This window comes from Mesorhizobium sp. STM 4661 (assembly GCF_000359125.1).
Taxonomy (GTDB): Bacteria; Pseudomonadota; Alphaproteobacteria; order Rhizobiales; family Rhizobiaceae; genus Mesorhizobium.
On record NZ_CAAF010000004.1, the window covers coordinates 56,270 to 280,489 of the forward strand.

The following is a 224,220-nucleotide window of genomic DNA, read 5'->3' on the forward strand; positions in this document are numbered from 1 at the left end:
ACATCGCGGCTGGCAACCGCCGACAAAACGCCGTTTTCCGCCTCGACCATCGCGGGCAAAAGATGCTCGCGGCCGATCTTGGCCGTCGACAAAACACCCCATCGGAACATCAGGCTTCCTCCATCTCGATTGCAGGACTGGAGGTTTGCCCGAATTCAGGAGAAAAGCCAATCAGAGCCTTCGTCATTCTCGGGCTTGACCCGAGGATCCATGCCGCGACTTCAGCCGAAGAATGCAGCGAAACAGAATTCTGAACCGTCACGACGCCTTGATGTCACGGCATGGATCCTGGGGTCTGCGCCGCGTCGCTTCGCTCCTTGCTCCGCCCCAGGATGACGACGGGAGAGATGTCTTTGCCAATCGCGAAGGTGTGCGATCTGCCAAACGACGGTAACAAATCCGTCAAACCCACTACGCAGGACGCTCAGCCCCTTCTACCCGTCAGCGTCATGTCGAAGTCGACGACATTGGAATAGATCGGCGTGCCGACATCCATGCCGTAACGCGACCTGAGCACCTTGCCGGTGACGCGGAACTTTATCGTGCCGGCCTTGAGGCCGCCAAGTTCGGCCGTGAACTTTTCCGGAAAGGTCTTGCCGCGCGCCGTCAGCCGGCCGGTGACAAGCGCCGACGTGTCGCCGGTTCGTTTGACGCTGGTCGAGCGGAACTGGATTTCCGGACTGTTGGCCGCATCGAAGACGGCGTCGGAGCGCAGGAAGGCGTCGATGCGGCTCTGGCCGGTGCCGACGCTTTCGGGAAAGATGGTGAAGTTGACCTCGGAGCGCCCGACATCGCTGTTGTCGATGCGAATCGAACCCTTGAAGCGGGCGAAGGCGCCGTCGAGCCCGCCGCCGCCAACCTTGCCGATGGAGAAACGGATGCTGGAACTCGCCGGACTGATCGTATAGCTGCCGGCGGCGTCGCTGAGCGCGACCGCCGCGGAAACAGGCATGGCAAGGCAAGCGGCAAGAGCCGCAAATCCGAAGATGCGCGCGTACATGGGTTTTATCCTTCTGGAGACACGCATTGTCAGCGTCCTCGCTCCATGAACGAATGAGCCGCCTGCTCTATTCCGTGCCTCGATCTGACGAAGGCGTGATCATGCGTTTGAGCACCGTGTCCTTCAGCCAGAAATGATGACGTAGCGCAGCCAGCGCATGCAAGGCGACAAGCGCGATGCCGGCATAGGCAAGATACCAATGCGCCGCCGCCCAAAAGCTTTCGGCGGCATCCGATTCGGCCAATGGCAGGTTCGGCATGACGAACAGGTTGAACGGCATGCTGGGGATCTCCAGCATCGAGACCGACACCAGCGCCCAGCCGGACAGCGGCAGCGCAAGCTGAAAGGCGTAAAGCGCAAAATGCGCGAGCGGCGCGGTGCGGCGTTCGAAAGGTCCGACCGAGCGCGGCGGGGCCGGCACTGCATTGCCGAGGCGCCAGGCGATGCGCAGGATCACCAGCCCTAGCAACAGAAAGCCCAGGGATTTGTGCAGCTGGATCAGCTCGAAGGCGGTGCGCTGGCTGGTCAGCCGCACCATGACGAAGCCAAGTCCGAATTGGCCGATGAAGATCAAAGCGATCAACCAGTGAAGAACGATCGCCGCCCAGCCATAGCGGGTCGTGCTGTTGGTGATCGATGTGGACATGGTCGGTGAACGCCGGCGAGCCCGGCTTTCATCCGGCGGTCTTGAAGAAATCGACAAAGGCGCGCAGTGCCGGCCGCATCTGGCGGCGGCTCGGGTAATAGACGAAGAAACCGTCGAAGGGTTGGCACCAGTCCTCCAGCACGCGAATGAGCCTGCCATCGGCAATCGCCTCGCGCACATAGTCCTCGAACAGGAAAGCAAGGCCGGCGCCATCGACCGCCGCATTGGCGATCAGATGGTCCTCGTCGAGGATCAGCGGCCCTTGCACCGCCAGTTCGATCTCCTCGCCATCCTTCTCGAATTCCCAACGGTAGAGGATGCCGCTGGAGAAACGGAAGCGGAGGCAGCGGTGGTCGGCGAGCTCGTGCGGGTGGCGCGGCCTGGGCATGGTCTGGAAATAGGACGGCGCGCCAACCACGGCGCCGCGAATGTCGGGGCCGATGCGCACGGCGATCATGTCGCGCTGCAGGCTCTCGGCGAGCCGCACGCCAGCGTCGAAGCCGCCTTCGACGACGTCGGTGAAGCGGTCCTCGATGACGATCTCGAGCACGATGTCCGGATAGGCCGCGCCAAAGGCGCCGAGCCTTGGCGTCAGCGCCAGATGGGCTGCGGTGCGCGGCACGGTGAGCCTCAGATTGCCGGCCGGCCGGTCGCGCGCCTCGACCGCCGATTCCAGCGCAAGGTCAATCTCCGACAGTGCCGGCCGCAGACGCTCCAGCAATTGCGCGCCCTCGTTCGTCGGGGCGACGCTGCGCGTGCTGCGCGCCAGCAGGCGAACGCCGAGCCGCGCTTCCAGGCTCGAAACCGCGTGGCTGACCGCCGAGGGTGCAATGGCCAACTCCCTGGCGGCACCCCGAAAGCTGCCGCATTGGGCGACGGTTGCCAGCACCGCGAGTTGGGAAAGGTAGCTCCGATTCATTGATCTATCTTTTAGAACAGCCCGTACAAATGAGATCGGATTATCGAACAGGAAGCAAGGCGCTATCTCATTGGCATCATAATAAGGAGACGCGTGATGCAAACCCGCAAGCTTGGTACTGAACTTGATGTTTACCCCGTCGGCCTTGGCTGCATGGGCATGAGCTTCGTCTATGGCGGCCAGGAGGAAAAGGAGTCGATCGCCACGCTGCGCCGCGCCGTCGATATCGGCGTCAATTTCTTCGACACGGCCGAAGTCTATGGCCCTTACGAGAACGAGATCCTGCTCGGCAAGGCGCTGAAGCCGGTCCGCGACCGGGTGACGATCGCGACGAAATTCGGCTTCAGGATCCTCGAAGAAGGCACGGGCATCGATCGTATGGCCGGCGTCGACAGCCGTCCGGAACACGTCAAGGCGGTCGCCGAAGCGTCGCTGAAGCGACTGGGCACCGAGGTGATCGACCTCTACTACCAGCACCGTGTCGATCCCAATGTGCCGATCGAGGACACGGTCGGCGCCATGGCCGAGTTGGTGCGCGAGGGAAAGGTGCGCGCGCTGGGCCTCTCGGAAGCGAGTGCCGCAACCATCCGCCGGGCGCATGCCGTGCATCCGATAGCGGCCGTGCAGAGCGAATATTCGCTGTGGAGCCGCGATCCCGAGGAAGAAGTGTTCGCCGTCTGCCGCGAACTCGGCATCGGCTTTGTCCCCTACAGCCCGCTCGGCCGCGGCCTGCTCACCGGCACCATCGCCAAACCCGAGGCGCTCAGCGCCGACGACTGGCGCCGCGGCTTGCCGCGCTTCCAGGCCGACGCGATGGCAGCCAATGCCAAGGTGATCGCCACACTGGAAAAGCTCGCCGCCGAAAAAGGCGTGACCTCGGCGCAACTGGCACTCGCCTGGGTGCTGCATCAGGGCGATTTCATCGTGCCGATCCCCGGCGCGCGAAAAATCCACCATCTGGAGCAGAACACGGCGGCGGCTGATATCGTGCTGAGCCAGGCCGAGGTGCAGGCCATCGGCGACGCGCTGTCGCCGGACAAAGTGGTTGGCAAGCGCTATACCGAGGAATTGCTGGCGCTGGTCAATGGGTGAACGGCGACCCTAGAAACAATTGAAGAGGGGCGCTTCGGCGTCCCTTTTCGTCGGTCACCTCAGCACACTGCCAATCTAATTCCGCGCATTCCCCTTGAGACGTCGGCTAATGCCTTGAGATTTCTCTGGGCAAACGCTCCTGTTTGTTCTCAAGCATCCATGCCTCTTTTACCTAGGCAAGAATTTATGTTAAGCAAAAAGTATAAATCGTTTGGGGGGAATAAAATTGTCATCAGCTATTTTTACACTTTCCTACGACGGTCAGCTTGCAGATAGAAATCTAATTAACGGTTACGATGCAGCGGCGGCGCTCCGGGGATTCGAACGTTCGCTCGCATTAACAACCCACGCGGTTCTTAATGGCAAAATAATAGTACAGGCGCCCGCTCTAAAGGGAGCAGAAATACTTTTTTCGCCACCCGAGAGGGGGAGTTGGGAGGCGACTGCCTTAGTTGTAGTAGGGGGCATTTGGGCTCTAAATAACGTAAAAAAGGACACTCCGATTGGGCATTTGCTATATTCAGCGTATGACTATGTGATAAAATCAGCAACTGGATCTACGTTAGACTATGATAAGTCGATAAGGGTTCTTATTGAAGAGGCTAGGAATGCCGCGGAAGAAGCCAGTCCAAATTTGGACGTGAATGTTCTCGACGCGGTAATTGAACGCGCTGAGAAATCAATCGAGGAGATCCACCGCCCAATCATTGAATCAGAGACGGCAGAAACTGCCATTATCTCTTTCCAGCACGAACGTGGCCCTGAAGAAAAAATAACTTTAAACCGATAAACGTTTGAATACATATCTCAATCAATAGAGAGAAAAGACCCAGAAACCTCAACAGGAGCTATATCAAGCTACAACATAAATTCGTTTACAGGAAGGATATACGTTCCTGAATTACGAAGAACTGTGCCGTTCCTTTTGAGTGAATCCATACGAAACTCCAAAGAAATCGACAGAATCACGAACAGCCTTCGCTCGAATGCGCTAAAGACAGGCAACGAAACGCTTGAATTTGAAGCAATAGTAACGGAAAGCGTAAGTGGCCGTGTAAAGCGCTATATTATATTTGAGATTTGATAATCGGCTGTAGAAACCTATCCTCTGATTACGGCTCCCGTCTGCTTGTGCAGGCTCTCGACGATGCGTTTTGCCAATGCCTCGAAATCTTTGTCGGGCAACGCCTTCTTGAGCAAGCTACCATGTTACGACTGATATCTCCGGCCAGCTCTCCTTGGCCCGCGCCCCTTTGGTCTCGTGCGTCTGCCGGTTGTCCATCACCCGGTTCGGGGTGATGCGAAACGAGAAGATGTCGTCGAGGCCGAACGGCGCCACCAATTGGAGCTGGCCGTCATTGTCCATGCGGACGCCGACAGCGTGGGTCCGAGAGGCGAAATAGCTGAGCGAGTGGCTGGAGCTCGTATAGCGGGGGCAGGTTCGTCCGAACTTGAGGGGATACCACAGATGCACCCGCGCCTGATTGCGGATCTCGACCGGCAGCGGCAGGCCGGCGAAGACTGGAGCGGCGCGGGCGATCACTCCGTCCTCGGCTTCATAGGACAAGTCGCTCTCGTCGAAATAGAACAGGTCGACATCCCTGATGCCGTAGCCTGATGGCTTTCCCGTCAGATGGTTCCAGACGCTGTTGTAGAGCACGCCTGAGACAACCAGCCAATCGGGCAAATCGAGCGCGCGCGCCCGCGCCAGCGTCTCGCCGAGTAGAGGGTCGGCGGAGACGACGTCGAGAAAGGCCGTCCGTTGCCTTTCAAGGGAGAGCCCGGAATAGCACAAATGGTCCATCGCCTGTTGGAAGGCGATTCGCCACCCGACGGCAATCCCTTAAGCCCTGAGCACGCCACCCGTCTGCTTGCCGACGTTCTCGACGATGCGCTTAGCCAGCGCCTCGAAATCCTCGTCGGTCAGCGTCTTCTCGACCGGCTGGATCGACACTTCGATCGCGATCGACTTCTTGGCCGCACCCAGCGACGCCCCTTCAAAGACGTCGAAGACCGAGACACCGGTGATCAGCTTCTTGTCGGCGGCAAGGGCGGCGCGAACCAGCGTGCCGGCCTCGACCGCTCTGTCGACGACGAACGCGAAATCGCGCTTGACCGCCTGGAAGGCAGACAGCTCCAGCTTCGGCTTGGTTTTCGTCGGCTTGGCCTTCGGCTCGGGCACGGCGTCGACAAAGACCTCGAAACCGCAGAGCGGGCCTGAGACGTCAAGCCCTTCCAGCGTCCTTGGATGGAACTCGCCGAACGTGCCCAAAACGACCTTCGGCCCGAGCTTGATCGTGCCGGAACGGCCGGGATGATACCAGGCCGGGCCGCCGGCCTCGATCTGCAGCCGCTCGACCGGCGCGCCGCAGGCTTCAAGCGCTGCGATCGCGTCGGCCTTGGCGTCGAACACGCCGACCGGAGCTGAATTGCCGGCCCAGTTGCGGCCGGAGCCGTCGAGCTTGGCGGTGCCGCGCCTGATCCCGGCGGCGACGCGCCGCTGCTGGTCTGCACCATCGCCCTCATAGGTGCCCGAGACTTCGAACAGCGCGACATCGCCGATGCCCTTGTCGGCATTGCGCTGCGCCGCCGCGATCAGGCCGGGGAGCAGCGAGGGCCGCATGTCGGACATGTCGGCGGCGATCGGGTTGGCGAGCTTCAGCGCCGTCTGGCCGCCGCCGAACAGTTCCGCGTGTCTGGCCGGTATGAACGACCAGGTGACAGCCTCCATCATGCCGCGCACGGCGAGTGCGCGCTTGGCCGTGCGGGTGCGGATCTGCAGCGTCGTCAGGATTTTTGCGTTGACCGCGTCATGGGCGCCGAGTGGCTGGGGCGCGATGTTGTCGACGCCATGGATGCGCATCACCTCCTCGACCAGATCGGCCTTGCCGTCGACATCCGGCCGCCAGGACGGCACCTTCACGTCGACGATGTCGCCCGAGCCCTGCGGCTCGAAGCCGAGGCGCGACAGGATGTCGAGGCTTTCCGTTCTGGGCACCTCGATGCCGGTCAGGCGCTTCACTTCCGACAGCGGGAAGGAAACGATCTTCGGCGTGTGGCCGGCATAGCCGACGACTTCGGTCTCCGTCGGCGTGCCGCCACAGAAATCGAGCACCAGTCTGGTCGCCAGATCCAGGCCGGGGACCATGAATTCGGGGTCGACGCCACGCTCGAAGCGGTAGCGCGCATCGGTGATGATGCCGAGCGTGCGGCCGGTGCGTGCCGTGGCGATCGGATCCCAGAGCGCGGATTCGATCAGCACGTCGGTGGTGCTCTCGTCGCAGCCGGAATGTTCGCCGCCCATGATGCCGGCGATCGATTCGACGCCATCCTGGTCAGCGATCACGCACATCTCCGGCGTCAGCGTGTATTCGCGGCCGTCGAGCGCCTGTACCTTCTCGCCGTCGCGCGCGCGGCGAACGACAAGATTGCCGTTGACCTTTTTCGCATCGAACACATGCAGCGGCCGGCCGCGGTCGAAGGTGACATAGTTGGTGATGTCGACCAGCGCGCTGATCGGCCGAAGCCCGATGGCGATCAGCCTTTGCTGCAGCCATTTCGGCGACGGGCCGTTCTTGACACCGCGCACGAGGCGCAGCGCGAAGCCGGGGCAGAGTTCAGGCGCCTCGATCGTCACTTTGACCGGCGTTTCGACCTTGCCGGAGATCAGTTCCACCGGCGCGGTCTTCAATGTGCCAAGGCCGCTTGCCGCGAGGTCACGGGCGATGCCATGGACACTTGTGGCGTCCGGCCGGTTCGGCGTCAGATTGATCTCGATCACCGGATCGTCGAGATGGGCATAGGCGGCGAAGCTGGCGCCGACCGGCGCATCGGCGGGCAGGTCGATGATGCCATTGTGCTCGTCCGACAGTTCCAGCTCGCGCTCGGAGCACATCATGCCGTGGCTCTCGACGCCGCGTATCTTGCCGACGGTCAGCGTCACGTCGATGCCGGGAATATAGGTGCCGGGCGCCGCGAAAGCGCCGATCAGGCCCGCGCGGGCGTTTGGCGCGCCACACACCACTTGCACCGGCGCATTGCCGTCACCGGTATCGACGGTGAGCACGCGCAGCCGGTCGGCGTCGGGATGCTGTATCGCCGTCAGCACCTTGGCGATGACGAAGGGTTTCAGGCCAGCCTTGTCGTCGACATGTTCGACTTCGAGGCCGATCGAGGTCAGCCGCTCGACGATCTCCGCCAACGAGGCGTCGGTGTCGAGATGATCCTTGAGCCAGGAGAGGGTGAGTTTCATGACTGTGTTCCGTCTGATGGCCTTGGCACGCTGGTCCTAAGATGTCTCGGCAAGTCGTCCGGCATGTGCAGGAAGGGAAGCTGCTCGCTGACATAGGCATGGTGCGTCGGCCTGAAATCAGCCGGCATGTCCATGGCGCCGAGCATGAAATAGATGTGGTCTTCCAGCCGCTCGTCGACATAGGCGATCGGCGAGCCGCAGATGCCGCAGAAGGAGCGCGTCACCGGCCCGTTCTCGAACATCTTCAGCGCCTTGCCGGTGAAGGCGACCTGATCGGTCATGAAGCCGACAAAGGCCGATACCGGCGCGCCGCTGGCCCGCCGGCAATCGCCGCAATGGCAATAGCTGATGTGGTGCGGTTCGGCCAAGGCCTCGAACCGCACGGCGCCGCAGCGGCAGCCGCCGGCGTGCGGCGCTGTCATGTGCTCAATCCTCCGAACAGCGTCGGCATGTCGAGCGGCCTGAAACCGTAATGCGACAGCCAGCGCACGTCGGCATCGAAAAAGGCGCGCAGGTCCGGCATGCCGTATTTCAGCATGGCGATGCGGTCGATGCCCATGCCCCAGGCAAAGCCCTGGTATTCGTCCGGGTCGAGCCCGCCATGGCGCAGCACATTGGGATGCACCATGCCGCAGCCGAGGATCTCCATCCAGTCGGAGCCTTCGCCGAAGCGCACTTCGCCCGGCCGCGACCGGTCGCATTGAATATCGACCTCGAGGCTGGGCTCGGTGAACGGGAAGAAGGACGGGCGGAAGCGCATCTTGACCTGGGGCACCTCGAAGAAGGCCTTGCAGAACTCCTCCAGCACCCACTTCATGTTGGCGACATTGGCCGTCCTGTCGATCACCAGCCCCTCGACCTGATGGAACATCGGCGAGTGAGTGGCATCGGAATCCTGACGGTAGGTCTTGCCCGGAATGACGATGCGGATCGGCGGCTTCTGCCGCTCCATGGTGCGGATCTGCACCGGCGAGGTGTGGGTGCGCAAAAGCTTGCGCTCGCCCTTCTCGTCCGGCTGGAAGAAGAAGGTGTCGTGCATCTCGCGCGCCGGGTGTCCCTCGGGGAAATTCAGCGCGGTGAAATTGTAATGGTCGGTCTCGATATCGGGGCCTTCGGCGATGGCGAAACCGAGGTCGCCGAAGATCGCGGCGATCTCGTCGACGACCTGGCTGATCGGATGGATGCGGCCGCGCTCGGCCGGCGACTGCCGCACCGGCAGCGTTACGTCGACGGTCTCGGCAGCGAGCCTGGCGGTGATCGCCACATCCTTCAGCTCGGCCCGGCGTGCGGAAAGCGCCTCGGTGACGCGGTTCTTGAGGCCGTTGATCGCCGGACCCTTGAGCTGGCGCTCCTCGGCGCTCATCGCGCCGAGCGTCTTCAGCATTTCGGAGACCGAGCCCTTCTTGCCGAGCGCCGAAACGCGCACGGCTTCGATGGCCTGCTCGTCGGCCGCCGACGCAATGTCGGCCATAAGGGAATTCTCTAGAGTTTCCATATCGCTCATATTCCGGGCCCGATGGGAAGCAAAGAAAAACCCGCGCCAGCCGTGCCAGCGCGGGTTCCCCAAATCAGAATTGCGAATGCTTGGGAAGCGCTGGTCTTAAGCGACAGCGCTTTCAAAAGCGTTCGGCGTGGTGTTCTTGAGGTATTCGAGCGCGACCTTGGCCTTGGCCACGAGCGCGGCGAAAGCCTGCGGCTCGTGGATGGCCATGTCCGACAGGATCTTGCGGTCGATCTCGATGCCGGCCTTGTTGAGGCCGTCGATGAAGCGGCCATAGGTCAGGCCGTGCTCGTGGGTCGCGGCATTGATGCGCTGTATCCACAGCGCACGGAACGAGCGCTTGCGGTTCTTGCGGTCGCGATAGGCGTACTGCAGCGACTTTTCCACCGCCTGCTTGGCGATGCGGATGGTGTTCTTGCGGCGGCCGTAGAAGCCCTTGGCGGCTTTCAGGACCTTCTTGTGCTTGGCGTGCGAGGTGACGCCTCTTTTTACGCGTGCCATGTCATGATCTCCTTAAAAGCAATTCCAGGAAATAGTGCCTAGCGGTTTTCCGTTCGGAATTGCGTAAAACAAATGCGTGTCCGGACCGAATGCCTTAGAGGCCGTTCGGCAGAAAATTCTTGATGACCTTCTTGCCATCCGGTTCAGCCAGAACCATCGTGCCGCGGGCATTTCGAATGAACTTGTTGGAACGCTTGATCATGCCGTGACGCTTGCCGGCCGCAGCCGACAGAACTTTACCCGTACCTGTGATCTTGAACCGCTTCTTGGCGGCCGATTTGGTCTTCATCTTGGGCATTTTGCTACTCCGTTTATATGCGCACGATCGCGCTTTTTGTTCGCTTCAGGCCGACCAAAGCCCGAAAAGCAAATGAAACCGCCACGGCATGCCCTGCCGGGCGGTTTTTTGGGAACGGCGGCTCTATACGTCAAAGCCGGCGGCTGTGCAACACCTCAGGAGAGCGACGTTCTAACCCGATCACGGGAAGCGAAACAGCACCGGCAGCATGCCCGACTGCTGCGCGCCGTCGATCAGTTCGAAGAATGGCAACGCCACCAGGAACACCAGGCCGTCCAGCAGCGTGGTCCGCAACAGGCGCGGCTTGAAGCTGCCGGTGTCGCCTTCCTCATAGAGCGAAAGCTTCGGCAAGAAGCGCGGCACTTTCGCCAGATAGGCCTGGTATGGCGCGCCGAGGACCTCCTTGAGATATCTCTCCTCGCGCAGGATGACAATGTAAAAAGCGCCCGCGCAAAGTAACCCAAAGCCGATCGTGGCTGCGATCGAGCCGATCTGTGCGCCGACGCCGGCGGCAGCCAGGGTGGAGAAGACATAGAGCGGGTTGCGGGTGATCGAATAGGGTCCGCCGGTCACCACTTCGGTGGATTTGCGTCCACCGATATAAAGCGTCGACCATAAGCGCCCGACGACACCGAGAAAGATCAGCAGGACGCCGACCATTTCGATCGTTTCGTGCATAGGCGTGTCGGGAGGGAAACCCGACTGGCCGAACAGCAGGGCCGCGAACATCATCACGATCAGAACGGCAAGCACCATCCTGCGCATATGCTGGTAGCTGCCAAGCCCGTGTTTGGCTTGCGCGTATCTGACTTGATTGACCATGTCGGGAATCCGATCGTCGAGGAACCTTGCCGCGAACGTCTGGCCAAGAAACAGGCGTCCCGCCGATCGCCGGGACGCCTTGCACCATGATTCAGGCGGATTTAATGCACGTCCCCCAAAGCTTGCCGGTTTTGGAGCAACGGCGTTTAACGCGGCGCCAGCACCATCATCATCTGGCGGCCTTCGAGCTTCGGTTCGGCCTCGACCTTGGCGATGGGCGCCACCTCCTCGCGAACCTTGTTCAGAAGCTGCATGCCGAGTTCCATATGCGCCATCTCGCGGCCACGGAAGCGCAGCGTCAGCTTGACCTTGTCGCCTTCCTCGAAGAAGCGCCGGACGGCCTTCATCTTGGTCTCGTAGTCATGGCTGTCGATATTCGGGCGCATCTTGATCTCCTTGATCTCGATGACCTTCTGGTTCTTGCGCGCTTCGGCCGCCTTTTTCTGGTTGGCGTATTTCAGCTTGCCGAGATCGAGGATTTTTACGACGGGCGGCACCGCGTTGGGCGATATCTCGACCAGATCGAGCCCCGCCTCTTCGGCGAGCAGCAATGCGTCGTTGATGGAGACATCGCCGCGGTTCTGGCCTTCGGCGTCGATTAGCTGGACCCGGGGAACCCGGATGTCACGGTTGGAGCGCGGCCCATCCTTGGTGGGCGCCGCTGCTTTGAAAGGTCTGCGAATGGTCGTGTTCTCCTTAAGCCGTTTCGTTCAGGGTTTTCAGTTCATATCCGTGGACGCGCCAATGCGGTGGCGCGCGGTCGGAGTCAATAGCACAGCCTTCTCAGGAAATCACCTGATTGCGGGCCTGCACCAAGCAAAGAAAGACGACAGCACTTTTCGCGGGACCTCCGGCTGTGCCAAAAGACCGGCGTGAAGGAACCAGCCATGACCCCTCCGGTTTTTCTCGACGTCGACGGATTGAGCATCGCCGCCCGGCAGATGGCAGGCGCCGCGCCCGGCATCGTCTGGCTCGGCGGCTACAAATCCGACATGCTGGGCACCAAGGCCGAAACCCTGTCAGACTGGGCGAGCCGGGAAGGCCGCGCCTTCCTGCGCCATGATTATTCCGGCCATGGCGAATCCGGCGGCGCCTTTGCCGACGGCACCATCTCGAAATGGCTTTCGCAAAGCCTCGCCGTCTTTCGCCGTTTCACCGAGGGCAAGCAGATACTGGTCGGCTCCTCGATGGGCGCCTGGATCGCGCTGCGCATGGTCCAGGAATTGCGCAAGGCCGGCGAAAACCGCATCGCCGGCATGGTGCTGCTGGCGCCGGCGCCGGATTTCACCGCCGAGCTGGTCGAACCGGTGCTGACCGAGGCGCAGAAGCGCGATCTCAGGGAAAAGGGGTTTTTCGAGGAGCCATCGGACTATTCCGCCGAGCCTTATATCTACACGCGCGCACTGATCGAGGACGGACGCAACAACCTGACGATGACCGGGCCGATCGACACGCACTGCCCGGTCCACATATTGCAAGGTCTGGCCGATCCCGACGTGCCGTCAAGCCATGCGCTGAAACTGGTCGGCCTGCTGCCAGCCGACGACGTCACGCTCTCGCTGATCCCCGGCGGCGACCACCGCCTGTCGCGACCGCGGGATCTCGACATGCTGGTGCGGGCGGTGGACGCCATGGCGCGGCGGGCAGGTTAGGCTATGCGCATTTCCATTCCGATATCCGCCTTCGTCGCGGCGATCGTCGGCTTCGGCGGCACGCTGGCCATCGTGATCGCCGCCGCCAAGGCGGTCGGCGCCACGCAGATCGAGACCGCAAGCTGGGTGACGGCACTCTGCCTGGCCATGGCAATCGAGAGCCTGTGGCTGTCATGGCGCACAAAAATGCCCATCATCACCGCCTGGTCGACGCCGGGCCTAGCCCTGATCGCGGCATCGAGCGGTTTCTCGATGGGAGAGGCGGTCGGAGCCTTCATCGTCACCGGTATCCTGCTGATCGCCACCGGCCTGTTCGGGCCGTTGACCCGGCTGATCGCCAGGATACCGGCTTCGGTCGCCTCGGGCATGCTGGCCGGCATTCTCGTCAGTTTCGCCACAAATGCGGTGAAGGCCATTCCCGCCGATCCCCGGCTGATCCTGCCGCTGATCGCGGCCTTCTTCGTCATCAGGCTGTTCAATCCGGCGCTTTCGGTTCTCGCGGTGCTGATCGGCGGCGGCTTCGCCGCCTTCCTCACCGGCCGGGTCGGCGGCCTGCCGACGCCGGAATTGTCGACCCTGACGCTGGTTGCGCCACATTTCTCCGTCACGGCGCTGATCGGGCTCGCCCTGCCGCTCTACCTCGTCACCATGGCCTCGCAGAACCTGTCCGGCCTCGCCGTGCTGAGGGCCGCCGGCTACCATCCCGAACCCGGCCCGCTGATCGGCGTCACCGGCCTGTTTTCGCTGCTGACGGCGCCGCTCGGCGCCTCGACCACCAATCTGGCGGCAATCTCGGCGGCGATCTGCACCGGGCCGGACGTGCATCCCGACCCCGCCGAGCGCTGGAAGACCGGGCCCTTCTATGCGCTTGCCTATCTCGTCTTCGCCCTGTTCGGCGCCTCGCTGGTGGCGATCTTCGCCGTGCTGCCGCAGAGCCTGATCGTGCTGGTCGCCGGGCTGGCGCTGATGGCGCCGCTCGCCAACGCGCTGTCGATCGCGCTCAAGGAAGAAAGCCAGCGCATGGCCGCCACCGTCACCTTCGCCGTCACTGCCTCGGGGCTGACGCTGTTCGGCGTCGGCGCGGCGTTTTGGGGCCTGGTCGCCGGCCTGGTCGTGCTTTTCCTCGAAATGCTCAAAAGGCGATAATCATTTCAGGCACTTGTCCGGTTTCGCCTGATATTGCCTTGAATCGCCGTTTTCCCCTTCCCATTTCGAATCCACGCAGCCGTATCTGGCTGTCTCCAACTGAAGGATTGGGAGAAAATGAACACATCCGCATTGATCCGTCCGGCCTGGACGCCGGCGACCATCGCACTGATGGTGATCGGTTTCATGGTGTTCTGGCCGCTCGGCTTCGCCATGCTCGCCTACATCATCTGGGGCGACCGGCTTGACGGCTTCAAGCGCGACGTCAACCGCGCCACCGACGGCATCTTCGCCGGCTGCCGCCGCGGTTCCGACAAGGCCGCGCGCTGGGGCCACGGCCCGGCCCGCACCGGCAATGTCGCTTTCGACGACTGGCGCGAGAAGGAACTCGAACGTCTCAATGAAGAGCGTAACAAGCTCGACGAGATGCTGGCCCAGTTCGACGAATACGCTCGCGAATTGCGCCGCGCCAAGGACCAGGACGAGTTCGACCGCTTCATGGCGAACCGCAACAAGTCGACGGCGCCGACGAAGACCGATCCGAGCAACGGAACGACGACCACCAAGCGTGGCAAGGGCTCGAACCTGCTTGACGACTAAGGCCCGGCGACAGGCCAAATCGTGAAAAAAACGGCGTCGCGCGAGCGGCGCCGTTTCTTTTTTGTTCTAGTCGTTTTCCTCGAATCGCGTATCGTCCGGCCATGACCATCGGCTTCTTCCGCAACCTGACCAAGCCCAAGCCTGCGCCCATCGTGGAGCGCGAGCATTGTGTCGCCGGCCGCACGCTGCCGCTCAAGATCGTCGAGAGCGATCGCGCGCGGCGGCTGACGCTGCGCATCGATTCCGGCGGCCGGGGCCTGCGCATCACCGTGCCGCCGGGCCTGCGCCGGGGCGAAGTGGAAAAATTCCTCGACCGCCATCAGGACTGGCTGGAGCAACGCTTGGCCAAGGTGCCCAACCGGCCGCAGGTGCGGCCGGGCATCAAGGTCCCGGTGCGCGGCGTGCCGCATCGCATCGTCCATGAACCGGCAAAGCGCGGCACCGTCACCATCTCGCGCGACGAGCGCGGTCCGCTGCTGATCGTGCATGGCGAGCGCATACATCTGCCTCGCCGCATCGCCGATTTCCTCAAGCGCGAAGCCAAGCGCGAGATCGAGCGGCTGGTGGTCAAGCACACAGCCACGATCAACAAGCGCGCCAAGGCTATCCGCTTCAAGGACACGTCGAGCCGCTGGGGCTCCTGCACCTCCGACGGCAATTTGTCCTTCTCCTGGCGCATCATGATGGCGCCGGCGCCGGTCATAAACTATCTCGTCGCGCATGAGGTGGCGCATCTCAAGGAGATGAACCACGGTCCGAAATTCTGGAAACTGTGCGAGCAGCTTTGCCCCGACACCGAGCGCTGCAAGGACTGGCTGAAGCGCAATGGCGGCGCGCTGCAGGCGATCATGTTCGATTGACGCGCCCGGACCGGTCCGAGCCGGTCCGCTCAGTCATCATTCGCGGCGTTGAGGTCCTCCGGTCGCAAGCCTTCGTCGCCATGGCGCGGCCAAGGCAAAAAACTCTTCTCGAATTCATCGCCGCCGAAATAGTCGAGCGCGCGGTGGGCCTCGGCGCCGTTGAAGGCGGCCTTGTCCATCAAATGCGCAATGACCTCGCGGGCCTGCGCAATCTTTTGCCTGAGTTGGGCGACGGTTTCGTCCGCCATGGTTTTGCTCCCGCCTGGATTGCCTGAGAGAAGGTAGCGCTTTGCGCGACGGCGGCAAATAGCGCGGCGCACAAGCACTACCCACGGATTTTAAGGACCGATTGAGAACTGGCGGCGGCCAGCCATGTCGGGTAACGCGCGAACCGCGAGGCAAGTGGCTATATTGCATCCCGCTAGGGAAGCGTTGACGCTTTGGGCAACCACTCTTCCATGAATTCGAGAAACGCCTGGACGCGCGGCGCGCGAAAACGCCCCTTTGGCGTCAGAGCCCACAGCGAAATCGTCTCCGAGCGATTTACATCGGCCAGAATTTCCACAAGCCTGCCGTCGTGAACGGCTTGCCCGACTACAAAATCGGCGAGGCGGACAATCCCATGGCCCTCGATCGCCATATCGAAAAGCATACCGACATTGTCGCAGGCGAAATTTCCTTTCGGCAGGAAGCGCACGATACCGTTTTCGGTTGCGATTGGCCAGGTCGTGGGCGAGGCCTGGCCCGACAGAGCCATGCAGTTGTGCCGCGCCAGGTCTGCAGCTGAAAGCGGGGTCCCGGCCCGCTGCAGATAGGATGGCGCGGCGCAAATCAATCGGCGCCCTTCTGCCAGTTTGCGGACCACCAGATCGGACCCAGCGGCCGGGCTACCGCGTATGACGAGGTCGGCTTGCTCGGCAACAGGATCAACGAGCCGGTCGGTCAAAGCGAGGTCCACCGAGACTTCGGGAAAACGTCGCAAAAAAGCGGGCAGCGCGTGCAACAGTGCCTGTCTGGCAAAGCCAGTGCTGGAATTGAGTCGCAAGTGGCCCTTGGGGCTGCTGCGGGTCGACGACACATCGTCCTCGGTTCGGCCAATGAGCTCCAGCACGTCGCGGGCACGTTCAAGATAGAGCGCACCTTCCGAGGTCAGCGCCAACCGTCTGGTGGTACGCGTCAGCAGACGAACGCCGAGCCGGTCTTCGAGGCGCGACACCAGCTTCGAGAGCGCAGAGGGCGTTACGCGCAGTTCCAAGGCCGCCTTGGCGAATGAGCCAACATCCACGATGCGCACGAAGGCGGCCATTTCATCCGATGCAGCCATATTCATGATCCACAGTCATGAGTGAGCTATCAATCTAACTGATTATGCGTCTTCCAGGAAATGATAATTAGGCGAATGACCGCTACCCCCCGGCGATTGCCGCCAATCGACTATGATCAGATCAGAACGGCTGCGGCGATCGAGCGCCGCAGGGCAATCAACGGATTTTATAGGGCAGTTTACAAACTGATCCGATCCACCTTTCGAAGGCTGTTCTCGACTCTTCTGCAATTTCATGGCAATCCCCGCGCCATGGCGCTCGACATCAAGATATGCGGGTTGAAGACCGACAAGGCATTGGCTGCGGCATTGGCCGGCGGCGCCAGTTATGTCGGCTTTATTTTCTTTGCGAAGAGCCCGCGCTATGTCGAGCCGGCGGAAGCCGGCCGCTTGCGCGAAGCCGCAATCGGCAAGGCCCAGGCGGTCGCTGTGACGGTCGACGCCAGCAATGCGTTCCTGGATGAGATCGTCGAAAAGATGCATCCCGACATGCTGCAGCTTCATGGTTCGGAAACGCCCGAGCGCGTGGCCGCGATCAAGGCCCGCCATGGCCTGCCGGTGATGAAGGCGCTGCCGGTCGGCGAGGCGGCCGATCTGGAGCGGATAAAACCTTTCATCGGCATTGCCGACCGTTTCCTGTTCGACGCCAAGCCGCCTAGAGGTTCGGAACTGCCGGGTGGCAATGGCATCGCCTTCGACTGGCACATTCTGGCCGGTCTTGACGCCGGCGTCGATTACATGCTTTCCGGTGGGCTCAACGCCGCCAATATCGGCGATGCCCTTCGGCTTGCCAGCCCGCCCGCAATTGACATTTCCTCGGGTGTGGAAAGCGCACCGGGCGTCAAGGATCCGGCGCTGATCGAACAGTTTTTCCGGGCCGTCAGAGCCGCGCGGAACACCCGCGCAGCCTGAAGGATAGAACCCGGAGCATGTCCCGGAAAAATGGAAACCGGTTTTCCGACAAGGACATGCTCCAAAACAAGAAGTAGGAGATCGGCGATGGACAAGCCGGCGATACCCAATTCCTTCCGCACCGGACCCGACGAACAAGGCATGTTCGGCATCTTTGGCGGCCGTTTCGTCGCCGAGACGCTGATGCCGCTGATCCTCGACCTGGAGCGGCACTGGAACGAGGTCAAGAACGATCCGGACTTCAAGGCCGAACTGACTGATCTCTCGACCCACTATGCCGGGCGGCCGTCGAAGCTTTATTTCGCCGAAGGCCTGACCAGGCATCTTCGTGAGGTTTCCTCGGCGAAGGGCCGCGGGGGCGGCGCCAAGGTCTACTTCAAGCGCGAGGACCTGAACCACACCGGCTCGCACAAGATCAACAATTGCCTCGGCCAGATCCTGCTGGCCAAGCGCATGGGCAAGAAGCGCATCATCGCCGAGACGGGTGCCGGCCAACACGGCGTCGCGGCGGCCACGGTGGCGGCGCGCTTCGGCTTCCCCTGCGTGGTCTATATGGGCGCCACCGACGTCGCCCGCCAAAGCCCGAACGTCTTTCGCATGAAGCTGCTCGGCGCCGAGGTCAGGCCGGTGACCGCCGGCCACGGCACGCTGAAGGACGCCATGAACGAGGCCTTGCGCGACTGGGTGACCAATGTCGAGGATACTTATTACCTGATCGGCACCGCCGCCGGTCCGCATCCCTATCCGGAGCTGGTGCGCGACTTCCAGTCGGTGATCGGCACCGAGGCGCGCGCCCAGATTCTCGAGCAGGAAGGCCGGCTTCCCGACACCATCATCGCCTGCGTCGGCGGCGGCTCGAACGCCATCGGCTTGTTCCATCCCTTCCTCGACGACAGGCAAGTGCGCATCATCGGCATCGAAGCCGGCGGCCGCGGCCTCGACGGCGTCGAACATTGCGCCTCGATGAACGCCGGCGCGCCCGGCGTGCTGCACGGCAACCGCACCTATCTCTTGCAGAACGCCGACGGCCAGATCATGGACGGCCATTCGATCTCGGCCGGCCTCGATTATCCGGGTGTCGGTCCCGAACATTCCTGGCTGCGCGATAGCGGCCGCGTCGAATATGTGCCGATCCTCGACGACGAGGCGCTGGAAGCCTTCAAACTGACGACGCGGGTCGAGGGCATCATTCCGGCGCTGGAATCGGCGCATGCCATCGCGCATGCGGTCAAGATCGTGCCAGATATGGATAAGGACCAGATCGTCATCGTCAACCTGTCCGGCCGGGGCGACAAAGACGTGCACACGGTGGCCAGCATGCTGGGCATGGAGATCTGATGACCTACAATCTGCTCCATCCGTTAGAAGCGTATGGATCCTCAGAAGAAATCCTGCAGGAAGTATCTGAGGGTCTGCAAGCTGGGTCGGAACCTCCCCGCCTCACTGTTAGAGAGTTTCTAAAATGGTTTGATGCCCAGCGGCGAGGACCAAACATCGTTGCTTGGATTGACGATCTTCTCAGCGAAGCGAAACTCGAAACCAAGCCCAACTACGTCAATACCTATATCGACGACGACATCTCAATTGTAGCTCTCTCCCCACCTGACAAAGCTTCAGCCGAAAAAAGCGCCGAAGCGGTTAGCCTTTCGGATCCTGTCTTACGCATTGGTTCGCTAAAGTCCGGGAAAGCTGCGCCATTGGTGGTGACGCCAAACGATTCGCTTAGACACGCCATTACACTAATGATGGTGAATGATTTCTCGCAACTTCCGGTGGTAACCGGTCCAAGAGACATCAAAGGGATCATTTCTTGGAAAACTATCGGGGAACGACTGGCGTCGAAGGTCAAGGGCGAAGAGGTCCGGCACTTCATTGAGCCGGCAAATATTGTCCCCCATGACGCTTCATTCTTCAAGAGTATCCCCGGAATTATTGAGCACGAGCACGTGCTCGTCCGAGGAGAAGACAATTCATTGGCGTCTATTCTAACTACAACGGATCTGAGCGATCAATTTCTGCAACTCACAGAGCCATTTCTTCTCATAAATGAAATAGAAAATCATGTGCGGTTACTCTTGCAAAATTGGGCGGATCTTTCAAAGCCTAATCTTGCAAACGTCTGTAAGCTAGACGATTCGTACACAAATATTTTTGACCTCTCTTTCGGTGACTATGTTAGGATTTTTCAAAGTGACCTTATATCGGATCCGTTTCCTCTGAATATAGACAGAAAAGAATTTTGCACCACAATAGATCAGATAAGGGGAATACGTAACGACGTTATGCATTTTAGCGCAGACCCAACTCCTCCGGAATCAATTTTCAAACTGCGCAAGGTGTCAGAGTATCTTCGAAAATTGCAGGTTCTAACATCATGACCACCCGCATCGACCGCCGCATGGCAAAACTGAAATCCGAAGGCCGCCCGGCGCTTGTCACCTATTTCATGAGCGGCGACCCGGACTACGACACCGCTTTGTCGATCATGAAGGCGCTGCCCAAGGCGGGCGCCGACATCATCGAAATGGGCATGCCGTTCTCCGATCCGATGGCCGACGGGCCGGCGATCCAGGCGGCCGGCCTGCGGGCGCTGAAAGGCGGCCAGACGCTGGTCAAGACGCTGAAGATGGCGTCGGAATTCCGCGCCGCTGACCAGGAAACGCCGATCGTGCTGATGGGCTACTACAATCCGATCTATATCCATGGCGTCGACCGCTTCCTGAGCGACGCGCTGGCCAGCGGCATAGACGGGCTGATCGTCGTCGACCTGCCGCCGGAGATGGACGAGGAATTGTGCATTCCGGCGCTCAAGGCGGGGATCAACTTCATCCGGCTGGCGACGCCGACCACCGACGACAAGCGCTTGCCCAAGGTGCTGCAGAACACCTCCGGCTTCGTCTACTACGTGTCGATGACCGGCATCACCGGTTCCGCGCTGGCCGACACCGGCAAGGTGGCGGCGGCTGTCAAGTGCATCAAGGGCCATACCGACCTGCCGGTCTGCGTCGGCTTCGGTGTCAAGACCGCCGAGCAGGCGCGCGTGATCGGCGCCAATGCCGATGGCGTCGTCGTCGGCACCGCGATCGTCAATGCCGTCGCCAATGTGCTGGGGCCGAAGGGCGAGAAGACCGCCGACCCGGCCGAGGCGGTCGCCACGCTGGTCAGCGGCCTTGCCCAGGGTGTGCGCGCGGCTCGCCTTGCTGCCGCCGAATAGTCTTCCTAGATCAGGTTTGTGCATGTCGTTATCCCAAAACCGGTTCCCACTTTTGGGCGACATGCACTAACTCTTCGTCAGGACAGGAGCCGAAGCGATGAACTGGATCACCAACTACGTCCGCCCGAAGATCAACTCGATGCTCGGCCGGCGCACCGACATGCCCGAGAATCTCTGGATCAAGGATCCCGAGACCGGCGAGATGGTCTTCCACAAGGATCTGGAGCAGAACCAGTTCGTCATCCCGGCCTCCGGCCATCACATGAAGATCTCGGCCAAGGAGCGGCTGAAATACTTCCTCGACGACGGCAAATACGAGACGCTCGACAACCCCAAGGTGGTGCTGGATCCGCTGAAGTTCCGCGACGAGAAGCGCTACACCGATCGGTTGAAGGACGCCAAGGCCAAGACCGGGCTGGAGGATGCGATCGTCAATGCGCTCGGAACCGTCGAGGGCCTGCCGGTGGTGGTGACGGTGCAGGATTTTGCTTTCATGGGCGGCTCGCTCGGCATGGCGGCGGGCGACGCGATCGTGCATGCCTTCGAGGTCGCCTTGCAACGCAAGCGGCCACTGATCCTGTTCGCGGCCTCGGGCGGCGCCCGCATGCAGGAAGGCATCCTGTCGCTGATGCAGTTGCCGCGCACCACGGTCGGCGTCGACCGGCTGAAGGAGGCCGGCCTGCCCTATATCGTGGTGCTGACCAACCCGACTACCGGCGGCGTTACCGCCTCCTATGCGATGCTGGGTGATGTGCACATCGCCGAGCCAGGCGCGCTGATCGGCTTTGCCGGGCCGCGCGTCATCGAACAGACCATCCGGGAAAAACTGCCCGATGGCTTCCAGCGCGCCGAATATCTGATGGAGCACGGCATGGTCGACATGGTGGTGTCGAGGCTGGAGATGCGCCAGACGATCGCGCGGCTCCTGAAAATGCTGCTCAAGGTTCCGCAGGAGGAGAAGCCGCTGGAGCCGGAAATCCTGCCGCCGGCGACGATCCCGGCGGAAGCGCGCCCGCAGGCCTGACGCGATATTCTTAGCCACGAACCGCGATTGCGCGCGATCCATCGCGCGCTTAGGATTCGCTTATGACAACGCTTGCCGCCGACCGCGAAATCGAAGCCCTGATGGCGCTTCATCCGAAGGGCTTCGACCTTTCGCTCGACCGCATCTCACGATTGCTCGAGCGGCTGGGCGATCCGCAGGATCATCTGCCGCCGGTCATCCACATCGCCGGCACCAACGGCAAGGGCTCGTGCGCCGCCTTCTCGCGGGCGTTGCTGGAAGCCTCCGGCCATCTCGTCCATGTGCACACGTCGCCACATCTGGTGAACTGGCATGAACGCTACCGGCTGGCCGCCGAGGGCGGCGGCAGGCTGGTCGACGATGATGTCTTCGCCGATGCCATTGCGCGCGTCGCCAAGGCCAATGAAGGCCAAAAGATCACCGTTTTCGAGATCCTCACCGCCGTCACCTTCCTCTTGTTTTCCGAGCATCCGGCCGAAGCCGCCATCGTCGAGGTCGGGCTCGGCGGCCGCTTCGACGCGACCAATGTCATCGCCAGGCCGGCAGTGTCGGTGATCATGCCGGTCTCGCTCGACCATGAAGCCTATCTCGGCGACCGGGTCGAACTGATCGCCGCCGAAAAGGCCGGCATCATCAAGCGCGGCTGCCCGGTGGTCATCGGCGCGCAGGAGAGCGACACGGCGTTGCAGGTGCTGATCGAAACCGCCGAGCGGCTGGACTGCCCGACCTTCGTCTACGGCCAGGATTTCCTCGCCTTCGAGGAAAACGGCCGCATGGTCTACCAGGACGAGGACGGGCTGATGGACCTGCCTCAGCCGCGGCTGCCGGGGCGTCATCAGTTTGCCAATGCGGCCGCGGCAATCGCGGCGGTCAAGGCAGCCGGCTTCGAGATCAGCCACCGCGCCGCCGAAAAGGCGATGGCCAGTGTCGCCTGGCCGGGCCGCATGCAAAAGCTGCCGCAGGGCAGACTGACGGATCTGGCGCCGAAGGGCGCCGACATCTGGCTCGACGGCGGGCACAATCCGGGAGCGGGCATCGTTGTTGCCGAAGCGTTGGCCGAACAGGAGGAAAAGAACCCACGGCCGCTTTTCCTGATCGCCGGCATGATCAACACCAAGGACCAGGCCGGCTACTTCCGCGCCTTCAAGGGCTTGGTGCGGCACGTCTACACAGTGCCGGTGAGCCTCAGCGAGGCCGGCGTGCCGAATGACGAACTGGCGATACGCGCCACCGAGGCCGGGCTGTCGGCCGAGCCGGTCAGTTCCGTCGCCAGCGCGCTGATGCTGCTGCGCGACAGCTGGGACGGGCAACCGCCACGCATCCTGATCGGCGGCTCATTGTACCTGGCCGGCGCGGTGCTTGACGAAAACGGCACGCCGCCGACCTGAGACGCTGACAGCTTCACAGCTGACGCGGTTTCCGTGCCTCCGGCAGTGAAACCTGCCTTGGCGCTCGGCTCGACAGGTTTTAGAGGTCGTTCAGAAATCCCATGGTGAAATCAGGTCAAGGCTGGTCGCGCCAAAGTCACTCAGATTGCGCGTTGCCAGCCGACCACCGTTCACGCGCGCGATCGCGGCAATCATGCCGTCGGGAGCTGACATGCCACGGCCTTTGCGCGCTGCCGTTCCCATGATCTCACCATAGGCAAGGGCAGCTTCTTCTGTCAGCCCAAAAATCCGGTCAGCAAACCGACGACGCCATTGAGAGAGTCCCCGCTCCAAGCGATCGGCACGCTCGTCAGGCCGTATTTTTTGAATACCAAAGGCAATTTCAGCAATCGTCACGGTAGGAAGTGCCAGTTCAGCATCATACCGGACAAGCCAGGCCACAACGGCTGGGTCCGGTGCGTTCTTCAGAGTCTCCGAAATCACGTTGGTATCGATGAAAATCAAAGATCAAGTCCTGTATGAGCTTGGCGGTCTTCGCGGATGATTTTCTCCAGATCAATGTCAGCACCACTGCTTGCCGTCAGGCGGGCATAGAAAGAGGAGGCGGGCTCGCGGCCCGCTTCACGAATTTCATAGGATTCAAGCGCGCGTTCGACCACATCGGCTATCGAACGATTTTCGCGACGAGCAAGTCTGTGGGCCAGATCGCGTGCTTTTGCGCTGCGCACGGAGAGCTGTGGTTCGGCCATTTTCAACCTCCTGTTTGCAAAAGATATACACCTGCGCAGGGCTTGCCATCAAGATGGCAATTGACAGCTTGCCATCAGACATCGCGCGAGTCGGACCGTCTGCCCATCTCAGGGCATCTACTTCAGTTCAATCTCGATAAAGGCGTACTCGCCCTCATTGGCGTTGATGACATCGTGCTCGACGCCCTCGTTGCGGAAATAGGGCGCCCCCTTCTTCATTTCGGCAAAGGATTCGCCGTCCTTGGTCAAGAGCTTCACCTTGCCGTCCATCAGCGGCACGACGACATAGTCATGGCCATGGCGATGCCAGCCGGTGTTGTCGCCCGGCTGGAAGCGATACTCGGTGACGATGACGCGTTCATTGTCGATGAAGACGGTGGCCTTGGCGGATCCGGTCATGGGGTTCTCCTGTCTTTCCCAAGCAGAAGACATGGAGGCATCGCGCGCGAGGGCCAGAGGCGTTGAGCGATGACGCCAAAGAAAAACCCGGCACGCGCCGGGCTTTTCTGCGGAATTCAGTGGGTCTGCGGAATTCAGTGGGATCAGGCGAGATTGCCGTTGATCCAGTGCGACAGCGCCGTCTTGGGTGCTGCGCCAACCTTCACGTCGGCCCTTTCGCCACCCTTGAAGATCATCAACGTCGGGATCGAGCGCACGCCGAACTGTGCGGCGAGCTCCGGATTCTCATCGATGTTGAGCTTGGCGATCTTGACCTTGCCGCCGAGTTCGTTGGCGATCTCCTCGAGGGCCGGCGCGATCATCTTGCAGGGGCCGCACCACTCCGCCCAGAAATCAACCACGACCGGCTCCTTGGCGTTAAGCACATCGGCCTGGAAATTGCTCTTGTCGACCTTGACGGTGGCCATGCGGAAATCCTTTCGATTTTTTCGTCGTACCAAATGTGGTGGTGATCGCGTCTTTGTTCAAGCAGGTGTTGTGTCACGCTGCCGTGAGTCGGGCAAGGGCATCATCCATGACCGCGCCCGGCAGCTCGATCAGCCGCGGCGCCTCGGTGAACAGCAGCGCCGCAGAGACCTCGCGTCCGAGGTAAAGCGGCTGGAGCAAGGCGCGATAAAGCGCAAGCTGGAGCACATAGGCCGGTGGAACCTCGGCCAGCGTCGCGGGCGCCGGCCGGTTGGTCTTGTAGTCGACGATCGACACCTTGCCCGGTGTCACCGCCAGCCGGTCGATCTTGCCGGAGATGGAGCGCAGCTTGCCCTTCACCTCAAGGCTGCCCATGACCGAGACCTCCGCGCGTGAGGACGGCGAGAACAGTTCGCCGAAGCGGCTGTTGGCAAGGATGGCGGTCACCGAGGCCAAGGCCTTGTCGCGTTCGGCATCGGGCCATTGCGCGCCGGCGCGCTTGAGGTAGCGTTCCGCCGCATCCCGGCGTTCGGCCTCCGCGATGCCGGGCAGCATCTGCAGCAATTTGTGCAACGCCAGTCCCCGCATCACGGCAAAGCCCGGCTCCGCCTCGGCATCCAGAACCGGCGAGCCCGTGTCGATCACCGCTTCCTTCGTCTCGTCGATCAAGGCCGAGGCACCGGAGGGCGACAATGGCCGCGGCAGATCCTCGTATGGCGGCAAGGGCTGGAACAGCGTCTTCGGCAATGGCCCGAATTGCTGCGTCTGATGCGCCTCCTCGGCGGCCGCATGTGCGACCGGCGGCAAGTTTGTCACATGGAAGCGATGCACGGCCTCGCCGGTGGCCGGGTGCCGCCGCTCCGTGCTTTCTGGCGCCCCGACCAGCGCGCGGCTGACGATCGAATGCCAGGTGCCGGTGTTCGGCGCCCGCTTGCCATGGTAGCCGCAGACGATCAGCCGGTCCTCGGCACGGGTCATGCCGACATAAAGCAGCCGGCGGTATTCGTCGTCGGCCAGTTCGCGGGCACGGACCGAAGCGGCCCGCGAAAAGCCGTTGGCGACATCGCCGGCCGAGCGCCAGAGATAGCCCTTGCCATCCCAGTGTTCGCCCGAACCCTCGAACGGCATCAGTCGCGGCAGATGCTGGTCGCTGAAAGGGGCCGAGCCGCCATCGACCAGGAACACGACCGGCGCTTCCAGACCCTTGGCGGCGTGCACGGTCATGACGCGAACCTCGTCGCGGGTCTGGTCCATCTCCCGCTTGATCTCGGGGCCGGCATTCTCCAGCGTCGACAGGAAGGATTCCAGCCCCGGCAGGCCGGTCCGCTCCTCGGCCAGGCAGAAGTTGAGGAATTCGTCGAGTATGTCGCCGGCTTCCGGCCCGAGCCGTGCGATCATCTTCCTGCGCAGACCGTCGCGGGCCAGAACGGCGGCATAGAATTCGAACACCGGCTTGAACGCCGCTTCGTTGGACCATGTGTCGAGTTGGGCAACGATTGTGGCCAGGGCAGCCTCCTCGCCAGCATGTTTTCTGAGCGAAGCGATCAACGGGAGACCGGACGGCCGCTCGCCCGCGAGCCTGAAAAGTGTCTCTTCCGAAACATCGAAGATCGGGCTGCGCAGCACGGCGGCAAGCGACAGGTCGTCTTGCGGCTGGATGAGAAAATGGCCGAGCGCGATCAGGTCCTTGACCGCGATATGGCCAGGCAGGCTCAGCCGGTCGGCGCCCGCGACCGGGATGTCGCGGCGCTTCAGTGCGCGCGTCAGCGCATGGACGAAGCGGTCGCGCTTGCGCACCAGCACCAGGACGTCGCCGGGCTGAAGTTTCTTGCCGCGGCCTTCGATGATCTCGCCTCCGCCGATCCAGCCGGCAATGGTCGCTGCCACGTTCTCGGCGACGCGCACCGCCGGCGCATGGGCGTGGTCGACGGCTTGCGTCCAGTCGTCGGGCTCGTCGACGGCATCGGCGCCAATCGAGGGCCAGACCTCGACATAGCCCGGCGCATCGGTGCGGATCGCCTGGTGGCTGAGCGGATCGGGATCGTGGCTGATGCCACGCCGCACGGTGGGGTCGGCGAAGACGCGGTCGACGGCGGCGAGCACGTCGTCGCTCGAGCGGAAGGACCAAGTCAGTTTGAGATCGGCGAAGGCGGCATCGGCGTCGCGCACCTTGCCGGCAAACAGCAGCCTGGAGTCGGCAAAGGAGTCAGGGGCCGCCCCCTGAAAGGAATAGATCGACTGCTTTTCGTCACCGACAGCAAAGATGGTGCGGTGGACCGCATCGCGCGCGCCTTGCCCGGCAAAGAATTCTTCCGCCAGCCGCTTCACCACCTCCCATTGGTCGGGACTGGTGTCCTGCGCTTCGTCGAGCAGGATGTGGTCAATGCCCTGATCGAGCTTGTACTGCACCCAGGGGCCGGCATCGGGCCGCGCCAGGAGATTGACAGTGCGGGTGATGAGGTCGTTGAAGTCGAGGAACCCGCGTGCACGCTTCAATTGCTCGTAGCGGGCGATCAGCCAGTCAGCGATGGTCAGCGCGGCGCTTGTACCTTCCAGCATCCTGAACAGGGCCAGCCGGTCGACGGTTTCGACGATGGCGTTGGCCGTCGAGAGATAGCGTTCCGCAACATCTGGCAGCCGGTCGACCAGAGCTTTCTTGAAAGCCTTTGCCGGATCGTAGGCGTCGCCATCGGTCTTGAGGAAGGCTCTCGCAAGCAATTGCAGACGGCGAATGGGGTCGCCCTCGGCGAAAGCCTGACGCGCATAGGGCAGGATGTTGTTCAGCACCGTCCTGGCGTCAGTGGATTCGGCCGCCTGAGTGAAGCCGGCAAAATAGTCCGGCAGGAAGCCCGGCAGCGGCCAGACCGACGCCGCTATGTCTTCGGCGGCCTGACCGGAGCGGAAATGGAACTCGTCGAACAAGGCCTGGAAGCGGGCACCGTCGCGCCCGACGGCGTCGATGAAATTGCGCAAGCCGTCGCGCTTGCGCACGATCTCGCCCAGCAAGGCGTCGAGACCGGCTTCACCGCCACGATCGAGAATGGTGGCAAAGGCCTCGGCCAGTTCCCTGTCGCCGGCAGCGGTGCCGGAAATCATGTCGCGGCGCGCGGCGGCGAACAGCGATGCCTCCATCTGGCCGTCGAGCATCTCGAAATGAGCGGGGATGTTGGCTTCCAGCGGGAATTGGTGCAGCACCGATTCGCAGAAGGCGTGGATGGTCTGGATCTTCAATCCACCAGGGGTTTCCAACGCCTCGGCGAACAGGCGGCGGGCACGGCGCATCGTCTCGAGATCAGGACGGCGTCCTTCCAGCGCTTCCACCTTTGCCGCAAGATCCGCGTCACCCAGCGTCGTCCAGCCCGAAAGTGTCGAAAAAACCCGGTTCGACATATTGGCGGCGGCGGCGCGCGTATAGGTCAGGCACAATATCTTCGACGGATCGGTGCCGCGCAGCAGCAGCCTGATGACACGCTGGGCCAGCACATGGGTCTTGCCGGAGCCGGCATTGGCCGACACCCAGGCGGAATTTCCGGGATCGGCGGCGCGGGCCTGGCTCGAAGCGGTATCGCTGGGGATGGGATAGGCCTTCTTCATGCCTCCCCTCCCTCGTCACCGGCGTCGCCGCCAGCCGACCATTCGAGCACGCGGGCAAGATGGTCGTAGTCGCCATCGGTCTCGCCTTCGCGAAACGGCATTGCGCGCGACAAATATCCGGTCGCCGGGTCGGCATAGTGGATCAGAAGTTTCTCCAGCCGCGCCCAGGCTTCTTCGGCCAGATCGGCTGCGGTTCGCGGCTTGCGGTTGTATTCGAGGATGGATTCCTCGAATACCTCGCCGTTCGGCTTCAGCCGGATGAAGGCCAGTTGCGAGGGCTCGCGCGCGCCCAGACCCTTGAAGGCGCCGCGCCTGAGCAACGCGCCCTCCAGCGCCAGTTGCGGCGACAGCAATGTGTGCGCCTGCGCCTTGGACGGCGAGGAGCCGGTCTTGTAGTCGAGAATGTCGGCCATGCCGCCGGCCAGGAGGTCGACGCGATCGGCATAGCCGGACAGCGTCACGCCGGATTGGCCGACGACGGTCTTTTGGGCGCGCTCCTCGGCATGCCGCCGGGCTACCGCATCGGCGCGGCCGCGCTCCCATTCGACGATGCCGCCGGCAAGCTTTTCGAAGCGCGGCCACCATACCGCCTCGACATCGTCGGGAAGGGCCGCCTCGGCGAAGCAGGTGCGGCCAGCGGCGATAAGGCCGGCCAGCGCCTCCGGTGCGCGCGGGTCGGCCACGCTCGCCGAGAAAAGATGCAGGATGGCATGGAACAGCGTGCCGCGTTCGGCGGCGCCCGGATCGCGGATGACCGGATCGAGCGGCATCAGGCCGAGTATCCTCCTGGCATAGATCGCGTAGGGGTCGCGGCGCAGCGTCTCGATCTCGGTGACCGAGAAATGGGTTGGGCGGATCGCCAGCGGCGGCTTCGGCTGCGGCCGCGGCGCGAAGTCCCGCTTCTCGCCGGCATCGAGCGCGCGCGCCCAGGCCAGCAATTCGTCGCCACGCCGGCTAAGCACCGCCGCATGGTCCTTACCTATGAAGGTGAGGATACGCTGTAGCCAGCGCGACGGCACCGCCGGCGCATCGCCGGATCGGGCGGAGCGCGCCAGCACCACTTTGCTTGCGCCCATCGCCATCTGGAAATCATGGGCGGCAAGGCCGATACGCCGTTCGGGCGGTTCGAGGTCGATGCCGCTCTTCATCAGCCGCGACATGAAGCGGTCGCTCTCCGGCTTGCGCGGCCACACGCCTTCGTTCAGACCGCCAACGACCAGCGTACCGACGCTTTGCAGGCGGGCTTCCAGCGCGCCCCAGATGGCGATGTTCCGGTCGGTGCCTTGCGCCGGCTTGACCGTTTCGGGCGCGATCAGCGCCTCCATCACATCAGGCCATTCGTCCGCGGCGAAGGAGAACGGCACCAAGGCGGCGACCAACCCGCGCAACAGCTCTGCGAGTTTTACGCCGGCGTCGCCGGCATAGAGGCCGCTTAGACTGCCATCCGCGGCTCGGCCGAGATTTTCGAGCACGACGACGCTTGCTCTGCTCAGCGTGGCAAGATCGGTGTCGCCCTCGCCGCGCAGGGCGATCAGCGGCGCCAGCGCGGCAGCAAGGCGGACAAGCAATTCGCGGGCGCCCTCGATGCTGCGCACGGTCAGGCGCGAGAACCAGAAGGGCTGGCGCTTGTCGCCGCTCAGGCCAATGAGACCAGAATCGAAGAGCTGCGGCAGCGATGCGATGTCGGGACGTCCGGTGCCGCCGCGCAGCGCCACCAGTTCGACGATCTCCGCGGCATGGCGGACTTCTGTTCTTTCCAGGCCGATACCAAGCAGCGGATGCTTGAGCAGCGACAGCAGCGCGACCGGATCGCCAGGGCGGAAGGCGGCCTGAAGCATCAGCCTGAGCAGGCCGGCGGCAAGCGTGTTGGCAAGCGGCGTGCCGCCGGAATCGTCGGCAACGACGCCGAAGCGCAACAGCTCGGCTGCAACGCGCCGCGCCAGGGCACGGTCGCCGGTGACGAGCGCGGCACGCCGGCCGGGTTCTTCGACGGCGCGTTTGAGCGCGACGGCGATCGCCACGGCCTCGTCGCGTTCGCTGGCGGCTTCGAGAAGCGTTACATTGGCGAAGGCCTCGGCGATCTCGCCTGATGTAAAGCCGAGCCGCGTCTCGGCCCACAGTTCGGTGGTCTCGGCCGGACGCAGCGCCTCGCCGACAAGGGCCGCGCGCAGCGCCAGCGGCTTTTCGGCAACCGCGATCTCCTCGACATCGCCGCGCGGCACGCCGATCTTGCCGATCAGTTTTGCCAGGCCATATTGCGGATGGCCGAGCAAGGCCGGGCGCGCGCCAGGTGCTGCAATCGCCGCGAAGGACGGCTCGTCCAGCGTCGGGTCAAGGCCAGGCAGCACGACGGCGCCGCCGGGCAGGCCGGCAATCACGGCAAGCAGTTCGGCGGTGGCGGGAATAGACCCGGTGGAGCCGGCGGCGATCACCGGCCCAGCGGGCGGGTTGCGCTTCAGCCGCGCCGCTTCCAGCCTGATCAGCGCATTGCGATGCGCGGCGGGGTTGGAGCGATTGCGCTCCTCCAGGATATCAGGCCAGTTGTCGGTGACGATGCCGAGGAAATCGAGCGTCACTTGCCACCAGCCGGCCAAATTGCCGGTCACCAGATCGGCAAGCCTGGTCCAATCCGTGCCTTCCGTCTCGATCTCGTCCATCAGCCGGGCCAAGTCGCGCGCCAGCCAGATGGCATCGGCGGCCGAGGCCGGCACGACGATCTCCTCGTCGAAAAGGGCAGCAACATGCGCCGGCAAGCGACGTTTCCAAGCACGCACCAGCGGCGCCAGCAGCAGCAGGCGCTCGATCGCGGCGATCGGCGGCGCCAGATCGAGAGCGGCCGCCGCTTCGGCCTCGAACGCAGCCTCGTCCTCGTCGAACTCGCCAAGCGGGCGGATGACCGGCAGGATCGCCGAGCGGCTGCCCAAACTGTCGACGAAGACGCCACGTAGCGCGCGCGCGGCGCGGCGGGTCGGCACGTAGATGGTGGCATCGGCCAGCGCCAGCGGGTCGCCGTCGAAGCGGAAGCCGGGAATGAGCCGACCCGACAGCAGGGCCTCTGCCAGCGTCGGCAGGAACGGCGCTCCGGGGGGAATCGAGAAAACGCGGCGGGAGCCGCTCATCGTGACTCGGCTAGCGTACCGGCAACCGCCGCTTCCGCAAGCGGAATGGCGTCGGGCGTGCCGACGGTGATCCAGTGACCCTGCATTGCCATGCCGAACAAGCGGCCAGCAGCGATGGCAGCATCGAAATAGGTGTTGAGCGAATGCGGCCCGGCCGGCGCATCCCTGAAAAGGCGCGGATGGACAATGGCCGCACCGGCATAGATCAGGCCCGCCGGATCGCCCTTCGAACGCCGCAGGGCGCCGGCCGGCGCCATCAGGAAATCGGTGCCGCCGCTATGTCCGGTCGCTGATTTGATATCCGCGAGCATCAGCAGAATATCCATTTTCGCCGCATCCCATGCAAGGGCGAGACGAGCAAGGTTGGGCGCGCCGGCGTCGATCCAGAAGGTATCGGCGTTGACGACGTAGAAAGGGGCTTTGCCCAATTCCGGCAAGGCATGGACGATGCCGCCAGCGGAATCGAGCAGTTTTTCGCTTTCGTCCGATATGACCACCTTCGGAGCGCCACGCCCGGCGACATGAGTGACGATCTGCCCCGGGAGATAATGGACATTGACCACGGCCTTGGTGACGCCTGCCTCGGCCAGGCTGTCCAGGCCCCAGTCGAGCAATGTCTTGCCTGATATCCTGACCAGCGGTTTCGGCATCGTATCGGTGATCGGCCGCATGCGCTTGCCAAGCCCGGCGGCGAGCACCATCGCGGTTTTGAGGTGCGCCGTCATAGCGGCCGTTCCTCCAGCAAGCCATGCGCGATGTAGAAATCCCTGAGGCCGGCCAGCGCCGGATGCGCCAGCGCCCGCCTGAGATAGTCGCGAATGCGCGGCAAGTGCTTGAGATAATAGGGCTTGCCGTCACGCTTTTCGAGCCGCACGAAAATGCCGAGGATCTTCGAATTGCGCTGCGCCGCCATGATTGCATAGGTCTCGACGAACGCCTCTTCGTCGAAGGCGCCGGCCGCGTGGCGCGCCGCGCTGTAGGCATCGAGCGTCCGCTGCTCGATGTCGAGTGACATGGTGACGCGCGCATCCATGGCGAGCGAGGCGAGATCATAGGCCGACGGGCCGATCAGCGCGTCCTGGACATCGACGATGCCGAGGCGATCGTGACCGGAACGATCGCCCCGCCAGATGATATTGGGCGAATGGAAGTCGCGCAGCATCAGCGTGTATTCCCAACCCTTCAGCCGGTCGAGGACGGCGTTCCATTCTTTTGTATAGCCGGCGCGCAAGGCGTCGCTGGCCGGGCTGCCTGATATCGCCGGCACATACCAGTCGACCAGAAGATCGGCCTCGATCATCATCGCGTCTCGGTCGAAGGGCGGCACGTCGTGGAAGATGCCGGGTGCGGCTTGCATCCGCTCGGGCCAGGACTTGCCATGCATCATGGCCAACAGTTCGGCCGCCGCCGCATAACGCTCGGCGACCGGCTGGCCATCGCTGCCAAGGAACCCTTCGGCGCCGAGATGCTCGAGCAGCAAAAAGCCCTGGTCGAGATCCTCGGCATGAATCTCGGGGACACTGACGCCGCCGGCCCGCAATGCCTTGTCGATGGCGACGAAGGCCGTGACGGATTGCGCTGAATGGGCGATCACCGCATAGGGCTTGCCATCGCGGACCGGCGGCCCGAGCACCAGCCTTGGCGAGTTCATCAGCACACGCGGCGGCAAGCCGGCCAACGAGACGATCTCATAGGAGCGGGCCGAGGCGTCGCCGATGAAATATCGTCTTTGCGCGTCGCCCCAGCCGGCCTGCCCTAGAAAATCGCGCATGGCCAGCGATCGCGCCGCGCGCTCGAAGGCGGCGCCTTGCCCCGACAATCGGGCCAGACGGCCATCGTCCTGATGGGCGAGTTCGATCTGCACCGCGGTCTTCGGCAGATAGGACCCTGCCCGCTCCGGCCATTCGACCAGCGCAGCGCCTTGCGCCAAAGCCTCGTCGAAACCCAGTTCATCCAACTCGGACGCCGCGGACAAGCGATAGAGGTCGAAATGATGGACGGGAACACGTGCGTCATAACTCTGGACGAGCGTGAAGGTCGGGCTCGGCACGTCGAGGCCGGCATCCCCGGCCATTGCCCTGATCAGCGCCCGCGCCAAACTCGACTTGCCGGCGCCGAGATCGCCCTTCAGGGCAAGCACGTCGCCGGGCCGCAGCGACATGGCCAGATCCTCGCCGAGCCTCGCGGTCGCGGCCTCGTCGGCGAGAAATCGCTCCAGTACCAATCCCGCCATCGAACGCGCTACTCGGCCGCGGCGCGGATGCCCGGCGTATCGGGAAAGGCACAGATGACGGTGGTGCCCTTGTCCTTACCGGTCTCGATGCGGACGCTGCCGCCATGCAGTTCGACAAAACTCTTGACGATCGACAGGCCGAGGCCGGCGCCGCGCCGGCGGCCGCCATTGGTGCGCGGCTCGAAACGGCGGAAGACCGAATCGAGCAGGTCCGGCGGCATGCCGGGGCCGTCGTCATGAACGGAGAATTCCACGCCTTCGGCAAGCTGGCGGCAGGCGAGCGTGATGGTGCTTGCCTCCGGCGCGTAGTTGGCGGCGTTGCTCAACAGATTGTAGAGGATCTGGCGGATGCGGATCTCGTCGCCATGGAAGGTTTTAGGCGCGGCGGCCGCGTCGATCCTGAGCTTGATCGAATGCTCCTCCAGCCGGTCGGCGACCAGCTCGGCGGCGGCGGCGATGGTCCGGTCGATGTGAACCTCGGAGATGTCGAGCTGCATGATGCCCGCATCCACCGTCGCCAGATCGAGGATGTCATTGACGATGGTGAGCAGGACCGAGGATGACGAACCGACGTGCTCGACATATTCGCGCTGCTTCTGGCTCAACGGCCCGGTCGACGGCAATGAAAGAAGCTCGGTGAAGCCGATGATGTTGGTGAGCGGCGAGCGCAGTTCGTAGGAGACGTGCTGCACGAACTCGTTCTTAAGCTGATCGGATTTCTCCAGCGCCTCGTTCTTGTCCTTCAGTGCCCGCTCGACATTGACGCTGTCTGTGACGTCGACGAAAGTCATCATCACCTGCCCATTCGGCAGAGGGATCATCGCATGGCGCAGCACGGTGCCGTCGTTCAGCTCGGTCTGGCCATGGCGGTCGCGGCGCTCGTCGTCGAAGCCGGTGATGGCGGCGACGAACCCGCCCCAGGGACTGTCGGCGGCACGCCGGTCGCTAAGATCACGGATCGTGGAGACGTGGACGTTGGGCTTGGCGGTGTCGGCGTCCAGCCCCCAAAGCGTCGCGAATGCCGGGTTCGACAGTCTGAGCCTGCCGTCGGGACCGAACACGGCCACGCCTTCGGCAAGATTGTCGAGCGTTTCGCCCTGGACCCGTACCGCGGTCTGGTAGCGGCTTTCGAGGTCCATCTTTTCGGTCAGGTTCTCGAATACCCAGGTGACGCCGCCCTTGGGCTGCGGATTGGCGACGACGCGGATGGTCTTGCCGTCCGGCAGATGCCACCAATGCTCCTGCGACTCGACCGCGCGATAGGCGCCGAGCAGGCTTTCCTTCCAGCGCCGCCATTCGGGCTGCTCGGCGATTTTGCCTTCGCTGCGCAGCCGGTCGAGCAGCAAGGCGTTGTCGGGAGCGCTGTGCAGGAAGCCGCTGTCGAGGCCCCATAGTTTCTGGAACGCCTGATTGAAGAACCGCAACTTCTCGTCGATGTCGAAGATCGCCACGGCGGTGTTGAGCTGGTCGAGCGTGTCGGCGTGGCTCTGCACGGTCCGTTCATATTCGCCGCGGATGGCTTCGATGGCGCTGGTGTCGCAGGCAAGACCCGCCGAACCGTCCGCGCCAGCGAAGTCGGTCACGGCGAACATGCGCCGGTCGCCCTCGATCACGGTGGAAAGCGTCTGTTCGAAGACTGGACGCGATTTGTGCTGCGCGGCGATCGCATCGCGCGCCTGGCTGCCCAGGAATTCCTTGGCATCGCGAACGGCGACTTCGGCGCTCTGCGCCTCGACGGCCTCGGCATAGGCACGGTTGACCCACTTCAGCCGTCCGTCCGTCGTGCGCAGCCATGACGGCATGTTCAGCGCGTCGAGAAGGCCTATCATGGTGTCGTAGTCGGCGGCGAGGCGCTGGTTCTCGATCTTCAGCCTGGCCTCGCTGCGCTGCGCCTCCGAGAGCGAGACGAAGCGCACGAGCACATGTGCCGCACTCTTGCGTCCATGCACTTCGAGCGGCGCGCCGACCAGGGATTCGATGACGAGATCGAACGGCCTGGCCTTTTCGCGCAACCCCGCCACGGCATGTTCAAGCGCCGCCGCCGAGCGCGGCATCAGCCAGCGGCCGAAGGCAAGGAAAGCGGCCCGGTCCTCCGGGGCGCCGCTCTCGAGCGGCAATGTGCCGATGATTTCGGGCTTCTTGTTCTCCGAGGCCCATACGACCACGCGCTGATCGCGCGTATTGAGCAGCGCCTCGGAACGCTGCAGCGCCGCGTTGACATCGGCGATACGGGTCCTGAGTTCGAGATTCTCCGCCGAAGTGCGGGCCCGCTCGCGGATCAGAACGATGGCCGACAGCAGTGCGGCGCCCATAACGCCGACGAACACGGCAAGCTGCATGACCTCGACCGTGCTGACCGTGCGCGGGCCAGCGGTTTCAGCATGCGCGGCAAAACTAAGCAGCGGCCCGGCAAGCGCCGACGACGCAAGCAATTTGCCTGCGCGGGCGCCAACACGCCGTAAGAGGCTGCCGCGTCCGAAAGCGGAGCCCGTGATACCCGAATCGTCGCGGCCGCCGGAAACGGCCTGTCCCGCGCAAGGCGGGTAATCCCCCGGCATGTCTTGGTCCTCTTCGCCGCCTGAATGCAAGACCGCCCTGATGCGTGCGTCGGCCCTCGTCCCCGGACCGCGAATCAGCACCATAGCGCTTGCGCGAATCGGCGTGAAGAATCAATCAGCGCAAAAAATAAGCCGGGCGAAAAGTCAATCGCCCGGCTACAATATCTAGTGGTAATTTGCGCTGTGGTTAATAGCGGTAGTGTTCCGGCTTGAACGGTCCTTTCGGAGTCACGCCGATATAGGCGGCCTGTTCGCCGGACAGCTCAGTTAGCCGGACGCCGAGCTTGTCGAGATGCAGGCGCGCGACCTTTTCATCGAGGTGCTTGGGCAGGACGTAGACCTGGTTCTCGTACTGGCCGGGCTTGGTGTACAGCTCGATCTGGGCCAGCACCTGGTTGGTGAAGGATGCCGACATGACGAAGCTCGGATGGCCGGTGGCGTTGCCGAGATTGAGCAGGCGGCCTTCCGACAGAAGGATCATCCGCTTGCCGTCCGGGAAGGTGATCAGGTCGACCTGCGGCTTGACGTTGGTCCACTTCAGATTGCGCAGCGACGCCACCTGAATCTCGTTGTCGAAGTGACCGATATTGCCGACGATCGCCATGTCCTTGAACGACCGCATGTGGTCGAGGGTGACGACGTCCTTGTTGCCGGTGGTGGTGATGACGATGTCGGCGGTCGGGGCCGCATCTTCGAGCGTGACGACTTCGAAGCCGTCCATCGCCGCCTGCAATGCGCAGATCGGATCGACTTCGGTGACCTTGACGCGGGCGCCGGCGCCCTTCAGCGAGGCCGACGAGCCCTTGCCGACGTCACCATAACCGCAGACGACCGCGACCTTGCCGGCCATCATCGTGTCGGTGCCGCGGCGAATGCCGTCAACCAGCGATTCCTTGCAGCCATATTTGTTGTCGAATTTCGACTTGGTCACGGAATCGTTGACGTTGATGGCCGGGAACGGCAGCAGGCCCTTCTTCTGCAGCTGGTAGAGCCGGTTGACGCCGGTTGTCGTCTCTTCGGTGACGCCGCGGATCGCTTCCTTCTGCTTGGTGAAGAAGCCAGGCGAGGCCTTCATGCGCTTCTTGATCTGCGCAAACAGGATCTCTTCTTCCTCGCTGCCCGGATTGGACAGCACGTCCTCGCCGGCCTCGGCACGAGCGCCAATCAGGATGTACATGGTGGCGTCGCCACCATCGTCGAGGATCATGTTGGAGGTGCCGCCATCGGCCCACTGGAAGATCTTGTCGGTGTAGACCCAATAGTCCTCCAGCGTCTCGCCCTTGACGGCGAAGACCGGAATGCCGGCCTCGGCGATTGCCGCGGCCGCGTGGTCCTGCGTCGAGAAGATGTTGCAGGAGGCCCAGCGGATATCGGCGCCGAGTTCCTTCAGCGTTTCGATCAGCACCGCCGTCTGGATGGTCATGTGCAGCGAGCCGGTGATGCGCGCGCCCTTGAGCGGCTTCGCCTTGCCGAACTCCTCGCGGCAGGCCATCAGACCCGGCATTTCGGTTTCGGCGATCTCGATTTCCTTGCGGCCCCAGCCGGCAAGCGAAATGTCGGCGACCACATAGTCCTTGCTACCCGTCATGGCAGTGCTCCGATGCAAATTGTTTTCCGGATGCGCCCGCGCCGGAAGGCGTGTCGAAGGGCGCGAAGTGCCGGCCTGACTAGCAGATCGCCGGTCGCACGACAATGGGATATAAAGAAATCTTTATCCGTGCATGTCTTGAGAGGCGCATCGGCCCGAAAATCGGAATTGATTTTCGGAAAAGCACGATGCGCAATCCAAAGTGCCAGAGCGTCCTTTGCGCGTCCATAGGACGCGCGGCGCTCCAGGTATCAGGCTTCCTCGCCGAAACGGGAAGCGACCAGTTGCTCCAGCGCGTCGATGACCTCCGAGGCCTGCGGACCGCTGGCGGTGACGCGGATCGAGAAACCGGGGCTCGCGGCCAGCATCATCAGGCCCATGATCGAGGTGCCGCCGACCTTGACGCCGTCCTTCTCGACATGGACCGTGGCATTGAAACCGCTGGCGAGCTGAACGAATTTCGCCGAGGCGCGGGCATGCAGGCCGCGCTGGTTGACGATCGGAAATTCGCGGACGATCTCATCCTTTTGCGACGACAGCGCGTTCATTTGCTGCTCAGGAGCTGGCTGGCGACGTTGATGTATTTGCGGCCGGCGGCCTGCGCCTCATCGAGTGCGGCCGTCATGTTGTCGCCCTTGCGAATGCTGGACAGCTTGATCAGCATCGGCAGGTTCATGCCGGCAATGACCTCGGTGCGACCGGACTCCATCACCGAAATGGCAAGATTGGAGGGTGTGCCGCCGAACATGTCGGTCAAAACGATGACGCCCGCTCCCGTATCGACGCGGGCAACGGCATCGACAATATCGCGGCGGCGCTGCTCCATATCGTCTTCGGCGCCGATCGCGACGGTCTCGAAATTGTCTTGTGGCCCGACGACATGTTCCACGGCATGGCGGAACTCGGCGGCCAGTTGACCGTGCGTTACAAGCACGAGTCCGATCATGCGTTGGTGGCTCCCGTCATCGCCGCTTCACAGGCGCATTTTATGCTCGCCGGCCATTCCAGGCGGCGGGAGCGCTATCTTGTCGACGCGAGGCCCGTTGACAAGCCCAAAATTGCGCCGGCCCGAGCCATTTTGACGCATTGCAGCAAAAAATCGAAACCGGATCATAAAAAAGGCGCGATGGAGAGCCGCGCCATCACCGCCGGCAGGGCCGTGGCGGCGTTGCGCTCGGCAAGGTCGATGCGCGGCACCGGACAGCCTGCCACCGGCTCGCTGATTTCCTCCTGGAAACGGGCCATTTCTGCCTTCGGCACCAGCCGGACATGCAGGTCTATCACTCCACCCGGCTCGAACGGCAGCGGGCGCGGCATGAACCCAGGCACTTCGGCGAGACCGGCGATGGTCGCCGGCACGCGACAGACCAGCCGCCCGGCGTGGGCCACGGCGAGCAGCCTGTCGTCGCCGATAAGCCGCGAAAACAGCCCGCGCGCGCGGCAATGATCCAGGAGTGTCAGCGCCAGCGTCGTCTTGCCCGAGCCGGACGGTCCGGTGATGAGGACGCCGCGCTCGCCGATCAGGATCGCCGTGCCGTGAATGTTTTCAGCGTTCACAGATCAGCCTTCGGCCGGCAGCGTGACGACGAAGCGCGCGCCCTTGATCTCACCGGGCTTGGTGCCCGGGATGTTCTCGGCGGTCAGCGTGCCGCCATGAGCTTCGACGATCTGCCTGGATATCGACAAGCCAAGGCCGGAATTCTGGCCGAACGCTTCGCCGGCCGGCCGGTCGGTGTAGAAGCGTTCGAAGATACGGTCGATGTTGTCGGCCCGGATGCCGGGACCATTGTCGTCGATGGTGACGATGTTGACCTTGCCGGCGCGCTCCAGCGAAATAGCGATGTGGCCGCGTTCCTCGGGAACGAAGGAGCGGGCATTCTCGATCAGGTTGGTAATGACCTGGCCGATCCTCAGATCATGGCCGGTGACGAAATAGCCCTTGACGCCCTGTGGCAGCTTGGCGACCTTGAGCTCGATCTCGACGGACTTCTTGTTGCGCGTGGTTTCGCGCGAGACGGCAACGAGGTCGGTGATGAATTTCTTCAGGTCGACCGTTCCCGCGTCTTCCCGCGCGAGCTCGGCGTCCAGGCGGGAGGCATCGGAAATATCGGTGATGAGACGGTCCAGGCGGCGCACGTCGTGCTGGATGATCTCCATCAGCCGGCCGCGCGAATTCTCGTTCTTGGCCAGCGGCAAGGTTTCCACCGCGCTGCGCAGCGAGGTAAGCGGGTTCTTCAGCTCATGCGAGACGTCGGCCGCGAAACTCTCGATCGCCTCGATACGGGCATAGAGCGCATTGGTCATGTCGCGCACGGCGATCGACAGATTGCCGATCTCGTCCTGGCGGTCGGAGAAGTCCGGGATTTCCTCGCGGTTCTTGACGCCGCGCCGCACCCTGACCGCCGCCGCGGACAGCCGGCGCAGCGGGTTGGCGATGGTCGAGGCCAAAAGCATCGACAGGATGGCGGTGACAAGGGCCGCGATACCGAAGACGCGCAGGATCGCCTTGCGCTCGGCGGCGACGATCTTGTCGATGTCGCCGCCTTCGGTCGACAGCATCAGCACGCCAAGCACGGCGCGGAAGCGCTGGATCGGCACGGCGACCGAAACGATCTGCTCGCCCTGCTCGGAAATCCGCACAATGGTCGACGGGCTGCCGGTAAGCGCCTTGACCACCTCCGGAAATGCCGCGCCATTGCCGCCTGGCTGCTCGTGGTAGACCGGCAGTTCCGTGTTGCGGAAGAAGTCGAAGACGAATTTCTGGATGCGCTCGACAAGGTCGGGCTCTTCCTCCTCGACCGGCGGCAGATCGTAGCGAAGGATCTGGCCGCGCGAATAGAGATGGCGGGAATCGAGTAAAAGGTTGGCGTCGCGGTCGTAGATGCGGGCGCGTGTGCGCGTCGGCGAGATCAGCCGCCTGAGCACGGGAGCGACGCGCTCCGGATTGATCGGGAAATCCAGATTGTCGAGCTGGTCGGAGCCGGGGCCAAGGCTTTCGCCGGCTTGCAGTTCGAGCAGCTTTTCCGGATCGATGCTGATCGAATCGGTCTCGACCGTGGCCGAGGCTGCGATCGCGCCGGCGATGATCTCGCCCTGCGTCATCAAGCTTTCGACCCGGGCATCGATCAGCCCGTCGCGGAAGGTGTTGAGGTAGAGAATGCCGGTGACCAGAACGGCCAGGCCGGCGAGGTTGAGAAAGAGGATGCGCCGCGTCAGGCTGGAAAAGATATGATGGCCGAGGAACCGGCGCATCGGCACCGTGATTTTCGACAGCAACGCGGGCATAATCCGCGACGGGCGCCTGGCAGCGCCCGCCCGTCTCATTCGCTCTGCTTCCACTGCCATCGAATAGCAGCTCCCGCTCAGTCTCTATTTTGATGCATGTCGTTGCCCCAAAACCGGGACCACTTTTGGGCGACATGCAATTACGCTGATGCATGTCGTTGCCCCAAAACCGGGACCACTTTTGGGCGACATGCACCGACTCACGCTTCGCGGAACCGGTATCCGACTCCGTAAAGGGTTTCGATCATCTCGAAGTCGTCATCGACGGCCTTGAACTTCTTGCGCAGCCGCTTGATGTGGCTGTCGATGGTGCGGTCGTCGACATAGACCTGTTCATCATAGGCCGAATCCATCAGCGCATCACGGCTTTTCACCACGCCGGGACGCTGGGCCAGCGAATGCAGGATCAGAAATTCGGTGACGGTCAGCGTCACCGGCTCGCCCTTCCAGGTGCAGGTGTGGCGCTCCTGGTCCATGACAAGCTGGCCGCGCTCGAGCGAGCGGGCCTGCTGGTTGGGCGTCTTGGCCGCCGCCTCGCGGGCGCTGGCCCGGCGCAGCACGGCGCGGACCCGCTCGACCAGAAGACGCTGCGAGAAGGGTTTGCGAATGAAGTCGTCGGCGCCCATCTTGAGGCCGAAAAGCTCGTCGATCTCGTCGTCCTTGGAGGTCAGGAAGATCACCGGCAGGTCGGATTTCTGACGCATCCGGCGCAGCAGTTCCATGCCGTCCATGCGCGGCATCTTGATGTCGAGGATGGCAAGATTCGGCGGACGCGCCGCCAGGCCTTCCAGCGCCGACGCCCCATCCGTATAGGTCTCGACGCGATATCCCTCCGACTCAAGGGCGATCGACACCGACGTCAGGATATTGCGGTCGTCGTCGACAAGCGCGATTGTTGCCATTTCAAGCGGCTCCCTCATGAGCTGTCCCTTCTTTGGTAGAGAAGGGCTTTTGCAGGACAAATTAGGTACAAAATGTGGCATAGGCTTCGTTCGCTGTCACCAGCGGCCTGCCGGCGGCCACAACCGCACCTCAACATGGATTGGACGAACAGCGATCGCCAATCCTTTGGGCAACCGCTGAACTTTTTGCACATATAAACGATTTAAACAACTTTCAAATTTTTTAAATCGATTAATGATTTGATATCATTTGGTTTTTCTGGTTTTGACCCTTAACGCCCTGTACTGGGGTTCCGGAAATTCGCCGGTCAGGACGAGGCAAATCGAAGAAGGGACACCCATGTCGGAAGCCGGCAAACGCAATCCAGCATACCCGATCGATCGGATCGGCCTGAGGACCGCAGGCATGGTGCGCTACAATTTCGAGGCGCCCGTCCTTTATGAGGAAGCGATCCGCCGCGGCGAGGCCCGGCTTACGGCACACGGCGCGCTTGTCGCTGAGACCGGGCAGCACACCGGCCGCTCGCCCAAGGACAAATTCATCGTGCGCGACGGCGCCACCGAACCGCATGTGTGGTGGGACAACAACAAGGCGATCTCGCCGGCCCAGTTCGACACGCTGCTTGCCGATTTCCGTGCGCATGCGGCGGACAAGGACCTTTATGTGCAGGATCTGGTCGGCGGCGCCGACGAGGACCTGAAACTGCCGACCAGGGTCATCACGGAGCTTGCCTGGCACTCCCTGTTCATCCGCAACCTTTTGATCCGCCCGCGGACCGCCGCGCTCGAACACTTCGTGCCCGACATGACGATCATCGACCTGCCGTCGTTCCGCGCCGACCCGGCCCGCCACGGCACCCGCACCGAAACGGTGATCGCCGTCGATTTCTCGCGCATGATCGTGCTGATCGGCGGCACTTCCTATGCCGGCGAAATGAAGAAGTCGGTGTTTACCGTGCTCAACTATTTGTTGCCGGCGAAAGGCGTCATGCCGATGCACTGCTCGGCCAATGAAGGCGCCGACGGCGATGCCGCCATCTTCTTCGGGCTCTCGGGAACCGGCAAGACGACGCTGTCGGCCGACCCGACGCGCACGCTGGTCGGCGACGACGAGCACGGCTGGGGGCCGCACGGCATCTTCAATTTCGAAGGCGGCTGCTATGCCAAGACGATAAAGCTTTCGGCGGAGGCCGAGCCGGAAATCTTTGCCACCACCCAGCGCTTCGGCACCGTGCTGGAGAATGTCGTGCTCGACGCCGCCCGCGTGCCGGATTTCGACGACGGCAGGCTGACCGAGAATACGCGCTGCGCCTACCCGCTCGACTTCATCGCCAATGCCAGCAGGACGGGACGCGCCAGCAACCCGAAGAACATCATCATGCTGACCGCCGACGCCTTCGGGGTGATGCCGCCGATCGCGCGGCTGACGCCGGCGCAGGCGATGTACCATTTCCTCTCCGGCTATACCGCCAAGGTGGCGGGAACCGAAAAGGGCGTGACCGAACCCGAAGCGACGTTTTCGACCTGTTTCGGCGCACCCTTCATGCCGCGCCATCCGTCGGAATACGGCAATCTGCTGCGCGAGCTGATCGCCCGCCACGGCGTCGATTGCTGGCTGGTCAATACCGGCTGGACCGGCGGCGCCCATGGCACCGGCAAGCGGATGCCGATCAAGGCGACGCGGGCGCTGCTTGCCGCGGCCCTCAACGGCTCGCTGAAGACGGCCGATTTCCGGACCGACGCCAATTTTGGCTTCGAAGTGCCGGTGGCGGTCGCCGGCGTCGACCCCGCCATCCTCGATCCGAGATCGACCTGGAGCGACACCTCGGCCTATGACCGGCAGGCGGCCAGGCTGGTCGGCATGTTCGCGGTCAATTTCGAAAAATTCGAAACCCATGTCGACGCCACGGTATTGGGCGCGGCGCCGCGCCTGCAGGAAGCCGCCGAATAAAGCGCTCCAGGCAGGGCAGGCTGAACGCATTGCGAAGGCCCGGTGCGGGATCGGGAAGGCCCGACCCGGGGATAGGGAAGGCCCTACCCCGGGGATAGGGCCTTTTCTTTTTTCATTTGCCGCGCCATGACTGCGGCATGAACGCCGACGACAAGATCATCATTGCCGACGATGCGGTGATCCATCCGGGTGACCTGCATGAGGATTTCATCCGCTCGTCCGGCCCGGGCGGCCAGAACGTCAACAAGGTGGCGACGGCGGTGCAGTTGCGCTTCGATGCGACCAATGCGCCGGGCCTGTCGGAACGCGTGCGCGCACGCACCATAAAGCTTGCCGGCCAGCGCGCCACCAAGGACGGCGTCATCGTCATCGAGGCCGGACGTTTTCGCACGCAGGAGCAGAACCGGGCGGATGCGCGGTCAAGGCTGACGGCGCTTGTGGCCAAGGCCGCCGAGCCACCGCCGCCGCCGCGCAAGAAGACGAAGCCGTCGAAAGGCGCGGTCGAACGCCGCCTCAAGACGAAAGCAGGCCGGTCGACGGTGAAGAAACTGCGCGGGCGGATCGCCGACGATTAGGATGCACAAAGTAGGCTCTAGCGACGTCAATTGCGCGGTCGAAACAGCTTCCCATTCAAGGTTGCAAGTGGCAAGTTCGGTATGCGCCACAGCAAGGGAGACCACAGATGGGCATGTTTGATTTCGTCAAGGGCGTCGGCAAGAAGCTCGGCTTCGGCGGCGATGAGGCGGAGCCGACCGCCGATACGCTGAAGAAGGAACTCGATTCGCACGATCTCGGCACCGACAATGTGGAAGTCGTCGTCAAGGGCGACACGGCCGTCCTGAAAGGCGTGGTCAAGGACCAGTCGATCTTCGAAAAGGCGGTCATCGCCGTCGGCAACACGCTCGGCGTGTCCAAGGTGCAGGCGGACGAATTGGAGGTCGCCGCACCCGAAGCCGGCGCGCCCGCAACGCCGGCCAAGGAACCCACCTTTTATACGGTCAAGAAAGGCGACAACCTCTGGAAGATCGCCGAAAAGAGCTATGGCAAGGGCAAGGGCGCGAAGAACAACATCATCTTCGAGGCCAACAAGCCGATGCTGACCCACCCGGACAAGATCTACCCGGGGCAGGTCTTGCGGATACCGGACCTCGACTAAGAGACTGTTTGGAAACTCTACTCCGGCGGCCATCTGATGGCGTTTTCTGCGCTTACTACGGCGCCGCGCGTCCCTTGGACGCGCAAAAGGACGCTGTAGCACTTTTGATTTTGCGCATGATCCTTTCCGAAAATCGATTTCGATTTTCGGGGTCATGCGCGAAGCTCACGGACCCAAATGTCCGCTGCGCTCCGGCCTTCGCCGGCCGAAGCCCTCATAGACGCCTCCGTCCTATGAAGGCTACGGCCGGCGTAGGCCGGTTCTCGAAACCACCACCATATGACTCGCCAGAGCGAATTTCGAAACAGTCTCTAAGTACGGAGCAATCGCAACTCGAGAAGAACGGCGGCTTTCGGGTCGCCGTTTTTGTTTGTTGGTGGCATTGTCAGCCGGATGAACCTGATGAAGCGACCAGTCTGATGCTCGTCCTGCCCAAAGGCGTCCGCCACATGCCCGGCTACCTGTCGCGCACCGTGCAGGAAGCGCTGGTCGAGGAGGTGAGACGGGTCGTGCAGGAGGCTCCCCTGTTCGTGCCGGCGATGCCGCGTACGGGCAAGGAGATGAGCGTGCGCATGACCAATTGCGGCGCGCTAGGCTGGGTCACCGACAAGCAGCGCGGCTATCGCTACCAGCCGACGCACCCAGTGACCGGAGCGCTCTGGCCGCCGATCCCCGAGGTGCTGCTGGAGCTGTGGCGCGACGTGTCCGCCTATCCGCATCCGCCCGAGGCCTGCCTGGTCAATTTCTATGCGCAGGACGCCAAGATGGGTCTTCACCAGGATCGCGACGAGACCGATTTCTCGGCGCCGGTCGTCTCCGTCTCGCTGGGCGACGATTGCCTGTTCAGGGTCGGCCAGAACACGCGTGAAGGCGGCACGAAGTCGTTCAGGCTGAAGAGTGGCGATGTCGTGGTGCTTGGCGGTGAAGGCCGCCTCAGCTTTCACGGCGTCGACCGCATCTATCCGTCGACCTCGGCACTGCTCAGGAATGGCGGGCGGATCAATCTGACGCTGCGGCGGGTGACGATGCCTGGCTAGCGTCCGCAACCGCTCACTTGTCGAGGCTTGCCTCGGCACGGCCGGAAAAGATCCAGCGTTCGAGAACGACAAAGTTGACCACCGGAATGAGAATGCAGGTGAGCAGTATCGGAACCGAGATGGGCAGGCCGAATTGCCCGACGAGAAGCGCTGGCAGAAGGTAGGCAACGGCGAGACCACACCCGGTCAGCACAGCGAAACGCGGCACCTCGAAGCGATGCGAGCCGGCCGACATGAAGGTGAAGAACTTGTGGCCGAGATAGGAGAATATTGCCGCGACCGCGTAGGCGGCGAGAGAAGCCGTGGCCGGCGACAGATATCTCGACCCGGCACTGGCGAAGAGGCTGGCGCAAAGCGCGTAGACGACGGTGGCTGCAAGTCCGACCGAAGCGAATTTCAGCACCCGGCGCGGCGCAAATGTGGCGCGCCATGAGGAAATGCCAGGCAGGCGCATTGCAGGCATATTGATCACAGACCGCTCCCGGCCCCGCTGGAATTACCAGCCAGACGCTAGTCAGGATAGGCTAAGGCGCCGTTAACCGCGTCCTTACAGCTTCCTCAGCGCCACTTCCTCCACAAGATGATTGGCGCCCTTGCGCAGGATGAGATCGGCGCGGGCCCTGGTCGGCAGGATATTCTCGCGCAAATTCTTCAGATTGATGTTGGCCCACAGGCCTTCGGCGATGGCGCGGGCCGCTCCTGGCGAAAGCTGCGAATAGCGGTGGAAGAAGGAGTCCGGGTTGCGGAAGGCGGTTTCGCGCAGCCGCATGAAGCGGGCGATGTACCATTGGTGGATCAGCTCCTCTTCGGCATCGATATAGATGGCGAAGTCGAAGAAGTCCGACAGGAACGGTACGATCTTGCCGTCCTTCGGCAGTTTGCCCGGCTGCAGGACGTTGATGCCCTCGAAGATCAATATGTCCGGCCGGTCGATGGTCTGGAATTCGCCGGGAATGACGTCATAGGTCAGATGCGAATAGACCGGCGCGCGGATATTGCGCTGCGCCGACTTTATTCCCGACAGGAACCGCAGCAGCGCGCCGACATCATAGCTGTCGGGAAAGCCTTTTCGTTCCATGAGGTTGTCGCGGCGCAGGATCTCGTTCGGCAACAGGAAGCCGTCGGTGGTGACGAGATCGACCTTGGGGCTCGAGGGCCAGCGCGCCAGCAATTCCTTGAGCACGCGCGCCGTGGTCGATTTGCCGACCGCGACCGAGCCGGCAACGCCGATGATGAAGGGCGTCTTGACCACATCCTGCGCGTTGAAAAAGACCTGCCGTTGCCTGAACAGGAGCTGGCTCGCCTCGACATGCGCGGACAAAAGCCGTGACAGCGAGAGATAGATGCGCTTGACCTCTTCGAGATCGACGGGATCGTTGAGCGAACGCAGGCGGCGGATCTCGTCCTCGCCGAGCGTCATCGGCGTGTCGGCGCGGAACTGCGACCATTGCTCGGCCGAGAAGAAACGATAGGGCGAATATTTCTCGGTGGGGGCGAGCTGGTCCATCGAGTTTCCTGCCCTCCGCAGCGATCAGCCCCGGTCCTGCCGGGACGCCTTTTCGGCGATGCCCGAACGCCCGGTGCGGGTTTCGAGCTCCTTGAGCACGTCGCTCAGCGGAACGCCTGCGATGCCGAGCACGACGAGCCAATGATATATAAGATCCGCACTTTCCGAAACGAGAGCCTTTTTGTCGTTGCGGACAGCGGCGATCACCGTTTCGACCGCCTCTTCGCCGAGCTTCTGCGCCGCCTTGTCGATGCCGCGCGCGAACAGCTTCGCCGTCCACGAATCCGGATCGCCGGAATGGGCGCGTTCCCTGATGATTTTCTCCAGGTCGGACAGCGAAAACTCAGCCATGCGCGTCATCTATCTGCTTGTTTAAGCATGATCTTTTCCGAAAACCGGTTTCCACTTTTCGCTGACGCGGACCTTTGGTTCGGGATCATGCTTTAGAGCCGATCATCCGGGGAGTCCAGCCGCATCGGCAGGCCGGCCTTCGCCATATGCGCCTTGGCTTCGGCGATGGAGTAGGTGCCGAAATGGAAGATCGATGCCGCCAGCACGGCACTTGCATGGCCGTCGCGAATGCCCTCGACCAGGTGATCGAGCGTGCCGACGCCACCGGAAGCGATGACCGGCGCGCGGACCGCGTCGGCCACCGCGCGGGTCAGCGCAATGTCGTAGCCGGCCTTGGTGCCGTCGCGGTCCATCGAGGTCAAAAGGATCTCGCCGGCGCCGCGTTCGACCATCCGCCGAGCGAATTCGACCGCGTCGATGCCGGTCTTTTCGCGGCCGCCATGGGTGAAGATCTCCCAGCGGTCGGCCTCGCCCTTGCCGGATACTTTCTTGGCGTCGATGGCGACGACGATGCACTGGTTGCCGAACTTGTCGGCCGCCTCGGTGACGAAATCCGGGTTTTTCACCGCCGCCGTGTTGATCGACACCTTGTCGGCGCCGGCCAGCAGCAGCTTCCTGATATCGGCGATCTGGCGAACGCCGCCACCGACCGTCAGCGGCATGAAACATTGTTCGGCAGTGCGGGCGACGACATCGAAGGTGGTTTCGCGATTGTCCGATGAAGCGGTGATGTCGAGAAAGCAGAGTTCGTCGGCGCCTGCGGCATCATAGGCCTTGGCCGCCTCGACCGGATCGCCGGCATCGACCAGGTCGACGAAATTGACGCCCTTGACGACACGACCGTTCTTGACGTCGAGACAGGGGATGACGCGGGCCTTCAGCATCAGATCCTCTTGATCGCCGCAAGGAAATCGACAAGGCCGCCGGCGATGATGGCTTCGGGGCCCCGGCCAAAGCCGGAATGATAGTGGCCGCTGTCATAGGGCGCGAGGATGATCGAGAGTTTCATCGCGCCCTCGCCTTCTCCGGTCCGGACGCCAGGATCACCAGCGCCTCGGCCGGGTCGATGCGCCCATCATAGAGCGCGCGGCCAGAGATCGCGCCTTCGAGCTTGCGCGCATCGGGCATGGTCATGCGCACGATGTCGGCGATCGAGGCAAGGCCACCCGAGGCGATCACCGGGATCGACACCGCCTCGGCGAGATCGATGGTGGCGTCCCAGTTGATGCCGGTCAAAACGCCGTCGCGGTCGATATCGGTGTAGATGATGGCGGCGACGCCGGCGCCTTCGAATTTTTTCGCCAGTTCAATGACGCCGAGGCTCGAGGCCTCGGCCCAGCCCTCGACCGCCACCTTGCCGCCCTTGGCGTCGATGCCGACGGCGATCTTTCCCGGAAAGGCCTTGCAGGCCTGCCTGACGAGATCGGGATCGCGCACCGCCACCGTGCCGAGGATGATGCGGGCGAGACCACGGTCGAGCCAGTCCTCGATCTGCTCCAGCGTGCGGATACCGCCGCCGAGCTGAACCGGGTTCTTCGTCGCCTTGAGGATGGCGCCGACCGCGGCGCTGTTGACGCTCTGGCCCTTGAAGGCGCCGTTGAGGTCGACGACATGCAGCCATTTGAAGCCCTGTTCTTCGAAGGCTCGGGCCTGTGCCGCCGGATCGTCATTGTAAATCGTCGCGGTGGCCATATCGCCGTGCTTCAGGCGCACGCATTTGCCGTCCTTGAGGTCGATGGCCGGAAACAGGATCACTTTCAGGCGCCCTCGACGATCGCGAAATGGCCGGTCGAAGACGCAACGCGGTTCCGTAGCGCCGTCTGGTAGGCCGGAGACCGATAACAGCTCAGTGCCGTTTCATAAGAATCGAACTCGACCACGACATGCCTGTCAAAGTTCGATCCCTCGGGGTTCGTGACCTGTCCGCCGCGCACGAGATGGCGGCCGCCGAAGCGCGAGACGGCATCGCCAATGGCGTCGCGGTAGCGCTGGTAGCCCTCCGGATCGGTCACCGTAAGCATCACCACCCAATAGCCCTTCTTGCTCATGGTTCCTCAAGGCCTCCAGCGCAGGAAATTGGCGATCAATGCCAGGCCAAGCGCCTGGCTCTTTTCGGGATGGAATTGCGTGCCCACAAGATTGTCGCGGGCAACGGTGGCTGTCACCGGGCCGCCATAGTCGGCGATGGCCAGCGCTTCGTCCGGCTTCGTCGCATCGAGATGGTAGGAATGGACGAAATAGGCGTGCAATCCCTTGCTGCCGGTCGCGATGCCGGAAAACAGCGGATGCTTGCGCCTGAGCTCGATCGTGTTCCAGCCGATCTGCGGAATCTTGAGCGCCGGATCGGCGGGCGTGATTTCCTTGACGTCGCCGGCGATCCAGCCGAAGCCTTTTGTCACCGTCTTTTCCAGACCATTTTCCGACATCAATTGCATGCCGACGCAGATGCCGAGAAACGGCCGTCCCTTGGCGATCGCGACCTCTTCCACCGCCTGCCACATGCCCTCGACGGCGCGCAAGCCGGCAGCGCAATCGGCATAGGCGCCGACGCCTGGCAGCACAATGCGGTCGGCGGTGCGGACGCGCTCGGCATCCGCGGTCAGGTCGATGGTCGCGGCGATACCGGCTTCGTGCGCGGCGCGCTCGAAGGCCTTGGTGGCCGAGCGCAGATTGCCCGACCCGTAGTCGATGATGGCAACCCGCATGTCAGGGCTTTCCCGGAATATGGGTCAATCCCAGCGTCATGCCCATCTGCGCCGGCCGGGCAAGGGCGGCATCCGGAACGATGCGCGGCATAGGCGCCTGTTCGTCCGCCCGCGCATCGGCTTCCAGCGCATAGCGCGTATCGGCGTCGTCGAGCCTGTCGGCCTCGACCACGCCCCATTCATGCCAGCCACGGCGGCGCAGCGCCGCGATCCGCAGGGCCGACCCCTCCAGCCCGACATAGAGCGATACGAGCAACGACAACAGCGATCCGGCCCAATCGAGCCCCAGTTTTCCGCCGAGCATCGAAAGAGCCGCCATGGCGACAAAGGCCAGGGCTGCTTCTATCCACAAGCGATGCCAAAGCAGCCACAGCGGCGGCACCAGGAAGCCGAGCCAGGAAAAGCCGTCCAGGACAAAGGCCGTATCGGCCTTTTCACTGCTACCCGGCGGTTCCATCACGACATAGATGGCCATCAGCCTATCCCTTCAGAGACCCCTTGGTGGAAGGAACCGCGTCCGGCTGGCGCGGGTCAGGTTCAAGAGCTGCCCGCAATACGCGGGCCACCGCCTTGAAGCAGGTCTCGGCAATGTGGTGATTGTTGGCGCCATGGTGGTTGGTTACATGCAGCGTGATGCCGGCATTCTGCGCCAGCGCCTGGAAGAACTCGCGCACCAGCTCGGTGTCGAATGTGCCGATCTTCGGCGATGAGAAGGAAACGTTCCAGACCAGGAAAGGACGGCCGGAGACGTCGATCGCCGCCCGCGTCAGCGTCTCGTCCATGGCGAGATCGATCGAGGCATAGCGCATGATGCCGCGCCGCTCGCCCAGCGCCTTGGCCAGCGCCTGGCCGAGCGCGATGCCGGTGTCCTCGACCGTGTGGTGATCGTCGATGTGCAGGTCGCCCCTGGCCTTGACCGTCATGTCGATCAGCGAATGGCGCGACAACTGGTCGAGCATATGATCGAAGAAGCCGACGCCCGTCGCGATATCGGATTTGCCCGAGCCGTCGACATGGACCGTCACGGAGATGTCGGTTTCCTTGGTCTTGCGGCTTATCTCGGCGGAACGGGGCGCCATGGTCTTGTCCTTGTCCCAGGTTTGCACGCTTTGGAGCTCACCTGCTTGAAAACGAAAGCCTTCTAGCAGCATGATCCGGCGATTGCCAGTTGCCATGCGGGGCGGTATGGCGCCTTGCGGATGGCCGGTTTGCATTCGTTCACCCCATGCATACATATGGCCGATTGAAGTCACTCGTAACGCGCCAATCGCCTTTTGGGATCGCGCGCATCGGAGCAGGAAATGTCTAATGAACTGACCATGCACGCCACGACCATCGTGACGGTGCGCAAGGGCGGCAAGGTGGTGATCGCCGGCGACGGCCAGGTGAGCCTCGGCCAGACCATCATGAAGGGCAACGCCAAAAAGGTGCGCCGCATCGGCAAGGGCGGCAATGTCATTGCCGGTTTCGCCGGCGCAACCGCCGATGCCTTCACTCTTCTGGAGCGGCTGGAGGCCAAGCTCGAACAATATCCGGACCAGTTGACGCGCGCCTGCGTCGAGCTCGCCAAGGACTGGCGCACCGACCGCTATCTGCGCCGGCTGGAAGCGATGATGCTGGTTGCCGACAAGTCGGTCTCGCTGGCGCTGACCGGCACCGGCGACGTGCTCGAGCCCGAGCACGGCGTCATGGCCATCGGTTCGGGCGGCAATTATGCACTGGCGGCGGCGCGCGCGCTGATGGACACCGACAAGGATGCAGAGGAGATCGCCCGCAAGGCGATGCAGATCGCGTCCGACATCTGCGTCTACACCAACAACAATTTCGTCATCGAAACGCTCGATGCGGCCTGAGGCAAGCCTGCACTACGATTTTCGGCCGGTGACCGAAAAGGACCTGCCGATGATCGCCGGCTGGCTGGTCGAGCCGCATGTCGCCGAGTGGTGGGATGATCCGGAAAAAGAGATCGCCGAGATCCGCGAGCATATCGATAGCATTTCCGTCGAGCCGCTGATCATCGAACTCGACGGCAGGCCGATCGGCTATCTGCAGAGCTACGACCCGCATCTGGAGGACGGCCATCCCTATAGCGACCAGCCGTTCGGCACGCTCGGCATCGACCTGTCGATCGGCAGGCCGGAACTCGTCGGGCGCGGCCACGGCTCGGCCATTGTGCGGCAATTCGCCGAACAGCTCTTCGAGGAGGGGGCGCCGCGTGTCATCATCGACCCGGACCCCGCCAATGCGCGGGCCATCCGCGCCTATGAAAAGGCCGGGTTCCGGGCAATCGATCGGCGGCAATCGGAATATGGCGACGTCGTGCTGATGGCGATTGATGCTGAAGCGGGCGACGTGGAAGAGGGGCAATAGCAGCATGGGCACATCCGACGCCGACAAAACCCTGTCGGCCTATGAAGACAGTTGGCGAATGGGGCTTCTGCTCGTGCTGGCCCTGGTCATCTTCCAGGCCGGTGTCCTCTACGGCATGGGCCATCCGCCAATCTGCACCTGCGGCTATGTCAAGCTGTGGCATGGCGTGGTGCAGAGCTCGGAGAATTCCCAGCATATTTCCGACTGGTACACGCCCTCGCACATCATCCACGGCTTCCTGTTCTATGCGCTGGCGAAGTTTCTGTTCCCACGCTCGCCGATCGGACTTCGGCTGGCTTTCGCGGTGGCCATAGAGGGCGGCTGGGAACTGCTGGAGAACAGCCCTTTCATAATCGAGCGCTATCGCGCCGGCACGATCTCGCTGGATTACTATGGTGACAGCATCATCAATTCCGTGTCGGACACAGCGGCGATGGTGGTGGGATTTGTGATGGCGCGAAAGCTTCCTATATGGGTGATCGTCGCCCTTGCCCTCATCTTCGAATTGGGCACGGGCTACATCATCCGGGACAATCTGACACTCAACGTGATCATGCTGCTGCATCCGTTCGAGGTCATCAAGCAGTGGCAAAGTGGAATTTGAGTGATATGACAACATTCTCCCCCCGCGAGATCGTTTCGGAACTTGACCGCTTCATCATCGGCCAGAAGGACGCCAAGCGCGCCGTGGCCATCGCCTTGCGCAACCGCTGGCGCCGCCAGCAGCTCGAAGGCCAGATGCGCGAAGAGGTGATGCCGAAGAACATCCTGATGATCGGCCCGACCGGCGTCGGCAAGACCGAGATTTCGCGCCGCCTGGCGCGGCTTGCCGGGGCGCCTTTCGTCAAGGTCGAGGCGACCAAGTTCACCGAGGTCGGCTATGTCGGCCGCGATGTCGAGCAGATCATCCGCGACCTGGTCGAGATCGCCATCGGGCTGGTGCGCGAAAAGATGCGCGAGGATGTCAAGGCACGCGCGCACATCAATGCCGAGGAACGGGTGCTGGAAGCGCTTGTCGGCAAGACGGCGAGCCCGGCCACCCGCGACAATTTCCGCAAGAAGCTGCGCGACGGCGAACTCGACGACAAGGAGATCGAGATCGAGGTGGCCGATACCGGCACTGGCGGCATGCCCGGCTTCGAGATTCCCGGCATGCCGGGCGCTAATATCGGCGTGCTCAACATCAACGACATGCTGTCGAAGGCGATGGGCGGCAAGAAGACCAAGACGCGCAAGACGACGGTGAAGGAGTCCTACGCGCTTCTGGTCGGCGACGAGTCCGACAAGCTGCTCGACCAGGACGAGGTGGTGCGCAGGGCGCTCGAATCGACCGAAAACGACGGCATCGTCTTCCTCGACGAGATCGACAAGATCGCCTCGCGCGAAGGCGGCATCGGCGCCGGCGTGTCGCGCGAAGGCGTGCAGCGCGACCTCTTGCCGCTGGTCGAAGGCACCACGGTGGCGACCAAATACGGACCGGTGAAGACGGACCACATCCTGTTCATCGCATCGGGTGCGTTCCATGTCGCCAAGCCGTCGGACCTTTTGCCGGAGCTACAGGGCCGCCTGCCGATCCGCGTCGAGCTCAGGGCGCTGGAGAAGGACGATTTCGTCCGCATCCTGACCGAGACCGAGGCCAGCCTGATCAAGCAGTATATCGCGCTGATGAAGACCGAGGGGGTCGACCTCGTCTTCACCGACGACGCCATCGATTCGCTTGCAGGCATCGCCGTCGATCTCAACGCCAGCGTCGAGAATATCGGCGCCAGACGCCTGCAGACGGTGATGGAGCGGGTGCTGGACGAGATCTCCTACGACGCGCCGGACCGCAACGGCACGGCCGTCACCATCGACGCCGCCTATGTGGAAAAGCATGTCGGCGACTTGTCCAGAAACACAGATCTGTCGCGATTCATCCTGTAAAGGAATGCGTCGGGCGGGCTCGCAGGCGAGATTCAAAGTCTTAGAGCGTACTTTGTGCGTCCGAATGGACGCACGTCGCTCTAATGTGTGGCCAAATGGAAGCATTTGGCCAGCTTTTGCCCTGTAGGGCGAAGGGGCTCTCGACTCCCCCTCCAGCTTTACCTAGTTTGCCCGGCGACTACGGCGCTGCGTCGATTGGACGAACGAAGGACGCTGTAGCACATGATTTGGCGCATGATCCCCAGCGAAAATCGATTCTGATAGTCGCTGAAGCGGACCTTTGGTTCGGAGTCATGCGCTGTTACAGGGCGGCGGCGCATGAAAAAACTGATCCTCGTCATTCTCGGACTGACGCTGGCGGCAGCCATGTTCGGCGCGCAAGCGGCCACTTTGGTGCCGCCGGGAAACCGCAACGCCGAGCAGCCCGACATACCGGGCGCCTCCAGCCGGCGCACCCAGGCCACCAACACCACCTTCCAGGCAAAGTACCGCAAGGTCTATGCGCTGCTCCAGAACGATGCCGGGCTTCGCGGCAAGATCCGCCAAGCGGCGGCGGCCTATGGCATCGACCCAATGCACATCGTCGGCGCCATCGTCGGCGAGCATACCTACAATGTCGATGCCTACGACCGGCTGCAGACCTATTACGTCAAGGCGATCTCCTATCTCTCAAGCAAGCTGGCCTTCGCCTATGACGGCGAGGACATCACCGATTTCGTGCAACGGCCGCAATTCCAGAAATGCGCCGGCGAATCGGACAGTTACGATCTGTGGGAATGCCGCGAGCAAGTGTGGAACCGCGCGTTTCGTGGAAAAACCGTCGGGGGGACAAGCTTTCCCAACGACCGTTTCGGCGCCACCTTCTTCCAGCCTTACTATGCCGGCCAGACCTTCGGACTCGGCCAGCTCAACCCGCTGACCGCGCTGCAGATGAGCGATCTCGTGCATCAGGTTTCCGGCTTGCCGAAGCTCGACGTCGGCGATCCGAACGCGGTCTACAAGACGATCATGGATCCGGATCTCACTCTGCTCTATGTCGCGGCGACGATCAAGAAATCGATCGATGCCTATAAGGACATTGCCGGCTTCGACATATCGGGCAATCCCGGCATTACAGCGACGCTCTACAATGTCGGCAATCCCGAGCAGCGCGCCTATGCGTTAAAGGTCGAGAACAGCAAGCGCCGCGCCGCTGGCGAACCGGAGAAGCTGCCGGAGGAAAATTACTACGGCTGGCTGGTGAACGACAAACTGCCGGAATTGAAGGCGCTGTTTTAGACGTGTGCGGGAGGAGCGCTCCCCAGGCTCGCCCATCGCTTGATTACCCAATCCCGCCGGCAGGCAGGGGGCGCGGCAACCCATTGCTGCAGATTTGGCCATTCCTGCAGATTTGGCTTGGCCGACTTATCATAAATTGATAAAATCCGATAACTCGAAGGAGTCCAGCCTATGCCATCAAGTTACAACATTGGCTCTCGCTACGAGACCTTGGTGCGCGAGCTGGTCGGGAGCGGCCGCTATGCCAGCGCCAGCGAAGTTCTGCGCGATAGCTTGCGCCTGCTCGAGGAACGTGAAGCGCAGCGGAAGGCCAAGCTTGCCGCGCTTCGTGAGGACATCCGGGCCGGTGTCGAGAGCGGCCCCGGTGTTCCGGCCGACGAGATTTTTGACAGGTTGGAGGCCAAATATAGCGGCGAAAACCGCAAATAAATGGCGGTCATATTCGCGCCTGCTGCCGCGCAGGATATTGAGGAAATTGGCGACTATATTCACGCCGAAAACCCTGTAGCCGCGATGCGCTTCATAACGGCCCTCAGAGCACGTTGCCGACGCACCACGCGGTGGCGCTCTCCGTCCTGCCCTATGGTCTGGTCTGCGCTCCATTGCTTTCCAGCGCTATGTGATTTTCTACACTGCTGAAGGCGCCACCATACGCATCGAGCGAATTTTGCATGGCGCCCGCGACATCGAGGCTATTTTTGACGAAGGAGATAACTGATGGTCGGATCACCGCCGTCCACCAGATCTCGTCGGTCGTCGCGCCTGCAGCTCAGGCCGCCAGCAGCGACTTCAGCTTGACCGTTTGCGAACCGAGCGCTTCAGGCGCCGGCTTTGCCCGCCTCGCGATCAGCATTTCGGCCAGCCTGATATCGCGGGCGACCGCATTGCCCGGGCCGATGCCGCTTGCCGCGACCAGCCTTCCGTCCTCGGCCAGATGGAACAGGATGAAGGCGCCGTCGTCGAGATCGCGCCGCACGGTGGAGCGGCCTTCATCCGAAAGCCCTGATATCTGCAAGGTGAGGCCATACTGATCCGACCAGAACCACGGCACCGCCGCGTGGGCCTCGCCGGCGCCGAGCATGTTCCTCGCCGCCAGCGCGCCCTGCTCCTGCGCGTTGCGCCAGGCCTCCAGCCGCACGCGCCGGCCGCCATAGACAGCAAGCGGAAACGAGCAGCAATCGCCGGCGGCAAAGATGTCCGGGGCACTGGTGCGCAGTTCGGCGTCGACAGCAATGCCGTTATCGATCGCCAGCTCCGCTTCGGCTGCGAGTGCTGTCACCGGCACGGCGCCGATGCCGATCACCGCGAGGTCGGCGACGATGACGCGCCCGCCAACGAGCGCGATGCGCACCTCGCCGCCGTCGTCGGCGATTGTCGCGATGCCTTCGCCGCACAGGATGTTCACGCCTTCGGCCTCATGCGCCTGATGGATGACCTCGGCGATCTCGGCCGGCACGCCGCGCATCAGGATGCGCGGCTGCGCCTCGATGACGGTGACTGAGGCGCCCAATTTGCGCGCCGCGGCGGCGAGTTCGAGGCCGATGAAGCCGCCGCCGACAATGGCGATGCGCTTTCCAGCGCCGAGATGGGCGCGAATGGCCAGCGCGTCATTGAAGGTCCTGAGATAGACGCAACGCGGCCCGAGGCCCGGCATTGGCAGTCTGCGCGGCAGGGAGCCGGTGGCCAGCAGCAGCTTGTCGTAGGGCAGGGTCGAGCCGTCCGACAGGCGCACGCTGCGCGCGGCGCGGTCGATGGCGACGGCCTGGACCGAATGGATATGCCGGATCGAGCGTTCGGCCAACATCTCATCGCTGGCGATCGCCTTGATCGCGGGCGCCTCGCCGGTCATCGCCTCCTTCGACAGCGGCGGCCGCTCATAGGGCAGATGCGGCTCGTCGCCGATCAGCGTTACCGGTCCGTCGAAGCTGAGATCACGCAGCGTGAGCGCCGCCCGTCCGCCGCATTCGCCGGCGCCGATGATGACCATTCCCGCCTGCACGACCATCACCCGACCTGAATGAGGATTTTGCCGGCATCGACCTTGACCGGGTATGTCCTGAGGTTGACGCAGACCGGCGCACCCCTGGCCGCGCCGGTCTTGTAATTGAAGCGGCCATTGTGCTTGGGGCACTCGATGATGTCGTCCATGACCAGCCCGTCGGCCAGATGCACCTTCTCGTGCGAGCAAAGACCATCCGTGGCGAAATATTCGTCGTCGGGACTGCGATAGATGGCGAAGGTGCGGCCGCCATGGTCGAACCGCATCACGTCCTCTTCGTCGATGTCTCCGGCCTCACAAGCCTCGACCCAGTCGCTCATCGGTCCTCCCGGTAGAATTTTTTGTCGGTCAATTTGCCAGCCTGATCAGTTTTGTCTGGCGGGCGCGTGTCATTCGGCTGCAGCCGCGACGGCAGCGTTGTCGTTATGAAGTTCCTCGCGATAGGGTTTTGCCGTCGGCGGCAGATCGCGCCTGAGGAAATAATCCTCGTTGCGAAGCTGGCGCAGGAAGACAGGTATCATTTCGCGATAGCCGGCCAGGATCGATCGCGTCGGCGCCGGCAGGTCATGCTTGATCATCTCATGCAGCCGGGGCAGCGCGTGATAGGGCACCATAGGGAACATGTGATGCTCCACATGGTAGTTCATGTTCCAGTAGATGAACCGGCTGATTGGATTCATGTATACGGTGCGGCTGTTGAGGCGATGGTCGGTGACATTGTCGGCAAGGCCGCCATGCTGCAGCAGGCCGACCATCACATGGTGCCAGGCGCCGTAGAGCCTGGGCAGCCCGACCAGCATCAGCGGCAGGAACGAGCCCGTATAGAGCGCCAGCGCGATGGTCGCGGCATAGATCGCCGTCCAGATGCGGGCGACGAAAATCGCTCTGGGCTGTTCCTGCTCGGGGATGAAGGTCTTTTCCGCCGGGCTGATGATGCCGGCCGCGTTGCGCAGCATGTCGCTCATCGCATGCCAGGCATCGAGGATGCCGACGAAGGCCAGGACAAGGCGCACGAGATCCGGCGGCCGCATGACCGAGATCTCCGGGTCGCGGCCGACGATGATGGTGTCGGTGTGGTGGCGGGTATGGCTCCAGCGCCAGGTCACCGGGTTGCGCATGATCATGAAGCAGGCGATCTGATAGACCGCGTCGTTCATCCACTGGGTCCGGAAAGCGGTGCCGTGGCCGCATTCGTGCCAGCGCGAGTCGGTCGAAGAGCCGTAGAGCACGCCATAGACGAAGAAGAACGGCACGCACCACCACGTGCCCCAGAACCAGGCAGCACCGGCGCCGCTCAGGATCAGCGCGGCGAGCCAGATGATGGTGTCGCGGATCGCCGGCCCGTCGGAGCGCTGCATGAGCTCCTTCATCTGCTTGCGCGGGATGTCGGTATGATACCACTCGGCCGCCGCCAGCCCGTTGTCGACGGCGAGCTTGGCGTCGCGGCCGATCAGGCTGTAGTCGCGCCGGGACGGTGCCGCGTCCAACGTTGCGTTCATGGGAATGCCTCCACCAGCGCCCTGCGATCCGCCCCGGCCAATGACCACGCCGGGGTCGCAAGCGTCGCAGCCTAGAAATAACGCCAAGCCATGATAGGCTCAATATCATAAAGATGGTTTCTATCATTTCCCATCAGAATGATGTAAATTGCTTTGGCAAGCGGAGAGACAGCCATGGCAAGACGGCCGACCATCACCGATCTGGCGCGCACCTCCGGCGTCAGCGTCGCCACCGTCGACCGGGTGCTGAACAACCGCCTGCCGGTGCGCGAGGAAACCGCGCGCCGCGTCTATGAGGCCGCCACCGGCATCGGCTACCACGCCGCCGGGCTGATCAAGCAGCGCATGCGCCAGGAATTGCCGGAGTATCGCCTCGGCTTTCTGCTCTTGAGGGGCAATGATGTTTTCTACAGCGATTTCGCGCGGGAGCTCGAACTGGCGGTCTCGCAATCGCAGCGCTTTCGCGGCGTGGCAACAATCGACTTCGCCAGTTCGCTGGCCCCCGACGAGATCGCCGCCCAGATGCGCAAGCTGGCGGCGAAATCCAGGGCCGTCGCCCTTGTCGGCCCGGACCATCCGACGCTGACAGCGGCCGTGGAGGCGCTGAAGGCAAGGGGGCAACCGGTCTTCTCCCTGCTGTCCGACTTTGCCGCCGGCATCCGCGAAGGTTATGTCGGCCTCGACAACCGCAAGGTCGGTCGCACCGCGGCCTGGATGATCGCCAGGGCGGCGAGGAAGCCCGGCAAGGTCGCCCTTTTTGTCGGCAGCCATCGCTTCCATGGCCATGAGCTGCGCGAGATCGGCTTTCGCTCCTTCTTCCGTGAACACGCGCCGGAATTCACCGTGCTGGAAACACTGGTCAACCTCGAAGCCAACCATGTCACCCATGATGCGATGATCGATCTTCTGGCGCGGTACCCGGATCTTGCAGGCTGTTACGTCGCCGGCGGCGGCATGGAAGGCGCGGTCTCGGCGCTCAGGGCAGCGAGGCCCGTAAACATGCCAGTGGTCGTCTGCAACGAAATCAACGCCGAATCGCGCGCTGCCCTGGCGGACAACATCCTGACCATGGTGATTTCGACGCCGCTGGCAGCGCTGTGCCGCGAGCTTGTCGGGTTGATGGCGCATGCCATCGAGGCGGGCGCCGCCAATGCGCCGGGTCAGACCTTCCTGCCCTTCGACATCTATCTGCCGGAAAACATCTAGGTTCAGATAGACATCCAGGCTCAGACTGGGCGCCGCGACGCGTCGGCAATGATGTGAACCATCAGCCTGATGGATTCTTGCATAGGTCTGCCGGTCCGAAAACCGCACCCTCTGAAAAATCCGGCATCCCGCTTCGGAATCTCCTTGACGCCCTTGCGCGAAATGGAATAAATATTTCACTGACTAGGCATTTTGGTTCTTTCGTTCCGGAACATCTGTTTCAAACAGAGGGCTTGGCGTTCCAGCCAGCGCGAAAAACGCCATCCGGAGCAGAGAAGCAAGCGGGAGAGATTCCCCGGGAGAGCGGGGATTCCGGGTAGATCGGTGCAGCCGGACACCAATCATGTGGAGGAGAATAAAATGAAAAAACTGCTTTTGGGCGTCGCCATCTCGGCGCTGATGAGTTCGTCCGCCTTCGCCGCCAAGGTTGGCGTGTCGATGGCAAAGTTCGACGACAATTTTCTGACCGTGCTGCGCAACGGCATGATCGAGCAGGCCAAGGGCATGGACGGCGTCGAGCTGCAGGTCGAGGACGCGCAGAACGACGTCGCCAAGCAGCTTGACCAGATCAAGAACTTCGTCGCCTCGGGCGTCGACGCGATCATCGTCAATCCGGTCGACACTTCGGCCACCCAGGCGATGTCGGATGCCGCCGCAGCGGCCAAGGTTCCGCTGGTCTATGTCAACCGCGAGCCGGTCAATGTCGACACGCTGCCGGAGAGCCAGGCTTTCGTCGCCTCGAACGAGGCCGATTCCGGAACGCTCGAGACCAAGGAAGTCTGCCGCCTGTTCACGGAAGCCGGCAAGAAGGAAGCCAATGTCTATGTGATCATGGGCGAGCTTTCGAACCAGGCCGCGGTGATGCGCACCAAGGACATTGACGACGTGATCGCCACGCCGGAATGCAGCTTCATCAAGATCATCGACAAGCAGACGTCGAACTGGAACCGTGACGAGGCCCAGAACCTGATGACCAACTGGCTGTCGACCGGCAAGCCGTTCGACGGCGTGATCGCCAACAATGACGAAAGCGCCATCGGCGCCATCCAGGCCATGAAGGCCGCCAATATCGACATGAAGTCGGTCGTCGTCGGCGGCGTCGACGCCACCCAGGACGCGCTGGCGGCGATGCAGGCGGGCGACCTCGACGCGACCGTGTTCCAGGATGCGGCCGGCCAGGGCGCCGGGGCTCTCGACGCCGCGCTGAAGCTTTCCAAGGGCGAGAAGGTCGAGCGCAAGGTCTATATCCCGTTCCAATTGGTCACGCCTGCGAACATCGACAAGTTCCTGAAGAAGAACTGAGCGCTTCGATAGGGGGCGGCGCATCAAACCAAAGAAGCCGCGCCGCTCCTCCTTTCCTCCCGCCCCGGCGGGCGGAAGGATGAATGCGATTAGAGCGACGTGTGTCCATTTGGACGCACAAAACTACGCTCTAAAACTTTGAGATTGCGCATCGTGCTTTCCGAAAATCGATTGCGATTTTCGGGCCGATGCGGTCGGAGGAAGCAAGACCTTGGCACAGACATCTCATGGCGTCGGCGGGCTCAGCTATGATGCGAAGAAGCGCGATTGGCCTGCCGAATTCAACGTTTTCCTGGCGCTCATCGTCCTCGTCGGCGCTTTCGAACTGATCGGCCGGGTCTTTCTTGGTGACAGTTTCCTGTTCAACACCCGTGACAATGTCGATGCGATCTTCAACGAGGCGCGCCTGCAGATCATCATCCTGCAGGTGTCGATCGTCGGCATCATCGCCATCGGCGTGACGCAGGTGATCATCACCGGCGGCATCGATCTGTCCTCGGGTTCGATTGTCGGCGCAACGGCCATGATCGCCATGAGTTTCGCCCAGGTGGCGACGGTCAACGGCAACCCTAACCCCAAGGCGATGTTCCTGGCGCAGGGCTGGACCGACCTGCCTGTCATCGTGCCGCTGGTCGTCGCGATCGGCTGCGGCCTGCTGGCCGGCCTGGTCAACGGCTCGTTGATCGCCTACACGCGCATTCCGCCCTTCATCGCCACGCTCGGCATGATGGTCACCGCGCGCGGCATCGCCAAATGGTGGTCCAAGGGACAGCCGATCTCGTTTCCCACCGACAGTTTCGCGGCCATCGGCAAGGGCCTGATGCCGGTCATCATCTTCATCTCACTGGCGATATTGTTCCAGCTGATCCTGAGCTACACCAAATACGGCAAGCACTGTTACGCCATCGGCTCCAATGAGGACGCCGCGCGCATGTCCGGCATCAACGTCAAGAATCACAAGATCCTCGTCTACTCCATTGCCGGCATCCTCGCCGCGCTCGCCGCCGTGGTGCTGAGCTCCAAGAACCTCACCGCCCAGGCCGGCATGGGCGTGATGTACGAACTCGATGCGATCGCCATGGCGGTCATTGGCGGCGTCTCGCTGTCGGGTGGCCGCGGCTCGATCATCGGCACGGTGATCGGCTCGCTGATCTTCGGCGTCATCATCTCCGGCTTCACCTTCCTGCGCCTCGACGCCTACTACCAGGAGATGGTCAAGGGCGTGATCATCGTCGGCGCGGTCGTTCTCGATCAATGGCGTCAACGCCGGCGAGCCATAGGAGCCTGACCATGTCGGACATCGTCCTGAAGACCGAAAACCTGACCAAGCGCTATGGCGGCGTGCATGCGTTGGAAGGCGCGAATTTCGAGCTGCTCAAGGGCGAGCATGTCGCCATCATGGGCGACAACGGCGCCGGCAAATCGACCTTTGTGCGCCAGATCACCGGCGTCGAGCAGCGCACCGATGGGAAGGTCTGGTTCGACGGCAAGGAAGTGAACTTCGCCGGCCCGATCGAGGCGCGCGAGGCCGGCATCGAGACCGTGTTCCAGAACCTGGCGCTCGCCGACGATCTCGACGTGCCGTCGAACCTGTTCCTCGGCCGCGAGAAGGTGTTGTTCAACCTCGGCCCGTTCTCGATCCTCGACCGCAAGGCCATGCGCAAGGCGACCGAGGCGGCGCTGGTCCGCACCGCGGTCAAGATTCCCAACCTCAACAATACGATCCGCCACATGTCGGGCGGCCAGCGCCAGTGCGTGGCGATCGCCAGGACCGCGACCTTCGCGTCCAAGCTGATCATCATGGACGAGCCGACGGCAGCACTCGGCGTGCAGGAGACGGCGCAGGTCGAAAACATCATCCGCACGCTGAAGGACAATGGCGAACCGCTGATCCTGATCAGCCACAACATGCGCCAGGTGTTCGACCTGGTCGACCGCATAGTCGTCTTCCGGCGCGGCCGCATCGTCGCCAATTTGCGCAAGCAGGACACCGACGGAAACGACATCGTCTCCTACATAACCGGCTCCAAGACCGGGGAGGCGGAACTTGCCGCGTAGCGACAGGTGCCGGGTCAGCGGACCGTCGGCGTCCGTCGACCTGCCGCGATCATAAAACCCTGTGCCTCGCCCCGATTGGGCGGGATACATTTCTTAAAACCATCCTCAAGGAAATCCCCATGCCTCTTCGCTTCGCTCTTCTCGGTGCCGGTCGTATCGGCAAGGTCCATGCCCGCGCCGTCGGTTCCAATCCCCAAGCCAAATTGGTTGCCGTGGCTGACGCCTTCGAGAAAGCGGCGAGCGACCTTGCGTCGGCCTATGGCGCCGAGGTGCGCAGCATCGAAGCCATCGAGAAGGCCGGGGATATCGACGCGGTCGTGATCTGCACGCCGACCGACACACATGCCGACCTGATCGAGCGCTTCGCCAAGGCAGGCAAGGCGATCTTCTGCGAGAAGCCGATCGACCTCAATGTGAAGCGCGTCGAAAAATGCCTGGCCGTGGTCGACAAGGCCAAGGCCACCTTGATGGTCGGCTTCAACCGCCGCTTCGACCCGCATTTCGCCGCCGTGCGCAAGGCGATCGACGACGGCGCCATCGGCACCGTCGAGATGGTGACCATCACCTCGCGCGATCCCGGCCCGCCGCCACTCGACTATATCAGCCGCTCGGGCGGTATCTTCCGCGACATGACCATCCATGACTTCGACATGGCGCGCTTCCTGCTCGGCGAGGAGCCGGTGGCGGTCAGCGCCCATGCCTCGGTGCTGGTCGACAAGAAGATTGGCGAGGCCGGCGATTTCGACAGCGTCAGCGTCATCCTTGAGACCGTATCGGGCAAGCAGTGCATCATCTCCAATTCGCGCCGCGCCACCTATGGCTATGACCAGCGCATCGAGGTGCATGGCTCGAAAGGCATGATCGCCGCCGAGAATCAGCGGCCGGTGTCGATCGAACTGGCCAATGAGAAGGGCTATACCCGCCCGCCGTTGCATGACTTTTTCATGACCCGCTATCTCGACGCCTACGCCAACGAGATTGCTGCCTTCATCGCTGCGGCGACATCGGGCAAGAAGGCCGCGCCGAGCGGCGCGGACGGCCTCGTCGCGTTGCGGCTGGCTGACGCCGCGCTGAAATCGGCCACGTCAGGCAAGACAGTGCGCCTCGACAAGGCCGGCTGAACCGAGATCGGACAAGGAGCATAGCCATGAGCGATTCATCTGGTCGCAATCTTGAGACGCGCGCCATCGTCACCGGCGGCGCGCAAGGCATCGGCTTCGCCGTCGCCGCGGCATTGGCCGACGAGGGCTGCCGCGCGCTGGCGCTGGTCGGCCGCTCGCAGGAGAAGGGGGACAAGGCCGTTGCCGCTCTGAAGAAAGGTGGCGTCGACGCCATCTTCATCAGTGCCGACGTCGCCAAAGTGGCCGACTGCAAGCGCGCCGTCGACACGGCGATCGCTCATTTCGGCACCGTCAATGCGCTGGTCAATGCGGCGGCCACCTCGGCGCGCGGGTCGCTGGTGGAGACGAGCGAAGAGCTTTTCGACACGATCTTCGCGACCAATGTGCGCGGTCCCTTCTTCCTGATGCAGGGCGTGGTGGCGCATCTGCTCGGACGCAAGGCGCCGGGCTCGATCGTCAATGTGCTGTCGATGTCGGCGCATTGCGGCCAGTCGTTCCTGACGCCCTATTCGACCAGCAAGGGTGCGCTGATGACGCTGACCAAGAATGTCGCCAATGCCTATCGCGGCAATCGCATTCGCTGCAATGCGGTGCTGCCAGGCTGGATGGACACCGAGGGCGAGGCGATCGTGCAGAAGAAATGGCACGATGCGCCTGACGACTGGCTGGAAAAGGCCGAGGCCGCGCAGCCGATGGGCCAGTTGGTGAAGCCGGACCAGCTTGCCCGGCTGATCAGCTACATGGTCAGTCCGCAGTCCGGCGTCATGACCGGGTCGCTGGTCGATTATGACCAGAACATCGCAGGATCGTCGCCGGAGTAGCATCAACGGAGCAGCCTCTCGTCCAGAACCAGCTCGGCCATGCGTCGGCCGAGAAGACCCGAAAATATCAGCGCCGGCGTGAACGGTTCCAGACCAAAGTACCCAGGGCTCTGAAAGCCCTCTCCTTCCCTGTTGCCGCCACCTCGCCATTCCCATATAGTCAAGATAGTCAGAATGGTCCTGGAGGCTGAGATGCAGTCTGCGCCTAAAGAGGGTACCAACTGGACGGTCGCCGGGGCAAAAGCCCGGCTCTCGGAGGTTATCGAGCGCGCGCAGTCTTCGCCGCAGACGATCACCAGAAACGGCAAACCAAGCGTGGTTGTCGTCTCGGCCGAGGAATGGCAGCGCAAGACCGCGCGCAAGGGTACGCTTGCGGAGTTCCTGATGGAGTCGCCGATGCGCGGCGCCGATCTCAACCTTGAGCGTCAGCGCGACGAACCTCGTGATCTGCCGCTGTGAGGCTACTGCTCGATACGAATGTCCTGTCCGAGGTGACAAGGCCGGCGCCGGACGCACGCGTTCTGGGCTGGCTGGACGGGCTTGATGAGGACCGCTCATTCATCAGCGTCGTGTCGATCGCCGAGATCCGGCGCGGCGTCGCCCTCATGGATGAGGGCCGGAAACGCGAGGCACTGGCCGAATGGCTCGCTCAGGACCTGCCGCAACGCTTCGAGCAGAGGGTTCTTCCGGTGGACGAACCGGTTGCCTTGGCCTGGGGCGACCTGATGGGCCTTGCGAAGCGCCGCGGTCGCGGTCTGTCGTCGATGGATGGCCTGATTGCAGCCACGGCGATTGCGCAGGAGCTCACCTTGGCAACGCGTAATACGAAGGATTTCGAAGGCTTTGGATTTGAACTCTTCGATCCCTGGACTGCGTGAACCGCCCGGAACTGCATGTTGAGCCTCGCAAGCGACCCGAGACGAGGAGGGATGCGTTTGCTCTCATACCGCTGGATTCGGAGCCTGAGTAGCCTAATCAGACGCGTGACAAGTGCCGCGGCTTCGGCTATAGGACGCGCATGATCAACCCGACCGCCTCGTTTTGGTACTTTAGCCACTTTAGCTCGCTGGCGGCGGGAGGATTGCGCTCGATCTGAAGATTGCAGCATCAAAATCCGAACAGCCGCCAGACCTGGCGGCTTTTTTGTTTCAGCCGGCAGGTCTCCCAATCAGGAGCAGAAAGCCGTGTTGACCACCACAGACGACCTTCGAGTCAAGGAAATAAGGGAATTGAGTACGCCGGACCAGGTGATGCGGGAAATACCGCGCACGCTGACGGCGACGCGCACCGTTACCGCATCACGCAACGCGATCCATGCCGTGCTGACCGGCACAGATGACCGGCTGGTGGTCATCGTCGGCCCCTGTTCGATCCACGACCCGGTCGCAGCCGTCGACTATGCCAGCCGGCTGGCGGCGCTGCGCGAGAACCTGTCGGATCGGCTGGAGATCGTGATGCGCGTCTACTTCGAGAAGCCGCGCACGACGGTCGGCTGGAAGGGCCTGATCAACGATCCCGACCTCGACGGCAGCTTCAACATCGACAAGGGACTGCGGATGGCGCGCAACGTGCTCTCCGCCGTCAACAATCTCGGCCTTCCGGCGGCGACCGAATTCCTCGACATGGCCACTCCGCAATACATCGCCGACCTCGTCGCCTGGGGTGCGATCGGCGCGCGCACGACCGAGAGCCAGATCCATCGCGAGCTCGCATCGGGACTGTCCTGCCCGGTCGGCTTCAAGAACGGCACAGACGGCAATTTGCGGATCGCCGCCGAGGCGGTGAAATCGGCCGCCCAACCGCATCATTTCATGGCGGTGACGAAGGGCGGACGCAGCGCCATCGCGACGACCACCGGCAACGAAGACTGCCACGTCATCCTGCGCGGCGGCATCCAGCCCAATTATGACGCGGCGAGCATCGCGGCAGCCAGCGCGGAGCTCGGGCGGATCGGCGTCGCGTCGCGGCTGATGATCGATGTCAGCCACGCCAACAGCTCGAAGAAGCCGGAGAACCAGCCAAAGGTGGCCGCCGACGTGGCGGGCCAGGTCGCGACAGGCGACGAGCGCATCATCGGCGTCATGATCGAGAGCAACCTTGTCGCCGGCCGCCAGGATGTCGTGCCCGGCAAGCCGCTCGTCCATGGCCAGAGCATCACCGATGGCTGCATCGACTGGGCGACCACCGAGGCGGTGCTGCACGGCCTTGCCGACGCCGTCGAGCAGCGTCGGTCGGCGCGGAACGCCATGGCCGCCAGCCGTCCGGGAGCGGCCTGATACGGAAGATTACCGCACATCCACCCAGCGCTTTTCCTCGAACGAGCGCGCCATCGCATGCACGGTGCGCTCGATCTCCAGGCCCTCGTCGAAGTCGATGATACGCGCCGGCTTGCCGGCCAGCCTGGTCAGCAATTCGTGGCATTCGATCATCTTGAGGTCGTTGAAGCCGAGGCCGTGGCCGGGCGCCGGCACGAAGGCATCATAGGGTTTGTGGTGCGGCGCCACCAGGATGGTGCGGTAGCCCTGCTCGGTCGGGCGGTCGGCGGTGAGATAGAGCTGGAACTCGTTCATCCGCTCCTGGTCGTAGAGGATCGAGCCCTTCGAGCCGAAGATCTGGATGGCGATGCGGCCCTTGCGACCCCAGGCCGAGCGGTTGACCAACAGCGTGGAGGCGACGCCATTTTCGAGATGCATCAAGACGCTGGCGATGTCGTAGGTTTCGACCGCGCGGCGGCCGCCCGAGGCAAGTTTGCGGTCGGCATAGGGCTTGGTCATGTCGCACATGACGCGGGCGACGCGGCCGAACAGCACCGAAACCAGCGACAGCGGATGCACGGCGAAATCGTCGAGCGCGCCGTAGCCGGACGCCGCCTCATGCTTCCAGAAGAACAGCGCCTCCGGATCGGCCATGAAATCCTCGTCCATCTCGATGCGCAGAAGGTTGACCTCGCCGATGATCTTCTCGTCGAGCAGCGCGCCGATATGGCGGATGGCGGGGTTCTGGATGTAGTTGTAGCCGAGCGCTGCCACCTTGCCGGACTTTTTCGCTGCCGCCGCCATGGCTTGCGCTTCGGCGAAGCTAGGCGCCATCGGCTTTTCGCACCACAGATGCTTGCCGGCTTCGAGTATGGCGATGGCCATTTCCGGATGGAACTGGTTCGGCGTGGTCAGCGACACGATTTCGACCTCGGGGTCGTTGACGACGGCGCGCCAGTCGCCGGAACCCTTGGCGAAGCCGAACTCGCCCGCCTTTCGTTTGGCAAGCTCGTCATTGACCTCGCCGAGATGGACCAGCCTCGGCTTGGCCACGTCGGGAAAGACGGTGCCAACCGCGTTCCAGGCGATGGCATGGCACTTGCCCATGAAGCCCGTGCCTATGAGGCCCACTCCGACCATTTCCGTCATCTCCAGATGCAAAGGGAAAACTGATGTGGATGAATTAGTCCATTTATTTAGCAAATGGAACGTGTGACTCATTTTTTATGGCCTTCTTGCACAAGCCCGCTATGATGAGCCAGGAGAGGGAATACCAACATGGCCTTGGGCGGAGCGACGATGGACGAACGGGTGCCCCGCGATTTCCAAACGTTGCGCGCGACGATCCTGGAGCGGCGCCAGAGCCTGCCCAAGCGTATCGCCCAGATCGCCGCCTATGCGCTCGACAACCCTGACGACATTGCCTTCGGCACCGCGGCCAGCATCGCCGCTTCAGCGGGTGTCCAGCCCTCGACGCTGATCCGCTTTGCCCAACAGCTTGGCTTCGACGGCTTCACCAGCCTGCAGCAGGTGTTTCGCGAGCGCCTGCGCGAGCGCAATTCCTCCTATGACGAAAGACTTGCGGCACTCCGCGCCAAGGCCGAGGAAGGCGCCGGCCACCGGGCGATTTTCGACGGTTTCGTCGCCGCTGCCAGCACCTCGCTCAGCGACATTTCGCGCACGCTGAACGAAGCGCATTTCGAAGAGGCGATCACCCTTTTGGCAAAAGCCGAGACGATCTATGTGCTGGCCAAGCGTCGCTCCTATCCGGTCGCCTCCTACATCGCCTATGCGCTGGGCAAGCTCAAGATCCGCAACCAGCTGATCGAATCGGCCGCCGGCCTGAACGCCGAGATGATCGGCTTTGCCACGCCTGCCGATGCCGTCATCGCCATCAGTTTTTCGCCCTATGCGCCGGCGACCATCGAGGAGACGCGCACCATCTCGGATCAGGGCGTGCCGATCGTGGCCATCACCGACAGTTCATTTTCGCCGCTTGCCCAATTCGCCAAGGTCTGGTTCGAGGTCGCCGAGGCCGATTTCGGCGGCTTCCGCTCGCTGTCGGCGACGATGGCGCTGGCCATGGCGCTGACCGTTGCCGTCGGCGAAAAGCGGCGCGACAGCGGCCGCAAGCCAAAGTCTAGATGACCTCCACGGCTGCTTCGCCTCCTGCCACAAGCCGCTCTGCGTCGCGTGCGGGTGGCGACCCGAACTGACGGGCATACTCCCGGCTGAACTGTGAAGCGCTCTCGTAACCGACGGCGAAGGCGACCTGTGCCACGTTGCCTGGTTGGGCAACCAGCAGATGGCGGGCCTCCAGCAGCCGGATTTGTTTTTGATATTGGATCGGGCTCATAGCCGTCGCCGCCTTGAAGTGGCGGTAGAATGCAGCGTTGCTCATATGGGCAATCTCGGCCAGATCCGCGACCCGGATTGGCTGATGGCAATGTGTCAGGATCCAGGTGATCGCCTTGCCTATCCGCGACAGATGGCCATCGGCACGCGCAAGCTGCCGAAGCTTCCCGCCTTGCGGGCCCTGCAGCAGCCGAAACAGCATCTCGCGCTCGAGCATGGCCGCCAGCACGGAAATCTCTGCCGGCCGGTCAAGCAGCCGCATCATTCGACGCAACGCGTCGAGCAGCTCGTCATTGACGGGAGAAGTGGAGAAATCGTCGCCGCGAAAGGCCGGCCCGTGCTCGACGAGGAGCGCGGCGACAGCCTGCAGGTCAAGGGTGAAGCCGATGGCCAGGTAGGGACGCGCGGCGCTCGCTTCGACTATCTGGCTGATGGTGGGCGTGTCGACAGTATAGATGAAATAGCTGGCGGGATTGTAACGAAGCGCCCGGTCGCCGATCAGAACCGTCTTCGCACCCTGCAGCACGAATAGGATCCCCGACCCCCACACGCCCGGCAATGGTGGCGTGGTGACCTCGCTGCGGCCGATCGAAACGCGGGGGATCGCCGTTGGTGTTCGTCGTCCGCGCGCATGCCGGCCGGCGATATCGATCAACTCCCGTAGCGCCTCGCTCATTGCGCCAGCATCGCGCATCCGCGCGGGCCGCGCAATAGTGTGAGAGGATTAGGCAAGAGCGCGAGAGGTTTCGGCGCGCGGCGCCCGCCGCGTCGCGCCATTTGTGGATCTCCACAAGGAACATGGAGACACCGATATGACGAAATCGAAAAGCGCTGTGGTGACCGGCGCCAACAAGGGCATCGGCCGCGAAATCGCCAGGCGGCTGGCGACGATGGGTTTTAAGGTCTGGCTCGGCGCCAGGCACGCCGAACGCGGCATCGCGGCGGCGCAAGCACTGCGCGCCGAAGGCCTGGACGTTCAATGGCTTGAGTTAGATGTTACACAGGACGAAAGCGTGGCGGCTGCCGCTAGAGTTGTCAGTGCGGAAAGCCCCTGCCTTGACGTGCTGGTGAACAATGCCGGTGTCGCCATCAATTACGACCCGCCGCCGAGCCAGCAGCGTGTGGCCGACATCCAGGCCACTTATGATGTCAATGTCTTCGGCCCGATCCGCGTGACACAGGCCTTCCTGCCGCTGCTTATTGCAGCGCCGGGTGCCCGCATCGTCATGGTGAGCAGTTCGACGGGATCCATCGGCCGCGCGCTCGATTCCGGCACCCCGAACCATTCGGTCAACTTGATGGGTTACGGCAGCTCCAAGACGGCCCTGAACGCCATCACCGTGGCCTTCGCCAGGGAGCTTGCACCGCAAGGCATCAAGGTCAACGCCGCGGCGCCCGGCTACACCGCCACCGATCTCAACGGGTATAAAGGCCACCGCACCGTGCAGCAGGCGGCCGAGATCGTCATACGCTTGGCGACCTTGGATGCCGATGGCCCGAACGCCGGCTACTTCAACGACGATGGTCCGCTTCCCTGGTGAATCGGCTTGCTGTTGGGCATAGCAATCTGGGCGCACGCCCGGAGGCAGATCCATCCCGTGCGCCTTTGCATAGGCACTTTTCAGCAAAGGAATGCTCGTTCCATATTGACTATGGATTGGAATTATTATTTCATATTGCTGGCGCCACGCTGCCGCTCGCGCGTGTAGCCCAAAACAACGTGTTGCCGAGACAACAAGGCCGACGGGAGGTACGAATGGGCGAAGCCGTGAACGCGAAACATGCGCCGCTCGACATTATCACCATCGGCCGCGCCTCGGTCGACCTCTATGGCCAGCAGATCGGCTCGCGCCTGGAGGACATCACCTCCTTTGCCAAGTCGGTCGGCGGCTGTCCGGCCAATATTTCGGTCGGCACGGCAAGGCTCGGCCTGCGCTCGGCGCTGCTCACCCGCGTCGGCGACGAGCAGATGGGCCGCTTCATCCGCGAGCAGCTGAAGCGCGAAGGGGTTTGTGTCGACGGCCTCAAGACCGATCCCGACCGGCTGACCGCACTGGTGCTGTTGTCGGTCGAGGAGGAAGGCGTCTCGCCGATGATCTTCTATCGCACCGACTGCGCCGACATGGCGCTTTCGGAGGACGATATCGACGAGGCGTTCATTGCCTCGGCGCGCGCCATTGTCGTCACCGGCACGCATTTCTCCCGCCCCAACAGCGATGCCGCGCAGCGCAAGGCCATTCGCATCATGAAGGCCAGGGGTGGCAAGGTGGTGTTCGACATCGACTACCGCCCCAACCTCTGGGGGCTCGCCGGACATGCCGAGGGCTTCGAGCGCTACGTCAAATCAGACCGGGTCTCGGCCCAGCTAAAGACCGTGCTGCCCCACTGCGATCTCATCGTCGGCACCGAAGAGGAGATCATGATCGCGTCGGGCGCAGACGATTGCCTGAGCGCGCTGAAGACCATCCGCTCGCTGTCATCTGCCACCATCGTCCTGAAGCGCGGCGCCATGGGCTGCATCGTCTATGACGGGCCGATCAGCGACGATCTCGAGGACGGCGTCGTCGGCAAGGGTTTCCCGATCGAGGTCTACAATGTGCTCGGCGCCGGCGATGCCTTCATGTCAGGCTTCCTGCGCGGCTGGCTCGGTGGGGAAAGCTTCGCCACTGCGGCGACCTGGGCCAATGCCTGCGGCGCCTTCGCCGTATCGCGGCTGCTTTGCGCGCCGGAATACCCGACCTTCGAGGAACTGCGGTTCTTCCTCAAGAACGGCAGCAAGCATATGGCCTTGCGCAAGGACGAGGCTATCAACCACATCCATTGGGCGACCACGCGCCGGCGCGACATTCCCGCGCTGATGGCGCTGGCCTGCGACCACCGTGTGCAACTCGAAGACGTCGCCGCGAAAGCCGGCGCCGATGTTTCGCGCATCCCCGCCTTCAAGGTGCTGACGGTCAAGGCGGCGGCAAGGGTCGCTGCCGGCCGTGCCGGCTACGGCATGCTGCTCGACGAGAAATATGGCCGCGACGCCATGTTCGAGTTCGCCCGCCACCCCTTTACCTGGCTTGGCCGGCCGGTCGAACTGCCGGGCTCGCGGCCGCTGCGCTTCGAATTCTCGCAGGACATCGGCTCGCAACTGGTCGAGTGGCCGGTCGATCATTGCATCAAATGCCTGTGCTTCTATCATCCCGACGATCCCGCGGCGCTGAAGGAAGAGCAGCAGCAAAAGCTCAGGGGCCTGTTCGAGGCGGCGCGGAAAGTGGGTAGAGAACTTCTCGTCGAGATCATCGCCGGCAAGCATGGCAAGCTCGATGACACGACGATCCCGCGGGCGCTGGAGGAACTCTATGCGCTCGGCATCAAGCCCGACTGGTGGAAGCTCGAACCGCAGGCGTCGGCAAACGCCTGGGCCAGGATCGAGGCGGTGATCCTGAAGCACGATCCATGGTGCCGCGGCGTCGTGCTGCTCGGGCTGGAGGCGCCGCAGGACGAGCTGGAGGCCGCCTTCGCCGCCACCGCCAAGGCGCCCATCGTCAGGGGCTTTGCTGTCGGCCGCACGATCTTCATCAATGCCGCCGAACAATGGCTTGCCGGCAGGATGTCCGACGACGAGGCGGTGGCCGACATGGCGTCCCGCTTCGAGAAACTGACCGACGCATGGCTTGCCGCGCGTGACCGCAAGGCAGCATAAGAAGGCGCGGCATAAGGACTGCGGAGGAAAACACCATGACCAAGACAATCCGCCTGACGATGGCGCAGGCGCTGACCCGCTTTCTCAGCAAGCAGATGACCGAGATCGACGGCAAGAGGATGCCGATCCTCGGCGGTGTCTGGGCGATCTTCGGCCATGGCAATGTCGCCGGCATCGGCGAGGCGCTGTATCAGGTGCGCGACGAACTGCCGACCTTCCGCGCCCACAATGAGCAGGCGATGGCGCATGCGGCGATTGCCTATGCCAAGGCCAATTTCCGCCGCCGCTTCATGGCGGCGACCAGTTCGATCGGGCCTGGCGCGATGAACATGGTGACGGCGGCGGCACTCGCGCATGTAAACAGGTTGCCTGTCCTGTTTCTCCCCGGCGATGTCTTCGCCAACCGCATCCCGGATCCGGTGCTGCAGCAGGCCGAGGATTTTTCCGACGGCACGGCGACGGTCAACGACTGCTTCAAGCCCGTGTCGCGCTATTTTGACCGCATCACCAGGCCGGAGCAGATCATCCCGGCGCTAAACCGCGCCATGCAGGTGCTGACCGATCCGGCGGAATGCGGCCCGGTGACGTTGTCGCTTTGCCAGGACGTGCAGGCCGAAGCCTATGACTATCCGGAGAGCTTCTTTGCCGAGCGGGTCTGGCATCAGCGCCGGCCGCGCCCGGACCGTGGCGAATTGGCTGCCGCGGTGGCGGCGCTGAAGGGCGCGAAGAAGCCGTTGGTGATCGCCGGCGGCGGCGTGCTCTATTCGCAGGCTTCCGGAGAACTGGCGAAGCTCGTGCAAGGCGCCGGCATGCCGGTCTGCGAGACGCAGGGCGGCAAATCCTCGCTGCCGGACGATCATCCGCTCAACATGGCGGCGGTCGGCGTCACCGGCACCTCGGCAGCCAACCGGCTGGCGGAGGAGGCCGACGTGGTGCTTGCCGTCGGCACCAGGCTGCAGGATTTCACCACCGGCTCCTGGGCGCTGTTCAAGAATTCCGGCAGGACCATCATCGGCCTCAACGCCCAGGTCTTCGACGCCGGCAAGCACGGGGCGCTGCCGCTGGTCGCCGACGCGGCAGAAGGGCTCTCCGAGCTCGGCGCGGCGCTGAAGGGCTGGAAGGCCCCCGCCGCCTGGACCGACAATGCGGTGAAGGGCAAGACGGCATGGCAGGCCGAAGCCGGCAAGGTGACGGCCTCGACCAATGCCGCCTATCCGTCCGATGCGCAGGTGATCGGCGCTGTACAGCGCGCCATGGGTTCAGGCGTAACCCTGCTCCATGCCGCCGGCGGCCTGCCCGGCGAGTTGCACAAGCTCTGGCAGGCGGGCGCCCCCGGCTCCTACCATGCCGAATACGGCTTCTCGACCATGGGCTATGAGATAGCCGGCGGGCTCGGCGTCAAGATGGCCAAGCCCGACGAGGAGGTCGTCGTGATGATCGGCGACGGCTCCTATCTGATGCTCAATTCCGAGATCGCGACCTCGGTGATGCTCGGTCTCAAGCTCACCATCGTGCTGCTCGACAACAGGGGTTATGGCTGCATCAACCGGCTGCAGATGGCGACCGGCGGCGCCAACTTCAACAATCTGCTGAAGGACGCCCGCCACGAGGCGATGCCCGACATCGACTTTGCCGCGCATGCGGCAAGCCTCGGCGCCATTGCCGAGAAAGTGTCGTCGATCGCCGGGCTGGAAACGGCGCTGACAAAGGCGAAAGACAATAGCAAGACGACGGTACTGGTCATCGATACCGACCCGCTGGTGTCGACCGATGCCGGCGGTCACTGGTGGGATGTCGCCGTGCCGGAAGTCTCGGTGCGGCCACAAGTGAACGCCGCGCGCAAGACCTATGAAGAAAACCGGCAGATGCAGAAGGTTGGAAATTGAAGTCGGCGAGGCCATGCCCCTACCTCCCCCTTGTGGGGAGGTCGGACCGAAGGTCCGGGTGGGGATCTGGCGCCGCACCCCACCCCGCTGCTTCGCAGCGACCCTCCCCACAAGGGGGAGGGTGGACACGAACTGACATTGGAGTGACGACTTGAAAGCCAAATTGGGCATGTCCCCCATCGCATGGTGGAACGACGATCTTGCGGAATTGAGCGATGACGTGTCGCTGGAGGAATGCTTGGCGCAATCGCGCTCGGCAGGCTTCACCGGCATGGAAATGGGCCGCCGCTTTCCCAATGACCCCAAGGTGATGCTGCCGATCCTGAAGGAGGCCGACGTGACGCTTTGCGGCGGCTGGTTTTCAGGCACGCTTGTCGAAGAGGATATGGCAAGGAATAAGGATCGCATCCAGCCGATGATCGAACTGTTCAAGGCCGTGAACGCGCCTTGCATCGTCTATGGCGAGGTCGGCCGTTCGATCCAGGGCGACCGCTCCAGGCCGCTGGCCACCAAGCCAAAACTTTCCGGCGACGAGATGAAGGCCTATGCCAGGCGCCTGACCGAGTTTGGCGAATGGTGCGCCGAGCAAGGCATGCCGCTCTCCTACCACCATCACATGGCGGCGGTCGTCGAGACCGAACCGGAGCTCGATGCCTTCATGCGCCATTCGGGCGAAGGCATTCCGCTGCTGCTCGATGCCGGCCATCTCGCCTTCGCCGGCGGCGACGTGCTGCGCGCCATCGACAATCACCACCGGCGCATCAATCATGTCCATGTCAAGGATGTGCGCATGGGTGTGATCGACAAGCTCGACCGCACCAGGCAATCCTTCCTCGATGCGGTGGCACTGGGCGCCTTCACCGTGCCGGGCGACGGCTCGCTGGATTTCGGCGCCATCGTGCAAAGGCTGGCGGATCATGGCTACGAAGGCTGGTTCGTGGTCGAGGCCGAGCAGGACCCGAAGAAGAATCCGCCACTCAAGATGGCTGAAGTCGGTTACAAGGAGTTGATGCGGGTGATGACGGCCGCGGGCTACACGGTGGAGACACAGGGCTTCCCCAATGCCTGATTGCGGTGGTTCTCGGTGAAGCAGGCTTGCTGTAGGTTGATCCTATGAAGGATTCAGAACACCCATTCTTTCGGCCGCTCTGGCGGCGCGTCGCCATCGTTGCGGTCTGCCTGGTGTGGGCGGTGATCGAATTTGCCTCCGGCACGCCGTTCTGGGGCGTGATCGCGCTCGGCTTCGCCGGCTACGCCATCTGGCAGTTCTTCTATCTCTACAAGCCGGCCGACGAGAGCAAGGCATCGGCTGACGCCGAACCGAAGGAATGACGCCAGTCATGGCGCAGAGGTATTACGGATCGGACACTGCGTGCGTGACGGATCGCCTGCGTCGGCGATTAGCCGGAACTCCTCTCGTTTCGTCATCCTGGGGCGGAGCAAGGAGCGAAGCGACGCGGCGCAGATCCCAGGATCCATGCCGTGACTTCCGAACGCTCGCTGCGGTGCAGAATTCTGGTCCGCTGCGCTCTTCGACTGAGGTTACGGCATGGATCCTAGGGTCTTCGCGACGGAGCTTCGCTCCTGCTACGCCCTAGGATGACGAAGTTGGGAGGCCTCGGCCAATCTCGAAGATTTTCCACGGTCCTTTCAAACGGCTTGGCTTCACAGGCCTGTAGCTCGTCAAGCCAATGGGATAGGAGAGAAAGATGTCGAAACTGCTGGTAAAGGCCAACAGGGGCCATGGCCGCGTCGCCCATGTCACGCCAAAAGGCGCCGGCTGGACCTATGTCGGCTTCGACCTGCATCGGCTGCGGCCCGGCGAGAGCGCTTCCGGCCAGACCGCCGACCGCGAGGTCTGCCTGGTGTTCGTCACCGGCAAGGGCAAGGCGATGGCCGGCGGCAAGGATCTCGGCCTGCTCGGCCAGCGCATGTCGCCCTTCGAAGGCAAGCCGTGGTCGGTCTATGTACCGGAGGGTTCGGATTGGGCGGTAACCGCCGACACCGATCTCGAACTCGCCGTCTGCTCGGCGCCCGGACTTGGCGGCGGCCTGCCTGTCCGCGTCATCGCGCCGGACGATCTCGGCCAGGAGGTCCGCGGCAAAGGCACCAACACGCGCTACGTCACCAACATCCTGCCGGAGGGCAAGCCGGCCGACTCGCTGCTGGTGGTCGAAGTCATCACGCCAGGCGGCCATACGTCGAGTTATCCGCCGCACAAGCACGACCGGGATAATCCGCCGGCCGAATCCTATCTCGAGGAGACCTATTACCACCGCCTCAACCCGCCGCAGGGCTTTGCCTTCCAGCGCGTCTACACCGATGCCGACAAGAATGGCGCCCGCGCGCTGGACGAGGCGATGGCGGTCGAGGACGGCGATGTCGTGCTGGTGCCCGAGGGCTACCACCCATGTGCCGCCTGCCACGGCTATGACCTCTATTATCTCAACGTCATGGCCGGGCCGAAGCGGACGTGGAAATTCCACAACGCGCCGGAGCACGAATGGCTGATGAAGGCCTGATCGATCGTTCCCTAGACCGCATTGATTGGTCCAGAACGAAAAAATCGTCGGCTAATGATCCGATCCGGTCGGTTTGCCATCGAAAATGCTGCAAAGCTTCGTCAATTCGTCATGCAAATCGCCTATGGCAGCGGTGCTGACGAGGACTCTCGATGCGCTACGCGATCTATTTTACCCCCCTGCAGGACGAGCCGCTGGCGCGGATCGCCGCCAACTGGCTTGGCCGTGACCCCTTCGGCGCCGCGACCCGGCCGGTCGAGGCGGTGGGTGATTTGTCGGCGGCGGAAGTCGCCTTTCATACGGCTTCGGCGCGCCGCTACGGTTTTCATGCGACGCTGAAGGCGCCTTTCCGGCTGGCTGCGAGCGAGACGGAAGCCTCGCTGCGGGCCGCACTCGACAGCTTTGCCGAAGCGACGCCCGTGGTGATGATCCCGCGCCTTGTCGTCAGCCAGATCGACGGCTTCCTTGCGCTGGTGCCGGAGGCGCCACTGCCGGCGCTCAATCGCTTCGCCGGCGATGTCGTGCTCGCCTTCGACCGCTTTCGCGCGCCGCTGACCGAGGCCGAAATCGAGCGGCGCAGCCCCGATTCGCTGAAGCCGGACGAATTCCGCAACCTCTGCCAGTGGGGCTACCCCTATGTCTTCGAGACCTTTCGCTTCCACATGACGCTGTCCGGCCGCGCCGGGCCACAGGAAAGCCTTCGTCTTCGCGCAGCAATCGACAGCCTGTTTGCCGAGGTCTTGCTGCGGCCGGTGCCGGTGGACGCGTTGACGCTGTTTGTCGAAACCGAACCTGGCGCCCCGTTCATGGTGCTTTCCCATCACGCGCTCGGGCGCCGGTCGGCGAGAAAGACTGCCTGATTTGTTTCAACCGCATTTGTGCGACGCCAATTGCTTTCAATTGGCTGAAAAATGCTCCAAGGACTGCGTGAAATGACTGCCGAAACCGTTCTGAACAATGCCCGCATCGTGCTTGCCGACGAGATCGTCGACGGCTCGCTGGTGCTGCGCGACGGCCTGATCGCCGGCATCGAACCCGGCGCCAGCCGGACTGGCGAGGACATGGGTGGCGACTACATCATCCCCGGACTGGTCGAACTGCACACCGACCATCTCGAAGGCCACTACGCGCCGCGGCCGAAGGTGCGCTGGAACCCGATCGCCGCGGTGCTCGCCCATGACGCGCAGGTGGCGACCGCCGGCATCACCACCGTGCTCGACGCCTTGCGCGTCGGCATGGACGAGGACGCCGACCTGACCGCCGACGACATCCGCAAGCTGGCCGACGCGATCGAGGACAGCGTCGAGCAGGATCGGCTGAGGGCCGACCATTTCATCCATCTGCGCTGCGAGGTTTCGGCGCCGGATTGCCTCAGGGCTTTCGCCAATTTCGAGACCGACGACAGGGTGAAGCTGGCATCGCTGATGGACCATGCGCCGGGCCAGCGCCAGTTCGTCAATCTCGACACCTACGCCTATTACTACCAGCGCAAGCTGAAGCTGACGGATCGCGACTTCCAGAAATTCTGCGAGAAGCGGATGGCGGAATCGGCGGTGAACTCCGGCCCGAACCGCGTCTTCATCGCCGCCGCCTGCCATGAGCGCGGCATCGTGCTGGCCAGCCATGACGATGCCACGAAAGGCCATGTCGACGAGGCGATCGAGCAAGGTGTCCGCGTCGCCGAATTCCCGACCACCGCGGAAGCGGCAAGGGCCTCCAAACAGGCCGGGCTTGGCGTGCTGATGGGTGCGCCGAACGTCATGCGCGGCGCCTCGCATTCGGGCAATGTCTCGGCCCGCGCGCTGGCCGGCGACGGGCTGCTCGACATATTGTCGTCCGACTACATTCCCTTCAGCCTGATCCAGTCCGCCTTCTTCCTCGGCGATGTGGTCGAAGGCATTTCGCTACCGCAGGCGGTGGCGATGGTGTCGAAGAACCCGGCCGAGGCGGTCGGGCTCAGCGATCGCGGCGTGATCGAAACGGGACGGCGCGCCGACCTCGTGCGCGTGCGCGTCGATGACCATGTCCCTGTCGTCCGCACCGTCTGGCGGCAGGGTAGCCGCGTCGCATGATGGCGTCGGCATTGATCGAGCGCGAATTGTCGTCCGCGGCGTTTCCAATTCGCGAGGGCGTCTTCGTCGCTGTCGTCGGGCCGAGCGGCGCCGGCAAGGATACGGTGATCGGCCATGCCCGCGCCCTGTTTGCCGACGAAAGCCGGTTGGAGTTCGTGCGCCGGGTCATTACCCGGCCGAGCGACGCCGCGAGCGAGGACCACGACACGCTGGCCGATGCGGCCTTTGCCGAGGCCGAAGCCGACGGCGCCTTCGCCATTTCCTGGGAAGCGCATGGCCTGCACTATGGCATTCCGGCGGAAGTCGACAGTTCGGTCGCCAATGGGCGCGTTGCGATTGCCAATGTGTCGCGCGCCGTCATCCCGAAGCTGCGCGAACGCTACGCCAATCTGGCGGTCGTCGAGATCACCGCATCGCCGGAAATCCTGGCCGAGCGGCTGGCCATGCGCGGCCGCGAGTCGCGCGGCGAAGTGCTGGCGCGGCTTTCGCGCAGCACCAATGTGGCCTTGTCCGGGCCGGGCATCACCTCGATCGACAATAGCGGTCCGCGCGAGGCAGCAGGCGGGCGTTTCGCCGAGGTGCTGCGCAAGGCGATGGCATTTTCGGACATGTCGGGGCTGATTTGACTTGCCTCCCCCTTTTTAGCGGGGGTGCGAAGAACTCGTCCTTGAGAGGACCCCCACCCCGGACCTGCGGTCCGACCCTCCCCACAAGGGGGAGGGTAAGAGCAGTTATTCCGCAGGCGCGCCGGCGGCGCCCTTGCGGGTCGCGTCGAGCATCTGCCGCCGCTCACGAAACACGCCCCATTGCTGGTCGACCAGCACGCCGATCAGGATCACCCCGCCCATCACCGCGAAGTTGAGCGAGGAGGGGATGCCGAGCAGATTGACGAGATTCTGCAATTCCTGCAGCAGCACCGTGCCGAGCAGGACACCGATCAGCGAGCCTTCGCCGCCGCGCAGCGAGAAGCCACCGAGCACGGCGGCGGCAATGGCGTAGAGTTCGTAGAACTGGCCGTGGCTGGCCGGCGAGATCGAGCGCGTGTACATGGCGAAATAGATTGCCGACAGCGCCGTCAGCACGCCGCAGATGACATAGGCGGCCATGACGACGCGGCCGGTGCGGATGCCGGAATATTTCGCCGCTTCCTCGTTCTTGCCGATGGCATAGAGATAGCGCCCGAACACCGAACGGTGCAGCACCACCCACATGACGATGGAAATGACGATCAGCGCGATGAAGCTGTTCGGCACGCCATAGCTGCGACCGGCGGTCAGGAATTCCAGTTCGGGAAAATTCTGGCCGAAGGCGAAACCCGCCGTGCCGTCGCCGGTGTAGAAGCGCGCCACGCCGCGATAGATCAGCAGGCCGCAGAGCGTGACGACGAAAGGCTGCAATTTGAGCCGGGTGATCAGCCAGCCATGCGCCAGGCCTATGATGGCGCCGAGCACGATGATGAGCACGAAGGCCAGCGGCCACTCCATTTCGCGCACGGCGATGAAGTCGATGAACAGCGTGCCGAGCAGCGCGACCACCGATCCCACCGACAATTCGATGCCGCCGGTGATGATGACGAAGGCCTGGCCGATCGAAAGTATGCCGAACAGGCCGATCAGGTTCGAGGTGTTGGCAAGGTTGATCGGCAAGAGGAAGCGCGGGTTGATGATCGCCACCACCGCTCCGACCACCAGGATCAGCATCAGCAGGCCGAGATCTTTTTTGCTCATCGTCTTCTCCCCAATGCCTGTCTAAGCAAATTGCGCAGTTCCGCGAGGCCGGTGGCAAACTATTTCGGCTTCTTGCCCACGGCCAGCAGCAGCACATTCTCCTGGCTGAAGTCGTCCTTGTCGAGAATGCCCGAAATCTGGCCTTCATGCATGACGGCGATGCGGTCCGAGACCCCGATCACCTCTTCCATGTCGCTGGAGATCATCAGCACGGCGACGCCGGCATCGGCCAGCGCCCGCATCAGCCCGTAGATCTCGGCCTTGGCGCCGATGTCGATGCCGCGTGTCGGCTCGTCGAGGATCATGACCTTGGGGTTCATCGCCAGCCATTTGGCGAGCACGACTTTTTGCTGGTTGCCGCCCGACAGCGTGCCGGTGCGCGTCGCCACCGAAGGCGCCTTGATGCCGAGGTTGTTCTTCTGCTTCTCGGCGGTGGCGGCCTCGGCGCTGGCCGAGACCAGCTGATGTCTTGCATGCGCCGGCAGATTGGGCAGCGAAATGTTCTGGGCGATCGACAGGTCGAGCAGGACACCGTTCAGCTTGCGATCCTCGGGGACGAGGAAGATGCCGTTGGCCACGGCGTCGGCGGCCGACCCCAGCGCCAGTTCCTGTCCGTCCAGCTTGACGTTGCCGCCAAAGCGCTCGTCGATGCCGAACAAAACGCGCGCCAGCTCGGTCCGGCCGGAGCCGACCAGGCCGGCCAGGCCGAGGATTTCGCCATGCCTGACGTCGAGATCGACCGGCCGGTCGGGATAGGCGCCGGTGCGCACCGCCTTGGCCGACAGTGCGACGGAGCCAGGCGCGCGTGCCGATTCAGAGGCTTTTTCGCGCTCCTTCAGCATGCGCCCGATCATCAGCTTGACCATCTGGTCGTGATTGATGGCGCTCTTTGGCAAGGTACCGGCCAACATCCCGTCTCTCAGCACAACGACGCGGTCGGCGACCCGCTCGACCTCGTGCAGGCGGTGCGAGATGAAGATGACGCTGATGCCCTCGGTCTTCAGCGCCTTGATGACGTCGAGCAGCTTGTCGGTCTCGGCGATCGGCAGGCTCGAGGTCGGCTCGTCGAGGATGACCAGCCGCGCCCTGATCGACAGCGCCTTGGCGATCTCGACCATCTGCTGCTGGGCCAGCGACAGGGCCGATACCGGCGTGTCGGCCGAGAAATTGGCGCCGACGCGTTTGAGCAGGGGCGCCACTTGCGTACGCAGCTTAGCGCGGTCGACCAGCTTGAGCGGACCGCCACGCAGCGGCTCGCGACCGAAGAAAATGTTGGCGGCGACGTCCAGGTTTTCGAACAGATTGAGTTCCTGGTGGACGAAGGCGATGCCCGAACCGAGGCTGCCTTCCACGGTCAGTCCGTCATGTGCGACCCCGTCGACCGTGATCGTGCCAGTGTCCGGCCTGGTCACGCCGCCGAGTATCTTCATCAGCGTCGATTTGCCGGCGCCGTTCTCGCCGACCAGGCCGATGACCTCGCCGGGCCTGACCTCCATCGAGAACCCGTCCAGCGCCACTACGCCGGGATAGGTCTTGCGCACGCCCTCCAGGCTCAGGAACGGAGCGGTCGTCGATGCAACGATGGATGTGTCGGAATAATTCATCACGCCTGACAGCAGCCGGTGGGCCACAGACTGACGGGCCTGGCGAGGCCCGTCAATACGAACGCCGGCTCAAGGCAAACCCTGAGCCGGCGCATCGGTGCTCGTCTTACTTGCCCGCCATCGCCGCAAGGCTCGCGGCATAGCCGTCGACATCGTCCTTGCCGATGATCTTGGTCGGGATGATGATGAGCCCGTCGGCCGGAATGCCCGACTTGTCGCCCTTGAGATAGCCGGCCATCAGCTTCATGCCCTGATAGGCCCATTCGAAGGGCTGCTGCACGACGGTGGCCGCCACCGTGCCTTCCTTGACGCCGCCCAGCGTGATCGGATCGTCGTCGAAGCCGACGACCGTGATCTGGCCGAGCTTGCCGGCGTCGCGCAGCGCTTCATAGATGCGCGGCGTGTTGTAGGAATAGAAGCCGACCATGCAGGTCACGTCGGGGCTGGCAACCAGCGCGTCCTCGACATTCTTCTTGGCGCGGGCCTGGTCGATGTCGTCGCCGCGCACGTCGACCAGCTCGATCTTGGTGCCGGCGAGCCCGTCCTTCATGCCCTGGATGCGCTCCTTGGCATTGTCGGCGCCGAGCAGGCCGACGAAGCCGAGGCACTTGCCGCCATCGGGCATCGCCTTCTTGGCGATCTCGGCCGCCTGCTTGCCGGCATCGACATTGGACGAGCCGATATAGGCGACGCGCTTGGTCTGCGGGGCGTCGCTGTCGGTGGTGAACAGCGCCGTTTCCGAGGCGATCTTGTTCAGCCCGTCGGTCGAGGTCTTGGGGTCGACGGCCGACACCATGATTCCCTTGACGCCTGCGGTCACTAGGTCGTCCATCAGCCGCTGCTGGATGGCGACCGACGACTGCTCGGGATATTTGAGCTCAAGATTATAGTCGGGCAATTCGCCCTGCGCCTTCTTCACGCCGGCTTCCGCCGCCTTCCAGAAGTCGGACGCGCCGTTGACGACGAAGGCCAGCGTCGGCTTGTCCTGGGCGCGCGCGATTGCGCTCACCGACAGGCCAAGCAGCAGAGTCGCCGCGGCGACGGATGCAGTTCGCATTACAGATTTCATGTTCAACCTCCCTTTGGCACAGTCATTTCTGATCTGAATTTGTCGATTGCGGCTTGGACGCCTCCTCCTCAAGGGTTGCGGCAGCGAAAGAACGGCGCCAGCCGCGATCGGAACTCTAGACACACATTTGACGTTCGTAAATAGTCAGATTTGTCTGACATTTTCGTGATTGTGTGGCGTCCCTCCCCGGCCTTGGCCGGCCGCTTCGGCACGTCGCACGGTGGTTTCGCAGCGCCCGGCTCGACCTCGATACGGACACGGCGGATTGACACTAGATCGCTTGCGGCTATTAGTAAATAACTATTAGTTATGCGGCTGGAAGTCATCCGCTCAGCGTAAGGAGGCGCGAGCAGCAGAATCGTAAGGGAGGAGGATTTTAGTGATCGGCTGCGCTGTTGCAGCGCAGCAAAACTGGGGAAAATCGTGCAGACTTTGTTTGCCGTGTGGCGGTCGGCGCATGGCCAGCACCGCCTGCTAATAATGATCAATGCCTGCATTCTCCATAAATGCGTCACGCCGGCCGTCTTGCCGTCGCGCTTGGCCTTTGCTTAAGAACAGGCCGGGATTGGGAACCATGCTGCCATGAGCGAACCGACGGATACCCTCGAAGCCACCAGGCGCCGCAAGCCGGCGGGCAAGAACCCGAAAGGCCGCGTCACCATGACCGACATCGCCAGGGCCGCCGGCTGCTCGCAGGCGACGGTCTCCTTCGTGCTCAACGACACGCCAGGCATCAGGCTGTCGCAGCAGACCCGCGAGCGGGTGATCGAGGCCGCGCGGGCTCTCGGCTATGCGCCGCCGGCCTTTTCCGCTCTGCGTGCCCCCGTCGCGCCGTTCGAAGGATTGGACGGGGTTATCGGCTTTGCCGTCGACCAATTGGCGACCAGCCCAGAGGCGGTGGTCGCCATCGAGGGAGCACGCCAGGCCTCATGGAATGCCGGCAACGTGCTCCTGGTTGCGCAGACGATGGGCGATGCCGTCATGGAACCGCGCGCCATCGCGGCGCTGACCAAGCGGGGGATTTCGGCGCTGATCTACATGACCATCTTCACCCGCGAGATATCGGCGCCCGACTATCTCTACGGCCTCGATATCCCGGTCATCCTGCTCAATTGCTATACGTCGGACTATGCCTTTCCCGCCGTGGTGCCGAGCGAGATCGCCGGCGGGCAGAGTTCGACCCGGCATCTGATCGGCCACGGCCATCGCCGCATCGCCACCATAACCGGCGAGCCCTGGATGCAGGCGGCGCAGGACCGGCTGAAGGGCTACCGCCGGGCGCTCGCCACGGCCGACATCCCGTTCGATCCGGAGCTGGTGGTCGAAGGCGACTGGTCGGCAAGTGCTGGCTATGCGGCGACCGTCAAGCTGCTGACGCTGAAGGACCGGCCGACGGCCATCTTCTGCCAGAACGACCGTACCGCCATCGGCTGCTACGAGGCGCTGAAGGAGGCCGGCTTGCACATCCCACAGGACATCTCGGTCGTCGGCTATGACGACGAGGAGATCGCCCGCCATCTGTTCCCGCCTTTGACGACATCGATCCTGCCGCATATGGCGATGGGGCAATGGGCGATCGAGCAGCTCGAGGTGCCCGCGCCGCCCGGCCGCGGCCGCTATCCCATCACCAAGCTCGAATGCCCGCTGGTCGAGCGGGAATCGGTTGCGGCCCTGGCGGGGTGACTGCGCATTCGCACGGACTGACAGCCAGCTGAGGCCCTGCGTCCACCCGCGCTGAACTCCGAAGCTGCTGTTGGATCGCCTTGACGATTTTAGGCGAGACCCGCTTCAAACGGAAGCGATCCTGTTCGCTCATCGTCTGGTGGTCTCGTGGTTTCCTGGATGCAAGTTTTGCGAATTGGCATACGGTTCGCGCCAGTCTGGCTGTGGTAAAACCTGGAATGCAAGGGAACAATCGAAACAATCACGGTGGAACCCATGCTAGATCCGCATCGGCAATTCGCCAGGAGTAGATTGCAATGACTTCCCAGCATCGCCCTGGCCCGCCGCGCGATTTCGTCGGCTATGGCCGGCGGCCGCCGCAAATCACCTGGCCGGACGGACGCCTGGTCGCCGTCAATCTGGTGGTCTGCTACGAGGAAGGTTCGGAATACTCCCTGTTCGAGGGTGACAGTCATAGCGATGGCTGGGGCGAATATCCATTGTCGGCTCCGGACGGCATCCGCGATCTCGGCACCGAAACGCATTTCGAATATGGCAGCCGCGTCGGCATCTGGCGGATCGCCAGGCTGCTCGAACGGCATGGCGTCCACGCCACGATATCGAGCTGCGCCGAGGCGCTGCGGCGCAATCCGGAGGTGACGGCATGGCTCAGCCAATCGGGCCATGACGTGCTCGGTCACGGCCTGCGCTGGACCGAACAATGGACGCTGAGCCGCGACGAGGAGCGCGACCATCTGCGGCGCGCCATCGCGCTGTTCGTCGAATTGCTCGGCGAGCGGCCGATCGGCTGGAACAGCCGTTCCTTTCCCAGCATCAACACGCGCGACCTGCTGATCGAGGAAGGCGGTTTCCTCTACGATTCGGATCCGTGCAACGACGATCTGCCGTATTTCGTGCCTACCAAGGACGGGCGTCTCCTGATCGTTCCCTATTCCAAGACCTTGAACGACAGCCGGTATCTGGTCAGCCCCGGCTATGTGACGCCGAAAGACTTCGTCGACAATGTCGAGAGCTATCTGGACTTCCTGATCCGGGAAGCCAGGGAGGAAGGAGGGCGCATGATGACGATCGCCGTCCATGCGCGATGGACGGGCCAACCCAACAGGGCCGCCGCACTGGAGGGCGTGATCGAGGCGGTTCTGTCGAGGTCGGAGGCCGGCTTCATGCGCCGCAACGACATCGCCCGGTACTGGCTGTCGCTGTTTCCGGCCGAGGGCGACGCGCCATGATCGCCATGCCCGCTCGATTTGACCTCGTCGTGCGCGATGGCCTGGTGGCGGCCGGCGACGCCACGGTGCGGGCCGATATCGGCATTCGCGACGGGTGCATCCGGGCCATCGCGGATCGCCTTGAGGATGCCATTCAAATCGTCGAGGCCAAGGGACGCCTCGTGCTGCCCGGCGGCGTCGATGCGCATTGCCACCTGGACCAGCCCAACTATGGCGCGGTGTGTGCCGACGATTTCCGCAGCGGCACGCTCTCGGCGGCCTGCGGCGGAACGACGACGATCGTGCCGTTCGCCATGGCCCATGCCTCGGATCCGCTGGCCGAAACCGTCGCTGCCTACCGCCGCAAGGCCGAAGGCCAGGCCCTGATCGACTACGCCATTCATCCGACCATACAGGCAGCGACCGCCCAGACGCTGGAGCAAGACCTGCCCGAGCTGATCAGCAACGGCTACGCCTCGCTCAAGATCTTCACGACCTATGACGATTTCCGGCTCGGCGACCCAGAGATCCTGGCAGTCTTCAAGGTGGCGGCACGGCATGGCGCGCTTGTCATGGTGCACGCGGAAAACGACGCCATCATCGCGATGCTGAAAAAGGATCTGCTGAGCAAGGGCCATGTCGCTCCCCGCTTCCACGCCAAGGCACGACCGCCGATCGTTGAAAGCGAGGCGATCCACCACATCGCCAGCTTTGCCGAACTGACCGGCGCCGAGGTTCTGATCGTCCACGTCTCCAGTAGAGTTGGCCTTGAAGAAGTAACGCGCGCCCGCGCCAGAGGCGTCAAGATCCATGCCGAGACATGTCCGCAATATCTGCTCCTTACCGAGAAAGACCTCGATCGCGACATTGTTGAAGGCGCGAAGTTCATGTGCAGCCCGCCGCTGCGGACCGTCGCCGATCAGGAGGCGCTGTGGGCCGGCATGGCGCGGGGCAGTGTCGCCATCCATTCCTCCGACCATTCGCCCTACCGACTGACGGGACCGGGCGGCAAGCTGCGGCACGGCCCGCAATCGCGGTTCGACCAGATTGCCAACGGCATGCCCGGACTGGAGCTGCGGCAGCCCCTGTTGTTCAGCGAGGGGTATCTCAAAGGCCGCATCAGCCTTGCCCAGTTCATCGCGCTGAGCTCCACGAATGCCGCCGAACTGCATGGCATCGCCCCGCGGAAAGGTTCGATCGCCATCGGCGCCGACGGCGATCTGGTGATCTGGGACCAGGACCGGGAGACGCCTGTCACGCCGGATCTGCTGCACGACAATACCGGTCACACGCCCTATGCGGGCATGCGTATCCGGGGCTGGCCGGTGACCACCATCGCGCGCGGCGAGGTCATCGTCGACGACGGGCATGTCCTCGGCAAGGCCGGACGCGGCCGCTTCGTTCCGTCAAGGGCAAGGGTTGCCTCATGAGCCGGCTCGTCACCATAGAAGCCGCAACCGAGATGGTTCCCGCGCTCCAGCGCGCCATCGCGGCGACTCGGGAGGACAAGCCCGCGTTCGTCGAATGCGTGACCCGCGAGGAGCGCCGGATCCCAGGGCTGTCATGACCACCTTCGACATTCTTCTGCGCGGCGGCCAGGTGGTCGATGCCGACGGTATCCATCAGCTGGACCTCGCTTTCAGCGGCGGCAGGATCGCGGCGCGACTCGCGCCTAGCGAGCCGGCGGAGGCCGCGCGCGTCGTTCAAATGGGCGGCAAACTCCTTCTGCCCGGCCTCGTCGATGCGCATGTGCATCTGCGCGAGCCCGGCATGACCTGGAAGGAAGACTTTGCCAGCGGCACGCGGGCGGCGATCGCGGGCGGGGTGACCACCGTGCTGGTGATGCCGACCGACGATCCATGGACCGCTTCGGCAGCCGACTTCAGGGCCAAGCGGGCGCTGGCCGAAGGCCGGATCTTCTGCGATGTCGGCTTGCAGGTCGTGGTTGGCCGCGACCATTTTGAACTGGCCGAACTCGCTCGTCTCGGCACCACCTCTTTCGAGATCTTCACCTCGGATGTCCCTGCCGGTTTCCTGCACGCCTCGACTGCCGAGATGCAGGCAGCGGTCGAGGCGGTCCAGGCGGCGGGCGGAATGGCGGCCATATCGCCGGGCGACCAATCCGTCCTCGATGCCGAACTCGCCCGGCTGACGCCGGGACGCAGCACGGCGGCGAATTTCGTCCGCAGCCGGCCGGGGCATGCCGAGGCGCAAGGCATCGCCCGCGCCATCCTGGTTGCCGCTGAGGTCGGGGCTCCCATCCACATCCGCCAAAGCAATTCGCGCCTGGGCATGGCGACGTTCCGCCGCCTGCGCGACCTTGCCGACGTCTCCATCGAAACCAGCCCGCAATGCCTGATGTTCACGGCATCTGATTACGACCGGCTCGGACCCGCCGCCAAGGCGTCGCCGCCCTGGCGGGACGCTGCCGACCGGGAGGCCGTGCGGGCGGCGGTCGCCGACGGCGTCATCGACATTATCGTGACCGACCACGCGCCGCATCTGATGACCGAAAAGCTGGCGCAGGCGGAGGATTTTGCCGCCGTACCCGGCGGCTTTCCCGGCGTGCAGACCTTGCTGGCGACGCTGCTCATCCTGGTCGATGACGGGCTGATCGGCCTGTCCGATCTCGTCAGACTGGCAGCGTCGCGCCCGGCGGAGCGTTTCGGACTTGGCTCCCGCAAAGGCCGGCTGCAGGTCGGGTTCGACGCCGACGTTCTCGTTCTCGATCCGAGCCGCCGGACGACCATCAGAGGGGCCGATCAATTGAGCAAGGCCGGCTACACGCCCTTCGAGGGAATGAGCACATCCTTCTTTCTCGAGCGCGTGTTCCTGCGCGGGCAGGATGTGTCAGGGCGCGAGTTGTCTGGGAAAGCCGATCTCGCCGGCACAGCGCGAGGCGTTGTCGTCACGGCAGAAAAGTAGCGGCTACCACCGCCATCCTGGCCGCCGACATGACCACCCTGTCTGACAGGAGTGAGACTGCTGGTGATAATGTCGCCATGAAGCGCCGGCACCATCGGAACATCGACCGCGCGAAGCGATGGAGGATCCCAATGCGATCGCGGCGCAGACGAACTGATCGTGCCACCGAAACGCGCTGTTAACATCGTTTGCGGGCGACAGGATGTCGGCAGCAGTTCCAAAGTGTAGGATGCCGCCCGTTGTCAGCCGCGGAGGCGAACGTGAATTTCCTTCGGATTGCGCTCTTGTGCACGGCCATGATCGGCCTGGCAGGAATGCCGGCCGTTCGCGCCGAGGATCAGCCTGTTCCTCAGAATAGCGGAACCGCGTCAGAGCAGCCGCCAGTTCATTGCGAGGGGCAAAACTGCCTCCCGCCGGCCGAGAACCCTGTCGAGGAATGCAAGGGGCAAGATTGCACGCCGGCTCCGCTGAGTGAACAGACACCGGCTCCATTGATCGAACAGGTCAAGTGAACGGCATCAGCCTGTGCGGCTCACAAGTGTTTACTGGTGGAATCGTATGTGGTGTGCCCCAGAGCGAGGTCGTTCTTGGCCATCTGCCGCAACAACTTGGAAAATGGCGCGCCCGAAGAGATTCGAACTCCTGACCCCCAGATTCGTAGTCTGGTGCTCTATCCAGCTGAGCTACGGGCGCGCAACAGGCCATGCTTGGCATAGCCCCGCAATCCGATCCTGGCGACCGGCCGCGAATGTGGAGTGTTCCCTAGCGACTGAATTTCCGAAAAGCAAGCCGATCCGGCAAAAGTTTTGCTGTTCGCGCAACGGCCGGTTCCCTGTTCCGCGCAATTGCGGGCGGAAAACCCGTTACACGCTTTTCCCGAAATTGCTTCGGATCAGGGCTCCGCATCAAGCCGGGCGGCGCAGGCCGCTGCGGGCCTGGTCGAGCCGGACCGGCTGGTCGGGAATGGTGACCGCGAAGGTGGTGCGGCCGCCAACGCTTTCGACAAGCTCCACCGTGCCGCCATGGGCGCGGATCAATTCATAGGCGATGGCCAGGCCAAGGCCGGTGCCGCCGCTGCGGGCCGAGCCGCGGAACGCCGCGAACAGGTTTTCGCGCGCCTTCGGCGGCAGGCCTGGTCCGGTGTCGGTGACGATGATGCGGCTGACGCTGCCCAGGCGCTCAGCCGACACCGCCAGGCGGCGCACCAAAGCGCTCTCCTGGTCCGCCGCCATCGCCTGCACGGCGTTGCGGCACAGATTGGTGAGCACGCGGAACAGCTGGTCGGAATCGGCGTCCACCTCGAAGGCCAGATCGACGGCGTTGACAAACTCGATGCCGCCTTCGGTGTCGAGCAGACCGTGGACGTCGTCGACCAGCTGGCGCAGCCGCAGCCTGCGGCGCGAAGGCGGCGGCTCCTGCGTGCGGCCATAGGAGAGCACGCCTTCCGAATAGGACACGGCACGGTCGAGCGCGCGCAGCAGTTTCGGCGCGAAGGCCTGCACTGTCGGATCCCTGACCTGGCGCAGCCGGTCCGACATCAGTTGCGCCGAGGCCAGGATGTTGCGCATGTCGTGGTTGATCTTCGACACCGCGAGGCCAAGGTCGGCGAGATGCTTCTGTTCGGAGAGCATCTTCTGCAAGCGCTCCTGCATCTGCGAAAGTTCGCGTTCGGCGACGCCGATCTCGTCGGAACGCTCTGCGGGGCGAATGATCCGGCCGGGATCGTCGGGCGCCTCGGAGAAGGACAGCATCGAGCGCGTCATCGTGCGGATCGGACCGATCATGATCAGATCTATGGCGGCATAGACCAGCATGGCGGTGAACAGCGAGATCAGCAGCGAGACGAAGGCGACGTTGCGCGAATAGATCAGCATGGCCTTGCGCAGGCTGTGATCAGGCATGATCAGCTCGAATTCCTTGTCGCTCTCGCCGACGGGCCCGAACACGCGCAGCATGCGGTTGCCGCCGAAAAACAGCGTGTCGAGGGCGCCGGTCATGCCGGCGACCATGCCGACATTGGCGATGTCGATGTGTTCATCGACATGCGGCGGCATCTCGGCCACGACCAGAAGCCGCGAGACGCCGCCGTCGCGCACGGCGATCGCCTTGGCGCCGATCGCCATCAGCACGTCGTTCTGGGCGGCGCGCGACAGCGACGCGGGATCGCCCTGCACCAGCACGATCGACACGGCAGCGGCGGTGCTCAGCCTCTCTTTCAGCCAGCTCACCCGGTAGCTGGCGATCCAGGGCAGAAAAATAAGCACTTCGGCCAGGAGCACGAAGACGATGGTGAGCAGCAGCAGCTTTGTCGACAAGCCACGCGACAAGGGCACGGCACGCGGCGCCGTCCCGGCGGCGGTCTTCGCCGGATCGACCCTTTCATCCGCGGTTGGGACTTCAGTCATGCTGCTCTTGTCTTCACGATCACTTGATCGAGCAAGATTAGGCGATTGCGGCTTTTTTGCCAAATTCATCCTTCGTCGAAACATGGGACCGGAACGTCAAGACTCCGGCCGTCAGCCTGACGGTGCCGGATTGACTTCCAAAATCCTTCTTTCTATAAGCCCGCTCACGCTCGGGCCATTCGTCCCGGCGCGGTTTCGATCGCGCCAAAACCGGCCCGGCAAAGCTCCTGTTACAGAGTGACAGAATCAAGAAGGGCCGCACCCCGCGGTATTAAAACAAATGAAGCGTACCTACCAACCGTCCAAACTCGTCCGCAAGCGCCGGCACGGTTTCCGCGCCCGCATGGCCACCAAGGGCGGTCGCGGCGTCGTCGCAGCCCGCCGCAATCGCGGCCGCAAGCGGCTCAGCGCCTGAACGGAAGACGAGATCGGTGCCCGCAACCGGCAAGCCAGTGGGACCACATCCCAAGCGGCTTCTGAAGCGCGCGGAATTCCTGGCCGTCCGGCGTGGCGAAAAGCGCCGTGGGCGGCTTTTCCTCGTCGAGGTTCTCGACCGCGGCGACGGTCTGTCGCCGCGTGTCGGCTACACCATCACCAAGAAGGTCGGCAACGCCGTGGTGCGCAACCGCATAAGGCGGCGGCTGAGGGAAGCCGTGCGCACGCATCTGGCGGATGACATGGCGCCCGGCAATGACTATGTCATCGTCGGGCGCGAAGACGTGCTTGCCATTCCGTTCGGCCAGTTGAAGGCCGAACTCGCCCGCCGATTGCGCGGAACACGATAGGCCAAGGGCTTTCGATGGAAAACAACCGGAACTTCTTCATCACCATCGCGCTGTCGGTGCTGATCCTGACGCTGTGGCAGGTGTTCTACATGAACCCGCGCGTCGAAGCCCAGCGCGAGGCGGCCCGCATCGAAGAGCAGCGGGTGGCGGAGCAGAAGAAGGCGGCCGAAGGCGCCAATCCCGGCGGCACGGGAACGCCGGCGCCACCGCAAGGCGGCATTCCCACCGCGCCGGGCGGCGAAGTGGTGACGGCGGCCGGCCGCGAACAGGCGCTGGCGGCGACCAGCCGCGTCAAGATCGATACGCCAAGCCTGGAAGGCTCGATCAACCTCACCGGCGCGCGCCTCGACGACATAAAGCTCAAGCACTACACGGAGACGGTCGACAAGAACTCGCCCGAGATCGAACTGCTCAATCCGTCGGCGCTGGCCAATGGCTATTTTGCCGAGATCGGCTTTGTCGGCAACGACAAGACCGGCGCGGTGCCAGGTTCGGACACGGTGTGGAAGGTCGACGGCAATGCGACGCTGACGCCGGCGACGCCGGTCACGCTGACTTATGCGAACGACAAGGGCCTCACCTTCAAGCGCACCTTCTCGGTCGACAACGACTATATGTTCACGGTTTCCGACACGGTGCAGAATTCGGGTGCTGCCGCCGTCTCGCTGTTCAACTACGGCCGCGTCACCCGTTTCGACAAGCCGGCCGTTGCCAGCATCTATGTGCTGTTCGAAGGCCTGATCGGCTTCACCGGCGAGGAAGGCCTGCAGGAACACAAATACGCGTCCATCGAAACGGACAGGGAATTCAAGCCGGGCAAGTCGACCGACGGCTGGCTCGGCATCACCGACAAATACTGGGCGGTGACGCTGGTGCCGACCCAAAAGCAGCCATTCCAGCCGCGCTATGCCTATTTCGAGGATGGCCGGAACCGCTATCAGTCCGACTTCCTGACCGACCCGATCAATGTCGACGCCGGTCAGTCGGCGACGGTTGAGACCGAGGTCTTCGCCGGCGCCAAGGAGGTCGGCAAGATCAACGCCTATGCCGAGGACCGCAACATCAAGCGGTTCGACCTGTTGATCGACTGGGGCTGGTTCCATTTCATCACCAAGCCGATGTTCTGGCTGATCGACACGCTCTACAAATTCTTCGGCAATTTCGGCCTGGCGATCCTCGCCACCACCGTCGTCGTCAAGGCCGCCTTCTACCCGCTCGCCAACAAGTCCTATGCGTCGATGGCGAACATGAAGAAGGTGCAGCCCAAGATGCTCGAGATCCGCGAGAAATACGCGGATGACAAGATGAAGCAGCAGCAGGCGATGATGGAGCTCTACAAGACCGAGAAGATCAATCCGATCGCCGGCTGCTGGCCGGTGGCGCTGCAGATCCCGGTGTTCTTCGCGCTCTACAAGGTGCTCTACATCACCATCGAGATGCGGCACGCACCGTTCTTCGGCTGGATCCAGGATCTGGCCGCACCCGATCCGACATCGCTGTTCAACCTATTCGGCCTCATTCCGATCACGCTCCCGCAGATGTTGATGATCGGCGTCTGGCCGCTGATCATGGGCGTCACCATGTTCCTGCAGATGCGCATGAACCCGACGCCGCCGGATCCGACGCAGGCGGCGATCTTCACCTGGATGCCGGTCATCTTCACCTTCATGATGGCGGGCTTCCCCGCCGGCCTGGTCATCTACTGGGCCTGGAACAATCTGCTTTCGATCATCCAACAGGGCGTGATCATGAAGCGCCAGGGCGCCAAGATCGAGCTGTGGGACAATCTGGTGGCGCTTTTCCGCAAGAAACCGTCGCCGGCGGAATAGAAGGCACTCCGATCCACCCGCGCCGAATTCAAGAAACCCCGGTTGTCCGGGGTTTTTTGTTGCTGGGGACATCACATTTCGACCCTCAGCGAAACTTCGACCCGCCGGACGCCGTAACTGCACCGTTGCCCTGCCTTCGGCCTTGCGGGAACGAGGCCATGGATTTTGCGTCGTCGCGTTTTCGTTTCGCAAGATACAAGGTGACGGCTTCCGGTGCACAGGCACCGGTGTTTGGGACCGGCAGGCCGGGGTCCTGTCGACCTTCACGGGACCCGGTCTATCTCGCTTCAGAGCCTGTTCCATCCCGATAGAATCGGGATGGAACTCAATCTTCTTGCTTCTTGTTCGACCATGATCTTATCCGAAAACCGGTTCCCACTTTTCGGGATCATGGTCTAGAACCAAACGACATTCGGGCAATTGGTCCCGGCGTTCAGGACAATGCTGACCGGCGGTGGACGCAGCCGCAGCCCATCCCTATAAGCTCGGTTTTGTTTCAGGAATGATCCGTCGATGAAGAGGCAAGGACGATCCGTTGGTGCTGCCGGGCGGATCGCGCTATTTTGACCTTGCCTGTTTTTCACCGGACGGAGCCAGACATGATCGGACCCAACCCCAACATCAAGCATCCGATCCCGATGCATACGCGCGTCGGTTTCCTGAAGGGATTGGTCACGGCGCCGAACATCGAGATCGGCGACTTCACCTATTATGACGATCCCGACGGGCCGGACAAGTTCGCTGAGCGATGCGTCCTGCATCATTATCCGTTCATCGGCGACAGGCTAATCATCGGCAAGTTCTGCGCCATCGCCGAGGGCGCGCGCTTCATCATGAACGGCGCCAATCATGCCATGTCCGGCTTTTCGACCTATCCGTTCAGCATCTTCGGTCATGGCTGGGAAGAAGGTTTCGACCCGGCGACCTGGTCGAGGGAATTGCGCGGCGACACGGTGCTCGGCAATGATGTATGGATCGGCATGGAAGCGGTGATCCTGCCCGGGGTGACGATCGGCGATGGCGCCATCGTCGCGGCAAAATCGGTGGTGACGCATGATGTGCCGTCCTATGCGATCGTCGCCGGCAATGCGGCCAAGGTGGTGAAGATGCGTTTCGACGACAGGACCATCAGGCGGCTGTTGGCGACGGCCTGGTGGGACTGGCCGGTGGACAAGATCAGCCGCAACCTCAATGCCATTCGTGGCGCCAACATATCCCTTCTGGAGGCAGCGGTTTGAACGCGTTGAACAAGACCGTGATCGGCGTCGAGCTGTTCACGCAAGCGTGGATCTTCATCCGCGGCGTGCCGTCGATGAAGTTCCTGCCACCGGAAGGACCGCCGGAGATCGCCTTCGCCGGCCGTTCGAATGTCGGCAAATCATCGCTGATCAACGCGCTGGTCAATCAGAAGGGGCTGGCGCGCACCTCCAACACGCCGGGGCGGACGCAGGAGCTCAACTATTTCGTGCCGGACGGATTTTCGGGCGAAGGCGCCGACCTGCCGCCGATGGCGCTGGTCGACATGCCGGGCTACGGCTATGCGAGCGCGCCCAAGGAAAAGGTCGACGACTGGACGAAGCTGGTCTTCGACTATCTCAAGGGCCGCGTCACGCTGAAGCGCGTCTACGTGCTGATCGACGCCCGCCACGGCATCAAAGCCAAGGACGACGAGGTGCTGGCGTTGCTCGACAAGGCGGCGGTGTCCTACCAGATCGTGCTGACCAAGACCGACAAGATCAAGGCGGCCGGCGTGCCGCGATTGATTGAAGAGACATTGGCGAAAATCAAGAAGCGGCCGGCCGCGTTTCCGTTCGTTCTGGCGACATCGTCGGAAAGAAACGAGGGCCTGGAAGATCTGCGCGCCGCAATCGTGCTTGCCGCCAATGGCGGCTAGCGCAAAAAAGTTAGCGCTTCGCCTCCAGCGCAATCATCTGGTGGCTTTCTTCCTCGGCAAGCCTTTCGGTGCCGTAGGCTTTCAGGAACATGCCGACGCCCGACCTGACGATGTGGTCGATTTCATCCTGGCTCGGGGCCTTGGTGCGGTAGGCGAATATGCACTGACGGAAAAGACCGGCCAGGCACAGTTCGGTGAACTGATAGGCGGCAAGGTCGACATCGTCGATCTTGAGCATGCCGCGCTCGATGGCGGCATTGAGGAAGGCCGCGACCCTGTCGTGGCCGCGCTTCGGGCCGCGTTCGTAAAAGCGCGCGCCCAGTTCGGGGATCCTGTCGGACGCGCCGATCACCGTGCGCTGCGCCTGGATGACCTTGGCCGAGGTGATCTTGAGGGACAGCACCTTGCCGAACTTCACCAGCGTCTCGCGCAGGTCGTCGGCGCGGTCGAGCAGATCGTACATGTTCTTGAAGATCGTGCCGCGCTCTTCCTCGATCAGCGCCTCGAACAGCTCTTCCTTGTTGGCGAAATAGACGTAGATCGTGCCCTTGGAGACGCCGGCCTCGCGCGTGATGTCGTTCATCGACGCCGCCTCAAAACCCTTGTCGATGAAGACACGGCGGGCGCCGTCGATGATCTGACTGCGTTTGACCGGATCCTGCCCGGCCGCCGGGCGGCCACGACGCAGGCTGTCCAGCGCATCGCACTGGTCCTTGCCGGTGTCGGATAGTGTTTCGCCCATAAAAGTCACACCTCGCAAAATAATTCGAACCAATCGGTTCGATTGCCCTTGATATGGGCCTATTTTAGCGCTAAGTCAACGCCCATATCGAACCGAACGGTTCAGTGTAACAGATTTTTCCCGCATAGACTCGATAGAGAGATATCATGTCGTCGAACGCGCCCATCACCGCCGAAGTCCGCCCGTTCCCCAATGCCAAGGTCGCTCCGGCGACCGAAGCGCCGGAAGTGCCCGTCCAGCCCGCAATCAGCCCCCCGGCCGAGGCGCCGGCCAAGAAGAAGCGCTCGGTGCGCTCGCTTCTGCTGCCCATCATCGGGCTTGGGCTGCTCGGCGCCGGCGCCTGGTACGGCTACAATTACTGGACCGACGGCCGCTTCATGATCTCAACCGACGACGCCTATGTCCAGGCCGACATGGCATTCATCTCGCCAAAAATTTCGGGCTATGTCGACCAGGTCGAGGTGAGCGAGAACCAGCAGGTGAAGGCCGGCGACCCGCTGCTGACCGTCGATGACGGCGACTATAAGATAGCCGTCGCCCAGGCCGAGGCGCAGATCGCCACGCTGAGCAAGACGCTCGACCGCATCGACGCGCAGACCAAGGCCGCGCAGGCTTCGCTGCAACAGGCGCAGGCGCAAAAGACCGCCGACCAGGCCGCGACCGACAATGCGGCGCGTGCCCAGCGGCGCGCGGCGCAACTGCTCAAGACGCATGTCGGCACGCAGGCGCAGCTCGACGACGCCCAGACCGCCCTCGACCAGGCCAAGGCAGCACTTGTCGGCGCCGACGCGCAGATCGCGGCGGCCGAGGCCAATATCGGCGTGCTTCAGGCGCAGCGCGCGGAATCGGCGAGCACGCTGGCGTCGCTGCAGCTCAGCCACGACAAGGCCGCGCGCGACCTGTCCTTCACCGTGCTGCGCGCGCCTTATGACGGCGTCGTCGGCAACCGCTCAGTCGAACAGGGCGACCTGGTCAGCCCCGGCCAGAAGCTTGCCGTCATCGTGCCGATGGACAAGCTCTATATCGTCGCCAATTTCAAGGAGACCCAGCTTGCCCGGCTGGTGCCTGGCGAAAAGGTCAGGATTTCGGTCGACGCGGTCGACGGCCAGGATTTCGAAGGCACCGTCTCTTCGCTGGCGCCGGCCTCCGGCGCCGTGTTCTCGCTGCTGCCGCCGGAAAACGCCACCGGCAACTTCACCAAGGTCGTGCAGCGCGTGCCGGTTCGCATCGACGTGCCGGCGGACGTGCTGAAGACGGGCAGGCTGCGGGCTGGCCTCAGCGTCATCGTCGCCGTCGACAGCCGCACAGCGCCTTCGGCGTCGAAGTAACGCGGAGCAGGAGCAAGGGTCATGGCGACCGCAACCCTGACTGCAGGATCGGCGCCGGCGCCAGCCATGCCGGCGCCGGTCGACCACATCTCTACGCGCCGCGTCATCGCCTTCCTGGCGATGGTGTTCGGCATGTTCATGGCGATCCTGGACATCCAGATCGTCTCGGCCTCGCTGGCCGAGATCCAGGCTGGCTTAAGCGCCAGCTCCGACGAGATCCCGTGGGTGCAGACGGCCTATCTGATCGCCGAGGTGGTCATGATCCCGCTGTCCGGCTTCCTCAGCCGGATGCTCTCGACGCGCGTGCTGTTCACGATTTCGGCGGCAGGCTTCACAGCAGCCAGCGCGCTGGCCGCGACCGCAACCAATATCGACCAGATGATCGTTTACCGCGCCGTGCAGGGCTTCATCGGCGGCGGCATGATCCCGAGCGTCTTTGCCGCCGCCTTCACCATCTTCCCGCCGTCGCGCCGCGCCATCGTTTCGCCGATGATCGGCCTGGTGGCGACGCTGGCGCCGACCATCGGCCCGACTGTCGGTGGCTATATCAGCCACGCCATGTCCTGGCACTGGCTGTTCCTCGTCAACGTCGTGCCCGGCATTCTGGTGACGACGGCCGCCTGGTCGCTGATCGACTTCGACAAGCCCAATCTCAAGCTGTTCAGCAAGTTCGACTGGTGGGGCCTTGCCGGCATGGCGGCCTTCCTGGGCTGCATGGAATATGTGCTGGAAGAAGGTCCGAATAACGACTGGCTGCAGGATCAGGCGGTGTTCATCTGCGCCATTGTCATGACCGTCGGCGCGGTGCTGTTCTTCTGGCGCGTCTTCACCGCCGAGGAGCCGATCGTCGATCTGAGGGCCTTCAGCAACATCAATTTCGCCTTCGGCTCGCTGTTCTCCTTCGTCGTCGGCATCGGCCTCTACGGCCTGACCTATCTCTACCCGGTGTTCCTCGGGCGCATCCGCGGCTACGATTCGATGATGATCGGCGAGGCGCTGTTCGTCAGCGGTCTGGCCATGTTCCTCACCGCGCCCATCACCGGCATCCTGTCGAATAAGATGGATCCGCGCATCATGATGATGATCGGTTTCTTCGGCTTCGCCACGGGAACCTGGTGGATGACGCATCTCACCGCCGACTGGGATTTCCATGAACTGCTGATCCCGCAGATCCTGCGCGGCTGTTCGATGATGCTGTGCATGGTGCCGATCAACAACATTGCGCTGGGCACCTTGCCGCCCGAGCGGTTGAAGAACGCGTCGGGCCTGTTCAACCTGACCCGCAATCTCGGCGGCGCGGTTGGCCTTGCCGTCATCAACACGGTGCTGATCGACCGCAATGCCTTCCACTACGCCAGGCTCTCCGAGCACGTGCAATGGGGAAGTGCCGCGGCACAGGAAAAGTTGCAGAACATGACGCTCAACTTCGAACAGACCGCAGGCCTCGACGCCTCCAAGGCAGCGATCTCCAAACTGTCAGGCATGGTCCAGCAGCAGGCGTCGCTGCTGTCCTTCATGGACGTGTTCTTCATGCTTACGGTGTTGTTCGCCACGCTGGGACTCTTCACCCTGTTCATCCGCAAGCCGGCCGCGGCCGGCGGCGGCGGCGGTGGCGGTGGCGGACACTGAGGAGCGCCGTACCCCCCGCACGGCATCCTCGCGCATGACCCCGAAAATTTGGAAACAATTTTCAGGGTCATGCGTAAAAATCAAACCACGACGATCTCTAGCGCTTCAATAAATCGGAAGCAGGCAAAGCAGGCGGCAATCCTCAGGCCGTCGCCGGCTTGAAGGTCAGGGCGACGCCGTTGATGCAATGGCGCAGGCCGGTCGGCGGCGGGCCGTCGTCGAAGACATGGCCGAGATGGCCGCCGCAGCGCCGGCAGTGGACCTCGGTGCGGGTCATGCCCAGAGACCGGTCCTGTGTCGTGCCGACAGCCTTGGGAATTTCCTGCCAGAAGCTCGGCCAGCCGGTGCCGGAATCGAATTTGGTCTCCGAGGAATAGACCGGCAATTCGCAGCCGGCGCAGGCGAAGATGCCCTTGCGGTGTTCGTTGAGCAGCGGGCTGGTACCGGGGTATTCGGTGCCTTTCTTGCGCAGCACATTGAACGCCGCGTCGGACAGGATGGCGCGCCATTCGGCCTCGGTCTTGGTGACCTCGAAAGTTTCGGCCGCCCGCGCATCCGGCGGTCCGCCCATGCGCAGCATTGCCGCCGTTCCCGCCAGCAATGCCACTCCGGCGGCACCGCTCCAAAGAAAGTCGCGACGGGTCATCCCTGTTCCTCCTGATTTCCCTTTGCCAAATTCGACCGTCACACGGAAATCAAAAGCCGGTGACGGCCAGCTCCTGGAAACGGGCACTCCGCACCGGCTCCAAGCCTGGAGCAACGATGCGGAATGTACGCTTGTCGACGGCGCGGGTCACGGGAGCAGACCCGCGCGATCGGCATGGAGCCTTGGCCATACTTCGCTGGCAGCGGGCCTTTCGTTACATCTTCGGCAGAAGAACCTTGTCGACGACATGGATGACGCCGTTCGACTGCTCGACATCGGCGATGATGACGTTGGCGACATTGCCGTTCTCGTCGGTCACGGTGACCTTGCCGCCGTCGGTCTTGAGCGTCAACTCGCAACCGCCGGCCGTCTTGACCTTGTGCGCGCCGCCATCGTCCTTGACCATCTTGGTCACATCCGCGGCAAGCGCCTTGGCGCCGACGACGTGACAGGTCAGGATCTTGACCAGCTTGTCCTTGTTTTCGGGCTTGAGCAAGGTCTCGACGGTGCCCGCCGGAAGCGCTGCAAAGGCCTCGTTGGTCGGTGCAAACACGGTGAACGGACCGGCGCCCTGCAGCGTCTCGACCAGGCCGCCAGCCTTGACGGCCGCGACCAGCGTCGTGTGATCCTTCGAATTGACGGCATTCTCGACGATGTTCTTGGTGGCATACATGGCGGCGCCGCCGACCATCGGATTCTGGGCATAGGCGGCGCCCGCGAGTGCGGATGCGGCGACCGTACCGGCAAGCAAAAGTGTGGCGAGTTTACGCATGATATCAATCTCCTCGGGTTATTGTTCGCCCTTTCGGGAACACAGGGAGATACGGACCGTGAATGGATGAGTTTCGGCTCGTCCGAAAATTTTTTTATATTTTGACGTTCCAAGGGTTGGATTTCCAAGTCCGGGCATGCGCTGGAAATATGCTTCTGGTTAACGCACTCCTTCACAGGTAGACTTTAAATCCTCTTATCCTTGGGAAATCCGGATACCGGAACCCGTCAGATGCCCTTCAGATCGCCTGCCGCGACCACGGGACCGGTCGGCTGGCCGGTCGGCGAACCGCCTGTGGGCTCGACGCTGACGGCAAGCACGGCGCCTTGCGCCAGCTTCTGCTGGACGGCCGGCGTAACCGCCAAGTGAGTGGTCTGGCCGGCCGGGATGATGCCCATCGAGACCGGGGCATTCTTGCCCTCGATCATCCACAATTCGAAGTCCTTGCCGGCGGCGCGCGCGCCGGAAACCAGCGACAGGCCGACATCGCGGCGCGCGGCATCATAGACGACAAGGTATTTGACGTCGCTGCCGTCGGCGGCCAGCGAGGCGACGAGCCGCTCCTGCTCAACCGGCGGGCTGACATAGGGCACGGCGATATAGATCGCCAGCGCTGCCAGCGCCCCGGTGGCAATGCCGCGCCAGAAACCGAGGCTCGACCAGAGGCCGGTCCGAGGTTCGGCGGATCTGGCAGGCGTCGAGGCAAACAGCCGCCGATCGATCGCCACCTTGACGGAAGCTGGAGGCTCCACCGCCGCATAGGCGTTGGCAAGGGGCGAAAAATACACCTCCCAGACGTCGACGAGGCGGGCGAAGGTGGTTTCGGAATCGATGCGACGGGACGCAATCTGGCGCTCATCGTTCGCCAGAACGCCAAGAACGTATTCGGCGGCGAGCAGGTCGTCGCCTCCACGTTCCGGTCCGTTGTCCTCTGCCAGCGTCATCTTTCCAGGCATTCTCTCAGTTTCAGCAGACTGCGCCGCAGCCAGGTCCGCATCGTGTTCAACGGCACGCCATGGCGCTCCGCCAGTTCGGCATAGCTTTCGCCGTTCAAATAGGCGCCCCGGACGGCCGCCGCCCGGTCCTTTTCCAGCTCATCGAGACAATGATGGATGCGCTCGGCTTCACCGCCCGCCACAACCATGGCCTCCGGTCCCGGCGCCGGATCGGCCACGTCGAGCGCGGCGTCGATATCCGCGGCGGGCTTGCGGCGCGCCCTGATGCGATCGATCGCATGATTGCGCGCTATGGCTACCAGCCAGGAAATCGGGCTCAGATCCGAGACGGCAAAACGATCCGCCTTCGTCCATATCTTGACGAAGACCTCTTGCAGCGCCTCTTCAGCCTCTCCCCGATCATTCAATACACGAAGGCAGACGCCGAAAAGTTTCGCGCTGGTCTGCCGGTAAAGCAGATCGAACGCGGCCCGGTCCTTCATCGAAGTCCGGACAATCAGCTTGGTGATGTCCTGCGGCGTCATCGGCTGCCAAATTAGAAGATTGCAATGTATTTGCAACGGCTGAACGCTTCCATACGCCGGCATTTATACTTCGATTGCCAAGGAAACTGCCGCAAGCTAGCTTTACCAGTGGTGGGGACGCAGGAATGTCGGTCGAACAAGCCCTGTGGGAGCATGATGCAACCGGCCTGGCCAGCCTGGTGCGCAAGGGAGAGATCTCGGCGCCGGAGCTTGCCGATGCGGCAATTGCCCGCGCCGAGGCCACGCGTCCCGATATCAACGCCATTGCCGAGCCGCTTTACGAATCGGCGCGGGCGCGGGCGAAAACCATCGACCGCAATCTGCCGCTGGCCGGCGTGCCCTTTGCGATCAAGGATCTCGGCATCGCCATGAAAGGCGTGCCGACGCATTCGGGCAGCCGCATTCCTGCCTTTACCGCCGACTTCAACTCGGTGATGACCGAACGCCATCTGGCCGCCGGCCTTGTCCCGATCGCCACCAGCACCTCGCCCGAACACGGGCTGAGGCTGATGACTGAATCGGCTGCTTTCGGCATTACCCGCAATCCGTGGAACACGGCGCATACCAGCGGCGGCTCGTCTGGGGGTGCCGCGGCGCTGGTCGCCGCCGCCGTCGTGCCGGTGGCGCATGCCTCGGACGGCGGCGGGTCGATCCGCGTTCCGGCCGCCTGCACCGGGTTGGTCGGGCTGAAAACCGCGCGTGGCCGCGTGCCGCTGACGCCGCTGGTCACCGAAAGCTGGTACGGCCTGGTCGTCGACCACGCGCTGGCCCGCTCGGTCCGGGATTCAGCCTTGCTGCTTGATCTCACCCACGGCCCCGATCCGCTGTCGCCCTATGCGGCGCCACCGCCGAAAGGTACTTTTGCCGCCGCGGCGGCGCGCGACCCCGGCAAGCTCAAGCTCGCCGTCTACCGGAAATCGCCGCTTGGCCTGCCATATCGGCCGAGACACAGGCGGCGCTGGACACGGCCGTGGCGCTGGCCCGCGAAGGCGGCCACACCGTCGAGGAGATCGACCTGCCCTATATCGATCGCGATTTCATGGCGGATTTCTGCAAGACCGTCGCGGCGACAGTGGCCGGCATGATGCGCCTTGAAGGCGCGCGCGTCGGCCGCTCCGTTGCCGGCGACCTGGAGCGCGCCACGCGGGTGATCGGCCGCTTCGGCGAAATCGCCTCGGCAGGCGAGATCTATGCCGGCCTGCAGCGGCTGCACGCCACATCGCGCCGGCTGATCACCGAGACCGCCCAATATGACGCCGTGCTGATGCCCATCATAGCGCACCCGCCGCTGGCCTGCGGCGCCATGGATCCGAAAGGCGCCGATGAGTTCGTCGAGAACATGCTGGACAGGCTGCATCTCACCCGCCTGCTGCGGTTCAAGCCGCTGCTTGGCCAGTTGATGGACAAGAGCCTGTGGTTCACCCACTGGCCGGCGATCCAGAATGTCAGCGGCCAGCCGTCGATCGCGCTGCCGGTGCATGTCACCGAGGCCGGCCTGCCGCTGGGCATCCAGGCCGCCGGCCGGCCCGGCGATGAAGAGACGCTTTTGTCCTTCGCCGCGCAGATGGAGAAGATTTCGGGATGGCTGACGCGGCGGGCGCCGCTCAAGGCTCCTGCCTAGGTACCTGCAACCGCGGATTTCATCATTGTGACAGCAAAGCCGTTTGCCCCCTGCCGCAATTCCCGCTAAGACCGCCGCCGTCCTTTCCAGCAAGCCGGGAACATACCGATGACGGAGATCGCCGCCACCGCCGAAATGCAGGCCGCGCTGCTTTCGAGGGCGCTGCCCTATATGCAGCGCTACGAGAACAAGACGGTGGTGGTGAAATATGGCGGCCATGCCATGGGCGACATCGAGCTCGGCAAGGCCTTTGCCCGCGACATCGCGCTGTTGAAGCAATCCGGCGTCAACCCGATCGTGGTGCATGGCGGCGGGCCGCAGATCGGCGCGATGCTGACCAAGATGGGCATCGAATCGAAGTTCGAGGGCGGCCTGCGCGTCACCGACCAGAAGACCGTAGAGATCGTCGAGATGGTGCTGGCCGGCTCGATCAACAAGGAGATCGTGGCGCTGATCAACGCCGAGGGCGAGTGGGCGATCGGCCTGTGCGGCAAGGACGGCAACATGGTTTTCGCCGAGAAGGCGCGCAAGACCATGATTGACCCGGACTCCAACATCGAGCGCGTGCTCGATCTCGGCTTCGTCGGCGAGCCGGTCGAGGTCGACCGCACATTGCTCGACCTTCTGGCGCGTTCCGAAATGATCCCGGTGCTGGCGCCGGTGGCGCCCGGCCGCGACGGCCACACATACAATATCAATGCCGACACTTTTGCCGGCGCCATCGCCGGCGCCTGCCAGGCGACACGCCTGCTGTTCCTGACCGATGTGCCCGGCGTGCTCGACAAGAACAAGAAGCTGATTGACGAATTGACGGTCGCCGAGGCGAAAGCCCTGATCAAGGACGGCACGGTGTCGGGCGGCATGATCCCCAAGGTCGAGACCTGCATCGAGGCGATCGAGCGCGGCGTCGAAGGCGTCGTCATCCTGAACGGCAAGACGCCGCATTCGGTGCTGCTCGAACTGTTCACCGAACACGGCGCCGGCACGCTGATCGTGCCGTGACCGTCGACTGGCCGCTCGCCGCCAGTCGATCAGCTGGGCTGAGGAAGGCGCGCGATGACCTTTATTTCAAAATCGAAGCCCGCCAGCCAATTCACGCCCACCGCGGTCCAGTTCGGATAGGGCGGTTCACCGATCACCTTCAGCCGAACGGCGTTAATCGCCTCCCACTGCGCGGCCGGATCGGTGTGGAAAGTTGTCACGTCGACAATGTCGTCGAACGTGCAACCGGCGGCCTTCAGCACTGCCGCGAGATTGTCGAAGGCAAGCTGGACCTGCTTTCCAAAGACCGGCTCGGGCGACCCGTCCTCGCGGCTGCCGACTTGGCCAGAGACGAACAGAAAGTCGCCTGAGCGGATTGCCGCCGAATAGCGGTTGATCTCGTAGAGGGCCTGCCGACCGGCAGGGAAGATCGCGTCGCGTTTGGTCATTATTCACTCCGTTTCAAACAAGACAGGCCAGGACGGTCATTGACATACGCCCCGTATCTCCGAAGTGGGTGCATACGCTCCGTATGTCAATACGCATACGTTGCGTATGTTATGAAAATTACCCAGGGCCGGTCAGCCGCCCGGCGAAATCGTAATCTCAGACGCTGTCAGCTTGCGCGCCGGGCGCACGAACACCATCGATTCCTCTTCCTCGTCCTGCGGCGCGCCCCAGAATTCGGCGAGCGTCGGGCCGTCCTTCAGGCGCCGGTCACGGGCCAGAAAGCCCCAGACTTCGCGGAACCAGACGCGGCGGCCCATTCGCGTATACCAGCGCATCGAATGGCGCTGTTCCGGATCCTTGTGGAACAGGATGCGCGCCAGGGCCTTCGGCCGCGACTGCACCGCAAGCTCGATCAGCTTGACGCTGAAGAACAGCATCCAGGGCTTCAACCGGGTCATGTGCAGCACCTGGTGCTTGTAGTCCCACAGGCGCACGTCCTGCTGGATCACCTTGCGGTCGCTGGCAATGCGGAAGAATGGCGTCCAGCGGTGCGGGGTGACATAGAGTGCCTGGATCTGGTCCGGGTCATAGGCGATGAGCTGGCGGAAGCCGCGCCAAAGATCGCGAAAACCCTCGTCCTCGAAGCCCGCCACCCAGGTCGCCATCGACAAGATGCCGTTGAGCCGCAGCAGCCGGATCGCTTCGCGGTCGGACGAGGTGCTGCCGCCCTTGCGGATCAATGCAAGCGTCTTTTGGTCGGTGTTTTCCATGCCGAGCAGCCAACGGATGACACCGGCCTTGCGATAGAGGTGCAAGATGTCGGCGTCGCGGACGATGTCGTCGGCGCGGGTGGAACCGACGATCAGCACCGGCACGTTCTGCGCAATCATGGCATCGAGAAAGGCGCGCCAGGCCTTTTTCGAAACGGTCGGATTCTCATCGGCCAGATTGATCAGTTCGACGCCATGCTCGCGGTGCAGCCAGGCGATCTCCTGTGCGAATCTTTTGGGATCGCGGTGCCGCCAGCGTGTCCAGAAGCCACGTTGGCCGCAATAATTGCACAGATGCGGGCAGCCTCGCGAAAACTGCATGACCACGGCGCGCTTGCCGCCCCAGTAGCTGTAACGGCTGTGATCGATCAATTCCCAGCCGACGCGACAGGCATCGAGGTCGGCGATCGTCATCGCCGGCCTTGTAGCAAAGGGGCGCCGCAAATCGTCGCGAAAGGCGATGCCGGCGACATCGGAGAGCGGCTTGCGCCTTGCCAGCGTCTCGACCAGCGCGACAATGGTCGCCTCACCCTCGCCACGCACGATGAAGTCGAACACATCCGTTTCCGCGAGAATGTCACGCCAGTGATAGGTCGGGAACACGCCGCCATAGATGACGATCGTCGCCGGAGCGTGGCCCTTGACCATCCCGGCGATGTGCAAGGCCGTCGGATGCGCCGAGGTCGAACCGGAATGACCAATCAAAAATGCAATCGGGACGGTCGCGCAAGGCGTCGTGGACGAGCGTGGCGAGCGGCATCGGCCCGAACTCGGCGTCGACGAGCCGTACCTGATGGCCGGCATCGATCAGCGGCCCGCCTAATGCCAGCAGGCCGAGCGGCGGTAGATGGTCGTCGGGCACGCGGCTGCCGATGGCGGTGTGCGGCGGATTGACGAGGACGATTTTCATGGCGGACCTTTGGCAATGGCGGTCCGCATGTCCTAGTCGGCGATCTGGATCCGGAATTGGCCCGGTTCAGCAGTTTGCGTGCAGCTTTTCCGCAGAAATGCTCCGCGGCGGCTTCTACTTCCGGAGATGCCCGAGCGGCACATGGCCCGGCCCCTTGATGTTCTGCAGCACAAGCTGCGTGTGGACATCGCGCACGCCGGCAAGCCGCATCAGCCGGTGCATGACGAAGGCGTTGAGCTCGTCGACCGACGGCACCATCACATGCAGCAGGAAATCGTGCTCGCCGGTCATCGTCCAGCATGACGAGACCTCGTCCATGCGCTGCACGGCGGCAATGAAGCTTTCGGGCGAGCCATCGCTGTGGCTGACCAGACGCACCTGGATGAAGACCTCGACCATCAGGCCGACGGCGCGGCGGCTGAGCACGGCAGTAAAGCCCTTGATGATGCCGGCGCTTTGCAGGGCCTCGAAGCGGCGGGCGCAAGGCGTCGTCGACAGGCCGATCTGCTCGGCCAATTCGGATACCGGCTTGCGGCCGTCGCGCTGCAGGATATCGAGCATCTTGATCTCGAAATCGTCAAACTGAGGCATTTTCACTCTCCAACAGCTCTGTGATGGTGAGTTTTACCTCAAACCCTGCGTTCAAGCCATCATCAAGGCGGATTTGCCTCACCGGATTTGCGTAACCTTTGACGGGAAGCCCACCGGCCACAAATTGCGAGGAGAACAGCCGTGACAATGAGCGTTGCCGACTACGCCAGGGAGTGTGCCGCGCAAGGGCTGCGCGGCGACTATTCGGTCTGCCGTGCCGATTTCACGGTGGCGCAGGGGTACGACTACAGCGCCGACGAGCAGGCGGTGTGGCGCACGCTGTGCGACCGCCAGACGAAACTGACTCGCAAGCTGGCGCATCATTCCTATCTCGACGGTGTCGCCGCACTTGGTCTTCTCGACCAGATCCCGGATTTCGGCGCGGTCAGTAAAAAGCTGCGCAAGCTCACCGGCTGGGAAATCGTCGCCGTGCCCGGTCTTATTCCCGCAGCACCTTTCTTCGACCACCTCGCCCACCGCCGCTTCCCGGTCACCAACTGGCTGCGGACGCGCCAGGAGCTCGACTACATCGTCGAACCGGACATGTTCCATGATTTCTTCGGCCACGTGCCGGCGCTGACGCAGCCGGTCTTCGCCGACTTCATGCAGATCTATGGCGAGAAGGCCGAGGATGTGATCGCGCTCGGCGGCGACGAGATGATCACCCGGCTCTATTGGTACACCGCCGAATACGGACTGATGCAGGAAGCCGGCCAACCGCTAAAGGCGTTCGGCGCCGGGCTGATGTCGTCCTTCACCGAACTGCAATTCGCCGTCGAAAGCAGGGATGCGCATCATGTCGCCTTCGATCTGGAAACGGTGATGCGCACCGGCTACGAGATCGACAAGTTCCAACGTGCCTATTTCGTGCTGCCGTCCTTCGACGCCTTGCGCGACGTGTTCCAGACCGCCGACATGGCCGGCATCGTCGGACGTAACAAGGGCAAGCCTGCGCTCGACCCGGCAACCGTCTGAAAGCTCAGCCGGCCTCTGCCTTCAGCCGGCAAGCTGCTCGCGCTGAAGGTGGAGCGCCGATGTCGTGAACCGCAGGATCGTGGCCAGCTCGGCGTCGCTGAAGGCGGCGATGACCTTGAGCGGAACCATCAGACGGTGATCAGCTTGCTGAGATGATCGCCCAGCCGGCAGGCCAATGCGGTGATCGTGGCCGTCGGGTTGCATTCGCCCGATGTGCAGAACACCGAGGAGCCGCCGACATAGAGATTGTCCATGCCGTGCACCTTTGAATTCGCGTCGACCACGCTCCTGGTCACGTCGGTGCCCATGCGCGTGCCGCCCATATGGTGGTGACCGGCCAGCTCCTCATTCGTCGGATAATCCCCGCCATTGACGATCCAGTCGGCGATGCGGACCCGGCCGAGATTCTTCTCGACAAGCGTCGTGCCGAACAACCTCAATCCCTCCAGCAGGGTGCGGTGTTCCATCTCCGACTTCTTCCAGTGCAGTTCGATGCGCGGCACGCCGGCATGGTCGACATCGGTTTTCGACAGTTTGATCCGGTTCGACGCCTGCGGCGCCTGTTCCCAGGCGACATAGAGCTGGGCGGCGCAGCGCAGGTTCTGGCTGAGCTGGTAGGCCACCCATTCGGCCATGTCGGGTGCGGTGCAAGCGAGGTCGGCGACCAGGCTTTTGATGCCCGCATAGGGCGTCTCGATCAGCCGGATGCCGAAATTCATGATCTTCAGGCGCTCCATGGCGGCGAGCGTCGGCGAGAAGAAAGCCTCGTTGGTGGCATCGACTTCGAACTCGCTGTAGTCGGCGAGAATGGCATTGCCGCCCTCGAAGGTCGGGTGCTCCATCCAGTAGCGGCCGAGCGCCGCGGCGTTCGGCACCACGCCGCCGTTCGAGCGCTGGTTCGACCACAGCAGCAGCCGCGAATTCTCCAGCCCGCCGGTGCAGACGATGAAATAGTCGGCAGTGAAGGACCCGACATCCTGCCCGCTCGACCATAATTTGGCGCCGGTCACTCGTCTGCCGTCGCCGGCAAGCTCGGCTGCGTAGGTGTTGAGCACGACGGCGATGTTCTTGCTCTTGTCGAGTTCGTCGGCATATTTTTCGCCGAAGCGCACGGCCGGGCTCTTGATCAGCTGCACCCAGCGAATGTCGTCCGAGATCGACACATCCGGGCGGAAGTCGGGAAGTTCGAGAATGTCGTGGACTTCGGGCAGATAGGGCTCGATATCGGCGCGGCTTATCGGCCAGCCGGTATCCGGCGCCCAGGCCTTCGGCTCGAAATCCTGTTTGTCGAGCACCCGGCACCAGCCGGCCCAGTGATTGGAGCTGCCGCCGAGGAAACGCAGCCGGGTGATGTCGAGATCGAAATAGGGATCGCCGACCGTGCTGCCACGATAGAAATCCTGCGAATCATCGCTGAACTCGCGCGAACCAGCCTCAAGCACCACAACCGGAATGCCGGCGGCGCCAAGCTTCCTGGCGATCGTGGTGCCGGCCGGCCCGGAGCCAAGAATGCAGACCTTGGGGGTGAAATTGGTTGCGCGAAACGCCTCGTAGCTGTCGAAGATCATACGAGATCGCTCCGCTTCAGGATCCACCCATTGATCTCGACGATCGCGTCCGGATCGGCATTGGAGGAGGTGGTCTCGGGCAGTCCGCGGAACAGCGACAGGGTCGGCAACACGATCAGCGCCTGCATGATCGCGCGGCGTGATATCTTTTTGGTGAAGAAACTCATGATACGTCTCTCGATTGGGGCTTCGATCCACGCATGGCTTTCCCTCAACGGCACATGCCCGCCAAGAGAAGCCAAATCCGTGCCAAGCCTAGCTGGAAACCTGCTTCAAGCGTGTGAACGGGCGGCATGAATGCAAACAGGGTTAGAATTGTCCTAATGCATGTCGCGCAAAAGTGCGCAGCGGTTTCGCGATAACGACATGCATACAAAAAGACCTTAAAGAGCGTCGCATGAATCCGTTCAAATGCGACGCGCTTTAATAGCCAGAATTGCTCTCACGCCGCCTCGGAGATGTCGTTGTCCAGGATGGTCAGATTGCGGCCGCGGTGCTTGGCCTGATAGAGGCGCTGATCGGCGGCGCGCATCAGATCCGACACGGCGGCATCCTCGCCGCAGAGGGTGCCGCCGATGCTGACGGTGAGGGGTATGACCCGCTCGTCGACAGGCCGGAAGCGGATCAGTTCGACCTCACGGCGGATGCGCTCGGCGACGTGCTTGGCTTCCTGGTCGGTGGCGCCGACCAGGAACGCTGCGAATTCCTCGCCGCCGATGCGGCCAAGCGCGTCGCCGCCGCGCACACCGCGCTCGATCGCATTCGCGATCAGGAGCAGCGCGTCATCGCCGGTCAGATGACCGAAGCTGTCGTTGATCTTCTTGAAGTGGTCGGCGTCGATGATCAGTAACGCACCGCGATCGGATTTGCGCCGAGAGCCTTCGAGCGCGGCAAAGAAGCTCTCGCGGTTGAGCATGCCGGTCATGTCGTCGCGGCTCGCCTTCTCCGACAGGCGCCGGTGCGCGGCGGCGAGCTGGGCATGGGCGCGGGCGAGGTCGCGGTGAGCGCTTTTCAGCCTCTCGCCCTGCCAGAACGTGTAGGCGCCGGCGATCCATGCGAGAGCCAGCGGACAGACCGTGGATGTCAGCCAGATCGTGCGGTTGAACGGAAAGCCCATGGCCGGGACGACGATCAGCGTCAACAGGAGCGAGGCCGCGACGGAGGCGAAAGCGACGGCGGCGGACTTTAGAAATATGCGGGTCATCGCTTGCTCCACTGGATCGTCTGTGTGCCAGCAAGCCCTGAATGCGACCTTTCGGCGATGCCTAAAATTTGAATCGTGGCGCCATTTCCGCCACCCGTGACGCGCATAAGTTGTGGATAAGTCCTTGCCAAAAACGAATCGTTTCGTGCCATAAGGGTCGCATGACCACGCTCCCCGACCCTGCCCGTTTTGCCCATGTCACCGACTGGGTGTTCGACCTCGACAACACGCTCTATCCGCATCATTCGAATCTGTTCTCGCAGATCGACGTGAAGATGACCGCCTATGTCGGAGAATTGCTGACCCTGCCGCGCGAGGATGCACGCAAGCTGCAGAAGGAACTCTACCAGGAATACGGCACGACGCTGAACGGCCTGATGACGCGCCATGGCATCGACCCCGACGACTTTCTCGAGAAGGTCCACGACATCGACTATTCCTGGCTGGTGCCCGATCCGGTTCTCGGCACCGCGATCCGCCAGCTTCCCGGCCGCAAGTTCATTTTCACCAATGGCGACCGCAGGCATGCCGAACGCACCGCGCGCCAACTCGGCATCCTCGAGCATTTCGACGATATTTTCGATATCATCGCCGCCGGGCTCACGCCAAAGCCGGCACGGCAGAGCTATGAGAAATTTGCCGAACTCCACGCCATCACCGGCCACAATGCGGTGATGTTCGAGGATCTGGCCCGCAACCTGTCCGTGCCGAAATCGCTGGGCATGACCACGGTGCTCGTGGTGCCGCGCAATTTCGAGCCGACCTTCTCGGAAATCTGGGAACGCGACCCGGCCAATGAGGACGATGTGGATTTCGTCACCGACGATCTTGCCAGCTTCCTCACCGCGATCGTCGAAGTCACCGCTTGATGTGGATGGTGTTCAGAGCTTGTAGAAGCGGCTGATGATCCCCCAGGCCTCGTCGGCGGTATCGACGAAATCGATGATGTCCTGGTCGCCGGGGGTGATGGTGCCCTGCTCGGCGAGGAAATCGAGATCGATTGCCTTTTTCCAGAACGCCTTGCCGAACAGGATCACCGGCACGCGCTCCATGCGGCCGGTCTGGATCAGCGTCAGCGTCTCGAAGAATTCGTCCATCGTGCCGAAGCCGCCCGGGAAGACCGCAACCGCCTTGGCGCGCATGACGAAATGCATCTTGCGGACCGCGAAATAGTGGAAGTTGAAGCAGAGCTCGGGCGTCACATAGGCGTTGGGCGCCTGCTCGTGCGGCAACACGATGTTGAGGCCGATCGACGGTGCGCCGACATCGTCGGCGCCACGGTTGCCGGCTTCCATGACGCCCGGCCCGCCGCCGGTCACCACGACGAATTCGCGATAATAGGAAGCGGCCGACTGTTGCGAGCAGAGCCGGGCGAACTTGCGTGCCTCCTCGTAATATTTGCTGTTTTTCTCGAGGTTCTTCCTCTGCGTCTCGTTCTTGGCCGCCCAGGCTTCGCCGCCGGGCTCGGGAATGCGCGCGCCGCCGAACAGGATGACGGTCGAGCGGATGCCGCGTTCGGCCAGGATCATCTCCGGCTTCAACAGTTCAAGCTGCAGCCTGACCGCGCGCAATTCGCGCCGCGTCATGAAGTCGGGGTCGTTCCAGGCCAGCCGGTAGGTATCGGCGCGCGTCTGCGGCGTGTCCGGCACGCTTTTCGACCGCTCCAGATCCTCGTCCGAATGCGGCAGCGGTGTCCACCCCGTCTTTTCCATAGGATTCATATTGTTCTACCCGTCCAAACTCTTCACTTGCGCCGTCCGATGACGCAGCCGCGATTGACCCTCATGAAGCCTTCACTTAAGCAGGTTCCGCAAAAGTGTCGCACGGTTTTGCGACAAGAACCTGCGAGAAGCAAAGACCTAAGCAGACGAAGCTAGCGAAGTCTGTTTAGGTCCGCGCGACTTTCAAAACAGGTTAAGGCGTGGCCCCTTAACAGCGTGGTAATGGAGCGAATTCATGTCGAAGCCGGAACTCGCGAGCCTCGAAAAGACCATCGAGAAAGCCTTCGAGGAACGCGACGCGATTTCGACCGCGACCCGGGGCGCAACGCGCGACGCCATCCAGTCGGCGCTCGACCTGCTCGACCGCGGCACCGTGCGCGTCGCCGAGCGCCAGGCCGACGGCAAATGGCATGTCAACCAGTGGCTGAAGAAGGCGGTGCTGCTTTCCTTCCGGCTCAATCCGATGGAGATCATCAAGGGCGGCCCTGGCCAGGCTGTGTGGTGGGACAAGGTGCCGTCGAAATTCGACGGCTGGAGCGCCGTCGATTTCGAGAAGGCCGGCTTCCGCGCCGTGCCGTCGTCGATCGTGCGCCGCTCCGCCTACGTCGCGCCGGGCGCCGTGCTGATGCCGTCCTTCGTCAATGTCGGCGCCTATGTCGACAGCGGCACCATGGTCGACACCTGGGCCTCGGTCGGCTCCTGCGCCCAGATCGGCAAGAACGTGCATCTGTCGGGCGGCGTCGGCATTGGCGGCGTGCTGGAGCCGATGCAGGCTGGTCCAACCATCATCGAGGACAATTGCTTCATCGGCGCCCGCTCCGAAGTAGTCGAAGGCTGCATCGTGCGCGAAGGCTCCGTGCTCGGCATGGGCGTCTTCATCGGCCAGTCGACCAAGATCGTCGACCGCGCCACCGGCGAGGTCTTCTACGGTGAAGTGCCTGCCAATTCCGTCGTCGTCGCCGGCTCGCTGCCGGGCAGGCCTTTTCCAAACAACGAGCCCGGCCCCAGCCTCTATTGCGCCGTGATCGTCAAGCGGGTCGACGCCAAGACCCGTTCAAAAACCTCAATCAACGAATTGCTGCGCGATTGATCTTTGTCACAAACGGACGCACCTTCCGCCGGCGCGACAATCCGTCGCGCTGGCTGCTGGCGAAGCCTGGCGTCCTCGAAGGCAGCAAAGGCACTAACCAATACGGACCGGACCCGCTTGCCTGACAGATCAGATCTCATTTGGCTTTTCTTCAGAATATCGGGCCGCGTCAGCCGCGCGGCCTATTTTCTTGGAGGATTGCTCGTGGCCATCATACAGGCCTTCCCGCTCTATCGCTTCACGCTGGTGCCGGAAGGCACGACGGAGAGCAACATGTGGTCGTTCATATTCTTCATCGCCTTCATCGCCTCGCTATGGTCGAACGTGGCACTGGCAGTGAAGCGGCTGCACGACCTCGATAAGCCGGGTATAGCGGCGCTGGTGCTGTTCGTGCCTGTTGTCTCGATTGTCGCTTTCCTCGTGCTCTGCCTGTTTCCCGGGCAGCCGGGACCCAACCGCTATGGCAAACGCACCAATGCACCCGCCGAACCCTGAACATCGATCGAGTGTCTCGCCATGCGCTACCGCACGCTTGACCCTAAACGGATCATAGAAACCGCCGAGCGGTTGGAAGAGCGCATCGCCGAGCGTTTTCCCGACGCAGGCCTGCGTGGCGTCGCCGCCGAGCTCGTGTCGCTGTCAGGCGACCTGGCGAGGTCAGCGAAGGCGCTGGAAGCGCCGATCTGGTGGCTGCGCGGCGTCATCGTCGCCGCCATTGTCATCGGTGCGCTGATGTTCCTGTTCGTCGGCACCATCCTGCCGCTCGGCCGCATCTCGGGAACCCATGATGCCGTCCAGTCGGTGCAAGGCATCGAATCCTCGGTCAACATGATCATCCTCGCGGTGCTCGGCTTCCTGACCTTGATCCGGAGCGAAGAGCGCATCAAGCGCAAACGCGTGTTTCGCGAGCTTCATGGCTTGCGATCGCTGATCCATGTCATCGACATGCACCAGCTCACCAAGGATCCGGCCGCCCTTTCAACCCATTTCAAGCCGACGGCGCATTCACCTGCCCGCATCACCAACGCCGCCGACCTTGCCCGCTATCTCGATTACTGCTCCGAAATGCTGTCGATCACCGGCAAGATCGCCGCGCTCTTTGCGCAGTCGGTGAATGATGATGTGGTGATCAACGGCGTCAACGACATCGAGAACCTGGCTTCCAACCTGTCGCGAAAGATCTGGCAGAAGATCACGCTGATCGAAAGTACTGCCGGGCGGCGGAAACGTTCCGCTCGCATGGAGCAGCCTCTAAGCGAATCTTAATCAGCCACGAAGCCAAGCGCACCGGCAAGGGCCGGTATTGGGCGCATGGGCGGGCTGCGAACTGACGATCACCGGGACTCGGTGGTCTTCCCCGGCATGATGGCGTCCGGTGTCAGGCTGGGCGATCCCGGTTGTTCCTGCTCTGCCCTGCGCACCAGCGCGATGACCCGCTTTATCAGCGGCGCCGACGTGCCTGCCTTGTCGACCAGGCGCAGGATCGCACCTTGCAGTTCGTCGATCTCCGTCGGCCGGCGGTGCTGCAAATCATCCCACATCGACGAGCGCGCGGCCGGGTCGATCGCAAGCATGCGCCGCGCCAGGACCTTGAACAGCCAGTCGGGCAGGCGCAGCACCTTCGGCAGCAGTGCCGGGCGCAAGCCGGCGATCCGTGCCGGCTCGATGCCTGAATGCCTCTTCGATCTGGCCGGCCAGGATCAGCCGCCAGCGGCGGTCGGAAAGTTCCGTTGCCAGCGGCAGGCCCGACAGGGCCACCAGCGCATTGTTCAGATTCATCAGCAGCTTGCCCCACTGCACCGCTTTCATATCGCCATGCGTGGTGACCGCAAACCCGTCGACATTCAGCAGGTCGACAAGGCCGGCTGCCCCCTCCTCGATCATCACCTTGCCCTCGCTGGCGCGGTGCACGCGAAACGGCAATTCACCGCCCGGTGACTGGACCACGTTGAACGGGACCATGCCGGCGAACACGCGCCGCCCAGCGAGCCCGGCCCGCAGCCTGTCAGCATTGCTGACGCCGTTCCGCAGGCTGACCACCATCGCATCCGGGTGGGCATGGGCGGCAATGAGCGCCGCCATATCTTCGGTCGCACCGCTCTTGACCGTCACCAGGACGATATCGGCGCCGGACATGGCGGCTACCGGATCAGCGGTGACGGTGAGTGCCTCCGGGGCTATGTGGCGGTCGCGGCCATCGAGATCGCTAACCCGCAAGCCATCCTTGCGCAACGCGTCCTCGATGCGCGGCCGCGCCAGAAGAACCATCTTGCGCCCGGCGAGCGCCAGACAGCCGCCGGCATAGCAGCCGATACTGCCGGCGCCGGCAATGGCGATCGTTTTTTCTTCCCTGGTCATGCGATAAGCTCGCCTTGGCCTGTAACTATACGACATGAAAACCATAATGTCGGCGGTATCGTCGGCCATTGGGCTGGCCTTCATGTCTGGCCGTGACAGGCCTTTCGCTTTCGACTATCGCTTTTGCCCATGACGTTGCCTACCGATCCTGCTGGAAACCTCGCCGCCCTCATCCGCTGCGCCTCCGTGACGCCTGCAGAGGGCGGTGCGCTGAGCGCGCTGGAAGAGATGCTGAAGCCGCTCGGCTTTTCCGTCGAGCGTCCGGTGTTTTCGGAAGGCGGCACGCCGGACATCGAGAACCTTTATGCGCGGCGCTCCGGCAACGGCCCGCATTTGATGTTCGCCGGCCATACCGATGTGGTGCCGGTTGGCGATGAATCCTCCTGGACGCATCCGCCTTTCGCCGCCGAGATCGCCAAGGGTGAGATGTATGGCCGCGGCGCCGTCGACATGAAGGGTGGCATCGCCTGTTTCATCGCCGCCGTGGCGCGCCATGTCGACAAGAGGGGCGGCCCGAAGGGCTCGGTCTCGCTGCTGATCACCGGCGACGAGGAAGGGCCGGCGATCAACGGCACGACGAAGCTGCTCGAATGGGCCGCCGCCAAGGGCGAGAAGTGGGACGCCTCTATCGTCGGCGAGCCGACCAATCCCGAGGCGCTCGGCGATATGATCAAGATCGGCCGGCGCGGCTCGCTGTCCGGCTGCGTCATCGTCAACGGCCGGCAGGGCCACGCCGCCTATCCGCAGCTTGCCGACAACCCGGTGCGCGGGCTGATGAGCCTGATCGACGGCTTGCTGCATCCCGTCTTCGACAAGGGCACAACGGATTTCCAGCCGACCAATCTGGAGGTCACCTCCGTCGACGTCGGCAATCCGGCCACCAATGTCATTCCGGCGAAGTCGACCGCCACCTTCAACATCCGCTTCAACGACACATGGACGGCCGAGACGATCCAGGCGGAGATCCACAACCGCCTCGACCAGGCGGCGAAGCGCAAGAAATACCGGACGGGCAAGAAGACGCCGGTCGATTACGAACTCGTTTGGCGCGACAGGCCGAGCCATGTCTTCCTGACCCGCGACGACCGGCTGGTCGAAGCGCTCAGCGGTTCGGTCAAGGCGGTTGTCGGCAGGAGGCCGGCGCTTTCCACCTCCGGCGGCACTTCCGATGCGCGGTTCATCAAGGACTATTGTCCGGTGGTCGAATTCGGGCTGGTCGGCAAGACCATGCACATGGTCGACGAACGCGTCGCACTTGCCGACCTCGAGACCCTGACGCAGATCTATCAGCGTTTCATCGAAGACTGGTTCGAACGAGGCCTGCCCTGATCATGCTTTCGTCAGATGAGACCTATGCTTCGCTAGCCGGCGCCTGGCGGCTTATGCTCGGCAAGGCCGACGGGCTGCGCCTGCTCGACCTTTCGGCCGACGGTTTCTGGAATTCCTTTTTCGCCATTCTCGTGGCTGCGCCGGCTCTGGTCGTCGGCTGGGTCGGCATTGCCAACGAAATCGGCGATCCCGACGCGTTCGCGGGACGCTTCAGCATGCTGATCCGCCTGGCGACGGTCGATGTCGGCGCCTGGGTGCTGCCGCTCGTCGGCCTTGCCGTGGTGGCACCGCGCGCAGGCATTGGCGGCCGTTTCGTCCACTATGTGGTCGCCAGCAACTGGGCGTCGGCCATCATCGCCTGGTTGATGCTGCCGTCGGCGCTGATCAGGCTTTTCCTGTCCTCCTCCAGCGAGGTGGCCGGGCTGGTGTCGCTGCTTTTGTTTGCGCTGTCGATGGTGCTGACCTGGCGGATGACCAATGCCACCATAGGCAAGGGTGCGGCCGTCGGCACTGCGGTCTTTGCCGGCATGTTCGTGGCCTCGCTGGCCGTGCTGTTCGGCCTGCAGGCGCTACTCGGTATCAGCATACCGAGCGAGACCGGGACTTGAAGCAAGTCGCGTCCAAGTGAATCTGTCCGAATTCCTGGTGCGGTTTCGCACCGGTATGATAATATCATACCATTCCCTCACAGGAGGAAACAATGTCCGCCACTGAGAAACGCACCTTCAGTCTACCGGCCGAGCAAGCCGCTTTTATCGACCAGCTCGTTCAGTCGGGCGCCTATGCAACCAGTAGCGAAGTCATCCGCGCCGGGCTTCGCGCCCTGCAAGAACGCGATGCCGCCGTGGAGCGCTGGCTGCGCGAGGAAGTCGCGCCGACCTATGACGCCTGGAAGGCGCACCCTGGCAGGGGTATTTCGCCAGAGGAGATGACTGAGCGGGCGCGCAAGCGCCACGAGGCCCGCCTGCAGAGGAATGCGTGAAGCGTCGAGCTGTCATTTATGCGCCGGAGGCAGGCGGCGATCTCGATCGGATTTATGACATTGTTGCGGAAGCCAGCAGCGCCACGACGGCCAACCGCTACGACCAGCGTATCCGGGCATTCTGCGAACGCCTCGAATACGGCTCCGAGCGCGGCACACGCCGCGACGATGTGCGGCCGGAGCTTCGCATCATCGGACTTGAACGCCGTGTCACCATCGCCTTCATCGTTGAGTTCGAGCGCGTGGTGATTTTACGCGTGTTCTATGGCGGGGCCGATTGGCAGGACGATCTAGCCGAGGGCGACGCTCGCTGATCGGCGTATCTAGCGTCCTCCGGGCGCCTGTGGATAGTCGACGCCGACGAGGAAAAGTCCGTCGGGCGGCGCCACCTGGCCGCAGGCGGCGCGATCGCGCGCATCGAGCGCCGCCCTAAGGTCGGCAATGGTCCAGCCGCCTTCGCCGACGCGTTTCAGCGAGCCGACCATCGAGCGCACCTGATTGTGCAGGAAGGACCGCGCCGAGGCCTTCACTTCGATCAGGTCGCCCGAGCGGCTGACATCCAGCCGATCGAGCGTCCGCACCGGGCTGTCTGCCTGGCATTGGGTCGAGCGGAAGGTGGTGAAGTCATGCGGCCCCAGGAGCAGCTTTGCCGCCTCGTGCATGGCGGCGGCGTCGAGACGCTTCGGCACCCACCAGACCTTGCCCTTCTCCAAAGCCGCCGGCGCACGCCGGTTGACGATGCGATAGAGATAGTGGCGGCCGGTCGCCGAGAAACGCGCGTCGAAACCGTCGGCGACGGCGGCCGCCTTCAGGACGGCAATGCATGCCCCGGCGGCCTGCAGATGGGCGTTGACGGCATCGCGCACCTTGTCGTCAGGCCATGCCTTGGCGAGATCGACATGGGCCACCTGGCCGGTCGCATGGACGCCGGCATCGGTACGGCCGGCGCCGCGCAACGAGACCTCCTGGCCGCAGAATTTTTCGATCGCCTGTTCGATCGCCTGCTGCACCGAAGGCTGGTCTGCCTGGCGTTGCCAACCGGCATAGAGGCTGCCGTCATATTCGATGTCGAGGCGAAAACGCGGCATGCCTGTCGTTGCGGCTCGCCTAGGCGGCGAGCGCGGTGAAGGCCGAAGCGTAGACCAGCTTACCGGCCTCGGGCGCCTCGCCCCAGGCCAGCGCCTGCAGCGCCTCGCCCTGGTATTCGCTTTCGAAGTTTTCGGCGCGCGTGTGATTGTAGCCGAAGCGGCCGTAATAGGCGGGGTCGCCGAGCACCATGGCAAGCGTTTCGCCGGCGTCCTTCAGGCGGATATGCGCCTCGCGGATCAACGCGCCGCCGATGCCGGTGCCATGGAAGGACGGTTCGACCGCCAGGGGCGCCAATGCCACCGCCGGGAAGCTCTTGCCGCCGTTCTGCACGAAAAGCCTGGAAAACAGGATATGGCCGACCACCTGCCCGTCTTCGTCCGCCACCAGCTCGACGACGGCATCGCCGCCGGTGACCAGCGCGTCGACCAGCCCGGCTTCCGCCTGCTGACCGAATGCATGTTCCTCGACGAGGCGGATCGCCTCGCGGTCCCGCGGCGTCGCCGCGCGTATCGACATCATGCTCATGAGAATTTCATTCCTTTTTCGAATTTGGCTCCGCGCAGAAACTCCTGCGCGCTGGCAGGCCTTCCGCCCGCCCGTTGAACTTCGACCAGCCTGATTGCGCCCGACCCGCAGGCGACCGTCAGCCGGTCGTCGAGAATTCCTCCCGGCTCGCCGGCGCCTTGCACAAGCGTCGAGCGAAGCAGTTTCAGCCGCTCCACGCGGCCGCCAATTCCGGTCTCGCACCATGCGCCGGGAAAGGGCGACAGGCCGCGAATATGGTTGTGGACCTCGCCAGCAGGCCGCGTCCAGTCCACGCGGGTCTCCGCTTTATCGATCTTTTTGGCGTAGGTCACCCCTTCTGTCGCCTGTGTGGTAAATGTCAGGGTGTTTCCTGCCAGCCGCGCCAGCGCGTCCACCATCAGCGCCGCACCCATGCCCATCAGCCGGTCATGCAGGTCGCCGGCCGTCATATCGGGTTCGATGGCGCATTTTTCAACCATCGCCACCGGGCCGGTGTCCAGGCCTTCCTCCATCCGCATCACCATCATGCCCGTTTCGGCATCGCCGGCCATGATGGCGCGCTGGATGGGCGCGGCACCGCGCCAGCGCGGCAGCAGCGACGCGTGACCATTGAGGCAGCCGAGCCGCGGCGCCTCCAGAATGGGTCTTGGCAACAGCAAACCATAGGCGACGACCACGGCGACATCGGCCCGCAGCGCGCGGAACGCGTCCTGCTCGGCCCTGCCTTTCAGCGATACCGGCGTCCGTACCGCAATGCCCAGGCGCTCGGCTTCGCGCTGCACCGGCGACGGCGTCAGTTCCAGTCCACGCCGGCCGGCGGCGCGCGGCGGCTGCGTGTAGACGGCCATAATCTCGTGCCCGGCCTCGGCGATCGCGCGCAGTGTCGGCACGGAAAATTCGGGCGTACCCATGAAGATGACGCGCAGGGGCATTTTTTCCTTGGCCTCTGCCTGCCCCGTCAAGTCGGCTCAGGCACCCGCTTCAAACGGGTTTACGAGCTTCAGGTCAAGCCCGTCGAAGTCTCTGATATTGCGGGTTGCAAGCGTGGCGTCATGTGTCAGACAGATTGCGGCGATCATCGCGTCAGGGAGGCTGATCGGGCGGCCAATCTTTTCCCTCATAGCCCGGAGCCTGCCGGCGAGGCGGGGGATGGAGCCAGAAAATTCAACGATACGACCGGAAAACTGCCTCGTTATCAGGTTATCAAGAGCGCGAACGTGACGATCGGAGCCGGTTTTGTTCAAGAACGTTTCGGCGCCGAAGGATTGCTCCACAACGACAGGGCCACATAGATAAAGATCGAGCAGATCCTGTGTGCGAAACCATTCGACCACATTGGGGTCAGGTATCGTTCTGCTCGCCTCGTAAACGACGTTGGTATCGAGGAAGATCACTCGAAATCCTCTTTAGGACGGCCAAAGTCGCGTTTCCTCTCCGCTTCGATTTCGCCCATTATTTCAGCAAACTCGTTGCCAATTGCGCTTTCGTCTGCAAATGCGGAACGAATGCTGTCCCATGCCGACAGGTTAGGTTCTAACCTTGCCTCGTTTTCTGCAATCATACCTTTCCATAGCAGATCGATGGCTTTGCCCGACAAGCTCTGGCCAACTTTCCGGGCAGCCTGCTCGATTTCGCGTTTTAGGGGCTCGGGAACATTTCTGATTAGCATATCGCCCACGATGGCCTCCATGATTGATATCAAGATATCGGGCCGAGGGAGCTTGCTCAACAGGATTTTTTAGCCTGATGATTTGCTAGTTATTAACTAAATTCAAATACGTTGGGCATACGATTCGGGCCACTTAGCCTCCGAGGAGCTGTTCATAATGCTGACCCGTCAAAAGCCCTTTGGAAGACGCCGTGCGCCAATCGCTGAGTTCAAATCGCTTGAAGAAGAATACATGCAAGGTGAGTTGTCGAAACGAAGTGAGCGAGCTTTTGCGGTTTATCTCACTCCACTGTTTGCGGTAGCTGTTGTTATAATTCTTATATTCTCGCCAGAGTCTCGCGCGCTTGCACTGGAAATCGGTGCAAAATCGTTCGAGTTCGGCAAGGACTGGATTTTGCGGGGGCCGCTTAAATAACTTCTAGCCCACCAGCTTGCCTGCCGCCTTGTTGCCTGGCGCCTTGTCCTTGGCGAGCTTCCTGAACTTCTTCACCACCATGTCGCGCTTCAGCTTCGAGATGTGGTCGATGAACAGAACGCCGTTGAGATGGTCGATCTCATGCTGCAGGCAGGTCGCCATCAGCCCCTCGGCCTCGATCTCCTGCAATTTGCCGTCGCGATCGAGATATTTCACGCGGACTGCGGCAGGACGCTCTACCTCGGCATAGTAATCCGGGATCGACAGGCAGCCTTCCTCGTAGACCGAGCGTGCGTCGGCGCTTTCCAAGATTTCCGGATTGATGAAGACATGCGGCGCTGGCGTCTCGTCCTCCTTGGCAAGATCGATGACCAGCATGCGCAGCGGTTCGCCGATCTGAATTGCCGCCAGCCCGATGCCTGGCGCGTCGTACATGGTGTCCAGCATGTCGCCGGCCAGTTTGCGCAAAGAGGCGTCGACGCGCTCGACGGGTTTCGAAACCTGGCGCAGAACGGGATCGGGAAGGATGATGAGCGGCTTGATCGACATGGCGTCTCACCTAAGACGTCATACGAAAAGCGTCAACCGGGGCGAAAAGCGTCAACCGGGGCGGTTTGGGCTCGTTCACGTTTTGATCTGTGCCTGCGGGCCGAATCATCTATGCTGGCCGCATGAATGACCTGACATCAATCCTATCCGAACCCGTTGCCCGGCTCGGCGCCACCACGATCACGCTCGGCCACGCCCTGGCGTTCGGCGCGGTCCTGTTTCTTGCCCTGTTCCTGGCACTGGTCGTGGCGCTGTGGCGGTCGGCCAAGGCGCGTGCGGTGGCAGCCGCGGAAGCCGCCGACCACGCCCGCGACGCCGAGGCGCGGATGGCCGGCATCTTGGCAAGCCAGGCCGAAATGCAAGGCCGCATGGGCGCCATCGCCGAAGTGTTCGGAGCGCGGCAGGCGGAACTCACGCAGTCGATCGGCCAGCGGCTCGACGCTATGACCGGCCGGCTCGGCCAGACCATGACCGAGCAGACCAAATCGACGCATGAGAGCCTTGCCAAGCTGCAGGAGCGGCTGGCGGTCATCGATACGGCGCAAGGCAACATCCAGTCGCTCGCCGGTCAGGTCGTGCAGCTGCAGGCGATCCTTTCCAACAAGCAGACGCGTGGCGCTTTCGGCCAATCGCGCATGGAGGCGATCGTCGCCGACGGCCTGCCGCATGGCGCCTACGAATTCCAGTCGACCTTGTCGAATGGCAGCCGGCCAGACTGCCTGGTCAAGATGCCGAACGGCGCGCCCGCGCTTGCCATCGACGCAAAGTTTCCGCTCGAAGCCTGGAACGCCATCCGCGCCGCCGACGGCGCCGATTTGCAGAAGGTCGCCGCGCAAGCATTCCGCCGCGACATCGAGATCCATGTCCGCGATATATCAGAAAAATACCTGATCCAGGGCGAGACGCAGGACAACGCCTTCATGTTCGTGCCATCGGAATCGGTGTTCGCCGAGATCCACGAGAATTTCGAGGCAGTGGTGCAAAAGGCGCACCGCGCCCGCGTCATCATCGTCTCGCCGTCACTGCTGATGCTGTCGATCCAGGTCATACAGGCGATCCTCAAGGATGCGCGCATGCGCGAGCAGGCGCATCTGATCCAAGGCGAAGTCGTCCGGCTGATGGAGGATGTTGCACGTGTCGACGACCGGGTGCGCCGGCTGCAGACGCATTTTACCCAGTCGACCAAGGATATCGACGATATACTGGTCTCGACCTCGAAGGTGACCAAGCGCGGCCAGAAGATCGAAGCGCTGGAGTTTGGCGGGCAAGCCGATGGCGATGCCGGCCAAGACGCAGCATCACGGGCTCCCGCCTCGAAGGTGGAACCAGGCCCGCGTGTCGCCGATTCGAAAACCGGGCAGCTCAGGCTGAGGGTTGTCGAAGGTGACGATTGAGAGCCATGCCGGATACTTGCGCCCGATCCAGGGCTACTGCTCCTCCACGATCCTCGTGCCTTCGAATTCCGGCAGCCAGTGCAGCGCCGAGCGATGCCAATACTGGGCTCTCGGAACCAGTTGTTCACGCTGGCGCGCCGTGCCGACCCTGATGCCGTAGACCTTCGGCCCATCGCCGACCGACGTCGCGTAGAGATGCGAGCCGCACTCGCCGCAAAAACCCTGCGCCCGCTTGGCGCCGTTCGCCCCGGTCTTGATGTAGACCTTCGGCGTGCCTTTGGTGATCCTGTAGCTGTCCTCTGGCACTCGTACCGACACGCGAAAGGCCGTGCCGGTCAGTTGCTGGCAATCGGGCAGATCGAGACTTTTTCCGGATCGACCTCGGCCTCGTAGGTGATGGCGCCACAATGGCAGCCGCCGTCGACTTTCATTGTCGCTTCTCCTTGCCTCACCGGCATTTTAGCCGGCACGATCCGGCTCGTCCCCTGACACAGCTTCAACAATCTTGCGCCGCTGCTCCCAGGTACCGGTCGTCCGCGGCTTGACGAACAGCCGGGCGATCTCCGGCATCTTTCTTCAGCCTGGCCTCGATGCGTTCGACGCAGGCCTCGATCTCGGGCGCAGCCATATGATCCTCGAACTCGATGCTCAAGGCGGCAACGATCTCTTCCGGTCCCATATGCAGCGTCAGTACGCCGTTCGCGCGCTGCACCGCCGGGTCCTGCTGGGCGATGGCCAGCACCTTCTTCTGCGCTTCAGGCGACGCCGGCTCGCCCAAGAGCAGGCCCATGCTCTCGCGCGTCAGGAAGATCGCGGTCGCGCCGAGAATGAGCCCGATGCCGATCGAGGCGGCGCCGTCGAGTTGCGGCATCTCCAACACCTCCGCCGCTAATATGCCGGCAAAGGCGACGATCAGGCCGAGAAGTGCGGCACTGTCCTCGAACAGGACGGTGTAGACGCTTGGATCCTTGCTCGATTGCACGGCCCGCAGCCAGCCCTGTTTACCCTTCTGCTTGCGGAACTCCCTCAGCGCCACCCACCACGAACTGCCTTCGAACAGGAAGGCCAGGCCAAGCACGATATGGTTGACCTTGACGTTGGCGACCGGCTCGGGCGCCACGATGTGGATGACGCCTTCGTAGAACGACACGCCGGCCCCAAGCGCAAAGACGAGAAGGGCGACGATGAAGCTCCGGAAATACAGCTCACGGCCATGACCGAGCGGATGCGTGCGGTCCGGCGGGCGGGCGGCGCGGTGCATGCCGTAGAGCAGGAGCCCGCCATTGCCGGTGCCGACAAGCGAGTGCACGCCTTCCGACAGCATCGCCGAGCTGCCGGTGAAGAATGCGGCGGCGAATTTGGTCAGCGCGATCGCCAGATTGCCGGCGAGCGCAGCATAGATGACCTTTTTTCGATCCGCCATGCGCCGCCATGGTGTGTTGCCTTGTTCGATGCTCGGAGCTTAGCGAAGCATCCGTCTAAGCTCCACAGCCATTCATAGCGCACGAACTGTCCAGCCGTTCAGGGTGCGGCGTCTGTACCGGCTAGACGATCTCGTCGGTCCAAACCTTGAAGCCGGCGAGCGTGCCCGGTCCGAAAATGTGGGTCAGCGGCACATCGGCCGCATCGCGGCCGGAAGCGATCAGGATACGGCCAATGCGTGGAGCATTGTTGCGCGGATCGAACGCGTGCCAGCGGCCGCCGAGATAGACTTCCATCCAGGCGGCGAAATCCATGGCCGCCCACGGCTTCGGCAGGCCGATGTCGCTGATGTAGCCGGTACAGTAGCGGGTCGGGATGTTGAGCGCCCGACAGAAGGCGACTGCGAGGTGGGCAAAGTCGCGGCAGACGCCGCTCTGCTCACGATAGGCTTCGGCCGCGGTGCGCGTCGGCCGCGCATTGCCGTAGTTGAAGACGATGTGGTTGTGGACGAAGTCGCAGACTGCCTGGACGCGCGGGATGCCTAGCGATGTATGGCCAAACAGCCGCCACGCGTCGCTTGCCAGCAGATCGCTTTCGCAAAAGCGGCTGGGCAGCAGGAACAGCAGCGTGTCCGAGGGCAGATCGCGCACCTCGTGCTGCCAGGCCATCAGGTCGCCCATCTCGAAAGTGCCGGGGTCGCGGATCACCGCGTCGGTACCGAATGAGAAGCGTCCGGGCGGCGCGACAAGACGATTGCACCAGTTGCCGAAGCTGTCGCGATAGCTTTCGATCGGTACCGGTGGATTGGAGGTCAGGAAATCCGGCCGTTCGAGATCGGATGCCCTGGAATAGTGGACGTTGAGCATCGCGATCAGCGGCGTTTCCTGCGGGAAGTCGAAACTCATCTCGCAGCCGATGTGGATTCGCATTGTCGTCCTGACCGGCCTGCCTGATCGTCATCCGGAGAAAGCCGGATTGATGCTGCAGTGCAAGGAAGACCATGGCATGGACCGGAACCGTTGACGAGGAAAATAGAAAAGGCGTTGACAGCCCCTCAACTGGCGCACCGGGGCGCAACAGCCCCTTGCGGTCGGGCCAATCTCTTGTTTCACTTCGCCCGCCACCATTGGAGGAACGAATCATGGCTAAAGGTGCGATGAAGGCGGGCAAGGAAGCCCGCAAGCCGAAGAAGGACGCGAAGAAGCCCGTAGCGACCCCGGCGCTCAAGGCGCCGCCGGTCAAGGCGACGAGGCTCAAGGACAAATAGGTCCGGTCATTCCGTTTCGGGACGGATCGCGACCGGTGACATCGTCGTGGTGATCCTGACTGGCTATCTTGGTAAGAACTCCGAGTTGGTCAGCCTCCTTCGGATGCTTGTTGGCGCAACCATAGGCGTCGCCATTGTCTGGCTGGTTTTGGGTGGGCCCAAAAGCTGTTGGGCCGATAATTCAAATTGAGATACTAGCTACCGATCGTGGCTGTTGATCGGGCGCCCGAAATCCCTACATTGGTGTGGCGGGGACGACCTCGCGCCTCCCAATAAATCCGTCGGGACGACCCGCTACTCAATGGAGCGTTCCGATGTCGTGGACTTTTCTTTTCCTTGCCGGTCTGTTCGAGATCGGCTGGGCGATCGGCCTTAAATACACTGATGGCTTCTCGAAGCCGCTACCGACCATCCTGACCGTCGCCTCGATGATCGTCAGCCTGGGCTTGCTCGGCTTGGCGCTGAAGGCATTGCCCGTCGGCACCGCCTATGCGGTGTGGACAGGCATCGGGACGGTCGGCACGGCGCTGCTCGGCATCTGGTTGCTGGGCGAGCCCGCGACCGCGATCAGGCTGGGCTGCATCGCGCTGATCGTCTGCGGCATCATGGGGCTGAAGCTCGCGGCCTGAACATACCGAAGGACAAGCACGATCAGGGCCGCTGCAAAGCGACCCTGATCCTCGAAGCCGGTTGCTTCGGTAGCCTGAAGGCTAGCGGGCTGAAAAGCCCGGAGGCGTCCTGCCGGTGCGCTGCTTGCGCGCCGCATAACGTGCGTCGCGCTTGGCCTTGCGTTCGGCCTCGTCGGCAAGCAGACGAGCGATACGCTCGTTCTCTTCGGCTTCCCGAATCTTGGCCTCGGCCTGCGCTGCCTCTTCCGCGGCGATACGCGCCGCTTCGGCGGCTGCCTCGCGCTCGGCCTTTTCGGCCGCTTCACGCGCCAGCTTTTCCTGCTTCAGCCTGGCCTTCTCAGCCTCGCGTATCTCACGCGCCTCTAGGATCGCCTTGCGTTCGGCCTGTCTTGCCTGCACCGCAGGATCATCTGCCGCCGGTTTTGACTTGAAGCGCTCCAGAAGCGCCTTCTTTGCCTCGTTTGCGGCATTGCGCCGCTCGAAAATGTCTTTTTCCCTGTAGATAGCCAAGTCCACTTCCCTGAAGTCAATTTGCGAGGCTTACATACGCGCGAATACCGAGAGTTCAAGCGCCAAAACAGTATGCCAGCCATGAAATTGTGAGCTGTTGCAGTCGGGAGACGTTCCTTGCAACGGACATGCACTGTTCACAGTCGCCCCTCTGGCGGCGCGCCGGGCGGATCGCTACCTCTAGAGCCAGACCCATCCCGATAGGACCGGGATGGGTCTGGCTCTAGTTTTTTGTTTGGGCATGATCTTTTCCGAAAACCGGATTCCACTTTTTGCTGCGCTGACCTTCGGTTCGGGATCATGCTCTAACCGACAATCAAATCACCGGGATGACATCAAATGGAACTTGGTCTCTATACCTTCGCCGACGTCAGCCCGGAGCCGGGTCCCGGCGCCATCGGCCCGCATGAACGGCTGCGCAATTTGATCGAGGAAATCGAGCTGGCCGACCAGGTCGGCCTCGACGTCTTCGGGCTGGGCGAGCATCACCGCCCCGATTATGCCGCCTCGGCGCCGGTCGTCGCCCTGGCGGCGGCTGCCGAGCGCACCAGGCGCATCAAGCTGACCAGCGCCGTGACCGTACTATCTTCCGACGATCCGGTTCGCGTCTTCCAGCAGTTTGCGACACTCGACCTCTTGTCAGGCGGCCGCGCCGAAATCATGGCCGGGCGCGGCTCGTTCATCGAGTCCTTTCCGCTGTTCGGCTACAATCTCGAAGACTATGACGAGCTCTTTGCCGAAAAACTCGACCTGCTGCTCGCCATCCGCGATCATGTCAAGGTAACGTGGCCGGGCAGGCTGCGCGCGCCGATCAATGATCGCGGCGTCTATCCCCGGCCCCTCCAGGACAGATTGCCGATCTGGATCGCGATTGGCGGCACGCCGCAATCCGCCGCCCGCGCGGGCGTGCTCGGCCTGCCGCTGGCGCTGGCCATCATCGGTGGCGAGCCGGCCCGGTTCGCGCCGCTGTTCGACATCTACCGGGATGCGGCACGGCGGGCCGGCAACGACCTGGGAACGCTGGCCACCAGCCTCAACGTCCACGGCTTCATCGCCGAGACGACGGACAAGGCGGCGGACGATTTCTATGGGCCGCAGGCCGAGGTGATGAACCGCATCGGCCGCGAGCGCGGCTGGGGTCCGACATCGAGGGCACATTTCGACCAGTCGCGCGGCCCCAACGGCGCGCTGTTCGTCGGCAATCCCGAGCAGGTGGCCGACAAGATCATTGCCCAGCACAGGATATTCGGCAACGACCGTTTCCTGCTGCAGATGGCGATCGGCATCATGCCGCACGCCAAGGTCATGAAGGCGATCGAGCTCTACGGCACCAAAGTGGCGCCGATCGTGCGCAAGGAAACGGCGAAGGCCGTCCCCGCCGTGGCAGCGCCCGTCGCCTGATTCATCGGCAAGGCCCGATTCCCGAAGGCATGATTCCCGAAGGCATGACGCAAGATCTTCCCGACGGGATCGGCCATTCCATACCTTGCGTCATTGCCGGCTAACGGAACTTTGACGCGGCAAGGACGTTTTCGCCAAGGGAGCCGCTCGGATCGCGGTGTGCCCGAGGGGAAATGATGAAAGCCGAACCGACAGCTTCGGGCGCAGGCATTGCCGAAAGCCCGGATCCGCGTGTCGAGGCACGCGCCGATACGCGCCTGATGCGCTCGTTGCTCATCGGCATCTTCATCCTGATGGTCATCTACGCGCTCTACTTCGCCCGCGCCTTCTTCATGCCGGTCATCCTCGCTTTCCTGCTGGCGCTGACGCTGACGCCGATCGTCCGCTTTTTGCGCAAGCACGGCGTACCCGATGTGCTGTCGGCCAGCCTTCTGGTGTTTCTGTCGATCTGCATAGTTGCCAGCGCCGGCTATCTGCTGAGTGGCCCGGTCATCGACCTCATCAACAACACCTCGTCGATCGGCCAGCAGCTCACCGAACGCCTCGCACAACTGCGTCGCCCTTTTGAAAGGATCATGGAGATTTCGCGCCAGATCGAGGGGGTGACCCAGACGTCGCAGGAGCCGGGCGTCCAGAGGGTTACGCTGGCGCAATCCGGCATCCTCTCGCAGGCCGCCGGCAATGTGCTGTCGGCGGGCACAAGCATCACCATCGTCTTCGTGCTGTCGCTATTCCTGCTCGCCTCGGGCACGATGTTCTATGAGAAGATCATCCAGTCCTTTGCCAGCCTCCGCGAGAAGAAGCGGGCACTGCGCATCGTCTATGACGTCGAGCGCGAAATCTCGCATTATCTGCTCACCGTCACCGTCATCAATGCCGGCCTCGGCACGGTCATCGGCCTTGGCCTGTGGGCGCTCGGCATGCCCAACCCGCTGGTCTGGGGCGTGGCTGCGGCTTTGCTCAATTTCCTGCCCTATGTCGGGGCGCTGATGACCATAGTGCTTGTCACGGTCATGTCACTGATCAGCTTCGACACCATCTCCTATGCCCTGCTGGCGCCGGCCTTCGTGCTGTTGTGCGACATCGTCGAAGGACAATTCGTAACGCCAATGGTGGTCGGCCGCCGCCTCGAGATCAACGCGGTGGCGATCTTCATCGCCATCGCCTTCTGGTCCTGGCTATGGGGCTTCGTCGGCGCGCTGATGGCGGTGCCGCTGCTGGTCGTCATCAAGGTGTTCTGCGACCATTTCGACGGCCTCAGCCATGTCGGCAATTTCCTGGCGGCGCAGCATACGGCCGTGGTCGAAGAGGAAACTTCCTCTAAGGAAAAACTGGCGGGCGCATGATCCCGGAGACTGGAACCAGTCCTTGCGCGCGTCCATTTGGACGCGCGGCCTTCTATTCAATTTTTTGAATTTGCGGCCGTGGCGGTGGCTTCCTACATCCGATCCCTACACAGGATCCCCGCCTATGACCGCTCTTTCCGTTCTCGACCTGTCGCCGATCGTCGAAGGCAGCAACGCTTCGCAATCGCTCGCCAATTCGCTCGATCTCGCTCGCCATGCCGAGCGGCTGGGTTATAAGCGCTACTGGCTGGCCGAGCATCACAACATGCCGGGCATCGCCAGCGCCGCCACTTCGGTCGTCATCGCCCACGTCGCCGGCGGCACCAAAACGATACGCGTCGGCGCCGGCGGCATCATGCTGCCCAACCATTCGCCGCTGGTCATCGCCGAGCAATTCGGCACGCTGGCCGCGTTGCATCCGGGCCGCATCGACCTTGGGCTCGGCCGCGCCCCCGGCACCGACATGGCGACGGCGCGCGCATTGCGCCGCAACCTCGATGCCGGCGTCGATAATTTCCCGCAGGATGTCGTCGAGCTGATGGGTTATTTCCAGCCGGCCGAGGAGGGCCAGCGCATCCGTGCCGTGCCCGGCGAGGGCGAACAGGTGCCGATCTGGATCCTGGGCTCCAGCCTCTATGGCGCGCAACTTGCCGCCCTGCTCGGCCTGCCCTACGCCTTCGCCTCGCATTTCGCTCCGGCCGAACTCGACCATGCGCTGGAGATCTATCGCTCGCGCTTCCAGCCGTCGGAACAGCTCGACAAGCCCTATGTGATGCTTGGCCTCAACGTCTTTGCCGCGCCCACCGACGCCGAGGCGCGGCTGTCGTTCACCTCGCTGCAGCAGGCCTTCGTCAACCTGCGCACCGGACGCGCCGGCCGCTTGCCGCCGCCGGTCGAAGATTACGAACGCGACCTCGACCCGATGGCCAAGACCATGCTTGGCCAGGCGCTGTCCTGCGCGGTCGTCGGCGCCCCAGAGACGATCAGGCAAGGCATCGACGCTTTCGTACGCCGCACCGGCGCCGACGAGCTGATGGTCACCGCGCAGATTTTCGACCATGGCGCGCGGTTGCGCTCCTTCGAGATTCTGGCGGAAGCCCACAGATCCCTTTCGCAAGCGGCCTGACCTTCTTTCTTATTTTGGTGCATGACATGCATCAGGCGCTGACGCTTTGCGCGACCGCTCCCAGCGGCCGGCATGAATTGCGGATCATCAGGCGGCCCTTGAGCGTCAACTTGCGTGGCGGCGCGTCCCTGTTGCCGGCGAGCCGGTCGAGCAGCAGGTTGGCCGCCTGTTCGCCAATTGCCTGCACCGGCTGGGAGACCGTGGTCAGCTGCGGCTGGAATACATCCGACCAGGGGAAATCGTCGAAACAGGCGACCGAAATATCCTGCGGGCAGGACAGCCCGATATCGCGGATCGCCTTCATGGTGCCGATCACCATCGGATTGTTGGCCGAGAAGATGGCACTGGGGCGGTCGTGCAGCGACAGCAGCTGCATCGTGGCATTGTAGCCGTCGACTTCGTGGAAATTGCCGAAACGCACGAGCTCGTTCTCGACCGGCAGGCCGGCAGCCTGAAGTGCCTCTCTATAGCCCGCCATACGGTCATGCATGGGCGAGATGTCGAACGATCCGGAGATGTAGCCGATGCGCCGGTGGCCGAGATCGATCAGATAGGTGATGGCGTCGAACACAGCGCGCTGATTGTCGAGCACGACGGCATCGGTATCGACGCCCTCGCAGACGCGGTCGAGCAGCACCACCGGCACATTGGCGTCGTCGACAATTCCTTTAAGAATCTGGCCGTCGCCGACGCGGGCGACGATCAACCCGTCGACCATGCGATCGAGCAGCAGCCTGATCTGGTCGTCCTGCGTGTTCAGATCCTCGTCCGTGCAGCACAGCATGACCGCGTAGCCGGCGCGGTCGAAGGCCTGCTGGATGACCGAAACGACATCGGTGAAGAACGGATTGGTGATGTGCGGAACGGTCAGCCCAATGGTGCGGGTCGTGCCCATCTTCAGGCTGCGGGCGATCGCGTTGCGCTTGTAGCCGATGTCGCGGATCGCCTGTTCGATGCGCTGGCTGAGCTCGGGACTGACGGTCGCGGTGCCGTTGATCAGCGCCGAGACGGTGGCCACCGAAACGCGCGCGGCTTCGGCCACATGCAGCATGGTCGGAGCCGTGGACTTTCGCTGCTTTTTTCGCCCTGACGCCGTCATTTTTCGAAACGTTTCGCCGCCCTTTGATTGTAATACCTACGGAATCTTGCGTAGTTGCGCAAGAATTGAAATGTATCATTCCCGCATCTTCAGATACCGGCTTGACACGATCGAAACGTTTAGATTAGCGTTCGGAAGGTTCGACGACGACGGAGGGAGGCCGTTCTTGTGATGGAGCACGCTAACCCCATCCCGTCCGGGGACGTTGCGGCGGCCGATCGTGCGGCTGTCGTCCTAAGCGCCGAGCATATCTCCAAGACGTTCGGCGGCATCGCCGCCCTTGTCGATGTCGACTTCGATCTGAAAAGCGGCGAGGTTCATGCGCTGATGGGGGAAAACGGCGCCGGCAAGTCGACGCTGATGAAGATCCTGTCCGGCGTCTACACCGACTATGACGGCACGGTTAACGTCGATGGCCACGCGGTGCGTTTTGCCGGCGTCCGCGACGCCGAGGACGCCGGCATCGCCATCATCCACCAGGAACTCAACCTGGTTCCCGAACTCAGCATTGCCGACAATATCTTCCTGGGGCGCGAGAAGCTGATCGCCGGGCTGGTCGTCGACCGCAAGGCAAGCAGCCGCGCCGCCGGCGCGTTGTTGCAGCGGCTCGGCATCGAGCTCAATCCGGAAGCGCGTGTCGGCGCCTTGCGCGTCGGCGAGCAGCAGCTGGTCGAAATCGCCAAGGCGCTGTCGATGTCGGCGCGCATCCTGATCATGGACGAGCCGACATCCGCCCTGTCTCCGGCGGAATGCCAGAGGCTGTTCAGGATCATCCGCCAGCTCGCCGACAGCGGCGTGGCGATCGTCTATATCTCGCACCGCATCGACGAGGTCATGCATCTGGCGAGCCGTGTCACCGTGTTTCGCGACGGACGCCACGTGCTGACCGAGGATATGGCAAGGCTCGACGAAAACGCCATCATTTCGGCGATGGTCGGGCGAGACCTGCTTGCCTCCTCGCAGCACGAACGCAGCACCAGCGGCAAGACGGTGCTCTCCGTCAGCGGCTTGTCGCTGTCGAAACCGGACCGCCACGGTTGGCGCACGGTGCTCGACGGCGTCAGCTTCGATCTTGCCGAAGGCGAAATCCTGGGCATAGGCGGGCTGCTGGGCTCTGGCCGCACCGAGATCCTGGAAACGATATTCGGGTCGAGCGGCGGGCGAGCCGGGGGCGATATCAGGCTCGACGACGAGCCGGTGGACATCCGCTCTCCGCGCGACGCCCGCAGGTTAGGCATCGCCCTGGTGACCGAGGACCGCAAGACGCAGGGCCTGCATCTCAAGGCATCGATCACCGACAATGTGGCGCTGCCGCTGGTCGGCGCGCTGGCGCGGTTCGGCCTTCGCTCGCTGGCCGCCGAGCAAGCCCTGGCGCGGCACGCCGTCAAGGCACTTGGCATTCGCTGCGAGACCATCGAGCAGCCGGCCGGCACACTGTCCGGCGGCAACCAGCAGAAAGTCGTCATCGGCAAATGGCTGGCGACCAGGCCGCGGGTGCTTTTGCTGGACGAGCCGACGCGCGGCATCGACGTCGGCGCCAAGCGGGAAATCTACGATCTCATCTTCAAGCTGGCGCGCGACGGCCTCGCCATCGCCGTCATCAGCTCGGAATTGCCGGAGCTTTTGCACCTTTCCGACCGCATCCTGGTCATGGCCGACGGCCGCCAGACCGGGATGCTCTCACGCGAACAGGCCACCGAGGAGGCGATCATGCGGCTTGCGGCACCACGCCGGACGATAGCGAGGCCCGCCGCATGAGCCTGTTGAGCCTGCTGTCCCGGACCAAGCTCTATTGGGGCCTGATCGCCATCTTCCTGATCGGCGTGCTCGGCTCGCCGATCAGTTCGAAGGGCAACAACATCTTTCTGTCCTACGGCAATCTGCTCGATGTGCTGCGCCAGGTGTCGACGACCGGCCTGATCGCCACCGGCATGACGGCGGTGATCATCACCGGCGGCATCGACCTTTCCGTCGGCTCGCTGATGGCGATCTGCACGGTGGTCGGCGCCATGCTGCTGACGGTGCCGGGCGTGACACCGGGCGTCGTGCTGGGCGTGCCGACCGTCGCCGTGGTGGCACTTTGCCTCGGCATCCTCGTCACCCGCTTCATCTTCCTGAACCTGGCGAAGTCGCGCGCCGGCCCGGAGGCCACGCGCGATGTCAGGCTGGACAGCGTCCGCGGGCTGGTCGCGCCCGGCATTGTCGGGGTGATCCTCTGCTGCCTCGCGCTGTGGTTCCTGCTGCCGCAGATAGACACGAAGTTCGGCGTACTCGGCGTGCTGCTGGTGGCGCCTTGCGTCGGCCTTTTGTTCGGCGCGCTCAATGGCTTCATCATCGTTGCCGGCCGGCTGCAGCCCTTCATCGTCACGCTGGCGATGATGGTGACGGCGCTGGGCATCGCAAGGCTGACCGCCGGCCAGAACAATGCGGTGCTGCCGGTCTATACCGGGTCGAACGCCACCGCCGATTTCGAGATACTGCGCTCGCTGGTGTTCGGCGTCATCCCGATGCCGGGCCTGTTCTTCCTCGGCGCGATCCTGATCTACGGCGCGGTGCTGCGCTTCACGCCGTTCGGCCGCTATGTCTACGCCATCGGCGGCAATGAAGAGGCGGCGCGGCTTTCCGGCATCGCCGCCGGCCGCGTCAAGATCGCCACCTACGCGGTGTCAGGGCTGCTGGCCGGCGTGGCGGCGGTGCTCTATGTCGCGCAATACAGGCAAGGCAAGCCGGATGCCGGCGCCGGGCTGGAGCTCGACGCCATTGCCGCGGTCGTCATCGGCGGCACCAGCCTGATGGGCGGGCGCGGCAGCCTTGTCGGCACATTCTGCGGCGTGCTGATCTTCGGGCTGCTGTCGAACATCTTGCAGCTCCACAACATCAATTCGAACCTTCAGCTCGTGCTGAAAGGGATGATCATCATCGGCACCGTGCTCGTGCAGGAGCGCAATGCCGCCGATCTTCTCTTCTATCTGCGCCTGCTGTTTGCCCCTTTGTGGGGCGGGCAGACGGCGCACAAGGAAACGGCCGCGGCAAAGCGACCGTCAAAAGAGACCCCGTCTCTAAATCTTGGAGGAAACAAGAAATGAAACGACGTGACATGCTGAAGCTTGCCGCCGTTGGCGCGGCACTGCTGACCACAACCGCCTTTTTGACCAGCGGCAACGCCTATGCGCAGGACAAGAAATGGAAGATCGGCTTCTCGCAGGTGACGACCATCGAACCCTGGCGCGCCCAGTTCAACAAGGACATCCTGGCCGAGGCCGCCAAGCATCCGGACGTCGAGCTGATCGTTACCGACGGCGAGGACAAGACCGAAAAGCAGGTTGCCGATGTCGAAAACCTGATCCGCCAGGAAGTCGACGCGTTGCTGGTGTCGCCGAAGGAATCGGCGGGGCTGACCGGCGTCGTGCAGCAGGCGGTCGACGCCAAGATCCCGGTCTTCGTGCTCGACCGCAATGTCGACACCCAGGACTACACGCAGTTCGTCGGCGGCGACAACAAGCTGATCGGCCGGGCCGCCGGCGAATATGCCGTCGAGCTTCTGGGCGGCAAGGGCAAGGCCGCCGGCAATGTCGTCGAGATCTGGGGCGGCATGGGCACCCAGCCGGCGCATGACAGGCATGACGGCTTCCTTGAAATCACCGGCAAGGAGCCGGGCATCAAAAACCTGCTCGACCAGCAGTCGGGCGACTGGAAGCAGGACCAAGCCTACAACATCATGGCGACCGCCTTGCGCAACAACGAGAAGATCGATCTCGTCTACGGTCACAATGACCCGATGGCCTACGGCGCCTATCTTGCCGCCAAGGATGCCGGCCGCGAGAAGGACATCAAGTTCATCGGCATTGACGGCCTGCCCAATGAAGGGGTGACCCTGGTCAACAATGGCGAGCTGACGGCGACCTTCACCTATGTGACGCCGGGTGCCGAAGGGCTGCGGCAGGCGATCAAGTTCCTGAACGGCGAGAAGGTCGAAAAGACCATCACCTTGCCGACGCAGAAGATCACCAAGGAGAATTCCGCGCAGATCCTGAAGGATAACGGCCTCTGAGGTATGCCAAAGACAAGCGCCGACCCTACAGGATGTGAGTTCCTCGCCCCCACGAGAGTGGGGGAGAGGTGGCTCGGCGAAGCGGAGACGGAGAGGGGGGAAGGCTCGACCTCTACATGAATTTCAGAGGGAGCTCGCCGGCGTGGCTGCCCCCTCTCCGTCCGCTTCGCGGCCACCTCTCCCCCATTTCATGGGGGCGAGGAACCCAAGCCTTGCCACGTCAGGCCATTCTCTCCTGGAGCCAGCATGCGCCGCCCTTACGCCAGCTTGGCCAAAAGCTTCATGAAGGTGGCGACCTCCTTGGGCGTGAGCGGCGCCAGTGTTTCCTCGGTGATGTCGCGGGCAAGAGGGATCAGGCGCTCGATTGCGTCGCGGCCTTCCGCGGTCAGATTGACCAGCAGACGCCGTTTGTCGACCTCATGCTTGGAAAGCTCGACCAGGCCACGCGCCTTCAGCCGGTCGATGACGCCTTTGACCGTTGCGGCATCCATGGCGATCAGCGTGCCGAGCTGATTCTGCGACGTCTCGCCGACGTCGCGCAATTTGGCCAGGGCGGCAAATTGCGGCGGCGTCAGATCGGCGATATGCGCGGCGAAGATCGAGACATGGCGCTGATGCGCCTTGCGAAGGATGAAGCCGACCTGCTCCTGCAGATGGTAATCGTTCTCCTCGGGCTCCTCGGCCTCGACCAGCTTGAGCAGGTTTTCCTCGCTCACGGCAGCCCGTCCCAAATGCGGCGCGGCTCATTCGCCACCGGCCCACCCTCATGAAAGTTCTCCTCGCGGATCGGAAACTCAGGCATGGGCAACTTCCTTCCCTCGACCTTTGTTGGGCGCGGCGAGCGCCATGGAACCACTGACGCGGTTTTGGCCGGCCAGGAAAAGTGCCGAGGTGGCAATCAAGCCATTTCGGCGAAAATCATCGGCGACAGCGAGCCCGCTGTCCAGTGCGGCAGCAATTTCAGTCGGTGAAAGTGGGCGGACAGCCATTGTGACCAGCCGATCGCCAAGATCGCTATCCGGCGCCAGATCGCGCGCGGGCGCGCGCTCGACGGCGGGGTGGCCGGGCAGGTCGACGGCATTGGCGATCAGCGTTGCGGCGGCGTCGGCTTCGGCCCCCGTCGCCGCCAGAACGGTGACGGCATCGGCGATGCCAAGCGAAAACGAACGGCCGCGCCAGCCGCTGGTTGCGACGCCGCGAATCGCGTCGTCGGCACGAATGGTGATGCGGTCCGCGAGGCCATGCCCCGTCCCGGCGATGGCGAGGGTCATGGACTGGACGCCTGCGAGATGGATCGCGCTGTCGCCGCCATTGTTGACATAGGCGCGGTCGATCTTGCGCCCGGCGAGCAGCGCGGCAAGAACTTCGTCGGCCACCGAACCGGCTACGGCAGCCATCGGCGTGATGAAACTCTGCGCCAGCGGTGAGACTGCCGCCTCCATGCGCTGCGCCGTTGGACCAGCGAAAACGCGCGGATCAAGGCTCGCTGGCCTGCGGAGTTCCGGCAATTCATCGACCAGTTCCGTCAAAACGGTCTGGAAGCGCGTCACCGCTTGGGCGTAGGCAGCAGCACATTCGCCGGCATCACCAAAGGCTTCGATGATCAGGTCGATCGGGCCGTGGTTGAGGTGCAGCCGCCTCTCCAGCCAATGCGCCTGCGGGCCGTTCATCACCCGGCCCCGTTTGCCGCGCGCCGCAATTGCGCCAGCGGCGGCCAGGGATTGCTCGCCGGCGCACCGGTGCCGCGACGCGGGTTGAGATATTCGCCGCCCCTGGCGAGAATATCCTCGACACTACGGATTTCCGCCTCGTAGCCGCCCAGCCTGACATAGTCGTCGCGGCGCAAGGTGAACTCGATCGGCGCCACCAGCGCCGGAGTCGGCACATAGCCGAAGGCGCCTTCCGGCACGCGGGTGACATCGACCATCAGCGTGATGCCGCCGCCCGGCCAGACATAGACCGGCGCACCACCGACCGTCACATAGGTTTTCAGCCCTTGCACCGAGCGGGTCAGGTTGACCGGATTCTCGGTGACGCCGGCGCGCAGCGAGCCGCCGGCTCCGCCAATGAACAGCACGGTGCACAAAGCCGGCTCGCAATTGTCCTCGATCAGACCGACCGATTTCTGCAGCCGTTCCGGAAACGGCTTCTCGACCGGCTTCAGATCGTCGTCGAGCTCGTAATAGGCGAATTGTTCGCCGGTGGTCGAGACCATCAGCAGCGACAGGCCGGGGCGCGCACCCTTCTTCGCGTTCCAGTCGCCGAGGATCGACAGCGGGTCTGAAATGCTGGTGCCGCCCCAGCCGAGGCCGGGCTCGGACACCTTGAAATAACGGCCCGGCGTCGAACGGCGGCCGACGATCTTTATGCCGGTGTCCTGCCAGCCCAGCACCTTGCCGGCCTGATGCTCGGAGACGACGCCGGTGATGTGATCGTCGACCACCACCACCTCGTCGACCAGCCCGCGCCACTGGGTGGCGAACATGCCGATGGTGGCCGAGCCGCAGCCGACGCGCATGCGGTGCTCGACCTTGCCATCGATGACAGGTGGTTTGCCGGCTTCGACGATGACCGCGGCACCCCCATCGATGGTCAGTTCGACCGGCTTGCGGTTGCACAGATTGAGCAGCGCGTCGCAGGTGGCGCGCCCTTCAGCCTTGGAGCCGCCGGTGAGGTGATGCACGCCGCCCAGCGACAGCATCTGCGAACCGTATTCGCCGGTCGTGACATGGCCGATCGCCTCGCCGGCAGCGCGGACTACGGCAGTTTCGGGACCAAGATGACGGTCGGTGTCGATCTTCACCTTGACGCCGCAGTAGGAGAAGATGCCCTCGGTGACCACAGTGACAAGGTCGACGCCTTCGACCTGCTGGCTGACGATGAAGGGCGCCGGCTTGTAGTCGGGATAGGTGGTGCCGGCGCCGATCGCGGTGACGAAGCGGCGGCCGGTATTGACCAGTTCGCCGTTCCATTTTTCGCCCTCGGCAACAAAGGGCACGACCGCGCCGCCGGCATCGGCCGCGTGGTCGAGGATGGTCAGCGTATCCATGCGCACGATGCGGCCGCCGACATTGCCGTAGCGGTCGCAGGCGCCGGTGCGGCCATCAGCGATGTAGCACATGACCGGACAAGCGTCGCAGCGGATCTTCTCCGCCACCTGCTTTTCGCCGGGGTCGTGCGTTTCAAAACGTTCGGCAAGCTCGCTCATCGGCGTGCCTCCTTGTCGCGGATGGCCGCGCGAATGCGGGTCGGTGTCGCCGGCACCTTGGTGACCAAGACGCCGGCGGCATGGCGGATGGCATTGAGGATCGCTGGCGCTGTCGGGATCAGCACATGCTCGCCCAGACCCTTGGCGCCAAAGGGTCCTTCCGGATCCGGAACTTCGACGAGAATGGTCTCGATCGGCGGCACGTCGCCGATCGTCGGGATCAGGTAGTCGTGCAAATTCTCGGTGCGGCCGGGGATGTACTCCTCCATCAGCGCCATGCCGATGCCTTGCGCGATGCCGCCCTCGATCTGGCCCTCTACCAGCAAGGGGTTGATCGCCTTGCCGACATCGTGGGCGGCGGTGATTTTTATGAGCTTCACGGTGCCGAGCTTGAGATCGACTTCGAGTTCGGCGACCTGCGCACCATAGCCATAGACGGCATAGGGCTTGCCCTGGCCCTTGGCGTCGAGCGGCAATGTCGGTGGGTCGTAGGTTTCCTCGGCGCGGAAGATGAAGCCGTCGACATCGGCCGGCAGCGTGGAAAGGTCGATCCGCCGTGTCGCTTCACCGTCGCGGATGGCCAGGCTTGTTCCATCGAGTGCTATCAACGCCTTTTCCGATACATTGGCGAAGCGCAGGATCGCGTCGCGCAAGGCACGGCCCGCCTTCTCGGCCGCCTTACCGGTGACGAAAGTCTGGCGTGAAGCCGAAGTCTTGCCGGCGTCCGGCGTGATTGCGGTGTCGGCACTCTTAAGCCTGAACTTTTCCAGCGGCAGGCCAAGCGCGTCGGCGCAAATCTGGCTAATCACGGTGTTTGAGCCTTGCCCGATATCGACCGCTCCCTGATGCAGGACGACATCGCCTGCAGCCGAGATGCCGACCTTGATGGTCGACGGATTGGGCAGCGAGGTGTTGCCGCAGCCATACCAGCAGGAGGCGACGCCAACACCGCGCTTTATCCCTGCATTGGTGGCATTGAAGGTGCTGGCATCGGCGAGCGCGCGTGACCAATGCGGCCGCAGCGCTTCAAGGCACTCGGCGATGCCGACCGCGGATTCCAGCCTCTGGCCGGTAACCGTTTCGGAACCGTTCCGAAGGCAGTTTTTCAAACGAAAATCGAGCCGATCAATGCTCAGCTTTTCGGCCAGCTCGTCATAGAGGGTTTCCTGCATGATCGTCGCCTGCGGCACGCCGAAACCACGGAAGGCGCCGGAGATCGGACCATTGGTGTGGATGGCGCGGCCTTCGGCGCGATAGTTCGGCGTCAGATAGGGGCCGGAGGCATGCACCGGCACGCGGTTGGCCACCGTCGGCCCCCAGCTTGCATAGGCGCCAGTGTTGAAATCGCCTGTGAAGACCATGCCGGTGACAAGCCCATCGGCATCGGCGCCGATGGTCGCCTTCATTTCGGCCGGATGGCGCTTGGTGGTCGAGATCATCGATTCATTGCGGGTGTAGGCGAGTGCGGCCGGCCGGCCGGTTTTCATCGCGACCAGGCCGATCAGTGGCTGCAGCGAAACATCGAGTTTCGAGCCGAAGCCGCCGCCGGTGGCGGTCGGCACGATGCGCACCTTGTCGACGGCAAGGCCGAGCACCTTTGCCGTGTCGTCGCGGTCCATGTAGGGCGCCTGTGTGCAGGCGACGACGACCAGCGTGTCTCCGTCCATATAGGCATAGCCAGCTTCCGGCTCGATATAGGCGTGCTCGACATAGGATGTGTCGATGCTGCCGGAGACAGTCACGGCGGCACCGGCAAGGGCAGCCTCCGGATTGCCGCGCTCGACAAAGCCGGAGGTGAGCAGGTTTGCCGCCCTGTGCTGGTGGATCAGTTCTGCACCGCTAACCTGTGCCTCACAGGGCTGCAGCACATGCGGCAGTTCGGCCCATTCCACTGGAAAGTCCGAAAGGTCGAGATCGAGGATGGCCTCGCGTTCGCCGGCAACCAGCGCTACCGCCTCGCCGCGAAAGCGCGCAAAGCTCTCGGCCAGGGCCGGCTGGTCGGCAAAGGGGCCGATGACACCGAAACAGTTTTTCCCGGAAATGTCGGCGGCGGTGAAGACGCCGACGATGCCGGGATGTTTCTTCGTCCAGGCGTCGAGATCGCCGAATGTGAAACGGGCGTGATGATGCGGCGAGCGCACCACCAGCACGGCAAGCGCATCGGCCGGGAAGCTGTCGGCACCGAACTTCTCATCGCCGGTGACTTTCGGCAGGCCATCGAGTCTGATCGGCGAGGCGCCGACGGCGCTGCCTGAGACTGGCATCCTGCGGTCCAGGTCGCGATCGAATTGGTTAAGTTGGTGCTGCCCCTCACCCTTACCCTCTCCCCGCAAAGAACGGGGAGAGGGGGTCGTCAGCGTTGCGGCTTGTCCCTTCTCCCCGTCCCTATACGGGGAGAAGGTGCCGGCAGGCGGATGAGGGGCGGCGCCGTCAGTCGATGGTTCTCTCGCGAATCGTCCCGCATCCATCACCGCGGCAATGATCTTGCGGTAGCCGGTGCAGCGGCAGAGGATGCCGCCCAGCGCATCCTGGGTTTCAGCCTCGGTCGGGCAAGGTTTCCTGTCTAGAAGTGCTGTTGCCGCGATTAGCAGGCCGGGCGTGCAGGCGCCGCATTGGGCAGCGCCATGGTCGAGGAACGAAGCCTGCAGCGCCGACAGCCTGCCGTTGGCAAGACCCTCGACGGTGGTCACCGCCGCGCCGGCCGCCGAAGCCGCCGGCATCAGGCAGGCGCAGACGGGTTCGCCGTCAACCAGCACGGTGCAGGCGCCGCAATCGCCGGCATCGCAGCCGATTTTGGTACCGGTCAGGCGCAATTCGTCACGCAGCACCGAGGAGAGCCGGCGCAGCGGCGGCACGCAGACGGAAACAGCGGCGCCGTTGACCTCGAACGCGATGTCGGCGCGGTCGATGCTCATGCCGGGCTGAGCTTTGCTCATGCCGCCGCCACCTTGTCGTCCAGAGCCACGGTACCAAGCACGGCACGGGCAACGATCTCACGTGCCGCGTCGAGCCGGTATTCGGCGCTGCCGCGCACATCGCCGATCGGCGACAACTCGTCCATCGGTGCTGACTGGATTGCAGCAACCAGCCCATGATCAACCGGAAGGCCACGCAAGGCTGCTTCAACCCCTGAGAGGCGCTTGGCGACCGCCGAGCAGGAGCCGACAGCGACGGCTGCGTCACTGACGATGCCATCCTCGATAACGAGGCGCGCTGCCACCATGGCAATGGAGATGACGAGATACCGCCGCGCGCCGAGTTTCACGAAGCAAGAAGTGCCGGCAGCAGCGGATTTTGGAATGCGAATGGCGGTGACCATTTCTCCCGGCTGCAAATCCGTGCGGCGGTTTCCCAGGATGAACCTTTCCAGCGGCAGGTACCGTGTCGTCTTTGCCGAGCGCAGCTCGACCTCGGCGTCGAGCACGAGCAATGCCGGCGCGCCGTCGGCGGCCGGAGAGGCATTGCAGAGATTGCCGGCGATGGAAGCGACGTTCTGGATCTGCACGGAGCCCACTTCGCGGGCCACCTGCTTCAGCGCATCGAAAGCCGCAGGCAGCGGATGGCGGACAAGATCGGTCCAGGTCGTGCGCGCGCCGATGACCCAATGGGTGCCGGTTTCGGCGATACCGCGCAACGCCGCCAGGCCGTTGATATCGAGGACATTTTCGCGGAAAGGCTTGCTGCCTTGCGCCGGGTAGAAATCGGTGCCGCCGGCAAGGATGCGCCACGAGCCTTCGCTAAGCAAAGCGAGTGCTTCGTCGACGGTGGTGGGTTTCGCGTAACGGATCACGCTTTGCCTTCCAACAAGAGCAGCCCTCGAAGGGCGTTGCCGATGGATTCCCAAGCGTCCAACCTGGGGAAAATTCATTCGTATGCAAATGATATCAAGCCGGCGGGAATTGTCAAAGCCAGAGTTTGCGACGGCATCGGCATCCGTGCCACGGCACGCATTTGTTACGGACGCGCATGACCCCGAAAAATCGGAACCGTTTTTCGGAAAGGATCATGCGCAAACTCAAAGTGCTACAGCGTCCTTTACGCGTCCAAAGGACGCGCGGCGCTGTAGAGGTTGACGCAGCCGGCCATCTGGTCAAGTTTCTGCATCCGGTCGCGCCAGCGGCCTTTCTAACCCCCACCGGAGCCCGAGCCCGAGACTGACGAGAAGGAGGCACCATGGCCGACGAAGCGCTTGTTGTCATCGACCTGCAGAACGACTTCTGCCCCGGCGGCGCGCTGGCGGTGACCGGCGGCGACGAGATCGTGCCATTGGTCAACGACCTGATCCGGCGGACCGAGCATGTCGTGCTGACGCAGGATTGGCATCCCTCCGGCCATTCCAGCTTCGCCTCCAGCCATCCCGGCAAGCAGCCTTTCGAGACGATCGACATGCCTTACGGCCAGCAGACGCTGTGGCCGGACCATTGCATCCAGGGCAGCCTAGGCTCGGACTTTCACTCCGGCCTCGCCTGGACCAAGGCGGAGCTGGTTATCCGCAAGGGGTTTCGGCCGGCGATCGACAGCTACTCGGCCTTCTTCGAAAACGACCATACGACGCCAACCGGTCTTGCCGGCCATCTCAGGGAGCGTGGCATCGACACGCTGACCCTGGTTGGTCTTGCGACCGATTTCTGCGTCGCCTTTTCGGCGCTCGATGCGGTCAAGCAGGGTTTCAAGACGACGGTGCGGCTCGACGCCTGCCGCGGCATCGACCTCAACGGCTCCGTCGAGGCGATGCTGAAGCGGATGCGCGAGGCCGGCGTCACGCTCGAAGACCATTCGTCGGGCTGACCGTGGAGCGTCGAGGGGGCTTCTCACAGTTTGTAACGGCTTTGGCGGCAGGCACCTTGGCGGCTGCCGCCATGCTGTTTCCGGGATCGGCTATCGCCGCCGAAAACCACGAGCTGCCCGGCGCAACGATGTCGCTGTGGTGGGCATTGCCTTTCGTCGGCCTGTTGCTGTCGATCGCCACCGGGCCTTTGCTCTTCCACCATGTCTGGGAGCAGCACTACGGCAAGGTCACCGCTTTCTGGGCGGCACTGGTGATCGTGCCACTGGCAATCGCCTTCGGCATGCCTTCAGCCGCGCAGGCGGTGCTGCATGCGCTGCTCACCGAATACATGTCGTTCATCATCCTGCTGTTCGCGCTGTTCACCATTTCGGGCGGCATCCTCGTTGCCGGCAACATCCATGGCACGCCGCTGGTCAATGCCGGACTGCTGCTGATCGGCGCGGTCCTCGCCTCTGTCATCGGCACGACCGGCGCCTCGATGATCCTGATCCGGCCGATCCTGCGCGCCAACGACAACCGGCCATTCAACGCGCATGTCGCCATCTTCTTCATCTTCCTGGTCTCCAACATCGGCGGTTCGCTGACGCCGCTCGGCGACCCGCCGCTGTTCGTCGGCTTCCTGCGCGGTGTCGACTTCTTCTGGACGACGACGAATCTCTGGCGCGAGACATTGTTCGTCGGCGGCATCGTGCTGGCCGTCTTCCTGGCCATCGACATCATCCTGCATCGCCGCGAGGGCGGTGCGCCGAAGATCAAGGATCCGACACCCGATACGAAGGTGCGCATCCGCGGCCTGGCCAACCTTCCGCTGCTGGCGGGAGTGATCGGCGCGATCCTGCTGTCCGCCCTGTGGAAACCGGGCGTGAGCTTCTCCATCCTCGGCGTCAGTCTCGAACTGCAGGATCTCATGCGCGATGCCATCATCCTGGCGCTTGCCTTCCTGTCACTGCGTGTCTCGTACAAGAGCCATCGCGAGGCCAACGGCTTCAATTGGGGTCCGATCGCTGAGGTGGCAAAACTGTTTGCCGGCATCTTCATCTGCATCGTCCCGGTGGTCGCCATCCTGAAGGCCGGTCACGACGGAGCGCTGGCGCCGCTGGTTTCGCTCGTCACTTCGGCCTCGGGCCAGCCCAACGACCTCGCCTATTTCTGGCTGACCGGCGTGCTGTCGTCCTTCCTCGACAATGCGCCGACCTATCTGGTGTTCTTCGAACTCGCCGGCGGCGACCCTCGGCATCTGATGAGCGAATTCGCCTCGACGCTGGCGGCGATCTCGGCCGGTGCCGTCTTCATGGGCGCCAACACCTATATCGGCAATGCGCCGAACTTCATGGTCTACGCCATCGCAAGGCACCGGGGCGTCAAGATGCCCGGTTTCTTCGGCTACATGGCGTGGTCGGGCCTGGTGCTGATCCCGACCTTTTTGATTGCCGGCTTTCTATTCTTTGGCTGATCAGCCAACGCCGACATAGCGGCGAACGGCCGAGGGATCGGCGCGCAATTGCTCGACATCGACGGTCTCGCGGTTGCGACCGTTCTCGATGAAGGAGACGCGGTCGGCGACCGACAGCACAGCATCGACCCGCTGCTCGACCAGGATGGTCGAGACGCCTGATACACGCAGCTTCGCCACCGTTTCGCGGATCCTGGCGATCATCGATGGCATCAGCCCTTCGGTCGGCTCATCAAGCAGCAGCACCCGCGGTTCGAGGCATAGCGCGCGGGCCATGGCCAGCATCTGCTGCTCGCCGCCCGATAGCGTGCCGGAGCGCTGTCTCAGCCGCTGGCGCAGCAGCGGGAAAAGATCGAGCACGTTTTCGCGCGTCGCCTTGCCCTTGTTGCGCGTCATCAGGCCGATCTCGATGTTTTCCGCCACCGTCATCTCGGCGAACAGCCGCCTGCCCTGCGGCACATAGGCGACGCCGGCCTTCGGCACCTCATGTGCCGGCAGGCCGGTCAATTCCTTGCCATCGAGCCTGATCGAACCGGCGCTCGAGGGAATCAGGCCCATGATTGCCTTCAGCGTCGTCGTCTTGCCGGCACCGTTGCGGCCGAACAGGCAAAGCACCTCGCCCTGGTTCAGCACAAGGTCGAGGCCGTAGAGCACCTGGACCTCGCCATAGAAGCAGTCGAGCCCGGAGATGGTCAGCGCCGTGGGCCGTGCCTCAGTCATGAGTCGCTCCGAGATAGGCGTCCTGGACCTCGGTGTTGGCGCGGATCTGCTCGGGCGCGCCTTCGGCCAGTATCCTGCCGGCGTTGAAGACGGTGATCCGGTCGGCAAGCTGCATGACGACAGGCATGTTGTGTTCGATCAGGAGCACGGTGGCGCTTTTGGCGATCTCGCGCACGAGTTCGATGAAATTGTCGATCTCGCTGTCGGCCAGCCCCTGCGTCGGCTCGTCGAGGATCAGCAGGCGCGGCTTCAGCGCCAGCCCCATCGCCACTTCGAGCAGGCGCTGGTGGCCATAGGACAATTGCCCGGCCAGCATATGCGTGCGGTCGGCAAGGCCGGTGCGTTCTAGCGCCGCCATGACGCCGGTGCGGACTGCGCCCTTCGAGCGGCCATCGGTCAGCGTGCGCTGCACCGGCAACGCAACATTGTCGTAGACGCTGAGATTGGCAAAGACGCTGGTGATCTGGAACGTGTAGGCGACGCCAAGCCGCACCCGGGCATAGGCCGGCAGGCTGGTGATGTCGGCGCCGTCGAAGACGATCATGCCTTGGGATGGCTGGATGCGGCCGCTGACCAGGCTGACGAAGGTGGTCTTGCCGGCGCCATTGGGGCCGATGACGGCGCGGATCTCGCCCGGCATCAGCGCGAAGTCGACATTGTCGACGGCGCGCAGGCCACCAAAATTGCGGGAAAGGCCCTTGGTGGTCAGCAGCGGCATCATGGCAGCCATCCGAGCCAGCGCTGGCGGATGCTGCCCAGAATGCCCTTCGGGAAGAAGAGGACCAGCAGGATGAGGGCGATGCCGACGATCAGCAGATAGGCCGAAGTGAAACCGCTGGTGATGTCGACGACATAATACATGAACAGCGTGCCGATCAGCGGACCGAGCGTGGTGGCCGCCCCCCCCAGCAGCACCCAGAGCAGCGGCAGGATCGAATATTGCACCGAGGCGAAGCTCGAGCCGACATAGCCGAACAGCAGCGCATAGGCGGCACCTGAAGTCGCACAGATGGTGCCGGAGACGACGACGGCGACGAGCTTGTTGGAAAACGTGTCGTAGCCAAGCATCTTGGTCCGCTCCTCGTTCTCGCGGATGGCGACCAGCACGCGGCCGTATCTGGAGCGGACGATGGCGAGCGTGATCAGCAGGACGATCGAAAACAGTGCCAGCGCGCTCGTGTAGCGCACCGTCGGACTGGTGAGGTCGAGCGATGTGGAACCCAGGACAAGGACGCGCGCCGGCTGCGGCACGACCATGCCCTGGTCGCCACCGGTCCACGACGCGAAATAGAGGATGACCAGGTAAAAGACCTGCGCGAACATCATGGTGACGATCATGAAGGCGACGCCGGAGGTGCGCAGCGCGAGCACGCCGATCACCAGCGCAAGCAACGCGCCGCAGAGGATGCCGGCGGCGAAGGCGGCCGGCACGCTCCAGCCGAGATGGATGACGGCGAGGCCAGCACCATAGAGCCCGGCGGAAAAGAACATGGCGTGGCCGAGGCTGAGCAGGCCGACATAGCCGAACAGCATGTTGTAGCCCATGGCGAAGACGGCCAGCACCATGATGCGGGCGAGCAGGCCATGGTGATAGTCGGGCAAGACGAAGCTCAGGGCGAAAAGAAGGATGATGACGCCGAGATGCAGCGCATAGGGTTTTGCCGGCGAAGCATCCTTCATCGCGATGCCGTTCCGAACAGGCCCTGCGGCCGGAACACCAGCACCATGGCGACCAGCAGCGTGGCGATGATCTTGGCCAGCGTCGGCGAGAAGAACACCGAGATGATGCCGTCCGACAGGCCGATGAGCACTGCGGCGACAAGGGTGCCGCGCAATGAGCCGAGACCGCCGATAATGACGACGATGAAGGACAGGAGCAGCGGGTCTTGCCCCATCAGGTAATGCGCCTGGCTGATCGGCACGATCAGCACCGCGGCCACCGCGGCCAGCATCGCGCCGAGCGCGAAGACGCCGGCATAGACGCGGTCGACCGGAATGCCGAAGGCCTGCGCCGTCTCGCTGTCATATTGCGTGGCGCGCATGATGAGCCCGATCTTCGTGCGCGTCAGCACGAACCAGGTCGCGAGAAGCAGAAATGCTGAGGCGGCGATGATCGACAGCTTGTAGCCGGAATAGCCGAACCAGGGCAGCAGGATGCGGTAGCTGAAGGGCGGCTCGACCGGCCGCGCTCCGGGCCCGTAGAAGGTCAGCGCCAGCTGCTGGATGATGTAGAGCATGCCGATGGTGGCAACGATGGTGGCTTCGGGATTGTAATTGAGCCGGCGCAGCACCAGCCGCTCGGCGACCAGAGCAATGGCGCCGACGATCAGCGGCGCCAGCACCAGAGCCGCCAGGAAGCCGAGCGCCGGATGGCCCGATATCGCCGTCGAGATCGCCCAGGCCAGCACCGCGCCCAGCATGAAGAACTCGCCATGGGCGACATTGACGACGCGCATGACGCCGAACACCAGCGACAGGCCAAGCGCCGTCAGCGCCAGCACGGCGGAGGTGACGAGGCCTTCGAGGGCGGCGAGGAGAAGGTGGGGTCCGAAGGCCATTGCTTACACGCCCGTCGCAGGTGCGAGGCGCACCCCCCTCTGGCCTGCCGGCCATCTCCCCCTCAAGGGGGGAGATTGGCAGCTCCTGCGAAGGCAGCCACCTGCCGACCTTGGTGATTGGCGAAAGCGGTGATGACATCCGATCTCCCCCCTTGAGGGGGAGATGTCCGGCAGGACAGAGGAGGGTGTCTTGGCGCTCACGCTGGCTGGAGCAGCCGTGTCTAAAGCGCCTGCGTCGTGTAATCCCCTTCCGGCTCGTAGAGGCCGTCCTCGATCTTGGTCTTGTGGACGACCTTCAGCTTGCCGCCTTCGACCTTGGAGATGTTCTGGATGCCGAAGCACTGGTGGATCTTGCCGTTGAATGTCTTCGGCCCCTGCGGATGCTCCGGCCCTTCGGCGAACTCGGTGAGCGCCTCGGTCGCCTCGACCAGCTTGGCGCGGTCTTCCGGTCCCTTGTAGCCGGCATCCTCCATCGCCTTCTTGACGACGTAGAGCGTTTCCCAGCAGCCGAACATGTGCGCGGCGGTGGAGACGTCCTTGGGGTCGCCGACAGCGGCACCATTGTCGTCGATGCCGACGGCGGCGCGATAGGCCTGCTGCGCGGCGGAATCGTCAGGCTGGGCATAACGCGGCGAGCCTTCCCAGAAATGGCTGCCGTCGAGGAATTCGAGGCCGGGGCTGTTGATGTCGGTGGCTTCGAGCGAATCGATAAAGCCGAACAATTGCGGCCGGTTGGAGCCGTAGAACTCGCCGAGCTCCTTGACGAAGGTGAGCACCGCCGGGCCGACCATGACGTGATAGATCACTTCGGTCTCGGCCGGGATCTGCGGGAAGTATTTGGTGAAGGACGATTCCGTCGGCGGGATGGCGATCTGGGCGATGACCTCGGCGCCCTGCGCCTTCAGCGCCGGGGGCAGGTAGTCGCGGTGGTCGTAGCCGAAGGCGAAATCGGGGAATATCTGCGTCACCTTCTTGCCGGCATTGGCCGCGATCCAGGGCGCCATCGCCTGGATCTGGCTCTTCACGTCCGTGATCCCCGGCTGGAAGACGTAGCGGTTGAGCTTGGTCGAGGCGACGTGGTGACCTTCGCTGACGACAAAGTAAGGCATCTTGGCCTCGCCTGCGGCAGGCGCCGAGCCGATGACGACATGCGAAAACAGCGTACCGAAGACGATGTCGGTCTTGTGCTGGGTGGCGAACTTGCCGACCACCTCGGCGCCACGGCCGGGATCGGTGCCGTCATCCTCGATGATCACCTCGACCGGGCGGCCGTTGATGCCACCGGCGTCGTTGATCGCCTTGATGGCGGCGGCGGTGGTCTTCTCGTACCAGCGGCCATAGGCGGCGCCGATGCCGGTGCGGTGGGACTGGAAGCCGATCTTGAGCGACGCCGAGCTCTGCGCCTGGCTGTAGCGGACAAAGCCTGGTGCTACGGCAAGGCCGGCGCCCGCGGCCAGTCCTTTCAGCGCCGTGCGGCGGCTGAGACCAGTTTTGGAGAGATCGAAAAACCCATTCTTGTCAGTCACGGCAGTTCCCCTGTTTTTGAGTTTTGACCAATGGCTGGAGCGAGGCGGGCCACTCTTGGCAAGAGGACCGAAATTGCATGTGTACAAACTAAATCACCAAAGCCCTGATGTGGCAAGCGAGCTTTCCCCAAGGATCAATCGACGGGCATCGAAGCGACCTTTGTCTCATCCGGCCGCTGGCGTGGCAAGCAGCCACAGGCCGAAGACTGTATAGGCGATCATCAGCACGGTGAGCGCCACTTTGGGAAGGAATATCCCCGCCCGCCGTGATCCTTCACACCCCCCTCCTGTCCTGCCGGACATCTCCCCCGCAAGGGGGGAGATCAGCTGGCATGTCCGCCTTCGCCAATCTTCAGCATCGCGGGACGGGCGCTCCTCGAACTGCCAACCTCCCACCTTGCGGGGGAGATGTCCGGCAGGACAGAGGGGGGTGGGCGGGAACTCACGCTATCCGAGGTTTCCATCTTAACCGGCGGACGAAGCTACGAAGCTAGTCTGTCGACCCCTCACACCTTGACCAGTTGCTCCACGCGGTCCTTGGCGCCGAAGATGCCGATGTAGCGCTCGATCTCCTTCTCGTCGCCGGTGGCCTTGGCCGGGTTGTCGGACAGCTTGACCGCCGGCCTGCCATTGGCTTCGGTCACCTTGCAGACCAGCGAGATGGCATCGAGGCTGTTGGTTTCGGTCGGGGCGCAGCCCTCGAAATCATTGGTCAGATTGGTGCCCCAGCCGAAAGACATGCGCACCTTGCCGCGGAAGTGGCGGTAGGTTTCCTCGATGGTTTCGACCTCGAGCCCGTCGGAGAAGATGAGCAGCTTCTGCTTTGGATCCTTGCCCTTTTCACGCCACCAGGAAATGATCTTCTCGCCACCCTCGATCGGCGGCGCGCTGTCGGGGCGAAAACCGGTCCAGTCGGCGACCCAGTCCGGCGCGTCGCGCAGGAACGAGGCGGTGCCGAAGGCGTCGGGCAGCACGATCAGCAGATTGCCGCCATAATAGCGCTGCCAGTCCTGCAGCACCTTGTAGGGCGACTGCTTCAGTTCCTTTTCCGACTTGGCGAGCGCGGCGAACACCATCGGCAGTTCATGCGCGTTGGTGCCCAGCGCTTCGAGGTCGTTGTCCATGGCAAGCAGCACGTTGGAGGTGCCGGTGAAGGCCTCGCCGATGCCCTCCTTCAGCGCCTCGACGCACCAGCGCTGCCAGAGGAAGGAATGGCGGCGGCGGGTGCCGAAATCGGAAATGCGAATGCCGGGCAACGCCTTCAACCGCTCGGTCTTGGCCCACATCTTGGCCTTGGCACGGGCATAGAGTACGTCGAGCGCGAAGGGCCCGAAGGCCCGCATGGCCGCGCGTGAACGCAATTCATTGATGATGGCGAGCGCCGGAATTTCCCACAGCGTCGTGTACATCCACGGGCCGCTGAAGGAGAGTTCGTACTGGCCGTCGCGCCTGGACAGCTGGTAGGCGGGCAGGCGGAAATTCTCCAGCCAGGCGAGGAATTCCGGCTCGAAGATCTGCTTGCGGCCGTAGAAATTGTTGCCGCCGAGCCAGATCATCTCCTTCTTGGAGAAACGCAAGGTGCGGGCATGGTCGAGTTGGTCGCGCAGCTCCGCCTCGTCGATCTCGTCGGCAAGGCGAACCGAAATGGTGCGGTTGATCAGCGAGAAGGTGGCGTCGACCTTGGGATACATGCCCCAGATCATCTGCAGCATCAAAAGCTTGTAGAAATCGGTGTCGAGCAGGCTGCGGACGATCGGGTCGAGCTTCCAGGTGTGGTTGTAGACGCGCCGCGCTATATCGGTCTTAGCCATGTCTCGATGCCGCCTTCGCTGCTCGCTCTAGCTTTTTTGTTTAGCGCAATTCCGGACGGAGAACCGCTGCGAACTTTTCCTGGAATTGCTCCAAATGCCTATTAGCATTGAATTTTCGAAAGCGCTGCCCGCTTTGCGGGCTGGCCCGACAAAAAGAAAATCCTGCTGCAAGCGCCAGGTTTCCTGCGAAGCGGGCTCAGGGTGCGGTCTTGGCGCCGATCACCTTCAGCGCCGGGCGCTTGCGGCGGATGCCGATGCGGCCCGCCACCGGCGCGTCGGCGCGGCTGTCGGCCTGCTCCTTCTCGGCGAACAGCCAGTCGATGAACAATTGCACGATCGGCGTCGATTTCATCTCGTTGCGGCAGACGACGTAGAAATCGTCGACCGCCGGCACCGACAGGCTGAATGGCGCGACAAGCAGTCCCCTGGCGAGCAGCGTGCTTGCGGTGACGGAATCGCCAAGCGCCACGCCATGGCCGTGGACCGCGGCTTCCGTTGCCGTGCGGGCGTCGCCGAGATGATGGCGGCGGCCGCGCTCCAGATCCAGCCCGTCGGCGGCCGCCAGCCAAGTGTGCCACTCGCGGCCGTCGTCGCCATGCAGAAAGACATGATCGGCAAGATCGCGCACGGTGCGGATCGGCCGGTTGTTGATCAGCGTCGGGCTGACCACCGGGAACAGTTCGAGGCCCGACCATTTGCGCATCCAGCAGTCGGTCCAGCTGCCGTCGCCATAATGCACGCAGACGTCGATATGCGGCGCGCGAATATCCCTGGCGTCGTTGGAGGGGATCAGCGTCAGCCTGATATCGGGATATTGCGCCATGAAGCTGCCCAGCCGTGGCGTCATCCAGAGCAAGAGCAGCGCCGGCACGCAGGACACCGAGAGCGTGCCGGCGCTGGCCGGCCTGGTCATGCGCTGGGTGGCGGCGGCGATGCCGTCGAAAGCGGCCGATACCGCAGGCAAAAGTTCGGCGCCGTGCGGTGTCAGCTTCACCCGCTGGCCGGTGCGTTCGAACAGCTTGACGCCGAGCGATTGTTCGAGCGCCTTGATCTGGTGGCTGATGGCGCCATGGGTGACGTTGAGCTCGGCGGCAGCCTTGGTCAGCGAGGCATGGCGAGCCGTCGCCTCGAAGGCGCGCAGGGGATTCAGCGGAGGCAGACGCTTGGCCATGGGACCTATGAACACTGTGAGATTTTCTCACAGTCGGCACCCTAACAATATCAATTGATTTTTCAATGCGGCTGCCAGACACTTTGCCTGCAATAGCATCAAGACGTGAAATCCGCAGGCAGCCAGCGGGACAGCGACCCGGCCGGATGACGGTCATCGCCAAGCATCGCGGGTGGCCGCACGGATAGGCCATCGAGGAGGAGCGGACATGGGTTATAACAGCGGCAAGCTCGAAGCGTTGCGTCGCAAATATGGCGAGAGCCATGGCGGCGAAATGTTCGACCCGAAATTCCGGCGCGTCGCCGACAAGATCTTTTCCAAGAGCGGCACAAGGCTGGCGCCCTATTCCGGTGTCCCGACCTTCCTCGCCGCGCCCTACCGGCAAATCGACGCCGACAATCCGGATTTCGGCGACCTGCAGGTGGCGATGATCGGCGTGCCGATGGATCTCGGCGTCACCAACCGGCCGGGCTCCCGTTTCGGACCGAGGGCGCTGCGCACCATCGAGCGCATCGGCCCCTATAACCATGTGCTGGAATGCGCGCCGACGCATGAGCTGAAGGTGGCCGACATCGGCGACGTGCCGTTCCAGAGCCGCTACCGGCTGGAGACCAGCCATGACGACATCGAGCGCCGCACCAACCAGATCGTCGATGCCGGCGTCATTCCGCTTTCAGTCGGCGGCGACCATTCGATCAGCCATCCGATCCTCAAGGCCATCGGCAAAAAGGCGCCGGTCGGCATGATTCATATCGACGCCCATTGCGACACCAGCGGGTTGTTCGACATGACCAAGTTCCACCATGGCGGGCCGTTCCGCAACGCCGTGCTGGACGGCGTGCTCGACCCGACCCGCACCATCCAGATCGGCATCCGCGGTTCGGCCGAATATCTGTGGGAGTTCACCTATGAATCCGGCATGACCGTGGTTCACGCCGAAGAGGTGACCGGCCTCGGCATCCCCGCCATCATCGAGAAGGCACGCAAGATTGTCGGCGACGGGCCAACCTATGTCTCCTTCGATATCGACAGCGTCGATCCGGCCTTTGCGCCGGGCACCGGCACACCGGAAGTCGGCGGACTGACGACGCGCGAGGTGCTCGAACTGTTGCGCGGCCTCAAGGGCCTCAACATCGTCGGCGGCGACGTCGTCGAGGTGGCGCCGCAATATGACGCGACCACCAACACTGCCCATGCCGGGGCGCAGGTGCTGTTCGAAATCCTCAGCCTGATGGTGTTCAGCCCGGCAATCACCGGCAAGGGAGCCTGATCCACTGACAAATCGAAGGTGGCCGCCGCGCTGGAGCCGGCGGCCATACTCAAACAAACAAGCTTCCAGCAGGGGAACGACAATGACACTTCACATGAAGCTCAAATCATCCATCGCCGCCGCGCTGATGCTCGCCGGCTTTGGTTTCACCTCTCAAGCCAGTGCCGACGCGATCGACGACATCACCAAGGCGGGCGCCATCAATGTCGGCATCTTCTCGGACTTTCCGCCCTTCTCCTCGGCCAGCGCCGATATGAGCATCAAGGGTTATGACATCGACGTGGCGCAGTTCATCGCCGATTCCTTGAAGGTGAAGCTCAACCTGGTCAGCGTGACCGGCCAGAACCGCATCCCCTACCTCACCGACAAGCGCGTCGACATACTGATGAGCGTCGGCTACTCCAAGGAGCGAGAACAGGTGATCGATTTCGCCGCCGCCTACGCGCCCTATTACATCGCCGTCATCGGCCCGGCAGCACTGGCGGTCAAAGGCAAGGAAGACCTTGCCGACAAGTCGATCGCCGTCAACCGCGGCACGCTGGAGGATACTTCGCTGACCGAGGCTGCACCGGCTTCAGCCGACATCCGCCGCTTCGACAACTACAATTCCGTCATCCAGGCCTTCATCTCGGGCCAGACCCAGCTGATGGTCGTCGGCAACGATGTCGGCGCCCAGGTGCTGGCCAAGCAGGATGCGCTGAAGCCGGAGCAGAAGTTCCAGCTCCTCACCTCGCCCTCGCATATCGGCCTCAACAAGAACGAGGACCGGCTGAAGCAGGCGGTCAACGACGCGGTCGCCAAGATGCTGGCCGACGGCAAGCTGGACGAAAGCTCGAAGGCCTGGCTGAAGACGCCGCTCAATCCCGACAACCTCAAGGACTAATCCAGAGCCTGTTCCATCCCGATCCAATCGGGATGGGGCTCTATCTCAGTGTTTGAGCATGATCTTTTCCGAAAACCGGACGCCACTTTTTGCTGCGCTGACCTTCGGTTCGGGATCATGCCTAGAGCGTCAGGATCTATCCTCATGGGCTACGGCCTCGACTTCGGCTGGCTTGCGGGTGCTGCAGGCGCAATTGCGCGCGGTGCGGCCACGACGATCCTGTTGATCGTCGTGGCCACGCTCGTGGGAACGCTGCTCAGCATCCTCGGCGCGGCAGGGCGGCGAAACGGTCCCGTGCTGCTCAAGCGGGCAATCGGCGTCTATGTCGAGGTGATGCGCAACACGCCGTTCCTGGTGCAGCTCTTCTTCATCTTCTTCGGGCTGCCCAGCATCGGCATAAGGCTCGATCCGATCCTGGCCGCCATGCTGGCGATGACGCTCAACATGGCGGCCTACACGATCGAGATCGTCGGCGCCGGGCTGGACGCGGTGCCGCGCGGACAGACGGAGGCAGCACTGGCGCTTGGGCTCAGGCCACGCCAGGTGTTCGTCAAGATCGTGCTGCCGCAGGCGCTCAAGGTGATCTATCCGGCGCTGACCAGCCAGATCATCATCATGATGCTGGAATCGGCCGTCGTGTCGCAGATCGCGGTGCGTGAACTCACCTATGAGGCCGACATGCTGCAGGCGCGCACCTTCCGCGCCTTCGAGACCTACCTGGTGGTGACGATGGTCTATCTCGTCTTGTCGATGGGATTGCGCCGGCTGCTGGTATCAGGCGGGCGCCGGGTTCTGGGAGCCGGCGTGTCATGATCGAATTCACCTTCTGGGACATTTTGCGCAACCTTCTGCTGGCAGCGCGCTGGACCGTGCTTCTGTCGCTGGCGGCCTTCGTCGGCGGCGGCGTGGTCGGCATGGTCGTGCTGTTCTTGCGCATCGCCAAGAACAAATGGAGCCGACGCATTGCCTCGGGCTACATCGCGCTGTTCCAGGGAACGCCGCTGTTGATGCAGCTCTTCCTGATGTTCTTCGGCCTGCCGATGCTCGGCCTGCGCATCGAGCCGTGGACAGCGGCAGCACTCGGCCTCACCTTCTTCGCCAGCGCCTATCTGGCCGAGATCTGGCGCAGCGGCGTCGATGCGCTGCCGCGCGGCCAGTGGGACGCCGGCGCCAGCCTCGGCCTTCACTATCTCCAGGAACTGAGGCTGATCATCCTGCCGCAGGCATTCTCGATCACCCGCGCGCCGACCGTCGGCTTCCTGGTGCAGCTGATCAAGTCGACGGCGCTGACCTCGATCATCGGCTTCGAGGAGCTGGTAAGAACTTCCAACGCGATCAACAACGCGACCTTCGAGCCGTTCAAGGTCTACGGGCTGGTCGCCTTGATCTTCTTCGTCATGTGCTTCCCGCTGACGCAGTATGCACGCGCGCTCGAACGGCGGGCGGCTGGCCACTGAACCACGAGCATGACCAACATCGACGGCGACTACGAACTAGAGCCTGTTCCACCCCGATGGAATCGGGATGGGGCTCTATCCTTTTGTTTGAGCATGATCTTTTCCGAAAACCAGATTCCACTTTTCGGGATCATGCTCTAGGAAGCTGTCCCTGTGTCAGGCGCGAATGCGACGAAAAAGAGTTTCCACGATCACGTTAAACCGCTCCGGGTCATCGAACGCCCGGGCGGCGAGCATGGCTCCGTATACGGCCGCCATAAAAGCTTGCGCCTCGACGTCGGGGGATGCCTCGAGACGCACTGACCCCTGCTCTACGCCGAGTTCCAACAGCCGCTCCAGCCATTTGCCGAGGTCGGCGAAATGACCGCGGACGGAAACTGCCACCTCTTCGGGTAGACCGGGCAATTCGGCAGCCAGCACGGCAGCCAGGCAGAAGGGAGCGGACTGATCCTTGATACAGCGTTCCCAATACCCTGTATAAAACCGCAGTTGATCTATTGCGACCGGCGAGCCTTCCTCCAGCGCCGCAATCTGGGCTCGAATACCGGCACGCGCTTGTTCGACAACTGCCACGACCAAATCGACTTTCGAGGGGAAGTGGTGGTGGATGCTAGCCTTGCGGATGCCAAAGCGCTCCGCCAGGTCGGCATAGCTGAAGCCGTTGTAGCCAACACGCATGATGAGCTGGGCGGCTCCGCCAACCAATTTGCCCGCAGTGTCACTCAGTGCAGTGTTCATTGTCTACCTTCTGATAGGTTGAGGTAGGAAATTCTGCCGATCCTTGCAAGTTTTGTCCGAGCCGGCGGGCCGGTTCAACTGTCAGTCTGTTTCGAAAAAGAAATGCGCCGTCCCGGGAAGACAGCGCACCAGCCCTCAGCAGAAAAGAACGACTGCATATCGGACAGTTTCAAGGGGCGCACCTAGCTGGCGATCCGCGGTGCCTTCCGAAGAATGTCGCTGACCGTCAGCCACACTGCCGACACCAGGAAGTAGAAAGCACCAAACGCAGCGTATGGCGCGACATTCGTGATGCCGATATCTTCAACGCCACCAGCCATTTTCACAAAGAAGATTCCGGCCAGCGCCGATTGAGCACCGCTCAAGATCATCGCCCACTGCGCGCCACTGGTCTTCCAGCGCCGCACGGCAGTAGTCAGCTGAAACAGCCCAGATAGAACAGCCCAGACGCCATAGACCGCGAGCACCGCGTTCATGCTGTTGGTCAGCGCGATAGCGACCGCCAAAGTGGCAAGCACGCTGATGACAAAGTTCAGCAGCTGCGACTTGTTGCGGCTCATCCCGCCTGTGCGCTGGGCATCGACGAAGTTCGCCAGGGCGTCCCAGGCAGGATACGCCACCAGCATGATCGCGGCCAAAGGCGGCATGGTCTTGGCGACGGTAAAGGCTAATGCGACCCATGCCGCGGAGACGGCGAACCGCACAAAGTAATAGCTTTTTAGCCATGTGTTTGAAGCTTGAGCGAGGTTATCAGTGTTTTGAGCAAGCATGCCTGTTTTCCATGTTGGTTGATAGGATATCTACCTACTAGCAGGTAGGTAGATATCGGTCAACATTCTCCGGTCCATCAAATAAGGTCGGCTGAGTGCGGACCGCGCGCCATGGCCAGAGGCCGGCTGACGCAAGACATGACGGCCACCGGACGACCGGCAGCCCGCCTTCCTCAATGCCCAAACACCAGCGGTGGCGCGATGCGGTCGCGTCGCAGCCAGCGGGCCATGAGCAACGCCGCCACCACCGCCAGCCCCAACGACAGGCCGATCCAGATGCCGACGCCGTTGAGGCCGAAACGGAAGGCCAGCAGCACGCCGAGCGGCAGGCCGACGCCCCAATAGCCGATCGCGGCGTAGATCATCGGCACCTTGGTGTCGTGCAAACCGCGCAGCATGCCGCTGGCCACGGCCTGTGCGCCGTCGAAAATCTGGAACAGTGCGGCAAAGGCCAGGAACGACACCGCAAGTGCGATCACTCTGGTGTTGGCCGGATTGCCGAGATCGATGAAGGCGCTGATCAGGAGATGCGGCCACAGGATCATCACCAGGCCCATCAGCGCCATGAAGGACACGCCGATGACGAAGGCGGTCCAGCCGGCGCGGGAAACGCCCTCGGGGTTGCCGGCGCCATGGGCGAGCCCAACGCGCACCGTCGCCGCCTGGTTGAGGCCAAGCGGCACCATGAAGGAGATCGAGGCGATCTGGATGGCGATGGCGTGCGCTGCCAGCGAATCCGCATCGATCAGGCCCATCAGAAAGGCTGCCGCGTTGAAGATCGTCACCTCGAAGGCCAAAATGCCGGCGATCGGCAGGCCGAGCCGCAGCAGCCCCTTGAAGCGCGGCCAGTCGGCGCGCCAGAAACGCCCGAACAGGCGGTAGCGGCGAAACTTCGGCTCGAGCATCAGCACCAGCGCCATGCCGGCGAACATCAGCGTGCTGGACAGCGAGGTGGCGAGGCCCGAGCCGGCGATGCCCATCGAAGGGACGCCGAGGTTGCCGAACATGAACACCCAGTTGAACAGGGCGTTGCAGACGACAGCGACGAAGACGATGACCAGCGCCCAGCCCGGCCGCTCCAGCGCGGAGATGAACGAGCGCAGCACGATGTAGCCATAGAAAGGCAGCACCGCCCATTCCAGCCAGCGCAGATAGATGCCGGCCTGCTGCGCCAGCGCCGGTTCCTGACCCATGGCCAGCAGAATTGGCTCGCCGTGCCAGAGAAAGATCCAGATCGGGATCGAGATGAGGATCGCCAGCCAAAGACCCTGCCGCACAGTGCGGCGCAGGTCGCGCACGGAATGGCGGCGGCGGCCAAGCTCGGTCGCCATCATCGGCGAGGTCGCCAGCATCAGGCCGAGGCCGAAGATCATCGGCATGAAATAGAGGTTGGCGCCAAGCGCGCCGCTGGCCAGCGTGCCCGGCCCCAGCCGGCCCATCATCATGACGTCGGTGGCGGTCATCGCGGTCTGGCCGAGATTGGTCAGCACCATCGGCCAGGCGAGTGCCAGCATCGCCCTGATTTCCTGACGCCAAAGATTTTCCGGCGCGCGAGCGCCGGCTTCCACCGCAGTCATTGTTTCGCCTATCCGATTGCGGCGCGTCGGCCAAAAGCCGGAAGCCGCGTCTCAGCGCGGAAAATGACCGTGGTCGGTCCGGATTCCGCATTAACGGCATGGCTTGTCCACGAAATATGCCGCCATGGCAAGAGGCTGGTATCGGCAAGGGTTAAGCCAGTATGCGGACGGCACTACGCGCCCTGTCATTCAAGTGGACGATGACGGTGCTTGCCCTGAGAAGCGAGGATGTCGAGTTTTCGTATCAAGACTTTCGCTGCTAGTGCATTTTGCCCAAAAGCATGCCCATGGGCTCGACCCGAAGGTGTGCGGCAGTTTGGGACAACAGCATACACAAAAACAAAGACTTAAGGCGCGTCGAATCTGTTCAAACGCGACGCGCTTCAAGCGAGGAACGAGGAAAACACCCCATGTTTCATGCAACGCTGCGGAGCGTCCGCGGCCGCGTTTCCGGCGTTTGTTTGCTTGCCGCCACAATCCCTCTCACTGGCGTGGAGGCGCGGGCAAACGATGTCGATGCGGCGATTGTTTTCGCGATCGACACGTCCGCCTCGATCAGCATCGAACATGCGACCCTGCAGCGACAGGGACATGTCGAGGCACTCCGTTCGAAAGATGTGGCGGATGCCATAGAAGGTGGTCCGGTCGGATGCATTGCCATAACCTACATCCAATGGTCGAGCGTCGGACGCCTCCAGACAATATTGCCCTGGACGACAATTTGCGATGGGGAGCAGGCCGCGGCTGCGGCCTCAGCCATCGACAGGGTGGGCGACACGGGCCGTGGGCGCAGCTATCGCGGAAGAACGTCCATTTCCTTCGCGATCGACATCAGCAGCCAGTTGCTCGACAGATTTCAGGGAACCGCGACGAAGAAGATCATCGATGTTTCGTCGAATGGAACCAACAATGACGGGCTGCCGGTGGCGGAAAGCCGGCTGAGAACGATTGCCAAGGGTTACATCATCAACGCAATCGCCGTGGCACGAGACGAACCCGGCGTTACCGCCGACCTTCCCCGCTACCTCAGGGAGAATGTCATCGGCGGGGCGGGATCGTTCGTTATCGCTCCCGATACGCCGGCCGACTATTCGACCGCCATTCGCAGAAAGCTCGTTCTGGAGATCAGCAATGTCGCGCCAGGCAATGGCTGCACGACCTGCTACCGGACGCTGCGGTCCCTTCTCTAGTTTATCCGCCTCGGCCGGTGCATTTCGGAAACAGCGAGGATCGCCGCCGGCCCTCGCGAAATCTGGCTATGCCGGTTGCAATAGCGCAGAAAGCAGGGACTGTAGAGGCGGATTAGGTCTGTTCCTCAGGCGGCTCCCGCCGGGCGGGCGGTGTACCAATTGTCTCGAAAGGCATGCGGATGAGCGCGTTTGCGGAAATCACCCTGGTTCGGCACGGCGAGACCGAATGGAGTGCATCCGGAAAGCACACGGGACGGACCGACATACCCTTGACCCTTGCCGGCGAGGAAGCCGCCCGGCGGATCGCCGAGCGCCTGCAGGGCCTGTCGTTCCAGGCTGTCTGGTCGAGCCCGTCGCAGCGCGCCTTCAGGACCTGCGCGCTGGCCGGCTTCGGTGCGGCCGGGCTGAAAAAGCCGGACCTGGCGGAATGGGACTATGGCGCCTACGAAGGGCTGACCACGAAGCAGATCCTTGCCGAGCGGACGGGCTGGCGGCTTTTTCGCGACGGCTGTCCGGACGGCGAGATGGCGGAGGACGCGGGCGCGCGGGCGGATCGCATCGTCAGCGAACTGCGCGCCGTCAACGGCAACGTCCTGGTGTTTTCAAGCGCGCATTTCCTGCGCGTGCTGGCGGCGCGCTGGCTCGGCCTGCCGCCGCAAGACGGCGCCCTCTTTGTCCTGGATACCGCTGGCATAAGCGTGCTCGGCTACGAGCACGACCTTGGCGAACCGGTCGTCCGGCGTTGGAACCAGAGATAGCCGCCGTTCGAAACTACCTGATCTCGTCCAGCGCCTGCCTCTGCCGGTGCATTTCCAGAAATACAAGGTAGTCGCGATCGAACCGGCCGCTGGCTGCCGGATTCGACAGCCGCTTCCTGCCGCCCTGCTGCATGGCGACGCAGGCGGCGTTCAGACCGGGAAAAAGCCCGGCGGCGGTGGCCGCGACCATGCCGGTGCCGAGCAGCACCGCCTCATCGGCAAGCGGCTCGACCACGGTGCAGCCGGTTGCGTCGGCATAAAGCTCCATCAGCAGCGGGTTCTTGGTGTGGCCGCCGGTGACATGCAGAGTGTCGATCAGATAGCCGTTCTCATTCAGCGCCTCCAGCACATGGCGCACGCCAAGCGCGATGCCGACGGCGGTGCGCCAATAGAGCTTGCACAGGCTGTCGAAGGAGGAATCGAGCGTCAGCCCGCTGATGACGCCGACCGCATGCGGGTCGGCGAGCGGCGAGCGGTTGCCGTGGAAATCCGGCAGCACATGCAGCCTTCCCGCAAGGTTCTCGCCATCGACGGCGCGCAGTTCGGCGACTCGCCGGGCGATCCTGGCATGCATGGCGGCGTCCGGCTCGCCGCCGGCGCCGTGCCAACGGATGATGTGGTCGAGCAACGCACCAGTGGCCGACTGGCCGCCTTCCGACAGCCACAGGCCCGGAAGGGCCGCGCCATAATACGGGCCCCAGACGCCGGCAAAAGGCTGCGGGTCGGGCGACATCGCCATGACGCAGCTCGATGTGCCGGCGATCAATGCCAGGTGGCGGCCGATATTCCCCGCGTCGCCGGCGAAACCGCCGAGCACGCCGAGCGCACCGGCATAGGCGTCGATGACGCTCGCGCCGACCCGGCACGTTTCGGTCAGGCCAAGCTCTGCCGCCGCTTCAGCGGAGAGCGCGCCTATATCAGCGCCGACCGGGCTTGCCTTCTCCGGCAGATTGCCGTGCTGGAAGAGATCGCCGAGCCCGACCGTTTCGAAGAAGTCGCGCCGCCAGCCGGTCTCCTCATGCGCGAGATAGGTCCATTTGGCGGTCAGCGTGCATTGCGAGCGGGCAAGCGAGCCGGTCGCTTTCCAGGTCAGGAAATCGGCAAGGTCGAACAGATAGCCGGCTTCATTCCATGTGCCGGGCAGGTTGCGCTTCAGCCACATCAGTTTCGGCGTCGCCATTTCCGGCGACATGACGCCGCCGATATAGTCGAGCACGGCATGGCCGCTTTCGGTACATTCATCGGCCTCGGCAATGGCGCGGTGATCGAGCCAGACGATGGTGTCCCAGCGCCTTTCGCCGGTGACCGACACGCTGAGCTGGCCGCCGTCCTTGTCCCGCACCACTAGCGAGCAGGTGGCGTCGAAGGAGATGCCGACAATGTCGCGCGCCATTACGCCCGATTTTTCGCGCGCGGCGCGCACGGCAATACAGACCGCCGACCAGATGTCTTCGGAATTGTGCTCGGCGTGATCGGCCTTGGGCTGGTTCATGGCGATCGGATGCTCGGCGCGGCCGAGCAAAGTGCCTTTGGTGTCGAGAATGCCCGCACGGGCGCTCCCGGTGCCGACATCGACCGCGCAAACGAAACTGTTGGTCAAGATGCTTTTACTCTCGCTCCCAAGCCTGCAATCAGATCGGGCAATTGCAGCATGTCAGCGAATATAAAGTCCGGCTCACTCGACGCAAGTCGCGCTTTCAAGGCCGGGTTGCCGGCATGCGAGCCGCCGGTGAAGGCGAAGACGCGCATGCCCGCCGCCCGCGCCGCCACGATGCCGGCCGGACTGTCCTCGATGACGAGGCAGTTCCGGGGTGTCGCGCCCATTTTCATGGCGGCATGGAGAAAGAGATCCGGCGCCGGCTTGCCATGCGCGACCATGGCGGCGCTGAACAGATGCGGCTCCATGAGTCCGAGCAGTCCGGTGACATCGAGTGCGTAGCGGATGCGATCGAGCGTGCCGGACGAGGCGACGCAGTATGGCACGCCGAGCCTCGGCAGTACTTCCCCGATGCCGGGTATCGGCTTCAGCTCCTCGCGAAATTTGCGCATCAGCTCGACGCGCATCGCGGTGAGATGCCCGTCGGTGATGTCGAGCCCGAAGTCGCGGCCGAGGATTTCGCGGACGCTCTTCATGCTCTTGCCGAGGAAATGCTCATAGGCTGCATCCTCGCCGACCGTACCGCCGGCGAGAGCGATCATGCCGAGCAGTGCGGCGACCGACAGCGCCTCGCTGTCGACCAGCACGCCGTCACAGTCGAAGATGACCAGCTCGGGCGTCATCGCGGTGGCCAATCTCAGAGCTTGCCCGCGAGATACTGCGTCAGCGTCGCGCGCACGCCATTCGCCCAGAGCAGCGTGAGCGCACGCGCGAAGGCTTCGGCAAACGGCGCCGAGCGGCCGACATCGCCATAGATGTCTTCCATGGCAAGCCAGGCGGCGGGCGCATCCTTCGCCGCTTTTGCCGTCGTTTGCAGCCGGTCCCAGTTCGGGTCGTTGGGTTCGATGACGGCGCCGCTATCGGACGTGCCGAAGCAGTAACGGCACCACAGAGCTGATTCCAGCGCGAGGCCCTCGACGCTTTTTCCCGCCTTCAGCCGGTCGGCGATGGTCGGAATGATGAATTTCGGCTGGCGGTTGGAGCCGTCGAGACAAAGCCGCCGGATGGTGTCGCCGATCTTCGGGTTGGAGAAGCGGCTCTCGATGAGCTGATAGTAGTCTTCCAGCTTCGTGTCCGGCACCGGCGGCACCGTCGGAATGATCTCGTCGTGCTCCAGCTTGGCGAGAAAGCCGCGCACGAGCGGCTCCTGCATCGCTTCATGGACGAAATGGATGTCCATCAGCCCGGCCGGATAGGCAATCGTCGCATGACCGCCATTGAGGATGCGGATCTTCATCAGCTCATAGGGCGCGACATCCCCAACGAACTGCACGCCAACCTTTTCCAACGGCGGCCTGCCGTCGGTGAAATGGTCCTCCAGCACCCACTGCTTGAAAGGTTCGCAGAACACCGGCCAGTTGTCCTCAAGGCCGAACTCGCTGGCAAGGATGCCGCGCTCGCGGTCGGTGGTGGCCGGCGTGATGCGGTCGACCATGCCATTCGGGAAGGCGACGTTCTGGCCGATCCAGTCGGCGAGATCCTCGTCGATCAGGCGGGCGAGGCCGATGACGCCATCGGACGTAACATGGCCATTGTGGGGGATGTTGTCGCAGGACATGACCGTGAACGGTACGATGCCGTCGTCGCGGCGGCGCATTAGGCCGGCAAGGATGATGCCGAAGACCGTCTTCGGTGTCGCGCCGGGTTGAGCGTCGGCGACGATGTCGGGATGGGAGGAATTGAACAGGCCCGACGCGGGGTCGATGAAGTAGCCGCCCTCGGTGATGGTCAGCGAGACGATCCTGATTGCCGGATCGGCAAGCTGCTCGATGATCGCCTCGGCATCGCCCGGCATCAGGAAGTCGATCATGACGCCGGTGACGCGAGCGCTCATATGGCCTGAGTCCTGCTCGACGACAGTGGTCAGCCAATCCTGCTCCGCAAGCTTGCCGCGGCCGACCTTCTCGACGTCGAATACGCCGGCGCCAACAATTGCCCAGTCATGGCCGGCACCCGAATTGAACAGATCGTCGAGATAGACCGCCTGATGCGAGCGGTGGAAATTGCCAACGCCGAAATGCACGATACCGGCCTTTAGCGCGGTGCGATCGTATTTCGGGCCAGCAACCTTGGCAGGAAGATTGGCGAGGATTGAAGAAGAGAGTTTCACGGTCATCTGCTTTTACCCTTTGGCGGGACGGCTCTTCTCCCTGTGGAGGGACGGGGAGAAGAGCGCCCTCACCCCCTCAACTCATCCACTGGCCGCCATCGACATTGTAGGTCTGGGCGACGATGTAGTCGGCATCCTCGCTGGCCAGGAACACGGCCATGCCTGTCAAGTCTTCCGGCCTGCCCATGCGGCCGTAAGGCACGCCTTCGCCGACCAGCCTCCTCTTCTCGCCCTTTGGCCGGTTCTCGTATCTGGCGAACAGCGCATCGACCTCGTCCCACATATCGCTTTCGACGACGCCGGGCGCGATGCCGTTGACGTTGATGCGGTGCCTGATCAGGGCGAGCCCGGCCGATTGGGTGAGCGAAATGACGGCGGCCTTGGTGGCGCAATAAACGGCGACCAGAGGCTCGCCACGTCGGCCGGCCTGGCTCGCCATATTGATGATCTTGCCGCCCTTGCCGCTGGCGATCATCGAGCGGCTTGCCGCCTGCAGCATGAACAGCGTGCCGGCGACATTGACGGAAAACAGCTTTTCGTAGCTCGCCCTGGTGATCTCGACGATCGGCGCCAGGTCGAAAAGCGCGGCGTTGTTGATCAATATATCCAACCCGCCGGTCCTGGCCTCGACCGCCTTGACCGCCGCCTCGATCGAGGACAGATCGGCGACGTCGAGCCTGACCGCATAGGCATTCTTGCCGATTTCCGAGGCGGTCTTTTCCGCCGCTTCGAGATTGATGTCGGCAATCGCCACCGTGGCGCCTTCGCGAACATAGGCTTCGGCGAAGGCTTTGCCGATGCCGCGCGCCGACCCGGTGATCAGCGCCGATTTGCCCTTCAGCCTCACTGCGCCATCGCCTTTCCGTCGGCGCCGAAGCGGTGCAACTTCGCCTTGTCCGGAGTGAGATAGATCGTGTCGCCGTGACGCACGGCCAGTTCGCCGTCGGCACGCACCGTCAATGGCCCGACGCCGTCGGCTTGCACGTGCAGGAAGGTGTCGGAGCCGAGATGTTCGGCGACGCCGACCGTGGCTTTCCAGTCGCCCGACGTCGTCGAGATGTTCATGTGCTCAGGCCTGATGCCGACGGTTTTGGCGCCATATTTGGCCGCCGGCGCACCTTCGATCAGGTTCATCTTGGGCGAGCCGATGAAACCGGCGACGAACAGGTTCCTCGGCGTCTTGTAGAGCTCCATCGGCGAGCCGACCTGTTCGATGTTGCCGGCATTGAGCACGACGATCTTGTCGGCCATGGTCATCGCCTCAACCTGGTCATGGGTGACGTAGATCATCGTCGTCTTGAGCTGATGATGCAGTTCGCTGATCTCAAGGCGCATGGTGCCGCGCAGGGCCGCGTCGAGATTGGACAGCGGCTCGTCGAACAGGAAGGCCGAAGGCTGGCGCACGATGGCGCGGCCGATGGCGACGCGCTGGCGCTGGCCGCCGGAGAGCTGGCCGGGGCGGCGTTCGAGATAGTTGGTGAGGTTCAGGACGCGCGCGGCGTCCTTCACCTTCCTGTCGATGGTCGCCTGGTCCTCGCCGGCCATCTTCAGCGGGAAGGCGATATTCTTGGCCACCGTCATGTGCGGGTAAAGCGCATAGGACTGGAACACCATGGCCAGCTTGCGCTTGGCCGGCGCCTCGCCGGTCACGTCGCGGCCGTCGATGTCGATATTGCCGCCGCTGGTGTCCTCGAGCCCGGCGATCAACCTGAGCAACGTGGACTTGCCGCAGCCCGACGGGCCGACGAAGACGACGAACTCGCCGTTCTCGATCACCAGGTCGATGCCCGGGATGATAACCGTCGACCCAAAAGACTTGGAGACGTTCTTGAGCGTGATGTTTCCCATGGTTTCCTCCCCGAGGGGTTATTTTCGCCGATTGCTTAAGGCAACGTCCCTATTTCACGGCGCCAAATGTCAGGCCGCGCACCAGCTGCTTCTGGCTGAACCAACCCATGATCAGGATCGGCGCGATCGCCAGCGTCGAGGCCGCCGACAGCTTGGCCCAGAACAGGCCTTGCGGGCTGGAGAAGGAGCTGATGAAGGCGGTGAGCGGTGCTGCTTCGGTGGTGGTTAGCCGGATCGTCCAGAACGCCTCGTTCCACGCCAGGATGATGTTGAGCAGCATCGTCGAGGCGATGCCCGGTATCGCCATCGGCGTCAGCACATAGACGATCTCGTTCCACAGCGAGGCGCCGTCCATTCGCGCCGCTTCCAGGATCTCGCCAGGGATCTCGCGGAAGTAGGTGTAGAGCATCCACACAACGATCGGCAGGTTGATCAGCATCAGCATGATCATCAGGCCGATGCGGCTGTCGAGCAATCCGGTGTCGCGGAAGATCAGGTACATCGGGAACAGCACGGCAACCGCCGGCATCATCTTGGTCGAGAGCATCCACATCAGGATGTCCTTGGTCCACTTGCCAGGCGAGAAGGCCATCGACCATGCCGCCGGTATGGCGACAAGCAAGGCCAGAATGGTCGAGCCGACCGACAGCAGCACCGAGTTGAGGAAGAACTTGAAGTAGCCGCTCTGCGCCTGCACCTCGGAATAGCTTTCCATGGTCCCCGAGGGGAACAGGTTGAAGCCCTGGATCGCCTCCTGTTCCGATTTGAACGAGGTGATGACCGTATAGAGGATCGGGAAGAAGATCAGCAGGGCGACGATCCAGGCGGCCGCGGTCGCGATCGTCTTGTGCTGGGTGGTGACTGCACGTGCCATCTTATCCTCCCTATTTGTCCAGGTTCTTGCCGACGGCGCGCATGGCGAAGAAGGCAACGATGTTGGCGAGAATGACGGCGATCACGCCGCCTGCGGATGCCTGGCCGATTTTGAACTCGAGCAGCGCCTTCTGGTAGACGAGGAAAGGCAGGTTGGTGGAAGCGTAGCCCGGGCCGCCATTGGTGGTGACGAGGATTTCGGCATAGACCGACAACAGGAAGATCGTCTGGATCAGGATGACGACGGTGATGGCGCGCGACATGTGCGGCAGCGTCAGATAGATGAAGCGGCTGACGAAGCCGGCGCCGTCCATCTCGGCGGCTTCCTTCTGCTCGCCGTCGAGCGACTGCAGGGAGGTAAGCAGGATCAGCGTCGCAAAGGGCAGCCACTGCCAGGCGACGATGATGATGATCGCGGTCAGCGGATATTGCCCGAACCAGTCGATCGGCTGCCCGCCGAAGAAGCGCGCAATGTCGGCAAAGACGCCGTATTGCGGATGCATGATCATGTTCTTCCAGACAAGGGCGGCGACTGGCGGCATGACGAAGAACGGCGAGATGACGAGGATGCGGACAATGCCCTGCCCCCACATCGGCTGGTCGATCAGCAGCGCCAGCATAATGCCGCCGATCACCGTGATCAGGAGCACGGCGACGACGATGGTCAGCGTGTTGAGGATCGACTGCAGGAAGGCCGGGTTGGAATAGAAAAGCGCGTAGTTGGAGAAGCCGACGAACCCATCGCGGATCGGATTGAGCGGATTGTACTGCTGGAAAGAGAACCACAGGGTGAATGCCAGCGGCACGATCATCCAGACGAACAGCAGCACCACGGATGGCGCCATCATGAAACGGGCAAGCGAACGGGTCTGCTGAGTAGCCATGACGGTCACCCTTCAAAGGTCAGCCACAATTTTTCAAGTGGTGAAGGTGGCCGCCCGAACTGGGATTCGGACGGCCCCTCAGCCGGTCATGATAGGCCGGCTTTCGGCACCGGGAGGAGCCTTACTGGATATAGCCGCCCTCGGTCATCGCCGCGGTGGCGGCATCCTGGGCCTGCTTCAAGGCATCATCGACGCTCGACTGGCCGGCGAGTGCCGCCGAGAAGAGCTGGCCGACCGTGGTGCCAAGCCCCTGGAATTCGGGGATGGCGACGAACTGGACGCCGACATAGGGCACCGGCTTGACAGTCGGGCGCGTCGGATCGGCGGCGTTGATGGAGTCCAGCGTCATCTTGGCGAAGGGCGCTGCCTTCTGATACTCGGGGTTGGCGTAGAGCGAGGAGCGCGTTCCGGGCGGAGCATTGGCCCAGCCTTCCTTCGAAGCGACGAGTTCGGCATAGGCCTTGCTGGTTGCCCATGACACGAACTTCTCTGCCGCTTCCGCCTTCTGCGTGCCGGCGGGGATGGCCAATGACCAGGCCCACAGCCAGTTGCCGCGCTTGCCGAGCCCGTTGTCGGGCGCCAGCGCATAGCCGACCTTGTCGGCGACCGTCGAGTTCTTCGGGTCGGAGACGAAGGAGGCGGCGACCGTGGCGTCGATCCACATGCCGCATTTGCCTTGCTGGAAGAGCGCCAGGTTCTCGTTGAAGCCGTTGGACGATGCGCCCTCCGGGCCGTCGGCCTTCATCAGGTCGACATAGAACTGCAGCGTGTTCTTCCATTCCGGCTGGTCGAATTGCGGCTTCCACTTCTCGTCGAACCAGCGCGCGCCGAAGGAGTTCGACATGGCGGTCAGGAAGGCCATGTTCTCGCCCCAGCCGGCCTTGCCGCGCAGGCAGACGCCGTTCACGCCATTGGCGCGATCGGTCATCTTGTCGGCGGCCTGCTTGATGAAGTCCCAGGTCGGCGCGTCGGGCATGGTCAGCCCTGCCTTCTCCATCAGGTCCTTGCGGTACATGACAAAGGAGCTCTCGCCGTAGAAGGGCGCGGCATAGAGCTTGCCGTCGACCGACAGGCCGCCGGCGATAGCCGGGATGATGTCCTTGGTGTCATAGTCGTCGCCGAGCTTGTCGAGCGGCAAAAGCCAGCTCTGCTTGGCCCAGATCGGCACTTCGTAGGTGCCGATGGTCATCACGTCGTATTGACCGCCCTTGGTGGCGATGTCGGTGGTGACACGCTCGCGCAGCACGTTCTCTTCGAGCGTGACCCAGTTGAGCGTGATGTCGGGGTTCGCCTTGGTGAAGTCGTCGGTCAGCTTCTGCATGCGGACCATATCGCCATTGTTGACGGTGGCGATGGTGATGGATTCGGCATGCGCGGCGAATGCAAGGGCGCTGGCCGACAACAGGCCCAGGGTGAGCGTGCGAAGTTTCATCAAATTCCTCCCATAAACCAAGATGAGCATTTGCCTTGGCTTTGGGCAATTACTCACTCTCTGTTAATTATGTCAAGCCGGATTCGTTGCTGCAGCGCAGCACAGGGATGTCGCCCGACACCTTGCGCTTGGCGTTTTGAGGACATCGGGAGGTCGGAAACCTGCCTATTGGCGAGCGATCTCGGCCAGGATCCACTCGCGGAAGGCGCGAATCTTCGACACGTTGCGCCGCGCCTGGGGATAGACCAGCCAATAGGCGTGGCCATCGTCGCCGACGAGGTCGAAGGGCTGGATCAGGCGGCCGTCGGCAAGCTCGGCGTTGAACAGCGCCCTGGTCACGATCGCCACGCCCTGCCCGGCGACGGCGGCGTTCGCCTCATAGGCCTGCGCGCCCATGCTGCTGCCGGGGCGCTTTGCCAATTCCTCGACCGGCAGGCCCGCGGCGACAAACCAGTCCCGCCACCAGATATCGCCGGGATCGAGGATCGGCAAACGCAGCAGGTCGGCTGGCTCCTTGACGCCGCCGATGCTGGCCGCGAGCTTCGGGCTCAGAACCGGCGTGAAATCCGCATTGAAAAGCTTGTGCACCTCGACGCCCGGCCAGGTGCCGCCGCCGGAGCGGATGGCGATATCGATATCCTCGCGGGCAAAGTCGACGACCCTGTTCGACGTATCGAGGCGCACTGCCAGCGACGGATGCGCGACCTGGAAGGAGCCGAGATGCCGGGCCAGCCAGTTGGAGGCAAAGGTCAGCAGCGTCGAAACGCACAGCACGCCGTCGGCGCCGCTGCGCGCGGCGGCATAGGCTCCGCTCAACAGAGCGAAGGCCTCGCTGACCGCCGGCGCCAGGCGCTGCCCCGCCTCGGTCAGCACGATCTGCTTGGGCCGGCGCAGAAACAGCGGCGCGCCGACCCGCTCCTCCAGGAGCTTGATCTGGTAGCTTGCCGCCGCCTGCGTCATGCCGAGCTCCTCGGCTGCCTTGGTGAAGGATAGATGCCGCGCCACCGCTTCGAACGCCCGGATCGCGGCCAGCGGCGGGAGCTGGGAGATCTGCCGTGAATTGAGTTCAGGCATAAGCCCTCCTTATGGGCCGTGATCGACGTTTGATTGGCAGCAAAGGCCGATCGGGCCGATATTCCATAGCGACCCATCAATTGGGCGCAAGGATAGCGGAGGTTCACGACCATGACCATGGCACAGGAAAAGCCCGTCCCGGCCACCCGTCACCGCTGGATTTCATGGCTGGCTGAGGCATTTGACCGGTTTTCAGTCAAGAGGCGGGCACGCCTCGACATCAGGGAATTGTCGCCGCATCTACAGCGCGACATGGGTTTTCTGGATGGCAACGACCCTTGCGGTCGGCGCCAGTAGCCTTCCTGGGACTTATCGGAAATCAGCCTGCCGCCAGCAAGGCGGCGGCGGTCCGCTCGTCGGTGATGAGGCCGTTGACCAGCCGCCGGTTCACCGCCGCAAGGATGCCCGGCAGTTTCCGATCGCCCATGGCGAGCGCGATCACCAGCGACTTTTCGCGCGACGGCAGCGACGCCGACGACACCCGGTCGTTGGTGATGCCCTCGATCATCCGGCCTTCGCGGTCGAACACCCAGCCGACGATTTCGGCGACGCCGCCTGCCTTTTGCAGCGCTTTCAGCTCGCTCTCGGATATGAAGCCGTCCTCGTAAAGCGGCGCCTTGGGACCGAGATCGCCGATACCGACGAAGGTGACGTCGGCCTCCGCCGCAAGCGCCAGGGTCGGCTGGATCATCGGCTGGTTGAGCAGCATCTCGCGTTCCTCCGGCGAGGAGGCGATGACCGGCAGCGGCATCGGGAAGGAGCGCGCCTTGACCCTGTCGGCCATGGTGAAGATGACGTTGTAGAAGGCGGCCGAACCGTCGGGAGAGATGTTGCCGGTCAGCGACACCACCTTGTGCTGCGGACACTCCATCGGCGGCAGTTGCTCGATCGCCGCCTTCAGCGTGCGCCCTGTGCCGATCGCCATGACGATGGGGGTCGGCGAGCGCAGCCGCCGCTCGATCTCGGCGGCGGCCGCCTCGGCAATGCCGATGATGGTGGAGGACGAGGCTGGATCGCTCGGCACCACCTCGACCAGATCGAGCGCGAAGCGCAATTTCAGCCGCGCCGCGAGGTCGAGGCAATTGGCGATCGGGTGATCGACACGCACCTTGATCAGCCCTTCCGACACCGCCAGCGACACCAGCCGTTGCGCCGTTTGTCTGGAAATGCCGAGCGTGGCGGCGATCTGGTCCTGCGTGTTGCCGGCAACATAATAAAGCCAGCCGGCGCGCGCCGCGTCGTCCAGCCTGTTGCTGCCTTCCTGCCGCGAATTCAACTTCAGCCCTCCGTCTCCGCCCATCACAGGGCGGAGTGCCATAGTCTTGCAGGGAATCCGCCGGTGCGCAATTGTCTATCACGAGAGCAATTGCCTGCACCCGTCGGGACTAGTTGATGGGGCAAGCGCCCTGTCTACCCTGTTGCGGGCAAATGATATTTCGGAATGGACGGATGAGGATTCGGCGCCTGCCGACACCGCCGACAACAAGTTCGACGGTTTATCTCCCGGCGCAAACCCGTTATGGGGATCGAAAGAGGGATTCTTGCATGACGCCGAAAGCGGTTTTCTGGGACATGGACGGAACGCTGGTCGACAGCGAGCCGCTGCATGAGGCGGCGCTGGTGGCGGCGCTGCACAGTATCGGCATCCCGCCCCCAACCAACCTGCATCAGCGGGTGCTCGGCGTCGCCGCATGGCCGGTGTATGAGATGCTGCGCGACGAGTTCGGCCTCGACCTGCCTTTCGACGCCTGGATCGTGCGCAAATACGACCATTACCTGCCGATGGCCGAGACGCTGGTGCCGCGTGCCGGCGCGATCGAAATCTTCAACGAATTGCGCGCGCTTGGCGTGGAACAGGCGGTGGTGTCCAATTCCGACCGGCTGATCGTCGACGCAAACTTGAGCGCGGTCGGCCTCGTCTATCCCGGCATGAAGACCATCAGCCGCAATGACGTTCGCGAGGGCAAGCCGCATCCCGAGCCGTTCCTGCGCGCCGCCTGGCTGGCCGGCGTCGATCCTGCCGAAGCGGTGGCGGTCGACGACAGCCGGACAGGCGCGATGGCCGGGCTGGCGGCAGGGATGAAGACGATCTTCTGGCCGGAGGCGCCGATGGAGGGACCGCCCGGCGCCATCGTCATCAACAGCGCCGATGAATTGCGGGGGGAACTCGGGCTTAGGTAATCAGTTCCGGTAGACCAGCTCCTGCTCGTCGAGGATCGCTTTCAGCTCTGAAAGGTGCCGTTCGGCCTGACCGGGATAATCTTCCTGCTCGAGCGCCGCCTTCTCGGCGATTTCGTCCGAAAGCAAGCGCAGCGGCCGCCCCGTCCACAGCGCCTTGATATAGGTCTCGGCGGCGCGTTCGAAATAGAACATGCGGTTGAAGGCGTCGGCGACGCTGTCGCCGATGACCAGCACGCCGTGATTGCCCATGACCATCACCTTGACCTTGGGGTCGACGAGCAGCTGCGCGCAGCGCTCCCCCTCCTCCTCGAAGGCCAACCCGCCATAATGGCCGTCGACGACATGACGGTTGAAGAAGATTGCCGAGTTCTGGTCGATCGGCGGCAAGGTCGAGTCGGCCAGCGAGGCGAGCACGGTGGCGTGGATCGAGTGCACATGCATGACGCAGCGCGCATGGCGCACATTGCGGTGGATGGCGCCGTGCAGGCCCCATGCCGTCGGGTCGGGCGCATTGGGGCCGGAGAGCGTCTCGGGATCGTTGGCGTCGATCAAAATCAGGTCGCTCGCCTTGATGCGCGAGAAATGCACCTGGTTGGGATTCATCAGGAATTGCGAGCCATCGTCGTTGACGGCCAGCGAGAAATGATTGGCCACCGCCTCATGCATGTTGAGCCGCGCCGTCCAGCGGAAGGCGCAAGCGAGATCGACGCGCTCCTCGTAGAAGGGCAGATTGGTCAGCGGTTCCTTCTGCAGGCGGGCGATGCTCATCGAAAACCTCCGTCAAAGAATGAAGGATGCCGCGCGCCGGACAGGCGTGCAACCGGTTTCGTTTGGTGCAGACAAGAGTCGTAGCCTTAAGCCGCGGTGCTTGTGGCGGCGCCGACCCGAAGCCCGCCCTGTTCGACGATGAAATCGATCACCTCCTGCAGGCCCTGGCCGCGCGACAGGTCGGTGAAGCCGAACGGCCGCTTGCCACGCATGCGGGCGGCATCTGCCTCCATGACATCGAGATTGACGTTCACATAGGGCGCAAGATCGCTCTTGTTGATGACCAGGAAATCGGACCGCGTGATCGCCGGTCCGCCCTTCCTCGGGATTTCCTCGCCCTGGCAGACCGAGATGACATAGAGCGTCAGGTCGGCGAGGTCAGGCGAGAAGGTGGCGGCGAGATTGTCGCCGCCCGATTCGATGAAGACGATGTCGAGATCCGGGAATTTCCTGTTCATCTCGGCGATCGCCTGCAGATTGATCGAAGCATCTTCACGGATGGCGGTGTGCGGGCAGCCGCCGGTCTCGACGCCGACGATGCGGTCCTCGGGCAGCGCTTGCAGCCTGGCCAGCATCATGGCGTCTTCCCTGGTGTAGATGTCGTTGGTGACGACGGCGATGGAGAACTCGTCGCGCAGCGCCTTGCAGAGCTTTTCGGTGAGCGTCGTCTTGCCTGAGCCGACGGGGCCGCCGATGCCGATGCGAAGAGGACCATTGGTCTGTGTCATGCGGAAAACCCCGTGATGGCAAGAATCGCGAAGCCTGCCCCGATCAACAGACAGAGCGGCGAATAATAGCTGAGATCGAGCCGCGCGAAAGGCTGTTGCGGCGCCAGCCGCCGCCACCAGGGCGTGAAGCCGGCAATGCCGCGACCGAGGAAAACCAGCGCAATGAGCAGCGATGCAGCGGCAAGCCCGGCCTTGGGAAAGGGCGTGGCAAACACACCCTCCAGCGCCATCGGCCACAGCGTCGCCAGACCGAGGCAAGCGGCGACGGCAAAACAGGCGAAGGGCGCCGGCATCTCGTCGACGCCGCGAAAGCCGACAACCGCGTGGGCACAGGAGGCAGCGTCCCTGCCAGGCCAGATGCCGCCGATGCCCCAATAGACATGCAGCGTGGTGATCAGCAGCAGGACGAAGGAGAGAATGAAGGCAAGCACAATCATGAGCGAAACAGCCGGGAATATTGGGTTTCGTGCTTCATCGCCATGATGTCGGAGACGAAGGCACAGCCACCGAGATCGTCAAGCGTCGAATTGGAGGCGCGGGACGCCGTTTCCAGCGCCAGCGGCTCGAAGCCGGCGAGCAGCGCCGTGGCTTCCGTCTGGCCGACGACACCGAGCCTGATCGCGGCCTGGACGAGATTGGAGAAAAAGGCCTGCAGGAAGGCTGACAGAGCGTCCTGGAGCGCGATGCCGTTGCCGCCGGCCACAGCGCCGACGGCGACGCAGTAGGGGCATTCGGCCGGCAGGCGTTCCAGCATCTGGCACGGCCAGGCCGAGGCCGCCTTCAGGAAGGCCGCGCCTTGCAGCATGGTTTCAGCATGGCGCTCGCGCGAGCCGGCCAGGGACTCGGCGAGCGCCGCGATCTCATCGAGGCCGCCGCCCTTGCGGGCGCGCCGCCAGCTTTCGGCGAACAGCACCGCGTCGTTCCAGCCCGAACCCATCTCGACCAGTGTCTCCAGCCACGCGGCGAGGCTCTGGCTGTCGGCTACCAGCCCGTCATGCACGGCGCGTTCGAGACCATGGCTGTAGGAAAAGCCGCCGACCGGGAAAGCCGGCGACAGCCACGCCATCAGCCGCAACAGGGCGATGCTCGACGGCTGGTCAGTCATGGTCATGATGGTCATGCGAATGGCTGTGCGAATGAGAATGAGACTCGCCATGGGCATGGGAATGCGCTTCGGCATGGCTGTGTGCCTCGGCATGGGCGTGACCATGGCCGGAATAGGCGCCGCGCACCGGCACGAACGGTTCCAGGACGTCGGTGACGGTGGCGCCGAGCCCTTCCAGCATCGCCTTGATGACATGGTCGCGCAGGATGAGAATGCGGTTCGTCTCGATGCTTGCCTGGAGATGGCGATTGCCGATATGCCAGGCGAGTTCGGTCAGATGAACCAGGCTCAAGGCGCGGATATCGTACAGCGGTTCCTCCGCGGCGATGATCTCGACCTGGCGGCCATCCTCAAGCACCAGCCGGTCGCGGTCGCCCAAGGCAATTGGCTCGGGCAGATCGACCAGCACCTTGTCGCCGCCTGAAGTCTCGATGGCACGGCGGCGCAGATGCCGCTCGTCATGGGCAAGCACGGCCCTGTCATAAGGCGCCACCGTTCCCGCCTCGCCGGCGACCAGCACGGAGACCGCGCGCGGGAATTTGGTGAAGTCGGTACGGATGTCGAGCTTCATGTAGAATCTGCCTTTCCTGGGGAGCCTAGACTATCCCGAACATCGGCCCGATGCCGGCGCATGAACCCGAAATCGAATTCGATTTCGGAAAGGATCATGCGCCAAACCAAGTTTCTACAGCGTCCTTTGCGCGTCCGGAAGGACGCGCGGCGCTGTAATCAGGCAATGGTGTCGAAGAGCCGCAGGATGAACGATATCTGATAGATCAGCGTGCCGGCGACGAAGGCGATATGAAAGCGGCGGTCGCGCACCAGGATCGCGACAATACAAAGCACGACGAAAACCGGCGTTCGGATCAGATATTCAATGCCGAAATGAGCGAAATGCTCCGGACCTTTCAGCAGCGTGTCGATCACGTCGAGCAGATAAGTCGTCGCCAGCAGGCCGAAGAACCAGGCGCGGCGCGAATAGAAAAAATCCTCGTAGCTGGTGTAGTCGAGCATCGAATCCGGGAACAGCAGCGCGCACAGCATGAACAGGGTGACGGCGTAGAAGATGATGAACAGGTACTTGCCGAAGGTCCAGGTCTCAAGGGTGTAGAGGCCAAACTCCCACCACCAGAAATGCACCAGCAACAACAGCATGGATGCAACCCAGGCCAGATGCACGGGATAGAGCTTGTACTGGCCGGGGTGCTGGACGATGCGGGCGAGCCCCGACAGAAGGCGCGTGACGCCGAGCCCGATCACCATTCCCATGACGATGCGGATATGCGGGAAGACGTCGTGAGTGGAGACTAGTTGTTGCTCCATAGGAGGTCAGTAAGGCCATTCAACGCTGGAGTGATGGTTCATTCGCGAACAAGCTGGCCCGACGTCCATGGAGCGCCGGGGAAAAAATCCTGATCCAGCACGTCTGCGATCTGATAGGGACAATCGGCAGGAAAATCCTTTTCAGGCAACCCCGTCTCGTCAGCCGCTTTCAATCTCGCAAATTCGAACTCGCTAGCGAGTTGCTTGCGTGGATAGGCCTTCAGGCTCGGGCTTTCGTTGATCAACTTCTTAATCTGATGTCGCTGTTCGCGGATCGTCAGCAGCCAGCCTGTTTTGCGCCCCTCTGCCTGAAACTGCCATTTTAGCAGGTGCGGAAGCAGAGTACCCAGTCTGCTCTCGATCTCTCGTTTGTCACTCCGCCCCAAACTTTCGATCTCCTCGGCAAGGTTCTCACGATCGAGGTCGGATAGACGACCTTCGCGCAAAAGCGCGCCCTGTTCGGCGCACCATTGAGCATAGTCGGTTTCGTAGGGTGTAGACTTATGCCGACGCTGGATTTGGATCTTGTTCATGACTGCATAATGCGCCGTTTTCGATGCCAAGCCAATCACTGGGAGGGTCAGCTCGGAATCCGGTATCAAAACAGAAAGTACCTTTGCGCCATCGGCAGTACCGTCGCCGGCTCGCAGGTCAAGAGTTCACCGTCGGCACGCACTTCGTAGGTTTCGGGGTCGACCTCGACATGCGGTGTGGCGTCGTTGAGCACCATCGAATGCTTGCCGATGCCGCCACGGGTGTTTTCGACCGCGACCATGGCCTTGTCGACGCCGAGCCGGCCTTGCAGTCCTGAGTCGAGTGCTGCCCTGGAGACGAAAGTCACCGAGGAGTTGGTCAATGCCTTGCCATAGGCGCCGAACATCGGCCGGTAGTGCATCGGCTGCGGCGTCGGGATCGAAGCATTGGGATCGCCCATGGGAGCTGCGGCAATCGAACCGCCGACCAGCACCATCTCAGGCTTGACGCCGAAGAAGGCCGGGTTCCACAGCACGAGGTCGGCGCGTTTTCCCACCGCCACCGAGCCGATCTCCCTCGACAGGCCATGCGCGATGGCGGGATTGATCGTATATTTGGCGATGTAGCGGCGGACGCGGAAATTGTCGTTGTCGCCGGTTTCCTGCGGCAGCGGCCCGCGCTGGCGCTTCATCTTGTCGGCGGTCTGCCAGCAGCGGATCGCCACCTCGCCGACGCGGCCCATGGCCTGGCTGTCGGACGAGATGATCGAGAAGGCGCCGATATCATGCAGGATGTCTTCCGCCGCGATGGTCTCCTTGCGGATGCGGCTTTCGGCAAAGGCGATGTCCTCGGGGATCGACGGCGACAGATGATGGCAGACCATCAGCATGTCGAGATGCTCGGCCAGCGTGTTGACCGTGTAAGGTCGCGTCGGATTGGTCGAGGACGGGATGACGTTGGGCAGGCCGCAGACCTTGATGATATCGGGCGCATGGCCGCCGCCGGCGCCTTCGGTGTGGAAGGCGTGGATGGTGCGGCCCTTGATCGCGGCCACGGTGTTTTCGACGAAGCCGGATTCGTTCAACGTGTCGGTGTGGATCATCACCTGCACGTCATAGTCGTCGGCGACCGACAGGCAGCAGTCGATAGCAGCCGGTGTCGTGCCCCAGTCCTCGTGCAGTTTCAGCGAGCAGGCGCCGGCCAGCACCATCTCCTCAAGTGCTGCCGGCAGCGAGGCGTTGCCCTTGCCCGACAGGCCGATGTTCATCGGAAACGCGTCGAAGGACTGGATCATGCGCGCCATGTGCCACGGCCCCGGCGTACAGGTGGTGGCCAGAGTGCCATGCGCCGGGCCGGTGCCGCCGCCGAGCATGGTGGTGATGCCCGACATCAGCGCTTCCTCGATCTGCTGCGGGCAGATGAAATGGATATGCGCGTCGAAGCCGCCGGCGGTCAGGATCTTGCCCTCGCCGGCGATGATCTCCGTGCCGGGGCCGATTATGATGGTGACGCCGGATTGCGTATCCGGGTTGCCCGCCTTGCCTATTGCCGCGATGCGGCCGTCCCTGAGGCCGATATCGGCCTTGACGATACCGGCCACGGCATCGACGACCACGGCGTTGGTGATGACGGTGTCGACCGCGCCTTGCGCGCGCGACACCTGGCTCTGGCCCATGCCGTCGCGGATCACCTTGCCGCCGCCGAATTTCACCTCCTCGCCATGCAGGGTGAAATCCTTTTCGACCTCGATGAACAATTCGGTGTCGGCGAGCCGCACCTTGTCGCCGACGGTCGGGCCATACATTTGGGCATAAGCGGCGCGGGTAATTCTAGCCATCAGCAATTGCTCCAGAAATAAGGCCCGAAGATGCGACTTGTCGAAGCCCGGCCCACATTGTCGCCATCCTATGGTCACGCAATGACCCGCTAGGCGACACCTTGCGATCCCATTTACCGGTTGAGGTGGCCGGGTCACCCCAAACCGACCGTTTGCCAATCGATGGAAAGGAAGATCCATGCGCAAAACGATATTTCTCGCAGCCGCCGCCACGCTGACGCTCGCGACCGCCGCCTACGCCCAACAGCAGCCCGCGCAGCCACAACCCGCTCAGCCGCCGGCCGCGCCAGCTCCTGCGGCGCCCGGCCCACAATCCGCGGCGCCGACCATCCAGACCGTCAACATCGTCGACATCAAGGAACTGCCCGAGGCCACGCAGACGCAGGTCAACCAGGTGATTGCCCAGCGCGGCGACGCCGGCCTGCAGAAACTGCGCAGTTCGATCGACGCGACACCGAAGGTCAAGTCCGCGCTTGAAGCCAAGGGGCTGACCTCGGCGCAGGTGATCGCCGCCAGCATGAGCAATGATGGCGCGCTGACCCTGATCACCAAGAAAGCCGGTTGACGACAGGCCGTGGCGGGCCGGCGCAAGGTCGGCCTGCCGCGTCGAGGAGGGAACCTTCTCCGGGCAGAATTCGTTTCGACCTTTTGGCGCTGAAGCCAAATTCGACAAGGAGCCCGAGAGCGAACGATGGCGATCACCACCTTCCCCGACGCCAAATGGCTTCATGCGACTGCTGCGGCGGCGTTTCTCGCGGCGAGCGTCCCCCACGCCGCGCTCAACGCGCAAGGCCTCGAAAATTCGGATACCGTCGACCGGATCGTCGGCTCGGAAGTCAGGCAGGAAGAGACCAACACGGCTGTGGAAGCCGGCAAGGTCACCGCTGCGATCGACCGGACACGTGAGAACATCGGCACGGTGCGCAAGACTTCCAAGCTCGACAAGGTCGATATCGTGTTCCTGACCGACGCGGCGCGCACGGAAGGTGGTCCGCCACCGGCGATCGAGACCAAGGTCAGGGAACATCAGGACGACATCGCGGAACTGCGCAAGGAGATCGAGGCGAACGCGCTGCTGTTCAACGCCATCGACTCGCGACGCGTGACGACCGAAGACGTTCTCGCCGTCGAATTCGACGATCCAGGAAGGATCGTCATCTATGCCGCGGCCAAGCCATCCAACTAGGCTCTGCTGAGCATCGGCGCCCGACGTCGTCGATCTCACAGCTTGCCCATGATCTTCTGCTGAAATCCGTAGACCTCGCGCTTGCCGCCGAGCGGCACCAAGATAACGTCGCGCTCCTGGCCGGGCTCGAAGCGCATGGCCGTGCCGGCGGCGATGTCGAGACGCATGCCCCGCGCCCTGTCGCGATCGAATTTCAGCCCCTCATTGGTCTCGAAGAAATGGTAGTGGCTGCCGACCTGGATCGGCCGGTCGCCGCTGTTGGCCACTTTCAAGGTGACGGTAGGCTGGCCCTTGTTCAGCTCGATGTCGCCGCTCGCCGTGATGATTTCACCCGGGATCATCGCCAGCCTCACAGAACGCCGAAGACGAGGCCGACGCCGACGGCGGCGCATGCACCGCCGGCGGCACGGGAAAGGCCGCGGAATCGCACGCCGAGGCCGAGGCCGGCAGCGATGCCGACGGCATGGAGCGCTGCCGTGGCGACGGCAAAGCCGGCCATATATTCAAGCCCGCCGGCGTTTTCCGGCACTTCGGTGCCATGGGCGTGACCGTGGAACAGCGCGAACAGGCCGATGATGGCGACGCCAGCAGAGACAGGAAGATCGACAGCCAGCGCGACCAGCAGGCCGAGCGCTACGACCGACGCCAAAATGCCCGGCTCGACGAAGGGCACCGGCACCGGCAGCATGCCGAGCGCGCCACCGACCAGCATGACGCCGACGAAGGCGAGCGGCCAAGCCCAAATCGCCTTGCCGCCCTTGAGCGCCGCCCACAGGCCGACGGCGATCATCACCGTCATGTGGTCGAGGCCGGAGAGCGGATGGAAGAAGCCGGAGGCGAAGGACGATGTCGAGCCGATGCCGACATGGGCATAGGCGGGCATGGAGGCGGCCAAGAGCAGGATGGCCGAAAGCGTGGTGCGTTTCATCGGAGCAGGGATCATCGATAAGCCTTCTCTACTGGGATCATGCCGGTCAGGCGGCTTTGCGGGGGCCGCAGCCCTCGGCTTTGAGAACGCGCCTCGTCGAAGCGGGATATTTCTTCAGCATCGCCGCCGGGCGGATCGGGCGCGGTGCGAAATCACCGCCGCAGTTCGGACAAACGCCACCCAGCACATGTTCCACGCAATCGGCGCAGAAGGTGCATTCGAAGGTGCAGATCAGCACGTCCGTCGCCTCCGGCGGCAGGTCCTTGTCGCAGCATTCGCAGTTGGGGCGCAGCTCAAGCATTTTCCTCTCCTCACCTTATGGGTTCGTGCACGGTCACTAGCTTGGTGCCGTCGGGAAACGTCGCCTCGACCTGAACGTCGTGGATCATCTCGGCAATGCCTTCCATCACCTGGGCACGGGTGACGACATGGGCGCCGGCCTCCATCAGCTCGGCGACCGGGCGGCCGTCGCGGGCACCCTCGACGACGAAGTCGCTGATCAGCGCGATCGCCTCCGGATGGTTGAGCTTGACGCCGCGTTCGAGCCGCTTGCGCGCCACGATCGCCGCCATGGCGATGAGCAGCTTGTCCTTTTCCCTCGGCGTCAGGTTCATGCGTTTTCCCGGATGGCATCAACAAAGAGTGGCGTAGTCGGAATCAGAGTGACCATAATTTGGGCAGACCCGCTCGTCCGTTGAGCAATTCGACGAGCGGAACCAGCCGCTTGCGGAGCTGGTAGCCGTCCGCGGCGAACAGCCTCGCAAGAAGCTTGCCAGATTTCCTCACGCTCCAGGCACTGGCGTCGCCCTCGCCGCCGATGATCTGCCTGGCCGGATCCAGCAAGGCCTCCGCGCGCGGCGAGACCATCAGCAGCGTCGCCATGGCGATGGCACCGCCGGCCACCGCGGAACGGCCAAGAGCAGCCGCAATGCCGGGCCCGATACGGAAATCCTCGGCATGAATGAGTACGCCGTCCTGGCATACCCGCCAGCGGTCATGGAAACTGCCTTGGGCAGCGCGTTCGCCCATGGCGAGGCGGCCGAAGACGGTCGCCTCGAGCAGCAGCGCCTCGGCGCCGGCGACAAGCTCCACATCGAGCCTGCGGGCAAAGGCCGATCGGTCAAAGACGATGGTTTCCTGCGGCAGCCAGGCAATGCGGCCGTGCGCGCCGACGCTCAGCCTCACCCGCACCTCGGCACGCCCGGATGCCGCGCGGTAGACCTTCTCGCAAGCCTGCGTCGTTATGGTGGCGGAGGCGCCGGCGCCGACATCGATCTCCCAGCCGAGGCGGTCGCCGCCGGTCAGTCCGCCGGCGGTGTTGATCAGGACGGCTTCCAGCGGATCGGTCGAGACGGCCGGCATGCGGATCTTGGCGGAACCATCCTGATAGAGGCGCCGCAGGCGCGTGCGGCCGCCATTCCTGTCGCAGGCAAGCCGCGCCATTCCGGCGACGCGCTGGGCGGCCGGCGGAACCGAAGTCTGGCCATGTTCGATCGTGTCCACGACGCCAACGTTAAGCACTGCTGCGGCTTTGTCGATATATAGCTTGTTGCTTGACAACGTTTCGGTTTCTATAGAGGGAGCCACCTTGGAACGGTCATGCAGCGCCTGATGGGGAAAAAGGGGTGACGACGATTCGAATCCGGGGACAAAAAGGGGCGCTGATCAGTTAGCGTCGGGAAACGACAAGGTTGGGGAAGAAACCGAATGGCTGATCAGCTGGCAACGGACATCATCGCGAAGATCAAGGCTCATGCCGAGCCCGGTGGCGAAGAAATCACCACCAATACCGAGCTGACAGCACTGGGCATCCATTCGCTGGAACTGACGGAGATCATCTTCGATCTCGAGGAAGAGTACGGTATCGAGATCGAGATGAACACGGTCGACGCCTGGAGCAACCTGAAGAACGTCGGCGACATGGTCGAGGCGGTTCGCGCGCTGATCGCGAAAAAAGCCTGACTGAATGCACAAGCGCGTCGTCATTACCGGCATCGGCGGCATTTGCGGGCTCGGCACCAATGCACCTGCGATCTGGGGCGAAATGCGTGCCGGGCGCTCGGCCATCGGCCCGATCGTCAATTCGGAGCTGTATGACCTGAAGGTCAGGGTCGGCTGCGAGATCAAGGCGCTGCCCGATCACGGCATCGACCGCAAGCAGACCGTCTCGATGGACCGCTTCAGCCTGCTGGCGACGATCGCCGCGCGCGAAGCCGCGCAGCAGGCCGGCCTGGCTTCGCACGAGACCAATACCTACCGGATGGGCACCATCGTCGGCGTCGGCGTCTGCGGCTGGGAGGCGATCGAAGAGAGCTATCGCTCCATCCTGATCGAGGGAAAGAACCGTACCGGCATCTTCACCGTGCCGAAAGTGATGCCAAGCGCCGCCGCCGGCCATGTCAGCATGAATCTCGGCCTGCGCGGACCGGTCTTCGGCATCACCTCGGCCTGCTCTTCGTCCAACCACGCCATTGCCTCGGCGGTCGACCAGATCAGGCTCGGCCGCGCCGATGTCATGGTCGCCGGCGGCACCGATGCACCGCTGGTCTGGGGCATCCTGAAAGGCTGGGAGGCGCTCAGGGTGCTGGCGCCCGATACGTGCCGGCCGTTTTCGGCCGATCGCCAGGGCCTGGTGCTTGGCGAAGGCGCCGGCATGGTGGTGCTGGAAACCTACGAGCATGCCATGGCGCGCGGCGCCGACATTCTTGCCGAGGTGGCCGGCGCCGGACTTTCCGCCGACGCGTCCGACATCGTCGCGCCGACCATCGAAGGTCCGGAGGCGGCGATGCGCTTCTGCCTCGTCGATGCCGGGCTCAATCCGGAAGATATCGACTATCTCAATGCGCATGGCACCGGCACCAAGGCCAACGACCAGATCGAGACGGCGGCGATCAAGCGCGTCTTTGGCGACTATGCCCACAGGCTTTCCATCTCGTCGACCAAATCGATGCACGCCCACTGCCTCGGCGCATCGGGCGCCCTGGAGCTGATCGCCTGCGTCATGGCGATCCGCGAAGGCATCGTGCCGCCGACGGCCAATTTTCGCGAAGCCGACGCCGATTGCGATCTCGACATCACGCCTAACGTGGCGCGCGAGCGCAAGGTGCGCGCCGCGATCAGCAACAGCTTCGCCTTCGGCGGCACCAATGCGGTGCTGGCGTTCAAGCCGGTCTGACCGCAAAGTACCCCTGCGCCACCTCGCCCGAATCCCCGCCCTGGAATTCCGATGACCGACCTGTCCGCCTTTCCGATCGCCACGCGCTGGCCAGCCCGCCATCCCGACCGCATCCAGCTCTATTCGTCTCCAACGCCGAACGGCGTCAAGATTTCGATCGCTCTGGAGGAGCTCGGCCTGCCCTACGAGGCGCATTTTGTGAATATCGGCCAAAACGAGAGCTGGACGCTGGAATTCCTGTCGCTGAACCCGAATGGCAAGATACCGGCGATGATCGACCCGGACGGTCCGGGCGGCAAACCGATCGGCCTGTTCGAATCCGGCGCCATCCTGCTCTACCTTACCGACAAGACCGGCAAGCTCATCCCGGCCGACCCGGTGCGGCGCTACGAGACGATCCAGTGGGTGTTCTTCCAGATGGCCTCGATCGGGCCGATCTTCGGACAAGTCGGCTTTTTCAACAAATTCGCCGGGCGCGAGATCGCCGACAAGCGCCCGCTGGAGCGTTACCGCGACGAGTCGCGGCGGCTGATCGGCGTGCTCGACACCAGGCTGAAGGGCCGCAAATGGATCATGGACGACGACTACACCATCGCCGATATCTCGATGCTGGGCTGGGTGCGCAATCTGATCGGCTTCTATGAGGCGCGGGAACTCGTCGGCTTCGACGATTTTCCCGATGTGGCGGCATGGCTGGAGCGCGGCCTTGCCCGGCCGGCGGTGCAAAAGGGGCTCTACATTCCGGCGAAAGGCTAAGCCGGCCGCCAAAAAGTCGGTAAGCCTATTTTGCCTTGGCCCTGGTTTTGGCACCGCCCTTGCCCATGACGGAAGCGGCAAGGGAGGCAGCGCCTCGGGCCGTGGCCACAACCGCGCCGGCCGCCACATTGGCCGTGGTCTTGGCCGCGCGCATGGCGCTGCCCGCCATGGACCCGCCGCTGGTTGCCGGCTTTTTGGACTTGGCGGGTTTTGGGGCGGTTTTTGCGGCTGCCTTGGCGGCTGGCACCACCTTCTTCAGCGCTGCCTTGCCGAACACCGGCTTTGCATCCTTGGAACGCGCGGCGATCGCCGGGCCGGCGCCTGTCTTTGATTGGACTGCCTTGCCCTTCGCGGGCGCGGGTTTTCTTGCCTTGGTTGCCATCGGACGGTTCCCTTATGCCGGCAAAATATGCCGGTCTAGGATAACGACCGGAAAGTCTTAAGGTTCCGCCACGAACATTCCTAAAATCGGGCGTGATCGCCGATCACCAGATCGGCGGGCCGGCGACGGGCAAGCACGCGGTCGATGTTCGGCATGTCGTTGGAGGCGATCCAGGCGCGGGCATCCTCGTCGGAACGGCCATGGCCATGCCATCGTTCGAGCAGCCGGCGCTCGAGTTCGGCGCGCGGCACATCGACGAAGATCGAGAAATCGAACAATGGCGTCAGTCGCGACCAGGGTTCCTCGTCAAGCAAGAGATAGTTGCCTTCGACCAGGATGAATTTGGTCTCGGAGGCGACGATCGAGGCGGCGGCGCGCGACAGTTCCATGCCGCGATCGAACACCGGGATGGCGATATCAGGCTCGCCGGCGCGGATGCGTTTCAGCAGCGTCTCGAAGCCGGCAAAGTCAAAGGTTTCCGGAGCCCCCTTGCGTGCACGCAGGCCGCGCCGCTCGAGCACGATGTCGTCATAGTGGAAGCCGTCCATCGGCACGACTTCCGAGCTGCCCTCCGGCAGCAATTCATGCAGGCTGGCCGACAATGTCGACTTGCCGGCGCCCGGAGGGCCGGCGATGGCGACAATGAAGCGGCTCGCCTTGCCGGCGCGCTTGAAGATGGTGGCGGCGAGATGGGCGATCTCGGACATCGGCGTTTTCCGGCCTGGATTCGTGAGACAATTTCGGTCGCATCTTGGCGACAGTTCGCGGAAATTTCAAACCACGCGACGCATTCAGGCGGGAGCGGCCCGGCCGATCCGCAGGAAATCGCTGTCGAAAGCAACGTCCCGCGTCGTACCATCGGCTGCCAGGATGCGCATCTTTCCCTGTCCGGTCGCGATGTCGCGCGGCGGTTTGCGGCTGTTCCGTGACCCTTCCCGGGTCTCCGGCAAGGCGCCGATGACATGGCGGAAGGAGAGGCTGCGGCCCTCGGCAAGGGCAAAGGCCGTCGCCAAGCCTTCCCGCTTCAGCCAGTTGTCGCCGAGCGAGGCGGCATGGCCGAGCGCCGAGCGCCCATCCTCGATGCCGAGCACGCCGCGATGGCGGCCGCTCCACGGCGCGTAGTCACGTCCGCCATTGCTGATCCACAGCATGGTGACCGGCAGTTCGGCCGGGTTCTTCAGCACCAACACCAGATCCTGTTCGGCATGCCGCGCCAGCGCGGTCCAGCCCGGCCCGCCATGGTCGGCCTCGACCAAAGTGAGGAAATCCTCACGCTCGAGGTCCATGCGGTAGTCGCTGAGATCGAGCATGCCGCCGTCTGTGGCGGGAAACCGCGTCAGGTCGGCCGAACGGGCGGGATAGGCCAGCCGGAAGCGGCCGCGGGCCGGATCTGGCTCCAGCGGATCGTCCGGCGTGGCGGCAAACCGCTTCGGCGAAAAGGCGAGCCTGCCGCCATTCTTCATTGCCGTCATCGGGTGATGGGCAACGGAAATCCCGCCCGAACCGCCGGAAAAGATATGCTCCTGGTAGAGAAAGGGATGGTCGTCGCGCAAGGTCAGGATCTTGTCGACCGCAGCACCCATGACTTTGCGGCGCAGCCGGAAGGTGGCCCGCCAGCCATCGACTGTTGCCTCGGAGGCGACGACATCCCAGGGACTGTTGGCCGTCCAGCCATGCAAGGGTGCGGCCTCGACATCGCTGCGCGAAAACGGCGCGCAGAGGAAATCGCCGGAAAGGTGCACCGTGCCTTCGGGCAGGTCTTGCGGCAGCGTCTCGCGCGGCTCGTCGATCCAGGGCGCGCGATGCAGCGGCTTCAGCCGGCGGCCGTCGATGTCGACCGCCATGTCGGCGAGATGGCCGACCGCAAGATCGACCGACACTGAAATACCCTTTGCCTTGATCGTGACAATGTCCATGCGCACCTGCCGATTCTGTCGCGCCAGCAAAACCTGCTCCGCGCCGATTGCGCAAGCTGCGTGGCCAGCATTTCACATCAGGCTGGCCGACAATGCCCGGCAAGACCGGCATTAACCAAATGGACGGGGCAATCGGGTTAGGCTACGTTCCGTCCGTCTTAGCAACAGCCTGCCTTCAGAACAGACCGTCTTGTCCCACTTGCGTCTCTTTCCGCTCATCCAAAGATTTGTCGCGGCGTTTGCGCTGCTGGCGCTCGTGGCCGGCTGCACGACGACGCCGCCCGACAGCATGCTGGCGGTGCCGGCGGCGCCGCAGAAATATGCGGCGATCGTCGTCGATGCCAGAACCGGCCAGACGCTGTTCCAGGTGAACTCGACGGCGACGCGCTACCCGGCGTCGCTGACCAAGATGATGACGCTCTACCTCCTGTTCGAGGCGCTGGATTCAGGCCGCCTGGCCAAGGAAACGCAGATCCCGGTCTCGGACAATGCCGCCAGGCAGCCGCCGACCAAGCTGCGCTTCAGGCGCGGCGAGACGATCGATGTCGATTCGGCGATCCGGGCGATCGTCGTCAAATCGGCGAACGACGTGGCGGTCGCCGTCGCCGAATATCTCGGCGGCAGCGAAGATGCGTTCGCCGGCATGATGACGGCCAAGGCGCGTCAGATCGGCATGCGCGGCACGGTCTTCGGCAACGCTTCGGGCCTGCCGGACGCCGACCAGCGCACCACGGCGCGCGACATGGCGGTGCTCGGCATGGCGCTGCGCGCCCGCTTCCCGCAGCAGTTCCACTATTTCTCCGAAAGCGACTTCATGTTCCGCGGCCGGCTGGTGCGCGGCCACAACGACATGCTCGGCCGTGTACGCGGCGTCAACGGCATCAAGACCGGCTATATCAGGGCCTCCGGCTTCAACATCGTCACCTCCTACGAGGCCGACGGGCGCCAGCTCATCATCGTGGTGATGGGCGCCGACAGCGCCCGCCAACGCAACGACCATGTCGAGGCGCTGATCCAGCGGAGCCTTTCGCCGATGTCTATTGCGAAGACGAAGCTGATGTTTGCGCAGGAGCAGTGAGGGGATCGCCGGAAGCTCGCCAGCCACTTCTGCCCAGCGGAGTGGGAAGTGGTCCGCATCGCGGACAATGAACGCCCGAAGAGCAGCAGCCCGAAGCGGCCGGGTGCGGAGGCGAACCTTCTGTCCGACAGCCTGGAAGCCACAGGGACAACTTCATAGCGCCCATCACTTGCCCGTTGAAGCCCGCCCCGGCTTCCGCTAAGAAGCCGGGACTGGCCGGTTCACCGGCTGGTCCGTTTTCCGGATCGCCGATCCTGAAGGCACCCGTAGCTCAGCTGGATAGAGCGCTGCCCTCCGAAGGCAGAGGTCACAGGTTCGAATCCTGTCGGGTGCGCCAATTTTCCGTTATATTTCAAACGTTTATGCGATGCTGTGCCCCTCGAATATGACGTTGAGACTAATTCGACGTAAGCACTGGCGGTAGTTTCTCCCGCCTACAGAGCGGTGCCGATTGATGAAATTTCGTTCGGACTGACCCCGTTGAGCCTCATTTCTGCTGAAGCGGTCGTCTCCCGAAAGTGGGTCGGGCAACTGAGCGTGCTCATTTGGGCAGCACTCACAGAGGATGGCCGCCAGTCAACGGTCCCAACCCCAGCCGGTCAGAATTTGTGCATAGGGGATTGACGCAGGCCAACCCGAATGCTTCTATTCTCGATATTCAATAACAAGTCTCGTTAATCGAGAAAATGGGATAGACACTTTCAGCCATGGTTCAGCCCCCGATGCATGTCGGCATGACCGGCATATCCAAAACCTATGACGGCCACAGCTTCGTCGTGCGCGACCTGAACCTTGACATCGCGAAGGGCGAATTTCTGACGCTTCTTGGTCCTTCGGGCTCGGGCAAGACGACGACGCTCATGATGCTCGCTGGCTTCGAATATCCGTCAGCGGGTGAAATTACGCTCGACGGGCGGCCGATTCAGGACAAGCCGCCGGAAAAGCGGAACATCGGCATGGTGTTCCAGAACTATGCCCTCTTCCCGCATATGACGGTCGCCGAGAATGTTGGTTATTCGTTGCGGGTGCGCGGCTCCTCCAGGGAGCAGATCGCCACTCGCGTCGACGAAGCGCTGGCGATGGTCCAACTTTCGAACCTTGCGCAGCGCAGGACCGCGGCCCTGTCGGGTGGCCAGCAACAACGGGTCGCACTTGCTCGAGCGCTTGTCTTCGAACCCAGCCTGGTGCTGATGGATGAGCCGCTCGGCGCGTTGGACAAGAAGCTGCGCGAGGACTTGCAGCTCGAAATCCGTCGGATCGCCGATCGGCTTGACCTGACAGTCGTCTACGTGACGCACGATCAGCACGAAGCGCTGACGATGTCCGACAGGATCGCCATTTTCAACGACGGCCGCATCCAGCAAATCGGTTCGGCGCTAGATATCTATGGCCATCCCGCGAGCCGCTTCGTCGCGGAGTTCGTTGGCGACAACAACTGCCTTGATGCGAAAGTCGTCTCGATCGAAGGCGACCTGGCGCGCGCAAGGCTCGCCGGCGGCCAGGAAATTTGGGCGCGCAGCAGCGTTCACACGAAGGTTGACCAACAAGCGACGATCGCCATCAGACCGGAAAGCGTCCGCATCACTGGGCAGAACCGCGCCGGAACGCTTAGCGGGCAAATCAGCGACATCATCTACTGCGGCGACCAGTTCCGGATCCACGTCGAACTGCCGGGCGGGGAACGGTTGATTGCGAAGAGTTCATCATCGTTGGGAATCCAGATGGAGATGGGCAGCCCTGTCCTTCTCGACTGGGAGCCGCGCGATGCATGGGCGCTTGACGGCAGATAACACAACCGAAAATCCAGAGAGGACATCACATGCCACGAGCACGTTCATTCAAACAATCGTTCCTTGTCGGGCTTGTCCTGACTGCGGTGAGTTTTCCAGCCCTGGCAGACGGTCTGACCGTCGTTTCCTGGGGTGGGGCTCTGCAGGAGGCACAGACAAAGGCATTTCTCGATCCATATGCGAAAGCAAACAACATCACCGTCACCCAGGACACCTGGAGCGGTGAACTGGCCAAGCTGCGTGCCATGGTCGATAGCGGCAATGTTGCCTGGGACGTCATCGACGTCGATCCGCAAACAGGGGCGACCGCCTGCGACCAGGGATTGCTTGAGAAGATTGGTGCTGACGTGGCCTTCAAGTCCGCGGGTCTCGTCGATGGCGCCCTTACCGATTGCGCGGTGGGAACCAGCGTCTACGCCACGATCCTGGCGTTTCAGAAACAGGCGTTCCCGAAGGCCCCTACCAAGTTAACCGACATTTTCGACAGCACGGCCTTCCCCGGCAAACGCGGCTTCCGCAAGAGTCCGGTGGACACCCTTGAACTCGCCCTGCTCGCGGACGGTGTCGCGGCGTCGGACGTCTATACCACGCTCGCAACTCCCGCCGGCGTTGATAGAGCCTTCAAGAAGCTCGACACGATCAAGAAGGACATAGTCTGGTGGGAGGCCGGCGCCCAACCGCCGCAGCTGCTCAAATCCGGCGAGGTGAAGATGGCGCTGGCCTGGAATGGCCGCATAGCTGACGCCAACGCCAAGGAAAATGCCGATCTTGGGATCGCCTGGACCAATCAGATCCGTGGCTTTGACATGTGGGTTATCCCATCCGGTTCGAAGAACCTTGCAGCTGCCAAGGATTTCGTGGCCTTCAGCGTCAAGCCAGATGTCAACGCCACCTTGAGCAACTACATCGCGTACGGCCCGACCGTAAAGGCCGCCAGCGATCTGGTCGCAAAGGACGTGCTGCCGAACTTGCCGTCTGCCCCGCAAAACAGTGAGGGCGCCTTGGCCCAGGACGGCGCATTTTGGGCCAAAAACGGTGACGCGCTAAACGCCCGCTTCTCCAGCTGGATTTCCCAATAACCCCAAGTGGTGGGAGTTCTCGGATGACACTACCGTACGGTGACGTGGGCCTGGTAATGACGCAGAATGATGCCCATGGGGCAAAGGCCGCGGCACCGACGGCGCGTGTCGTCGTTCGCTCGTCGATCAGGAGCGACAGCCACCGGAGGGCAGTTCGGGCTGCTCTTCCGGCGGCGCCGCTTCTGATTTTTCTGCTTCTGTTCCTGGTGATCCCGATAGGTTCGATCGTTCATACGGCGGTATCGGACGGGGAAATCGCCAGAGCACTGCCGCTGACAACGCAGGCGCTTCAGGCCTGGGACGGAGATGATGTGCCGGTCACCGCCGTCTACATGACCCTTGGACAGGAGCTCGAGGCTGCGGGACATGCAGGATCAATACGCCCGCTAGGCCGTCGGGTGGGTTACGAATTGTCCCGCGGGGCGAATGTCATCCTCGGTGCCCAGCGGACCCTCTCCAAGGATTTCGACCGCGCCGACCCGCAGGCCTGGAAGGCCCAACTGATCAAGGCAGACCCGGCCTGGGGACAGAGCGGTGTCTGGAGCATCATCAGGCACTACAACGGTCGCTACAGCGCCTTCTATTTGCGCTGGGCGACAGGCTTTCCTGTAAAGATCGAAGCCGATGGTCGATTGTCTCAGGAAGCGAGCTATGATTTCCGGTCGATCTATCTAAGGACGATCCTGATCAGCCTTGTCGTGACGGGGCTCACGATCTTGATCGGATACCCAGTCGCGTATGTCATAGCCAATTCCAGTGGGCGGACAGCCGCGGTCCTCTTGTTCTTCATTCTCCTGCCGTTCTGGACCTCGCTCCTCGTGCGCACCATGTCGTGGATAGTCTTCCTTCAGACCAACGGCGTTCTCAACAACACGCTGGCCCGAACGGGACTGATACCCGAGCCACTGCCCCTCCTTTACACCCGCATGGCGACCATCATCGCGATGATCCAGATCCAGTTGCCGTTCACGGTCCTGCCTATGATCAGCGTGATGCGGGCGATCCCGACGAACCAGGTAAAGGCAGCCCGCAGCCTCGGGGCAGGACCACTCCGGGCCCATGCAACGATTTTTCTGCCGCAGTCGATCCCGGGCATTGCCGCTGGCGGCCTTCTCACCTTCGTGCTGTGCCTTGGCTTTTATTTGACGCCCGCATTGGTGGGTGGACCGTCCGATCAGATGGTGAGCTTCTTCATTGCCAGGTTTACCAATGAGGATCTGAATTGGGGGCTTGCTTCGGCGCTTAGCGTCATACTCATCTTTGGGGCTGGCCTCGTTGCTCTCCCCCTTGCGCGACATGTCGCACGTCACTCGTCGGATCGGATCTGAACATGGGCCGCCGCGTCTACACTGAGTTTCCCACCTATATTCGTATACCGCTTTATGGATTTGTTGGGATCGCACTTCTCTTGCTGATGCTCCCGCTGGCGGTCGCTCTCCCAATTTCCCTCAACGCCGATCCCTGGTTTACCTACCCATTCCGTGCATCGTCTCTTCGCTGGTTCACGGAACTTTTTTCCTCGCCTTTGTGGACCGGGGCAATGGTCAACAGTCTGGTGATTGCGAGTTCGACCACCGTTGTCGCCACGACTCTGGGCACGCTCGCGGCAATCGGGCTTGTAAATCCACGGTTCCCTTTCCGGACCGCCGTGATGGCGCTTGCGATCTCACCGATGATCGTTCCCGTCGTCGTGCTAGGCCTCGGACTGTTCATTTTCTTTTCGCCGCTCGGCCTCAACTATTCCTACGCCGGCGTCGTTATTGCACACACCATTCTGGCATCGCCCTTCGTTGTCATCACCGTCACGGCGACATTGACCCGCTTCGACTTCAACCTGATGCGGGCCGCGGCAGGTCTCGGCGCCGGCCGCGTGACGGCATTTCGAACTGTGATGCTTCCAATTATCGCGCCAGGCGTGGCGGCGGGAGCGGTCTTCGCTTTCGCCTCGTCATTCGACGAAGTGGTGATGGTCCTTTTTATTGCCGGACCTCAGCAGCGCACGCTTCCCAAGCAAATGTTCACGGGACTGCGTGAACAGCTCGATCCAACGATCCTCGCCGCCGCCACGGTGATGATCATACTGACGAGTTGCCTGATGGCTGTAGCTTACAACGCTAATAAGAAAAGGTAACTTGATGCTGCACGTCATGTCGCAAGACATCGGGAGGTTTGGTGCTGCGAAAGCCGGATTGTTCGCCGACGATTATCGCGAAGAACCTTATTGGTGGTCGGCGGCACCGCTGCCCCCTGCCAGCGAGAACACGGAACTGGTGATCCCTCATGGCAAGGCTGATGTCGTCATCGTTGGCGGCGGCATCACCGGTCTGGTCGCCGCGCTGCAGCTGGCGCGCTCGGGTTGTGAGGTTGCCGTTCTCGATGCGCAGAGGATCGGCGAGGGCGCTGCACGCCGCAATGCCGGTTTCGTCGGTCGCACGCTGAAGCGGTCCGTCGAATGGCTGGCGCAAAGGTCAGGGCGCGAGCACGCGGTTAAGGTCTATCGTGAGCTTGATGCCGCCATGCGCGGTGTTCAGGCCTTCGTCGAGCACGAGGGCATCGAATGCCACTACCAGACCTGCGGCCGCTTCATTGCCGCCAATTCGAAGGCTCATTTTCGAGCTTTGATTGCCGAACTTGAACAGACCCGACAGGCCGTCGGGTTCGACTATTCCGTGGTCGAGAAACATGAAGTTCATACGGAAATCGCCTCCGACAGCTACCATGGCGGCGCGGTCATTCCAGATCTCGGTTCGATTCATCCCGGGCTTTATCACGCGGGCCTTGTCCGCAAGGCGCTCGATGCTGGTGTCAGGCTGTATCCTCTCACCAATGTCGTGGGGGTCGAGCACGGCGCGAGCGGGAAGACCGTTCGAACGTCGAGAGGAAACATCGCTGCCCCTCATGTCATTGTCGCCACCAATGGTTATACGAGCCGCGACCTCAAATGGCTTGCAAGGCGGGTCATTCCTTTCCGCGGCTTTGTTGTTGCAACCGAGCTGTTGCCACCGGAAATAATCGACAAGGTAATACCGCACCGCCGCACCTATCTCGACACCAGGATGAACATCGATTTTATTCGCCCCGCACCTGATTCAAGCCGCATCCTGTTTGGCGGCATGACTGGTACAGCGAGCCCGACGGCGACGCCGCTCGCAGGCGCGCTCCGCGATCGCCTTGTGAGAACTCTGCCTGACCTCAAGGGTGTCCGCCTCAGTCGTGCCTGGACCGGGCACTGCGCGGGAACTTTCGATTTCATGCCCCATATCGGCACGAAGGACGGCGTGCACTTCGCCCTTGGCTACAACTTTGCAGGCATTCCTCTTGGAACACATTTCGGGGAGAAGCTCGCTGCCCGAATTCTTCAACGGGGAGACATGTCTTCGGCCTTCGATGTCGAAAAATTTCCTACGGCGCCATTCTTTAACGGCTCGCCGTGGTTCGTGCCCTTGGCTATGCGCTATTTCGACTGGCATGATGATCGAATCGCAAGAGGCTAGAGCGCATACATCATGGCAAAAACTCCGACGCGCAAAGCGGCCACTGAAAAGCCTCTGGAGCGCTATGTGCGTATTCTTGAGATCGTCGCCGGCTTTCCAGGCGGTATCTCGGGAACCTCCGTTGGCGAGATGCTCGATCTGCCGAAAGCCTCGGCCTATAGGCTGATGAAGAGCTTGGCTGATGTTGAATTGATCGAGCAGAGCGGCCCAAGCACGGCCAATTTCAAGCTCGGGCGACGATTGGAAAGACTGCTCTTTTCAGGTGCGAGCGACGACTGGTTCAAGGTCGTTGCGCGCCCGACGTTACAAGAACTTTCAGAAAAGACCGGCCAGGCCTGCTTCATCGCGCGACTGTCGGGCGACAGCGTGCGCAGCCTCGACATGGTCGCGCCCGGCAATCTGGTCAGGGCCTACATCGTCCCGGGGCTTGAAATCCCAGCGCACGCCGGCGCCTCTGCCAAGGCGATCCTCGCCTTTCAGGATCCGAATTTCATCGCTTCGGTACTCGACAAGCCGCTCAAGCGGTTCACGGCGGCGACCAAAGTCGACTTCGACATTCTCGTGGAAGAGCTGCAACTCGTGCGCAAAACCGGCGTGGCCTATTGCGTCGGAGAAGATGTGGACGGATTTGCCGCGATCGCCGCCCCGATCAGGATCGATGGGCAGCGTACGCAGCATAGCCTGTGCGTGACGGGCACGATCCAGGGGATTATCGACACCAACCGAGAAATTAATGTCGCAGTGGTCAAGCGCCTGGCGGAGAAACTCTCTAAGGTCCTCGAGAAACAATTCCGGCATACGTTAACAATTACAGACTGAATCCAGCAATCCTTGTTTGCATGGCAGCGTTTGGTAGTAACCGAAGCGCTCTTATTGGCGTGTATTATTGCAATAATTGCCTCTTTTCGTGCAACGTCTGGAAAATGTTCACAGAAAATATCTGACGAAACATGGATGACGCTGGTTTTCAGAGAAATCAATGTCGAGCACTGCGATCTTATGTTGACAGCAAGCGGTCTACAGGTCTACTTTCTCATTAATTGAATTGTTATATCGATTATCGAGAAAGGCAAATCCCATGAGCGCGATCGACTGGCGTCAAGCCGCCTCAAATCTCAATCTCCGCAAGAAGGCATTCATTGGCGGAAAATTCGTCGACGCGGTGTCGGGTGGGGTGTTCGACGCGATCAATCCCGCCAATGGAACAACGCTTGCCCAAATAGCGTCGTGCGACGCGGCGGATGTCGACCTGGCGGTACGCTCCGCGCGCCAGGCTTTCGACTCTGGGTCCTGGTCGCGACGCTCGCCGAGCGAACGCAAGAAAGTGCTGCAGCGGTTCGCCGATCTGATGCATCAGCACGGTGATGAACTGGCCTTGCTCGAGACCTTGAACATGGGCAAGCCGATCTCAGACGCACGGTCCATCGACGTCCCGGCATCGGCCAATACGATCGCCTGGTATGCCGAGGCGATCGACAAGATCTACGACGAGATTGCTCCTACCGGCAGCGGTGCTCTAGGTATGATTACGCGTGAGCCTGTCGGCGTCGTGGCGGCGGTCGTTCCATGGAACTTTCCTTTGCTGATGGCATGCTGGAAACTCGGGCCAGCGCTCGCGGCAGGCAACTCAGTCATTCTCAAGCCGGCAGAGCAGTCGCCGATTTCCGCGATCAGGCTCGCGGAGCTCGCGGCTGAGGCCGGCATTCCCGATGGCGTGTTCAACGTGGTCACCGGCCTTGGCGAGACCGCGGGTAAGGCGCTTGGCCTGCACATGGATGTCGACGCGGTGACGTTCACTGGCTCGACTGAAGTCGGCAAGCTCTTCATGAGCTATTCTGCCCAGTCGAACATGAAACGCGTGGCGCTCGAATGCGGCGGCAAAACTCCACATATCGTGATGGCCGATTGTGGCAACCTGGACGAAGCCGCGACAGCGGCGGCCTACGGCATTTTCTTCAACCAGGGTGAAGTCTGTAACGCCGGTTCGCGCCTGCTGGTCGATGCCAAGATCAAGGACGTGTTTCTCGAGAAGGTGATTGCTGTCGGGAAAACGCTTACGGTTGGCGATCCCCTCGATGCAGCCACGAAGCTAGGCGCCATGGTCAGCCAGGTTCAAATGGATCGTGTGCTCGACTACATCGATATCGGCTCCAAGGAAGGGGCCGAGCTCAAGTCCGGCGGCAAGCGTGTGCTCAGCGAGACCGGCGGCTACTACATCGAGCCGACCGTCTTCGACAATGTCAGCAACAAGATGCGGATTGCACAGGAGGAGATCTTCGGCCCCGTCCTCGCCACCATCTCCTTTTCCGGGGCGGAGGAGGCGGTCGCGCTCGCCAACGACACCATCTACGGCCTCGCCGCCGCGGTATGGACCGACAACATCGACGTCGCGCTGTCCACCGCTCGCCGGCTGAGAGCGGGCTCTGTCTGGGTCAACAACTTCGATGAGAGCAACATTACAATGCCCTTTGGCGGTTACAAGCAGTCGGGCTTCGGACGGGACAAATCGCTGCATGCGATCGACAAATACACCGAGCTCAAGGCAACCTGGATCAAGATCCGCGCCTAGCTATCGTCCTGGCTTCATCCACCGACCAAGCACGCCCTTCCTCGTTCTTTGAGGCGAGGGCACAGAAAGAGCCATGCATGCGCGATCCACGCTTCGATATCCTGTTCCAGCCGGTGCGGATCGGACCTGTTGTCGCCCGCAATCGATTCTACCAGGCACCTCACTGCAACGGCATGGGCAATCTGCGACCGCAAGCCCATGCCGCGATGCGCGGTATCAAGGCCGAGGGCGGATGGGCGGTGGTCAACACCGAGCATTGTTCGGTTCATCCCTCTGGCGACCTGATGCCGGAGGTTCTGCAGATGCTGTGGGATGACGGCGATATTCCACCGCTCGCATTGATGGTCGAAGCAGTCCACGAGCACGGCTCGCTCGCCGGCGTGCAACTCGCCTATCCCGCCTACTACAACGCCAATCGCATGACCCGCGAAGTGCCGCTCGGCCCTATGGACCGACCCGTCAGCGGACACCATCCGGTCCAGGTTCGCGCCATGGACAAGTCCGACATCAAGGCACTGCTGGGCTGGTGGAAGGCGGCGGCGCAGCGTGCGCGCAAGGCCGGCTTCGACATCCTCAATGTCGACGGCAATTTTTCCACCATCGCCTTCCAATTCATTTCGCCCCGAAATCAGCGCGCCGACGAATATGGCGGCTCGCTGAAAAACCGGGTTCGCCTTCTGAAGGAATTGATCGAGGCGACGCGAGAGGGTGGCGGCGATGCCTGCGCGGTTAGTGTACGTCTGATCATCGATGAACTGTTTGGCCCCGAAGGACTTCGCGCTGCGGACGAAGGGATAGAGGCCATCGGCTTGCTCGCCGAACTGCCGGATCTTTGGGATCTCGTGGTCGGAACCTGGGCCGACGATTCGCCGACCTCCCGCTTCGCATCGGAGAACGACCACGAGCCGTTCATGACCGGGATCAAAGGCGTCACCACCAAGCCGGTCGTCGGTGTCGGGCGCTTCACTTCGCCGGACACGATGGCAAGTCTGATCCGCCGCGGCGTGCTTGACATGATTGGCGCCGCGCGCCCGTCGATCGCGGATCCCTTCCTGCCGAAGAAGATCGAGGAGGGGCGCTACGAAGATATCCGCGAATGCATTGGTTGCAACATCTGCGTGTCGAGCCACTTTGCCATGACGAACCTGCGCTGCACCCAAAACCCGACCATGGGCGAGGAATGGCGTCGCGGCTGGCATCCCGAGCGAATTCCCACCAGATCAAGCGATGCGAGCGTCCTCGTGGTCGGTGGCGGGCCGGCGGGGCTCGAATGCGCCCGGGCTCTCGGTCAGCGCGGCTACCAGGTGACCTTGGCGGAGCGGCAGAGCCGTCTCGGTGGTCGCGTAACGCGTGAGGGCGAGCTGCCGGGCCTGCGCGAATGGCTGAGGGTCCGCGACTGGCGCGTCACGCAGATCGACAAGCTCCCGAATATCGGGGTCTATCTCGAAAGCGATCTCGGATTGGCCGACGTTCTCGAGTTTGACGCCGATGAAGTCGTGCTGGCGACTGGATCGCAATGGCGCGCCGATGGAGTGGGGCGCGCCGCGTTCAAGCCGCTTCCATTGTCGGCCAGCGTGCCCGTGTTCACACCGGACGACATCATGGGCGGCAATATCCCTTCGGGCCGAATTATCGTCTACGACGACGACCACTATTACATGGGCGCCGTGATCGCTGAAAAGTTGGCGCTAATGGGCAAAAATGTGACGCTGGTCACGCCGGCGGCCGACATCTCCTCCTTCACGATCAACACGCTTGAAAACATCCGAACAGCAACGCGGCTATATGAGCGTGGCGTCGGAATGGTTACGCACATGGCGCTTACCGGTACGCATGAAGGCCAGGCCCTCTTCATCGATGCGCGAACAGGCGCAACGAACCACCGAGAGACCGACGCTCTTGTCCTCGTCACAGCGCGGCTACCTCGCAACGAACTGTTTGAGGCGCTGACCGCTCGTCTTGACAAGGGTGACGCAGGTCGCTTGCGCCGCGTCTCGCGCATTGGGGATTGCGAAGCGCCGGCTGCCATTTATGCCGCCGTCTATTCAGGACACCGCTTCGCACAAGAATTCGAAAACGGCGACCCGACGTTGCGTCGCGAGCGGATCAACCTTGCCACTTAGCACCCAAAGAGCGAACTCATGTCAGCACCCGGGACACCAAATTCCGAAAAGCTCTATGCCCGTGCCCGCGAGGTCATGCCTGGCGGGAACACGCGTACGACCGTCTACCGCAAACCGCATCAAATCTATGCCTGGCGCGGCGACGGCTGCCGGATCACCGACATCGATTGCCATGTCCGGATCGACGCATTGGGGAATTTCACCTCTCTGATCCATGGCTATGGCAACCGCCAAATCCTTGAGGCGGCCACACGGCAGCTCGAAGCCGGAACGTGTTTTGGCATGCCCACCGAGAGTGAGATCCGACTGTCGGAGATACTGTGCGATCGTCTGCCGTCCGTCGAGCAGCTTCGTTACACCAATTCCGGCACTGAAGCGGTGATGAACGCGATCAAGGCCGCGCGCGCCTATACCGGCAGACCGAAGATTGCAAAATGCGAGGGCGCCTACCATGGGACCTACGATCCGGCCGAGACAAGCCAGGACGCCAGCCCCGCCACCTGGGGTGATATCGACAGGCCGGGATCCGTGCCGACAGCCAAAGGGACACCCCAGGGCGTGCTCGACGATGTCGTCGTCATTCCCTTCAACAACACGCCTGTAGCCGAGGCAATCCTTCGCGCCAGCGGCAACAGCCTCGCGGCCGTGCTCGTCGATGTCATGCCCAATCGCGCAGGGCTGGTGCCGGCAAAGCCCGAGTATCTGGCGATGCTGCGGCGGGTTACGCGCGAGCTTGGGGCGCTGCTGATCCTCGACGAGGTCATCACCTTTCGCCTTGGCTACAATGGTGCGCAGGGCCGTTTCGACATCGATCCGGATTTCACCACGCTCGGCAAAATTATCGGCGGCGGCTTTGCGATCGGCGCCATCGGCGGCCGTGCGGAGGTGATGTCGGTGTTTGATCCGAGCAAGGGTCCGCCCGCGGTGCCGCATGGCGGCACATTCAGTGCCAATCCCATGTCCATGTCGGCAGGGATAGCCGCTCTGGAGGAGTTGACCCCTGCCGCATTCGAGAAGCTCGAGGCGCTCGGTGATCGCTTCGACCAGGGTATTCGTGCCTGCTTCGCCCGACACGGGATCAAGGGGCAGGTTACCGGACAGGGTTCGCTGCGACGTGTCCATCTGACGGACGCACCGTTGAGCGACTACCGCTCCACATTCGTCGCGGCGGATGGTGCCGCGCGGGTATCGGCCCTCGCCAAGGCGTTGTTCGACGAAGGCGTGATCATTGCAGGCAATGGATTGATGGCGTTCTCCACCGCCATGGAAGATGCGGATATCGACGAGATAATACGGGCATTCGACCGGGCATTGCTGCCTTTCGCATCATGATAGCGGCAGGAAACTCCAGGACAGCCAAGGAGCGGCACATGAAAAGGGCCAGGGTCGACGTGAACAACAAGTGGGGCGCGGCTATCGGTTATTCCCGGGCCGTCCGCGCCGGAAACATCATTATCGTATCGGGCACTGCCGCCTCCGGACCCGATGGCGCGCTTCACCCCGGCGACGCGGAAGGGCAAGCCATCGTGGTTCTGGAGCGCATCGGCGCTGCGTTGCGCGAACTCGACGCCTCGATTGGCGATGTCGTCGAGACACGCATTTTCTTGCGCGACATGAGCGATTGGGAAGCGGTTGGCAGAGCCCACGGCTCCGTCTTCGGTGACATCCGGCCGGCAACGACGATGGTCCAGGCGGGAGCACTCATAGACGATGGTCTTCTCGTCGAGATCGCCGCCACTGCCATCCTCGCAAGCTGAGAGAGAAGCCTCATGTCGAAGGACACCATCATCACTTGCGCCGTGACCGGGAGCCTGACGAGGCCGGAAGACAACGCCAATTTGCCGGTGACGCCGGAACAAATCGCGGCCTCGGCACTCGATGCGGCCGACGCCGGTGCGTCCATCCTGCATCTTCATGTCCGTCATCCCGACGGTCGGCCGTCGATGGAACTCGATCACTACCGCGAACTCGTTCGTCTGATCCGCGCCAAGAATACGGAGGTGATCCTGAATATCACCACCGGACCTGGTGGCCGGTTCCAGCCTGGAGAAGAGGATCCCAAGATCGCTGGGCCCCGGACGAATTTCGTCACGGCCGGACGTCGCGTCGAGCACATTCGCGATCTACGGCCTGACATCTGCACCTTGGATCTCAATACGATGACGTTCGGCAGCGAGGTCGTCATCAACACTCCACCCAACGTCAAGAAGATGGCGGAGATCATCTATGACTGTGGGGTCCGACCCGAGTTCGAGCTTTTCGACAGCGGAGACATCAATCTCCTCAACGACTTTCTCGCAAGCGGCGTGTTTCGCGGCCCTCCGCTCGCAAGTCTTGTGCTTGGCGTAAAATACGGCTTCGCGACCACGCCGGAGACAATGATGTTCGCCCGCAGCATGCTGCCACGCGACGCCATCTGGACAGGCTTCGGCATCGGTCGCGCCGCTTACCCGATGCTGATGCAGTCCTACCTGCTCGGCGGCCACGTGCGGATCGGCATGGAGGACACGATCCGCATGTCGAAGACCGAGCTTGTGAAGAGCAATGCCGAACTCGTCGAGAAAGCGAAATGGCTCCTGGAGAGCCTCGGCGCCACTATCGCCAGCCCAGCTTCAGCGCGATCTCAGCTTGCACTGGAGGCCTAGTGATTGTGAGTGCTTCGATCAAGTTTGCACCACAGCGGATCCAAACATCTCCTTCATAAGCGCGCGCCCATTCGTGCCTTAGCTGGTGAGCCCTCCAAAGCACAAGTATTTCAGCTCCAGATAGTCATCTACGCCGTATTTCGAACCTTCCCGGCCGAACCCTGACTGCTTGATACCCCCAAACGGCGCAACCTCAGTTGAGATCAGCCCGGTGTTGATGCCCACCATACCGTACTCCAAGGCCTCGGCAACGGCCCATACTCGGCCCATGTCCTTGGCGTAGAAATAGGCCGCAAGCCCAAATTCGGTGTCATTTGCCATCTCGATGACGTCTTCGACGGTGTCGAAGCGGAACAAGGGCGCCAACGGTCCGAATGTTTCTTCGCGAGCTACCGCCATTTTGGAGGTTACTTCGGTCAGAACAGTCGGCCAGATGAAATTGCCGCCGAGAGGATGGTCTGGTCCACCCGCCACAATGCTAGCGCCCTGAGAGACGGCATTCTCAATGTGACGCCTGACCTTGGCCACGGCGCGGTCGTCGACAAGCGGGCCGATCTCGGTGCCTTCGGCGAAGCCGTCGCCCACTTTGAAGGCTTTAACCCGACGCGCCAGCTTCTCGGCGAACTCATCGTAGATACCGCTCTGCACATAAAGCCGATTGGCGCAGACGCAGGTCTGCCCGGCATTGCGATATTTCGAAACAACAGCGCCTTCGACCGCAGCATCGACATCGGCATCGTCGAACACGATAAACGGCGCGTTGCCACCCAGTTCCATACTGAGCTTCATCACCTGCGCCGAGGCCTGCGCCATAAGCGTTCGGCCGACTTCAGTGGACCCGGTGAAGGTGAGCTTGCGCACTTTCACGTTTTCGCAAATCTCATCGCCGAAGTCCGAGCTCTTCGTGATCGGGATAACGCTCAACAGCCCTGCCGGCACTCCTGCCCTTTCCGCGAGTACGGCCAAGGCCAAGGCGGAGAGTGGTGTGAGGGCTGCTGGTTTGAAGACAATCGAGCAACCTACCGCCAGCGCCGGAGCGATTTTGCGCGCTACCATCGCCGAGGGAAAATTCCAGGGTGTAACCGCGCCAACCACCCCGACAGGTTGCTTGATGACGACGATCCGCTTGTCACGGGCATGCCCGGGGATTGTGTCGCCATATACGCGCTTGGCCTCTTCGCCAAACCATTCGATATAAGACGCGCCGTAGAGAACTTCGCCCTTGGACTCGGCGAAGGGCTTACCCATCTCGGCGGTCAGGATCGTCGCCAGGTCGTCAAGACTGGCAATGGTCAGGTCATACCAGCGCCGTAGAACGGCGGCGCGCTCCTTGCCGGTGCGAGCCGCCCAGTCCTTTTGCGCGACATAAGCCGCATCGATAGCCTTCGCTATCTCGGCCCGGGTAAAATCGGGCAGCGTGGCCAGCACTTCGTTGGTCGAAGGGTTGGTGATCTCGAAAGTTTTTCCGGACTGGGATTGGTCGAGCCACTCTTTGCCGATCAATCCCGCTTCCCGGATCAGATCCTTGTCCTTGATCTTGCTGAGGACTGTCGCTGACACAGCCATGGTCAGACACCTCCACTGGATTGCGAATGGCCCCTGAGGAGAAGCGCCCGGGCCCGGGCGATGATGGGTGCGTCGATCATCCTGCCGTCGACGAGGCGCGCCGCGCCGTCCTGGGCAGCGTCGAGGACGCGCTGCGCCCAGCGCAGTTGCTCGTCACTCGGCTGGAAAGCTGAGATGACATGCGCGATTTGGGCGGGGTGGATGCAAAGCTTCCCGCCAGCACCGTGATCCAAGGCCTGTCGGCATTCGAAGGTCAGCTTGGCGGTATCCGTCACCTCGAAGGACGGGCCGTCCAACGGTAGGGCCTTGCCGGCGGCCTTGCTCGCCACAGCCAGCCGCATCATGGCATGCGCCTTGAGGGCCTCGGAGGCGGCCACGCCTAGATCCAGGGCGAAGTCGGCGGGCCCGAAGGCCAGTCTCGCGACATGAGAATGACCAGCCAAGGCGGCTGCGGCCTCCAGTCCCCGGGCAGTTTCGACCAGGGCAATGATTTCGACGTCGTCACCCAACGTCTGGACGACCGCATCGACCGTGGCCGGCGATTCTGCCTTCGGCAGGCATATGCGCCGCAGTCCCAATGCCTTGATCGCGGCAATATCCCCATCGTACCAGTTGCCGCCCGCGGCGTTCACACGAACGTAGGTGGGGTTGCGCAGCGTCAGCGCCTGGCGGAGGTTGGACCGGGCACCCTCCTTCGCGGCAGGCACGACCGCATCTTCGAGATCGATGATCACCGCATCGGCGCCGGACCGATCGGCCTTGTCAAACCGTTCCGGTCGATCCGCCGGCACAAACAAGGGCGCGACAGCGGAGCAGAGTTGATTGCCTTGCGGGCTCATACAGCCAGATCCCGGTCGACATCGGCTTCCATGTGGACAACACCGCCGTCGCCTTGTGTCCAGAACCGCCGCCCCTCGGGCGAGGCTGCAATGGTGAGGTTGTGGCCCGCGGTCGCCGGCGCAACACCCCGATAGCGGAAAGTCGCCGGGATCCCTGCCCCATGAGCCGCCGCCAGGTTGAGCAGCAGCGTGGCTTGCAGAGGGCCGTGGACCACCAGGCCCGCATAGCCTTCCGCCTGGGTGGCGTAAGGCAGGTCATAATGGATGCGGTGACCGTTGAACGTGATCGCCGAGTAGCGGAACAGCAGCGTGGATGATGGAACCAAAGCCCACGATCTCCCGACGGGGCGGCTTGGCGCCGGGGCAGCCTTTTCGTGGTCCGACGCAGCGTGCTTCGGCACCGCCGCGGCGGCCTCCCGGTAGACGATATCGTGCCGTTCGCTCAGCACGATACCGCGAGAGGTATGATAGCGATGGTCAACCGCGACGAACCAGAGCTCGCCCGACCTGCCTTGCTTGCGGACAACGTCGCGGATCGTGGAGACCCGGCGGACTTCATCGCCGATCCGGAAGGCGTCGTGCACCTGCAGTTCACCACCCGCCCACATACGGCGCGGCTGGGGCACTGGCGGCAACGACAGGTTCCTAGCCGGATGGCCATCGGCTCCCAACTGGTCCATCGCGGCGATCGCCGGCGACAGGCACCAGTGGATGCCCAATGGGGCATGGCCCGCGGCCGATGGCGCGAGATTGGGTTCGAAAATGGCCCTGAAGCTTTGCACGAGGCGCTCCGAAACGACATCAATGCTCTCGCTCTGACGGCCAATCCATTCTGCGAATAGCTTCTGTTCGGTCGCGTCCACTAGCCTTGCCCGTCAGTAGGAACGTGGCATCCCGAGCACATGCTCGGAGAGGTAGGACAGGATGAGGTTCGTCGAGATCGGCGCAACCTGGTAAAGCCTGGTCTCGCGAAACTTGCGTTCGACGTCATACTCTTCAGCGAACCCGAAGCCGCCATGGGTCTGGATACAGGCGTTCGCGGCTTCATTGGAAGCATCAGCGGCCAGCATCTTGGCCATGTTCGCTTCAGCGCCACAGTCCTGGCCGGCCTCATAGAGCCGCGTGGCTTCGCGGACCATGAGTTCGGCTGCACGCATGTTGGCGTAAGCCCTGGCGATGGGAAACTGGACGCCCTGGTTGGCGCCGATGGCCCGGCCGAAGACGTTGCGGTCGCATGCGTAGGTGGAAGCCTTGTTGATCAGCCACTTGGCATCGCCGACACATTCTGCGGCGATCAGGATCCGCTCGGCATTCATCCCGGAGAGGATATAGCGGAAGCCCTTGCCCTCCTCCCCGACCAGGTTTTCGGCAGGGATCTTCACATTGTCGAAAAAGACCTCGGTCGTGGAATGGTTCATCATCGTCCGGATCGGTCGGATTGAGAGACCCTGCTTGAGTGCTTCCTGCATATCAAGAATGAACACGGATAGGCCGTCAGTGCGCTTTACGACCTGATCCTTCGGGGAGGTTCGGGCGAGCAGCAGCATGAGATCCGAGTATTCGGCCCGACTGGTCCAGATTTTTTGACCGTTGACCACGTAGTGATCGCCGTCCTTGCGCGCGAAGGTACGGATTGAAGTGGTGTCAGTGCCGCTGGTCGGTTCGGTCACACCGAACGCCTGCAGCCTCAATTCTCCGGAGGCGATTTGCGGAAGATAGCGCTGCTTTTGCGATTCATTGCCGTGGCGCAGCACCGTGCCCATGACATACATCTGTGCATGGCAAGCTGCACCATTACATCCGGCCCGTTGAATCTCCTCGAGCACGGCGGCCGCGGCCGAAAGCGTCAAGCCCGACCCGCCATATTCCTCAGGGATCAGCGTCGCAAGGTAGCCGGCCTCGGTCAGCGCGTTGACGAAATCCACGGGGTAGGCGCGGTCGGCATCGAGCTTGCGCCAGTATTCGCCCGGAAACCGCTCGCAGAGCCGACGCACCGCGTCGCGGATGTCCTCGTTATCGTGGTCCTTGAACATCAGGCGCTCCGCGTGGCACGGACCTGGGCACGCGCGTCCCCAGCGGTTTCAAATAAACCCAGCGAGCGCACTGGACGGTTATCGGGGAGGCCAAGGATAGCGCCGATCAGGTCGTCGGCACGGGCTTCCGAAGTGCCGCCGGCGACGAGCTGCGTGCGCGCCTTCTGAGACAGTTCGGCGGCCGTCACCGGGTTATCGGGATCACCCTTGGCGTCGTGTCGGGCGGCGGAAAGACGTCTGCCGGAAGCCGTCTCGACAATCACCTCGGCGCCCCACGACTCCGGATAGGCGGCATCGATCGTCGGCGCCAGCTCGACCTCGATCTTTTTGCGTTCACCGATCATCCGTTGCCGTGCATCAGCATCAAAGCTGGCCTGGTCGACGCGGCCATCCGCAAGCGCTATCGCCACCGTGTGCTGCAGCGAGAATTTGGCGCTATAAGGGTCCTCTGGAGTGGGCCTGTCACACACGTCGAGGGCAGCCCGGTAAGCCCCGACATGAACCCTTGCGATGGCTTCCCCACCGATCTCGTTGTGCAAGGCGATCGCGCCGTCGATCGCCGGGTGGGTGTGCCTGCAGCACGGCCATGGCTTGATCGAGGTGTTGATCAGTTGCCAGGGCCGCTCAGGCCCGGCCATGACGGCCTCTGGAACTGGGTCCAGACACAGACCGGCGTAGAAGCCTTTCTCGCCCTCCAGGATGTTCTCCGCGCCCGTGAATCCTTCCTTGGCCAGGAACGACGCGAGGACCCCTGATTCCGCAGCCCTGGCGGTATGGAGATGCTTGCTCATGGCGCCTTCGGCAAGGAACTCCCAAAGACCCGATGACTGGGTACCCGCATTTCCAAGCGCCCATACGGTCCTGGTGTCATCGAGCCCGAGTAGCTCCGCAACCGCAAACGCCGCACCGAACGGCCCGCAGGTCGAGGTGTTGTGCCAGACCCGGTAATGCTGCTTGCCGACGGACATGCCGACCCGGCAACAGGCCTCGTATCCCGCGAGAACCGCGCGGAGAAACGCTTCACCGCCAAGATCGTGGTCGTGGGCCACTGCCCAGGCCGCCGGAATAACGACGCTGCCCGGATGGGTCACCGAGTCCCGGTGGAGGTCATCCATCTCCAGAATATGAGACAAGCCGCCCAGGTAGAACGCCTTGCGGGCGGTATCCGCTTGCGCCAGCGGGGCGACCGCCTTCAACATGCGGGCGGGCTCGGTTGGCAACGCGCCAAGGGCGCAGGCGAGCGTATCCAGGACGAACAGTGACACCCATTCGAGGTCGCGGTCGGTCACCGGCTTTTCACGGATCAAGCGGGTCAGGTCACGGGTCAAGCTCATAGCGCTGCACTTCCTATCCTTTTGGGACCCACCGTAGCCGGAGAACCGAACTCCTGCCGCAAAGCCACGTCGTGTTCACCGAGCGAAGGCACCCGGCCAAGCACGGGACGCTTGCCATTGACTGTGACCGGCGGCGCAAACAGCTCGACCTGACCAACTGTGGTCTCCACCACGACTTTGGTGGCACTGCGATGCACCGCCAGATCCGCCATGGTCGACACACGGCCATAGGCAATTCTGACATGGTCGAGCAGTTCGCATAATGCTGACATGGTGTAGGTCGCCAGGATCGCCTGCACGCGTGCGTCAAGCGGCTCGCGGTTTTTGATGCGGAGCACATTGCGTTCGAACCTTGGGTCCGTTGCCACCGACGACTGGTGCAGGACACTGTCGCAGAAGACGACCCATTCCCGTTCGTTCTGGACGGCGATCAGGATTTCCCCGTCGCTTACCTGAAACAGCCCGTAGGGCGCGATCGAGGGGTGGGCGAGGCCGAGCCGTCGCGGCTCCTTACCGCCGTAGTGGCGCGCCAGATATGGAACGTTCATGTATTCGGCAAGGGTGTCGAAAAGGGAAACCTGGAGGTGAGCCCCTTCACCGGTTCGAGCCCGCATGATCAGGGCTTCAAGGATAGCGGCATAGGCCCCCTGTCCCGTGGCGATATCGGAGATCGATATCCCGACGCGAGTCGGGCCTGACGTTGCGGACCCAGTGACCCCCGCCAAGCCCGCTTCCGCTTGGATCAGCAGATCGTAGGCTTTCCGCTCGTGGTCGGGCGTTCCGGGTGCGTAGCCACCGATGTCACAGACGATCAGCCTGGGGAACCGTCGCCTGAGGTCGGCGCTGCCGATGCCCAGCCTGTCGGTCGCGCCAGGCGCAAGGTTCTGGACGAACACGTCGGCCGTGGCGAGCATGGATTCGACCAGCGCCAGATCATCCGGCTGCTTCAGATCGACGGTGCAGGATTGCTTGCCGCGGTTGTTCCAGATGAAGTAGCTGGAGAGGCCGTGTACATAGTCGTCATAGCCGCGAGCGAAGTCGCCCTCGGAGCGCTCGAGCTTGATGACCCGCGCGCCCGCGTCGGCCAGACGGGACGTCGCCAAAGGCGCGGCCACGGCTTGCTCCAGCGAGATGACGGTGGTTCCTTCCAGCGCGCCTGGCATGGCTCGCTCCCTATGCTGCTTTTCCGATACCATCGCACCGGAAGGGGTCCTTTCGTCAAATAGCGTTTTGTAATGGGAGGTATAGCGAAACGGAACAGTCGGCCACCCGCCTGCAGCACCCTAGCCGAAGAGGTTGGGTCGCTGGTTTTCGTTGGATAGCTCGGCGCTCCACACTTGGTCCTTGACCAGCTGGCGAAGGATCTCCCACGATAGCTGCCCGACGGCGCGGGGCGCTGTCTGCAACGGCCGTTCGGTCGAGTAAGCCAAGTACACTTTCCGTGTAATTGGCGGGTTTTGGAAACTCCACGCCCGAAACAGGCCAGCCTGCGCCTCAGCGTTGATCGCCATCCGCGGTAGGATCCCGTAACCGATCCCACGTGTCACCAATCTCTTGATTTGGGTGTATGAGTCGATTTCGATCGCCGGGTTGATGGCGACTTGGACTGACGTTGCCACAGCTTCGATCAGTTCTCGCAGCCCGTGGCCTGGGCCCGGCACAACGAGGGGCAATCCGGCAACGTCGCGAAGCTCCACAGAAGTGCCCTGCAAATCGGCCTGGCCCGGCATCGACATGCTGGCAAAGAGACAGATTTCCTCGGACAAGCCGTGATGTACCGCGAGCCCACGGGGATCCGAGGTTGCGTAAATCATTGCGAGGTCAACCTCCCCGCGCTTCAACCATTCCAGAATGTAGCCGCTCATCGCCTCAACGACGCGGATGCGCACCTCGGGGAACCGCTCGCGGGCGGCCTCGATCAGCGGCGCCGCGAGGAGCTCGCTCACTGTACCCGGTAGGCCGAAGCGCACTTCGCCGCGAGGGGCTATGGCGGCGCCCCTGACACTGTCGTTTATTTCGGCAAACTCGGCAAGAATGCGCTTGGCATGCACCATCAGCCGCGTGCCCGCTTCGGTCGCACTGACGCCATGCGGTCCGCGATGCAGGAGAGCGAGGCCAAGTTCCTCTTCCATGTGCCTGACATGCTGGCTCAACGCGGGCTGGGCCACATGAAGCTGCGTCGCGGCTTTCGAGAACGAGCCGCTCTCGACGACCTTGGAAAAGTATTTAAGCTGCCGAAGGTCCAAAACGGCTCCCTCACTCCACGCAGGGCTACCGTATAACATTTCGTTATTGAGGCAACGACAAAAACCGGCGGTCCGTCTATCCCTGTCGCGATAAGACCGCGTCGGCGCTGCCTATGGATCTCTTGATCCGCCCCGCCAGCCGACGGACTTCGTCAATCAAGGCGGTGAGCACCACGTGCCTGGGACTGCCTCCCTGGGGCCGCACTACCACAATAGTTCGGGCCATGGCGCGGTCGGCTATCGCATAAGCGCTCAGCACGTGCCCGGCCACTTCGCGCGTCACGCTCGAGTGCGGCAGAATGGTTGCGTACTGGGTGGTTTTGTCCGCGACGACAGCTTTTACGGCGCTGAGCGAGTCGAGTTCGAGTTCCGGCTGCAGCGTGATGCCCCCCTCGAGGTAGACCCGATCGATGATCCGCCGCAATTCATGGATTTCGCTCGGCAATATCAACTTTAACCGGCTGATGTCTCCCAACCGGCGCGGCGCGTCGACCTGGGCGCGGGCATAAGAGGTTACCAGCACGAGGCGCTCGGCGAACAGATCGAGGATGTCGAGCTGATCCGGCGCACTGGGCCGATAGGTGAGCGCAGCGTCGAGCCGGCCGCCGCGCATGAGACTGGCAAGGTCGCCGCTGTAGGCCTCGACAACATTCAGCGTCACACCCTGATACTGGGCTTCAACAAAATTGCGGATGTCCTCCAGAAACAGCGGCACTATCGTCGGGCATATGCCGAGTGAGATTTCGCCTTTGAGCTTATCCGAGCGCTGGCGCACCTCACGGACCGCATCATCGAGCCCATCGATGTGGAGGCGCGACTGGCCCAGGAGGAACCGTCCTTCGGCCGTGGGCTCGGCACCGCGCCCACTTCGGTTAATCAACGAGATACCGACTTCCTTTTCGAGCAGCTTGATTTGTCGCGTCAGGGACGGCTGGGCGACCCCTATGGATTGGGACGCACGGGAGAAGCCGCCGTGCTCGCAAACCGCGATGAAATAGCGCAGACGCCTGAGGTCGATGCCTTCCATGCCCTGCCCCAGTTACCGGCCGGTCACGCGGTCGAGGAGCCGTGCGATCCACGGGGTCGTAACTGGCTCAAACAATGGGTTCACATCCGGCACGAGGACGATCCTGTGGCGAGGACGTTCATCGATAACGGACAGGTGTCCCTGATAGGCCAGCCACCACACGATGACTACGCCGACAAACCAGAACAGGACCTGCCAGATCAGCAGCGAAGGCACTCCAGGCGCCACCACCGCGCCAGCAAAAATCGGCTCGCTGAAAAATGTGTTGCCGAGGATTGCACCGGGGCCGAGCGCGAAAAACGCCCACAGAAGCGTGAGGGTCCATTTGGCCGTTATGGCCGCCTGGCTACCGTTACGCGCCGGCTGGCTCTCCTCGAAAGCGTCGTGGAGGCGATCTCGGCGATCCCGCTCGGCGCCGCTGCGAGTAAACAGGGACACAAGGAGGCACGCCGAGAAATTGGTCACAAGTCCCCATCCCGCCGAATGCACCGACAAGGGCCAGCGACCCCACGGCAGGTCGACGAAGAGCCGCTCGAACAGCACCAGCCCAAAGCTCTCGGTGAACACCACGCAAAGGCTTCCGACAATCAACCCGGCCAGAACACCGCTGCGGCTGATCCAACGCACCCAGCACAAGCCGAGCACCGCAGGCAGCAGTTGCATGGACAGGCTGAGCGTGAGGGATGAAAAGATTGTCGCGCTCAAGGGCGCATAGCTCGCGACGGCGGCGACAGCTCCGTATACGAGCGCCAAGGTTACGCGCGTGGCAAACCGCGCCGAACGCTGGTCCATCCCCGGGATGATGTAGCGTGACGTCAGCTCGATGGTGCACACCGATGCACCGGATCCGGCAAAGAACGCGACGGCGATCTGGCCCGACGCGACGAGAAGGACTGTAAAGCCCACCGCCACCATCGGATCGAGCGTTGCCAGTCGTGTCGTGAAGGCTGTCAGCGAGCCACTGGCCGCAATCTCCGCGGCCAGAACCGGCCCGATCAGTATCAGGGCGCCAGCCGCGAGGCCCGCGATCATCCAGACCTGGCTAAATGCAAGGCCCCGGCGCGGCGCACTTGTCACGCCCAGAAAGCTGAAGCCGGGACTGATCGCGATGCCGCCCAGCGACAGGGCGAACGTCAGTCCCGCGAAGGTGGTCCAGAGCCCCCCGGCCGGCAGTTCCTTGCCAATGCCGGCGCTAAACTGGATCACGCCCGGGATCTTGTCCGGCAGCACACCGCTGGCTGTACCAATCCCGTTGGCGGCAAATGCCAATTTGTCGAGCGTAAAGCCCGTGAAACCGCCAAAAAAGATCATGAGGGCCAGGACCAACAGGGACTGGGCCGCGACAAGATAGGCAATCCCGCGCCAGCCTCCGATCACGCTGCAGAGGAACAGGACGAACGCGATCGACCAGATTGCGAGACCGGCCGGAACGTCGTTGACGGTCGCGGCGCTCACCAGCGCACCTACTTGAGAAAGACACATCGCCGCAAAGGGGATACTGAACAGGAACAGCACGAACAGCATGTAGATGCGAAGGGTCGTGCTACCGAAGTAATCGCCAAGCAGGTCACCAAGCGTGCGGAGCGAAGTCAGCCGGGCGGCAAGCCAGACCCGTTTCTGCGTGATGGCAGCGCAAAGGGCGACACAGATGAGGCCGACTGCGACCTGATTGTATTGAAGGCCGAACGTGGAGAGCAAAAGCAGATGATCGGGAAGGTTGAGGCTGGCCAAAGTGATGCCGGCGCCGGCGAAGATGATGACCCACGGTGGCAATGCCAGGCCCGCGTCGACGAAATCAGCGGGTTGCTGTGTATGACGGCCGCTGATGGTCGCGAGGTAGAGGCCCAGGACCGCAACAATGCCGAGCACCGAAACCAATAGCGGGGTCATCTATGGTCTCCCGGCGAGCGTTTTGAATCTCGGTCATCCGAGCGGAAGTCCCGGATAACGTCGAACGCTTCGAAGGCCTGCCGTGCCCCATACCGGGTGATCAGGTAGAAAACGACCACGGCCCCCGTTGTGATAAAACCGATGCTCAGCGGCAAGAAGTTGTGCGCGGCAAACGACGCGCTGACCAGCGACAAAACAACGAACAGCACAAGCGCGAGTCCGTAGATGACCAGGCCAAGTCCTAGTTCTCGGGGCGAGAAACCCGTCCCGTAGACCACATTGACGATCACGTGAGCGACAAAGCCCGCCAGAATGGCCGCGAACCCGGCAAGGATATAGGGTGATCCGCCCCGGCCAAATCCATACTCAAACAGGATCGCGGCGGGCATGGCCGCCGCCAACCAGCAGGCCATGACCAAGGCGTGGCGGTCCAGCGCTTCGTTTTTGCCGAGCGGGGTCATCGGTTGATCTCGCTAGTTTCGTACGCGCTCAGTCGTCTTTGTCCTTCGGCGCATCCGGACCCTGGAAGTTGCGGAACGACATGCCGCCGGCGCTTCCGAGGTTTTCGATCGGCAGTCCGAGGTCCTTCATGAGACCGTCCACGAATGCGACCTGGGTGCGATACTTCATTGCGGAATTCACGACGCGATCCGTCATGTTGCCGCCGCCCGAGCCGCCATCGCCGCCGGCCCTCTCGGAAGGACTGTTGATGCCGGGCAGGCCATCGACCTGGAGGATCTTGATCGATTCGATGTTTTCCATCGGCTTGACCGTCTCGCGGATGATGCTGGGCAGATTGCTGACGAGGTTCTCGTAGATGGCACTGCGTCTGCTGGCATCCGAACGGGTGTTTTCGGACTCGTTGAGCATGCGCTGCCCGGCGGCGTCCTTGGTATAGCGAACCTCGGCCGCATTGGACTCGGCGATCTCGGCCAGCGCCCTCAGTTCCGTCGCCTCCTTCTCGGCCTTTGCCGAAGAAACGACGCGTTGGGCGTCACGCTCTACCCTGGACGAGGACTGAATGAGCTCGATCCGCTTGATACGTTCGGCCACCTCTTCTTCGCGTGCGCTGTTGACCTGCTCTTCCTGTTCAACCTGCTTTTTCAGAGCTTCCGCGGCCTCGGTCTTGGCGTAGGCTTCCTCGATCGACTTGTTGATCACCGCGATCAGGCGCTCCTTGTCGACGATTTCGACTTCCTTCTGCTGCTCGATCTCAAACTTATCGACAAACTTCCGCGCCGCGATGCGCAACTCGTCGATCTGGCGGTTGGCGGCGATCGACGCGTCCTGGATCTCGTGAAACGCCTTGGTTTCGGCGAGCTTGATCTTCTGGTTATTCTCGATCTCGAGCTGCACGATTTCCTCGTCGACCCTCAAGCGTTCGACATCGACATCGTAACGTTTCTTCAGGCGCGCCTTTTCCTGGTCGGCCTCAGCAAGTTCGTTGCTGATGCGAACCTCTTTCGACTTCGCCACGGCCAGCAATTCAAGGGTTCTATCGGTTTCAATACGTTGCGACTCGGTAATCCGCAGGTTCTCCAGTTTGGCCTGATCGATCTCGGCCGATGACGTGGTCTCGATGATCGACAGCTCCTGGCGCGAGCGGATTTCAGACTCCTTCACATGTTGCTCGTTATCAATTCGCTCTGCCTCGATTTCCCGGCGGTTCTGGATCCTCTGCATCTCGAGCTCGCGACGCGACATGATCTCGGTCATTTCAGTCTCTTGCTGCTTCTTGATCTCCAGCGACCGCACCTCAGACTGAGTGTTGATCCGTTCGGAATCGATGAGCCGGTCCTTGGCGATACGAATCCGCTCACCGTCTTGTTCGGTGCGGATCCTGGCGTTCTGAATACTGATTGTGGAGCTTGATCTCTCGGCCTCAATCTCGGCCAGTTGGGAGGCTTTGCGGATTTCGATCGCTTGCGTCTGTTCGATGCGAGCGTACTCAAGGTCACGCTCGATCTCCAGAGCCCGCTGCTCGGTCTCGAAATCCTTTAACTTGATGCCGATCCGCGATTCGTTTTCGATGCGGTTGCGAAGCTGGCGGCGCTCCTCGATCTGCTCGGTCAACTGCGTTAGGCCTTCGGCATCGAACGCATTGGAGGGATCAAACACTGAGATATCGGTCTGGTTGAGGTTTGTCAGAGAGGCGTTTTCAAGCTCGAGGCCATTCGACCCCAGGGTTGTCGCCGCCAGGGCGGCCACTTCACTCATGTAGCGGCCGCGGTTGGTGTGGATTTCATCCATGGTCATCGTGGAGGCGATGGCCGACATCGCATCGACGAACCGGCCTTGGACGATCTCCTTTAGCGCGACCGGGTTCTGGGTGCGCTCACCGAGGGTACGGGCCGCAGTCGACACCCCGGCTTCCGTCGGCACCACACGCACGAAGAACTCGGCGATGATGTCAATGCGCATTTTGTTCCTAGTGATCAGAGATTGCTCGCCGAGCCTCCGGATCTCCACCGGGATCGCGTTCATGTTGACGCGCGTGATGTCGTGGACAATCGGGATGATCAGCGCACCGCCGCCCATGACCACCCGCTCCCCGCCGAGGCCGGTGCGGACGAAGGACTGGTCTTTGGACGAGTGTCTGTAGAGCCAGTGCAGCAGATAGACACCGATCGCGATGATGATCGTTACGAGAATAACGACTGCGATCACATCTGAGCCATTCATGGGAAGATCCTCCACTTAACCGCGAGCGCCGAGCACGTTGGCGCGAAGATTGACAGCCTTCAGAAACGCTCCTCGCCGGCGACGGCGAGGACGATCATTGAGACGGCGATGAGATTGATAAGGTCGGCAATGGTGTAGAGCACGATGATGGGTGCCACGTGTCCGGTGCCGATAACGACGTCCACGAAATGCAGGATCGGGTAAATTGCCCAGCCGATCGTCATGATCAGCCTGATCCAGAAATAGCCGAGCCGGATCGGCCGCGTCGACTTGCTGATAGCATCCGCCATGGCGCCGAAATACAATTCGCCAAGGATATAGAGCCAGAAGGCGATCGACAGCAGCACGCCGAGGGTCGGATTGAAGATCCGCGCGTCACCGAGGTAGCGGGCCAGCACCATCAGGATTGCCGCGGCCAGTGTCCGCCAGAACACGCCCACGGGCACTTTCCCTGCGATGCTCGCAAAGAAAAACACCGATGCGACCTGCATCGGCTGGACCACGAACCACGCGACGTAGCGTGAGGCGGCGCTGAGCTGCTGGCCCCCCAGCCAGATGTTGGAGGCGGCATAGTATTCAAGGCCCGACGCCAGGAGTGCAACGGCTGACAGCGCCAGCGGAACCCGCCAGCGCTCGGACGTCCATGTCAGGCCCAGCATTGCCAGGGCAGCTGTGGCAAACATGGCAAGGGTTGCAACGCTGAGCGCGGTGCTGACCACGGCGCTGGACTGAAAGAGTGTTCCAAACATGGGCTTTCCCTAGACCTGGGCTCTGATGTGAGGGGCGCGGCCGTAGAGCGCGACCATCGGCAGAATCAGAAGACCGAAAATGAATTGTTGCCATTCGTATTTGAGCCCGATGCCAATCAGGAAGGCGCTCAGGACTTGCAGGACGAGTACCCCGATCACGGTGTAGCCATAGCCGCCATATCCGCCCATGAGCGACGTCCCGCCGATCACGACTGCGGCGAGGGTTGTGAAAAGATACTGGTCCCCGACCCCGATGAAGCCACCCCCGCTCCAACCGAGCAGGAGCGCCCCGGTCAACGCCGCGGAGAAGCCGCTGATGGTGTAGGCGAGTGTCCAGTATTTGAACTCGGAGACGCCGATCAACTTGGCCGAGCGGCGATTGCCGCCAAGGGCGTAGATGTAGCGGCCGAAGGCGGAATAACGCAGGCCAACGATGACGATGACCGCGATGACAATCCACAACAGGATCGTTGGCGGGACAGCCAGACCGAAGGTACGACCGTTCATGGCGGCGAGATTTTGCAGCCATTTCGGAACGGTCCCAAAGACGTTGCCGCCAAAGGATGATCCAATGCTGGTCAGGATCTGGACAAGCCCAGCGATTGCAAATCCCATTCCGAGGGTGAGGATCAACGCCTGGCCTTGCAGGCGGTACGACAGAACGCCGTTCAAGAAACCCAGGGCGCCGCCTATGACCAGCACGAACACCACCGCGAGCCAAGGCGGTACGCCAAGACTGATCAGGAACAAAAGCCCAATGTTGGACGCGCCGATCACAAACGGGATCGAGAGGTCCAAGCCGCCGAGCAACGCCACCAGCGTTTGCCCGACGCAGGCAATGCCCAGGAACGCTGCAAACAGCAGAATTGCCTTGATGTTGGCGGCGGAGAGGAACCCGTTGATCGTAAAGGAGCTGATCACAATCAGCGCCAGCAGCACGATCAGTCCAATAAAGGCGCTGCGGCCATGGGCGAAACGGTTACCGACCTTAAACGCAAAGACCAGGATCGCTTCCAGCAGCAGGAAGGCGATCAAGTTGCCAAGGGATCTGAAGGACGGGACCGTGGCCGTGATCAGCAGATACACGATCAACATCACCGCCATGGTGATGATCAGGACCCGGTTGCCGGCCCAGACGCCACTGCCGCCAGCCGGGGCTGCAGTGTCGGTTTCAAGGGACGAAGATCGGGACTCGAAGATGACGGCGACGTAGTTGATCAGCCAAAAGAGCACGGCGGCGAGAACGATGGTGTAGAGGATGACGATCTGGGCGCTGAGCCCCTGCCAAAACCCTAGGCCGAAGCTGATTGCGGCAACCACAAACGTGACGGCGAGGTTAAGCCATACCAGGGCACGCGATCGCGGAATGAAGAGGCCGCCACTGCGGCCGTTGTCGCCGAAAGTCTGACTCATGGCCCGATCCCCAAAGATTGTCCTGTCACCAGAATTCCAGCCGCGTGGCTTTGCTCGCCGACGACCAGGAACAGAAGCAGGATGAGTGCCGAGACGAAAACATAGATGAAGGCGCCGAGGCGCACGGAAGCCGCTTCAGCCACGATTACGCGGACCGTGAACGTCAGCAAGGCCAAGATGACGGCGAAGCCGAAGACGATCTTTTGCAGCGGCGTGAGAGCGGGCAGAGCCGGCCCGCTTCCCGACTGTACGGACAGCAGCAGATAGCGAGTCATCACGTCCGGATTGGACTTGAAGGCCTCGCCGGCGACGGCCGCCACGCCATAGGTATCGCGGGTGCTGACGTACAGCATAATCCCGAGGACCACGCAGCCCAGGACCACGAAGGCCGCAAAGGGTGAAATGAAGTGGAGGTATCGCCCGATGATGGGGACCAGCAGGGTCAGCAGGAGTGACAGAACGAGGATCAGCCCGTAGAAAAGCTGCGTCACAAAGGCTTGCGTGGATCCGAAATTAAACGTGGCAAGAACATAGCCGATAAGAAAGAGGTTGAGCGCGCCTAGCAGCCCGCCTGCCACGCCACCGCGTCCACCGGACAGGCTGACCCCGCCCAGCACCAGGGCGGTCACCGCCGTCAGCGTCATAGTGGTGCCCTGTGTCGGATCTCCGGACGAGATCAGCGCGGTGTAGCAGATCGCGCCCAAGCCAACGAAGAGACCGGCGATGATGTGGGCCCCGATCCGCACCACATTGATGCGGACGCCGCTGGTGTAGGCCGCACGCTCATCGTAGCCCATCAGACGCAAGTTCGCGTAGAAAGAGGTCGTGGTGAACAGCAGCCAGGCCGCGACAGCCAGAAGCACGATCAGCAAGATCGGTGAAAAGATCGTGTTGCCGAGGCCCCAGGACGACATCCAGTCCGGTGCGGTGCCGCCTGGTCTTGGGAGGATGACGAGGTTGATGCCGGTCAGGGCCAGAAAGCCACTGAGCGCCACAATGATCGGCTGAACGCGCACGAAAATGATGATGAGGGCGAAAAAGAGTTGATAGAGAACGCCAATCCCCAGGGCGACCAGAATGACGCCAAAGGGACCCGTCACTATGCCAAGGCCGTTGAGCTTGACGATCGTGACGTTGATGAAGGCGAGCAATGGTCCCACCGCAAGGTCGACTGTCCCACGTCCCGCCACAGCCAGAGCCATGAGTGAGAATGTCGCCAAAATCAGGGGCGCCGACACGATGATCGCGCTACCGAACCCCGACAAGGACAC

223 protein-coding genes, 2 tRNA genes and 6 pseudogenes (2 of these 231 only partly in view) are annotated in these 224,220 nt (G+C 62.8%); 103 read left to right on the plus strand and 128 right to left on the minus strand.

Annotation, left to right across the window (positions count from 1 at the left end; all coding sequences use genetic code 11):
• The 4 genes from MESS4_RS01305 to MESS4_RS01320 form a co-directional block, all read right to left on the minus strand.
• Window positions 1–110 carry the 5' end (the start) of a Gfo/Idh/MocA family oxidoreductase gene (locus tag MESS4_RS01305; RefSeq protein ID WP_006325550.1) on the minus strand. The gene continues 877 nt to the left of window position 1, outside the view, so the window shows 110 of its 987 coding nt (coding positions 1–110); its start codon is at window positions 108–110; the stop codon falls past the left edge of the window.
• A 314-nt stretch (window positions 111–424) separates the two neighbouring features.
• Window positions 425–1,000 carry a YceI family protein gene (locus MESS4_RS01310; protein ID WP_006325551.1) on the minus strand — a complete coding sequence of 192 codons (576 nt, stop codon included), beginning with the start codon at window positions 998–1,000 and terminating at the stop codon, window positions 425–427.
• 67 nt (window positions 1,001–1,067) lie between these two features.
• A complete protein-coding gene (locus MESS4_RS01315) occupies window positions 1,068–1,646 on the minus strand; it encodes a cytochrome b (RefSeq protein ID WP_006325555.1) in 579 nt (192 codons plus the stop codon).
• A 28-nt stretch (window positions 1,647–1,674) separates the two neighbouring features.
• Window positions 1,675–2,565 carry a LysR family transcriptional regulator gene (locus MESS4_RS01320; RefSeq protein ID WP_006325557.1) on the minus strand — a complete coding sequence of 297 codons (891 nt, stop codon included), beginning with the start codon at window positions 2,563–2,565 and terminating at the stop codon, window positions 1,675–1,677.
• A 96-nt stretch (window positions 2,566–2,661) separates the two neighbouring features.
• On the opposite strand from MESS4_RS01320, the gene MESS4_RS01325 reads away from it, so the two are divergent.
• Together MESS4_RS01325 and MESS4_RS33160 are read left to right on the plus strand one after the other, a co-directional pair.
• Window positions 2,662–3,657, plus strand: coding sequence for an aldo/keto reductase (locus tag MESS4_RS01325; RefSeq protein ID WP_006325561.1), 996 nt, complete (start codon window positions 2,662–2,664; stop codon window positions 3,655–3,657).
• A gap of 226 nt (window positions 3,658–3,883) precedes the next feature.
• Window positions 3,884–4,447 (plus strand): hypothetical protein, encoded by a 564-nt coding sequence (locus MESS4_RS33160; protein ID WP_157385494.1) that lies wholly within the window; start codon window positions 3,884–3,886, stop codon window positions 4,445–4,447.
• Between the two features lie 411 nt (window positions 4,448–4,858).
• Here the strand turns inward: MESS4_RS33160 and MESS4_RS01330 are convergent, their stop codons facing one another.
• The 8 genes from MESS4_RS01330 to infC all read right to left on the minus strand — a co-directional run bounded on the left by MESS4_RS01330 (window position 4,859) and on the right by infC (window position 11,714).
• Complete coding sequence (locus MESS4_RS01330) at window positions 4,859–5,461, minus strand: nucleotidyltransferase family protein (RefSeq protein ID WP_006325570.1); 603 nt, start codon at window positions 5,459–5,461, stop codon at window positions 4,859–4,861.
• Between the two features lie 39 nt (window positions 5,462–5,500).
• Window positions 5,501–7,909: a phenylalanine--tRNA ligase subunit beta gene (pheT, locus tag MESS4_RS01335; protein WP_006325572.1), complete on the minus strand. Its 2,409-nt coding sequence runs from the start codon at window positions 7,907–7,909 to the stop codon at window positions 5,501–5,503.
• A complete protein-coding gene (locus MESS4_RS01340) occupies window positions 7,906–8,331 on the minus strand; it encodes a GFA family protein (protein WP_006325575.1) in 426 nt (141 codons plus the stop codon). Before MESS4_RS01340 ends, pheT begins: the two co-directional genes overlap by 4 nt.
• Window positions 8,328–9,413, minus strand: a complete 1,086-nt coding sequence (pheS, locus tag MESS4_RS01345) for a phenylalanine--tRNA ligase subunit alpha (protein ID WP_036240409.1) — start codon at window positions 9,411–9,413, stop codon at window positions 8,328–8,330. The genes MESS4_RS01340 and pheS overlap by 4 nt, the downstream gene beginning before the upstream one ends.
• Window positions 9,414–9,509: 96 nt before the next feature.
• Window positions 9,510–9,911 carry a 50S ribosomal protein L20 gene (gene rplT, locus MESS4_RS01350; protein ID WP_006201247.1) on the minus strand — a complete coding sequence of 134 codons (402 nt, stop codon included), beginning with the start codon at window positions 9,909–9,911 and terminating at the stop codon, window positions 9,510–9,512.
• Between the two features lie 94 nt (window positions 9,912–10,005).
• The gene (gene rpmI, locus MESS4_RS01355) at window positions 10,006–10,209 is read right to left on the minus strand and encodes a 50S ribosomal protein L35 (RefSeq protein WP_006201248.1); all 204 of its coding nucleotides are present in this window, start codon (window positions 10,207–10,209) and stop codon (window positions 10,006–10,008) included.
• A 180-nt stretch (window positions 10,210–10,389) separates the two neighbouring features.
• A complete protein-coding gene (locus MESS4_RS01360) occupies window positions 10,390–11,031 on the minus strand; it encodes an isoprenylcysteine carboxylmethyltransferase family protein (RefSeq protein WP_006325580.1) in 642 nt (213 codons plus the stop codon).
• A gap of 146 nt (window positions 11,032–11,177) precedes the next feature.
• A complete protein-coding gene (gene infC, locus MESS4_RS01365; RefSeq protein WP_081482097.1) occupies window positions 11,178–11,714 on the minus strand; it encodes a translation initiation factor IF-3 in 537 nt (178 codons plus the stop codon).
• Between the two features lie 204 nt (window positions 11,715–11,918).
• On the opposite strand from infC, the gene MESS4_RS01370 reads away from it, so the two are divergent.
• The 4 genes from MESS4_RS01370 (at window position 11,919) to MESS4_RS01385 (ending at window position 15,289) form a co-directional block, all read left to right on the plus strand.
• Window positions 11,919–12,683 (plus strand): alpha/beta hydrolase, encoded by a 765-nt coding sequence (locus MESS4_RS01370; RefSeq protein WP_006325581.1) that lies wholly within the window; start codon window positions 11,919–11,921, stop codon window positions 12,681–12,683.
• Window positions 12,684–12,686: 3 nt separating this feature from the next.
• A complete protein-coding gene (locus MESS4_RS01375) occupies window positions 12,687–13,829 on the plus strand; it encodes a benzoate/H(+) symporter BenE family transporter (RefSeq protein WP_006325582.1) in 1,143 nt (380 codons plus the stop codon).
• Window positions 13,830–13,946: 117 nt separating this feature from the next.
• Entirely contained in the window at window positions 13,947–14,429 is a 483-nt protein-coding gene (locus tag MESS4_RS01380) for a DUF2852 domain-containing protein (protein WP_006325588.1), read from the plus strand.
• 101 nt (window positions 14,430–14,530) lie between these two features.
• Window positions 14,531–15,289, plus strand: coding sequence for a M48 family metallopeptidase (locus MESS4_RS01385; protein WP_006325590.1), 759 nt, complete (start codon window positions 14,531–14,533; stop codon window positions 15,287–15,289).
• A 29-nt stretch (window positions 15,290–15,318) separates the two neighbouring features.
• Here the strand turns inward: MESS4_RS01385 and MESS4_RS01390 are convergent, their stop codons facing one another.
• Window positions 15,319–15,537, minus strand: a complete 219-nt coding sequence (locus MESS4_RS01390; RefSeq protein ID WP_006325593.1) for a hypothetical protein — start codon at window positions 15,535–15,537, stop codon at window positions 15,319–15,321.
• Window positions 15,538–15,710: 173 nt separating this feature from the next.
• Entirely contained in the window at window positions 15,711–16,613 is a 903-nt protein-coding gene (locus tag MESS4_RS01395) for a LysR family transcriptional regulator (protein WP_006325595.1), read from the minus strand.
• 252 nt (window positions 16,614–16,865) lie between these two features.
• Between MESS4_RS01395 and MESS4_RS01400 the strand changes: the two genes are divergently transcribed.
• The 6 genes and pseudogenes from MESS4_RS01400 (at window position 16,866) to MESS4_RS01425 (ending at window position 23,151) form a co-directional block, all read left to right on the plus strand.
• A complete protein-coding gene (locus MESS4_RS01400) occupies window positions 16,866–17,525 on the plus strand; it encodes a phosphoribosylanthranilate isomerase (protein WP_036240454.1) in 660 nt (219 codons plus the stop codon).
• 87 nt (window positions 17,526–17,612) lie between these two features.
• Entirely contained in the window at window positions 17,613–18,863 is a 1,251-nt protein-coding gene (trpB, locus tag MESS4_RS01405) for a tryptophan synthase subunit beta (protein WP_006325598.1), read from the plus strand.
• Window positions 18,863–19,903 carry a CBS domain-containing protein gene (locus MESS4_RS01410; RefSeq protein WP_006325599.1) on the plus strand — a complete coding sequence of 347 codons (1,041 nt, stop codon included), beginning with the start codon at window positions 18,863–18,865 and terminating at the stop codon, window positions 19,901–19,903. The genes trpB and MESS4_RS01410 overlap by 1 nt, the downstream gene beginning before the upstream one ends.
• Window positions 19,900–20,739, plus strand: coding sequence for a tryptophan synthase subunit alpha (trpA, locus tag MESS4_RS01415; protein ID WP_006325600.1), 840 nt, complete (start codon window positions 19,900–19,902; stop codon window positions 20,737–20,739). The genes MESS4_RS01410 and trpA overlap by 4 nt, the downstream gene beginning before the upstream one ends.
• Before the next feature lie 97 nt (window positions 20,740–20,836).
• A pseudogene (accD, locus tag MESS4_RS01420) lies at window positions 20,837–21,700 on the plus strand (acetyl-CoA carboxylase, carboxyltransferase subunit beta); the annotation flags it as partial.
• Between the two features lie 125 nt (window positions 21,701–21,825).
• Entirely contained in the window at window positions 21,826–23,151 is a 1,326-nt protein-coding gene (locus MESS4_RS01425; protein WP_006325602.1) for a folylpolyglutamate synthase/dihydrofolate synthase family protein, read from the plus strand.
• 90 nt (window positions 23,152–23,241) lie between these two features.
• On the opposite strand, the gene MESS4_RS01430 is transcribed toward MESS4_RS01425, so the two are convergent.
• The 15 genes from MESS4_RS01430 to MESS4_RS01500 form a co-directional block, all read right to left on the minus strand.
• On the minus strand, window positions 23,242–23,655 hold the full coding sequence (locus tag MESS4_RS01430; protein WP_006325603.1) for a type II toxin-antitoxin system VapC family toxin: 414 nt from the start codon (window positions 23,653–23,655) through the stop codon (window positions 23,242–23,244).
• Entirely contained in the window at window positions 23,652–23,900 is a 249-nt protein-coding gene (locus MESS4_RS01435) for a type II toxin-antitoxin system VapB family antitoxin (RefSeq protein ID WP_036240414.1), read from the minus strand. Before MESS4_RS01435 ends, MESS4_RS01430 begins: the two co-directional genes overlap by 4 nt.
• A 117-nt stretch (window positions 23,901–24,017) precedes the next feature.
• Entirely contained in the window at window positions 24,018–24,299 is a 282-nt protein-coding gene (locus MESS4_RS01440; RefSeq protein WP_006325604.1) for a cupin domain-containing protein, read from the minus strand.
• 143 nt (window positions 24,300–24,442) lie between these two features.
• Entirely contained in the window at window positions 24,443–24,766 is a 324-nt protein-coding gene (trxA, locus tag MESS4_RS01445) for a thioredoxin (protein WP_006325606.1), read from the minus strand.
• Window positions 24,767–24,839: 73 nt separating this feature from the next.
• A complete protein-coding gene (addA, locus tag MESS4_RS01450) occupies window positions 24,840–28,358 on the minus strand; it encodes a double-strand break repair helicase AddA (RefSeq protein WP_006325608.1) in 3,519 nt (1,172 codons plus the stop codon).
• On the minus strand, window positions 28,355–31,477 hold the full coding sequence (addB, locus tag MESS4_RS01455; protein ID WP_006325609.1) for a double-strand break repair protein AddB: 3,123 nt from the start codon (window positions 31,475–31,477) through the stop codon (window positions 28,355–28,357). The genes addA and addB overlap by 4 nt, the downstream gene beginning before the upstream one ends.
• Window positions 31,474–32,202: a nucleotidyltransferase family protein gene (locus MESS4_RS01460; protein WP_006325613.1), complete on the minus strand. Its 729-nt coding sequence runs from the start codon at window positions 32,200–32,202 to the stop codon at window positions 31,474–31,476. Before MESS4_RS01460 ends, addB begins: the two co-directional genes overlap by 4 nt.
• Window positions 32,199–33,710: a bifunctional tRNA (adenosine(37)-N6)-threonylcarbamoyltransferase complex ATPase subunit type 1 TsaE/phosphotransferase gene (locus tag MESS4_RS01465; protein ID WP_006325621.1), complete on the minus strand. Its 1,512-nt coding sequence runs from the start codon at window positions 33,708–33,710 to the stop codon at window positions 32,199–32,201. Before MESS4_RS01465 ends, MESS4_RS01460 begins: the two co-directional genes overlap by 4 nt.
• An 8-nt stretch (window positions 33,711–33,718) precedes the next feature.
• On the minus strand, window positions 33,719–36,268 hold the full coding sequence (locus tag MESS4_RS01470) for a PAS domain-containing sensor histidine kinase (protein ID WP_036240455.1): 2,550 nt from the start codon (window positions 36,266–36,268) through the stop codon (window positions 33,719–33,721).
• Window positions 36,269–36,455: 187 nt separating this feature from the next.
• On the minus strand, window positions 36,456–37,856 hold the full coding sequence (gene ahcY, locus MESS4_RS01475) for an adenosylhomocysteinase (protein WP_006325629.1): 1,401 nt from the start codon (window positions 37,854–37,856) through the stop codon (window positions 36,456–36,458).
• A gap of 251 nt (window positions 37,857–38,107) precedes the next feature.
• The gene (locus MESS4_RS01480; RefSeq protein ID WP_006325631.1) at window positions 38,108–38,404 is read right to left on the minus strand and encodes an HPr family phosphocarrier protein; all 297 of its coding nucleotides are present in this window, start codon (window positions 38,402–38,404) and stop codon (window positions 38,108–38,110) included.
• Window positions 38,401–38,802, minus strand: coding sequence for a PTS sugar transporter subunit IIA (locus tag MESS4_RS01485; RefSeq protein WP_006325638.1), 402 nt, complete (start codon window positions 38,800–38,802; stop codon window positions 38,401–38,403). The genes MESS4_RS01480 and MESS4_RS01485 overlap by 4 nt, the downstream gene beginning before the upstream one ends.
• Window positions 38,803–38,966: 164 nt before the next feature.
• Window positions 38,967–39,413, minus strand: coding sequence for a hypothetical protein (locus tag MESS4_RS01490; protein WP_006325642.1), 447 nt, complete (start codon window positions 39,411–39,413; stop codon window positions 38,967–38,969).
• 3 nt (window positions 39,414–39,416) lie between these two features.
• Complete coding sequence (locus tag MESS4_RS01495; RefSeq protein ID WP_036240417.1) at window positions 39,417–41,201, minus strand: sensor histidine kinase; 1,785 nt, start codon at window positions 41,199–41,201, stop codon at window positions 39,417–39,419.
• A gap of 140 nt (window positions 41,202–41,341) precedes the next feature.
• Window positions 41,342–42,043 carry a response regulator transcription factor gene (locus MESS4_RS01500; RefSeq protein WP_081609615.1) on the minus strand — a complete coding sequence of 234 codons (702 nt, stop codon included), beginning with the start codon at window positions 42,041–42,043 and terminating at the stop codon, window positions 41,342–41,344.
• Between the two features lie 340 nt (window positions 42,044–42,383).
• On the opposite strand from MESS4_RS01500, the gene MESS4_RS01505 reads away from it, so the two are divergent.
• The 4 genes from MESS4_RS01505 to MESS4_RS01520 all read left to right on the plus strand — a co-directional run bounded on the left by MESS4_RS01505 (window position 42,384) and on the right by MESS4_RS01520 (window position 46,187).
• Window positions 42,384–43,994: a phosphoenolpyruvate carboxykinase gene (locus MESS4_RS01505; protein ID WP_006325652.1), complete on the plus strand. Its 1,611-nt coding sequence runs from the start codon at window positions 42,384–42,386 to the stop codon at window positions 43,992–43,994.
• Between the two features lie 137 nt (window positions 43,995–44,131).
• On the plus strand, window positions 44,132–44,569 hold the full coding sequence (gene arfB, locus MESS4_RS01510; protein WP_006325653.1) for an alternative ribosome rescue aminoacyl-tRNA hydrolase ArfB: 438 nt from the start codon (window positions 44,132–44,134) through the stop codon (window positions 44,567–44,569).
• A 107-nt stretch (window positions 44,570–44,676) separates the two neighbouring features.
• Window positions 44,677–45,150 (plus strand): peptidoglycan-binding protein LysM, encoded by a 474-nt coding sequence (gene lysM / locus MESS4_RS01515; protein WP_006325654.1) that lies wholly within the window; start codon window positions 44,677–44,679, stop codon window positions 45,148–45,150.
• 419 nt (window positions 45,151–45,569) lie between these two features.
• The gene (locus MESS4_RS01520; RefSeq protein WP_006325655.1) at window positions 45,570–46,187 is read left to right on the plus strand and encodes an alpha-ketoglutarate-dependent dioxygenase AlkB; all 618 of its coding nucleotides are present in this window, start codon (window positions 45,570–45,572) and stop codon (window positions 46,185–46,187) included.
• A 13-nt stretch (window positions 46,188–46,200) separates the two neighbouring features.
• Here the strand turns inward: MESS4_RS01520 and MESS4_RS01525 are convergent, their stop codons facing one another.
• From MESS4_RS01525 to hisB, 10 genes are all read right to left on the minus strand, one after another.
• The gene (locus tag MESS4_RS01525; RefSeq protein WP_244441041.1) at window positions 46,201–46,650 is read right to left on the minus strand and encodes a GtrA family protein; all 450 of its coding nucleotides are present in this window, start codon (window positions 46,648–46,650) and stop codon (window positions 46,201–46,203) included.
• 84 nt (window positions 46,651–46,734) lie between these two features.
• Window positions 46,735–47,694 (minus strand): type I pantothenate kinase, encoded by a 960-nt coding sequence (coaA, locus tag MESS4_RS01530; RefSeq protein WP_006325658.1) that lies wholly within the window; start codon window positions 47,692–47,694, stop codon window positions 46,735–46,737.
• A 24-nt stretch (window positions 47,695–47,718) separates the two neighbouring features.
• Window positions 47,719–48,045 (minus strand): phosphoribosyl-ATP diphosphatase, encoded by a 327-nt coding sequence (locus MESS4_RS01535; RefSeq protein WP_006325660.1) that lies wholly within the window; start codon window positions 48,043–48,045, stop codon window positions 47,719–47,721.
• Window positions 48,046–48,137: 92 nt separating this feature from the next.
• The gene (gene hisF, locus MESS4_RS01540) at window positions 48,138–48,932 is read right to left on the minus strand and encodes an imidazole glycerol phosphate synthase subunit HisF (protein ID WP_036240418.1); all 795 of its coding nucleotides are present in this window, start codon (window positions 48,930–48,932) and stop codon (window positions 48,138–48,140) included.
• Entirely contained in the window at window positions 48,929–49,054 is a 126-nt protein-coding gene (locus MESS4_RS34890) for a hypothetical protein (protein WP_006325663.1), read from the minus strand. Before MESS4_RS34890 ends, hisF begins: the two co-directional genes overlap by 4 nt.
• Window positions 49,051–49,800, minus strand: a complete 750-nt coding sequence (gene hisA / locus MESS4_RS01545) for a 1-(5-phosphoribosyl)-5-[(5-phosphoribosylamino)methylideneamino]imidazole-4-carboxamide isomerase (protein ID WP_006325665.1) — start codon at window positions 49,798–49,800, stop codon at window positions 49,051–49,053. The genes MESS4_RS34890 and hisA overlap by 4 nt, the downstream gene beginning before the upstream one ends.
• Window positions 49,801–49,802: 2 nt before the next feature.
• Window positions 49,803–50,093, minus strand: a complete 291-nt coding sequence (locus MESS4_RS01550) for a DUF1330 domain-containing protein (RefSeq protein WP_006325667.1) — start codon at window positions 50,091–50,093, stop codon at window positions 49,803–49,805.
• A gap of 6 nt (window positions 50,094–50,099) precedes the next feature.
• On the minus strand, window positions 50,100–50,750 hold the full coding sequence (gene hisH / locus MESS4_RS01555) for an imidazole glycerol phosphate synthase subunit HisH (protein WP_006325671.1): 651 nt from the start codon (window positions 50,748–50,750) through the stop codon (window positions 50,100–50,102).
• 1 nt (window position 50,751) lies between these two features.
• The gene (locus MESS4_RS01560) at window positions 50,752–51,225 is read right to left on the minus strand and encodes a DUF2628 domain-containing protein (RefSeq protein ID WP_006325673.1); all 474 of its coding nucleotides are present in this window, start codon (window positions 51,223–51,225) and stop codon (window positions 50,752–50,754) included.
• A gap of 4 nt (window positions 51,226–51,229) precedes the next feature.
• Window positions 51,230–51,829 carry an imidazoleglycerol-phosphate dehydratase HisB gene (gene hisB, locus MESS4_RS01565; RefSeq protein WP_006325674.1) on the minus strand — a complete coding sequence of 200 codons (600 nt, stop codon included), beginning with the start codon at window positions 51,827–51,829 and terminating at the stop codon, window positions 51,230–51,232.
• 222 nt (window positions 51,830–52,051) lie between these two features.
• Between hisB and hslV the strand changes: the two genes are divergently transcribed.
• The 7 genes and pseudogenes from hslV (at window position 52,052) to MESS4_RS31500 (ending at window position 57,039) form a co-directional block, all read left to right on the plus strand.
• Entirely contained in the window at window positions 52,052–52,603 is a 552-nt protein-coding gene (gene hslV, locus MESS4_RS01570) for an ATP-dependent protease subunit HslV (protein WP_006325675.1), read from the plus strand.
• Window positions 52,593–53,120 (plus strand): GNAT family N-acetyltransferase, encoded by a 528-nt coding sequence (locus MESS4_RS01575; protein ID WP_006325676.1) that lies wholly within the window; start codon window positions 52,593–52,595, stop codon window positions 53,118–53,120. Before hslV ends, MESS4_RS01575 begins: the two co-directional genes overlap by 11 nt.
• A gap of 4 nt (window positions 53,121–53,124) precedes the next feature.
• Window positions 53,125–53,724 carry a DUF2585 domain-containing protein gene (locus tag MESS4_RS01580; RefSeq protein ID WP_006325677.1) on the plus strand — a complete coding sequence of 200 codons (600 nt, stop codon included), beginning with the start codon at window positions 53,125–53,127 and terminating at the stop codon, window positions 53,722–53,724.
• A 5-nt stretch (window positions 53,725–53,729) separates the two neighbouring features.
• A complete protein-coding gene (hslU, locus tag MESS4_RS01585; protein WP_036240419.1) occupies window positions 53,730–55,043 on the plus strand; it encodes an ATP-dependent protease ATPase subunit HslU in 1,314 nt (437 codons plus the stop codon).
• Between the two features lie 318 nt (window positions 55,044–55,361).
• Window positions 55,362–56,321 (plus strand): DUF1402 family protein, encoded by a 960-nt coding sequence (locus MESS4_RS01590; RefSeq protein ID WP_006325682.1) that lies wholly within the window; start codon window positions 55,362–55,364, stop codon window positions 56,319–56,321.
• A gap of 171 nt (window positions 56,322–56,492) precedes the next feature.
• Window positions 56,493–56,750, plus strand: a complete 258-nt coding sequence (locus MESS4_RS01595) for a type II toxin-antitoxin system ParD family antitoxin (protein WP_006325683.1) — start codon at window positions 56,493–56,495, stop codon at window positions 56,748–56,750.
• Window positions 56,751–57,039: pseudogene (locus MESS4_RS31500) on the plus strand (type II toxin-antitoxin system RelE/ParE family toxin).
• A 51-nt stretch (window positions 57,040–57,090) separates the two neighbouring features.
• On the opposite strand, the gene MESS4_RS01600 reads toward MESS4_RS31500, so the two are convergent.
• The 3 genes from MESS4_RS01600 to MESS4_RS01610 all read right to left on the minus strand — a co-directional run bounded on the left by MESS4_RS01600 (window position 57,091) and on the right by MESS4_RS01610 (window position 59,819).
• Complete coding sequence (locus tag MESS4_RS01600; protein WP_244441038.1) at window positions 57,091–58,308, minus strand: FAD-dependent oxidoreductase; 1,218 nt, start codon at window positions 58,306–58,308, stop codon at window positions 57,091–57,093.
• A 17-nt stretch (window positions 58,309–58,325) separates the two neighbouring features.
• Window positions 58,326–58,640: a MocE family 2Fe-2S type ferredoxin gene (locus tag MESS4_RS01605; RefSeq protein ID WP_006325687.1), complete on the minus strand. Its 315-nt coding sequence runs from the start codon at window positions 58,638–58,640 to the stop codon at window positions 58,326–58,328.
• 69 nt (window positions 58,641–58,709) lie between these two features.
• The gene (locus MESS4_RS01610; RefSeq protein ID WP_006325688.1) at window positions 58,710–59,819 is read right to left on the minus strand and encodes a fatty acid desaturase family protein; all 1,110 of its coding nucleotides are present in this window, start codon (window positions 59,817–59,819) and stop codon (window positions 58,710–58,712) included.
• 174 nt (window positions 59,820–59,993) lie between these two features.
• Between MESS4_RS01610 and MESS4_RS01615 the strand changes: the two genes are divergently transcribed.
• The 9 genes from MESS4_RS01615 to MESS4_RS01655 all read left to right on the plus strand — a co-directional run bounded on the left by MESS4_RS01615 (window position 59,994) and on the right by MESS4_RS01655 (window position 68,603).
• Complete coding sequence (locus MESS4_RS01615) at window positions 59,994–61,025, plus strand: LacI family DNA-binding transcriptional regulator (protein ID WP_006325690.1); 1,032 nt, start codon at window positions 59,994–59,996, stop codon at window positions 61,023–61,025.
• Between the two features lie 360 nt (window positions 61,026–61,385).
• Window positions 61,386–62,327, plus strand: a complete 942-nt coding sequence (locus tag MESS4_RS01620) for a sugar ABC transporter substrate-binding protein (protein ID WP_006325692.1) — start codon at window positions 61,386–61,388, stop codon at window positions 62,325–62,327.
• A 211-nt stretch (window positions 62,328–62,538) separates the two neighbouring features.
• The gene (locus MESS4_RS01625; RefSeq protein ID WP_006325693.1) at window positions 62,539–63,615 is read left to right on the plus strand and encodes an ABC transporter permease; all 1,077 of its coding nucleotides are present in this window, start codon (window positions 62,539–62,541) and stop codon (window positions 63,613–63,615) included.
• A 2-nt stretch (window positions 63,616–63,617) separates the two neighbouring features.
• The gene (locus tag MESS4_RS01630; RefSeq protein WP_006325694.1) at window positions 63,618–64,385 is read left to right on the plus strand and encodes an ATP-binding cassette domain-containing protein; all 768 of its coding nucleotides are present in this window, start codon (window positions 63,618–63,620) and stop codon (window positions 64,383–64,385) included.
• A 119-nt stretch (window positions 64,386–64,504) separates the two neighbouring features.
• A complete protein-coding gene (gene iolG / locus MESS4_RS01635; protein WP_006325695.1) occupies window positions 64,505–65,506 on the plus strand; it encodes an inositol 2-dehydrogenase in 1,002 nt (333 codons plus the stop codon).
• A gap of 26 nt (window positions 65,507–65,532) precedes the next feature.
• Complete coding sequence (locus tag MESS4_RS01640; protein ID WP_006325696.1) at window positions 65,533–66,327, plus strand: oxidoreductase; 795 nt, start codon at window positions 65,533–65,535, stop codon at window positions 66,325–66,327.
• Window positions 66,328–66,519: 192 nt separating this feature from the next.
• Window positions 66,520–66,786, plus strand: coding sequence for a type II toxin-antitoxin system Phd/YefM family antitoxin (locus MESS4_RS01645; protein ID WP_036240456.1), 267 nt, complete (start codon window positions 66,520–66,522; stop codon window positions 66,784–66,786).
• Window positions 66,783–67,205, plus strand: a complete 423-nt coding sequence (locus MESS4_RS01650) for a type II toxin-antitoxin system VapC family toxin (protein ID WP_006325699.1) — start codon at window positions 66,783–66,785, stop codon at window positions 67,203–67,205. Before MESS4_RS01645 ends, MESS4_RS01650 begins: the two co-directional genes overlap by 4 nt.
• A 306-nt stretch (window positions 67,206–67,511) precedes the next feature.
• Window positions 67,512–68,603 carry a 3-deoxy-7-phosphoheptulonate synthase gene (locus tag MESS4_RS01655; RefSeq protein ID WP_006325700.1) on the plus strand — a complete coding sequence of 364 codons (1,092 nt, stop codon included), beginning with the start codon at window positions 67,512–67,514 and terminating at the stop codon, window positions 68,601–68,603.
• 9 nt (window positions 68,604–68,612) lie between these two features.
• On the opposite strand, the gene MESS4_RS01660 is transcribed toward MESS4_RS01655, so the two are convergent.
• On the minus strand, window positions 68,613–69,722 hold the full coding sequence (locus MESS4_RS01660; RefSeq protein ID WP_006325702.1) for a Gfo/Idh/MocA family oxidoreductase: 1,110 nt from the start codon (window positions 69,720–69,722) through the stop codon (window positions 68,613–68,615).
• Window positions 69,723–69,881: 159 nt separating this feature from the next.
• Here MESS4_RS01660 and MESS4_RS01665 point away from each other — a divergent pair, with 159 nt between their 5' ends.
• Window positions 69,882–70,730 carry a MurR/RpiR family transcriptional regulator gene (locus tag MESS4_RS01665; RefSeq protein ID WP_036240420.1) on the plus strand — a complete coding sequence of 283 codons (849 nt, stop codon included), beginning with the start codon at window positions 69,882–69,884 and terminating at the stop codon, window positions 70,728–70,730.
• Here MESS4_RS01665 and MESS4_RS01670 read toward each other — a convergent pair.
• Window positions 70,723–71,613 carry an AraC family transcriptional regulator gene (locus MESS4_RS01670; RefSeq protein ID WP_036240457.1) on the minus strand — a complete coding sequence of 297 codons (891 nt, stop codon included), beginning with the start codon at window positions 71,611–71,613 and terminating at the stop codon, window positions 70,723–70,725. The two genes, MESS4_RS01665 and MESS4_RS01670, sit on opposite strands and share 8 nt — an antisense overlap.
• Window positions 71,614–71,749: 136 nt before the next feature.
• Between MESS4_RS01670 and MESS4_RS01675 the strand changes: the two genes are divergently transcribed.
• From MESS4_RS01675 to phnN, 9 genes are all read left to right on the plus strand, one after another.
• Entirely contained in the window at window positions 71,750–72,478 is a 729-nt protein-coding gene (locus MESS4_RS01675) for an SDR family oxidoreductase (RefSeq protein WP_006325707.1), read from the plus strand.
• Between the two features lie 215 nt (window positions 72,479–72,693).
• Window positions 72,694–74,628 carry a 5-dehydro-2-deoxygluconokinase gene (gene iolC, locus MESS4_RS01680; RefSeq protein ID WP_006325708.1) on the plus strand — a complete coding sequence of 645 codons (1,935 nt, stop codon included), beginning with the start codon at window positions 72,694–72,696 and terminating at the stop codon, window positions 74,626–74,628.
• A 35-nt stretch (window positions 74,629–74,663) separates the two neighbouring features.
• A complete protein-coding gene (iolD, locus tag MESS4_RS01685) occupies window positions 74,664–76,514 on the plus strand; it encodes a 3D-(3,5/4)-trihydroxycyclohexane-1,2-dione acylhydrolase (decyclizing) (RefSeq protein WP_006325709.1) in 1,851 nt (616 codons plus the stop codon).
• 151 nt (window positions 76,515–76,665) lie between these two features.
• A complete protein-coding gene (gene iolE, locus MESS4_RS01690; protein WP_006325710.1) occupies window positions 76,666–77,583 on the plus strand; it encodes a myo-inosose-2 dehydratase in 918 nt (305 codons plus the stop codon).
• Window positions 77,584–77,627: 44 nt separating this feature from the next.
• Window positions 77,628–77,846 carry a DUF3329 domain-containing protein gene (locus MESS4_RS01695; protein ID WP_006325711.1) on the plus strand — a complete coding sequence of 73 codons (219 nt, stop codon included), beginning with the start codon at window positions 77,628–77,630 and terminating at the stop codon, window positions 77,844–77,846.
• A gap of 377 nt (window positions 77,847–78,223) precedes the next feature.
• Window positions 78,224–79,036, plus strand: coding sequence for a 5-deoxy-glucuronate isomerase (gene iolB / locus MESS4_RS01700; protein WP_006325713.1), 813 nt, complete (start codon window positions 78,224–78,226; stop codon window positions 79,034–79,036).
• A gap of 152 nt (window positions 79,037–79,188) precedes the next feature.
• Window positions 79,189–79,896: a DUF1045 domain-containing protein gene (locus MESS4_RS01705; RefSeq protein ID WP_006325715.1), complete on the plus strand. Its 708-nt coding sequence runs from the start codon at window positions 79,189–79,191 to the stop codon at window positions 79,894–79,896.
• 72 nt (window positions 79,897–79,968) lie between these two features.
• Window positions 79,969–81,108 carry an alpha-D-ribose 1-methylphosphonate 5-triphosphate diphosphatase gene (locus MESS4_RS01710; protein ID WP_006325717.1) on the plus strand — a complete coding sequence of 380 codons (1,140 nt, stop codon included), beginning with the start codon at window positions 79,969–79,971 and terminating at the stop codon, window positions 81,106–81,108.
• Complete coding sequence (gene phnN / locus MESS4_RS01715; RefSeq protein WP_006325719.1) at window positions 81,105–81,734, plus strand: phosphonate metabolism protein/1,5-bisphosphokinase (PRPP-forming) PhnN; 630 nt, start codon at window positions 81,105–81,107, stop codon at window positions 81,732–81,734. The genes MESS4_RS01710 and phnN overlap by 4 nt, the downstream gene beginning before the upstream one ends.
• 105 nt (window positions 81,735–81,839) lie before the next feature.
• On the opposite strand, the gene MESS4_RS01720 is transcribed toward phnN, so the two are convergent.
• From MESS4_RS01720 to MESS4_RS01730, 3 genes are all read right to left on the minus strand, one after another.
• Entirely contained in the window at window positions 81,840–82,835 is a 996-nt protein-coding gene (locus MESS4_RS01720) for an ABC transporter permease (protein WP_006325721.1), read from the minus strand.
• A gap of 59 nt (window positions 82,836–82,894) precedes the next feature.
• Window positions 82,895–84,439, minus strand: coding sequence for a sugar ABC transporter ATP-binding protein (locus MESS4_RS01725; protein ID WP_036240458.1), 1,545 nt, complete (start codon window positions 84,437–84,439; stop codon window positions 82,895–82,897).
• A gap of 106 nt (window positions 84,440–84,545) precedes the next feature.
• Entirely contained in the window at window positions 84,546–85,508 is a 963-nt protein-coding gene (locus tag MESS4_RS01730) for a sugar-binding protein (RefSeq protein WP_006325723.1), read from the minus strand.
• A 582-nt stretch (window positions 85,509–86,090) separates the two neighbouring features.
• On the opposite strand from MESS4_RS01730, the gene MESS4_RS01735 reads away from it, so the two are divergent.
• From MESS4_RS01735 to MESS4_RS01750, 5 genes are all read left to right on the plus strand, one after another.
• Entirely contained in the window at window positions 86,091–87,191 is a 1,101-nt protein-coding gene (locus MESS4_RS01735) for a LacI family DNA-binding transcriptional regulator (protein WP_006325732.1), read from the plus strand.
• Between the two features lie 296 nt (window positions 87,192–87,487).
• Complete coding sequence (locus MESS4_RS01740) at window positions 87,488–88,420, plus strand: polysaccharide deacetylase family protein (protein WP_006325733.1); 933 nt, start codon at window positions 87,488–87,490, stop codon at window positions 88,418–88,420.
• Window positions 88,417–89,829: a dihydropyrimidinase gene (gene hydA, locus MESS4_RS01745; RefSeq protein ID WP_006325734.1), complete on the plus strand. Its 1,413-nt coding sequence runs from the start codon at window positions 88,417–88,419 to the stop codon at window positions 89,827–89,829. The genes MESS4_RS01740 and hydA overlap by 4 nt, the downstream gene beginning before the upstream one ends.
• Window positions 89,826–89,966 (plus strand): hypothetical protein, encoded by a 141-nt coding sequence (locus MESS4_RS33180; protein WP_157385497.1) that lies wholly within the window; start codon window positions 89,826–89,828, stop codon window positions 89,964–89,966. The genes hydA and MESS4_RS33180 overlap by 4 nt, the downstream gene beginning before the upstream one ends.
• Window positions 89,963–91,324, plus strand: coding sequence for a dihydroorotase family protein (locus MESS4_RS01750; RefSeq protein WP_006325735.1), 1,362 nt, complete (start codon window positions 89,963–89,965; stop codon window positions 91,322–91,324). Before MESS4_RS33180 ends, MESS4_RS01750 begins: the two co-directional genes overlap by 4 nt.
• Before the next feature lie 616 nt (window positions 91,325–91,940).
• On the opposite strand, the gene MESS4_RS01760 is transcribed toward MESS4_RS01750, so the two are convergent.
• Together MESS4_RS01760 and MESS4_RS01765 are read right to left on the minus strand one after the other, a co-directional pair.
• A tRNA-Arg gene (locus MESS4_RS01760) sits at window positions 91,941–92,017 on the minus strand.
• A gap of 212 nt (window positions 92,018–92,229) precedes the next feature.
• Entirely contained in the window at window positions 92,230–93,729 is a 1,500-nt protein-coding gene (locus MESS4_RS01765; RefSeq protein WP_006325736.1) for a HAMP domain-containing sensor histidine kinase, read from the minus strand.
• Window positions 93,730–94,009: 280 nt separating this feature from the next.
• On the opposite strand from MESS4_RS01765, the gene rpmH reads away from it, so the two are divergent.
• The 5 genes from rpmH to yihA all read left to right on the plus strand — a co-directional run bounded on the left by rpmH (window position 94,010) and on the right by yihA (window position 98,237).
• Window positions 94,010–94,144, plus strand: a complete 135-nt coding sequence (rpmH, locus tag MESS4_RS01770) for a 50S ribosomal protein L34 (RefSeq protein WP_008833937.1) — start codon at window positions 94,010–94,012, stop codon at window positions 94,142–94,144.
• 16 nt (window positions 94,145–94,160) lie between these two features.
• Window positions 94,161–94,514, plus strand: coding sequence for a ribonuclease P protein component (gene rnpA / locus MESS4_RS01775; RefSeq protein WP_006325749.1), 354 nt, complete (start codon window positions 94,161–94,163; stop codon window positions 94,512–94,514).
• Between the two features lie 14 nt (window positions 94,515–94,528).
• Window positions 94,529–96,343: a membrane protein insertase YidC gene (gene yidC / locus MESS4_RS01780; protein ID WP_006325751.1), complete on the plus strand. Its 1,815-nt coding sequence runs from the start codon at window positions 94,529–94,531 to the stop codon at window positions 96,341–96,343.
• A 599-nt stretch (window positions 96,344–96,942) separates the two neighbouring features.
• Complete coding sequence (locus MESS4_RS01785; RefSeq protein ID WP_006325753.1) at window positions 96,943–97,581, plus strand: CatB-related O-acetyltransferase; 639 nt, start codon at window positions 96,943–96,945, stop codon at window positions 97,579–97,581.
• Entirely contained in the window at window positions 97,578–98,237 is a 660-nt protein-coding gene (yihA, locus tag MESS4_RS01790; RefSeq protein WP_006325754.1) for a ribosome biogenesis GTP-binding protein YihA/YsxC, read from the plus strand. The genes MESS4_RS01785 and yihA overlap by 4 nt, the downstream gene beginning before the upstream one ends.
• Window positions 98,238–98,247: 10 nt before the next feature.
• Here the strand turns inward: yihA and MESS4_RS01795 are convergent, their stop codons facing one another.
• Window positions 98,248–98,979, minus strand: a complete 732-nt coding sequence (locus MESS4_RS01795; RefSeq protein ID WP_006325756.1) for a TetR/AcrR family transcriptional regulator — start codon at window positions 98,977–98,979, stop codon at window positions 98,248–98,250.
• A 146-nt stretch (window positions 98,980–99,125) separates the two neighbouring features.
• On the opposite strand from MESS4_RS01795, the gene MESS4_RS01800 reads away from it, so the two are divergent.
• Both MESS4_RS01800 and MESS4_RS01805 read left to right on the plus strand, forming a co-directional pair.
• The gene (locus MESS4_RS01800; RefSeq protein ID WP_006325757.1) at window positions 99,126–100,307 is read left to right on the plus strand and encodes an HlyD family secretion protein; all 1,182 of its coding nucleotides are present in this window, start codon (window positions 99,126–99,128) and stop codon (window positions 100,305–100,307) included.
• 66 nt (window positions 100,308–100,373) lie between these two features.
• Window positions 100,374–101,936: a DHA2 family efflux MFS transporter permease subunit gene (locus MESS4_RS01805; protein WP_244441043.1), complete on the plus strand. Its 1,563-nt coding sequence runs from the start codon at window positions 100,374–100,376 to the stop codon at window positions 101,934–101,936.
• A 142-nt stretch (window positions 101,937–102,078) separates the two neighbouring features.
• On the opposite strand, the gene msrB is transcribed toward MESS4_RS01805, so the two are convergent.
• The 4 genes from msrB to MESS4_RS01825 form a co-directional block, all read right to left on the minus strand.
• The gene (gene msrB / locus MESS4_RS01810) at window positions 102,079–102,582 is read right to left on the minus strand and encodes a peptide-methionine (R)-S-oxide reductase MsrB (protein ID WP_006325759.1); all 504 of its coding nucleotides are present in this window, start codon (window positions 102,580–102,582) and stop codon (window positions 102,079–102,081) included.
• 214 nt (window positions 102,583–102,796) lie between these two features.
• Window positions 102,797–103,354 (minus strand): fasciclin domain-containing protein, encoded by a 558-nt coding sequence (locus tag MESS4_RS01815; protein ID WP_006325760.1) that lies wholly within the window; start codon window positions 103,352–103,354, stop codon window positions 102,797–102,799.
• Between the two features lie 227 nt (window positions 103,355–103,581).
• Window positions 103,582–104,298 (minus strand): anti-sigma factor, encoded by a 717-nt coding sequence (locus MESS4_RS01820; protein WP_006325761.1) that lies wholly within the window; start codon window positions 104,296–104,298, stop codon window positions 103,582–103,584.
• Window positions 104,295–104,834 (minus strand): sigma-70 family RNA polymerase sigma factor, encoded by a 540-nt coding sequence (locus MESS4_RS01825; RefSeq protein WP_006325769.1) that lies wholly within the window; start codon window positions 104,832–104,834, stop codon window positions 104,295–104,297. Before MESS4_RS01825 ends, MESS4_RS01820 begins: the two co-directional genes overlap by 4 nt.
• Window positions 104,835–104,959: 125 nt before the next feature.
• Here MESS4_RS01825 and MESS4_RS34895 point away from each other — a divergent pair, with 125 nt between their 5' ends.
• The 3 genes from MESS4_RS34895 to argB all read left to right on the plus strand — a co-directional run bounded on the left by MESS4_RS34895 (window position 104,960) and on the right by argB (window position 107,457).
• Window positions 104,960–105,919, plus strand: coding sequence for an amidase (locus MESS4_RS34895; protein WP_280110231.1), 960 nt, complete (start codon window positions 104,960–104,962; stop codon window positions 105,917–105,919).
• Window positions 105,805–106,455 (plus strand): amidase family protein, encoded by a 651-nt coding sequence (locus MESS4_RS34900; RefSeq protein ID WP_280110232.1) that lies wholly within the window; start codon window positions 105,805–105,807, stop codon window positions 106,453–106,455. The genes MESS4_RS34895 and MESS4_RS34900 overlap by 115 nt, the downstream gene beginning before the upstream one ends.
• A 108-nt stretch (window positions 106,456–106,563) precedes the next feature.
• Window positions 106,564–107,457: an acetylglutamate kinase gene (gene argB, locus MESS4_RS01835; protein ID WP_006325773.1), complete on the plus strand. Its 894-nt coding sequence runs from the start codon at window positions 106,564–106,566 to the stop codon at window positions 107,455–107,457.
• A 29-nt stretch (window positions 107,458–107,486) separates the two neighbouring features.
• Here argB and MESS4_RS01840 read toward each other — a convergent pair whose 3' ends face one another.
• The 3 genes and pseudogenes from MESS4_RS01840 to MESS4_RS01850 all read right to left on the minus strand — a co-directional run bounded on the left by MESS4_RS01840 (window position 107,487) and on the right by MESS4_RS01850 (window position 110,157).
• On the minus strand, window positions 107,487–107,885 hold the full coding sequence (locus MESS4_RS01840; protein ID WP_006325774.1) for a RidA family protein: 399 nt from the start codon (window positions 107,883–107,885) through the stop codon (window positions 107,487–107,489).
• 132 nt (window positions 107,886–108,017) lie between these two features.
• Window positions 108,018–109,566: pseudogene (gene bchE, locus MESS4_RS01845) on the minus strand (magnesium-protoporphyrin IX monomethyl ester anaerobic oxidative cyclase).
• A gap of 114 nt (window positions 109,567–109,680) precedes the next feature.
• Window positions 109,681–110,157, minus strand: coding sequence for an Lrp/AsnC family transcriptional regulator (locus tag MESS4_RS01850; protein ID WP_006325777.1), 477 nt, complete (start codon window positions 110,155–110,157; stop codon window positions 109,681–109,683).
• Window positions 110,158–110,304: 147 nt separating this feature from the next.
• Between MESS4_RS01850 and phhA the strand changes: the two genes are divergently transcribed.
• Window positions 110,305–111,132 carry a phenylalanine 4-monooxygenase gene (gene phhA / locus MESS4_RS01855; RefSeq protein ID WP_036240429.1) on the plus strand — a complete coding sequence of 276 codons (828 nt, stop codon included), beginning with the start codon at window positions 110,305–110,307 and terminating at the stop codon, window positions 111,130–111,132.
• A gap of 128 nt (window positions 111,133–111,260) precedes the next feature.
• Here phhA and MESS4_RS01860 read toward each other — a convergent pair whose 3' ends face one another.
• The 3 genes from MESS4_RS01860 to MESS4_RS01870 form a co-directional block, all read right to left on the minus strand.
• Window positions 111,261–112,700, minus strand: a complete 1,440-nt coding sequence (locus MESS4_RS01860; RefSeq protein WP_006325780.1) for a GMC family oxidoreductase — start codon at window positions 112,698–112,700, stop codon at window positions 111,261–111,263.
• Window positions 112,697–112,867, minus strand: coding sequence for a hypothetical protein (locus tag MESS4_RS33870; RefSeq protein ID WP_006325781.1), 171 nt, complete (start codon window positions 112,865–112,867; stop codon window positions 112,697–112,699). Before MESS4_RS33870 ends, MESS4_RS01860 begins: the two co-directional genes overlap by 4 nt.
• A 275-nt stretch (window positions 112,868–113,142) precedes the next feature.
• Window positions 113,143–113,904, minus strand: coding sequence for a GGDEF domain-containing protein (locus MESS4_RS01870; protein ID WP_006325782.1), 762 nt, complete (start codon window positions 113,902–113,904; stop codon window positions 113,143–113,145).
• A 161-nt stretch (window positions 113,905–114,065) separates the two neighbouring features.
• Between MESS4_RS01870 and MESS4_RS01875 the strand changes: the two genes are divergently transcribed.
• Window positions 114,066–114,773, plus strand: a complete 708-nt coding sequence (locus MESS4_RS01875; protein WP_006325783.1) for a pyrimidine 5'-nucleotidase — start codon at window positions 114,066–114,068, stop codon at window positions 114,771–114,773.
• A 12-nt stretch (window positions 114,774–114,785) separates the two neighbouring features.
• Here the strand turns inward: MESS4_RS01875 and MESS4_RS01880 are convergent, their stop codons facing one another.
• Window positions 114,786–115,625, minus strand: a complete 840-nt coding sequence (locus MESS4_RS01880) for an LOG family protein (protein WP_081609609.1) — start codon at window positions 115,623–115,625, stop codon at window positions 114,786–114,788.
• 235 nt (window positions 115,626–115,860) lie between these two features.
• On the opposite strand from MESS4_RS01880, the gene dapD reads away from it, so the two are divergent.
• The 3 genes from dapD to MESS4_RS01895 all read left to right on the plus strand — a co-directional run bounded on the left by dapD (window position 115,861) and on the right by MESS4_RS01895 (window position 117,981).
• Window positions 115,861–116,715 (plus strand): 2,3,4,5-tetrahydropyridine-2,6-dicarboxylate N-succinyltransferase, encoded by an 855-nt coding sequence (dapD, locus tag MESS4_RS01885; protein WP_006325785.1) that lies wholly within the window; start codon window positions 115,861–115,863, stop codon window positions 116,713–116,715.
• A 117-nt stretch (window positions 116,716–116,832) separates the two neighbouring features.
• A complete protein-coding gene (locus tag MESS4_RS01890; protein WP_036240434.1) occupies window positions 116,833–117,210 on the plus strand; it encodes a DUF805 domain-containing protein in 378 nt (125 codons plus the stop codon).
• A 21-nt stretch (window positions 117,211–117,231) separates the two neighbouring features.
• Window positions 117,232–117,981 carry a hypothetical protein gene (locus tag MESS4_RS01895; protein WP_006325788.1) on the plus strand — a complete coding sequence of 250 codons (750 nt, stop codon included), beginning with the start codon at window positions 117,232–117,234 and terminating at the stop codon, window positions 117,979–117,981.
• Between the two features lie 68 nt (window positions 117,982–118,049).
• Here the strand turns inward: MESS4_RS01895 and MESS4_RS01900 are convergent.
• Window positions 118,050–119,073, minus strand: a pseudogene (locus MESS4_RS01900) (2-dehydropantoate 2-reductase).
• Between the two features lie 129 nt (window positions 119,074–119,202).
• Here MESS4_RS01900 and dapE point away from each other — a divergent pair.
• The 4 genes from dapE (at window position 119,203) to MESS4_RS01920 (ending at window position 121,698) form a co-directional block, all read left to right on the plus strand.
• Window positions 119,203–120,402 carry a succinyl-diaminopimelate desuccinylase gene (gene dapE, locus MESS4_RS01905; RefSeq protein WP_006325801.1) on the plus strand — a complete coding sequence of 400 codons (1,200 nt, stop codon included), beginning with the start codon at window positions 119,203–119,205 and terminating at the stop codon, window positions 120,400–120,402.
• A gap of 2 nt (window positions 120,403–120,404) precedes the next feature.
• Window positions 120,405–121,010: a hypothetical protein gene (locus MESS4_RS01910; RefSeq protein WP_006325808.1), complete on the plus strand. Its 606-nt coding sequence runs from the start codon at window positions 120,405–120,407 to the stop codon at window positions 121,008–121,010.
• 92 nt (window positions 121,011–121,102) lie between these two features.
• Window positions 121,103–121,384 carry a type II toxin-antitoxin system ParD family antitoxin gene (locus MESS4_RS01915; protein WP_006325812.1) on the plus strand — a complete coding sequence of 94 codons (282 nt, stop codon included), beginning with the start codon at window positions 121,103–121,105 and terminating at the stop codon, window positions 121,382–121,384.
• On the plus strand, window positions 121,381–121,698 hold the full coding sequence (locus tag MESS4_RS01920; RefSeq protein WP_006325814.1) for a type II toxin-antitoxin system RelE/ParE family toxin: 318 nt from the start codon (window positions 121,381–121,383) through the stop codon (window positions 121,696–121,698). The genes MESS4_RS01915 and MESS4_RS01920 overlap by 4 nt, the downstream gene beginning before the upstream one ends.
• Before the next feature lie 9 nt (window positions 121,699–121,707).
• Here the strand turns inward: MESS4_RS01920 and truA are convergent, their stop codons facing one another.
• From truA to MESS4_RS01945, 5 genes are read right to left on the minus strand one after another with little or no spacing between them, the layout of a single operon-like run.
• Window positions 121,708–122,472 (minus strand): tRNA pseudouridine(38-40) synthase TruA, encoded by a 765-nt coding sequence (gene truA / locus MESS4_RS01925; RefSeq protein ID WP_006325815.1) that lies wholly within the window; start codon window positions 122,470–122,472, stop codon window positions 121,708–121,710.
• Between the two features lie 19 nt (window positions 122,473–122,491).
• Entirely contained in the window at window positions 122,492–122,998 is a 507-nt protein-coding gene (locus MESS4_RS01930; RefSeq protein WP_006325817.1) for an N-acetyltransferase, read from the minus strand.
• Window positions 122,995–123,924, minus strand: coding sequence for a methionyl-tRNA formyltransferase (gene fmt / locus MESS4_RS01935; RefSeq protein ID WP_198292713.1), 930 nt, complete (start codon window positions 123,922–123,924; stop codon window positions 122,995–122,997). Before fmt ends, MESS4_RS01930 begins: the two co-directional genes overlap by 4 nt.
• 42 nt (window positions 123,925–123,966) lie before the next feature.
• Window positions 123,967–124,392 (minus strand): type II toxin-antitoxin system VapC family toxin, encoded by a 426-nt coding sequence (locus tag MESS4_RS01940; protein ID WP_006325820.1) that lies wholly within the window; start codon window positions 124,390–124,392, stop codon window positions 123,967–123,969.
• A complete protein-coding gene (locus tag MESS4_RS01945; protein WP_006325821.1) occupies window positions 124,389–124,688 on the minus strand; it encodes a hypothetical protein in 300 nt (99 codons plus the stop codon). Before MESS4_RS01945 ends, MESS4_RS01940 begins: the two co-directional genes overlap by 4 nt.
• Before the next feature lie 136 nt (window positions 124,689–124,824).
• Here MESS4_RS01945 and MESS4_RS01950 point away from each other — a divergent pair, with 136 nt between their 5' ends.
• The gene (locus MESS4_RS01950) at window positions 124,825–125,082 is read left to right on the plus strand and encodes a hypothetical protein (protein WP_006325822.1); all 258 of its coding nucleotides are present in this window, start codon (window positions 124,825–124,827) and stop codon (window positions 125,080–125,082) included.
• 3 nt (window positions 125,083–125,085) lie between these two features.
• Here the strand turns inward: MESS4_RS01950 and def are convergent, their stop codons facing one another.
• On the minus strand, window positions 125,086–125,631 hold the full coding sequence (gene def, locus MESS4_RS01955) for a peptide deformylase (RefSeq protein ID WP_006325824.1): 546 nt from the start codon (window positions 125,629–125,631) through the stop codon (window positions 125,086–125,088).
• Window positions 125,632–125,753: 122 nt separating this feature from the next.
• Between def and MESS4_RS01960 the strand changes: the two genes are divergently transcribed.
• A complete protein-coding gene (locus tag MESS4_RS01960) occupies window positions 125,754–127,025 on the plus strand; it encodes a DNA recombination protein RmuC (protein WP_006325831.1) in 1,272 nt (423 codons plus the stop codon).
• A 33-nt stretch (window positions 127,026–127,058) separates the two neighbouring features.
• Here MESS4_RS01960 and MESS4_RS01965 read toward each other — a convergent pair.
• The 3 genes and pseudogenes from MESS4_RS01965 to MESS4_RS01975 all read right to left on the minus strand — a co-directional run bounded on the left by MESS4_RS01965 (window position 127,059) and on the right by MESS4_RS01975 (window position 129,376).
• Window positions 127,059–127,456, minus strand: a pseudogene (locus MESS4_RS01965) (GFA family protein).
• A gap of 28 nt (window positions 127,457–127,484) precedes the next feature.
• Window positions 127,485–128,458, minus strand: a pseudogene (locus MESS4_RS01970) (cation diffusion facilitator family transporter).
• Between the two features lie 111 nt (window positions 128,459–128,569).
• A complete protein-coding gene (locus MESS4_RS01975) occupies window positions 128,570–129,376 on the minus strand; it encodes a transglutaminase family protein (protein ID WP_006325839.1) in 807 nt (268 codons plus the stop codon).
• Between the two features lie 212 nt (window positions 129,377–129,588).
• On the opposite strand from MESS4_RS01975, the gene MESS4_RS34905 reads away from it, so the two are divergent.
• Both MESS4_RS34905 and sugE read left to right on the plus strand, forming a co-directional pair.
• The gene (locus tag MESS4_RS34905) at window positions 129,589–129,714 is read left to right on the plus strand and encodes a hypothetical protein (RefSeq protein WP_006325846.1); all 126 of its coding nucleotides are present in this window, start codon (window positions 129,589–129,591) and stop codon (window positions 129,712–129,714) included.
• A 314-nt stretch (window positions 129,715–130,028) separates the two neighbouring features.
• Window positions 130,029–130,343 carry a quaternary ammonium compound efflux SMR transporter SugE gene (gene sugE, locus MESS4_RS01980; protein WP_006325847.1) on the plus strand — a complete coding sequence of 105 codons (315 nt, stop codon included), beginning with the start codon at window positions 130,029–130,031 and terminating at the stop codon, window positions 130,341–130,343.
• Window positions 130,344–130,424: 81 nt separating this feature from the next.
• On the opposite strand, the gene MESS4_RS01985 is transcribed toward sugE, so the two are convergent.
• A complete protein-coding gene (locus MESS4_RS01985) occupies window positions 130,425–130,853 on the minus strand; it encodes a DUF6481 family protein (protein ID WP_006325849.1) in 429 nt (142 codons plus the stop codon).
• 339 nt (window positions 130,854–131,192) lie between these two features.
• On the opposite strand from MESS4_RS01985, the gene MESS4_RS01990 reads away from it, so the two are divergent.
• The 3 genes from MESS4_RS01990 to MESS4_RS02000 all read left to right on the plus strand — a co-directional run bounded on the left by MESS4_RS01990 (window position 131,193) and on the right by MESS4_RS02000 (window position 134,726).
• On the plus strand, window positions 131,193–132,254 hold the full coding sequence (locus MESS4_RS01990; RefSeq protein WP_006325850.1) for an LLM class flavin-dependent oxidoreductase: 1,062 nt from the start codon (window positions 131,193–131,195) through the stop codon (window positions 132,252–132,254).
• A gap of 176 nt (window positions 132,255–132,430) precedes the next feature.
• Complete coding sequence (locus tag MESS4_RS01995; protein WP_006325852.1) at window positions 132,431–133,600, plus strand: AI-2E family transporter; 1,170 nt, start codon at window positions 132,431–132,433, stop codon at window positions 133,598–133,600.
• A 124-nt stretch (window positions 133,601–133,724) separates the two neighbouring features.
• The gene (locus MESS4_RS02000) at window positions 133,725–134,726 is read left to right on the plus strand and encodes an LLM class flavin-dependent oxidoreductase (protein ID WP_006325854.1); all 1,002 of its coding nucleotides are present in this window, start codon (window positions 133,725–133,727) and stop codon (window positions 134,724–134,726) included.
• 31 nt (window positions 134,727–134,757) lie between these two features.
• Here the strand turns inward: MESS4_RS02000 and MESS4_RS02005 are convergent, their stop codons facing one another.
• On the minus strand, window positions 134,758–135,777 hold the full coding sequence (locus MESS4_RS02005) for a LacI family DNA-binding transcriptional regulator (RefSeq protein WP_006325856.1): 1,020 nt from the start codon (window positions 135,775–135,777) through the stop codon (window positions 134,758–134,760).
• A gap of 219 nt (window positions 135,778–135,996) precedes the next feature.
• On the opposite strand from MESS4_RS02005, the gene MESS4_RS02010 reads away from it, so the two are divergent.
• From MESS4_RS02010 to MESS4_RS02020, 3 genes are read left to right on the plus strand one after another with little or no spacing between them, the layout of a single operon-like run.
• Window positions 135,997–137,583, plus strand: a complete 1,587-nt coding sequence (locus MESS4_RS02010) for a sugar ABC transporter ATP-binding protein (RefSeq protein WP_036240439.1) — start codon at window positions 135,997–135,999, stop codon at window positions 137,581–137,583.
• Window positions 137,580–138,911: an ABC transporter permease gene (locus tag MESS4_RS02015; protein WP_006325864.1), complete on the plus strand. Its 1,332-nt coding sequence runs from the start codon at window positions 137,580–137,582 to the stop codon at window positions 138,909–138,911. Before MESS4_RS02010 ends, MESS4_RS02015 begins: the two co-directional genes overlap by 4 nt.
• Complete coding sequence (locus tag MESS4_RS02020; protein ID WP_036240440.1) at window positions 138,908–139,876, plus strand: substrate-binding domain-containing protein; 969 nt, start codon at window positions 138,908–138,910, stop codon at window positions 139,874–139,876. The genes MESS4_RS02015 and MESS4_RS02020 overlap by 4 nt, the downstream gene beginning before the upstream one ends.
• A gap of 257 nt (window positions 139,877–140,133) precedes the next feature.
• Here the strand turns inward: MESS4_RS02020 and MESS4_RS02025 are convergent, their stop codons facing one another.
• The 5 genes from MESS4_RS02025 to MESS4_RS02045 all read right to left on the minus strand — a co-directional run bounded on the left by MESS4_RS02025 (window position 140,134) and on the right by MESS4_RS02045 (window position 146,874).
• Window positions 140,134–140,592, minus strand: a complete 459-nt coding sequence (locus tag MESS4_RS02025; protein ID WP_006325868.1) for a MarR family transcriptional regulator — start codon at window positions 140,590–140,592, stop codon at window positions 140,134–140,136.
• Window positions 140,593–140,670: 78 nt separating this feature from the next.
• Complete coding sequence (locus MESS4_RS02030) at window positions 140,671–141,546, minus strand: hypothetical protein (protein ID WP_006325870.1); 876 nt, start codon at window positions 141,544–141,546, stop codon at window positions 140,671–140,673.
• Window positions 141,546–143,084 (minus strand): hypothetical protein, encoded by a 1,539-nt coding sequence (locus tag MESS4_RS02035; protein WP_006325875.1) that lies wholly within the window; start codon window positions 143,082–143,084, stop codon window positions 141,546–141,548. Before MESS4_RS02035 ends, MESS4_RS02030 begins: the two co-directional genes overlap by 1 nt.
• Window positions 143,081–146,020: a molybdopterin-dependent oxidoreductase gene (locus MESS4_RS02040; protein ID WP_006325876.1), complete on the minus strand. Its 2,940-nt coding sequence runs from the start codon at window positions 146,018–146,020 to the stop codon at window positions 143,081–143,083. Before MESS4_RS02040 ends, MESS4_RS02035 begins: the two co-directional genes overlap by 4 nt.
• Window positions 146,017–146,874, minus strand: coding sequence for a xanthine dehydrogenase family protein subunit M (locus tag MESS4_RS02045; RefSeq protein ID WP_006325877.1), 858 nt, complete (start codon window positions 146,872–146,874; stop codon window positions 146,017–146,019). Before MESS4_RS02045 ends, MESS4_RS02040 begins: the two co-directional genes overlap by 4 nt.
• Window positions 146,875–147,257: 383 nt before the next feature.
• On the opposite strand from MESS4_RS02045, the gene pncA reads away from it, so the two are divergent.
• On the plus strand, window positions 147,258–147,872 hold the full coding sequence (gene pncA, locus MESS4_RS02050) for a bifunctional nicotinamidase/pyrazinamidase (RefSeq protein ID WP_006325878.1): 615 nt from the start codon (window positions 147,258–147,260) through the stop codon (window positions 147,870–147,872).
• 71 nt (window positions 147,873–147,943) lie between these two features.
• Entirely contained in the window at window positions 147,944–149,326 is a 1,383-nt protein-coding gene (locus MESS4_RS02055) for a sodium:proton antiporter (RefSeq protein ID WP_036240461.1), read from the plus strand.
• Here the strand turns inward: MESS4_RS02055 and MESS4_RS02060 are convergent, their stop codons facing one another.
• The 7 genes from MESS4_RS02060 to gcvA (MESS4_RS02090) form a co-directional block, all read right to left on the minus strand.
• Entirely contained in the window at window positions 149,327–150,046 is a 720-nt protein-coding gene (locus tag MESS4_RS02060; protein ID WP_006325881.1) for an ABC transporter ATP-binding protein, read from the minus strand.
• Window positions 150,039–150,767, minus strand: coding sequence for an ABC transporter ATP-binding protein (locus tag MESS4_RS02065; RefSeq protein WP_006325882.1), 729 nt, complete (start codon window positions 150,765–150,767; stop codon window positions 150,039–150,041). Before MESS4_RS02065 ends, MESS4_RS02060 begins: the two co-directional genes overlap by 8 nt.
• Window positions 150,764–151,726 carry a branched-chain amino acid ABC transporter permease gene (locus tag MESS4_RS02070; RefSeq protein ID WP_006325883.1) on the minus strand — a complete coding sequence of 321 codons (963 nt, stop codon included), beginning with the start codon at window positions 151,724–151,726 and terminating at the stop codon, window positions 150,764–150,766. Before MESS4_RS02070 ends, MESS4_RS02065 begins: the two co-directional genes overlap by 4 nt.
• Window positions 151,723–152,604, minus strand: coding sequence for a branched-chain amino acid ABC transporter permease (locus tag MESS4_RS02075; RefSeq protein WP_006325885.1), 882 nt, complete (start codon window positions 152,602–152,604; stop codon window positions 151,723–151,725). The genes MESS4_RS02070 and MESS4_RS02075 overlap by 4 nt, the downstream gene beginning before the upstream one ends.
• 221 nt (window positions 152,605–152,825) lie before the next feature.
• Window positions 152,826–154,130, minus strand: a complete 1,305-nt coding sequence (locus MESS4_RS02080) for an ABC transporter substrate-binding protein (protein ID WP_006325891.1) — start codon at window positions 154,128–154,130, stop codon at window positions 152,826–152,828.
• 506 nt (window positions 154,131–154,636) lie between these two features.
• A complete protein-coding gene (gene pncB / locus MESS4_RS02085; RefSeq protein ID WP_006325895.1) occupies window positions 154,637–155,941 on the minus strand; it encodes a nicotinate phosphoribosyltransferase in 1,305 nt (434 codons plus the stop codon).
• 196 nt (window positions 155,942–156,137) lie between these two features.
• Complete coding sequence (gcvA, locus tag MESS4_RS02090; RefSeq protein ID WP_006325900.1) at window positions 156,138–157,112, minus strand: transcriptional regulator GcvA; 975 nt, start codon at window positions 157,110–157,112, stop codon at window positions 156,138–156,140.
• Between the two features lie 208 nt (window positions 157,113–157,320).
• On the opposite strand from gcvA (MESS4_RS02090), the gene speB reads away from it, so the two are divergent.
• The 4 genes from speB to MESS4_RS02110 all read left to right on the plus strand — a co-directional run bounded on the left by speB (window position 157,321) and on the right by MESS4_RS02110 (window position 160,722).
• Complete coding sequence (gene speB, locus MESS4_RS02095; RefSeq protein ID WP_006325901.1) at window positions 157,321–158,382, plus strand: agmatinase; 1,062 nt, start codon at window positions 157,321–157,323, stop codon at window positions 158,380–158,382.
• Window positions 158,383–158,464: 82 nt separating this feature from the next.
• The gene (locus MESS4_RS02100) at window positions 158,465–159,265 is read left to right on the plus strand and encodes a transporter substrate-binding domain-containing protein (RefSeq protein WP_006325902.1); all 801 of its coding nucleotides are present in this window, start codon (window positions 158,465–158,467) and stop codon (window positions 159,263–159,265) included.
• Between the two features lie 144 nt (window positions 159,266–159,409).
• Window positions 159,410–160,078, plus strand: coding sequence for an amino acid ABC transporter permease (locus MESS4_RS02105; protein ID WP_006325913.1), 669 nt, complete (start codon window positions 159,410–159,412; stop codon window positions 160,076–160,078).
• On the plus strand, window positions 160,075–160,722 hold the full coding sequence (locus MESS4_RS02110) for an amino acid ABC transporter permease (protein WP_006325919.1): 648 nt from the start codon (window positions 160,075–160,077) through the stop codon (window positions 160,720–160,722). The genes MESS4_RS02105 and MESS4_RS02110 overlap by 4 nt, the downstream gene beginning before the upstream one ends.
• Before the next feature lie 156 nt (window positions 160,723–160,878).
• Here MESS4_RS02110 and MESS4_RS02115 read toward each other — a convergent pair whose 3' ends face one another.
• From MESS4_RS02115 to MESS4_RS02125, 3 genes are all read right to left on the minus strand, one after another.
• On the minus strand, window positions 160,879–161,460 hold the full coding sequence (locus MESS4_RS02115; RefSeq protein WP_006325920.1) for a TetR/AcrR family transcriptional regulator: 582 nt from the start codon (window positions 161,458–161,460) through the stop codon (window positions 160,879–160,881).
• 182 nt (window positions 161,461–161,642) lie between these two features.
• Entirely contained in the window at window positions 161,643–162,230 is a 588-nt protein-coding gene (locus MESS4_RS02120; RefSeq protein WP_006325923.1) for a DUF308 domain-containing protein, read from the minus strand.
• A 173-nt stretch (window positions 162,231–162,403) separates the two neighbouring features.
• Window positions 162,404–163,807, minus strand: a complete 1,404-nt coding sequence (locus tag MESS4_RS02125) for an MATE family efflux transporter (RefSeq protein ID WP_036240441.1) — start codon at window positions 163,805–163,807, stop codon at window positions 162,404–162,406.
• Between the two features lie 287 nt (window positions 163,808–164,094).
• On the opposite strand from MESS4_RS02125, the gene MESS4_RS02130 reads away from it, so the two are divergent.
• Both MESS4_RS02130 and MESS4_RS02135 read left to right on the plus strand, forming a co-directional pair.
• Window positions 164,095–164,997: a DUF1194 domain-containing protein gene (locus tag MESS4_RS02130; RefSeq protein ID WP_244441039.1), complete on the plus strand. Its 903-nt coding sequence runs from the start codon at window positions 164,095–164,097 to the stop codon at window positions 164,995–164,997.
• A 179-nt stretch (window positions 164,998–165,176) separates the two neighbouring features.
• Entirely contained in the window at window positions 165,177–165,755 is a 579-nt protein-coding gene (locus MESS4_RS02135) for a histidine phosphatase family protein (protein WP_006325931.1), read from the plus strand.
• 13 nt (window positions 165,756–165,768) lie between these two features.
• On the opposite strand, the gene MESS4_RS02140 is transcribed toward MESS4_RS02135, so the two are convergent.
• The 10 genes from MESS4_RS02140 to MESS4_RS02185 all read right to left on the minus strand — a co-directional run bounded on the left by MESS4_RS02140 (window position 165,769) and on the right by MESS4_RS02185 (window position 176,909).
• Window positions 165,769–167,355 (minus strand): FGGY-family carbohydrate kinase, encoded by a 1,587-nt coding sequence (locus tag MESS4_RS02140; protein WP_006325936.1) that lies wholly within the window; start codon window positions 167,353–167,355, stop codon window positions 165,769–165,771.
• Entirely contained in the window at window positions 167,352–168,035 is a 684-nt protein-coding gene (locus MESS4_RS02145; RefSeq protein ID WP_036240463.1) for an HAD family hydrolase, read from the minus strand. Before MESS4_RS02145 ends, MESS4_RS02140 begins: the two co-directional genes overlap by 4 nt.
• Before the next feature lie 14 nt (window positions 168,036–168,049).
• Window positions 168,050–169,528, minus strand: coding sequence for a mannitol dehydrogenase family protein (locus MESS4_RS02150; RefSeq protein ID WP_006325938.1), 1,479 nt, complete (start codon window positions 169,526–169,528; stop codon window positions 168,050–168,052).
• Between the two features lie 70 nt (window positions 169,529–169,598).
• Window positions 169,599–170,369, minus strand: a complete 771-nt coding sequence (locus MESS4_RS02155; RefSeq protein WP_006325950.1) for an L-iditol 2-dehydrogenase — start codon at window positions 170,367–170,369, stop codon at window positions 169,599–169,601.
• The gene (locus tag MESS4_RS02160; RefSeq protein WP_006325952.1) at window positions 170,366–171,370 is read right to left on the minus strand and encodes an ABC transporter ATP-binding protein; all 1,005 of its coding nucleotides are present in this window, start codon (window positions 171,368–171,370) and stop codon (window positions 170,366–170,368) included. Before MESS4_RS02160 ends, MESS4_RS02155 begins: the two co-directional genes overlap by 4 nt.
• A gap of 49 nt (window positions 171,371–171,419) precedes the next feature.
• Window positions 171,420–172,244: a carbohydrate ABC transporter permease gene (locus MESS4_RS02165; RefSeq protein ID WP_006325953.1), complete on the minus strand. Its 825-nt coding sequence runs from the start codon at window positions 172,242–172,244 to the stop codon at window positions 171,420–171,422.
• Window positions 172,245–172,254: 10 nt separating this feature from the next.
• Window positions 172,255–173,127 carry a sugar ABC transporter permease gene (locus tag MESS4_RS02170; protein WP_006325954.1) on the minus strand — a complete coding sequence of 291 codons (873 nt, stop codon included), beginning with the start codon at window positions 173,125–173,127 and terminating at the stop codon, window positions 172,255–172,257.
• A 121-nt stretch (window positions 173,128–173,248) separates the two neighbouring features.
• The gene (locus tag MESS4_RS02175; protein ID WP_006325959.1) at window positions 173,249–174,559 is read right to left on the minus strand and encodes a sugar ABC transporter substrate-binding protein; all 1,311 of its coding nucleotides are present in this window, start codon (window positions 174,557–174,559) and stop codon (window positions 173,249–173,251) included.
• 165 nt (window positions 174,560–174,724) lie between these two features.
• Window positions 174,725–175,633 carry a transcriptional regulator GcvA gene (gene gcvA / locus MESS4_RS02180; RefSeq protein ID WP_006325960.1) on the minus strand — a complete coding sequence of 303 codons (909 nt, stop codon included), beginning with the start codon at window positions 175,631–175,633 and terminating at the stop codon, window positions 174,725–174,727.
• A gap of 319 nt (window positions 175,634–175,952) precedes the next feature.
• Entirely contained in the window at window positions 175,953–176,909 is a 957-nt protein-coding gene (locus tag MESS4_RS02185) for a sugar-binding transcriptional regulator (RefSeq protein WP_006325962.1), read from the minus strand.
• Window positions 176,910–177,178: 269 nt separating this feature from the next.
• On the opposite strand from MESS4_RS02185, the gene MESS4_RS02190 reads away from it, so the two are divergent.
• Window positions 177,179–177,814 (plus strand): HAD family phosphatase, encoded by a 636-nt coding sequence (locus MESS4_RS02190; RefSeq protein ID WP_006325964.1) that lies wholly within the window; start codon window positions 177,179–177,181, stop codon window positions 177,812–177,814.
• Here the strand turns inward: MESS4_RS02190 and MESS4_RS02195 are convergent, their stop codons facing one another.
• The 8 genes from MESS4_RS02195 to ureC form a co-directional block, all read right to left on the minus strand.
• The gene (locus tag MESS4_RS02195; protein ID WP_006325965.1) at window positions 177,815–178,582 is read right to left on the minus strand and encodes a class II aldolase and adducin N-terminal domain-containing protein; all 768 of its coding nucleotides are present in this window, start codon (window positions 178,580–178,582) and stop codon (window positions 177,815–177,817) included. It lies immediately after the preceding gene.
• Window positions 178,583–178,668: 86 nt separating this feature from the next.
• Window positions 178,669–179,310: an urease accessory protein UreG gene (gene ureG / locus MESS4_RS02200; protein ID WP_006325966.1), complete on the minus strand. Its 642-nt coding sequence runs from the start codon at window positions 179,308–179,310 to the stop codon at window positions 178,669–178,671.
• Window positions 179,307–179,747 (minus strand): DUF3995 domain-containing protein, encoded by a 441-nt coding sequence (locus MESS4_RS02205; RefSeq protein ID WP_006325969.1) that lies wholly within the window; start codon window positions 179,745–179,747, stop codon window positions 179,307–179,309. Before MESS4_RS02205 ends, ureG begins: the two co-directional genes overlap by 4 nt.
• Window positions 179,744–180,430, minus strand: a complete 687-nt coding sequence (locus MESS4_RS02210; protein ID WP_198292712.1) for an urease accessory protein UreF — start codon at window positions 180,428–180,430, stop codon at window positions 179,744–179,746. Before MESS4_RS02210 ends, MESS4_RS02205 begins: the two co-directional genes overlap by 4 nt.
• Window positions 180,408–180,986: an urease accessory protein UreE gene (locus tag MESS4_RS02215; protein ID WP_006325973.1), complete on the minus strand. Its 579-nt coding sequence runs from the start codon at window positions 180,984–180,986 to the stop codon at window positions 180,408–180,410. The genes MESS4_RS02210 and MESS4_RS02215 overlap by 23 nt, the downstream gene beginning before the upstream one ends.
• 158 nt (window positions 180,987–181,144) lie before the next feature.
• Window positions 181,145–181,738: a hypothetical protein gene (locus MESS4_RS02220; protein WP_036240442.1), complete on the minus strand. Its 594-nt coding sequence runs from the start codon at window positions 181,736–181,738 to the stop codon at window positions 181,145–181,147.
• 38 nt (window positions 181,739–181,776) lie between these two features.
• Window positions 181,777–182,271, minus strand: a complete 495-nt coding sequence (locus MESS4_RS02225; RefSeq protein ID WP_036240443.1) for a DUF29 domain-containing protein — start codon at window positions 182,269–182,271, stop codon at window positions 181,777–181,779.
• A gap of 65 nt (window positions 182,272–182,336) precedes the next feature.
• The gene (ureC, locus tag MESS4_RS02230) at window positions 182,337–184,052 is read right to left on the minus strand and encodes an urease subunit alpha (protein ID WP_198292714.1); all 1,716 of its coding nucleotides are present in this window, start codon (window positions 184,050–184,052) and stop codon (window positions 182,337–182,339) included.
• Between the two features lie 175 nt (window positions 184,053–184,227).
• Between ureC and MESS4_RS02235 the strand changes: the two genes are divergently transcribed.
• Together MESS4_RS02235 and MESS4_RS02240 are read left to right on the plus strand one after the other, a co-directional pair.
• Complete coding sequence (locus tag MESS4_RS02235; RefSeq protein ID WP_006325980.1) at window positions 184,228–184,614, plus strand: hypothetical protein; 387 nt, start codon at window positions 184,228–184,230, stop codon at window positions 184,612–184,614.
• A 126-nt stretch (window positions 184,615–184,740) separates the two neighbouring features.
• The gene (locus tag MESS4_RS02240) at window positions 184,741–185,235 is read left to right on the plus strand and encodes a hypothetical protein (RefSeq protein ID WP_006325981.1); all 495 of its coding nucleotides are present in this window, start codon (window positions 184,741–184,743) and stop codon (window positions 185,233–185,235) included.
• Between the two features lie 35 nt (window positions 185,236–185,270).
• Here MESS4_RS02240 and MESS4_RS02245 read toward each other — a convergent pair whose 3' ends face one another.
• The 5 genes from MESS4_RS02245 to MESS4_RS02265 are packed head-to-tail and all read right to left on the minus strand — an operon-like array spanning window position 185,271 to window position 187,606.
• Complete coding sequence (locus MESS4_RS02245) at window positions 185,271–185,576, minus strand: urease subunit beta (RefSeq protein WP_036240445.1); 306 nt, start codon at window positions 185,574–185,576, stop codon at window positions 185,271–185,273.
• Window positions 185,577–185,584: 8 nt separating this feature from the next.
• Window positions 185,585–186,178 carry a HupE/UreJ family protein gene (locus MESS4_RS02250; protein ID WP_006325983.1) on the minus strand — a complete coding sequence of 198 codons (594 nt, stop codon included), beginning with the start codon at window positions 186,176–186,178 and terminating at the stop codon, window positions 185,585–185,587.
• A 31-nt stretch (window positions 186,179–186,209) separates the two neighbouring features.
• On the minus strand, window positions 186,210–186,464 hold the full coding sequence (locus MESS4_RS02255; RefSeq protein ID WP_006325984.1) for a DUF1272 domain-containing protein: 255 nt from the start codon (window positions 186,462–186,464) through the stop codon (window positions 186,210–186,212).
• Between the two features lie 10 nt (window positions 186,465–186,474).
• On the minus strand, window positions 186,475–186,777 hold the full coding sequence (locus MESS4_RS02260) for an urease subunit gamma (protein WP_006325996.1): 303 nt from the start codon (window positions 186,775–186,777) through the stop codon (window positions 186,475–186,477).
• A gap of 43 nt (window positions 186,778–186,820) precedes the next feature.
• The gene (locus MESS4_RS02265) at window positions 186,821–187,606 is read right to left on the minus strand and encodes an urease accessory protein UreD (protein WP_081609619.1); all 786 of its coding nucleotides are present in this window, start codon (window positions 187,604–187,606) and stop codon (window positions 186,821–186,823) included.
• Window positions 187,607–187,870: 264 nt separating this feature from the next.
• Here MESS4_RS02265 and MESS4_RS02270 point away from each other — a divergent pair, with 264 nt between their 5' ends.
• The 3 genes from MESS4_RS02270 to MESS4_RS02280 are packed head-to-tail and all read left to right on the plus strand — an operon-like array spanning window position 187,871 to window position 190,094.
• Window positions 187,871–188,125, plus strand: a complete 255-nt coding sequence (locus MESS4_RS02270) for an acyl carrier protein (RefSeq protein ID WP_006325998.1) — start codon at window positions 187,871–187,873, stop codon at window positions 188,123–188,125.
• A gap of 4 nt (window positions 188,126–188,129) precedes the next feature.
• On the plus strand, window positions 188,130–189,338 hold the full coding sequence (locus tag MESS4_RS02275; protein ID WP_006325999.1) for a beta-ketoacyl-[acyl-carrier-protein] synthase family protein: 1,209 nt from the start codon (window positions 188,130–188,132) through the stop codon (window positions 189,336–189,338).
• A 51-nt stretch (window positions 189,339–189,389) separates the two neighbouring features.
• On the plus strand, window positions 189,390–190,094 hold the full coding sequence (locus MESS4_RS02280) for a glutathione S-transferase N-terminal domain-containing protein (RefSeq protein ID WP_006326000.1): 705 nt from the start codon (window positions 189,390–189,392) through the stop codon (window positions 190,092–190,094).
• A 25-nt stretch (window positions 190,095–190,119) separates the two neighbouring features.
• Here the strand turns inward: MESS4_RS02280 and MESS4_RS02285 are convergent, their stop codons facing one another.
• From MESS4_RS02285 to MESS4_RS02295, 3 genes are all read right to left on the minus strand, one after another.
• Window positions 190,120–190,476 carry a hypothetical protein gene (locus MESS4_RS02285; RefSeq protein ID WP_006326001.1) on the minus strand — a complete coding sequence of 119 codons (357 nt, stop codon included), beginning with the start codon at window positions 190,474–190,476 and terminating at the stop codon, window positions 190,120–190,122.
• A gap of 80 nt (window positions 190,477–190,556) precedes the next feature.
• Window positions 190,557–191,183 (minus strand): nucleoside triphosphate hydrolase, encoded by a 627-nt coding sequence (locus MESS4_RS02290; protein ID WP_006326002.1) that lies wholly within the window; start codon window positions 191,181–191,183, stop codon window positions 190,557–190,559.
• 84 nt (window positions 191,184–191,267) lie between these two features.
• Window positions 191,268–192,392, minus strand: coding sequence for a hypothetical protein (locus MESS4_RS02295; RefSeq protein WP_006326003.1), 1,125 nt, complete (start codon window positions 192,390–192,392; stop codon window positions 191,268–191,270).
• Between the two features lie 190 nt (window positions 192,393–192,582).
• Between MESS4_RS02295 and MESS4_RS02300 the strand changes: the two genes are divergently transcribed.
• From MESS4_RS02300 to MESS4_RS02360, 13 genes are all read left to right on the plus strand, one after another.
• Entirely contained in the window at window positions 192,583–193,470 is an 888-nt protein-coding gene (locus tag MESS4_RS02300) for a D-alanyl-D-alanine carboxypeptidase family protein (protein WP_036240446.1), read from the plus strand.
• A gap of 260 nt (window positions 193,471–193,730) precedes the next feature.
• Window positions 193,731–193,807, plus strand: a tRNA-Arg gene (locus tag MESS4_RS02305).
• A 397-nt stretch (window positions 193,808–194,204) separates the two neighbouring features.
• Window positions 194,205–195,260 carry an ABC transporter ATP-binding protein gene (locus MESS4_RS02310; RefSeq protein ID WP_244441040.1) on the plus strand — a complete coding sequence of 352 codons (1,056 nt, stop codon included), beginning with the start codon at window positions 194,205–194,207 and terminating at the stop codon, window positions 195,258–195,260.
• A gap of 29 nt (window positions 195,261–195,289) precedes the next feature.
• Window positions 195,290–196,339 (plus strand): ABC transporter substrate-binding protein, encoded by a 1,050-nt coding sequence (locus MESS4_RS02315; RefSeq protein ID WP_006326008.1) that lies wholly within the window; start codon window positions 195,290–195,292, stop codon window positions 196,337–196,339.
• 56 nt (window positions 196,340–196,395) lie between these two features.
• Entirely contained in the window at window positions 196,396–197,667 is a 1,272-nt protein-coding gene (locus MESS4_RS02320; protein ID WP_036240466.1) for an ABC transporter permease, read from the plus strand.
• 2 nt (window positions 197,668–197,669) lie between these two features.
• The gene (locus MESS4_RS02325; RefSeq protein WP_006326010.1) at window positions 197,670–198,470 is read left to right on the plus strand and encodes an ABC transporter permease; all 801 of its coding nucleotides are present in this window, start codon (window positions 197,670–197,672) and stop codon (window positions 198,468–198,470) included.
• A gap of 4 nt (window positions 198,471–198,474) precedes the next feature.
• The gene (locus MESS4_RS02330) at window positions 198,475–199,833 is read left to right on the plus strand and encodes an FAD-binding oxidoreductase (RefSeq protein WP_006326011.1); all 1,359 of its coding nucleotides are present in this window, start codon (window positions 198,475–198,477) and stop codon (window positions 199,831–199,833) included.
• A 12-nt stretch (window positions 199,834–199,845) separates the two neighbouring features.
• Window positions 199,846–200,652: an IclR family transcriptional regulator gene (locus MESS4_RS02335; protein WP_006326013.1), complete on the plus strand. Its 807-nt coding sequence runs from the start codon at window positions 199,846–199,848 to the stop codon at window positions 200,650–200,652.
• Between the two features lie 259 nt (window positions 200,653–200,911).
• Window positions 200,912–202,402 carry an aldehyde dehydrogenase gene (locus MESS4_RS02340; protein WP_006326015.1) on the plus strand — a complete coding sequence of 497 codons (1,491 nt, stop codon included), beginning with the start codon at window positions 200,912–200,914 and terminating at the stop codon, window positions 202,400–202,402.
• Window positions 202,403–202,479: 77 nt separating this feature from the next.
• Window positions 202,480–204,525, plus strand: coding sequence for an FAD-dependent oxidoreductase (locus MESS4_RS02345; protein WP_006326016.1), 2,046 nt, complete (start codon window positions 202,480–202,482; stop codon window positions 204,523–204,525).
• A gap of 18 nt (window positions 204,526–204,543) precedes the next feature.
• The gene (locus MESS4_RS02350) at window positions 204,544–205,857 is read left to right on the plus strand and encodes an aspartate aminotransferase family protein (protein ID WP_006326017.1); all 1,314 of its coding nucleotides are present in this window, start codon (window positions 204,544–204,546) and stop codon (window positions 205,855–205,857) included.
• Between the two features lie 38 nt (window positions 205,858–205,895).
• Window positions 205,896–206,282 carry a RidA family protein gene (locus MESS4_RS02355; protein WP_006326019.1) on the plus strand — a complete coding sequence of 129 codons (387 nt, stop codon included), beginning with the start codon at window positions 205,896–205,898 and terminating at the stop codon, window positions 206,280–206,282.
• Between the two features lie 12 nt (window positions 206,283–206,294).
• The gene (locus MESS4_RS02360) at window positions 206,295–207,170 is read left to right on the plus strand and encodes a 3-keto-5-aminohexanoate cleavage protein (protein ID WP_006326024.1); all 876 of its coding nucleotides are present in this window, start codon (window positions 206,295–206,297) and stop codon (window positions 207,168–207,170) included.
• 78 nt (window positions 207,171–207,248) lie between these two features.
• Here MESS4_RS02360 and MESS4_RS02365 read toward each other — a convergent pair whose 3' ends face one another.
• The 14 genes from MESS4_RS02365 to MESS4_RS02430 form a co-directional block, all read right to left on the minus strand.
• A complete protein-coding gene (locus MESS4_RS02365) occupies window positions 207,249–208,736 on the minus strand; it encodes an NAD-dependent succinate-semialdehyde dehydrogenase (RefSeq protein WP_006326025.1) in 1,488 nt (495 codons plus the stop codon).
• A 2-nt stretch (window positions 208,737–208,738) separates the two neighbouring features.
• Window positions 208,739–209,575: a CoA ester lyase gene (locus tag MESS4_RS02370; protein WP_006326026.1), complete on the minus strand. Its 837-nt coding sequence runs from the start codon at window positions 209,573–209,575 to the stop codon at window positions 208,739–208,741.
• Window positions 209,572–210,438 carry a MaoC family dehydratase N-terminal domain-containing protein gene (locus MESS4_RS02375; protein WP_006326027.1) on the minus strand — a complete coding sequence of 289 codons (867 nt, stop codon included), beginning with the start codon at window positions 210,436–210,438 and terminating at the stop codon, window positions 209,572–209,574. The genes MESS4_RS02370 and MESS4_RS02375 overlap by 4 nt, the downstream gene beginning before the upstream one ends.
• 12 nt (window positions 210,439–210,450) lie before the next feature.
• Complete coding sequence (locus MESS4_RS02380; protein ID WP_006326028.1) at window positions 210,451–211,608, minus strand: acyl-CoA dehydrogenase family protein; 1,158 nt, start codon at window positions 211,606–211,608, stop codon at window positions 210,451–210,453.
• Complete coding sequence (locus MESS4_RS02385) at window positions 211,608–212,942, minus strand: MmgE/PrpD family protein (protein ID WP_006326030.1); 1,335 nt, start codon at window positions 212,940–212,942, stop codon at window positions 211,608–211,610. Before MESS4_RS02385 ends, MESS4_RS02380 begins: the two co-directional genes overlap by 1 nt.
• On the minus strand, window positions 212,939–214,105 hold the full coding sequence (locus MESS4_RS02390) for a CaiB/BaiF CoA-transferase family protein (RefSeq protein WP_006326032.1): 1,167 nt from the start codon (window positions 214,103–214,105) through the stop codon (window positions 212,939–212,941). Before MESS4_RS02390 ends, MESS4_RS02385 begins: the two co-directional genes overlap by 4 nt.
• A 120-nt stretch (window positions 214,106–214,225) precedes the next feature.
• Window positions 214,226–215,188: a LysR substrate-binding domain-containing protein gene (locus tag MESS4_RS02395; protein ID WP_006326033.1), complete on the minus strand. Its 963-nt coding sequence runs from the start codon at window positions 215,186–215,188 to the stop codon at window positions 214,226–214,228.
• A gap of 76 nt (window positions 215,189–215,264) precedes the next feature.
• Window positions 215,265–216,215 carry a LysR family transcriptional regulator gene (locus tag MESS4_RS02400; RefSeq protein ID WP_006326034.1) on the minus strand — a complete coding sequence of 317 codons (951 nt, stop codon included), beginning with the start codon at window positions 216,213–216,215 and terminating at the stop codon, window positions 215,265–215,267.
• A gap of 12 nt (window positions 216,216–216,227) precedes the next feature.
• Window positions 216,228–218,105, minus strand: coding sequence for a hypothetical protein (locus MESS4_RS02405; RefSeq protein ID WP_006326035.1), 1,878 nt, complete (start codon window positions 218,103–218,105; stop codon window positions 216,228–216,230).
• Window positions 218,102–218,566: a hypothetical protein gene (locus MESS4_RS02410; RefSeq protein ID WP_006326036.1), complete on the minus strand. Its 465-nt coding sequence runs from the start codon at window positions 218,564–218,566 to the stop codon at window positions 218,102–218,104. The genes MESS4_RS02405 and MESS4_RS02410 overlap by 4 nt, the downstream gene beginning before the upstream one ends.
• Before the next feature lie 28 nt (window positions 218,567–218,594).
• A complete protein-coding gene (locus MESS4_RS02415; RefSeq protein WP_006326037.1) occupies window positions 218,595–220,787 on the minus strand; it encodes a flotillin domain-containing protein in 2,193 nt (730 codons plus the stop codon).
• A 59-nt stretch (window positions 220,788–220,846) separates the two neighbouring features.
• Window positions 220,847–221,536, minus strand: a complete 690-nt coding sequence (locus tag MESS4_RS02420) for a bacteriorhodopsin (RefSeq protein ID WP_006326038.1) — start codon at window positions 221,534–221,536, stop codon at window positions 220,847–220,849.
• 9 nt (window positions 221,537–221,545) lie between these two features.
• The gene (locus MESS4_RS02425; RefSeq protein WP_006326039.1) at window positions 221,546–222,949 is read right to left on the minus strand and encodes an ABC transporter permease; all 1,404 of its coding nucleotides are present in this window, start codon (window positions 222,947–222,949) and stop codon (window positions 221,546–221,548) included.
• Window positions 222,946–224,220: the 3' portion of an ABC transporter permease gene (locus tag MESS4_RS02430; protein ID WP_006326043.1), read on the minus strand. It continues 105 nt past the right edge of the window; 1,275 of the gene's 1,380 nt are visible here — the last part of the coding sequence; its start codon lies off the right edge, out of view; it ends in the stop codon at window positions 222,946–222,948. Before MESS4_RS02430 ends, MESS4_RS02425 begins: the two co-directional genes overlap by 4 nt.

Excerpts from the sequence above, each read along its gene's own strand:
- MESS4_RS01360 (WP_006325580.1), bottom strand. The coding sequence starts at position 11,031 with ATGGTCAATCAAGTCAGATACGCGCAAGCCAAACACGGGCTTGGCAGC.
- MESS4_RS01820 (WP_006325761.1), bottom strand. The coding sequence starts at position 104,298 with ATGACGCTGGCAGAGGACAACGGACCGGAACGTGGAGGCGACGACCTG.
- MESS4_RS01395 (WP_006325595.1), bottom strand. The coding sequence starts at position 16,613 with ATGGCTGCATCGGATGAAATGGCCGCCTTCGTGCGCATCGTGGATGTT.
- MESS4_RS01825 (WP_006325769.1), bottom strand. The coding sequence starts at position 104,834 with ATGACGCCGCAGGACATCACCAAGCTGATTGTCCGGACTTCGATGAAG.
- MESS4_RS02425 (WP_006326039.1), bottom strand. The coding sequence starts at position 222,949 with ATGAGTCAGACTTTCGGCGACAACGGCCGCAGTGGCGGCCTCTTCATT.
- phnN (WP_006325719.1), top strand. The coding sequence starts at position 81,105 with ATGATGGCGTCGGCATTGATCGAGCGCGAATTGTCGTCCGCGGCGTTT.
- MESS4_RS01375 (WP_006325582.1), top strand. The coding sequence starts at position 12,687 with ATGCGCATTTCCATTCCGATATCCGCCTTCGTCGCGGCGATCGTCGGC.
- hslV (WP_006325675.1), top strand. The coding sequence starts at position 52,052 with ATGTCTAATGAACTGACCATGCACGCCACGACCATCGTGACGGTGCGC.
- coaA (WP_006325658.1), bottom strand. The coding sequence starts at position 47,694 with ATGGACCAGCTCGCCCCCACCGAGAAATATTCGCCCTATCGTTTCTTC.
- MESS4_RS02360 (WP_006326024.1), top strand. The coding sequence starts at position 206,295 with ATGTCGAAGGACACCATCATCACTTGCGCCGTGACCGGGAGCCTGACG.
- MESS4_RS02145 (WP_036240463.1), bottom strand. The coding sequence starts at position 168,035 with ATGACGCCCGAGCTGGTCATCTTCGACTGTGACGGCGTGCTGGTCGAC.
- MESS4_RS01720 (WP_006325721.1), bottom strand. The coding sequence starts at position 82,835 with ATGAGCAAAAAAGATCTCGGCCTGCTGATGCTGATCCTGGTGGTCGGA.
- MESS4_RS01705 (WP_006325715.1), top strand. The coding sequence starts at position 79,189 with ATGCGCTACGCGATCTATTTTACCCCCCTGCAGGACGAGCCGCTGGCG.
- MESS4_RS02060 (WP_006325881.1), bottom strand. The coding sequence starts at position 150,046 with ATGACTGAGGCACGGCCCACGGCGCTGACCATCTCCGGGCTCGACTGC.
- MESS4_RS01860 (WP_006325780.1), bottom strand. The coding sequence starts at position 112,700 with ATGATCTTCGACAGCTACGAGGCGTTTCGCGCAACCAATTTCACCCCC.
- MESS4_RS02400 (WP_006326034.1), bottom strand. The coding sequence starts at position 216,215 with ATGGAAGGCATCGACCTCAGGCGTCTGCGCTATTTCATCGCGGTTTGC.
- addB (WP_006325609.1), bottom strand. The coding sequence starts at position 31,477 with ATGAGCGGCTCCCGCCGCGTTTTCTCGATTCCCCCCGGAGCGCCGTTC.
- MESS4_RS01575 (WP_006325676.1), top strand. The coding sequence starts at position 52,593 with ATGCGGCCTGAGGCAAGCCTGCACTACGATTTTCGGCCGGTGACCGAA.
- MESS4_RS02035 (WP_006325875.1), bottom strand. The coding sequence starts at position 143,084 with ATGAGCGAGCTTGCCGAACGTTTTGAAACGCACGACCCCGGCGAAAAG.
- MESS4_RS01640 (WP_006325696.1), top strand. The coding sequence starts at position 65,533 with ATGAGCGATTCATCTGGTCGCAATCTTGAGACGCGCGCCATCGTCACC.
- MESS4_RS02175 (WP_006325959.1), bottom strand. The coding sequence starts at position 174,559 with ATGAAACTTCGCACGCTCACCCTGGGCCTGTTGTCGGCCAGCGCCCTT.
- dapD (WP_006325785.1), top strand. The coding sequence starts at position 115,861 with ATGTCGAAGCCGGAACTCGCGAGCCTCGAAAAGACCATCGAGAAAGCC.
- MESS4_RS01310 (WP_006325551.1), bottom strand. The coding sequence starts at position 1,000 with ATGTACGCGCGCATCTTCGGATTTGCGGCTCTTGCCGCTTGCCTTGCC.
- MESS4_RS01910 (WP_006325808.1), top strand. The coding sequence starts at position 120,405 with ATGCTTTCGTCAGATGAGACCTATGCTTCGCTAGCCGGCGCCTGGCGG.
- MESS4_RS02370 (WP_006326026.1), bottom strand. The coding sequence starts at position 209,575 with ATGAGCCCGCAAGGCAATCAACTCTGCTCCGCTGTCGCGCCCTTGTTT.
- MESS4_RS01660 (WP_006325702.1), bottom strand. The coding sequence starts at position 69,722 with ATGGTCGGAGTGGGCCTCATAGGCACGGGCTTCATGGGCAAGTGCCAT.
- MESS4_RS01695 (WP_006325711.1), top strand. The coding sequence starts at position 77,628 with ATGAAGGATTCAGAACACCCATTCTTTCGGCCGCTCTGGCGGCGCGTC.
- MESS4_RS02320 (WP_036240466.1), top strand. The coding sequence starts at position 196,396 with ATGACGCAGAATGATGCCCATGGGGCAAAGGCCGCGGCACCGACGGCG.
- MESS4_RS01675 (WP_006325707.1), top strand. The coding sequence starts at position 71,750 with ATGACGAAATCGAAAAGCGCTGTGGTGACCGGCGCCAACAAGGGCATC.
- gcvA (WP_006325960.1), bottom strand. The coding sequence starts at position 175,633 with ATGCCTGAACTCAATTCACGGCAGATCTCCCAGCTCCCGCCGCTGGCC.
- MESS4_RS01880 (WP_081609609.1), bottom strand. The coding sequence starts at position 115,625 with ATGAATCCTATGGAAAAGACGGGGTGGACACCGCTGCCGCATTCGGAC.
- MESS4_RS02130 (WP_244441039.1), top strand. The coding sequence starts at position 164,095 with ATGGGCTCGACCCGAAGGTGTGCGGCAGTTTGGGACAACAGCATACAC.
- MESS4_RS02330 (WP_006326011.1), top strand. The coding sequence starts at position 198,475 with ATGCTGCACGTCATGTCGCAAGACATCGGGAGGTTTGGTGCTGCGAAA.
- MESS4_RS02260 (WP_006325996.1), bottom strand. The coding sequence starts at position 186,777 with ATGAACCTGACGCCGAGGGAAAAGGACAAGCTGCTCATCGCCATGGCG.
- MESS4_RS01435 (WP_036240414.1), bottom strand. The coding sequence starts at position 23,900 with ATGGCCGAACCACAGCTCTCCGTGCGCAGCGCAAAAGCACGCGATCTG.
- MESS4_RS02250 (WP_006325983.1), bottom strand. The coding sequence starts at position 186,178 with ATGATCCCTGCTCCGATGAAACGCACCACGCTTTCGGCCATCCTGCTC.
- MESS4_RS01620 (WP_006325692.1), top strand. The coding sequence starts at position 61,386 with ATGAAAAAACTGCTTTTGGGCGTCGCCATCTCGGCGCTGATGAGTTCG.
- MESS4_RS02245 (WP_036240445.1), bottom strand. The coding sequence starts at position 185,576 with ATGATCCCGGGTGAAATCATCACGGCGAGCGGCGACATCGAGCTGAAC.
- MESS4_RS01945 (WP_006325821.1), bottom strand. The coding sequence starts at position 124,688 with ATGGAGGCCATCGTGGGCGATATGCTAATCAGAAATGTTCCCGAGCCC.
- rpmI (WP_006201248.1), bottom strand. The coding sequence starts at position 10,209 with ATGCCCAAGATGAAGACCAAATCGGCCGCCAAGAAGCGGTTCAAGATC.
- pncA (WP_006325878.1), top strand. The coding sequence starts at position 147,258 with ATGGCCGACGAAGCGCTTGTTGTCATCGACCTGCAGAACGACTTCTGC.
- MESS4_RS01930 (WP_006325817.1), bottom strand. The coding sequence starts at position 122,998 with ATGAGCATGATGTCGATACGCGCGGCGACGCCGCGGGACCGCGAGGCG.
- iolD (WP_006325709.1), top strand. The coding sequence starts at position 74,664 with ATGACCAAGACAATCCGCCTGACGATGGCGCAGGCGCTGACCCGCTTT.
- MESS4_RS02075 (WP_006325885.1), bottom strand. The coding sequence starts at position 152,604 with ATGGCCTTCGGACCCCACCTTCTCCTCGCCGCCCTCGAAGGCCTCGTC.
- MESS4_RS02120 (WP_006325923.1), bottom strand. The coding sequence starts at position 162,230 with ATGCTTGCTCAAAACACTGATAACCTCGCTCAAGCTTCAAACACATGG.
- MESS4_RS02335 (WP_006326013.1), top strand. The coding sequence starts at position 199,846 with ATGGCAAAAACTCCGACGCGCAAAGCGGCCACTGAAAAGCCTCTGGAG.
- rpmH (WP_008833937.1), top strand. The coding sequence starts at position 94,010 with ATGAAGCGTACCTACCAACCGTCCAAACTCGTCCGCAAGCGCCGGCAC.
- sugE (WP_006325847.1), top strand. The coding sequence starts at position 130,029 with ATGTCGTGGACTTTTCTTTTCCTTGCCGGTCTGTTCGAGATCGGCTGG.
- MESS4_RS33870 (WP_006325781.1), bottom strand. The coding sequence starts at position 112,867 with ATGAGTTTCTTCACCAAAAAGATATCACGCCGCGCGATCATGCAGGCG.
- yidC (WP_006325751.1), top strand. The coding sequence starts at position 94,529 with ATGGAAAACAACCGGAACTTCTTCATCACCATCGCGCTGTCGGTGCTG.
- phhA (WP_036240429.1), top strand. The coding sequence starts at position 110,305 with ATGAGCGTTGCCGACTACGCCAGGGAGTGTGCCGCGCAAGGGCTGCGC.
- MESS4_RS01630 (WP_006325694.1), top strand. The coding sequence starts at position 63,618 with ATGTCGGACATCGTCCTGAAGACCGAAAACCTGACCAAGCGCTATGGC.
- MESS4_RS02240 (WP_006325981.1), top strand. The coding sequence starts at position 184,741 with ATGGCGATCACCACCTTCCCCGACGCCAAATGGCTTCATGCGACTGCT.
- MESS4_RS01400 (WP_036240454.1), top strand. The coding sequence starts at position 16,866 with ATGGCGCTCGACATCAAGATATGCGGGTTGAAGACCGACAAGGCATTG.
- trpA (WP_006325600.1), top strand. The coding sequence starts at position 19,900 with ATGACCACCCGCATCGACCGCCGCATGGCAAAACTGAAATCCGAAGGC.
- MESS4_RS01470 (WP_036240455.1), bottom strand. The coding sequence starts at position 36,268 with ATGCCGGGGGATTACCCGCCTTGCGCGGGACAGGCCGTTTCCGGCGGC.
- MESS4_RS01390 (WP_006325593.1), bottom strand. The coding sequence starts at position 15,537 with ATGGCGGACGAAACCGTCGCCCAACTCAGGCAAAAGATTGCGCAGGCC.
- MESS4_RS02165 (WP_006325953.1), bottom strand. The coding sequence starts at position 172,244 with ATGGCACGTGCAGTCACCACCCAGCACAAGACGATCGCGACCGCGGCC.
- iolC (WP_006325708.1), top strand. The coding sequence starts at position 72,694 with ATGGGCGAAGCCGTGAACGCGAAACATGCGCCGCTCGACATTATCACC.
- MESS4_RS01750 (WP_006325735.1), top strand. The coding sequence starts at position 89,963 with ATGACCACCTTCGACATTCTTCTGCGCGGCGGCCAGGTGGTCGATGCC.
- MESS4_RS02225 (WP_036240443.1), bottom strand. The coding sequence starts at position 182,271 with ATGAACAAGATCCAAATCCAGCGTCGGCATAAGTCTACACCCTACGAA.
- MESS4_RS01840 (WP_006325774.1), bottom strand. The coding sequence starts at position 107,885 with ATGACCAAACGCGACGCGATCTTCCCTGCCGGTCGGCAGGCCCTCTAC.
- MESS4_RS02390 (WP_006326032.1), bottom strand. The coding sequence starts at position 214,105 with ATGCCAGGCGCGCTGGAAGGAACCACCGTCATCTCGCTGGAGCAAGCC.
- MESS4_RS02000 (WP_006325854.1), top strand. The coding sequence starts at position 133,725 with ATGACCGCTCTTTCCGTTCTCGACCTGTCGCCGATCGTCGAAGGCAGC.
- MESS4_RS34890 (WP_006325663.1), bottom strand. The coding sequence starts at position 49,054 with ATGAAACTCTCGATCATCCTCGCGCCCTATGACAGCGGCCACTATCAT.
- MESS4_RS01990 (WP_006325850.1), top strand. The coding sequence starts at position 131,193 with ATGGAACTTGGTCTCTATACCTTCGCCGACGTCAGCCCGGAGCCGGGT.
- MESS4_RS02160 (WP_006325952.1), bottom strand. The coding sequence starts at position 171,370 with ATGGGAAACATCACGCTCAAGAACGTCTCCAAGTCTTTTGGGTCGACG.
- MESS4_RS02105 (WP_006325913.1), top strand. The coding sequence starts at position 159,410 with ATGGGCTACGGCCTCGACTTCGGCTGGCTTGCGGGTGCTGCAGGCGCA.
- MESS4_RS02345 (WP_006326016.1), top strand. The coding sequence starts at position 202,480 with ATGCGCGATCCACGCTTCGATATCCTGTTCCAGCCGGTGCGGATCGGA.
- iolB (WP_006325713.1), top strand. The coding sequence starts at position 78,224 with ATGTCGAAACTGCTGGTAAAGGCCAACAGGGGCCATGGCCGCGTCGCC.
- gcvA (WP_006325900.1), bottom strand. The coding sequence starts at position 157,112 with ATGGCCAAGCGTCTGCCTCCGCTGAATCCCCTGCGCGCCTTCGAGGCG.
- MESS4_RS01315 (WP_006325555.1), bottom strand. The coding sequence starts at position 1,646 with ATGTCCACATCGATCACCAACAGCACGACCCGCTATGGCTGGGCGGCG.
- MESS4_RS02115 (WP_006325920.1), bottom strand. The coding sequence starts at position 161,460 with ATGAACACTGCACTGAGTGACACTGCGGGCAAATTGGTTGGCGGAGCC.
- MESS4_RS02280 (WP_006326000.1), top strand. The coding sequence starts at position 189,390 with ATGACCGACCTGTCCGCCTTTCCGATCGCCACGCGCTGGCCAGCCCGC.
- MESS4_RS01850 (WP_006325777.1), bottom strand. The coding sequence starts at position 110,157 with ATGCCTCAGTTTGACGATTTCGAGATCAAGATGCTCGATATCCTGCAG.
- def (WP_006325824.1), bottom strand. The coding sequence starts at position 125,631 with ATGTCGATCAAGCCGCTCATCATCCTTCCCGATCCCGTTCTGCGCCAG.
- MESS4_RS01895 (WP_006325788.1), top strand. The coding sequence starts at position 117,232 with ATGCGCTACCGCACGCTTGACCCTAAACGGATCATAGAAACCGCCGAG.
- hslU (WP_036240419.1), top strand. The coding sequence starts at position 53,730 with ATGACAACATTCTCCCCCCGCGAGATCGTTTCGGAACTTGACCGCTTC.
- MESS4_RS02290 (WP_006326002.1), bottom strand. The coding sequence starts at position 191,183 with ATGTCCGAGATCGCCCATCTCGCCGCCACCATCTTCAAGCGCGCCGGC.
- MESS4_RS02410 (WP_006326036.1), bottom strand. The coding sequence starts at position 218,566 with ATGACCCCGCTCGGCAAAAACGAAGCGCTGGACCGCCACGCCTTGGTC.
- MESS4_RS01425 (WP_006325602.1), top strand. The coding sequence starts at position 21,826 with ATGACAACGCTTGCCGCCGACCGCGAAATCGAAGCCCTGATGGCGCTT.
- MESS4_RS34895 (WP_280110231.1), top strand. The coding sequence starts at position 104,960 with ATGTCGGTCGAACAAGCCCTGTGGGAGCATGATGCAACCGGCCTGGCC.
- MESS4_RS02055 (WP_036240461.1), top strand. The coding sequence starts at position 147,944 with ATGCTGTTTCCGGGATCGGCTATCGCCGCCGAAAACCACGAGCTGCCC.
- MESS4_RS02100 (WP_006325902.1), top strand. The coding sequence starts at position 158,465 with ATGACACTTCACATGAAGCTCAAATCATCCATCGCCGCCGCGCTGATG.
- MESS4_RS01730 (WP_006325723.1), bottom strand. The coding sequence starts at position 85,508 with ATGAAATCTGTAATGCGAACTGCATCCGTCGCCGCGGCGACTCTGCTG.
- MESS4_RS02310 (WP_244441040.1), top strand. The coding sequence starts at position 194,205 with ATGACCGGCATATCCAAAACCTATGACGGCCACAGCTTCGTCGTGCGC.
- MESS4_RS01600 (WP_244441038.1), bottom strand. The coding sequence starts at position 58,308 with ATGGTCATCATCGGCGCCGGCGAATGCGGCGGACGGGCGGCGCTCACG.
- MESS4_RS01460 (WP_006325613.1), bottom strand. The coding sequence starts at position 32,202 with ATGACGGCGCACCTCAAAACCGCGATGGTGCTCGCCGCCGGGCTTGGC.
- pheT (WP_006325572.1), bottom strand. The coding sequence starts at position 7,909 with ATGAAACTCACCCTCTCCTGGCTCAAGGATCATCTCGACACCGACGCC.
- MESS4_RS01370 (WP_006325581.1), top strand. The coding sequence starts at position 11,919 with ATGACCCCTCCGGTTTTTCTCGACGTCGACGGATTGAGCATCGCCGCC.
- MESS4_RS02170 (WP_006325954.1), bottom strand. The coding sequence starts at position 173,127 with ATGGCTACTCAGCAGACCCGTTCGCTTGCCCGTTTCATGATGGCGCCA.
- MESS4_RS02010 (WP_036240439.1), top strand. The coding sequence starts at position 135,997 with ATGGAGCACGCTAACCCCATCCCGTCCGGGGACGTTGCGGCGGCCGAT.
- MESS4_RS02020 (WP_036240440.1), top strand. The coding sequence starts at position 138,908 with ATGAAACGACGTGACATGCTGAAGCTTGCCGCCGTTGGCGCGGCACTG.
- MESS4_RS02340 (WP_006326015.1), top strand. The coding sequence starts at position 200,912 with ATGAGCGCGATCGACTGGCGTCAAGCCGCCTCAAATCTCAATCTCCGC.
- MESS4_RS02265 (WP_081609619.1), bottom strand. The coding sequence starts at position 187,606 with ATGGCGCGGCTTGCCTGCGACAGGAATGGCGGCCGCACGCGCCTGCGG.
- hisB (WP_006325674.1), bottom strand. The coding sequence starts at position 51,829 with ATGGCGCCCCGTTCCGCCGAGATAAGCCGCAAGACCAAGGAAACCGAC.
- MESS4_RS01505 (WP_006325652.1), top strand. The coding sequence starts at position 42,384 with ATGTCGGAAGCCGGCAAACGCAATCCAGCATACCCGATCGATCGGATC.
- MESS4_RS01735 (WP_006325732.1), top strand. The coding sequence starts at position 86,091 with ATGAGCGAACCGACGGATACCCTCGAAGCCACCAGGCGCCGCAAGCCG.
- MESS4_RS01915 (WP_006325812.1), top strand. The coding sequence starts at position 121,103 with ATGTCCGCCACTGAGAAACGCACCTTCAGTCTACCGGCCGAGCAAGCC.
- MESS4_RS01595 (WP_006325683.1), top strand. The coding sequence starts at position 56,493 with ATGCCATCAAGTTACAACATTGGCTCTCGCTACGAGACCTTGGTGCGC.
- MESS4_RS01325 (WP_006325561.1), top strand. The coding sequence starts at position 2,662 with ATGCAAACCCGCAAGCTTGGTACTGAACTTGATGTTTACCCCGTCGGC.
- ahcY (WP_006325629.1), bottom strand. The coding sequence starts at position 37,856 with ATGACGGGTAGCAAGGACTATGTGGTCGCCGACATTTCGCTTGCCGGC.
- MESS4_RS01330 (WP_006325570.1), bottom strand. The coding sequence starts at position 5,461 with ATGGACCATTTGTGCTATTCCGGGCTCTCCCTTGAAAGGCAACGGACG.
- MESS4_RS02125 (WP_036240441.1), bottom strand. The coding sequence starts at position 163,807 with ATGACTGCGGTGGAAGCCGGCGCTCGCGCGCCGGAAAATCTTTGGCGT.
- trxA (WP_006325606.1), bottom strand. The coding sequence starts at position 24,766 with ATGGCCACCGTCAAGGTCGACAAGAGCAATTTCCAGGCCGATGTGCTT.
- MESS4_RS02235 (WP_006325980.1), top strand. The coding sequence starts at position 184,228 with ATGCGCAAAACGATATTTCTCGCAGCCGCCGCCACGCTGACGCTCGCG.
- MESS4_RS33180 (WP_157385497.1), top strand. The coding sequence starts at position 89,826 with ATGAGCCGGCTCGTCACCATAGAAGCCGCAACCGAGATGGTTCCCGCG.
- MESS4_RS02210 (WP_198292712.1), bottom strand. The coding sequence starts at position 180,430 with ATGACCATCATGACCATGACTGACCAGCCGTCGAGCATCGCCCTGTTG.
- MESS4_RS01410 (WP_006325599.1), top strand. The coding sequence starts at position 18,863 with ATGACCTACAATCTGCTCCATCCGTTAGAAGCGTATGGATCCTCAGAA.
- MESS4_RS02405 (WP_006326035.1), bottom strand. The coding sequence starts at position 218,105 with ATGACCCCGCTATTGGTTTCGGTGCTCGGCATTGTTGCGGTCCTGGGC.
- MESS4_RS02015 (WP_006325864.1), top strand. The coding sequence starts at position 137,580 with ATGAGCCTGTTGAGCCTGCTGTCCCGGACCAAGCTCTATTGGGGCCTG.
- MESS4_RS01610 (WP_006325688.1), bottom strand. The coding sequence starts at position 59,819 with ATGAACGCAACGTTGGACGCGGCACCGTCCCGGCGCGACTACAGCCTG.
- MESS4_RS01785 (WP_006325753.1), top strand. The coding sequence starts at position 96,943 with ATGATCGGACCCAACCCCAACATCAAGCATCCGATCCCGATGCATACG.
- ureG (WP_006325966.1), bottom strand. The coding sequence starts at position 179,310 with ATGACACAGACCAATGGTCCTCTTCGCATCGGCATCGGCGGCCCCGTC.
- MESS4_RS01710 (WP_006325717.1), top strand. The coding sequence starts at position 79,969 with ATGACTGCCGAAACCGTTCTGAACAATGCCCGCATCGTGCTTGCCGAC.
- MESS4_RS01440 (WP_006325604.1), bottom strand. The coding sequence starts at position 24,299 with ATGACCGGATCCGCCAAGGCCACCGTCTTCATCGACAATGAACGCGTC.
- MESS4_RS01485 (WP_006325638.1), bottom strand. The coding sequence starts at position 38,802 with ATGATCGGACTCGTGCTTGTAACGCACGGTCAACTGGCCGCCGAGTTC.
- MESS4_RS01340 (WP_006325575.1), bottom strand. The coding sequence starts at position 8,331 with ATGACAGCGCCGCACGCCGGCGGCTGCCGCTGCGGCGCCGTGCGGTTC.
- MESS4_RS01320 (WP_006325557.1), bottom strand. The coding sequence starts at position 2,565 with ATGAATCGGAGCTACCTTTCCCAACTCGCGGTGCTGGCAACCGTCGCC.
- MESS4_RS02195 (WP_006325965.1), bottom strand. The coding sequence starts at position 178,582 with ATGAGCATCGCCCGCCTGCAGAAGGAACCGCTGACCAATCTGCCCTTC.
- MESS4_RS02295 (WP_006326003.1), bottom strand. The coding sequence starts at position 192,392 with ATGGACATTGTCACGATCAAGGCAAAGGGTATTTCAGTGTCGGTCGAT.
- trpB (WP_006325598.1), top strand. The coding sequence starts at position 17,613 with ATGGACAAGCCGGCGATACCCAATTCCTTCCGCACCGGACCCGACGAA.
- MESS4_RS02110 (WP_006325919.1), top strand. The coding sequence starts at position 160,075 with ATGATCGAATTCACCTTCTGGGACATTTTGCGCAACCTTCTGCTGGCA.
- MESS4_RS01550 (WP_006325667.1), bottom strand. The coding sequence starts at position 50,093 with ATGAGCAAGAAGGGCTATTGGGTGGTGATGCTTACGGTGACCGATCCG.
- hisH (WP_006325671.1), bottom strand. The coding sequence starts at position 50,750 with ATGCGGGTTGCCATCATCGACTACGGGTCGGGCAATCTGCGCTCGGCC.
- MESS4_RS02350 (WP_006326017.1), top strand. The coding sequence starts at position 204,544 with ATGTCAGCACCCGGGACACCAAATTCCGAAAAGCTCTATGCCCGTGCC.
- MESS4_RS01950 (WP_006325822.1), top strand. The coding sequence starts at position 124,825 with ATGCTGACCCGTCAAAAGCCCTTTGGAAGACGCCGTGCGCCAATCGCT.
- MESS4_RS02355 (WP_006326019.1), top strand. The coding sequence starts at position 205,896 with ATGAAAAGGGCCAGGGTCGACGTGAACAACAAGTGGGGCGCGGCTATC.
- MESS4_RS01815 (WP_006325760.1), bottom strand. The coding sequence starts at position 103,354 with ATGCGTAAACTCGCCACACTTTTGCTTGCCGGTACGGTCGCCGCATCC.
- MESS4_RS01800 (WP_006325757.1), top strand. The coding sequence starts at position 99,126 with ATGTCGTCGAACGCGCCCATCACCGCCGAAGTCCGCCCGTTCCCCAAT.
- MESS4_RS02420 (WP_006326038.1), bottom strand. The coding sequence starts at position 221,536 with ATGTTTGGAACACTCTTTCAGTCCAGCGCCGTGGTCAGCACCGCGCTC.
- iolG (WP_006325695.1), top strand. The coding sequence starts at position 64,505 with ATGCCTCTTCGCTTCGCTCTTCTCGGTGCCGGTCGTATCGGCAAGGTC.
- MESS4_RS02150 (WP_006325938.1), bottom strand. The coding sequence starts at position 169,528 with ATGACCGTGAAACTCTCTTCTTCAATCCTCGCCAATCTTCCTGCCAAG.
- MESS4_RS01520 (WP_006325655.1), top strand. The coding sequence starts at position 45,570 with ATGCTCGTCCTGCCCAAAGGCGTCCGCCACATGCCCGGCTACCTGTCG.
- MESS4_RS01995 (WP_006325852.1), top strand. The coding sequence starts at position 132,431 with ATGAAAGCCGAACCGACAGCTTCGGGCGCAGGCATTGCCGAAAGCCCG.
- MESS4_RS01525 (WP_244441041.1), bottom strand. The coding sequence starts at position 46,650 with ATGCCTGCAATGCGCCTGCCTGGCATTTCCTCATGGCGCGCCACATTT.
- MESS4_RS01795 (WP_006325756.1), bottom strand. The coding sequence starts at position 98,979 with ATGGGCGAAACACTATCCGACACCGGCAAGGACCAGTGCGATGCGCTG.
- MESS4_RS01765 (WP_006325736.1), bottom strand. The coding sequence starts at position 93,729 with ATGACTGAAGTCCCAACCGCGGATGAAAGGGTCGATCCGGCGAAGACC.
- rplT (WP_006201247.1), bottom strand. The coding sequence starts at position 9,911 with ATGGCACGCGTAAAAAGAGGCGTCACCTCGCACGCCAAGCACAAGAAG.
- MESS4_RS01725 (WP_036240458.1), bottom strand. The coding sequence starts at position 84,439 with ATGAATTATTCCGACACATCCATCGTTGCATCGACGACCGCTCCGTTC.
- MESS4_RS02325 (WP_006326010.1), top strand. The coding sequence starts at position 197,670 with ATGGGCCGCCGCGTCTACACTGAGTTTCCCACCTATATTCGTATACCG.
- MESS4_RS02190 (WP_006325964.1), top strand. The coding sequence starts at position 177,179 with ATGACGCCGAAAGCGGTTTTCTGGGACATGGACGGAACGCTGGTCGAC.
- MESS4_RS02135 (WP_006325931.1), top strand. The coding sequence starts at position 165,177 with ATGAGCGCGTTTGCGGAAATCACCCTGGTTCGGCACGGCGAGACCGAA.
- MESS4_RS02255 (WP_006325984.1), bottom strand. The coding sequence starts at position 186,464 with ATGCTTGAGCTGCGCCCCAACTGCGAATGCTGCGACAAGGACCTGCCG.
- MESS4_RS02030 (WP_006325870.1), bottom strand. The coding sequence starts at position 141,546 with ATGAACGGCCCGCAGGCGCATTGGCTGGAGAGGCGGCTGCACCTCAAC.
- MESS4_RS01975 (WP_006325839.1), bottom strand. The coding sequence starts at position 129,376 with ATGCGAATCCACATCGGCTGCGAGATGAGTTTCGACTTCCCGCAGGAA.
- MESS4_RS01665 (WP_036240420.1), top strand. The coding sequence starts at position 69,882 with ATGGACGAACGGGTGCCCCGCGATTTCCAAACGTTGCGCGCGACGATC.
- addA (WP_006325608.1), bottom strand. The coding sequence starts at position 28,358 with ATGAAGAAGGCCTATCCCATCCCCAGCGATACCGCTTCGAGCCAGGCC.
- pncB (WP_006325895.1), bottom strand. The coding sequence starts at position 155,941 with ATGGCTAAGACCGATATAGCGCGGCGCGTCTACAACCACACCTGGAAG.
- MESS4_RS02415 (WP_006326037.1), bottom strand. The coding sequence starts at position 220,787 with ATGAATGGCTCAGATGTGATCGCAGTCGTTATTCTCGTAACGATCATC.
- MESS4_RS01380 (WP_006325588.1), top strand. The coding sequence starts at position 13,947 with ATGAACACATCCGCATTGATCCGTCCGGCCTGGACGCCGGCGACCATC.
- MESS4_RS02205 (WP_006325969.1), bottom strand. The coding sequence starts at position 179,747 with ATGATTGTGCTTGCCTTCATTCTCTCCTTCGTCCTGCTGCTGATCACC.
- hydA (WP_006325734.1), top strand. The coding sequence starts at position 88,417 with ATGATCGCCATGCCCGCTCGATTTGACCTCGTCGTGCGCGATGGCCTG.
- MESS4_RS01605 (WP_006325687.1), bottom strand. The coding sequence starts at position 58,640 with ATGAGCGACTGGGTCGAGGCTTGTGAGGCCGGAGACATCGACGAAGAG.
- MESS4_RS01670 (WP_036240457.1), bottom strand. The coding sequence starts at position 71,613 with ATGAGCGAGGCGCTACGGGAGTTGATCGATATCGCCGGCCGGCATGCG.
- MESS4_RS01960 (WP_006325831.1), top strand. The coding sequence starts at position 125,754 with ATGAATGACCTGACATCAATCCTATCCGAACCCGTTGCCCGGCTCGGC.
- MESS4_RS01615 (WP_006325690.1), top strand. The coding sequence starts at position 59,994 with ATGGCAAGACGGCCGACCATCACCGATCTGGCGCGCACCTCCGGCGTC.
- MESS4_RS01535 (WP_006325660.1), bottom strand. The coding sequence starts at position 48,045 with ATGGCTGAGTTTTCGCTGTCCGACCTGGAGAAAATCATCAGGGAACGC.
- speB (WP_006325901.1), top strand. The coding sequence starts at position 157,321 with ATGGGTTATAACAGCGGCAAGCTCGAAGCGTTGCGTCGCAAATATGGC.
- MESS4_RS02380 (WP_006326028.1), bottom strand. The coding sequence starts at position 211,608 with ATGTTCAAGGACCACGATAACGAGGACATCCGCGACGCGGTGCGTCGG.
- MESS4_RS01495 (WP_036240417.1), bottom strand. The coding sequence starts at position 41,201 with ATGGCAGTGGAAGCAGAGCGAATGAGACGGGCGGGCGCTGCCAGGCGC.
- MESS4_RS02215 (WP_006325973.1), bottom strand. The coding sequence starts at position 180,986 with ATGAAGCTCGACATCCGTACCGACTTCACCAAATTCCCGCGCGCGGTC.
- MESS4_RS01590 (WP_006325682.1), top strand. The coding sequence starts at position 55,362 with ATGAAAAAACTGATCCTCGTCATTCTCGGACTGACGCTGGCGGCAGCC.
- MESS4_RS34905 (WP_006325846.1), top strand. The coding sequence starts at position 129,589 with ATGGCTAAAGGTGCGATGAAGGCGGGCAAGGAAGCCCGCAAGCCGAAG.
- MESS4_RS02365 (WP_006326025.1), bottom strand. The coding sequence starts at position 208,736 with ATGGCTGTGTCAGCGACAGTCCTCAGCAAGATCAAGGACAAGGATCTG.
- MESS4_RS02005 (WP_006325856.1), bottom strand. The coding sequence starts at position 135,777 with ATGCTGCATGTGGCCGAAGCCGCGCGCGTTTCGGTGGCCACCGTCTCG.
- arfB (WP_006325653.1), top strand. The coding sequence starts at position 44,132 with ATGAACGCCGACGACAAGATCATCATTGCCGACGATGCGGTGATCCAT.
- msrB (WP_006325759.1), bottom strand. The coding sequence starts at position 102,582 with ATGACCCGTCGCGACTTTCTTTGGAGCGGTGCCGCCGGAGTGGCATTG.
- argB (WP_006325773.1), top strand. The coding sequence starts at position 106,564 with ATGACGGAGATCGCCGCCACCGCCGAAATGCAGGCCGCGCTGCTTTCG.
- truA (WP_006325815.1), bottom strand. The coding sequence starts at position 122,472 with ATGCCGCGTTTTCGCCTCGACATCGAATATGACGGCAGCCTCTATGCC.
- MESS4_RS01740 (WP_006325733.1), top strand. The coding sequence starts at position 87,488 with ATGACTTCCCAGCATCGCCCTGGCCCGCCGCGCGATTTCGTCGGCTAT.
- MESS4_RS02040 (WP_006325876.1), bottom strand. The coding sequence starts at position 146,020 with ATGAGCAAAGCTCAGCCCGGCATGAGCATCGACCGCGCCGACATCGCG.
- MESS4_RS02270 (WP_006325998.1), top strand. The coding sequence starts at position 187,871 with ATGGCTGATCAGCTGGCAACGGACATCATCGCGAAGATCAAGGCTCAT.
- MESS4_RS01805 (WP_244441043.1), top strand. The coding sequence starts at position 100,374 with ATGCCGGCGCCGGTCGACCACATCTCTACGCGCCGCGTCATCGCCTTC.
- MESS4_RS01870 (WP_006325782.1), bottom strand. The coding sequence starts at position 113,904 with ATGACCCGCATATTTCTAAAGTCCGCCGCCGTCGCTTTCGCCTCCGTC.
- MESS4_RS02070 (WP_006325883.1), bottom strand. The coding sequence starts at position 151,726 with ATGAAGGATGCTTCGCCGGCAAAACCCTATGCGCTGCATCTCGGCGTC.
- MESS4_RS02285 (WP_006326001.1), bottom strand. The coding sequence starts at position 190,476 with ATGGCAACCAAGGCAAGAAAACCCGCGCCCGCGAAGGGCAAGGCAGTC.
- MESS4_RS02385 (WP_006326030.1), bottom strand. The coding sequence starts at position 212,942 with ATGAGCTTGACCCGTGACCTGACCCGCTTGATCCGTGAAAAGCCGGTG.
- pheS (WP_036240409.1), bottom strand. The coding sequence starts at position 9,413 with ATGAGCGATATGGAAACTCTAGAGAATTCCCTTATGGCCGACATTGCG.
- MESS4_RS01645 (WP_036240456.1), top strand. The coding sequence starts at position 66,520 with ATGCAGTCTGCGCCTAAAGAGGGTACCAACTGGACGGTCGCCGGGGCA.
- MESS4_RS02220 (WP_036240442.1), bottom strand. The coding sequence starts at position 181,738 with ATGGAGCAACAACTAGTCTCCACTCACGACGTCTTCCCGCATATCCGC.
- MESS4_RS01465 (WP_006325621.1), bottom strand. The coding sequence starts at position 33,710 with ATGGCGGGATTGGTACTGGAGCGATTTCTCGCCGACGAGGCCGCGACC.
- MESS4_RS01875 (WP_006325783.1), top strand. The coding sequence starts at position 114,066 with ATGACCACGCTCCCCGACCCTGCCCGTTTTGCCCATGTCACCGACTGG.
- MESS4_RS01480 (WP_006325631.1), bottom strand. The coding sequence starts at position 38,404 with ATGAACGCGCTGTCGTCGCAAAAGGATGAGATCGTCCGCGAATTTCCG.
- MESS4_RS01580 (WP_006325677.1), top strand. The coding sequence starts at position 53,125 with ATGGGCACATCCGACGCCGACAAAACCCTGTCGGCCTATGAAGACAGT.
- MESS4_RS01500 (WP_081609615.1), bottom strand. The coding sequence starts at position 42,043 with ATGGCAACAATCGCGCTTGTCGACGACGACCGCAATATCCTGACGTCG.
- MESS4_RS01385 (WP_006325590.1), top strand. The coding sequence starts at position 14,531 with ATGACCATCGGCTTCTTCCGCAACCTGACCAAGCCCAAGCCTGCGCCC.
- dapE (WP_006325801.1), top strand. The coding sequence starts at position 119,203 with ATGACGTTGCCTACCGATCCTGCTGGAAACCTCGCCGCCCTCATCCGC.
- MESS4_RS01560 (WP_006325673.1), bottom strand. The coding sequence starts at position 51,225 with ATGGCCATCTATGTCGTGATGGAACCGCCGGGTAGCAGTGAAAAGGCC.
- MESS4_RS02065 (WP_006325882.1), bottom strand. The coding sequence starts at position 150,767 with ATGATGCCGCTGCTGACCACCAAGGGCCTTTCCCGCAATTTTGGTGGC.
- MESS4_RS02275 (WP_006325999.1), top strand. The coding sequence starts at position 188,130 with ATGCACAAGCGCGTCGTCATTACCGGCATCGGCGGCATTTGCGGGCTC.
- lysM (WP_006325654.1), top strand. The coding sequence starts at position 44,677 with ATGGGCATGTTTGATTTCGTCAAGGGCGTCGGCAAGAAGCTCGGCTTC.
- MESS4_RS02315 (WP_006326008.1), top strand. The coding sequence starts at position 195,290 with ATGCCACGAGCACGTTCATTCAAACAATCGTTCCTTGTCGGGCTTGTC.